At 57.9% G+C, this 230686-nt stretch carries 177 protein-coding genes, 4 tRNA genes, 10 rRNA genes, 1 other RNA gene and 4 pseudogenes (2 of these 196 cut by a window edge); 74 read left to right on the plus strand and 122 right to left on the minus strand.

Annotated elements, in window-relative coordinates; genetic code table 11:
- From VSQ83_RS20045 to mrcB, 15 genes are all read right to left on the minus strand, one after another.
- Window positions 1-469: ribosomal RNA gene (locus tag VSQ83_RS20045) — 16S ribosomal RNA — on the minus strand (it extends 1068 nt beyond the left edge of the window).
- A gap of 480 nt (window positions 470-949) precedes the next feature.
- A 5S ribosomal RNA gene (gene rrf / locus VSQ83_RS20050) occupies window positions 950-1065 on the minus strand.
- A gap of 151 nt (window positions 1066-1216) precedes the next feature.
- A 23S ribosomal RNA gene (locus tag VSQ83_RS20055) occupies window positions 1217-4108 on the minus strand.
- Window positions 4109-4355: 247 nt separating this feature from the next.
- A tRNA-Ala gene (locus tag VSQ83_RS20060) sits at window positions 4356-4431 on the minus strand.
- 29 nt (window positions 4432-4460) lie between these two features.
- Window positions 4461-4537, minus strand: a tRNA-Ile gene (locus tag VSQ83_RS20065).
- A gap of 81 nt (window positions 4538-4618) precedes the next feature.
- Window positions 4619-6155 (minus strand): 16S ribosomal RNA (locus VSQ83_RS20070).
- The 16S, 23S and 5S rRNA genes sit together here with 2 tRNA genes alongside, the layout of an rRNA operon.
- A 461-nt stretch (window positions 6156-6616) precedes the next feature.
- Window positions 6617-7249: a protein-methionine-sulfoxide reductase heme-binding subunit MsrQ gene (gene msrQ / locus VSQ83_RS20075; protein ID WP_133078271.1), complete on the minus strand. Its 633-nt coding sequence runs from the start codon at window positions 7247-7249 to the stop codon at window positions 6617-6619.
- A complete protein-coding gene (gene msrP, locus VSQ83_RS20080; protein ID WP_219262449.1) occupies window positions 7249-8262 on the minus strand; it encodes a protein-methionine-sulfoxide reductase catalytic subunit MsrP in 1014 nt (337 codons plus the stop codon). The genes msrQ and msrP overlap by 1 nt, the downstream gene beginning before the upstream one ends.
- A 63-nt stretch (window positions 8263-8325) precedes the next feature.
- On the minus strand, window positions 8326-9183 hold the full coding sequence (gene pssA / locus VSQ83_RS20085; RefSeq protein WP_019825985.1) for a CDP-diacylglycerol--serine O-phosphatidyltransferase: 858 nt from the start codon (window positions 9181-9183) through the stop codon (window positions 8326-8328).
- A gap of 143 nt (window positions 9184-9326) precedes the next feature.
- Window positions 9327-10343: a ketol-acid reductoisomerase gene (gene ilvC, locus VSQ83_RS20090; RefSeq protein ID WP_133078273.1), complete on the minus strand. Its 1017-nt coding sequence runs from the start codon at window positions 10341-10343 to the stop codon at window positions 9327-9329.
- 49 nt (window positions 10344-10392) lie between these two features.
- Window positions 10393-10884 (minus strand): acetolactate synthase small subunit, encoded by a 492-nt coding sequence (ilvN, locus tag VSQ83_RS20095; RefSeq protein WP_016783407.1) that lies wholly within the window; start codon window positions 10882-10884, stop codon window positions 10393-10395.
- Window positions 10885-10886: 2 nt separating this feature from the next.
- Window positions 10887-12611 carry an acetolactate synthase 3 large subunit gene (locus VSQ83_RS20100; RefSeq protein ID WP_133078274.1) on the minus strand — a complete coding sequence of 575 codons (1725 nt, stop codon included), beginning with the start codon at window positions 12609-12611 and terminating at the stop codon, window positions 10887-10889.
- 409 nt (window positions 12612-13020) lie between these two features.
- Window positions 13021-13350 (minus strand): YqcC family protein, encoded by a 330-nt coding sequence (locus tag VSQ83_RS20105; RefSeq protein ID WP_219262453.1) that lies wholly within the window; start codon window positions 13348-13350, stop codon window positions 13021-13023.
- A gap of 5 nt (window positions 13351-13355) precedes the next feature.
- Window positions 13356-14096, minus strand: a complete 741-nt coding sequence (locus VSQ83_RS20110; RefSeq protein WP_133078275.1) for a tetratricopeptide repeat protein — start codon at window positions 14094-14096, stop codon at window positions 13356-13358.
- A 16-nt stretch (window positions 14097-14112) separates the two neighbouring features.
- Window positions 14113-16437, minus strand: coding sequence for a penicillin-binding protein 1B (mrcB, locus tag VSQ83_RS20115; protein WP_219262448.1), 2325 nt, complete (start codon window positions 16435-16437; stop codon window positions 14113-14115).
- A gap of 116 nt (window positions 16438-16553) precedes the next feature.
- Here mrcB and VSQ83_RS20120 point away from each other — a divergent pair, with 116 nt between their 5' ends.
- On the plus strand, window positions 16554-18110 hold the full coding sequence (locus tag VSQ83_RS20120; RefSeq protein ID WP_219262447.1) for a bifunctional aminoglycoside phosphotransferase/ATP-binding protein: 1557 nt from the start codon (window positions 16554-16556) through the stop codon (window positions 18108-18110).
- Window positions 18111-18449: 339 nt separating this feature from the next.
- On the plus strand, window positions 18450-18722 hold the full coding sequence (locus VSQ83_RS20125) for a TfoX/Sxy family protein (RefSeq protein WP_133078278.1): 273 nt from the start codon (window positions 18450-18452) through the stop codon (window positions 18720-18722).
- A 234-nt stretch (window positions 18723-18956) separates the two neighbouring features.
- Here VSQ83_RS20125 and VSQ83_RS20130 read toward each other — a convergent pair.
- The 11 genes and pseudogenes from VSQ83_RS20130 to VSQ83_RS20180 form a co-directional block, all read right to left on the minus strand.
- Window positions 18957-19676, minus strand: a pseudogene (locus VSQ83_RS20130) (heme ABC transporter ATP-binding protein); the annotation flags it as partial.
- Window positions 19677-19723: 47 nt separating this feature from the next.
- A complete protein-coding gene (locus VSQ83_RS20135; RefSeq protein ID WP_219262452.1) occupies window positions 19724-20707 on the minus strand; it encodes a FecCD family ABC transporter permease in 984 nt (327 codons plus the stop codon).
- Between the two features lie 50 nt (window positions 20708-20757).
- Window positions 20758-20919 (minus strand): annotated as a pseudogene (locus VSQ83_RS20140) (hemin ABC transporter substrate-binding protein); the annotation flags it as partial.
- Between the two features lie 240 nt (window positions 20920-21159).
- Window positions 21160-21693, minus strand: coding sequence for an NUDIX domain-containing protein (locus tag VSQ83_RS20145; protein WP_077750520.1), 534 nt, complete (start codon window positions 21691-21693; stop codon window positions 21160-21162).
- A 92-nt stretch (window positions 21694-21785) separates the two neighbouring features.
- Complete coding sequence (locus VSQ83_RS20150) at window positions 21786-22637, minus strand: universal stress protein (RefSeq protein WP_077750519.1); 852 nt, start codon at window positions 22635-22637, stop codon at window positions 21786-21788.
- Between the two features lie 11 nt (window positions 22638-22648).
- Window positions 22649-24136 carry a SulP family inorganic anion transporter gene (locus VSQ83_RS20155; protein ID WP_077750518.1) on the minus strand — a complete coding sequence of 496 codons (1488 nt, stop codon included), beginning with the start codon at window positions 24134-24136 and terminating at the stop codon, window positions 22649-22651.
- A 437-nt stretch (window positions 24137-24573) separates the two neighbouring features.
- Window positions 24574-25029, minus strand: coding sequence for a hypothetical protein (locus VSQ83_RS20160; protein ID WP_077750517.1), 456 nt, complete (start codon window positions 25027-25029; stop codon window positions 24574-24576).
- 1 nt (window position 25030) lies between these two features.
- The gene (locus VSQ83_RS20165; protein ID WP_326427383.1) at window positions 25031-27112 is read right to left on the minus strand and encodes a hypothetical protein; all 2082 of its coding nucleotides are present in this window, start codon (window positions 27110-27112) and stop codon (window positions 25031-25033) included.
- Entirely contained in the window at window positions 27109-28800 is a 1692-nt protein-coding gene (locus VSQ83_RS20170; protein ID WP_077750515.1) for a hypothetical protein, read from the minus strand. The genes VSQ83_RS20165 and VSQ83_RS20170 overlap by 4 nt, the downstream gene beginning before the upstream one ends.
- Entirely contained in the window at window positions 28793-29986 is a 1194-nt protein-coding gene (locus VSQ83_RS20175) for a tyrosine-type recombinase/integrase (protein ID WP_077750514.1), read from the minus strand. The genes VSQ83_RS20170 and VSQ83_RS20175 overlap by 8 nt, the downstream gene beginning before the upstream one ends.
- 45 nt (window positions 29987-30031) lie before the next feature.
- Window positions 30032-30799 (minus strand): heme/hemin ABC transporter substrate-binding protein, encoded by a 768-nt coding sequence (locus VSQ83_RS20180; protein WP_442800241.1) that lies wholly within the window; start codon window positions 30797-30799, stop codon window positions 30032-30034.
- Window positions 30800-30976: 177 nt separating this feature from the next.
- On the opposite strand from VSQ83_RS20180, the gene VSQ83_RS20185 reads away from it, so the two are divergent.
- Entirely contained in the window at window positions 30977-31315 is a 339-nt protein-coding gene (locus VSQ83_RS20185) for a Rieske (2Fe-2S) protein (RefSeq protein ID WP_326427384.1), read from the plus strand.
- On the opposite strand, the gene sfsA is transcribed toward VSQ83_RS20185, so the two are convergent.
- Both sfsA and VSQ83_RS20195 read right to left on the minus strand, forming a co-directional pair.
- The gene (gene sfsA / locus VSQ83_RS20190; RefSeq protein WP_326427385.1) at window positions 31298-32005 is read right to left on the minus strand and encodes a DNA/RNA nuclease SfsA; all 708 of its coding nucleotides are present in this window, start codon (window positions 32003-32005) and stop codon (window positions 31298-31300) included. The two genes, VSQ83_RS20185 and sfsA, sit on opposite strands and share 18 nt — an antisense overlap.
- Entirely contained in the window at window positions 32005-33177 is a 1173-nt protein-coding gene (locus VSQ83_RS20195; protein ID WP_326427386.1) for a pyridoxal phosphate-dependent aminotransferase, read from the minus strand. Before VSQ83_RS20195 ends, sfsA begins: the two co-directional genes overlap by 1 nt.
- Window positions 33178-33499: 322 nt before the next feature.
- Between VSQ83_RS20195 and dksA the strand changes: the two genes are divergently transcribed.
- The 14 genes from dksA to VSQ83_RS20265 all read left to right on the plus strand — a co-directional run bounded on the left by dksA (window position 33500) and on the right by VSQ83_RS20265 (window position 52527).
- Window positions 33500-33940, plus strand: coding sequence for an RNA polymerase-binding protein DksA (gene dksA, locus VSQ83_RS20200; protein WP_133078285.1), 441 nt, complete (start codon window positions 33500-33502; stop codon window positions 33938-33940).
- Window positions 33941-34109: 169 nt separating this feature from the next.
- Complete coding sequence (gene gluQRS / locus VSQ83_RS20205) at window positions 34110-34997, plus strand: tRNA glutamyl-Q(34) synthetase GluQRS (RefSeq protein ID WP_219262446.1); 888 nt, start codon at window positions 34110-34112, stop codon at window positions 34995-34997.
- Window positions 34998-35003: 6 nt separating this feature from the next.
- Window positions 35004-35252, plus strand: coding sequence for a hypothetical protein (locus VSQ83_RS20210; protein WP_169716037.1), 249 nt, complete (start codon window positions 35004-35006; stop codon window positions 35250-35252).
- Window positions 35236-38190, plus strand: coding sequence for a sensor histidine kinase (locus VSQ83_RS20215; protein ID WP_219262445.1), 2955 nt, complete (start codon window positions 35236-35238; stop codon window positions 38188-38190). Before VSQ83_RS20210 ends, VSQ83_RS20215 begins: the two co-directional genes overlap by 17 nt.
- Window positions 38191-38212: 22 nt before the next feature.
- A complete protein-coding gene (locus VSQ83_RS20220) occupies window positions 38213-39646 on the plus strand; it encodes a sigma-54-dependent transcriptional regulator (protein ID WP_133078288.1) in 1434 nt (477 codons plus the stop codon).
- Window positions 39647-40380: 734 nt separating this feature from the next.
- Window positions 40381-41775 (plus strand): polynucleotide adenylyltransferase PcnB, encoded by a 1395-nt coding sequence (locus VSQ83_RS20225; protein WP_133078290.1) that lies wholly within the window; start codon window positions 40381-40383, stop codon window positions 41773-41775.
- A gap of 3 nt (window positions 41776-41778) precedes the next feature.
- Window positions 41779-42261, plus strand: a complete 483-nt coding sequence (gene folK, locus VSQ83_RS20230) for a 2-amino-4-hydroxy-6-hydroxymethyldihydropteridine diphosphokinase (RefSeq protein ID WP_133078291.1) — start codon at window positions 41779-41781, stop codon at window positions 42259-42261.
- A 222-nt stretch (window positions 42262-42483) separates the two neighbouring features.
- Window positions 42484-43284: a 3-methyl-2-oxobutanoate hydroxymethyltransferase gene (panB, locus tag VSQ83_RS20235; protein WP_133078292.1), complete on the plus strand. Its 801-nt coding sequence runs from the start codon at window positions 42484-42486 to the stop codon at window positions 43282-43284.
- Window positions 43281-44141: a pantoate--beta-alanine ligase gene (gene panC / locus VSQ83_RS20240; protein ID WP_133078293.1), complete on the plus strand. Its 861-nt coding sequence runs from the start codon at window positions 43281-43283 to the stop codon at window positions 44139-44141. The genes panB and panC overlap by 4 nt, the downstream gene beginning before the upstream one ends.
- Before the next feature lie 262 nt (window positions 44142-44403).
- The gene (gene pgi, locus VSQ83_RS20245; RefSeq protein WP_133078294.1) at window positions 44404-46068 is read left to right on the plus strand and encodes a glucose-6-phosphate isomerase; all 1665 of its coding nucleotides are present in this window, start codon (window positions 44404-44406) and stop codon (window positions 46066-46068) included.
- Between the two features lie 52 nt (window positions 46069-46120).
- Window positions 46121-47002, plus strand: coding sequence for an oxygenase MpaB family protein (locus VSQ83_RS20250; protein ID WP_219262444.1), 882 nt, complete (start codon window positions 46121-46123; stop codon window positions 47000-47002).
- Window positions 47003-47169: 167 nt separating this feature from the next.
- The gene (locus VSQ83_RS20255) at window positions 47170-48351 is read left to right on the plus strand and encodes an acetyl-CoA C-acetyltransferase (protein ID WP_219262443.1); all 1182 of its coding nucleotides are present in this window, start codon (window positions 47170-47172) and stop codon (window positions 48349-48351) included.
- Between the two features lie 162 nt (window positions 48352-48513).
- Window positions 48514-49527 carry a class I SAM-dependent rRNA methyltransferase gene (locus VSQ83_RS20260; RefSeq protein ID WP_133078297.1) on the plus strand — a complete coding sequence of 338 codons (1014 nt, stop codon included), beginning with the start codon at window positions 48514-48516 and terminating at the stop codon, window positions 49525-49527.
- A gap of 87 nt (window positions 49528-49614) precedes the next feature.
- Entirely contained in the window at window positions 49615-52527 is a 2913-nt protein-coding gene (locus tag VSQ83_RS20265) for a DUF748 domain-containing protein (protein WP_326427387.1), read from the plus strand.
- Between the two features lie 277 nt (window positions 52528-52804).
- On the opposite strand, the gene VSQ83_RS20270 is transcribed toward VSQ83_RS20265, so the two are convergent.
- From VSQ83_RS20270 to rlmE, 16 genes are all read right to left on the minus strand, one after another.
- On the minus strand, window positions 52805-53158 hold the full coding sequence (locus VSQ83_RS20270; RefSeq protein WP_219262441.1) for a BON domain-containing protein: 354 nt from the start codon (window positions 53156-53158) through the stop codon (window positions 52805-52807).
- A gap of 289 nt (window positions 53159-53447) precedes the next feature.
- Window positions 53448-55553 carry a polyribonucleotide nucleotidyltransferase gene (gene pnp, locus VSQ83_RS20275; protein ID WP_133078299.1) on the minus strand — a complete coding sequence of 702 codons (2106 nt, stop codon included), beginning with the start codon at window positions 55551-55553 and terminating at the stop codon, window positions 53448-53450.
- Between the two features lie 224 nt (window positions 55554-55777).
- Window positions 55778-56047: a 30S ribosomal protein S15 gene (rpsO, locus tag VSQ83_RS20280; protein WP_019825926.1), complete on the minus strand. Its 270-nt coding sequence runs from the start codon at window positions 56045-56047 to the stop codon at window positions 55778-55780.
- 162 nt (window positions 56048-56209) lie between these two features.
- Window positions 56210-57127 (minus strand): tRNA pseudouridine(55) synthase TruB, encoded by a 918-nt coding sequence (gene truB, locus VSQ83_RS20285; protein ID WP_133078300.1) that lies wholly within the window; start codon window positions 57125-57127, stop codon window positions 56210-56212.
- A gap of 3 nt (window positions 57128-57130) precedes the next feature.
- Window positions 57131-57532 (minus strand): 30S ribosome-binding factor RbfA, encoded by a 402-nt coding sequence (rbfA, locus tag VSQ83_RS20290; RefSeq protein WP_019825923.1) that lies wholly within the window; start codon window positions 57530-57532, stop codon window positions 57131-57133.
- A 158-nt stretch (window positions 57533-57690) separates the two neighbouring features.
- Window positions 57691-60192, minus strand: a complete 2502-nt coding sequence (gene infB / locus VSQ83_RS20295) for a translation initiation factor IF-2 (protein WP_133078301.1) — start codon at window positions 60190-60192, stop codon at window positions 57691-57693.
- 27 nt (window positions 60193-60219) lie between these two features.
- On the minus strand, window positions 60220-61701 hold the full coding sequence (nusA, locus tag VSQ83_RS20300) for a transcription termination factor NusA (RefSeq protein WP_019825920.1): 1482 nt from the start codon (window positions 61699-61701) through the stop codon (window positions 60220-60222).
- Window positions 61702-61748: 47 nt separating this feature from the next.
- Window positions 61749-62207 (minus strand): ribosome maturation factor RimP, encoded by a 459-nt coding sequence (gene rimP, locus VSQ83_RS20305; protein WP_019825918.1) that lies wholly within the window; start codon window positions 62205-62207, stop codon window positions 61749-61751.
- A gap of 141 nt (window positions 62208-62348) precedes the next feature.
- Window positions 62349-62425, minus strand: a tRNA-Met gene (locus VSQ83_RS20310).
- A 96-nt stretch (window positions 62426-62521) separates the two neighbouring features.
- Window positions 62522-62607, minus strand: a tRNA-Leu gene (locus VSQ83_RS20315).
- A 28-nt stretch (window positions 62608-62635) separates the two neighbouring features.
- Complete coding sequence (gene secG, locus VSQ83_RS20320) at window positions 62636-63019, minus strand: preprotein translocase subunit SecG (RefSeq protein WP_326427388.1); 384 nt, start codon at window positions 63017-63019, stop codon at window positions 62636-62638.
- Window positions 63020-63021: 2 nt separating this feature from the next.
- On the minus strand, window positions 63022-63777 hold the full coding sequence (tpiA, locus tag VSQ83_RS20325) for a triose-phosphate isomerase (RefSeq protein WP_133078302.1): 756 nt from the start codon (window positions 63775-63777) through the stop codon (window positions 63022-63024).
- Between the two features lie 66 nt (window positions 63778-63843).
- Window positions 63844-65181, minus strand: a complete 1338-nt coding sequence (gene glmM, locus VSQ83_RS20330) for a phosphoglucosamine mutase (RefSeq protein ID WP_133078303.1) — start codon at window positions 65179-65181, stop codon at window positions 63844-63846.
- Window positions 65182-65197: 16 nt separating this feature from the next.
- The gene (gene folP, locus VSQ83_RS20335; RefSeq protein ID WP_219262438.1) at window positions 65198-66049 is read right to left on the minus strand and encodes a dihydropteroate synthase; all 852 of its coding nucleotides are present in this window, start codon (window positions 66047-66049) and stop codon (window positions 65198-65200) included.
- 8 nt (window positions 66050-66057) lie between these two features.
- A complete protein-coding gene (gene ftsH / locus VSQ83_RS20340) occupies window positions 66058-67965 on the minus strand; it encodes an ATP-dependent zinc metalloprotease FtsH (RefSeq protein WP_133078305.1) in 1908 nt (635 codons plus the stop codon).
- A gap of 191 nt (window positions 67966-68156) precedes the next feature.
- Window positions 68157-68807, minus strand: coding sequence for a 23S rRNA (uridine(2552)-2'-O)-methyltransferase RlmE (gene rlmE / locus VSQ83_RS20345; RefSeq protein WP_019825907.1), 651 nt, complete (start codon window positions 68805-68807; stop codon window positions 68157-68159).
- 107 nt (window positions 68808-68914) lie between these two features.
- On the opposite strand from rlmE, the gene yhbY reads away from it, so the two are divergent.
- Entirely contained in the window at window positions 68915-69223 is a 309-nt protein-coding gene (gene yhbY, locus VSQ83_RS20350) for a ribosome assembly RNA-binding protein YhbY (protein WP_019825905.1), read from the plus strand.
- A gap of 278 nt (window positions 69224-69501) precedes the next feature.
- Here the strand turns inward: yhbY and greA are convergent, their stop codons facing one another.
- The 7 genes from greA to grpE all read right to left on the minus strand — a co-directional run bounded on the left by greA (window position 69502) and on the right by grpE (window position 79552).
- Window positions 69502-69978, minus strand: a complete 477-nt coding sequence (gene greA, locus VSQ83_RS20355; protein WP_019825904.1) for a transcription elongation factor GreA — start codon at window positions 69976-69978, stop codon at window positions 69502-69504.
- Complete coding sequence (carB, locus tag VSQ83_RS20360) at window positions 69975-73196, minus strand: carbamoyl-phosphate synthase large subunit (RefSeq protein WP_019825902.1); 3222 nt, start codon at window positions 73194-73196, stop codon at window positions 69975-69977. The genes greA and carB overlap by 4 nt, the downstream gene beginning before the upstream one ends.
- A 114-nt stretch (window positions 73197-73310) precedes the next feature.
- Window positions 73311-74447, minus strand: a complete 1137-nt coding sequence (carA, locus tag VSQ83_RS20365) for a glutamine-hydrolyzing carbamoyl-phosphate synthase small subunit (protein ID WP_133078306.1) — start codon at window positions 74445-74447, stop codon at window positions 73311-73313.
- A gap of 259 nt (window positions 74448-74706) precedes the next feature.
- Window positions 74707-75513 (minus strand): 4-hydroxy-tetrahydrodipicolinate reductase, encoded by an 807-nt coding sequence (gene dapB, locus VSQ83_RS20370; protein WP_219262436.1) that lies wholly within the window; start codon window positions 75511-75513, stop codon window positions 74707-74709.
- A gap of 10 nt (window positions 75514-75523) precedes the next feature.
- Entirely contained in the window at window positions 75524-76648 is a 1125-nt protein-coding gene (dnaJ, locus tag VSQ83_RS20375; protein WP_019825896.1) for a molecular chaperone DnaJ, read from the minus strand.
- 320 nt (window positions 76649-76968) lie between these two features.
- Window positions 76969-78885, minus strand: a complete 1917-nt coding sequence (gene dnaK / locus VSQ83_RS20380) for a molecular chaperone DnaK (protein ID WP_019825894.1) — start codon at window positions 78883-78885, stop codon at window positions 76969-76971.
- A 100-nt stretch (window positions 78886-78985) separates the two neighbouring features.
- Entirely contained in the window at window positions 78986-79552 is a 567-nt protein-coding gene (grpE, locus tag VSQ83_RS20385; RefSeq protein ID WP_133078309.1) for a nucleotide exchange factor GrpE, read from the minus strand.
- Window positions 79553-79804: 252 nt separating this feature from the next.
- On the opposite strand from grpE, the gene recN reads away from it, so the two are divergent.
- Window positions 79805-81487 (plus strand): DNA repair protein RecN, encoded by a 1683-nt coding sequence (gene recN / locus VSQ83_RS20390; protein WP_326397331.1) that lies wholly within the window; start codon window positions 79805-79807, stop codon window positions 81485-81487.
- A 96-nt stretch (window positions 81488-81583) separates the two neighbouring features.
- Here the strand turns inward: recN and fur are convergent, their stop codons facing one another.
- Window positions 81584-81997, minus strand: coding sequence for a ferric iron uptake transcriptional regulator (gene fur, locus VSQ83_RS20395; protein ID WP_019825889.1), 414 nt, complete (start codon window positions 81995-81997; stop codon window positions 81584-81586).
- Between the two features lie 98 nt (window positions 81998-82095).
- Here fur and VSQ83_RS20400 point away from each other — a divergent pair, with 98 nt between their 5' ends.
- Complete coding sequence (locus VSQ83_RS20400) at window positions 82096-82623, plus strand: outer membrane protein assembly factor BamE (protein ID WP_048352541.1); 528 nt, start codon at window positions 82096-82098, stop codon at window positions 82621-82623.
- 57 nt (window positions 82624-82680) lie between these two features.
- On the opposite strand, the gene VSQ83_RS20405 is transcribed toward VSQ83_RS20400, so the two are convergent.
- The 3 genes from VSQ83_RS20405 to VSQ83_RS20415 are packed head-to-tail and all read right to left on the minus strand — an operon-like array spanning window position 82681 to window position 84836.
- Window positions 82681-82998, minus strand: a complete 318-nt coding sequence (locus VSQ83_RS20405; protein WP_219262434.1) for an RnfH family protein — start codon at window positions 82996-82998, stop codon at window positions 82681-82683.
- Complete coding sequence (locus tag VSQ83_RS20410; protein WP_019825884.1) at window positions 82991-83425, minus strand: type II toxin-antitoxin system RatA family toxin; 435 nt, start codon at window positions 83423-83425, stop codon at window positions 82991-82993. The genes VSQ83_RS20405 and VSQ83_RS20410 overlap by 8 nt, the downstream gene beginning before the upstream one ends.
- A 7-nt stretch (window positions 83426-83432) precedes the next feature.
- Window positions 83433-84836, minus strand: coding sequence for a sodium-dependent transporter (locus VSQ83_RS20415; RefSeq protein ID WP_326427389.1), 1404 nt, complete (start codon window positions 84834-84836; stop codon window positions 83433-83435).
- Between the two features lie 117 nt (window positions 84837-84953).
- Here VSQ83_RS20415 and smpB point away from each other — a divergent pair, with 117 nt between their 5' ends.
- Window positions 84954-85436 (plus strand): SsrA-binding protein SmpB, encoded by a 483-nt coding sequence (gene smpB, locus VSQ83_RS20420; protein WP_048362119.1) that lies wholly within the window; start codon window positions 84954-84956, stop codon window positions 85434-85436.
- A gap of 121 nt (window positions 85437-85557) precedes the next feature.
- Here the strand turns inward: smpB and VSQ83_RS20425 are convergent, their stop codons facing one another.
- The gene (locus VSQ83_RS20425) at window positions 85558-86325 is read right to left on the minus strand and encodes a GntR family transcriptional regulator (RefSeq protein WP_133078313.1); all 768 of its coding nucleotides are present in this window, start codon (window positions 86323-86325) and stop codon (window positions 85558-85560) included.
- Between the two features lie 260 nt (window positions 86326-86585).
- On the opposite strand from VSQ83_RS20425, the gene VSQ83_RS20430 reads away from it, so the two are divergent.
- The 7 genes from VSQ83_RS20430 to ssrA all read left to right on the plus strand — a co-directional run bounded on the left by VSQ83_RS20430 (window position 86586) and on the right by ssrA (window position 95148).
- A complete protein-coding gene (locus VSQ83_RS20430; RefSeq protein WP_133078314.1) occupies window positions 86586-88280 on the plus strand; it encodes a lactate permease LctP family transporter in 1695 nt (564 codons plus the stop codon).
- Between the two features lie 113 nt (window positions 88281-88393).
- The gene (locus VSQ83_RS20435) at window positions 88394-89218 is read left to right on the plus strand and encodes a heterodisulfide reductase-related iron-sulfur binding cluster (RefSeq protein ID WP_133078315.1); all 825 of its coding nucleotides are present in this window, start codon (window positions 88394-88396) and stop codon (window positions 89216-89218) included.
- Entirely contained in the window at window positions 89215-90672 is a 1458-nt protein-coding gene (locus VSQ83_RS20440) for a LutB/LldF family L-lactate oxidation iron-sulfur protein (RefSeq protein WP_219262430.1), read from the plus strand. The genes VSQ83_RS20435 and VSQ83_RS20440 overlap by 4 nt, the downstream gene beginning before the upstream one ends.
- Complete coding sequence (locus VSQ83_RS20445; protein ID WP_219262429.1) at window positions 90672-91343, plus strand: LutC/YkgG family protein; 672 nt, start codon at window positions 90672-90674, stop codon at window positions 91341-91343. The genes VSQ83_RS20440 and VSQ83_RS20445 overlap by 1 nt, the downstream gene beginning before the upstream one ends.
- Window positions 91340-94147 carry an FAD-binding and (Fe-S)-binding domain-containing protein gene (locus VSQ83_RS20450; protein WP_326427391.1) on the plus strand — a complete coding sequence of 936 codons (2808 nt, stop codon included), beginning with the start codon at window positions 91340-91342 and terminating at the stop codon, window positions 94145-94147. Before VSQ83_RS20445 ends, VSQ83_RS20450 begins: the two co-directional genes overlap by 4 nt.
- A gap of 256 nt (window positions 94148-94403) precedes the next feature.
- Window positions 94404-94685, plus strand: coding sequence for a hypothetical protein (locus VSQ83_RS20455; RefSeq protein ID WP_133078319.1), 282 nt, complete (start codon window positions 94404-94406; stop codon window positions 94683-94685).
- A 71-nt stretch (window positions 94686-94756) separates the two neighbouring features.
- Window positions 94757-95148: a transfer-messenger RNA gene (ssrA, locus tag VSQ83_RS20460) on the plus strand.
- Between the two features lie 81 nt (window positions 95149-95229).
- Here ssrA and VSQ83_RS20465 read toward each other — a convergent pair.
- Window positions 95230-96432, minus strand: a complete 1203-nt coding sequence (locus tag VSQ83_RS20465) for an NAD(P)/FAD-dependent oxidoreductase (protein ID WP_326427392.1) — start codon at window positions 96430-96432, stop codon at window positions 95230-95232.
- Between the two features lie 202 nt (window positions 96433-96634).
- Here VSQ83_RS20465 and VSQ83_RS20470 point away from each other — a divergent pair, with 202 nt between their 5' ends.
- The gene (locus VSQ83_RS20470; protein WP_133078321.1) at window positions 96635-97198 is read left to right on the plus strand and encodes an RrF2 family transcriptional regulator; all 564 of its coding nucleotides are present in this window, start codon (window positions 96635-96637) and stop codon (window positions 97196-97198) included.
- Here VSQ83_RS20470 and VSQ83_RS20475 read toward each other — a convergent pair.
- Window positions 97119-98054 carry an EamA family transporter gene (locus VSQ83_RS20475; RefSeq protein WP_326427394.1) on the minus strand — a complete coding sequence of 312 codons (936 nt, stop codon included), beginning with the start codon at window positions 98052-98054 and terminating at the stop codon, window positions 97119-97121. The genes VSQ83_RS20470 and VSQ83_RS20475 overlap by 80 nt on opposite strands.
- Window positions 98055-98173: 119 nt before the next feature.
- Here VSQ83_RS20475 and VSQ83_RS20480 point away from each other — a divergent pair, with 119 nt between their 5' ends.
- Window positions 98174-98956 (plus strand): AraC family transcriptional regulator, encoded by a 783-nt coding sequence (locus VSQ83_RS20480; RefSeq protein ID WP_326427395.1) that lies wholly within the window; start codon window positions 98174-98176, stop codon window positions 98954-98956.
- A 78-nt stretch (window positions 98957-99034) separates the two neighbouring features.
- On the opposite strand, the gene VSQ83_RS20485 is transcribed toward VSQ83_RS20480, so the two are convergent.
- From VSQ83_RS20485 to VSQ83_RS20500, 4 genes are all read right to left on the minus strand, one after another.
- The gene (locus tag VSQ83_RS20485) at window positions 99035-99925 is read right to left on the minus strand and encodes an ABC transporter permease subunit (protein ID WP_219262403.1); all 891 of its coding nucleotides are present in this window, start codon (window positions 99923-99925) and stop codon (window positions 99035-99037) included.
- Window positions 99922-100842, minus strand: coding sequence for an ABC transporter permease subunit (locus VSQ83_RS20490; protein WP_326427396.1), 921 nt, complete (start codon window positions 100840-100842; stop codon window positions 99922-99924). The genes VSQ83_RS20485 and VSQ83_RS20490 overlap by 4 nt, the downstream gene beginning before the upstream one ends.
- Window positions 100839-101981 (minus strand): ABC transporter ATP-binding protein, encoded by a 1143-nt coding sequence (locus VSQ83_RS20495; RefSeq protein ID WP_133078326.1) that lies wholly within the window; start codon window positions 101979-101981, stop codon window positions 100839-100841. Before VSQ83_RS20495 ends, VSQ83_RS20490 begins: the two co-directional genes overlap by 4 nt.
- A gap of 215 nt (window positions 101982-102196) precedes the next feature.
- Window positions 102197-102958 carry a gamma-glutamyl-gamma-aminobutyrate hydrolase family protein gene (locus VSQ83_RS20500; RefSeq protein ID WP_133078327.1) on the minus strand — a complete coding sequence of 254 codons (762 nt, stop codon included), beginning with the start codon at window positions 102956-102958 and terminating at the stop codon, window positions 102197-102199.
- Between the two features lie 278 nt (window positions 102959-103236).
- Here VSQ83_RS20500 and VSQ83_RS20505 point away from each other — a divergent pair, with 278 nt between their 5' ends.
- From VSQ83_RS20505 to VSQ83_RS20520, 4 genes are all read left to right on the plus strand, one after another.
- Window positions 103237-104613 (plus strand): glutamine synthetase family protein, encoded by a 1377-nt coding sequence (locus VSQ83_RS20505; protein WP_019827394.1) that lies wholly within the window; start codon window positions 103237-103239, stop codon window positions 104611-104613.
- A gap of 181 nt (window positions 104614-104794) precedes the next feature.
- A complete protein-coding gene (locus tag VSQ83_RS20510; RefSeq protein ID WP_326427397.1) occupies window positions 104795-106285 on the plus strand; it encodes an aldehyde dehydrogenase in 1491 nt (496 codons plus the stop codon).
- Between the two features lie 52 nt (window positions 106286-106337).
- Entirely contained in the window at window positions 106338-107621 is a 1284-nt protein-coding gene (locus tag VSQ83_RS20515) for an NAD(P)/FAD-dependent oxidoreductase (protein ID WP_326427398.1), read from the plus strand.
- Between the two features lie 208 nt (window positions 107622-107829).
- Window positions 107830-108378, plus strand: a complete 549-nt coding sequence (locus VSQ83_RS20520; RefSeq protein ID WP_046810696.1) for a cupin domain-containing protein — start codon at window positions 107830-107832, stop codon at window positions 108376-108378.
- Window positions 108379-108519: 141 nt separating this feature from the next.
- On the opposite strand, the gene VSQ83_RS20525 is transcribed toward VSQ83_RS20520, so the two are convergent.
- The gene (locus VSQ83_RS20525) at window positions 108520-109542 is read right to left on the minus strand and encodes an aldo/keto reductase (protein ID WP_219262400.1); all 1023 of its coding nucleotides are present in this window, start codon (window positions 109540-109542) and stop codon (window positions 108520-108522) included.
- A 281-nt stretch (window positions 109543-109823) separates the two neighbouring features.
- Here VSQ83_RS20525 and VSQ83_RS20530 point away from each other — a divergent pair, with 281 nt between their 5' ends.
- The 7 genes from VSQ83_RS20530 to VSQ83_RS20560 are packed head-to-tail and all read left to right on the plus strand — an operon-like array spanning window position 109824 to window position 118042.
- The gene (locus VSQ83_RS20530) at window positions 109824-110402 is read left to right on the plus strand and encodes a helix-turn-helix domain-containing protein (RefSeq protein ID WP_326427400.1); all 579 of its coding nucleotides are present in this window, start codon (window positions 109824-109826) and stop codon (window positions 110400-110402) included.
- A gap of 36 nt (window positions 110403-110438) precedes the next feature.
- A complete protein-coding gene (locus VSQ83_RS20535; RefSeq protein ID WP_326427401.1) occupies window positions 110439-111578 on the plus strand; it encodes an LLM class flavin-dependent oxidoreductase in 1140 nt (379 codons plus the stop codon).
- Between the two features lie 20 nt (window positions 111579-111598).
- Window positions 111599-113227 carry an ABC transporter substrate-binding protein gene (locus VSQ83_RS20540; RefSeq protein WP_133078865.1) on the plus strand — a complete coding sequence of 543 codons (1629 nt, stop codon included), beginning with the start codon at window positions 111599-111601 and terminating at the stop codon, window positions 113225-113227.
- Window positions 113220-114206 carry an ABC transporter permease gene (locus tag VSQ83_RS20545; RefSeq protein WP_326427402.1) on the plus strand — a complete coding sequence of 329 codons (987 nt, stop codon included), beginning with the start codon at window positions 113220-113222 and terminating at the stop codon, window positions 114204-114206. Before VSQ83_RS20540 ends, VSQ83_RS20545 begins: the two co-directional genes overlap by 8 nt.
- A gap of 14 nt (window positions 114207-114220) precedes the next feature.
- A complete protein-coding gene (locus VSQ83_RS20550) occupies window positions 114221-115099 on the plus strand; it encodes an ABC transporter permease (protein ID WP_326427404.1) in 879 nt (292 codons plus the stop codon).
- The gene (locus VSQ83_RS20555; protein ID WP_326427406.1) at window positions 115096-116802 is read left to right on the plus strand and encodes an ABC transporter ATP-binding protein; all 1707 of its coding nucleotides are present in this window, start codon (window positions 115096-115098) and stop codon (window positions 116800-116802) included. The genes VSQ83_RS20550 and VSQ83_RS20555 overlap by 4 nt, the downstream gene beginning before the upstream one ends.
- Before the next feature lie 16 nt (window positions 116803-116818).
- Window positions 116819-118042, plus strand: a complete 1224-nt coding sequence (locus tag VSQ83_RS20560) for an acyl-CoA dehydrogenase family protein (protein WP_326427407.1) — start codon at window positions 116819-116821, stop codon at window positions 118040-118042.
- Window positions 118043-118888: 846 nt separating this feature from the next.
- Here the strand turns inward: VSQ83_RS20560 and VSQ83_RS20565 are convergent.
- The 11 genes from VSQ83_RS20565 to VSQ83_RS20615 form a co-directional block, all read right to left on the minus strand.
- On the minus strand, window positions 118889-119680 hold the full coding sequence (locus VSQ83_RS20565; protein WP_326427409.1) for an ABC transporter substrate-binding protein: 792 nt from the start codon (window positions 119678-119680) through the stop codon (window positions 118889-118891).
- 16 nt (window positions 119681-119696) lie between these two features.
- Window positions 119697-120476, minus strand: a complete 780-nt coding sequence (locus VSQ83_RS20570) for an ABC transporter permease (RefSeq protein ID WP_048352525.1) — start codon at window positions 120474-120476, stop codon at window positions 119697-119699.
- 2 nt (window positions 120477-120478) lie between these two features.
- Window positions 120479-121345 carry an ABC transporter ATP-binding protein gene (locus VSQ83_RS20575; protein ID WP_219262392.1) on the minus strand — a complete coding sequence of 289 codons (867 nt, stop codon included), beginning with the start codon at window positions 121343-121345 and terminating at the stop codon, window positions 120479-120481.
- Window positions 121345-122379 (minus strand): ABC transporter substrate-binding protein, encoded by a 1035-nt coding sequence (locus VSQ83_RS20580; RefSeq protein ID WP_219262391.1) that lies wholly within the window; start codon window positions 122377-122379, stop codon window positions 121345-121347. The genes VSQ83_RS20575 and VSQ83_RS20580 overlap by 1 nt, the downstream gene beginning before the upstream one ends.
- A gap of 125 nt (window positions 122380-122504) precedes the next feature.
- Window positions 122505-123836 (minus strand): LLM class flavin-dependent oxidoreductase, encoded by a 1332-nt coding sequence (locus VSQ83_RS20585; RefSeq protein ID WP_326397311.1) that lies wholly within the window; start codon window positions 123834-123836, stop codon window positions 122505-122507.
- Between the two features lie 33 nt (window positions 123837-123869).
- Window positions 123870-124634: an ABC transporter ATP-binding protein gene (locus VSQ83_RS20590; RefSeq protein WP_095029759.1), complete on the minus strand. Its 765-nt coding sequence runs from the start codon at window positions 124632-124634 to the stop codon at window positions 123870-123872.
- Between the two features lie 25 nt (window positions 124635-124659).
- Window positions 124660-125454, minus strand: a complete 795-nt coding sequence (locus VSQ83_RS20595) for an ABC transporter permease (protein ID WP_219262389.1) — start codon at window positions 125452-125454, stop codon at window positions 124660-124662.
- Entirely contained in the window at window positions 125451-126353 is a 903-nt protein-coding gene (locus VSQ83_RS20600; RefSeq protein ID WP_219262388.1) for an ABC transporter permease, read from the minus strand. The genes VSQ83_RS20595 and VSQ83_RS20600 overlap by 4 nt, the downstream gene beginning before the upstream one ends.
- 148 nt (window positions 126354-126501) lie before the next feature.
- Window positions 126502-127596, minus strand: coding sequence for an ABC transporter substrate-binding protein (locus VSQ83_RS20605; protein WP_133078855.1), 1095 nt, complete (start codon window positions 127594-127596; stop codon window positions 126502-126504).
- A gap of 36 nt (window positions 127597-127632) precedes the next feature.
- A complete protein-coding gene (locus VSQ83_RS20610; RefSeq protein ID WP_133078854.1) occupies window positions 127633-128544 on the minus strand; it encodes a TauD/TfdA dioxygenase family protein in 912 nt (303 codons plus the stop codon).
- Window positions 128545-128746: 202 nt separating this feature from the next.
- On the minus strand, window positions 128747-129436 hold the full coding sequence (locus tag VSQ83_RS20615; protein ID WP_326427410.1) for an NYN domain-containing protein: 690 nt from the start codon (window positions 129434-129436) through the stop codon (window positions 128747-128749).
- Between the two features lie 376 nt (window positions 129437-129812).
- Between VSQ83_RS20615 and VSQ83_RS20620 the strand changes: the two genes are divergently transcribed.
- From VSQ83_RS20620 to VSQ83_RS20660, 10 genes and pseudogenes are all read left to right on the plus strand, one after another.
- A complete protein-coding gene (locus VSQ83_RS20620) occupies window positions 129813-130052 on the plus strand; it encodes a type II toxin-antitoxin system RelB/DinJ family antitoxin (RefSeq protein WP_219262387.1) in 240 nt (79 codons plus the stop codon).
- A gap of 113 nt (window positions 130053-130165) precedes the next feature.
- Entirely contained in the window at window positions 130166-131377 is a 1212-nt protein-coding gene (locus VSQ83_RS20625) for a CmpA/NrtA family ABC transporter substrate-binding protein (protein WP_326427411.1), read from the plus strand.
- A 13-nt stretch (window positions 131378-131390) separates the two neighbouring features.
- The gene (locus VSQ83_RS20630; RefSeq protein ID WP_019827366.1) at window positions 131391-131966 is read left to right on the plus strand and encodes an ANTAR domain-containing response regulator; all 576 of its coding nucleotides are present in this window, start codon (window positions 131391-131393) and stop codon (window positions 131964-131966) included.
- Between the two features lie 187 nt (window positions 131967-132153).
- A complete protein-coding gene (locus VSQ83_RS20635; RefSeq protein ID WP_326427413.1) occupies window positions 132154-133365 on the plus strand; it encodes a nitrate/nitrite transporter in 1212 nt (403 codons plus the stop codon).
- Between the two features lie 7 nt (window positions 133366-133372).
- Window positions 133373-135043: a bifunctional protein-serine/threonine kinase/phosphatase gene (locus VSQ83_RS20640; RefSeq protein WP_326427414.1), complete on the plus strand. Its 1671-nt coding sequence runs from the start codon at window positions 133373-133375 to the stop codon at window positions 135041-135043.
- 371 nt (window positions 135044-135414) lie between these two features.
- Window positions 135415-136638, plus strand: a pseudogene (locus VSQ83_RS20645) (NAD(P)/FAD-dependent oxidoreductase); the annotation flags it as partial.
- Window positions 136639-136643: 5 nt separating this feature from the next.
- Window positions 136644-139361, plus strand: coding sequence for a nitrate reductase (locus VSQ83_RS20650; RefSeq protein WP_326427416.1), 2718 nt, complete (start codon window positions 136644-136646; stop codon window positions 139359-139361).
- 10 nt (window positions 139362-139371) lie between these two features.
- Entirely contained in the window at window positions 139372-140175 is an 804-nt protein-coding gene (gene cobA, locus VSQ83_RS20655; RefSeq protein ID WP_326427417.1) for a uroporphyrinogen-III C-methyltransferase, read from the plus strand.
- A gap of 9 nt (window positions 140176-140184) precedes the next feature.
- Window positions 140185-140262: an H-X9-DG-CTERM domain-containing protein gene (locus tag VSQ83_RS26830; protein WP_442800254.1), complete on the plus strand. Its 78-nt coding sequence runs from the start codon at window positions 140185-140187 to the stop codon at window positions 140260-140262.
- Window positions 140259-141659, plus strand: a complete 1401-nt coding sequence (locus VSQ83_RS20660) for a metallophosphoesterase family protein (RefSeq protein WP_326427418.1) — start codon at window positions 140259-140261, stop codon at window positions 141657-141659. The genes VSQ83_RS26830 and VSQ83_RS20660 overlap by 4 nt, the downstream gene beginning before the upstream one ends.
- 179 nt (window positions 141660-141838) lie before the next feature.
- Here the strand turns inward: VSQ83_RS20660 and garD are convergent, their stop codons facing one another.
- The 5 genes from garD to VSQ83_RS20685 form a co-directional block, all read right to left on the minus strand.
- Window positions 141839-143392 (minus strand): galactarate dehydratase, encoded by a 1554-nt coding sequence (garD, locus tag VSQ83_RS20665; protein WP_219262380.1) that lies wholly within the window; start codon window positions 143390-143392, stop codon window positions 141839-141841.
- Between the two features lie 11 nt (window positions 143393-143403).
- A complete protein-coding gene (locus VSQ83_RS20670; RefSeq protein WP_133078844.1) occupies window positions 143404-144759 on the minus strand; it encodes an MFS transporter in 1356 nt (451 codons plus the stop codon).
- 151 nt (window positions 144760-144910) lie between these two features.
- On the minus strand, window positions 144911-145822 hold the full coding sequence (gene kdgD, locus VSQ83_RS20675) for a 5-dehydro-4-deoxyglucarate dehydratase (RefSeq protein WP_133078843.1): 912 nt from the start codon (window positions 145820-145822) through the stop codon (window positions 144911-144913).
- Window positions 145823-146225: 403 nt separating this feature from the next.
- A complete protein-coding gene (locus VSQ83_RS20680; protein WP_219262379.1) occupies window positions 146226-146975 on the minus strand; it encodes a FadR/GntR family transcriptional regulator in 750 nt (249 codons plus the stop codon).
- Window positions 146976-147179: 204 nt separating this feature from the next.
- Window positions 147180-151892: an AAA domain-containing protein gene (locus VSQ83_RS20685; RefSeq protein ID WP_326427420.1), complete on the minus strand. Its 4713-nt coding sequence runs from the start codon at window positions 151890-151892 to the stop codon at window positions 147180-147182.
- A 183-nt stretch (window positions 151893-152075) separates the two neighbouring features.
- Here VSQ83_RS20685 and VSQ83_RS20690 point away from each other — a divergent pair, with 183 nt between their 5' ends.
- Window positions 152076-155045 carry an autotransporter outer membrane beta-barrel domain-containing protein gene (locus VSQ83_RS20690; protein WP_326427421.1) on the plus strand — a complete coding sequence of 990 codons (2970 nt, stop codon included), beginning with the start codon at window positions 152076-152078 and terminating at the stop codon, window positions 155043-155045.
- Window positions 155046-155127: 82 nt separating this feature from the next.
- Here VSQ83_RS20690 and VSQ83_RS20695 read toward each other — a convergent pair whose 3' ends face one another.
- The 12 genes from VSQ83_RS20695 to VSQ83_RS20750 all read right to left on the minus strand — a co-directional run bounded on the left by VSQ83_RS20695 (window position 155128) and on the right by VSQ83_RS20750 (window position 165493).
- Entirely contained in the window at window positions 155128-155706 is a 579-nt protein-coding gene (locus VSQ83_RS20695) for a TerD family protein (protein ID WP_133078839.1), read from the minus strand.
- Window positions 155707-155745: 39 nt separating this feature from the next.
- Window positions 155746-156321 carry a TerD family protein gene (locus VSQ83_RS20700; protein WP_133078838.1) on the minus strand — a complete coding sequence of 192 codons (576 nt, stop codon included), beginning with the start codon at window positions 156319-156321 and terminating at the stop codon, window positions 155746-155748.
- Window positions 156322-156347: 26 nt separating this feature from the next.
- Entirely contained in the window at window positions 156348-157394 is a 1047-nt protein-coding gene (locus tag VSQ83_RS20705) for a TerC/Alx family metal homeostasis membrane protein (RefSeq protein WP_133078837.1), read from the minus strand.
- A gap of 7 nt (window positions 157395-157401) precedes the next feature.
- A complete protein-coding gene (locus tag VSQ83_RS20710) occupies window positions 157402-157851 on the minus strand; it encodes a tellurite resistance TerB family protein (protein ID WP_133078836.1) in 450 nt (149 codons plus the stop codon).
- A gap of 66 nt (window positions 157852-157917) precedes the next feature.
- Complete coding sequence (locus VSQ83_RS20715; protein ID WP_133078835.1) at window positions 157918-159123, minus strand: TerD family protein; 1206 nt, start codon at window positions 159121-159123, stop codon at window positions 157918-157920.
- Entirely contained in the window at window positions 159120-159710 is a 591-nt protein-coding gene (locus VSQ83_RS20720; RefSeq protein ID WP_133078834.1) for a TerD family protein, read from the minus strand. The genes VSQ83_RS20715 and VSQ83_RS20720 overlap by 4 nt, the downstream gene beginning before the upstream one ends.
- A gap of 73 nt (window positions 159711-159783) precedes the next feature.
- A complete protein-coding gene (locus tag VSQ83_RS20725) occupies window positions 159784-160458 on the minus strand; it encodes an HAD-IB family hydrolase (RefSeq protein WP_133078833.1) in 675 nt (224 codons plus the stop codon).
- Window positions 160455-161414 (minus strand): HpcH/HpaI aldolase/citrate lyase family protein, encoded by a 960-nt coding sequence (locus tag VSQ83_RS20730; RefSeq protein WP_133078832.1) that lies wholly within the window; start codon window positions 161412-161414, stop codon window positions 160455-160457. The genes VSQ83_RS20725 and VSQ83_RS20730 overlap by 4 nt, the downstream gene beginning before the upstream one ends.
- Window positions 161414-162508: a cysteine protease StiP family protein gene (locus VSQ83_RS20735; protein WP_219262375.1), complete on the minus strand. Its 1095-nt coding sequence runs from the start codon at window positions 162506-162508 to the stop codon at window positions 161414-161416. The genes VSQ83_RS20730 and VSQ83_RS20735 overlap by 1 nt, the downstream gene beginning before the upstream one ends.
- Window positions 162501-163259: a trehalose phosphatase gene (locus tag VSQ83_RS20740; RefSeq protein ID WP_219262374.1), complete on the minus strand. Its 759-nt coding sequence runs from the start codon at window positions 163257-163259 to the stop codon at window positions 162501-162503. The genes VSQ83_RS20735 and VSQ83_RS20740 overlap by 8 nt, the downstream gene beginning before the upstream one ends.
- The gene (locus tag VSQ83_RS20745) at window positions 163249-164385 is read right to left on the minus strand and encodes a phosphoribosyltransferase domain-containing protein (protein WP_219262373.1); all 1137 of its coding nucleotides are present in this window, start codon (window positions 164383-164385) and stop codon (window positions 163249-163251) included. Before VSQ83_RS20745 ends, VSQ83_RS20740 begins: the two co-directional genes overlap by 11 nt.
- Window positions 164386-164479: 94 nt before the next feature.
- On the minus strand, window positions 164480-165493 hold the full coding sequence (locus tag VSQ83_RS20750; RefSeq protein ID WP_219262372.1) for an ATP-grasp domain-containing protein: 1014 nt from the start codon (window positions 165491-165493) through the stop codon (window positions 164480-164482).
- A 177-nt stretch (window positions 165494-165670) separates the two neighbouring features.
- Between VSQ83_RS20750 and VSQ83_RS20755 the strand changes: the two genes are divergently transcribed.
- From VSQ83_RS20755 to VSQ83_RS20765, 3 genes are all read left to right on the plus strand, one after another.
- Window positions 165671-166966, plus strand: a complete 1296-nt coding sequence (locus VSQ83_RS20755; protein WP_219262371.1) for a carbohydrate porin — start codon at window positions 165671-165673, stop codon at window positions 166964-166966.
- A gap of 198 nt (window positions 166967-167164) precedes the next feature.
- Complete coding sequence (locus tag VSQ83_RS20760) at window positions 167165-168625, plus strand: ArnT family glycosyltransferase (protein WP_326427422.1); 1461 nt, start codon at window positions 167165-167167, stop codon at window positions 168623-168625.
- 92 nt (window positions 168626-168717) lie between these two features.
- A complete protein-coding gene (locus VSQ83_RS20765; protein WP_133078825.1) occupies window positions 168718-169224 on the plus strand; it encodes a hypothetical protein in 507 nt (168 codons plus the stop codon).
- Window positions 169225-169275: 51 nt separating this feature from the next.
- Here the strand turns inward: VSQ83_RS20765 and VSQ83_RS20770 are convergent, their stop codons facing one another.
- The gene (locus tag VSQ83_RS20770) at window positions 169276-169998 is read right to left on the minus strand and encodes a histidine phosphatase family protein (RefSeq protein ID WP_219262369.1); all 723 of its coding nucleotides are present in this window, start codon (window positions 169996-169998) and stop codon (window positions 169276-169278) included.
- 504 nt (window positions 169999-170502) lie between these two features.
- On the opposite strand from VSQ83_RS20770, the pseudogene VSQ83_RS26835 reads away from it, so the two are divergent.
- From VSQ83_RS26835 to VSQ83_RS20780, 3 genes and pseudogenes are all read left to right on the plus strand, one after another.
- Window positions 170503-171387: pseudogene (locus tag VSQ83_RS26835) on the plus strand (methyl-accepting chemotaxis protein); the annotation flags it as partial.
- A gap of 198 nt (window positions 171388-171585) precedes the next feature.
- A complete protein-coding gene (locus VSQ83_RS26840; protein ID WP_405046758.1) occupies window positions 171586-172290 on the plus strand; it encodes a methyl-accepting chemotaxis protein in 705 nt (234 codons plus the stop codon).
- A 249-nt stretch (window positions 172291-172539) separates the two neighbouring features.
- Window positions 172540-172983 (plus strand): hypothetical protein, encoded by a 444-nt coding sequence (locus VSQ83_RS20780; RefSeq protein WP_326427424.1) that lies wholly within the window; start codon window positions 172540-172542, stop codon window positions 172981-172983.
- A gap of 133 nt (window positions 172984-173116) precedes the next feature.
- Here VSQ83_RS20780 and VSQ83_RS20785 read toward each other — a convergent pair whose 3' ends face one another.
- The 6 genes from VSQ83_RS20785 to VSQ83_RS20810 all read right to left on the minus strand — a co-directional run bounded on the left by VSQ83_RS20785 (window position 173117) and on the right by VSQ83_RS20810 (window position 179794).
- Window positions 173117-174562: a SulP family inorganic anion transporter gene (locus tag VSQ83_RS20785; RefSeq protein WP_133078822.1), complete on the minus strand. Its 1446-nt coding sequence runs from the start codon at window positions 174560-174562 to the stop codon at window positions 173117-173119.
- Window positions 174563-174761: 199 nt separating this feature from the next.
- A complete protein-coding gene (ggt, locus tag VSQ83_RS20790) occupies window positions 174762-176429 on the minus strand; it encodes a gamma-glutamyltransferase (protein ID WP_219262365.1) in 1668 nt (555 codons plus the stop codon).
- Between the two features lie 248 nt (window positions 176430-176677).
- On the minus strand, window positions 176678-176929 hold the full coding sequence (locus tag VSQ83_RS20795) for a DUF3077 domain-containing protein (RefSeq protein WP_133078819.1): 252 nt from the start codon (window positions 176927-176929) through the stop codon (window positions 176678-176680).
- 330 nt (window positions 176930-177259) lie between these two features.
- Window positions 177260-178180, minus strand: coding sequence for a LysR substrate-binding domain-containing protein (locus VSQ83_RS20800; RefSeq protein WP_219262364.1), 921 nt, complete (start codon window positions 178178-178180; stop codon window positions 177260-177262).
- 115 nt (window positions 178181-178295) lie between these two features.
- A complete protein-coding gene (locus VSQ83_RS20805) occupies window positions 178296-178886 on the minus strand; it encodes an NAD(P)H-dependent oxidoreductase (RefSeq protein ID WP_326427425.1) in 591 nt (196 codons plus the stop codon).
- A 143-nt stretch (window positions 178887-179029) separates the two neighbouring features.
- Window positions 179030-179794, minus strand: coding sequence for a sulfite exporter TauE/SafE family protein (locus VSQ83_RS20810; RefSeq protein ID WP_326427426.1), 765 nt, complete (start codon window positions 179792-179794; stop codon window positions 179030-179032).
- A 107-nt stretch (window positions 179795-179901) separates the two neighbouring features.
- Here VSQ83_RS20810 and VSQ83_RS20815 point away from each other — a divergent pair, with 107 nt between their 5' ends.
- From VSQ83_RS20815 to VSQ83_RS20825, 3 genes are all read left to right on the plus strand, one after another.
- On the plus strand, window positions 179902-180783 hold the full coding sequence (locus tag VSQ83_RS20815; RefSeq protein WP_326427428.1) for a LysR family transcriptional regulator: 882 nt from the start codon (window positions 179902-179904) through the stop codon (window positions 180781-180783).
- A 138-nt stretch (window positions 180784-180921) separates the two neighbouring features.
- Complete coding sequence (locus tag VSQ83_RS20820) at window positions 180922-182325, plus strand: amino acid permease (RefSeq protein ID WP_133078814.1); 1404 nt, start codon at window positions 180922-180924, stop codon at window positions 182323-182325.
- Window positions 182326-182462: 137 nt separating this feature from the next.
- Entirely contained in the window at window positions 182463-182807 is a 345-nt protein-coding gene (locus VSQ83_RS20825; protein WP_016783536.1) for a cupin domain-containing protein, read from the plus strand.
- 55 nt (window positions 182808-182862) lie between these two features.
- On the opposite strand, the gene mmsB is transcribed toward VSQ83_RS20825, so the two are convergent.
- Window positions 182863-183750 (minus strand): 3-hydroxyisobutyrate dehydrogenase, encoded by an 888-nt coding sequence (mmsB, locus tag VSQ83_RS20830; RefSeq protein WP_219262361.1) that lies wholly within the window; start codon window positions 183748-183750, stop codon window positions 182863-182865.
- An 11-nt stretch (window positions 183751-183761) separates the two neighbouring features.
- The gene (locus VSQ83_RS20835; RefSeq protein WP_133078812.1) at window positions 183762-185276 is read right to left on the minus strand and encodes a CoA-acylating methylmalonate-semialdehyde dehydrogenase; all 1515 of its coding nucleotides are present in this window, start codon (window positions 185274-185276) and stop codon (window positions 183762-183764) included.
- Window positions 185277-185390: 114 nt separating this feature from the next.
- On the opposite strand from VSQ83_RS20835, the gene VSQ83_RS20840 reads away from it, so the two are divergent.
- The gene (locus tag VSQ83_RS20840) at window positions 185391-186338 is read left to right on the plus strand and encodes a LysR family transcriptional regulator (protein WP_219262359.1); all 948 of its coding nucleotides are present in this window, start codon (window positions 185391-185393) and stop codon (window positions 186336-186338) included.
- Window positions 186339-186457: 119 nt separating this feature from the next.
- Here the strand turns inward: VSQ83_RS20840 and VSQ83_RS20845 are convergent, their stop codons facing one another.
- The 14 genes from VSQ83_RS20845 to VSQ83_RS20910 form a co-directional block, all read right to left on the minus strand.
- On the minus strand, window positions 186458-186961 hold the full coding sequence (locus tag VSQ83_RS20845) for an OmpA family protein (RefSeq protein WP_219262358.1): 504 nt from the start codon (window positions 186959-186961) through the stop codon (window positions 186458-186460).
- Between the two features lie 7 nt (window positions 186962-186968).
- Entirely contained in the window at window positions 186969-188240 is a 1272-nt protein-coding gene (locus VSQ83_RS20850; protein ID WP_133078805.1) for a diguanylate cyclase domain-containing protein, read from the minus strand.
- Entirely contained in the window at window positions 188237-188812 is a 576-nt protein-coding gene (locus VSQ83_RS20855) for a YfiR family protein (protein WP_133078804.1), read from the minus strand. Before VSQ83_RS20855 ends, VSQ83_RS20850 begins: the two co-directional genes overlap by 4 nt.
- Window positions 188813-188933: 121 nt before the next feature.
- Entirely contained in the window at window positions 188934-191018 is a 2085-nt protein-coding gene (recD, locus tag VSQ83_RS20860) for an exodeoxyribonuclease V subunit alpha (protein WP_326427430.1), read from the minus strand.
- Window positions 191015-194704: an exodeoxyribonuclease V subunit beta gene (recB, locus tag VSQ83_RS20865; RefSeq protein WP_326427431.1), complete on the minus strand. Its 3690-nt coding sequence runs from the start codon at window positions 194702-194704 to the stop codon at window positions 191015-191017. The genes recD and recB overlap by 4 nt, the downstream gene beginning before the upstream one ends.
- Window positions 194704-198153 carry an exodeoxyribonuclease V subunit gamma gene (gene recC / locus VSQ83_RS20870; RefSeq protein ID WP_326427433.1) on the minus strand — a complete coding sequence of 1150 codons (3450 nt, stop codon included), beginning with the start codon at window positions 198151-198153 and terminating at the stop codon, window positions 194704-194706. The genes recB and recC overlap by 1 nt, the downstream gene beginning before the upstream one ends.
- A gap of 199 nt (window positions 198154-198352) precedes the next feature.
- Window positions 198353-198468, minus strand: a 5S ribosomal RNA gene (rrf, locus tag VSQ83_RS20875).
- Window positions 198469-198619: 151 nt separating this feature from the next.
- Window positions 198620-201511, minus strand: a 23S ribosomal RNA gene (locus tag VSQ83_RS20880).
- A 325-nt stretch (window positions 201512-201836) separates the two neighbouring features.
- Window positions 201837-203373 (minus strand): 16S ribosomal RNA (locus tag VSQ83_RS20885).
- A 480-nt stretch (window positions 203374-203853) separates the two neighbouring features.
- Window positions 203854-203969, minus strand: a 5S ribosomal RNA gene (gene rrf / locus VSQ83_RS20890).
- Between the two features lie 151 nt (window positions 203970-204120).
- Window positions 204121-207012, minus strand: a 23S ribosomal RNA gene (locus VSQ83_RS20895).
- Window positions 207013-207337: 325 nt separating this feature from the next.
- Window positions 207338-208874, minus strand: a 16S ribosomal RNA gene (locus VSQ83_RS20900).
- 567 nt (window positions 208875-209441) lie between these two features.
- Window positions 209442-210935 (minus strand): CoA-acylating methylmalonate-semialdehyde dehydrogenase, encoded by a 1494-nt coding sequence (locus VSQ83_RS20905; RefSeq protein ID WP_133079624.1) that lies wholly within the window; start codon window positions 210933-210935, stop codon window positions 209442-209444.
- Window positions 210936-211018: 83 nt separating this feature from the next.
- Entirely contained in the window at window positions 211019-212368 is a 1350-nt protein-coding gene (locus tag VSQ83_RS20910) for an aspartate aminotransferase family protein (RefSeq protein ID WP_019825761.1), read from the minus strand.
- Between the two features lie 124 nt (window positions 212369-212492).
- Between VSQ83_RS20910 and VSQ83_RS20915 the strand changes: the two genes are divergently transcribed.
- The 5 genes from VSQ83_RS20915 to VSQ83_RS20935 all read left to right on the plus strand — a co-directional run bounded on the left by VSQ83_RS20915 (window position 212493) and on the right by VSQ83_RS20935 (window position 216632).
- Window positions 212493-213413 (plus strand): LysR family transcriptional regulator, encoded by a 921-nt coding sequence (locus VSQ83_RS20915; protein WP_133079623.1) that lies wholly within the window; start codon window positions 212493-212495, stop codon window positions 213411-213413.
- A gap of 56 nt (window positions 213414-213469) precedes the next feature.
- Window positions 213470-214120 (plus strand): TetR/AcrR family transcriptional regulator, encoded by a 651-nt coding sequence (locus tag VSQ83_RS20920; protein ID WP_326427434.1) that lies wholly within the window; start codon window positions 213470-213472, stop codon window positions 214118-214120.
- 13 nt (window positions 214121-214133) lie between these two features.
- Entirely contained in the window at window positions 214134-214736 is a 603-nt protein-coding gene (locus VSQ83_RS20925) for an IMPACT family protein (protein ID WP_326427435.1), read from the plus strand.
- A 157-nt stretch (window positions 214737-214893) separates the two neighbouring features.
- Window positions 214894-215580 (plus strand): SDR family oxidoreductase, encoded by a 687-nt coding sequence (locus VSQ83_RS20930; RefSeq protein WP_219262836.1) that lies wholly within the window; start codon window positions 214894-214896, stop codon window positions 215578-215580.
- Between the two features lie 98 nt (window positions 215581-215678).
- Complete coding sequence (locus tag VSQ83_RS20935; RefSeq protein ID WP_133079625.1) at window positions 215679-216632, plus strand: adenosine deaminase; 954 nt, start codon at window positions 215679-215681, stop codon at window positions 216630-216632.
- 74 nt (window positions 216633-216706) lie between these two features.
- Here the strand turns inward: VSQ83_RS20935 and VSQ83_RS20940 are convergent, their stop codons facing one another.
- On the minus strand, window positions 216707-217624 hold the full coding sequence (locus tag VSQ83_RS20940) for a LysR family transcriptional regulator (protein ID WP_326427436.1): 918 nt from the start codon (window positions 217622-217624) through the stop codon (window positions 216707-216709).
- A gap of 124 nt (window positions 217625-217748) precedes the next feature.
- Here VSQ83_RS20940 and VSQ83_RS20945 point away from each other — a divergent pair, with 124 nt between their 5' ends.
- Together VSQ83_RS20945 and VSQ83_RS20950 are read left to right on the plus strand one after the other, a co-directional pair.
- Window positions 217749-218762, plus strand: coding sequence for a zinc-binding alcohol dehydrogenase family protein (locus tag VSQ83_RS20945; protein ID WP_133079618.1), 1014 nt, complete (start codon window positions 217749-217751; stop codon window positions 218760-218762).
- Between the two features lie 123 nt (window positions 218763-218885).
- Window positions 218886-219056: a hypothetical protein gene (locus tag VSQ83_RS20950; protein ID WP_219262833.1), complete on the plus strand. Its 171-nt coding sequence runs from the start codon at window positions 218886-218888 to the stop codon at window positions 219054-219056.
- A gap of 1 nt (window position 219057) precedes the next feature.
- Here the strand turns inward: VSQ83_RS20950 and VSQ83_RS20955 are convergent, their stop codons facing one another.
- Window positions 219058-220254, minus strand: a complete 1197-nt coding sequence (locus VSQ83_RS20955; RefSeq protein WP_133079617.1) for a multidrug effflux MFS transporter — start codon at window positions 220252-220254, stop codon at window positions 219058-219060.
- A gap of 147 nt (window positions 220255-220401) precedes the next feature.
- Window positions 220402-220602 carry a heavy-metal-associated domain-containing protein gene (locus tag VSQ83_RS20960; protein ID WP_133079616.1) on the minus strand — a complete coding sequence of 67 codons (201 nt, stop codon included), beginning with the start codon at window positions 220600-220602 and terminating at the stop codon, window positions 220402-220404.
- A gap of 146 nt (window positions 220603-220748) precedes the next feature.
- Between VSQ83_RS20960 and VSQ83_RS20965 the strand changes: the two genes are divergently transcribed.
- The 3 genes from VSQ83_RS20965 to cueR all read left to right on the plus strand — a co-directional run bounded on the left by VSQ83_RS20965 (window position 220749) and on the right by cueR (window position 224027).
- Window positions 220749-221129 carry a hypothetical protein gene (locus VSQ83_RS20965; RefSeq protein ID WP_133079615.1) on the plus strand — a complete coding sequence of 127 codons (381 nt, stop codon included), beginning with the start codon at window positions 220749-220751 and terminating at the stop codon, window positions 221127-221129.
- A 96-nt stretch (window positions 221130-221225) separates the two neighbouring features.
- Window positions 221226-223613 (plus strand): heavy metal translocating P-type ATPase, encoded by a 2388-nt coding sequence (locus VSQ83_RS20970; RefSeq protein WP_326427437.1) that lies wholly within the window; start codon window positions 221226-221228, stop codon window positions 223611-223613.
- A gap of 12 nt (window positions 223614-223625) precedes the next feature.
- On the plus strand, window positions 223626-224027 hold the full coding sequence (gene cueR, locus VSQ83_RS20975) for a Cu(I)-responsive transcriptional regulator (protein WP_326427438.1): 402 nt from the start codon (window positions 223626-223628) through the stop codon (window positions 224025-224027).
- A 40-nt stretch (window positions 224028-224067) separates the two neighbouring features.
- Here cueR and VSQ83_RS20980 read toward each other — a convergent pair whose 3' ends face one another.
- From VSQ83_RS20980 to VSQ83_RS20990, 3 genes are all read right to left on the minus strand, one after another.
- A complete protein-coding gene (locus VSQ83_RS20980; RefSeq protein WP_326427440.1) occupies window positions 224068-224868 on the minus strand; it encodes a sulfite exporter TauE/SafE family protein in 801 nt (266 codons plus the stop codon).
- A gap of 8 nt (window positions 224869-224876) precedes the next feature.
- On the minus strand, window positions 224877-226442 hold the full coding sequence (locus VSQ83_RS20985) for a TIGR01244 family sulfur transferase (RefSeq protein ID WP_326427442.1): 1566 nt from the start codon (window positions 226440-226442) through the stop codon (window positions 224877-224879).
- 70 nt (window positions 226443-226512) lie between these two features.
- Window positions 226513-226842 (minus strand): ArsR/SmtB family transcription factor, encoded by a 330-nt coding sequence (locus tag VSQ83_RS20990; protein ID WP_133079610.1) that lies wholly within the window; start codon window positions 226840-226842, stop codon window positions 226513-226515.
- 92 nt (window positions 226843-226934) lie between these two features.
- On the opposite strand from VSQ83_RS20990, the gene VSQ83_RS20995 reads away from it, so the two are divergent.
- A complete protein-coding gene (locus tag VSQ83_RS20995; RefSeq protein ID WP_133079609.1) occupies window positions 226935-227798 on the plus strand; it encodes an MBL fold metallo-hydrolase in 864 nt (287 codons plus the stop codon).
- An 84-nt stretch (window positions 227799-227882) separates the two neighbouring features.
- Here VSQ83_RS20995 and VSQ83_RS21000 read toward each other — a convergent pair whose 3' ends face one another.
- Both VSQ83_RS21000 and VSQ83_RS21005 read right to left on the minus strand, forming a co-directional pair.
- On the minus strand, window positions 227883-228776 hold the full coding sequence (locus VSQ83_RS21000) for a PA4780 family RIO1-like protein kinase (RefSeq protein ID WP_133079608.1): 894 nt from the start codon (window positions 228774-228776) through the stop codon (window positions 227883-227885).
- Window positions 228777-228917: 141 nt separating this feature from the next.
- On the minus strand, window positions 228918-229712 hold the full coding sequence (locus VSQ83_RS21005) for an AraC family transcriptional regulator (protein ID WP_219262829.1): 795 nt from the start codon (window positions 229710-229712) through the stop codon (window positions 228918-228920).
- 82 nt (window positions 229713-229794) lie between these two features.
- Here VSQ83_RS21005 and VSQ83_RS21010 point away from each other — a divergent pair, with 82 nt between their 5' ends.
- Window positions 229795-230686, plus strand: partial view of a bile acid:sodium symporter family protein gene (locus VSQ83_RS21010; protein ID WP_219262828.1) — the 5' portion only. The gene runs 140 nt beyond the window's last position; only the first 892 of its 1032 coding nucleotides appear in the window; its start codon is at window positions 229795-229797; its stop codon lies off the right edge, out of view.

Consider the following 230686-nt stretch of genomic DNA (forward strand, 5'->3'; position numbering starts at 1 on the left):
ACTAACGTATTAGGTTAATGCCCTTCCTCCCAACTTAAAGTGCTTTACAATCCGAAGACCTTCTTCACACACGCGGCATGGCTGGATCAGGCTTTCGCCCATTGTCCAATATTCCCCACTGCTGCCTCCCGTAGGAGTCTGGACCGTGTCTCAGTTCCAGTGTGACTGATCATCCTCTCAGACCAGTTACGGATCGTAGCCTTGGTGAGCCATTACCTCACCAACTAGCTAATCCGACCTAGGCTCATCTGATAGCGCAAGGCCCGAAGGTCCCCTGCTTTCTCCCGTAGGACGTATGCGGTATTAGCGTCCGTTTCCGAACGTTATCCCCCACTATCAGGCAGATTCCTAGGTATTACTCACCCGTCCGCCGCTCTCAAGAGAAGCAAGCTTCTCTCTACCGCTCGACTTGCATGTGTTAGGCCTGCCGCCAGCGTTCAATCTGAGCCATGATCAAACTCTTCAGTTCAAACATCTTTGGGTTTTTAAGAAACCCTAAACTTGGCTCAGCAATCGTTGGTTACATCTTTGATTTCTCGCGGAGTAACTTGTGATGCTGATAATCTTGTTGACTATCAGTCTGACTCCACAAGCACCCACACGAATTGCTTGATTCAGTTGTTAAAGAGCGGTTGGTTTAGCTTTCGCTGAACCGAGGCGCGCATTCTACAGCAGCCTCTGTTGCTGTCAAGCGGTTATTTTAAGATGTTTTCAAAGTTTCCTCTGTAACATCAACCACTTGCGCTTTCGATCTCTCGTTAGCGGGAGGCGAATTCTACAGCGTTACACGCTGCTGTCAACACCTTATTTCCTGCTACTTTCGATTGAGATAATCGAAGTGTTAGCCAGGCAAATGACCTGGTTAACAGCACAGGCTTTTTACAAAGCTTGTACTTATACAAAAACAAAATCCCCGTCTGCGCGAGCAGACAGGGATTTTGGAATTTAATCTTGACGATGACCTACTCTCACATGGGGAAACCCCACACTACCATCGGCGATGCATCGTTTCACTTCTGAGTTCGGGATGGGATCAGGTGGTTCCAATGCTCTATGGTCGTCAAGAAATTCGGTAGCCAGGTCGTTTACCTTTCGGTTTACGCTCCAGCGAATGGGTATGTAATAGTTTGGTGTTTTGTGAGTCGCAAACTTTCGGTTTGTATCGTCTTCACACACCGCAATCTGGTCTCTTCGACGCAAATTGCTTGGGTGTTATATGGTCAAGCCTCACGGGCAATTAGTATTGGTTAGCTCAACGCCTCACAGCGCTTACACACCCAACCTATCAACGTCGTAGTCTTCGACGGCCCTTTAGGGAACTCAAGGTTCCAGTGAGATCTCATCTTGAGGCAAGTTTCCCGCTTAGATGCTTTCAGCGGTTATCTTTCCCGAACATAGCTACCCGGCAATGCCACTGGCGTGACAACCGGAACACCAGAGGTTCGTCCACTCCGGTCCTCTCGTACTAGGAGCAGCCCCTCTCAAATCTCAAACGTCCACGGCAGATAGGGACCGAACTGTCTCACGACGTTCTAAACCCAGCTCGCGTACCACTTTAAATGGCGAACAGCCATACCCTTGGGACCGGCTTCAGCCCCAGGATGTGATGAGCCGACATCGAGGTGCCAAACACCGCCGTCGATATGAACTCTTGGGCGGTATCAGCCTGTTATCCCCGGAGTACCTTTTATCCGTTGAGCGATGGCCCTTCCATACAGAACCACCGGATCACTAAGACCTACTTTCGTACCTGCTCGACGTGTCTGTCTCGCAGTCAAGCGCGCTTTTGCCTTTATACTCTACGACCGATTTCCGACCGGTCTGAGCGCACCTTCGTACTCCTCCGTTACTCTTTAGGAGGAGACCGCCCCAGTCAAACTACCCACCATACACTGTCCTCGATCCGGATAACGGACCTGAGTTAGAACCTCAAAGTTGCCAGGGTGGTATTTCAAGGTTGGCTCCATGCAGACTGGCGTCCACACTTCAAAGCCTCCCACCTATCCTACACAAGCAAATTCAAAGTCCAGTGCAAAGCTATAGTAAAGGTTCACGGGGTCTTTCCGTCTAGCCGCGGATACACTGCATCTTCACAGCGATTTCAATTTCACTGAGTCTCGGGTGGAGACAGCGCCGCCATCGTTACGCCATTCGTGCAGGTCGGAACTTACCCGACAAGGAATTTCGCTACCTTAGGACCGTTATAGTTACGGCCGCCGTTTACCGGGGCTTCGATCAAGAGCTTCGCGTTAGCTAACCCCATCAATTAACCTTCCGGCACCGGGCAGGCGTCACACCCTATACGTCCACTTTCGTGTTTGCAGAGTGCTGTGTTTTTAATAAACAGTCGCAGCGGCCTGGTATCTTCGACCGGCATGGGCTTACGCAGTAAATGCTTCACCCTCACCGGCGCACCTTCTCCCGAAGTTACGGTGCCATTTTGCCTAGTTCCTTCACCCGAGTTCTCTCAAGCGCCTTGGTATTCTCTACCCAACCACCTGTGTCGGTTTGGGGTACGGTTCCTGGTTACCTGAAGCTTAGAAGCTTTTCTTGGAAGCATGGCATCAACCACTTCGTTGTCTAAAAGACAACTCGTCATCAGCTCTCGGCCTTAGAATCCCGGATTTACCTAAGATTCCAGCCTACCACCTTAAACTTGGACAACCAACGCCAAGCTGGCCTAGCCTTCTCCGTCCCTCCATCGCAATAACCAGAAGTACAGGAATATTAACCTGTTTTCCATCGACTACGCTTTTCAGCCTCGCCTTAGGGACCGACTAACCCTGCGTCGATTAACGTTGCGCAGGAAACCTTGGTCTTTCGGCGTGGGTGTTTTTCACACCCATTATCGTTACTCATGTCAGCATTCGCACTTCTGATACCTCCAGCAAGCTTCTCAACTCACCTTCACAGGCTTACAGAACGCTCCTCTACCGCATCACCTAAGTGATACCCGTAGCTTCGGTGTATGGTTTGAGCCCCGTTAAATCTTCCGCGCAGGCCGACTCGACTAGTGAGCTATTACGCTTTCTTTAAAGGGTGGCTGCTTCTAAGCCAACCTCCTAGCTGTCTAAGCCTTCCCACATCGTTTCCCACTTAACCATAACTTTGGGACCTTAGCTGACGGTCTGGGTTGTTTCCCTTTTCACGACGGACGTTAGCACCCGCCGTGTGTCTCCCATGCTCGGCACTTGTAGGTATTCGGAGTTTGCATCGGTTTGGTAAGCCGGGATGGCCCCCTAGCCGAAACAGTGCTCTACCCCCTACAGTGATACATGAGGCGCTACCTAAATAGCTTTCGAGGAGAACCAGCTATCTCCGAGCTTGATTAGCCTTTCACTCCGATCCACAGGTCATCCGCTAACTTTTCAACGGTAGTCGGTTCGGTCCTCCAGTTAGTGTTACCCAACCTTCAACCTGCCCATGGATAGATCGCCCGGTTTCGGGTCTATTCCCAGCGACTAGACGCCCTATTAAGACTCGCTTTCGCTACGCCTCCCCTATTCGGTTAAGCTTGCCACTGAAAATAAGTCGCTGACCCATTATACAAAAGGTACGCAGTCACCCAACAAAGTGGGCTCCCACTGCTTGTACGCATACGGTTTCAGGATCTATTTCACTCCCCTCTCCGGGGTTCTTTTCGCCTTTCCCTCACGGTACTAGTTCACTATCGGTCAGTCAGTAGTATTTAGCCTTGGAGGATGGTCCCCCCATATTCAGACAAAGTTTCTCGTGCTCCGTCCTACTCGATTTCACTGCAAAGATGTTTTCGCGTACAGGGCTATCACCCACTATGGCCGCACTTTCCAGAGCGTTCCGCTAACATCAATACAGCTTAAGGGCTGGTCCCCGTTCGCTCGCCACTACTAAGGGAATCTCGGTTGATTTCTTTTCCTCAGGGTACTTAGATGTTTCAGTTCCCCTGGTTCGCTTCTTAAGCCTATGTATTCAGCTTAAGATACCTAACTTATGTTAGGTGGGTTCCCCCATTCAGACATCTCCGGATCAAAGTCTGTTTGCCGACTCCCCGAAGCTTTTCGCAGGCTACCACGTCTTTCATCGCCTCTGACTGCCAAGGCATCCACCGTATGCGCTTCTTCACTTGACCATATAACCCCAAGCAATCTGGTTATACTATGAAGACGACATTCGCCGAAAATTCGCATGTTCAATTAAGAACGTTCACAAATTTTACCTTAGCCTGAATAAACACCAGTGAAAGTGTTATCCAGTCTAACTTTCTATTACATACCCAAATTTTTAAAGAACGATCTAATCAAAAAGATCAGAAATCAACATTCACCATCGTTCGATGGAATGCTCATTTCTAAGCTTTACGATACAGAAGCAGTATATGGTGGAGCCAAACGGGATCGAACCGTTGACCTCCTGCGTGCAAGGCAGGCGCTCTCCCAGCTGAGCTATGGCCCCATATTTCTACAGGTACTTCCATACAAAATTGGTGGGTCTGGGCAGATTCGAACTGCCGACCTCACCCTTATCAGGGGTGCGCTCTAACCAACTGAGCTACAGACCCAATTTTGGTCTACTTCTATCGTCTTCTTCAATGAATCAAGCAATTCGTGTGGGAACTTATGGAGCAGCTGATGTCGTCGATTAAGGAGGTGATCCAGCCGCAGGTTCCCCTACGGCTACCTTGTTACGACTTCACCCCAGTCATGAATCACACCGTGGTAACCGTCCTCCCGAAGGTTAGACTAGCTACTTCTGGTGCAACCCACTCCCATGGTGTGACGGGCGGTGTGTACAAGGCCCGGGAACGTATTCACCGTGACATTCTGATTCACGATTACTAGCGATTCCGACTTCACGCAGTCGAGTTGCAGACTGCGATCCGGACTACGATCGGTTTTATGGGATTAGCTCCACCTCGCGGCTTGGCAACCCTTTGTACCGACCATTGTAGCACGTGTGTAGCCCAGGCCGTAAGGGCCATGATGACTTGACGTCATCCCCACCTTCCTCCGGTTTGTCACCGGCAGTCTCCTTAGAGTGCCCACCATTACGTGCTGGTAACTAAGGACAAGGGTTGCGCTCGTTACGGGACTTAACCCAACATCTCACGACACGAGCTGACGACAGCCATGCAGCACCTGTCTCAATGTTCCCGAAGGCACCAATCTATCTCTAGAAAGTTCATTGGATGTCAAGGCCTGGTAAGGTTCTTCGCGTTGCTTCGAATTAAACCACATGCTCCACCGCTTGTGCGGGCCCCCGTCAATTCATTTGAGTTTTAACCTTGCGGCCGTACTCCCCAGGCGGTCAACTTAATGCGTTAGCTGCGCCACTAAGAGTTCAAGACTCCCAACGGCTAGTTGACATCGTTTACGGCGTGGACTACCAGGGTATCTAATCCTGTTTGCTCCCCACGCTTTCGCACCTCAGTGTCAGTATCAGTCCAGGTAGTCGCCTTCGCCACTGGTGTTCCTTCCTATATCTACGCATTTCACCGCTACACAGGAAATTCCACTACCCTCTACCATACTCTAGCTTGCCAGTTTTGGATGCAGTTCCCAGGTTGAGCCCGGGGATTTCACATTCAACTTAACAAACCACCTACGCGCGCTTTACGCCCAGTAATTCCGATTAACGCTTGCACCCTCTGTATTACCGCGGCTGCTGGCACAGAGTTAGCCGGTGCTTATTCTGTCGGTAACGTCAAAACACTAACGTATTAGGTTAATGCCCTTCCTCCCAACTTAAAGTGCTTTACAATCCGAAGACCTTCTTCACACACGCGGCATGGCTGGATCAGGCTTTCGCCCATTGTCCAATATTCCCCACTGCTGCCTCCCGTAGGAGTCTGGACCGTGTCTCAGTTCCAGTGTGACTGATCATCCTCTCAGACCAGTTACGGATCGTAGCCTTGGTGAGCCATTACCTCACCAACTAGCTAATCCGACCTAGGCTCATCTGATAGCGCAAGGCCCGAAGGTCCCCTGCTTTCTCCCGTAGGACGTATGCGGTATTAGCGTCCGTTTCCGAACGTTATCCCCCACTATCAGGCAGATTCCTAGGTATTACTCACCCGTCCGCCGCTCTCAAGAGAAGCAAGCTTCTCTCTACCGCTCGACTTGCATGTGTTAGGCCTGCCGCCAGCGTTCAATCTGAGCCATGATCAAACTCTTCAGTTCAAACATCTTTGGGTTTTTAAGAAACCCTAAACTTGGCTCAGCAATCGTTGGTTACATCTTTGATTTCTCGCGGAGTAACTTGTGATGCTGATAATCTTGTTGACTATCAGTCTGACTCCACAAGCACCCACACGAATTGCTTGATTCAGTTGTTAAAGAGCGGTTGGTTTAGCTTTCGCTGAACCGAGGCGCGCATTCTACAGCAGCCTCTGTTACTGTCAAGCGGTTATTTTAAGATGTTTTCAAAGTTTCCTCTGTAACATCAACCACTTGCGCTTTCGATCTCTCGTTAGCGGGAGGTGAATTCTACAGCGTTGCACGCTGCTGTCAACACCTCATTTCCTGCTTCGATGACTTGAAGCTGACACCGCCAAAAACCAATCCAACTCATTGAAACTCAAGGAGTTTTCCGTTTCGACTGCGCCGGAAGTGGGCGAATTATAGGCCGTTACAGATCTGAGTCAAGGGTTAATTTTCACTCTTGATACCGATATCGGTTTCTTCTTATATAGACGCGGAATTCGACTCATGACCACGGGTATTCGCAGCATCAGCAGGCACACACCTATAAAGGCATAAACCGACCATTCCTTGAGGTCCGCCCGCACAATCCAAAGCATATGCAGCAACCCCAATCCTACAACCACATACACCAGACGATGGAGTTTCTTCCAGCGCGCACCCAGCCGCCGCTGACTGTATCGATTTGAAGTCACTGCCAAGGCCAGCAAACACAGAAAACCCAGAGCACCTACAATAATGTAGGGCCGCTTGCGCAACTCCACACCCAGCTGCGACCAGTCAAACCCCAGCACGAAAGTCAGGTATGAACACACATGCAGCACCACATATGCAAAACACCACAAGCCTATCTGGCGACGCACTGCAATCCATCCAGGCCACCCCGTAAGCTTTTGCATCGGCGTCATACTCAGTGTTACCAGCAGCAGAATAAGCGCCCCCAACCCCAGCCTATCAACCAGCACCTTTCCCGGATCCGGGCCCAAGGCAAAGATCCAGGCCTCATAAAGCCAGTACAAAGGCCACACAGCCGCTGCTGCAAAGACCCCAATACGCCAAGAAAGGAACTTCATCAGTAGTTCTTCCGTAAATCGAGACCCGCATATAAAGAAGCCACTTCATCCGCGTACCCGTTAAACATCTGGGTATCACGCACATTAGGACTGAACAGGCCGCTCGGCAGACGCCGCTCACGCGCCTGCGTCCATCGCGGATGATCGACCTGCGGATTCACATTTGCGTAGAAGCCGTACTCATCCGCAGCGATGCTCTGCCAAGTGGTTTTCGGCTGCTCCTCCACCAGGCTGATTCTCACAATGGATTTCACACTTTTAAACCCGTACTTCCAAGGCACGACCAAACGTAGCGGCGCTCCATTCTGATTCGGCAATTCGCGCCCATACATGCCCACTGCCAAAATCGCCAGCGGGTTCATCGCTTCATCCAAACGCAACCCCTCAACATAAGGCCAGTCAATCAAGGCGAAACCCGAGCGCTGCCCCGGCATGACCTTCGGATCCTGTAAGGTTTCAAAGCGTATGTATTTGGCTTTCGACGTCGGCTCCACCTGCTTGAGCAATGCCGATATGGGAAAGCCCATCCATGGAATAACCATTGACCAGGCCTCTACGCAACGCAAACGATAGATCCGCTCCTCCAACTGATAAGGCTTCATGAAGTCTTCAAGGGCATAGCGACCCGGCTTGCCCACTTCCCCATCCACGACCACCGTCCAAGGCTCGGTTTTCAAGGCACCAGCATTCTGCGCCGGATCCCCCTTGTCGGCCCCGAACTCATAGAAGTTGTTGTAGTGCGTTGCGTCCTTGAAAGGCGTGATCGCCTCCCCGCTAACCGTGACAGCCTGCCATTTGGTCTGCGGGAGCTTATCGGCAAACCATGCCGGCGCCCTGCCCGGCTCGACATCCGCGTAACGCACCGCATCTTCGGCGCTGGCCCAACGCGGTAGCGCACCCACAGCCAATCCGGCAAGCGAGCTGCCAAGTAATGCACGACGGGATAAATAGAAGGATTCAGGCGTAACGTCCGACTCTTTGCAGTCGGACGCCTTAGGAAGCTTGATAAGCATGACAACTCCGCAGTATTGGAGGACTGATGCACCAATAGACTACGGAGTATGGGAGAAATTACATCACTCGGCGTTTTTGTTACGGCGCAAACGCAACAAGTACTGGATAGGTCCCGATGCCGCATACGCCAGGAATGCCAACAACAGGATGCGCGGCGGGTCGCTGAACACAACAGCAAACACCAACACTACCGCCAGGATGGCCACGAAAGGAACGCGCCCTTTCAAATCCAGCTCTTTAAAGCTGTTGTACTTGATATTGCTGACCATCAGCATACCGGCTGCAGCCACCAGCAGCGCAACCAGGAACGACATTTTCGAACCCTGGATTCCGTAATCACTGAACGCCCAAACGATACCCGCCACTACACCAGCAGCAGCCGGACTGGCCAGACCTATGAAGTAACGCTTATCCGCTTTACCTACCTGGGTGTTAAAACGCGCCAGACGCAATGCAGCCCCCGCGACATAGATGAAAGCCACCATCCAGCCCACCTTGCCCATATCACCCAGGGCCCAGCCAAAGGCCAGCAATGCAGGTGCAACGCCAAAGGCAACCATGTCCGACAAGGAATCGTACTCGGCGCCAAAAGCACTTTCAGTATTGGTCATACGGGCTACGCGGCCATCGAGACCGTCCAGCACCATTGCGACAAAGATCGCGATAGCAGCAAACGCAAAATACTTGCTTGCTCCTGCAGCATCACCCGCACTCATCGCGCTTTGCGCACTCATGGAGCTGATGATCGAATAAAAACCGGCGAACAGGTTCGCGGTGGTGAACAGGTTCGGCAGCAGATAGATACCACGATGCCGGACTTTACGGCCTTCGGCGTCATGCCCTTCTTCGACATGCTCATCGATAGGCAGCAGGCTATCGGCGTCTGAAGCCGCTTTTGGCTCTTCGGGACGTTCGCTCATGGACATTACCTTGCAACGATATGGAAAGTTTCGGTGGAAGCTTGGGGCCAGCACACACCCGCAAACGATCCTGCTTTATACCAGAAGCTGTCGCTTAAACGAAAAAACGCGGCCTAGGCCGCGTTTTCTCTACAGGCTAAAATTTAGTTCTTTGTTTGATCGACGATTTTATTCGCGCCGATCCAAGGCATCATCGAGCGCAGTTGCCCGCCGATGACTTCGATACCGTGAGCGGCGTTGTTACGACGCTTGGCGGTCATCGATGGGTAGCCAGTAGCACCTTCGGTGATGAACATCTTCGCGTATTCACCATCCTGAATGCGCTTCAGAGCATTACGCATTGCCTGACGGGACTCTGCGTTGATCACTTCCGGACCGGTTACATACTCACCGTACTCGGCGTTGTTGGAGATCGAGTAGTTCATGTTGGCGATACCGCCTTCATACATGAGGTCAACGATCAACTTCAACTCGTGCAAGCACTCGAAGTAAGCCATTTCTGGCGCATAACCTGCTTCAACCAGGGTCTCGAAACCGGCTTTAACCAGCTCGACAGTACCGCCACACAGAACAGCCTGTTCGCCGAACAGGTCGGTTTCGGTTTCGTCCTTGAACGTGGTTTCGATGATGCCGGTACGACCGCCACCAACGCCAGCCGCGTATGACAAGGCTACGTTTTTGGCGTTGCCCGACGCATCCTGATAGATCGCGATCAGGTCAGGAATGCCACCGCCTTTTACGAACTCGGAGCGCACGGTGTGACCCGGTGCTTTTGGCGCGATCATGATCACGTCAAGGTCCGCGCGCGGTACAACCTGGTTGTAGTGGATAGCGAAGCCGTGGGAGAAAGCCAGTGTGGCTCCCTTCTTGATGTTCGGCTCGATTTCGTCCTTGTACAGCGCCGACTGGAATTCGTCCGGGGTCAGAATCATGACCAGATCTGCAGCGGCAACAGCGCTGGCAACGTCAGTCACTTTCAGGCCATGAGCCTCAGCCTTGGCGACAGTGGCCGAACCTTTACGCAGACCAACAGTAACGTCAACGCCGGAGTCTTTCAGGTTGCAGGCTTGGGCGTGACCCTGGGAGCCGTAACCGATAATGGCTACTTTTTTGCCCTGGATGATCGAAAGGTCGCAGTCTTTGTCGTAATAAACTTTCATGATTTTCCCTTATATCCAGGCCATTCAGGCCAATTAGCATTTGTTAGTTTTAGATGCTGAGTACTTTGTCGCCACGGGCAATCCCGGTGACGCCACTGCGAACTGTTTCCAGGATCGAGGCGGTACCAATCGACTGAATGAAACTGTCGAGCTTCTCACTGGTTCCTGTCAACTGCACGGTGTACACACTGGCGCTGACATCAACGATCTGCCCACGAAATATGTCCGTGGTGCGTTTGATTTCTGCGCGCTGTGCACCCGTTGCCTTGACCTTGACCAACATCAGTTCACGCTCGATATGAGCACTTTCCGACAGGTCAACCAGCTTGACCACTTCGATCAGCTTGTTCAGGTTTTTAGTGATCTGCTCGATCACTTCATCATGGCCCACCGTGGTCAGCGTCAGACGCGACAAAGTCGGGTCTTCGGTTGGCGCTACAGTCAGGCTTTCGATGTTGTAGTTACGTTGCGAGAAAAGCCCAACAACGCGAGACAAGGCGCCCGGTTCGTTTTCAAGAAGCAAGGAAATAATGTGCCGCATGATTAAGTGCGCTCCGTCTTGCTCAGCCACATGTCGCGCATGGAGCCATCTTTGATCTGCATCGGATAAACGTGCTCACTGGTATCAACCTGAATATCCAGGAACACCAGGCGATCCTTCATGGCAAAAGCTTCTTCCATCTTTGGCTTCAGGTCTTTCAGATCAGTGATCCGGATACCTACATGCCCATAAGCCTCAGCCAGCTTGACGAAATCAGGCAGCGACTCCATGTACGAATGCGAATGACGACTGCCGTAGTTCATGTCCTGCCACTGACGCACCATTCCCAGCACGCCGTTGTTGAGGCTGATGATTTTTACTGGCAAGCCATACTGCAAACATGTCGACAGTTCCTGAATGTTCATCTGAATACTGCCCTCGCCTGTTACACAGGCAACGTCAGCCTCAGGAAAACTCAGTTTTACGCCCATCGCCGCCGGGAAGCCGAACCCCATCGTGCCCAGGCCGCCAGAGTTGATCCAGCGATTAGGCTTGTTGAAGCGGTAATACTGGGCCGCAAACATTTGATGCTGACCCACATCGGATGTTACGTACGCATCACCCTTGGTCACTTCGCAAAGCATCTCGATAACAGCCTGAGGCTTGATCTTGCTGCCGTCACCCTTGTCATAAGGGAACAGGCCGCGATCGCCACGCCATTCGTCGATCTGCTTCCACCAACTGGAAACTGCCTCTGGATTTGGCTTCTCGCCAATGTCCTTGAGGATTGCGACCATCTCGGTGAGCACACTCTCCACCGGACCCACGATCGGTACATCGGCCTTGATGGTTTTGGAAATGGACGCCGGGTCGATATCGATATGGATGATCTTGGCGTTCGGGCAGAACTTGGACGGACCGTTGATTACGCGGTCATCAAAGCGTGCGCCTACAGCCAGAATCACATCAGCATTGTGCATGGTCATGTTGGCAGTGAAGCTGCCGTGCATGCCGAGCATGCCGACGAACTGACGGTCTGTGCCAGGGTAGGCACCCAAGCCCATCAGCGTATTGGTTACAGGCACGTTGAGCATTTTTGCCAGCTCGGTCAGCGGAGCCGAACCGCCGCCCAAAATTACGCCGCCGCCTGCATAAAGCACAGGGCGCTTGGCTGCCAGAAGCATCTCTGCCGCCTTGCGAATCTGGCCTGAGTGACCACGCAAGGCCGGGCTGTAAGAACGCAGCTTGGCTTTTTTCGGGAAAACGTATTCGAACTTCTCGGCCGGGTTGGTCATGTCTTTCGGGATATCGACCACAACCGGACCAGGACGGCCGGATTGAGCGAGGTAGAACGCCTTTTTCATGACCTCAGGGATTTCCGAAGCATGCTTGATCATAAAGCTGTGCTTCACGATGGGCCGGGAGATACCGATCATGTCGGTTTCCTGGAAAGCATCAGTCCCGACCATGGTGCTAGGCACCTGACCAGAAATGATCACCATCGGAATGGAGTCCATGTAGGCAGTGGCAATCCCGGTAATGGCGTTGGTAGCTCCCGGTCCGGAAGTGACCAGAACTACACCGGCCTTACCCGTTGCACGGGCATAGCCGTCAGCCATGTGGGTAGCCGCTTGTTCGTGGCGAACCAGGATGTGGGTAACTTCCGGTTCTTTGAACAAAGCGTCGTAGACATGCAGCAGAGCACCACCAGGGTACCCGTAGATATATTTGACACCTTCGTCGCGCAAAAAGCGCACGAGCATCTCACCGCCAGATAAAAGCTCCACGTTGTTCACCTCTAAAACGCCAGAATACCGTTCACAAAAATACGAACGGGTCTTAATAGGTTTACTTTTCAGCAGAGCATGAGCGACGGTGGTCGCCGACTACGTCAGCACTGACTGAGCAAGTATTGGGAGCTCCCCAAGTGTTGCGGGGGTTTCCCACCCAGCGCGAGGTAACGCGTTGCGGGTGTAGCAGGTCGGCGCGGGTGTGCGCCTCATGATCTGCTGAGAGGGTCTGCTTCTGGCAGTCCCTCTACAGCGGGACTTCGATTCTTGTCATTAGGCCTGCCCAAGTCAAGCCATCTATGAGATTTATTTTCATAAATTGACAGGAACGCACAAAAAAACGCGTGAAATGCCAAAAACTGACAAGAAAATGGATGGCTGACAGTAAAAACTGGCAGCCATGACCTCAGGCGGAGGGGCTAATCAGCAGATCAAAACCTTCGAAGTGCTTGAGCAGTGGCTTCCAGTTTCCGCGACGCTGAGCAAAAACCTGATCAGCCATATGCCGAATACCCGAAACATTTGGCAGTGGCAGGCCCTGCTCAACAATGACTTTCATCTTCGGCAGGAAGATCCACTGCACCCACAGTTCAAAATCGAGCCGGTCGACGCTGAACGGCTCCTGGCTGGACAAGTCGTACTCCGTAGGCACCTTGTCGCTCCACAACCCCTGCGTGCGCATTTCCTGCTCGATGAGCAACAAGAACCCGGCGACTTCAGGAGTACGGGAATCCATGACCATCAGAGGCTGACCTTGGCTTTTTGACGGGCCAGTGCAGCGCCTGCAGCATCGCCCTGTTTCTCACGCGCCTGGGCAATCAAGCCCCACAGGCTGGCCTGCAGGTCCGGACGACCATTGGCGAACGTCAAACCGCGACGGGCAAACTGCTCCGCCTGAGCGGCGTCACCTTGTGCCATCCGCACTTGCGCCAAGCGATAGAGTACTTGCGGCTCCCGAGGCGCCACGCGCTGAGCACGCTCAAGACTCGACGAAGCGCCATTCAAGTCACCGCTCGATTGTTGCTGCTGAGCAGTGGTAAGCAACGCCAGCACTGGACCATCCAGCTGCTCGTCGGCAGCCAGAACGCCGCTACTGCTCGATGGAATTCCGCTTGGCGTAATCGGCGCCGGAGCGCTGTACGTATTACCCGGTGTATAGCTGCCCGTGCTGATGGGCGCTGCCGCCGGGCCAGGCGTAATCGGTCCGGGCGTGAACGGCTGGGTGCTGATCGGCGTAGATACGCTTGCAGCGCCACCCGGGATCATCACGACAACGCCCGAGTCCTCGGTAATCGTGCGCGCCTGAGTAGCACGCGGCGCAGTGGCCTGTGGGTAGTTTCCAGTCGTACGCTGGGCCGAAACTCGTTCGTTATTCGACACCGCCACACCAGAATCGACCACAGGGATCGAACCCTGAGGCACGCTGGCACAACCATTGAGCAAAGCCAGGGCTGAAACAGCCGCAATCCACAACTTATTCACGTAAAACCCTCTTTGCTTAATTCAACCAGCCCTTGACCCAATCCATCACGGCCTCACCTGAAGCAGGCGCCTGCCCGCCACAACTGGTCCCCGCTGGCGGCTCACTGCCGCGAATATACGGCATCTGTACCGCGCCAGGGCAGCTGGCGTCAGATCCTTGACCCGTATGCGGATCAATCCAGGCCTGAACAATGTTATCGGGCTGAGGCATATCGAGCGGCAGCGGGTCAGCTTTCTTCATAAAGCTGGTCCACACTTGCAGAGCACCGGTTGCGCCGGTAAACGGCGTTTTGCCGTTGTCGTCGCGACCCAGCCAGACCACTGCCAGCAAGTCCTGACTAAAACCTGCGAACCAGCTGTCACGCGAATCGTTACTGGTACCGGTCTTGCCTGCCAACGCAAGATTCCTGGGCAGTACGTTATAAACCGAACGCCCCGTACCTTCGCGCATTACATGCTGCATCGCATTCTGGATCAGGAAGATAGAACCCGGATCGAAGCGTTGCTGGATCTGGAACGGATAGCGCTTGAGTGGCTCGCCTTCTGCTGTCAGTACACTGCGAATCCCGCGCATCGGCGTATTAAAGCCGCCGTTGGCCAAGGTCTGATACATGGTCGCCACTTCCATCGGGCTCAATGCACCGGCACCCAGCAACATGGACGGGAACGCCGGGAACTGACGCTCAACCCCCAGTCGCGCCAAGGTCTTGAGCACATTAGGCACGCCGACTTCCTGCCCCAGTCTTACAGTACCCAGGTTGTAGGAGTTCATCATCGACTGGTAGAGGAAAACCGTGCCATGAGAACGCCGGTCATAGTTCTGAGGCTTCCAGACCTGACCGTCCGCGCCTTTGATCGACAACGGATCATCTGACAGCCAACTGGTCAGCGTGTACTGACTCGGCCGCTCAAGCGCCGTGAGATACACCGCAGGCTTGATCAACGAACCGATGGGCCGTACCGCATCCAGGGCACGGTTAAAACCTGCAAAGCGCGGTGCACGGCTGCCGATCAGGGCCTGAACCTCACCGGTTTCGGGATTCGTGACCACCATTGCGGCTTCCACTTCATCCGAACCCTTACGCCCGGTCAGACGCTTGAAGGTCTCACCCATTGCGGCTTCAGACTTCATCTGCAGGATCGGGTCGAAGCTGGTAAAAATCCTCAACCCCTCTTCGGTCAAGTCTTCATCTCGATAATCTTCACGTAACTGACGCTTTACCAGATCCAGAAAACCCGGAAACGAGCTGTCTGCCAGACTGCCACGCGTGGTCACGCCCAGTGGCATTTTCTTGGCAGCAGCCACTTGCTCAGGCGTTGCAACACCTTGCTGCTCAAGCAAGTCGAGTACCAGATTACGGCGAACAAGCGCTCGCTCAGGGTAGCGTCGCGGATTGTAGGCAGATGGCCCTTTGACCATGCCTACCAGCAGCGCCACTTGATGCAACTTGAGCTCGGCCAGCGGCTGGCTGAAGAAGAACTGACTGGCCAGGCCAAAGCCATGAACAGCCCGTTGACCGTCTTGACCTACAAACACTTCGTTGAGATACGCCTCAAGGATTTCGCGCTTGTCGTAATGCATCTCAAGCAACAAGGCCATCATCGCTTCAGTCAACTTGCGGCTCAGACTGCGCTCGTTGGTCAGGTAGAAGTTCTTGACCAACTGCTGGGTCAATGTACTGCCGCCCTGACGCATTTGCCCGGCCGAGGTATTGACCCACATGGCACGTGCGATCGACTTTGGCGACACGCCAAAGTGATGATAAAAATCGCGATCCTCTACCGTTACCAGCGTCTCAAGCAGAAACGGCGGCACTTGATCGATATTGATCAGAATCCGGTCTTCGAGGTTTTTCGGATAGAGGCCACCGATCAGCAACGGCTCAAGGCGCACCACAGGCAGCTTGGAACCATTGGTCGATGACAGCTCTGCTACATAGTCACCAGAAAAACGTACACGTACCGGCTGTGCCTGTTCAGCACCTTCATAAAACTGGAAGCCACGGGTATTGAGGTCGACCGTGTTGCCATTGACTGCTGCGGCACCAGGGCCATTTGCCACGCTTTCACGGCGGTAGCCCAGCGCATCGAGCTCCGTGAGGAAGTCATTCTTGCTCAGCTTCTGGCCGACGAACAGCTCCAGCGGCCGGGCATAAACCTTGGCCGGGATGGTCCAGCGCTTGCCGGAGAACTTCTCCTGCACGATGGCATCCAGATAGACGGCAAAACCTGCCAGCACCACCAGACCGACCAGACTGAGCTTGATTGCCCAGCCCAGCCAGGGCCGAAGGCCGCCAGAAGGACGTTTGGAACGAGAACGAGGAGATCGGGTACGAGTCATGGCGCGAGATTATACGCACTTTATTCATGTTCATCATGCGCAGCCCGGCGGTTTGCACTCCCGCTGTCAGCCGCCATAATGGCGCATCGAATTTTCCAGACCTTGAAGGATCAACCGTGAGCCAGAACCTGATTGCCGCCCTGCAAAACCCGGACCTCTACCCCCATGAAGTCGATGGGTTTCAGGTTATCGAGACGCACATCTCCTGGGTCATCCTTACGGGGCCGTACGCCTACAAACTTAAGAAGCCCGTCAACTTTGGCTTTCTGGACTTCACCGAGCTCAGCGGTCGCGAGCACTTCTGCAATGAAGAGCTGCGCCTGAACCAGCGCCTGACCGAAGGGCTGTACCTCGAGGTCTTGCCGATCACCGGTACTGCCGAAGCGCCAGCACTGGGCGGCGAAGGCCCGGCCATCGAATATGTGCTGAAAATGCGTCAGTTCCCGCAAAGCCAGCTGCTGAGCACCTTGCAAGCCAATGGCGAACTCAACGCCGCCCATGTCGACGAAATGGCCCAGCAGATCGCCCTGTTCCACACTCAGGCGCCCCACGTTCCTGCTGAACACTACCAAGGTACTCCAGAAGCCGTGATGGATCCTGTCCGTCAGAACTTCGATCAGATTCGCCCATTTCTTTCGGACAAAGCTGACCTGCTGCAACTGGACGCGCTCCAGGCCTGGGCAGAAGCAAGCTTTACCCGCCTCAAGCCGTTGTTCGAGCAGCGCAAGGCACAGGGATTCATCCGCGAATGCCACGGTGACATTCACTTGGGCAACGCCACCATCATTGATGGCAAGGTAGTGATTTTCGACTGCATTGAATTCAACGAGCCTTTCCGCTTTACCGATGTGTATGCCGACACCGCTTTTCTGGCGATGGACCTTGAAGACCGTGGCCTTAAGTCGCTGGCTCGACGGTTTGTCAGCCAGTACCTGGAGCTGACAGGCGATTATCAGGGCCTGGAGCTGCTGAACTTCTACAAAGCCTACCGTGCACTGGTTCGCGCCAAAATCAGCCTGTTCAGCATGCCTGCAGAAGCCAGCCCTGTTCAGCGCGCGGCCACACTGCGCCAATACCGCAATTACGCCAATCTGGCGGAAAGCTACAGCACTATCCCTTCACGCTTCCTGACGATCACCCACGGTGTTTCGGCTGTAGGCAAAAGCTCAGTCGCCATGCGCCTTGTCGAGGCACTGGGGGCGATTCGTCTGCGCTCAGACGTTATCCGCAAGCAGTTGTTCGGACAGCAGACCACTGAAAACGCGGTAGGCGATGGCATTTACAATGCCGACGCCAGCACTGCTACCTACAACAAGCTGCATGAACTGGCTGGCATCGTGCTGCGTGCGGGTTTCCCCGTGGTGATCGACGCTACCTACCTCAAGCGTGAACAGCGCGATGCCGCCGCTCAAGTAGCAGAAGCCACCGGCGTGCCTTGCCTGATCCTTGACTGCACAGCGCCAGACGCCGTGATCGAAGGCTGGCTGGCCCATCGCAAGTCCATTGGCACCGACCCTTCTGACGCCACTCTGGAAGTAGTCAAGGCACAGCAAGCCAGTCGCGAAGCCCTGGGCGCCGATGAAATCCTGCGCAGCAAATGTGTTGAAACCCACAACAGCAAAAGCCTCGACACCCTGATCGCTGATATTCGCCAGCGCTTGCCAGGCCTGTAAGGATTCGCGCTAGCCGTGAAACCGCAATGGTTTCACGGCTCAATTGAGCACCGGTGAAATTGAGCGGCCTTTAGTGTTCGTACTCGCCAGCACTGCCGGTAATACAATTACGACACCCGATCCAGCACACATGCAGTGCAATGGATCATGCAGGGTTGCACCGCCTCAGACGCTCTATCCCCTACGCCCCCGCCATCTTCTGACAAAATCCTTGTTGTTCAGAGCCAATCCTTTGTTCCAAAACCGACTAACGGACTGCGGTTTTCCTACTGAGCGCTACACTTCGTAGAATCAAAATGCCCCATAAACGCTGAGCTCACGCCGTCGCAAGGAGAGCTGATGAATGATGAACTCCAGCATTTGAAAAATCTTGGGAAGACCTCAGCGCAATGGCTTCACGCTGTTGGTATTCACAGCGCCTCGGACTTGAGACGTCTGGGGGCTGTTGATGCATATCGAGCAGTAAAGGCCCGGGGCTTCAGGGCTTCTAAAGTATTGCTGTATGCGATTGAAGGAGCCTTGCTGGATGTTCACTGGAACGATATCCCCGCGCAGCGCAAAGAAGAGCTGAACCAGCAGGTGGATCACCTGGCCACGTTGAAAAAAGCCTGAAGTGACTCATTTCAAACACGCACGATGAACGGTAAAAAACAGTTGTTGACATGGTAATGAGAATTGTTATGATTACGCCATCTGGTCGCGAGACCAGTCGATCTTCTGAAAGGCCCTTGGTTCGGACTCTCAGAAAATCTCCTCATCAGGCTAATCACGGTTATTTGACCCGGCTCTTGCCGGGTCTTTTTTTGCCTGCCGAAAAGCGCCAGCCAAATGACTCACGCTACCTGCTCAGCGGGCAATCACCATCGGGCAGCCCAGCTCCGGGTGAGGCTGCACTAAAACGTCCAGACCAAAAACGGCTTTTAGCGCGTCCGGCTGCAGCACCTTTTGCGGACAATCCAGGGCTCGGGGACGTCCCTCCTCAAGCAACAACAGACGATCGCAGTAACGCGCGGCAAGATTCAGGTCATGGAGGATGATCAGTACCGCCGCTCCGCGGTCCGCGAACGCACGAATGGCCTTGAGCGTCGTGTGCTGATGCAAAGGGTCGAGCATGGAGGTCGGCTCATCAAGCAACAGGGTTTGCCCGCTTTGCCCTGGCCATAATTGCGCCAGCACCCTCGCCAGATGCACCCGTTGCCGCTCACCACCCGACAACGCCAGATAGCTGCGCCCCGCCAAGTGCTCAACGTCAGCCGCCTGCAACGCGGCGTGAATGATTTCTGAATCGCGGGTCCGACCTGTCTGATGTGGCAGTCGCCCCATACCCACTACTTCTTCAACACGAAAGGCGAAATCCAGGGTAGAGGTCTGCGGCAAGACCGCAAGACGCTGGGCCCGTTGCGCGCCCTTGAAGTTGCCCAGGACTTGCTGGTCCAGCCAGACCTGCCCCCCACTCGGAGCCAAGTCCCCGCACAACGCGGCCAGCAGTGTGCTTTTACCCGCGCCATTGGGGCCCAGCACGCCCAGCACTTCACCCGGACGTACATCAAGAGTGACATCCGCCAGCACGATTTTCCGGTCACGACGGATCTGCAGATTCTCCGCACGCAGCATCAGTGGCGACCTCGCAACAGTAAGTAGAGGAAGAACGGCGCCCCAAGGAATGCGGTAACAATCCCGATGGGCAGCTCTGCAGGTGCCAGGGCCAGTCGTGCAATCAAGTCGGCAAACAGCAGTAACGCTGCACCTGCCAGCACGGAAGCAGGTAACAGCACGCGGTGATCAGGCCCTGCCAGCAGCCGTACCAGATGCGGCACCACCAGCCCGATAAAACCAATCATCCCTGCCGCCGCCACAGCAGCGCCCACACCCAAGGCCGTGCAAAACACCAGCTCGCGCTTAAGGCCTTCGACGTCGATCCCCAGATGATTGGCCTCCGACTCTCCCAACAACAGCGCATTGAGCGCACTTGCTCGCCGAGGCAACCACAAGGCAACACCCACAGTAACAATCAACAAGGGCCACAACCGCGCGTAACTGGCGCCATTAAGACTGCCCAGATTCCAGAAAGTCAGGGTACGCAATGTCGCGTCATCTGCCAGATAGGTAAACAATCCGACCGCCGAACCGGCCAAAGCTGTCAGCGCGATCCCCGCAAGCAACATGACGGCGACATTGGTCTGACCGTTGCGCCGCCCCAGCCGATACACCAGTGCCGTTACACCCAACCCCCCGAGAAACGCGCACAGCGACAGCAAATAGGGTCCGATAAACTCTGGCAGCCCGCCAAACGCAGATCCGCCCACAATCGCAATCGCCGCACCCAAGGCTGCGCCGCTGGACACACCGACCAACCCGGGGTCGGCCAACGGGTTACGGAACAACCCCTGCATGGCGACACCTGACAACGCCAGCACACCGCCAACTGCCAACCCCAGCAATGTCCGAGGCAAACGAATCTGCCCCAGGATCAGCTCGGCCTGCTCCAGACCTTCGCCCGGTATCGGTATGCCCAGCAACCTCAGAGCCGCGCGCAGGGTGTCAAACAACGGCAAGCTCACAGGCCCCAGCGCCAGCGACAACCACGTCGCCAACAGGCACAGGGCACTCAGGCCAATAAACAATGATCGGGGTTTAACCAGGGTCCTCATGGGTTAGCCGGGGCCGCGGGATAAAAGTCTGCTGTCAGTTGCTTCAAGCTGGCTGGCAATCGTGGCCCCAGTCCACCCACCAGCAGTGTTGGGTCCAGCTCGTACACGCGGCCATTTTTAGCCGCACGGATAGACGCCAATACCGGGTTTTCCGTGAAAAAGGTAATCATATTTATTGTTACACCCCTCTATCCCCAATAAATATTGCGCGAAACGGCAGGTAACTGTTTTTCTGTTACAGGACGTTCACGTTTCAGAATAAAAATTATTCATTCTGATACTCATAGACCGCACGGTGGTTAGGTGCCGACACAGCGGGCGAGCGCAATCACGCAATAACTCCCGCAGCATTGGATGCTTGCCTGAGACCGCTAAGTGGACTTCGCCAAATAGTCAGCTCAAAGGCTGATTGGCATCAACAATTCGGAAGCGACTTTTCTCAGCATGTAGGTTTCGCGCAGAATTGATTGCCCCATCGAAGACTCGTGACGCTGCATAACGGCCTCATTGTGCACGATGGCTTCATGCAGGTTGATCCACACAGGCCGCATACCATTCGCGATTTCGTGGCTTTCCATTCTCACGGGCGCTAGCTGGGGAGCGATTTCGCATAGATAAAAATGCGAGGTCATGTGCATCAGGTCATATTCTGGTTTCCAGTAGGGCCGGTACTCCTCGATGTAACCGTAGTGCTGGAGCACCTGTATTTGACGAGCACCAGTCTCTTCCTCAAGCTCACGCTTCAGGCCTGCGACAATGTCTTCGTCACCATCAAGGCCGCCTCCAGGAAAGCTGAAATCGTTATAGCGCTCCGTGAACAGCAACAGGATCTGTTCATCCCGCATCACGATGCCGCGTGCTGCGTGTCGACGGAATACTCTGCCCTGTTTGGATTTCAGCTCGGGGTGAACAATTTCAGTTATGAGTTGCATGTGGTCTCGTTACGGCAAGATCAGTTAGTCATCGTCCAGGGTGGCCACGGTATTTCCGCAGCTCTGGAAATACTGTGGCCAGTGGAACTGGTTCAGCGAAGCAGCAATACGGGTAAAGTGGATGTTCGCAGCATCGTCGTGGTCGTGCTGCCCACCAGAAACTGCCTGATGCGTGAGTGCCCGTACGCCCCCATGACCAAGAGGTCAATGCAGTGCTCTGCCTGATACGCATGAAGTACCGACTCTACTTCGCCTGGGCGGATCTCGGCATGCACTAGCGGGCCAGAACTGGCGAGTGTGGTTCGTGCTTTCTCTAGCTCATTCTGATTTTCTTCAGAGTCCGTACCAACCATGACGATATGAATTGGCAGGCCTTCGCACAGCGGGCTTGAAGCAAGCATCTGTACGGTCTTGTGGCCTGTAGCGCTGCCGTCAAATGCCACCATGACCGTTTCAGGTTTCCTGAAATGGCTGGTTGTAATCAGGATGGGGCGGTGGATAGTTCGGACTACCGCTTCAATCTGGCTGCCAAGACTTTGGGCACTGCGCGTGCTGTCCTCTCCGACTCTTCCGATCACCAGTAATCGAATATCGTTTTGGAGATCGCTCAGGCTCTCGACTAGATGTCCATGGCGCTGCTTCAGATCAGGTGACATGGCGCCAGAGATGACTGTTCGCTCGCGAGCTTTTTCAAGCATGTGCTGTCCATGTTCCAAGGCCAGTTTTGCACGCTGCGCATCCAGCGTGGCCAACTCTTCCAGTAGATGTTCTCTGCTACCGAGGCCGATATTGCCGCTGAGGTCAGCGGATGCAGGATATTTTTCCTTATCCAGCACATGAAGCAAGGTCAGGGGAGCGCTGAGTCGTTGCGAGGCCCATGCTGCGTAATCGCAGACCGCCAATGAGGATTGTGAGTTATCAATGCATGCCATTACGTGGGTCATTGTCGTTCTCCTTAGTGGCTCATGAGCTTGTCGATGGCACCGGGTTTGTCATGCACACCGAAGCGGTCAACGATTGTTGCGCTGGCTTCATTGAGACCGAGCACTTCAACCTCAGCGCCTTCGCGGCGGAACTTGATCACGACCTTATCCAGGGCTGCGACGGCGGTGATATCCCAGAAATGCGCCTGTGTGAGATCGATGGTGACCTTGTTGAGCGCTTCCTTGAAGTCAAAAACTTCAGTGAACTTGTCCGCAGAGCTAAAGAACACCTGGCCCACGACGTGGTAAGTCCGATGCGATTCCGTCTCTTCCAGAGTGCTCTTGATATCTAGGTAGTGCCCGACCTTGTTTGCGAAGAACAGGGAGGCCAGCAGCACACCTACCAGTACGCCGTAGGCCAGGTTGTGAGTGGCCACGACGACAACGACGGTCGCCACCATGACGAGGTTGGTCGACAGCGGATGCTCTTTCAGATTACGCAAAGAATCCCAGCTAAAGGTGCCGATGGATACCATGATCATCACAGCCACGAGTGCCGCCATAGGGATTTTGGAGAGCCATTCGCCAAGAAATACCACCATCAGCAGCAGGAAAACGCCGGCACACAATGTCGAGAGACGGGTGCGGCCACCAGATTTCACGTTGATGATCGACTGGCCGATCATGGCGCAACCTGCCATGCCGCCAAGCATGCCGGCAGCGATGTTGGCCACACCCTGGCCTTTGCACTCGCGGTTCTTGTTGCTGGTGGTATCGGTAAGGTCGTCGACGATGGTCGCGGTCATCATTGATTCGAGTAGACCCACTACTGCCAACGCAGCCGAGTACGGGAAAATGATGCGCAGGGTTTCAAAATTCAGCGGAACTTCAGGCCAGAGGAAGATCGGGAGCGTATCAGGCAGTTGGCCCATGTCACCGACGGTGCGGATATCCAAACCGAGGTAAATGGCGATGGCCGTCAGCGTCAGAATGCACACCAATGGAGAGGGAATCAGCTTGCCGATTTTCGGCACATACGGAAACAGGTAGATGATTCCCAAGCCCGCAGCGGTCATGGCATAGACATGCCAGGTGACATTGGTCAGCTCAGGCAATTGCGCCATAAAAATCAGAATCGCCAATGCGTTTACGAAGCCGGTGACTACCGAGCGTGAAACAAAGCGCATCAACGAGCCAAGCTTCAGGTAGCCGGCAAGGATTTGAAGTACGCCACATAGTAGAGTCGCGGCCAGCAGGTACTGGAGTCCATGCTCTTTTACCAGCGTAACCATCAGCAGTGCCATGGCGCCTGTCGCCGCCGAGATCATTCCGGGGCGTCCGCCGACAAAGGCGATGACAGCACAGATACAGAAGGAGGCGTAGAGACCGACTTTGGGATCTACCCCGGCGATGATGGAAAAGGCGATGGCTTCCGGGATCAGCGCGAGTGCGACCACCAGCCCCGCGAGCACGTCGCCACGGACGTTGGAAAACCACGTTTGTCTAAGTTTTTGCAGCATAGAAAATATCCAAGGCAAAGCATCGCGCACGCCAAAGGAAGGCGAGCGAATCGATACAAATTCAAATTTTGAGGATTTTTTGCTGTGTGCTTAAGGTATAAAACCAGGCGTACAGCAGTACGCACCCGCGAGCGAGGCTAGCGGAAGCAGAGTGTTGCGGGGGGGCGTAGCGCTAAGGCGGCGTAGGCTGCCAGTAGATCGTTTGGAGTACAGTCATGCTGATGTTCCTGTATCTCAAGGGGTATGCGGAGCAGAAGTATACAATGAAGCCATCGTCGATTGCGACCCGCTGCCAAGCTCCACATGAGTTACGTCAGATACTGGCTTATTCAATGGGTATACCTGCGGGCAAGGCTTTGCCCTCCATTCGTTCTTGTTCGAGCTGACCTGTGCGCTGAGAAGTGAGTTGGCCAGACGGTTACGATCCGTCTAGGCATTCATCGAATCGACTTCACCTGACTTCTAGGACTGTTGATCTTAAATAGCAGATCACGGTTTACACCTTCCAATTGCTTGTTCTCCTTGGCCAGCAGAGCGTTTTGCTCCTGAAGTGCTTTCTTCTCTGTACAAAGCCGCAGATTCACGATGGCTATCCTCTTCAGATCTGCATCTCGCTCAGCCAGTATGTCACGCAACTCCTTAATCAGCAGATCTGCCCCCTGAAGGGCTTTCTCCTTCTTGACGAGCTTTTCTCGCGACTCCTTGTTGGTCTTTTGACGAATTAACTCTGCAAGGTCTGGATACCGGTTGTGTATCGTCGCATTGCTTATGCCTGCCTCTTCGGCGACGGAGGCGATACTTAGCTTACGACTCAGCTGAACCTGCTTGGGACGCCCCTTGGTAATCCTTGAGATAGCCAACTCGATTGCACGCCTTGTCTGGTCATTTCCCATGCTACACCGCCTCTACTGCTGGTATGAGACGCGATGGACGTTCTGGTAAGGAATACGGCTCAACTGGGTCTCCAAGTTCGCCTAGCACCCGCTCTGCCTCTCGCAAGTGCCTTGTGGCTCGCTCCCAGGCCGGATCGCCAAGATCTGGCCATGAGAGCACCTCAGCCTGCTGATCTCTAATGCGCCGCCATATGAGCAAGTGTCCCTGGTCGATGACACCCTCACCGCAGCCAACGCAACGAATCGCATCGTAAAGCCCCTCCCCGCCGCATCCCTTAGTCGTTGCCAAACACCAAGAGTGGCCGGTGCCACGGATAAAAACACCTTCGCCAACAGCCCTGACCAGAGCTTTAGGGTCTTTTGCTGTCTTCACCTCGGGTCTCCCTCTGAAGCGCACGATATGGTCAGCCCTACCGCCAGAAAGCTTCTGGCTCGGAGCCAGCCATCCAGAAACGATACTTACCTGCAATTCGTCCCTTTTTGACAATACAGATTCAAGAAGCGTGTCATCAAATAGCGGGTCTTTTGCATAGTGCAGAGTCATATCCATTGACCAATGTTTGAAATGGTGTCGCAGATACCGAACATCGCCAAGTACGTTCCTGGCGACAAAAACAGCAAATGTTCTCCGAAACTGGTGTGTTGCGAGCGGCCACAGTTTCTCCGGAGTTATCGTAGTACGATCAAGAACTTCACCCAAGTCATCATTCAACACCACTAGCTCAAAACGCTCTGCAACCTTTTTGAGGAGCGTATTTGTTAGTACGTTCTGTAGAAATTCAGGCCGCGTGCCAAGCGCTTTCCAGCCAAGAAAAAGGCTGCTACCCAAGAGAGTGGCATCATTGACGACTTTTGATTTTAGTCCCTCATCTTTGGCTAGTTCGTACAGATACAATCTTCTTTTACCGATGTAGGGCAGAAGAGATCTCCGCAACCCCGCTGCCACATTCACAGCCTTTTCGACGACAGGTGGAACCATCCATTTTGCAGGTTTTGGCTGCTCCTCCAGCTTGTATGTGAGCCCATGTATCCAGCAAAATTCTTCGCCATCCATATCGAATGAGCGCTCAAAGCAATTATGTTTTAACGAAATAATTTCGGAGTCCCGCATACCGCTAAACATGGCAACGACGATGTAGCAGCACGTACGCAGAATCCTGACCTCATCATCAAGATCCGTTAAAAATCGCAGTCCGTTCGCGTCAAGCAAAGACTGCATTTTAGAAAGTGCCCTTGCCCTCGCGATATCATAAGACACTGACTCTAGCGTCTGATAGGAGCTCTTCGCACCTTTTTCCAGTCTCACCCTTGCATGATACTCAGCAAGCTCCATCTCTTGTGAATAACAGGAGTGGAATGTATCCCAGATATGCAGAATTCGATCCGACTCATGCTCTATGAACTCTAAGGATTTTCGCCCGAGATCGGCATATAAGCGCTTTGGAATAATCTCAGTCCGGACATCATACATACCACCTGTACGTCGAGCCCCTGCAAGACTGAACGCAGTTTCCTCTGGCCACGGATGCTCACTCATTGGTTTTGGCAAATGAGTTCTAAAAGCGTATATCAATTCCAAAACTTCTAATAGAGCAACTTTTTGTCTCTGCTTAACAGACTTATCCGCGCCTACATATAAAGCATACGCAGCACACCGCACAGGAGTCAGCTCATCAAAGCCCGTGATGGATTGCCCGCACATCCAACGAAGAAGCGGCTTCACGTTCGTCCAGCACGAAATTAGTGTTGCTGCTTTTATGTGCTTGGTTGATCGCGGTGACTTGGCGAGCCAACGAGTATATATAAAAGACTTAGCGGCTATTAGCAAACTAGTCTCTGATTTGTCGATGGATCTCACTTCATCGGAAAGTGGATGGTCAAAATTCACATAGAGGTTTGACGTATTTTTGTTGAGAACATACGGGGAAAAGTCCCATATGTTGTCCTCATACCTAGAAAGCGGCATTGATTTACCGTTTTCGCCGGTTATGTATGTAACTGCAAGATCATTTCGATCATCAACAGCGATCTTTCTCAGGACTGCACAGGGCGGCCTGGCTACAGTTGCATTAGCACCGTTCACTCATCACCTCCAAGCAAAGTCCTATCTCGCCACATTGGATGAGGGGTAGCGAGGGCTCGGTGTTTCTCGCGCTCAACTACAACCGGATCAAAAAGGGGAGTTATATCGTTGTCGATGACACGGATCACCCACGCATAGACGGAATTCCAGCGCGATTTGCCGAGTAGCCCGCGTTCTTTGATCAGGAGCCAATAAAAACTGAACAGACGATACAGGTCTGATTCGATCACGACCTGATTTGGGCAACGAAAGCAATGGAGAAAGCGCTGACAGTTGGTGGTGCCATTTCTTGGAGCAAAACGGCCATTGATAGGATCTGAACAACGCGCAACGCCTGTATTAAGTGCTCCACTCAGTAGCAGATCAACTTTTTCGGGCTCTATGGATAGTTGAGCTGACAAGTCATCGCGAAAGCTCTGCTCATTCACCTGACCGGTCATGACGCCTTCGAGAATACGACCAACGAATTTGTGATTCCGCTCCATCTCGGGCGTGACAGCGAGGTAGTGGCTATCAGTCATCCGCGTACTATTACCCAAGAGCTGAGCCGTCTTGAACAAGTTTCCGTTGCTCAGTTGCCACATTCGCGTGGCAAAGGTTTTTCGTAGCCTCGATACGTTGACCTTCAGTAATTCTGGCAGGCCGTTCGATGCCCTTCTATCGCCAAAAATTTGATGCCGGGCCACCAGTGCAGTGGCTTGTTGGTCAATATTGGAGGCGTTGAGAGTCTTCACGCCTCTATTCCCCTTGGCGCGGTAAAGCCAGACACGATCGTGCATCGTCTTCGGTGCTAGATCTAGCAAAGGAAACGATCGGACTAGCGCTTCCCGGTACAGGGTGACCACATCGCTCGGTACCGACGCGGACTCATCATCAGTGGTGTGGTAACGAAAGGCTTGGCGGTGAATCTTGAAACCTCGACGCTTATACAACTGGAGCACGCCCATATCCGGCTTGAGAGGGTGATCGGTGATCGCATCTCTGCTCATCTCTAGTAGTGGCGTGAGATTGCGACCACTCCTGGCAGCGATCAGCAAGAGGTAAACAGTCATAGCTGCGGCCTCGCTCCCACTAGGCAAATTACCGGAGCGGATCATGTCTAAGTCCTTCAGGAGCGCTATCAGCAAGCGCTCTATCTCGCCCTGCGTGAATGCCTGATGACCAACATACGCTCTGTCGGCGTTCGGAAATGGAATTTGAGGAAACACACCGATCCCGAGTTGCCCGGCGCGAACACGGTTCATCAAGACTGTTTTTGTTGTGTTGTAGATGGCCCGCGCCGATGTGATTGAGATTGTCCCCTTACCCCTTGCTGGCTGTTGCTTCAGCCATTCCGTATAGCGTTCAACTGTGCGGGGGACTATGTCGGCGAGGCACCCTATGACGCGGCCCTTACCCGATTCAGCGTCGAGGTACTTGAACCAATAACGCATACCGGAGGCACAAAGGTTCATTACGGTCGCTTGGCTGACCCCCGACGATTGAATTTCTTGGACGGCCTCGTGTAGCTGACGTGAGAGCAATAGTCTCGTAGCTGGCTCAATCGCTTCCGGTACCGATGCCCACTGCGCGAAGTCGAACACCCTCGTTCCAACGCAAATCGACATGTCACCAGGAGTTTTTTTTGCTGTTTCAATTGAGATGATGTTTTCTGGCTGCATGCCATAGCTTTTTCTGGGTCTAGGCATGTGCATTCCCTAGCAAGTCCAACTCTTCCTGATATGTATTCAGTTCCGAGTTTTCCATGAGATCAAGACAATGAAGATAGATGCTAGTCGTTTGGACGCTGCTGTGGCCCAAGCGATCTCGAACCCATGCAAGTGCTTGCCCCATGGCCGCACGCTTCGACTGGTGGAGTAGTTCAAAAGTAGCAAAGGTATGCCTCAGCATGTGCGGAGTAACCCTGAACATAATCCGAGGTTGCTTCCCAGACCAAAGTCGTCTGTACGCATTGTTCAAGCCTTTTTCACTGAAAGGGTGACCATCTCTGTTTAAGAAGATGGGTTGAATCCCAGAGCGGCTTGCACTGCGACCAAAGTTGGCCCTGAATGCTCCCTCAGCAAAGCTCAGATAATCGAAAAGCTCCCGCATGACGTGCCAACCAATGAAGACTGTCCTAGGTTTTGAATTCTTCAGCAGCATGTCCGATGGGCTGAGATCAACACGAATGCGCTTCCGTACATCGAGCCCTGTCGGGTCAAAAACATACTTAATAGGGAATGTCCTGCATTCTTCATTGCGAAGGCCAGTTTGAAGCATCAGCACCGTCATCAATCGAAGCGTTTTGGTTGTGCATGCCTGAACCAGAAGCTTGGCTTGCTCAAGCGATAGAAGTTTAGGCGGCTCTCGGAAGACCTTGAGCCGAAGGTCGTCGCCATCTGTCATCTTGGCGGCGTGTGCATGCCTCAAAAAGCCCTGATTGTTTCCGGCAACAAATTTCGGTGAGGCATCCCAAGGAACTGAGCTAATGCGGCCTTGTTTATGCGCCCATTGATAGAACCCCATGAGGCATGTCAGCCGCTGGTTCAAAGTGCTCGGTTTTATGGCCCTTAGGCCCGTTGATGGTCTTGTCAGGGAAATTGACCAGTTCCTATACGCGGCAAGATTACTTACGGCGGATCGAGCGTGCCCCGCGACAGGGACATGAGCCCAATCGAGGGCGTTTGCCTCCAGCCATGAGAAATAGTCATACAGTGCTTCGCCGTGATTTCTCCATGTCTTGGGGCTACGCGTCTTGCCTCGTTCCAGCGCCAGATACATGAGGTAATCGTTTGCCGGCTCAACCAACTCCATTTGCCCGTTCAGCAGGAAAGGAATTCCAATATAAGCCTGGGTTAGCAGGACGAAACTGTCATCGGTGAACAGTAGCCTCATGGTTCATACCACTCATTGAGCACTGAGAGATCCTTTCTCTCTAAGCTAATGAATCATGGGCGCTCTGTCTGTAACAGAAATAGGGTTACCCTCCTTGAACAGTGCCGTGCGAGCCGCCTCACCTGTCAAACTGCGATCCGCAAACACCAAAACTTCAGGATTGAGCCCTGCCAGCGCCTCCACAGAAAACGGCTTGTAGCCGGTGTGGGTGGCCAGGTTATGTCCGCCAGCTTGAGTCAGCAGCCAGTCTGCCGCCGTATCCTTGCCGGCAATCAGCGGCTTGCCCCCCGCGTGCCCCAATAACAACAGCACCCCAGGCTTCTTGTGATCGGCTTGTGCCGCCTTTACCTGCTGCTGATGACGAACAAGTTGTTGCTGGTAGTCATTGAACAGTTGCCCCGCTTGCGCCTCGTTACCCAGCAGTCGCCCCAAATGCTTCAAGGTGGCTTCAAGGCTTGCAAGATCGGCCTTGGCCGAAAACATCTCTACCGGGACACCTGCACCGCGAATCTGTGCCAAAACCGGCGGCGGTCCCATCTCGTCAGTGCCGATCAGGACATCCGGTTTCAGGCTCAGGATCCCTTCTGCCGAAAGCTGGCGCTGATAACCGATGCTGGGCAGCGACTTGAGTGATTCAGGATGTTGGCTGGTGGTATCGACCCCAACCAATTTAGACTCCGCGCCCAACGCGCTTACCCACTCCGAAAGCGCTCCACCCGCGCTGACCCAGCGTTGTGGCAACTCGCCAGCCAGGCTGGCATGACTGATCATAAGGCCTGCACAGAGCGAAATCAGGCGGGTACTCAGGCGCATACAGGGGCATTCCTTGAAAAAGAGGGCTCAACGGGACAAGGGGATTGTCACGCCGTGAAAACAGCACATCGCAGAGCAAACCGCCATTTGATAATTGTTTGCATTTGCACGTCAACCTCTTAACCCACGCTGAAACACGTCAACCACACAGCCGTTTGGCTGCTATTAAGGATTGCCATGAAGTTTTTATGCCCCTCACAGGCACTAAGCGAAGGCGCCAGCCGTGGCTTCGAGCTGGATGAGCTGAGCCTGCTCGTCATTCGTCGTGAAGGCCAGGTATATGCCTACAAAAACCGCTGCCCCCATCGCGGGGTAACACTGGAATGGCAACCGGATCAGTTTCTCGACTCAAGCGCCAGCCTGATCCAGTGCGCGACTCACTCGGCACTGTTTCTGATCGAAAGCGGTGAATGCGTTGCCGGGCCTTGCGCCGGGCAGTATCTGACAGCCCTTGACTGCCGTGAAGACAGTCAAGGGATCTGGATTACGCCACAAGTGTCAGAGGATGACGTCTAGTCGGCGATCAACCACCACTCCATCAGGCGTCAAGTTTACGCCATACGCCAGCACTTGCACCCCGGCAGCGACCGCCTCGCGCAACGCTGCCGCGTAACCGGGGTCGATCTCCTGGGCCGGACGCACCGCGTCGATACCCGTAAGGTTGACGCAATACAGCTGAACGGCACGCACCCCTTCACGCGCCAGGGTGGCAAGCTCGCGCAGATGCTTGGCACCACGCTGCGTAACAGCATCCGGAAATGCAGCGACACGAGAGTCGTCAAAACCCAGGGTCACACTCTTGACCTCTACAAAGGCAAAGCCTTGGGGGTATTCCAGACGGAAATCAATCCGGCTTTTTTCCTGGCCGTAAGGGACTTCACGCTTGAGTGCAGTGAAGCCATCAAGCTCAGTAATCACCCCTGCCAACAACGCCTCCTCGATCAAGTGATTGGCTCGCGCGGTATTCACGCACGCCAACCGCCCTTGCGGGGTTTGGCTGATTTCCCAAGTGCCCGGCAATTTGCGCTTGGGATCATTGGAGCGGCTGAACCAGACCTGACCACCTTCGACCATGCAATTGAGCATGGAGCCCGTATTCGGGCAGTGGATGGTCATCAACTCGCCAGTGGTGGTTTCGATATCCGCCAGGAAACGCTTGTAGCGCTTGATCAGCCGCCCTTCTTCCAGTTCAGGTGAAAAACGCATCAGCCTTTCCAGCTCTTGAGACCAAGGGCGATCCGCTCAACGGCCTCCTGCAGGCGCGGCAAACTTTGAGTGTAGGCAAACCGTACGTGGTGCCCTGACTTGAAGCGCCCAAAATCCAGGCCCGGCGTAAAGGCTATGTGCTGGGTTTCAAGAAAGTGCTGGCAAAATGCAAACGCATCGCCGCCAAACGCGCTGATATCGGCGTACAGGTAAAACGCACCCTCTGGCTCTACCGCAATACCAAAGCCAAGCTCACGCAAGGCCGGCAACAGAAAGTCACGACGCCGCCCGAATTCGGCCCGACGCTCTTCCAGAATGGCCAGTGTCTGCGGTTCAAAACAGGCCAGGGCTGCGTATTGAGCCATGCTTGGCGCGCTGATATAGAGGTTCTGCGCGAGCTTCTCCAGATCAGCCACGGCTTCAGGCGGTGCCACCAGCCAGCCCAAACGCCACCCGGTCATGCCGAAATACTTGGAAAAGCTATTGAGCACAAACGCGCTGTCATCGACTTCAAGCACGCTCGTCGCATCGCAGCCATAGGTCAGGCCATGGTAAATCTCATCCACCACCAGATGCCCGTTGCGGGCCTTGATCGCCGTAGACAGTGCCGCCAGCTCATCACGGTTCAAGATCGTACCGGTAGGGTTGGCCGGGGATGCCACCAGCGCACCTACACTGTCTTGATTCCAGTAGCGCTCGACCAGATCCGCCGTCAGTTGGTAGCGCACCTCCGGGCCAACCGGCACCAATTTCGCGGCTCCCTCTACCAGACGTAGGAAATGTCGATTACAGGGGTAGCCAGGATCTGCAAGCAGCCAGTGTTTTCCGGGATCGACCAGCAGGCTGGATGCAAGCAACAAGGCGCCAGAACCACCTGGAGTGACAAGTATCCGTGAAGGATCGATGTTCAATCCATAACGCTGCTGATAGAACCCGGAGATCGCCTCGCGCAGCTCCGGCAGACCACGTGCTGCGGTGTAGCGGGTTTTTCCGGCAGCCAGGGCGGCCTGCCCCGCGGCAATGATCGGCTCAGCCGTGGTGAAATCCGGCTCCCCGATTTCCAGGTGAATCACATCGTGCCCCGCAGCCTGAAGCTCGTTGGCACGCGCCAACAACGCCATCACGTGGAACGGTTCGATTGCGCGGCTGCGCGCACTGTAAGACTGAGCCATGAGCCTGCCTTCCTGGGTAAGCAAAAGCCTGATTCTACCCAAGCAGTGCCACAAGGGAGAGCTAATTACTGTCTTAGGCAAGCGGCCTATAGAACCAAACAACCCAGCCTTTGGTCATAGCTCGACTAAAATTAATATTCAGGTACTAATCTCAAGCACCACAGGCTCTGTACACAACCACTGACAACGGGCTAGACATGCGGGAGTAGCGCAGCCCGATTTGATCTGGTAAGTTCGCCCGCTTGCAGCCGCAGGGCCGGCAGGTGTCGGTGATGTTGCAATCCTGCGCAATGGATTAGAAGAATGAGAGGCGGTCCATTTCATGCCCACACAAACCAAGCAACAGAATACTCAACTTAGCGGCTTCGAACCCTACGTTGAAAAGAAGGGCGAAGAGTACATGGGCGAGCCCATGCGCAAGCACTTCACCAAGATTCTGCAAAAGTGGAAACAGGACTTGATGCAGGAAGTCGACCGCACCGTTGATCACATGAAAGACGAAGCGGCAAACTTTCCTGACCCATCCGACCGCGCTAGCCAGGAAGAAGAGTTCAGCCTGGAACTGCGCGCCCGCGATCGCGAGCGCAAGCTGATCAAGAAAATCGACAAGACTCTCCAACTGATCGAAGACGAGGAATACGGCTGGTGCGAATCCTGTGGTGTCGAGATCGGTATTCGTCGACTCGAGGCCCGTCCTACTGCCGACATGTGCGTAGACTGCAAGACCTTGGCTGAAATCAAGGAAAAACAAGTCGGCAAGTAATCGCTGGCTTGACTGAATGGGGCGTGCGAACGCCCCATTTTTGTTTTTGGACTTTCTGTGTCCTGCGTGGGAGCGGGCTTGCTCGCGATAGCATCACCGCGCCAATCGCTCTAAACCGGGTAGCCCCATCGCGAGCACGCCCGCTCCCACACAAAACCGGCCCACGTCCATGACTGCTCCCTCCTACATCGGGCGCTTCGCCCCAACGCCCAGTGGCCACCTGCACTTTGGCTCGCTGGTCGCCGCCCTCGCTTCTTATCTGGATGCCCGCTCTGTGGGTGGCCGCTGGCTGCTGCGCATGGAAGACCTCGACCCTCCCCGCGAAATGCCCGGTGCACAAGCCGCCATTCTGGATGCCCTTGAACGCTACGGTTTTGAATGGGACGGCGAACTGGTTCGCCAAAGCGACCGTCACGAGGCATACGCCCAAGTGCTGAACCGACTGTTCAGCATGGGCCTGGCTTACGCCTGCACCTGTTCGCGCAAACAGCTTGAAGGCTATAACGGCATTTACCCGGGGCTGTGCCGCAATGCGGGCCACTCGATGGAAAACGCCGCTATCCGCATACGCGTCCCCGAGCTCGAATACCGTTTTGAGGATCGGGCTCAGGGCTTGTTTGGTCAGCATCTGGGACGGGATGTGGGGGACTTTGTGATCAGGCGCCGGGACGGCCTGTATGCCTACCAACTGGCCGTGGTGCTCGATGACGCCGCCCAGGGTGTGACGGATATCGTGCGTGGCGCCGACCTGCTGGACTCCACACCGCGCCAGCTCTACCTGCAGGAGCTGCTGGGCTTGTCACAACCGCGCTACCTGCATGTGCCGCTGATCGTGCAGCCCGATGGCCACAAGCTCGGCAAATCGTACCGCTCGCCGCCCCTGACACCCGAGCAGGCAACACCATTGCTGCTTCGCGCCTTGCGCGCCCTGGGTCAGACGCCTGACGAATGCTTGAACGACGCCACCCCGCGTGAAGTCCTGGATTGGGGCATCGCTCACTGGAGCGCAGCCAAAATCCCGCGCACACTGACCCTCCCCGAAGCGCAATTACGCTGACAACCCTTGCAGGTTGCCAGCCATCCGTTACCATCGCCGCACGTTTTTGGGCATGCGGCCTGTAAAAGTGAGGGCGGGATGTATATCTATCGATTGGTCCTGTTGTTGGTTGTCGGGATCTACCTGTTTTCTCCCGCCATCATGGATTGGTGGATCGATGCGACAGGTGCCTGGTACAGGCCCTATCTGCTCTGGCTGATTCTGATCGTTGTGACCTTTATTCTTCAGAGCCAAAAAGATGCCGATGAGCTTTAGCCTGACCCAGATGATCCTGATCAGCGCCGCCTACCTGGGGGTACTGTTTGGTGTGGCCTGGATCAGTGAACGCGGCATGATCCCGCGCGCAATCATTCGCCACCCGCTGACCTACACACTGTCGCTGGGCGTCTATGCCAGTGCCTGGGCGTTTTACGGCACGGTGGGCCTGGCCTACGAATACGGCTATGGATTTCTATCCAGCTACCTGGGGGTTTCCGGGGCCTTTTTGCTGGCGCCCGTGCTGCTCTACCCCATCCTGAAAATTACCCGCACTTATCAGCTTTCATCCCTGGCTGACTTGTTCGCTTTCCGTTTTCGCAGCACATGGGCCGGTGCGCTGACCACGATTTTCATGCTCATAGGCGTGTTACCGCTGCTGGCCCTGCAGATCCAGGCCGTGGCCGACTCCATCAGCATCCTCACACGCGAACCCGTGCAACACCGCGTCGCCCTGAGCTTCTGTGCGCTGATTACCCTGTTTACGATCTTCTTCGGCTCGCGGCACATCGCCACCCGTGAAAAACACGAAGGTTTGGTCTTCGCGATCGCCTTTGAGTCGGTAATCAAACTGATCGCCATTGGCGGGGTGGGCCTCTACGCGCTTTATGGTGTGTTCGACGGCCCGCAACAGCTTGAAGTCTGGCTGCTGCAAAACCAGACCGCCCTCGCCGCTCTGCACACGCCATTGCAAGAAGGCCCGTGGCGTACCTTGCTGCTGGTGTTTTTCGCCTCGGCCATCGTGATGCCGCACATGTATCACATGACCTTCACCGAGAACCTCAACCCGCGCGGACTGGTCAGCGCCAGCTGGGGCCTGCCGCTGTTCCTGCTGCTGATGAGCCTGGCCGTGCCGCTGATTCTATGGGCTGGCCTCAAGCTGGGCGCCACCACCAATCCCGAGTACTTCACCCTCGGTATCGGCATCGCCGCCAACAGCAAACCCCTTGCGTTGCTGGCCTATGTCGGCGGATTGTCTGCCTCTAGCGGGCTGATCATCGTCACCACCCTGGCACTGTCCGGCATGGCCCTGAACCATCTGGTGCTGCCGCTTTATCAGCCACCCGCCGAAGGCAACATCTACCGCTGGCTGAAGTGGACCCGCCGGGCACTGATCGTAGCCATCATCATGGCTGGCTATGGCTTTTACCTGCTGCTGGGCGCCGAACAGGATCTGGCCAACCTCGGTATCGTCGCATTCGTCGCGACCTTGCAGTTCCTGCCGGGCGTGCTCTCGGTACTGTACTGGCCGACCGCCAACCGACGCGGCTTTATTGCCGGATTGCTGGCAGGGATTCTGGTGTGGATGGCGAGCATGCTGTTCCCGCTGATCGGCAACTTCCAGGGGTTCTACATCCCGTGGCTGAACATGATCTATGTGCTGGACGACACCAGCTGGCACATGGCGGCAATCGCCTCACTGGCAGCCAACGTCCTGATGTTCACCCTGATTTCGCTGTTCACCAACGCCAGCCCCGAAGAGGCCAGTGCCGCCGAAGCTTGCGCCGTCGACAACGTACGCCGTCCACAACGGCGCGAGCTGCACGCCGCCTCACCGCAAGAATTCGCCACCCAGCTGGCCAAACCGTTGGGCGCCAAGGCGGCACAAAAAGAAGTCGAGCAAGCACTGCGTGACCTGTTCTTACCGTTCGACGAGCGCCGCCCCTACGCCTTGCGCCGTTTGCGCGACCGTATCGAAGCCAACCTTTCAGGCTTGATGGGCCCCAGCGTTGCCCAGGACATGGTCGAAACCTTTTTGCCCTACAAGTCGGGCGGCGAAAACTACGTCACCGAAGACATCCACTTCATTGAAAGCCGGCTTGAGGACTACCACTCACGCCTGACGGGGCTGGCAGCCGAACTCGACGCCTTGCGCCGTTATCACCGCCAAACCTTGCAAGAGCTGCCCATGGGCGTTTGTTCGCTGGCCAAGGATCAAGAGATCCTGATGTGGAACAAGGCCATGGAAGAGTTGACCGGTATCCCGGCCCAGCGTGTGGTGGGTTCGCGCCTGAGCACCCTGGGAGATCCGTGGCGAGAGTTGTTGCAAGGCTTTATCGACCTGCCTGACGAACACTTGCACAAGCAGCACCTGGCCCTGGATGGCCAGACTCGCTGGCTCAACCTGCACAAAGCCGCGATCGATGAACCTCTGGCCCCAGGAAACAGCGGCCTGGTGTTACTGGTCGAAGACCTTACAGAAACCCAGATGCTCGAAGACAAGCTGGTGCATTCCGAGCGACTGGCCAGCATCGGACGCCTGGCGGCGGGTGTCGCTCACGAAATCGGCAACCCTGTCACCGGGATCGCCTGCCTGGCGCAAAACCTGCGCGAGGAACGCGAAGATGACAGCGAGCTGACTGAAATCAGCAGCCAGATTCTTGAACAGACCAAACGTATCTCGCGCATCGTCCAGTCCTTGATGAGCTTCGCCCATGCCGGCAGCCACCAGCACAATGACGAGCCCGTCTGTCTGGCCGAAGTGGCACAGGATGCCATTGGCCTGCTGGCCCTGAACCGACGTAATTTCGAGGTGCAGTTCTATAACCTCTGCGACCCTGATCATTGGGTCGACGGAGACCCGCAACGACTCGCCCAAGTATTGATCAACCTGCTCTCCAACGCCCGTGACGCCTCACCGGCCGGGAGTGCAGTGAGGGTCAAGAGCGAAGCCAGCGAGCACACCGTCGACCTCATCGTGGAAGACGAAGGCACAGGCATCCCCAAGAACATCATGGATCGATTGTTCGAACCGTTTTTCACCACCAAGGACCCTGGCGAAGGCACCGGTCTGGGCCTTGCACTGGTCTATTCCATCGTTGAAGAGCATTATGGACAAATCACCATCGACAGCCCGGCTGACATTCACAGCCAACGCGGAACCCGTATCCGGGTGACACTACCGCGTCATGTCGAAGCGACGTCCGCTGTGAACTGAGACCGTCGAGAGAACCGAATCAATGCCGCATATTTTGATCGTCGAAGATGAAACCATCATCCGCTCCGCGTTACGCCGTTTACTGGAGCGTAACCAGTACCAGGTCAGCGAGGCCGGCTCGGTGCAAGAAGCACAGGAGCGTTTCAGCATCCCCTCGTTCGACTTGATTGTCAGCGACCTGCGCCTGCCAGGCGCTCCGGGCACCGAGCTGATCAAGCTCGGCCAAGGCAAGCCGGTGCTGATCATGACCAGCTATGCCAGCCTGCGCTCGGCTGTTGACTCGATGAAAATGGGCGCTGTCGACTACATCGCCAAACCCTTTGATCACGATGAAATGCTGCAAGCGGTGGCGCGTATTCTGCGTGACCGGCAAAACGTCCAGAGCGCACCTGTCGAGCGCCCTGCCAAACCGGGTGTCAGCGACAAAAGTGCTGTGGATAACAGCAACGGTGAAATCGGCATCATCGGCTCCTGCCCACCCATGCTGGACATGTACAGCAAGATCCGCAAAGTCGCGCCAACCGATTCCAATGTCTTGATCCAGGGTGAATCCGGTACCGGCAAAGAGCTGGTTGCACGCGCCCTGCACAATCTTTCCCGGCGTGCCAAGGCACCGATGATTTCGGTGAACTGCGCAGCCATTCCTGAATCTCTGATCGAGTCCGAACTGTTCGGCCACGAAAAAGGCGCGTTTACCGGCGCCAGCGCTGGCCGTGCAGGCCTGGTTGAAGCGGCCGACGGCGGAACACTGTTCCTTGATGAAATCGGCGAACTGCCGCTTGAGGCCCAAGCCCGTCTGCTTCGCGTGCTGCAAGAGGGCGAGATTCGCCGCGTAGGTTCCGTGCAGTCGCAAAAGGTCGATGTACGCCTGATTGCCGCGACGCACCGCGACCTGAAAAGCCTGGCCAAGGTCGGTCAGTTCCGCGAAGACTTGTACTACCGCCTGCACGTCATCGCACTCAAGCTGCCCGCATTGCGCGAGCGTGGCGCTGACGTGAACGAAATCGCCAACGCTTTTCTTGCACGCCAAAGTGCCCGCATTGGCCGCACTGACCTGAAATTCGCCCCCGATGCCGAGCGGGCAATCAGTCATTACTCCTGGCCGGGTAACGTGCGTGAACTGGAAAACGCAGTAGAGCGAGCGGTGATCCTGTGTGAAAGCCCGGAAATTTCGGCTGAACTGCTGGGTATCGATATTGAGCTGAGCGATCTGCAAGACGATGATTTTATCGGCCTGGCCCCGCAGCAGAGTATCGTCAACGGTAACACCAGCCTTGATCCGACCGAAGATCTGTCACTGGAAGACTACTTCCAGCACTTCGTGCTTGAGCATCAGGACCACATGACCGAGACAGAACTGGCCCGCAAACTGGGGGTCAGCCGCAAGTGCTTGTGGGAGCGGCGCCAACGCCTGGGCATTCCTCGGCGCAAAACCGGCGTGCCAAGCGAGGGCTAGGTAACACGTTTAAATGTAAAAAAACTGTTACCTCAGTCAAATCACGTAACAAAAGCCGGGTCTTAAGGTAACGATGACCCGGCTTTTTTTTGCCCTGAAAAAAGCAAAAACACTAAAAAACCCTTATTTTGCTGGCCCGTGCAAAAGTTGGCACGACCCCTGCTATATGTATTCGTACAAGAACAATAAGAATCACAGCAACACACAATAAAAATAAGACGTATCGGCTCACGCATAACAAGAACAACACGGCGGAGGCGCAGCTAACTGATTGTTTTGGAGAGGCGTTGTAAATGGGGCTTGCCCCACGACTAGGCAGAGAACAACAAAAACTGCACTTAAAGCAGAGCCTGAACTAGTTGGATCATGGATCACATCAACACAGCGACCAAAGCAATCCGTTTGCTCTTATCTCCCGATTGGGAGGGTTACTCAGGCAAGACCTCTGTAACCAGGGCGATTAACAAAAACAAAAAGCCCGCAATCAATAATAAAAATAGAGCATGCAATTCATTCTGGGGGAGCTTTGGCTCCCCTTGTGCTTGCTGCGATTCAGAAAAAACTCCCACGGCTCTACCTCAACGTTCTCGCAGCTATTTTTGCCTGTTACCTGCAGCTTCGCTCACAAGAGCGACTCAGCGTCCTACACCATCCCCTGACTAAATGCTAGAATCCCCGCCCATCATGCGGTCATTCTTCGTTTTGGCCGAACATTCCTTCAAACAGTGCATCCCATGCTGAAGAAGCTGTTCCAGTCATTCCGTTCCCCCAAGCGTCGTACGCAACAACTGCGCAGCACCCCTGAAGTGCTCAACAGCAGCCAACACTCGCTGCAACGTGCCCAGTTCAGCCGCTACGCGGTCAACATCGTCGAGCGCCTGCAGAACGCCGGTTACCAGGCCTATCTGGTAGGCGGTTGCGTACGCGACATGCTGCTCAACATCACGCCAAAAGACTTTGACGTCGCTACCAGCGCCACGCCTGAACAAGTGCGCGCCGAGTTTCGCAATGCGCGAATCATCGGTCGACGTTTCAAACTGGTGCATATCCACTTTGGTCGCGAAATCATTGAAGTCGCAACCTTCCGTGCCAATCACCCGCAAAACGACGAAGAGGAAGACAGCAACCAGTCCTCACGTAACGAGAGCGGGCGCATCTTGCGCGACAACGTTTACGGCACCCTTGAAGAAGACGCCCAGCGTCGTGACTTCACGATCAACGCCCTGTACTACGACCCGGTCAGCGAACGCATCCTCGACTACGCCAATGGCGTACACGACATACGTAACCGCTTGCTGCGCCTGATTGGTGACCCGCAACAGCGCTACCAGGAAGACCCGGTGCGCATGCTGCGCGCAGTGCGTTTTGCCGCCAAGCTCAACTTTGGCATCGAAAAACACACCGCCGAGCCGATTCGCGAACTGGCCCCCATGCTGCGCGAAATCCCCTCGGCACGGTTGTTCGAAGAAGTCCTCAAGCTGTTCCTCTCGGGTAACGCTTCAGACACCTTCGAAATGCTGGTTGACCTCGAGTTGTTCGACCCACTGTTCCCGGCCAGCGCCGAAGCACTGGAACACAATCCGACATACACCCACACCCTGATCAGCGAAGCCTTGCGCAACACCGATCTGCGGATCAAACAGGGCAAACCGGTAACTCCGGCCTTCCTGTTTGCTGCCCTGCTCTGGCCTGCCCTGCCGGCCCGTGTACTGCGTCTGCAAGATCAAGGCATGCCGCCCATTCCTGCCATGCAGGAAGCCGCGCACGAACTGATCGCCGAACAGTGCCAGCGCATTGCCATTCCCAAGCGTTTCACCATGCCGATTCGCGAGATCTGGGACATGCAGGAGCGCCTGCCACGGCGCAGCGGCAAACGTGCCGACATGTTGCTCGACAACCCGCGCTTCCGTGCCGGCTACGACTTCTTGCTGCTGCGTGAAAGCGCAGGCGAGCAGACCAATGGCCTGGGCGAGTGGTGGACGGACTATCAGGACGCCAATGACAGCGGTCGCCGCGACATGATTCGTGACCTGAGCAACGCCAAGGATGACGGCACCGGGCCTGCACCGCGTAAACGTCGCCGCACCAGCGGTGCCAAGCGCAAACGCAGCGCCGCAGCGGACGAGTAAGCGATGGAGCGCGTCTACATTGGAATGGGCAGCAACTTGGCCGCCCCTGAAGAACAATTGCGCAGTGCCGTCCAGGCACTGGCGCAATTGCCTGACTCCCGACTCGTCGGGGTGTCGGCGTTCTATCAAAGCGATTCATTGCTACCCGGTCAGCCGCGCTACACCAATGCCGTGGCCGCCATCGACAGCACGCTGCCACCTCTGGACCTGCTCGACGCACTGCAAGCCATCGAGCTAGATCAAGGTCGCGAACGCCACGAACGCTGGGGCCCGCGCACCCTGGATCTCGACATTTTGCTGTTTGGCGATCGCCTGATCGACGAACCCCGCCTCAAAGTCCCCCACTACCACATGCACGCCCGGCCTTTTGTGCTCTACCCCCTGGCTGAAGTGGCGCCAGCATCCCTGAAACTCGCCGATGGCCGTAGCCTGTCGCAATTGCTGGCCGACTGCCCATTCATCGGGCTTGAGCGCATCACCGCTTAAGCTGAAACGAATCAATAACCGGGTAACACCTTTGCGGTAACACCCGGAATTGACTTCCTGTGAGCTCGTCACGACTATAGGCATCCCGCTGCCATCCGCTGGATGGCGCAATGTGAAAAGCAGGCTTTATAAGCGCCCTCTATAAAGGTGTGCCTGTTCATAACGATGAATCACACGCGTTACTCGCAGTGGTTATCACACTGCCTGACGAGGATCCTTTTCATGCCAGCTATTACCCTGACCACCCTGCAAAGCCTTAAGCAAAAAGGTGAAAAAATCACCATGCTGACGTGCTATGACGCCACCTTTGCCCATGCCTGCAATCAGGCCGGTGTTGAAGTGTTACTGGTAGGCGACTCCCTGGGCATGGTTCTACAAGGGCATGACAGCACATTGCCTGTGACGACCGCCGACATGGCTTACCACGTGGCTTGCGTCAAACGCGGTAACCAGGACGCCCTGATTCTCGCAGACATGGCCTTCATGGCGAATGCGACCCTGGAACAAAGCCTGAACAACAGCGCGCTGCTGATGAAAGCCGGCGCGCACATGGTCAAAGTCGAAGGCGCCGTGTGGCTCGCCGAATCGATTCGCGCCATGACCGAACGAGGTATCCCGGTGTGCGCGCACATGGGTCTGACCCCGCAGACGGTGAACGTACTGGGCGGTTACAAAGTTCAGGGACGCAACGAAAACCAGGCGCGCCAGATGCGTGCCGACGCCATTGCCCTGGAGCAAGCAGGCGCAGCCATGCTGCTGCTTGAGTGCGTACCGAGCGAACTGGCGGCAGAAATCACCCACGCAGTGAAAATCCCGGTGATCGGCATTGGTGCCGGCAGTGACACAGACGGACAGGTTCTGGTGCTGCACGACATGCTCGGCCTGTCGCTGACGGGGCGCGTGCCCAAGTTTGTGAAGAACTTCATGACCGGCCAGCCTGACATCCAGTCCGCCCTGAGTGCCTACGTCACTGAAGTCAAAGCCGTCAGCTTTCCTGCTACCGAACACGGATTCTCTGCATGAACACAGTTAAAACCGTTCGCGAATTGCGCGCCGTTATCGCCCGTGCACGCCGCGAAGGCAAACAAATAGCCCTGGTTCCGACCATGGGCAATCTGCACAGCGGTCATGGCGCCCTGGTCACCACCGCCGCGCAACAGGCTGACTTTGTAGTGGCCAGCATTTTTGTAAACCCGCTGCAGTTTGGTGCCAACGAAGACCTCGCCACCTATCCGCGCACTCTGGCGGCCGATCAGGAAAGACTCCTGCAGGCAGGTTGCCATTTGCTGTTTGCCCCAACCGTCGAGGAAATGTACCCCAACGGCATGGAGGGCCTGACCCGTGTTACTGCCGCCAAGTTGAGCAATGAACTGTGCGGCAGCCGTCGCCCGGGGCATTTCGATGGCGTGACCACGGTGGTCAGCAAACTGTTCAATATGGTTCAGCCTGATCTGGCGATCTTTGGCCAAAAGGACTACCAGCAGCTGGCAGTCATTCGTGCAATGGTCAACGACCTCAACTTTCCGATCCAGATCATCAGTGAACCGACCGTACGCGCCGAAGATGGCCTGGCCCTGTCTTCGCGAAATGGTTACCTGAGCGAAGAGCAGCGTGCCCTGGCACCTGCGCTGTACCGTCATTTGAGCGAGATGGCTCACGCCATTGAAGCTGGTGAGCGCGATTACCCGGCATTGGTCAGCCAGCATCTGGCGCAGATCGAAGCCATCGGCTTTCGCCCCGACTACCTGGAAGTGCGTCACGGCCAGACTTTGCTCCCGGCCACGGCCACTGATCGTGACCTGGTGATTTTGGTCGCGGCTTTTATGGGCGCCACCCGTTTAATCGACAACGTGCACTTAAACCTCGACAGCGCGCTCTGACAGAGCCGACTGCGCGGACCCGCGGAATGACCCGCACTCCATAAAGAAACACTGAAACGATTCAGCTCGTGTGACACAGCGGTGACAAAAGTTACCGTTTGTTGTCAGACAAAGCCAAGACAGAAGCAGGCGAGAGAGGTACTGTAATCGCCCTGCTTCTAGCTGACGTGCAGAATCAGACCGACCGGGCACCTCGATAATAAAAAGGTGCAGGCGTTTTCAGTGTCCAAAGGCAGTTCAAGCAAAAAGGATATCCGCAGCGATGGCGTACTACCGCACCCCTCATGACGTTACCGCTCTGCCCGCTTGGCAAGCGTTGAAACTCCACCGCGCTGACATGCAAAATTTCAGCATGCGCGACGCGTTTAACAGCAACCCCAAACGTTTTGAAGAATTCACCCTGAGCAGCTGCGGGCTGTTTCTGGACTACTCGAAAAACCTGATCACCAACGAGACCCGCGACCTGTTGGTCAATCTCGCCAACGAGGTCGATCTCAAAGGCGCGATCAAGTCGCTGTTTGGTGGCGAAATCGTCAACGCCTCTGAAGGCCGTCCAGCCTTGCACACCGCGCTGCGCCGCCCGGTTGCCGACAAACTGTCGGTGAACGGCGTGAACATCATGCCCGAGGTGCATAAAGTCCTGAACCAGATGACCGAGCTGGTCGGCAGGATTCACGACGGCCTGTGGCGTGGTTACACCGAAAAACCGATCACCGATATCGTCAACATTGGCATTGGTGGCTCTTTCCTGGGCCCCGAGCTGGTCTCTGAAGCGCTGTTGTCCTACGCCCAAAAAGGGGTGCGTTGCCACTACCTGGCAAATATCGACGGCAGTGAATTCCATGAACTGACCGCCAAATTGCGCGCCGAAACCACGCTGTTTATCGTTTCGTCCAAATCCTTCAACACCCTCGAAACCCTGAAAAACGCTCAGGCTGCCCGGGCCTGGTACCTGGCCCAGGGCGGTTCGGAAGCAGAGCTGCATCGCCACTTTATCGCCGTATCGAGCAACAACGCGGCCGCTGTGGCCTTCGGTATTCGCGAAGAGAACATCTTCCCGATGTGGGACTGGGTCGGCGGGCGTTACTCGCTGTGGTCGGCCATCGGCTTGCCAATTGCCCTGGCAATCGGCATGTCCAACTTCAAGGAGCTGCTGTCCGGTGCCTACACCATGGACCAGCACTTCCAGACCGCTCCGTTTGAACAGAACATGCCTGTGCTGATGGCCGCACTGGGTGTCTGGTATGGCAATTTCTGGGGCGCACAAAGCCACGCGATCCTGCCGTACGACCACTACCTGCGCAACATCACCAAGCACTTGCAACAGCTGGACATGGAGTCCAACGGCAAAAGCGTGCGCCAGGACGGCACTCCGGTGTCCACCGACACGGGTCCTGTCATCTGGGGCGGCGTAGGCTGCAACGGTCAGCATGCGTATCACCAGTTACTGCATCAGGGCACCCAGCTGATCCCGGCCGATTTCATCGTGCCGATCGTCAGTTTCAACCCTGTGGCCGATCACCATCAGTGGCTGTATGCCAACTGCCTGTCGCAAAGCCAGGCTCTGATGCTGGGTAAAACCCGCGAAGAAGCCGAAACTGAATTGCGCGACAAAGGCATGGCCGAAGAAGAGGTGCAAAAACTCGCACCGCACAAGGTGATTCCAGGCAACCGTCCGAGCAATACCCTGGTGGTTGAACGCATCAGCCCGCGTCGTCTGGGCGCGCTGGTTGCGCTGTACGAGCACAAGGTCTTTGTGCAAAGCGTGATCTGGGGCATCAACGCCTTCGACCAATGGGGTGTCGAGCTGGGCAAGGAACTGGGCAAGGGCGTTTACAACCGCCTGGTCGGCAGCCAGGAAGAGCCGGCCGACGATGCTTCGACCCAAGGTCTGATCAACTACTTCCGCGGTCGCCATCGCGGTTGATTGATAGCCAGCCAGTCTTCACCGACTGGCTGGCACCATCGAGAAAGGCATCATGGAACTTATCCGCCGCCCCATCGAACGCCAGATCATGAGCCTGACCGGGCTCTCCCTCGGCCAGCTCGACCTCGAAAACCCCAAGGGCGATCCCGGCCTGTTTGGCCCGGACTCCATCAGTTGGCAGGTACATGGTGATTTCACCAGCATGCTGATTGGCGGCATCAGCGCCTTGATGCTGCAAGCCTTGCACCCACTGGCCCTGGCCGGGGTGTGGGACCACTCCAATTTTCGTCAGGACATGCTGGGTCGGTTACGCCGCACCGGGCAGTTCATTTCTGGAACCACTTTCGGTGCCACCGGTGATGCCAACTGGCTGATCGACAAGGTGCGTACCATCCACCTGCAAGTCACCGGCACCGGCCTCGATGGTCGCCCCTATGCCGCCAGCGACCCCGAATTGTTGACCTGGGTGCATGTGGCAGAGGTCAGCAATTTCCTCGCCGCCCACTTGCGCTATCGCAACCCCCATTTATCCGGTGCAGATCAGGATCGTTACTACGACGAAATAGCCATGATCGCTGAACGTCTGGGCGCTACAAACGTTCCGCGCTCACGCCAGCAAGTGACCGACTACCTCGAGGCAATCCGTCCACAATTGCTGTGTGATGAGCGTAGCCACGAGGTGATTCGCCTGCTGCTCAATGCTCCCTCCCCCAGCCTGCTGGCCAAACCCTTTGGCGCGCTGATGATGAAGGCCGGGATTGATTTGCTGCCTGACTGGGCCAGCGATCAACTGGGACTGCACCAGCGTCCTCTGATTCGCAAGCTGGTGCGGGCCGAAGTGAACAGTACGGCGCCGATCCTTCGCTGGGCCGTGCGCAATGGCTCCGTGCAACGAGCACGGCGGCGCATGGGGCTGAGCAACAAAAGCCTGTAGTCGCTGCCGAGGAACGCAGGCTGCGATACAACTGCAACGACCAATCTGACGGACTGTACCGATGCAATCGCAGCCTGCGGCAGCGACTACACCCATGGGTGAATTTCATGCCACCATGCCCGCCTGACTCCGAGCACAACACTCCAAGAATAAAGAGGACTCTAGCAATGCAAGATGTCGTAATCGTTGCCGCTACCCGCACTGCCGTTGGCAGTTTTCAAGGCTCCCTGGCCCATGTACCCGCCGTGGAACTGGGCGCTGCGGTCATCCGCCAGTTACTGGTGCAAACCGGGCTGGATGGCACTCAGGTCGACGAAGTAATCATGGGCCAGGTACTGACCGCCGGGGCCGGGCAAAACCCTGCTCGCCAGGCTGCAATCAAGGCCGGGCTACCCTTCGCGGTTCCTGCCTTGACCCTCAACAAAGTCTGCGGCTCGGGCCTCAAGGCCCTGCACCTGGCCGCCCAGGCGATTCGTTGCGGCGATGCAGAGGTGATCATTGCCGGCGGCCAGGAAAACATGAGCCTGTCCAACTACATCATGCCCGGTGCCCGCACCGGCCTGCGCATGGGCCACGGCCAGATCGTCGACACCATGATCAGCGATGGCCTGTGGGATGCGTTCAACGACTACCACATGGGCATCACTGCAGAGAACCTTGTGGATAAGTACGACATCAGCCGTGAAGCGCAAGACGCCTTTGCTGCCGCCTCGCAACAAAAAGCCACGGCAGCTATTGAAGCCGGGCGCTTTGTCGATGAGATCACCCCCATCCTGATCCCGCAGCGCAAAGGCGATCCGATCGCTTTCGCCACCGACGAACAGCCTCGCGCAGGCACCACTGCCGAGTCGTTGGCCAAGCTTCGTCCCGCCTTCAAGAAGGACGGCTCCGTGACCGCGGGTAATGCATCCTCACTCAATGACGGCGCAGCCGCAGTGATGCTGATGAGTGCCACCAAGGCCAAAGCCCTTGGCTTGCCGGTGCTGGCCAGGATTGCCGCCTACGCCAACGCTGGCGTAGACCCGGCCATCATGGGTATCGGTCCTGTGAGCGCCACTCAGCGCTGCCTGAGCAAGGCAGGCTGGAGCCTTGAGCAACTGGACCTGATCGAAGCCAACGAAGCGTTCGCGGCACAAGCGCTGGCAGTGGGCAAAGAGTTGAACTGGGACGCGAGCAAGGTCAACGTCAACGGAGGGGCTATTGCCATTGGCCACCCGATTGGAGCGTCGGGCTGCCGTATCCTCGTCACCCTGCTCCACGAAATGATCAAGCGCGACGGGAAAAAAGGCCTGGCAACCCTGTGCATTGGCGGTGGCCAGGGCGTGGCACTGGCGATCGAGCGGGAGTAACCGCACACCCTGTGGGAGCGGGCTTGCTCGCGATGCAGACTACTCGGTCTGTCGGTCAAGCCGCGCGGATACGATCGTGAGCAAGCCCGCTTCCACACTGAAGTTTCGTACACCCTATTCTGCTAAACTGCCGCGCCTTATCTATCCCCCAAGGCGCATGGCATGTCTTCCTTGAATCAGGCGCTGCGCGCCGCCCTCGATAACCGTCACGACCTGTTGGCCGAGCTGCATGCTCAGGGCACTGACTGCTATCGCCTGTTCCACGGCAGCCAGGAAGGCGCTGGCGGACTGACCATCGACCGCTACGGCCCGCAACTGCTGGTGCAAAGCTTTCATCAGCGTCTTGAGCGCGATGATTTGCTGCAACTGCATGACGCGATCAATCGTCACTTGGGCCTCGACCTGTTGCTGGTTTACAACGACCGCTCCCAGGGCAATTCACGCATTGATCGCGAAGATACCGTGTACCGCGCTGAAGATGCCGCACTCGAAGACACCGTCGGCCACGAATGGGGGCTGAAGTACCGCGTGCGCGGGCGCCATGCCGGGCAAGACCCTCTGTTGTTTCTCGATCTGCGCAACGCTCGCGGCTGGGTCAAACAACACAGTGCCGGCAAAAGCGTACTCAACCTCTTCTCCTACACTTGCGGCGTGGGCCTGAGTGCGGCTGCGGGTGGCGCCCGTGAAGTCTGCAATCTCGATTTCGCCGAGGGTAACCTCGCGGTGGGCCGGGAAAACGGCCTGCTGAACCCTCAATTGCCCAAGATGAAGTTCGTGCAGTCCGACTATTTTGCAGCCATCCGCCAACTGGCCGGCTTGCCGATTATTCAACGCCGCCACAAGCTGCCCGCCTACCCGCGACTGGATCAACGTGAATATGATCTGGTGTTGCTTGACCCCCCTGCATGGGCCAAAAGCGCATTCGGCACAGTCGATCTGCTGCGCGATTACCAAAGCCTGCTCAAGCCTGCGGTGTTGACTACCGCCCCGGACGGCGTGCTGATTTGTTGCAACAACCTGGCGAAGGTCAGCATGGACGACTGGCGCGAACAGGTTTTGCGCTGTGCCGAGAAGGCAGGCCGCCCGGTTCGCGACTGGCAAGTATTGACCCCGGCCAGTGACTTCCCGTCCCAGGATCAGCAGCCACCGTTGAAAACCTTGATCCTTCAGTTTTAAAACATCCTCTGAGTACAGCGTTCGTCTCGGAACCAGAAACGCGTGCCATACTCAAAGGCACTCCGACTGCTATAGACGACGCCCTACATGCTCAAAGGATTGATCCGCGCCATCGGCGCCGTGCTGATTGCTATCGCGCTGTACAGCGTGCTTGGCTTCCTGATTCTGCCGGGCATTGGCCTGCGCATCATCAACCAGCAGCTTGCCAACTACGCCACGGTGCCCGCCAAACTCGACCGGCTGGAATTCAACCCTTTCAGCCTGGAGCTGACACTGTGGGGGTTCAGGACCGGCGAACCAGGCAAGGAACAGATCGGTTTTGAACGGCTGTACGTCAATCTTCAGCTCGACAGCCTGTGGACAAAAGCGTTGCACCTGGCTGAAGTCCAACTGGAAAAGCCCAAGACCGAGGTGCTGTTCAACAAGGATGGCTCACTCAATCTGACCCAACTGTTCAAGTTGCCGGCCAGCGAACCTGCCCCGAGCGAACCCGACAGCAAACCGTTCCCTGTGCGCCTCGACAGCATCAAGCTGGCTGACGGCTACCTGCACTTCACCGATATGCGTCCCAGCGAACCCATTGAATTTTTGTACGACTCAATGGACCTGGAGCTGAAAAACCTCAGCACCCTGCCCGATGACAACGCCGACATGACCCTGGTAGCTGTCGGCCCGGCGGGCGGGCGTATTGACTGGAGCGGCACGTTAAGCCTGGTGCCGATAGCCTCCACCGGCAAACTGAAAGTTACCGATGGCCAGATGAAGGTCTGGTGGCCTTATGTACGCGATGCCCTGCCACTGGTACTGGAAGATGGCGTGCTGAATTTCAGCACCGATTACAGCCTGAACCTGTCCAAAGAAACCGAGATGGTGCTGACCAATGCCTCGGCCAGCATCGCTCCGTTCAAGATCAACGCTCCAGACGGGCGCCCCCTGGTACGACTGGAGCGCCTGGATGTCAGTGACACCCGCGTGGATCTGGCCAAGCAGCAAGTCGTCGTCGGCAAGATCAACAGCCGCAACCTCGAAACCTGGGCCACCCGCGAGAAGGATGGCCAGCTTGATTGGCAAAAACTGTTTACCACTCCAGCCACAAAGGCACCGTCCAAAAAAGAACAAGTCGTCACGGTTGAAGCACCAAAATCAGCACCCGTAGCACCGGGCAAGCCCTGGGAAGTGCTGCTTAAGAATGTTGAATTACGCGACTATCGCGTACACCTCGCCGATAAAGAGCCCAAAACCCCGGTAGCGCTGGATATCGGTCCGCTTAACTTGAATCTGCAGAACTTCGACAGCCTGAACCGCTCGCCCTTCACCCTCAAACTGGATACCGGTGTGGGCAAGCAAGGCAAGCTTGACGCCAGTGGCGACGTCAACCTGAGCCCGGTGAGTGCCAGGCTCAAGGTTACAACCAAGGACATCGACCTGCGTATCGCCCAGGCCTACATCGACCCGTTCATACGACTTGAACTGCGCAGCGGCATGCTCGGCAGCGACCTGGCGGTTAATCTCAAAAGCACCGAGCCACTGGCCTTTACCGTAGAGGGCCGTGCACAGGTCGATCAACTGCACACGCTGGACACACTCAAAGACCGCGACTTCCTCAAGTGGCAAAAACTGGTGCTGGAGGACGTGAAATACCAGCACGGCGATAGCTTGTCGGTGACCAGGGTCAACTTCGAGAAGCCGTACGTGCGCTTCATGATCAACGACGACCGCACCACCAATATCGATGACCTGCTGATCCCCCAACCGGCAGGCAGCACCGCCAAGAGCACCGCCAGCAAGGACAAGCCGCTGGGCATTCACATAGGCGCGATTGCGATCAACGACGGCTCGGCCAACTTCGCCGACTTCAGCCTGACACCCAACTTCCAGACAGCCGTTCAACAGCTCAACGGACAGATCGGCACCATCGATAGCCGCAATGCCAAGCCCGCCCCGGTGAATATAGCGGGTAAGGTCGACCGTTATGCCCCGGTGACCATCAAGGGCAGCGTCAACCCGTTTGACCCGATGGCAAGCCTGGATATCGCCACCAGCTTCAAGCGTGTCGAATTGACGACATTGACGCCCTACTCCGGCAAATTTGCCGGCTACCGTATCCGCAAGGGTCGGCTGAACCTTGATCTGCACTACATGATCACCAAGGGTCAGCTCAAGGCCGAGAACAAACTGGTGGTCGAGCAATTGCAGCTCGGGGAGAAAGTCGACAGCCCCGATGCGGTTGATCTGCCGATCAAACTGGCAATTGCTTTGCTCAAAGACACGGACGGCAAGATCTCCATCGAACTGCCGATCAGCGGCGACCTTAACAACCCGCAATTCAGTGTGATGCCCATTATCTGGCAGACCGTGCGCAATCTGGTGCTGCGTGCCGCCCAAGCCCCCTTCAAGTTCATTGGCGGCCTGATCAATGGTGGTGGTGCCGAAGACCTGGGCACGGTTTCATTCGCGCCAGGATCAAGCGAGCTGAGCCCGGAGGCGCAAAAAGCGCTGACCACCCTGGCCCAGGCGTTGAAAGAACGCCCCGCCTTGCGCCTGGAGATCGAAGGGACTGCAGCACAGAGCAGTGATGGCCCTTTCATTGCGAAAGAACGTCTTGAGCGCGAGTTCCAGTACAACTACTACAAGATCCTCCAGCGCCGTGGTGACAAAGTCCCGGCCAAGGCGGGTTTGCTGACCGTGCCGGATGATGAGAAAGGACCGTTGCTCGAAGGCATCTACCGCACCCGTCTCAAACAGCAGCCGCCTGCAGAATGGAAAGACCTGAGCCGTGACGAGCGCGCGGCCAAAATGACCGATGCATTGATCGACTTCTGGAGCAAAAGCGAAGTGCTGTTGCGTCAACTCGGCCAGGACCGCGCAAGCAGCATCAAGGACTTCCTGGTGGACAAAGGCCAGTTGGCTGATGAGCGCGTGTACTTTATCGATGCCACGTTGGGTGAAGCAGAGAGTGATGGCCGGGTGATTTCGCCTCTGCATCTGGATAGCGAGTAAGCGTGCCGGCAAAACCTGTAGTCGCTGACGAGGCAAGAGGCTGCGATTAAGGGCACCACCACAAGGTCGGGGCTGCTACGCACCCCATCGCAGCCTCGTGCCTCGTCAGCGACTACATATTCAGCAGAAATAGAACAGCCCCCGACGCAAGCGCCGAGGGCTGTAATGGCCACATCCATATGGCCGTCGCATGAACCTTGTTTCAAAGCCTGCGGGCGTACTGCTCAAATCACCCGCTGCGGCTTTGTTTCCCCCGGTTCTACGAAATGAGGGGTGTTTATTCGGCTTTCAGGCCATCAGCCGAGACAGCTTTAACGCCTTTGATCTTTTTGGTGATAGCAACAGCGATGTCTTTTTGAGCTTCGGTCACTGGGACCATCGAGGAAAGGGAAACAACACCTTTGTTTGTCTCAACTTTGATATCGGTGCCCGGAATGCCTTTTTCAGTCACCAGGTCAGCTTTCACTTTGGTGGTGATCCAGGTGTCAGAAGTGGCTTCCTTGGCTTTAGTTACTTCGCCAGCAGCGACGACCATCGGTGCCTGTGTAGTCGCTTGAGCAGCAAATGCAGCGTTGGCCATGGTCAGGGTCAGAGCGGTGGCAGTTGCAGCAGCGATAGCGAACTTCTTCATACGAGTAACTCCTGTCTTCTTTAAAATCTGCGCCGTCTTATGGCAGCAGGGTTATCTCTACTATTGCAGGGCCTGTGCCAACTTTTTAAGATAAATTAATCCTTATAAATCAATGACTTACTATTTATCTCCACAATGGAGATCGTGCAGAATGCATGACGCCCTGCAAATTTGCATGCAAGTTGCGGGTTTCCACTCATGGCCTATCGCCCATTGGCGCTGACTTTTCGTCGCCCATAAAAAAAGGATCCCGAAGGATCCTTTTTTGTAACGCGGGTATCGGGGGCTATTACGCTTCCGATGCCTTGGCAGCAGCTACGTCCTTGATGGACAGCTTGATACGGCCGCGGTTATCCACGTCCAGTACCAGTACTTCAACTTCCTGACCTTCTTTAAGAATGTCAGTCACTTTCTCAACGCGAGCGTCGCTCAGCATGGAGATGTGAACCAGGCCGTCCTTGCCAGGCAGGATGTTTACGAATGCGCCGAAGTCGACGATACGCTCAACCTTGCCCACGTAGATCTTGCCGATCTCGGCTTCAGCGGTGATGCCCAGAACGCGCTGACGCGCTGCTTCTGCAGCTTCTTTGGTTTCGCCGAAGATCTTGATCGAACCGTCGTCTTCGATATCGATCGAAGCTTTGGTTTCTTCACAGATTGCACGGATGGTCGCGCCGCCTTTACCGATGACATCACGGATTTTGTCGGTGTCGATCTTCATCGCAATCATGGTCGGAGCGTTGGCCGACAGTTCGTTGCGCGATACGGCAATGATCTGGTTCATCTGACCCAAGATGTTCAGGCGAGCGTCCAGGGCTTGGCCCAGTGCGATCTCCATGATTTCTTCGGTGATGCCCTTGATCTTGATGTCCATCTGCAGCGCGGTAACACCTTTGGCGGTACCGGCTACTTTGAAGTCCATGTCGCCCAAGTGATCTTCGTCACCCAGGATGTCGGTCAGGACAGCGAATTTCTCGCCTTCTTTAACCAGACCCATGGCGATACCGGCAACCGGTGCCTTCATCGGAACACCAGCGTCCATCAGTGCCAGGGAAGCACCACACACCGATGCCATCGAGCTGGAACCGTTGGATTCGGTGATTTCCGATACAACACGGATGGTGTACGGGAACACGTCGGCAGCAGGCAGCATGGCCTGAACCGAACGGCGGGCCAGACGGCCGTGACCGATTTCGCGACGACCGGCGCCACCCATACGACCACACTCACCTACCGAGAACGGAGGGAAGTTGTAGTGCAGCATGAACGGGTCTTTTTTCTCGCCTTCCAGGGTGTCCAGCAGTTGTGCGTCACGGGCAGTACCCAGCGTTGCAACAACCAGAGCCTGAGTTTCACCACGGGTGAACAGAGCAGAACCGTGGGTCTTCGGCAGAACACCTACTTCGATGTTCAGAGGACGAACAGTCTTGGTGTCACGGCCATCGATACGCGGCTTGCCGTTTACGATGTTTTCGCGAACGGTGCGGTATTCGATTTCGCCGAAAGCAGCTTTGACTTCGCTGGCAGAAGGCTGGCCTTCTTCACCGGACAGCTTGGCTACAACCTGATCCTTCAACTCGCCCAGACGTGCGTAACGGTCTGCCTTGACGGTGATGGTGTAAGCCTGGGAGATCGCTTCGCCGAACTCGGCACGGATAGCGCCCAGCAGTGCGGTAGCTTCCGGGGCAGCAGCCCAGTCCCACGTTGGTTTTGCAGCTTCGGCAGCCAGCTCTTTGACAGCCTGAATCACAACCTGGAATTCGTCGTGGGCAAACAGTACTGCGCCCAGCATCTGGTCTTCGGTCAGCTCTTTGGCTTCCGATTCAACCATCAATACGGCTTCCGAAGTACCGGCAACGACCATGTCCAGGCTCGAAGCAGCCAGTTGCTCGTAAGTCGGGTTCAGCAGGTAGCCGGTGCTTTCGTGGTAAGCAACGCGGGCAGCGCCGATCGGACCATCAAAAGGAATACCGGAGATAGCCAGGGCTGCCGAAGTACCGATCATCGCAGCGACGTCCGGATCGGTTTTCTTGCTGGTGGACAGAACGGTGCAGACAACCTGCACTTCGTTCATGAAACCTTCTGGGAACAGCGGACGGATCGGACGGTCGATCAGACGCGACGTCAGGGTTTCTTTCTCGGAAGGGCGACCTTCACGTTTGAAGAAACCGCCTGGGATTTTACCCGCGGCGTAGGTTTTTTCTTGGTAGTGAACAGACAGAGGGAAGAAGCCCTTGCCTGGATCAGCTTGCTTGGAGCCGACAACAGTCACCAACACGCTGACGTCGTCGTCAACGGTGACCAATACTGCGCCGGAGGCCTGACGGGCGATACGGCCAGTCTCTAGAGTAACGGTCGACTGACCGAACTGAAATTTTTTGATAACCGGGTTCACGGTGTCCTACCTTCTTTGTGGCTCTTGGGGAACGGGTTTCTTGCGAAAGTCATGCGCAACATCGGGTATTGACCCGACTCAAGATGCTTACGAAAACAGCCCGCGCGGCAAGCTTTCGTAAGAATCCGGCTAGTCCAGATAAAACTTGAGGCTGGAAGCCTGCCGTACGCCTGCGGAAAATCCGCAAACGCACGACAGACAACCAGCCTCTAGCAACATCGCTATTAGCGACGCAGACCCAGGCGAGCGATCAGCGTTTTGTAACGCTCAACGTTTTTGCCTTTGAGGTAGTCCAGCAGCTTACGACGCTGGTTTACCATGCGGATCAGACCACGACGGGAGTGGTGATCCTTGATGTTTGCCTTGAAGTGACCTTGCAGCGTGTTGATGTTAAAGGTCAGCAGTGCAACCTGCACTTCTGGAGAACCTGTATCACCTGGAGCTTGCTGGTAGTCAGCTACGATTTCTGCTTTGTGTTCAACTGTAAGTGCCATTTGGCTTTCCTTTCAATTAGGGCCTGCTTGCGAACAAGACAGATCCAATAGGCCGAGGACAAATCCTCGTATTTAAAAGTGAGATGTGACCGTGCCTAATAACAGCCACCCTCATTCCAGTCTGCCCCAAGAGTATTACATCCCGATGCAGCCTGGTTTCGGTCATTCCGACCGAATCAGTCGACGCGGCGCGATGCGCCCGTCTTCGCTCACTTCACCGATACCGATAAAGCGACCGTTGTGATCTTGTACTCGTACCATACCGAACTTCGGGGCATCAGGAGCACGAACCGGTTGGCCATTGAGCCAATAGAACGCACTGTGTTCCGAGAAGTGCAGTAATGGCCAGTCCAGCAAGCCACTGTCCGATGGCATAAGGAAGCGATCAACCGCTTCGTTGCCGCCTTCGGCATGCACAGCTTCCAACTCTTCCAGCGTCACCGTTTGGGCCAGGCTGAAAGGTCCTGCGTGTGTACGACGCAGCTCTGCAACGTATGCACCGCAACCCAGTTGCTCACCGATATCTTCCACGAGGGTACGGATATAGGTGCCTTTGGTGCAGTCGACGGCCAAGCGCGCAGTGTCACCTTCGCTGGCCAGCAATTCGAGGCGGGTAATAGTAACAGAACGTGGTTCACGCTCCACCACTTCGCCTGCACGGGCCAACTTGTAAAGCGGCTGTCCGTCGCGCTTGAGTGCAGAGTACATCGGCGGTATCTGACTGATTTTCCCACGAAAACTAGGCAAAACAGCTTCGATATCGGCGCGACCAACGGTCACTGGACGTGTCAGCAAAACATCGCCTTCAGCATCTGCAGTCGTGGTGGTCTTGCCCAATTGCATCAGGGTTTCATAACCCTTGTCGGAATCGAGCAGGTATTGCGAAAACTTGGTGGCTTCGCCAAAGCACAACGGCAAGACACCGCTGGCCAATGGATCTAGGCTACCGGTGTGCCCTGCCTTCTCGGCATTGAGCAGCCAGCGAACTTTCTGCAGGGCCGCGTTGGAAGTGAATCCAAGCGGCTTGTCGAGCAGGATGATGCCGCTGACGTTACGACGGATACGCTTGACCTGAGCCACCGGTTACTCCTTGGTGTCTTCGGGAGCAGTGGCTTCAGGGTGCTGATTGTCTTCAGCCACTGCACGCTCGATCAAAGCGGACAGGTGAGCGCCACGCACGACACTTTCATCGTAGTGGAAGTGCAGCTGAGGAACGCTGCGCAGTTTCATTTCACGCGCCAGTTGCATGCGCAGGAAACCCGCTGCCGAGTTCAGCACCTTGATGCTTTGAGCGATCTCTTCAGCGCTGTCCTCGCCCATCACGGTGATGAAGATCTTCGCGTGACCGACGTCACGGCTGACTTCAACAGCAGTAATGGTGACCAGACCCACGCGCGGGTCTTTGACTTCACGACGGATCAGCTGTGCCAGCTCGCGCTGCATCTGATCGCCAATACGTTGGGTACGGCTATATTCTTTTGCCATGTATTGTTACCTGTTACTCACCCATGGGAAACCCATGCGGTCTGAAAGCGGCAAACGCCCGGCACGACAGAAGCCGGACCGGGCGTTGCGTTTAGAGTCCAGGCCGAGCACTGCGCATTTGCATGCGCGGGCTCGTCCTCGCTCTTGAGGCTCGCGAGTTAGAGGCTGCGAGCAACCTGGACCTTCTCGAACACTTCGATCTTGTCACCGACTTTAACGTCGTTGTAGCTCTTGACGCCGATACCGCATTCCATGCCGGCACGCACTTCGGACATGTCATCTTTAAAGCGGCGCAGGGATTCCAGCTCGCCTTCGTAGATAACGATGTCTTCACGCAGTACGCGGATTGGACGGTTACGGTGAACAACACCTTCAAGCACCATGCAACCTGCAACCGCGCCAAACTTAGGCGAACGGAACACGTCACGGACTTCAGCGATACCCAGGATGTTCTCCCGAACGTCGCTGCCAAGCATGCCGGTAAGGGCTTTCTTGACGTCTTCGATGATGTCGTAGATGACGTTGTAGTAACGCATGTCCAGACCTTCCTGCTCGACAATCTTGCGAGCGCCGGCATCGGCACGCACGTTGAAGCCAAACAGAACAGCGTTGGAGGCCAGTGCCAGGTTAGCGTCGCTCTCGGTGATACCACCAACACCGCCGCCAACTACGCGCACTTGCACTTCGTCGTTACCCAGGCCGCTCAACGCGCCCTGCAGAGCTTCCAACGAACCACGGACGTCAGATTTGAGGACGATGTTAAGCGTCTTCTTCTCTTCCTGGCCCATGTTCTCGAAGATGTTTTCCAGCTTGCCTGCGTGAGCACGCGCCAGTTTCACTTCGCGGAACTTGCCTTGACGGAACAGGGCAACTTCACGCGCCTTCTTCTCGTCAGTCATTACGCTCATCTCGTCGCCAGCATCTGGCGTTCCGTCCAGGCCGAGGATCTCGACAGGGATGGATGGACCGGCTTCCTTGATAGGCTTGCCGTTCTCATCGAGCATGGCACGGATGCGACCGTAGTTGGAGCCGACCAGAACCATGTCGCCTTGGCGCAGGGTACCGTCTTGAACCAGAACAGTTGCAACAGGGCCACGGCCTTTGTCCAGGCGGGACTCAACAACTACACCACGGCCAGGAGCCGATGGAGTGGCCTTGAGTTCCAGAACTTCAGCTTGCAGCAATACGGCTTCGAGCAATTCGTCAACGCCGGTACCCATTTTCGCCGAGACCGAAACAAACGGAGTGTCACCACCCCACTCTTCCGAGGTCACGCCGTGAACGGACAATTCGCTGCGGATGCGATCGAGATCAGCACCTGGCTTGTCGATCTTGTTCACTGCAACAACCAGAGGCACGCCAGCGGCTTTCGCATGCTGAACAGCTTCGATGGTTTGCGGCATTACGCCGTCGTCTGCAGCAACAACCAGAATCACGATGTCAGTCGCCTTGGCACCACGTGCACGCATTGCGGTAAACGCAGCGTGACCCGGGGTATCGAGGAAAGTGACCATGCCGCGTTCGGTTTCAACGTGGTACGCACCGATGTGCTGAGTAATACCACCGGCTTCGCCAGCAGCTACCTTGGCACGACGGATATAGTCGAGCAGGGAAGTTTTACCGTGGTCAACGTGGCCCATTACGGTCACAACCGGAGCACGGGAGAACGACTCGCCTTCGAATTTCAGGGATTCGGCCAGGGAATCTTCCAGGGCGTTGTCGCTTACCAGAGTCACTTTGTGGCCCAGTTCTTCAGCTACCAGTTGAGCAGTTTCCTGATCAAGTACCTGGTTGATGGTCGCTGGAGTACCCAGCTTGAACATGAACTTGATGACTTCGGCAGCCTTGACCGACATCTGTGCAGCCAAATCGCCGACAGTGATGGTCTCGCCAATCTGCACGTCACGAACTACAGGGCCGGTTGGGCTCTGGAAACCGTGGGCGTTACGCTTCTTCAGCTTGCCCTTGCCACGACCACCGCGACGGAAGCTGTCGCTTTCTTCGTCGGAAGTGCGTGGAGCAACACGTGGAGTCGGTGCTTTTTCTTTGACCGAGGCACGATGCGGAGCGTTTTTACGATCGCCGTCACCACTACCGCGACGATTGTTATCGTCTGCACGTGGTTTGTCCGGGCGACGCTGTTCGTCACGCTTGCGTGCATCAGCAGCCGGAGCAGGCGCTGCTGCCGGTGCGGTTTGCACAGGTGCAGGTGCCGCTACGGCTGGAGCTGGCGCAGGAGTAGATGCAGGCTGACGGCGCGCTTCTTCTTCGGCGCGACGCTTGGACTCTTCTTCAGCCTTTTGACGTGCGGCACTTTCTACTGCACGACGTTCATCCATCTCACGTTTGCGCTCGGCTTCGATTTCTTCCGGGCTTTGCTGTACGAAGACTTTCTTCTTGCGTACTTCAACGCTAATGCTTTTGCTGCCAGCAACACGCAGGGTACTGGTGGTTTTACGCTGCAAAGTGATCTTGCGCGGTTCTTCCACTTTAGCCTTGTGGCTGCTTTTCAGGTGAGTCAGCAGAGCTTGCTTCTCACTGTCGGTCACATTCTGCTCGGCGGCGTTGTGCGGCAGACCTGCCTCACGCATCTGCTGCAACAGGCGCTCAACCGGTGTTTTGACCTCATCGGCCAGTTGTTTCACCGTGACTTGCGTCATGCATTTCTCTCCTCAGGCCGCGCCTAATTACTCGAACCAATGGGCTCGGGCGGCCATGATCAACTTGCCGGCACGATCATCGTCAATGCCGTCGATGTCGAGCAGGTCGTCAATAGACTGCTCGGCCAGGTCTTCGCGGGTAATTACGCCGCGCACCGCCAGTTCCATCGCCAAATCCTTGTCCATACCCTCAAGTGAGAGCAGGTCTTCGGCCGGATGGGCGTCTGCCAGCTTTTCCTCAGTAGCGATGGCTTTAGTCAACAGTCGATCCTTGGCCCGAGCGCGAAGCTCGTTGACGGTATCTTCGTCAAAGCCATCGATGTTGAGCATTTCCTCCACCGGTACGTAGGCAATCTCTTCCAGGCTAGTAAAGCCTTCATCAACCAGTACCTGCGCCAGGTCTTCATCGACTTCCAGCTCTTCGATGAAGTTGCGCAGGATGTCGCCGGTTTCTGCTTGCTGCTTAGCCTGGATGTCCGATTCGGTCATCACGTTCAACGTCCAGCCGGTCAACTGGCTGGCCAAACGTACGTTCTGACCGCCGCGACCAATCGCCTGGGCCAGATTGTCTGCGCCAACGGCGATGTCCATTGCATGGGCATCTTCGTCGACGATAATTGCCGCCACTTCTGCTGGCGACATTGCGTTGATCACGAACTGCGCCGGGTTGTCATCCCAAAGGACGATATCCACTCGCTCTCCGCCCAATTCGCCGGACACTGCCTGGACACGCGAACCGCGCATACCAATGCAGGCACCTTGCGGATCAATGCGTTTGTCTTTGGAGCGAACGGCTATTTTAGCGCGCGATCCAGGATCGCGGGAGGCCGCCATCACTTCGATCAGGCCTTCGGAGATCTCTGGCACTTCAATGCGGAACAGCTCGATCAGCATCTCTGGCGCGGTACGCGACAGGATCAGCTGAGGGCCGCGGTTCTCTGTGCGGATTTCCTTGAGCAGCGCGCGAAGGCGTACGCCAACACGGAAAGTTTCACGGGAAATGATGTCTTCACGGGCCAGCAACGCTTCAGCGTTATTGCCCAGATCAACGATCACGTTGTCACGTGTCACTTTTTTAACGGTACCCGAAATGATCTCGCCCAGACGCTCGCGATAAGCATCGACTACTTGAGCACGCTCGGCTTCGCGGACTTTTTGCACGATGACCTGTTTGGCCGTTTGTGCAGCAATCCGACCGAATTCGATAGAATCGATTTTCTCTTCGATAATATCGCCGGCTACAGCGCCTGGCTGTTTCGCCTGGGCCTGGTCAACCGCCAACTCGTATGCTGGATCATCCAGATCTTCGTCTTCGACCACAGTCCAGCGACGGAAAGTCTCGTAGTTACCGGTGTGGCGATTGATTTCCACACGCAGTTCGACTTCGTCCTCAAAACGCTTTTTGGTCGCGGTGGCCAGAGCCAGCTCCAGCGCTTCAAAAATAACGTTTGCCGGTACGCCCTTTTCATTGGACACCGACTCAACAACCAGCAGTACTTCTTTGCTCATCGTACGCCTCGCCTTTCGCAAGCCATTGGATCCGCGGGATCCGCGTCTCAGTCAAAACTGGGAATAATGTTGGCCTTGTCGATCATATCGATCGGCAACAGGAATTCATGGTCTTCAACTTGCACCACAATGTCCTGTTCTTCTACGCCGCGCAGAAGGCCCTGAAAGTTACGTCGCCCTTCGAAAGGCGAGCGCAGCTTGATCCTCACTTGCTCACCGGCAAATTTCGCAAACTGCTCAATGGTGAACAGTGGGCGTTCCATGCCAGGAGAAGAAACTTCAAGGGTGTATTCAACAGCGATAGGATCTTCGACATCCAAAACGCCGCTGATCTGACGACTCACGATTGCGCAGTCATCCACCAGTACGCCGCCTTCCTTGTCGATATACACACGCAACATTGAATGGCGGCCTTGAGCCGAAAATTCAATACCCCAGCATTCATAGCCAAGGGCCACGATCACCGGGGCCAACAAGTCCTGCAACTGTTCTAGCTTGCTCGACACCTGAACCCCCTAGTGCATGTTTGTGCATGCTGTGCAAAATGAAAAAATGGGCGAAGCGCCCATCTCTGAAACGTCGTTGAATACCGACGCTATAAAGTGTCCAGTTAACAAAAAGCCCCTAATAAGGGGCTCCGCTAAAACTGGTTGCGGGAGCCGGATTTGAACCGACGACCTTCGGGTTATGAGCCCGACGAGCTACCAGACTGCTCCATCCCGCGACAAAGCTGGAGCGGAAGTATACGGTTGATCCTTTTCAGGGTCAATCTAACCTTCCACATACAAGAAAGCCCGCTACTGCGGGCATTCTTGATAATTGGTACCGAGAAGGGGACTCGAACCCCTACACCCTATGGGCACAACCACCTCAAGGTTGCGTGTCTACCAATTCCACCACCTCGGCAATACTACGTTACATCATGAAACCCGTTTTACTTTTGCTCTTGAGCTGGAGGTACGTCAGTCGCAGGAGTTGCCGACTTTTGCTCTTGAAGCACCGGAACATCATCTGAAGCCGGCTTTTGCACTGGAACTTCCAACACCGCTGGATTTGGCAAACCTACTTGAGTCAGCTGCTCAGCTTTCTCTTTAGCAAAGTAACCTAACCCTAAGCTGGTTATGAAAAAACCTGCGGCAAGTATAGCAGTAAACTTACTAAGAAAGGTAGAGGAACCTTGGCTTCCGAACACAGTATTTGATGCACCTGCGCCAAAAGATGTTCCAGCATCCGCTCCCTTACCCTGTTGCAGCAAAACCAGGGCAATTACACCCAATGCTGTCAGCAGATGAAACACAGTTACGACGTTATCCAGCATTTTCAGTTTCCTGCGGCACGAATGATCGCACCGAACTCATCTGCATTCAGGGAAGCCCCGCCAATGAGTCCCCCATCGATATCCGGCATGCTGAACAGTTCGACCGCATTGGCCGCCTTCACGCTGCCGCCGTATAGAAGCCGCACACCTTGTGCCACTTCAGAATTCTTTTGCGCCAGCTGTGCGCGAATGGCCGCATGCACATCTTGCGCCTGCTGCGGTGATGCGGTCAGTCCGGTGCCAATGGCCCAAACTGGCTCGTATGCAATCACAGCATTTACAAATGCATCAATACCAAACTCGTCAATCACGACATTCAGCTGACGCGCTACCACTTCAAGCGTTTGCCCCGCTTCGCGCTGCTCCAGGGTTTCCCCTATGCACAACACAGGCGTCAAACCAGAGGCTTGAGCCGCCGCAAACTTGCGATTGAGCGTCTCGTCCTGCTCACCCAAAATCAGGCGGCGCTCCGAGTGCCCCACAAGCACCAGCTTGCAACCTGCGTCCACTAACTGGCTCGATGAAATCTCGCCAGTCAGTGCGCCCTGCCCCGACTCCACCGCAGCATCCTGTGCACCGACCGAAATCGGTGCGCCTTGCAAGCCATTGATCACTCGATCAATAAACAGCTGAGGCGGGAATACTGCAACATCAACATCGTTTGGCAAGACCAGACCACGCAGACCGTCGATCAGCTCAGCGACGCTGGCGCGGGTACCGTGCATCTTCCAGTTACCAGCTACCATAGTGCGACGCATGCTTTACCTCGTCGGTCAAAGTGGGCGCAGATGTTACCCAACCAAATCCGCGCTGGCAAGCCGAATTCAGGCACAAACTTCACTTACCAGCTTTGCCAGCTCGTCGGCGTAGCCGCGAACCATGTTTTCGTCATCGCCTTCGACCATTACACGCACCAAAGGCTCTGTTCCCGACTTGCGCAGCAGCACGCGACCACGACCCTTCATGGCCTCAGTCACACGCGCGCACGCTTCCTTGACCGCCGGGTGCTCAACAGGATTCACGCCGCCAGCAAAACGCACGTTCACCAGAATCTGCGGGCACTTGCGCAAAGCCTGACGCGACTGGGCAAGACTTTCATCGCGACGACGCAATGACAGCAACACCTGAAGCGCTGCGATGATCGCGTCACCCGTCGTGGTGTGCTGGAAGCAGACGATGTGCCCGGAGTTCTCGCCACCCACCAGCCAATCGCGCTCTTGCAGGCCAGCGATGACGTAACGGTCACCCACATTGGCGCGCACAAACGGGATACCCAGGTCAGCCAGCGCCAGTTCAAGCCCAAGGTTGCTCATCAGCGTGCCGACGACGCCACCTTGCAACTTGCCACGCTCGTGCAAATCACGGGCGATGATGAACAGCAATTCATCGCCATCAACTACGGCACCCGTATGATCGACCATGAGAACCCGATCACCATCGCCATCAAAAGCGATGCCCAGGTCTGCACCTTCAGCCACAACGGCAGCCTGCAACTGCCCCATATGGGTCGAACCGCAGTTTTCGTTGATGTTCAGTCCATCAGGCTGGGCCGACAGCACGACGACCTGGGCTCCCAGCTCTTTGAAAACACTAGGCGCAACCTTGTAGGTGGCACCGTGGGCGCAATCGAGAACAATCTTGAGGCCGCTGAAGTTGGTACTGCTTGGCACACTGCTTTTGCAGAACTCGATATAGCGACCCGGAGCATCATTGATACGCGACACTTTCCCCAGCTTGTCAGACTCGACAACCGTCATGGGTGCGTCCAACAACTCTTCAATCATCAATTCAACATCATCAGGGAGCTTGGTGCCGTCCCCGGAAAAGAACTTGATGCCGTTATCATCATGAGGATTGTGCGAAGCGCTGATCACGATGCCTGCTTCGGCATGGAAGGTGCGCGTCAGGTAGGCAATAGCCGGCGTGGGCATAGGGCCCAGCAGCATCACATCAGCCCCGGCAGCAGACAGGCCTGCCTCCAGCGCGGATTCGAACATATAACCCGATATGCGAGTGTCCTTGCCTACCAGGATCCGGCAAGCACCCTTGCTACGAAACGCCATGCCCGCCGCCCAGCCCAACTTGAGCATAAAGTCAGGGGTAATCGGGTAAACGCCGACCCGACCACGAATACCGTCGGTGCCAAAATACTTCTTTGTCATAAGCGCTCCATCATTCTTAGTCGGCGGAATCTACCGCTGCGATCATCCGTACCACATCAACTGTTTCGGCAACGTCATGGACACGCAGAATGCGCGCGCCCTTGGTCATCGCCAATGCCGCAAGAGCCAGGCTGCCATAGAGCCTCTCTGCAACCGGCCGGTTCAGTGTTTGCCCGACCATACTTTTACGTGACACGCCCACCAGCAAAGGTCGACCCAGCGCATGCAGGGCCTCCATATGCTTGAACAGGCTCAAATTGTGCTGCAAGGTTTTGGCAAAACCAAAACCCGGGTCCAGCACGATGCGCTCAGGCCCGATACCTGCCGCCGCACAGCGCGCCATGCTGTCAGCCAGAAACGCCGACACCTCGCCCACCAGATCTTCGTAGTGCGGATTGTCCTGCATGTCGCCGGGCTCACCGAGCATATGCATCAGACACACCGGCAAACCGGTGGCCGCAGCGGCCTGCAAGGCACCCTCACGACGCAGCGAACGCACATCATTGATAAGCCCCGCCCCGAGACGCGCAACCTCAGTCATGACGATTGGCGCGGAGGTATCGACCGAAATAATGACATCCAGTTCCCGGCTTATACGCTCGACAACAGGAGCAACCCGATCGAGCTCTTCCTGAGACGAAACGGCAGGCGCTCCGGGGCGAGTTGACTCACCGCCAACATCAATCAGAGTTGCACCCGCCTCAACCATCGCCTGCGCATGGCGCAGAGCAGCATCCACAGCAGCAAAGCGGCCGCCGTCGGAAAAGGAATCAGGGGTGACATTGAGAATGCCCATAACATGCGTATGGGCCAAATCAAGAACCCGGTTGCCGCAAGGCAACCGGGTCGAGGACTGAACAGAAGTCATTTCAAGCCTTATTGATCAGCAGCAGGGCCGCCGATAGGTGTTTCCGGGCGCTCGGTTTTATCCAGCGTCGGGGCAGTCGGGGTACCCGAGCTACCGTCTTCCCAGTCACGCGGCTCGCGCGGCGGACGACCCGCCATGATGTCGTCGATCTGATCGGCATCGATCGTTTCGTACTTCATCAACGCGTCAGCCATAGCATCGAGCTTGTCACGGTTTTCGGTCAGGATCTGCTTGGCCGTGTTGTAGCACTGATCAATGATGCTGCGTACTTCGGAGTCGATCAGCTTGGCTGTTTCGCCCGACACGCTTGCAGACTGACCACCGCCACGACCCAGGTAAGACTCTTCGTCCTCGGCATACATCAGAGGACCAAGCTTCTCGGACAAGCCCCACTTGGTCACCATGTTCCGCGCAATCTGGCTGGCACGCATGATGTCGTTGGAAGCGCCGGTGGTAACACCGTCGAAACCCAGGGTCATCTCTTCAGCGATACGGCCACCATAAAGCGAGCAGATCTGGCTGATCAGCGCACGCTTGGACAGGCTGTAACGATCTTCTTCCGGCAGGAACATGGTTACGCCCAAGGCGCGACCACGAGGGATGATCGAAACCTTGTAGACCGGATCATGCTCAGGCACTACGCGACCGACGATAGCGTGACCCGCCTCGTGATAAGCCGTGTTGCGCTTTTCTTTGTCCGACATGACCATCGATTTGCGCTCGGCGCCCATCATGATCTTGTCTTTAGCCAGCTCAAACTCTTTCATTTCAACAACACGCTTACCGGTGCGCGCTGCGAACAGGGAAGCTTCGTTCACCAGGTTTGCCAGATCGGCACCCGAGAAGCCCGGAGTACCACGTGCAATCACGCCCGGCTGGACATCATCGCCCATCGGCACTTTACGCATGTGCACCTTGAGGATCTGCTCGCGACCACGAATGTCCGGCAAGCCAACCACAACCTGACGGTCAAAACGACCTGGACGCAACAGCGCAGGATCGAGCACATCAGGACGGTTGGTGGCAGCAATCACAATGATGCCGTCATTCATCTCAAAGCCGTCCATCTCAACCAGCAACTGGTTAAGCGTCTGCTCGCGCTCATCATGACCGCCGCCCATGCCGTTACCACGGTGACGGCCGACCGCATCGATTTCATCGATAAAGATGATGCAGGGTGCGTGTTTCTTGGCTTGTTCAAACATGTCACGAACACGGCTTGCGCCGACGCCCACGAACATTTCAACAAAGTCGGAACCGGAAATCGTGAAGAACGGCACCTTGGCTTCGCCCGCGATTGCCTTGGCAATCAGGGTTTTACCGGTACCCGGTGGGCCAACCATCAGCACACCACGAGGAATACGACCACCCAGGCGCTGGAACTTGCCCGGATCTCGCAGGAATTCGACCAGTTCGCCGACTTCTTCCTTCGCCTCATCACAACCCGCTACGTCAGCCAGAGTCGTTTTGACCTGGTCTTCCGACAGCAGCCGCGCCTTGCTCTTGCCAAAGCTCATCGGGCCGCCTTTGCCGCCGGCACCGCCCTGCATCTGGCGCATCATGAACATGAAGACAGCGATGATCACCAGAATCGGGAAGCTTGCAACCAGCAGCTGAGTCCAGATGCTTTGTTGCTCCGGCAGTTTGCCCTCAACGGTCACATGGTTATCCACCAGGTCACCGATCAAACCGTTGTCCTGAATAGCCGGACGGATGGTTTTGAAGGAGTCGCCATCACTGCGTTTGCCGGTAATCACGTAGCCATCCACGGCAACGCGCTCGACCTTGCCATCCTTAACTTGCTGGATGAAGTCGGAATAGTTGAGGGTTTGTGGCTCGTTTGGACTGGAGAAGTTGTTCATCACTGTCACCAGGACAGCGGCGATGATCAACCACAGGATCAGATTCTTTGCCATATCGTTCAATTAGCTACCCTCTGAAGCAAGCCCCGCTACTGAAGCGTGCTTCGCATGATATTCACCGGCATAACTTACTACATTGCCTACAACCCTTGCAGGCTCCGTCTGTAACCCTTTGTGAAACTTTGACTACACAATATTCGTTATGCCAGATCTGTAAAGCGATTCAAAAAAAACTATCGCCCTTGTCAGAGACGCTCATCACTGGCGGAACCATCGATACCGCGGAAGCCGCGCCCCAGCAAATACTGCTCGCGGGACCTGTCTCGAGACGACGACGGCTTGCGCATCTGCACCTTGTCGAACAGCTTGCGAATGTCTTTGTGGTACTGATCGAAGCCTTCGCCTTGGAAAACTTTAATCAGAAAATCACCACCAGGACGTAGGACGCGACCAGCAAGGTCCAGTGCCAATTCGCACAGGAACATCGCCCGGGGCATATCCACAGCGGCCAATCCACTCATATTGGGGGCCATATCAGAAATCACAAGGTCTACTTGCGTATTTCCTACTGCTTCGAGGATCTGTGCCAGTACGGCGTCCTCGGTAAAGTCGCCCTTGATGAAGGTCACATCAGGAATGCTGTCCATGTCCAGGATGTCGGAAGCAATCAAACGCCCCTGACCACCGATCAGACGACTGGTCACCTGTGACCAGCCACCCGGGGCAGCACCCAGGTCAATCACTGTCATGCCGGGGCGAATGAGTCGATCGCGCTCTTGAATCTCCAGCAATTTGTAGCTGGCGCGCGAGCGATACCCGTCTTTTTGCGCCATTTTGACGTACGGGTCGTTGAAATGCTCTTTCAGCCAGTTAAGGCTAGTCTTGGAACGGGCCACGGGCCACCTCAAAAATTTTAAACGGGTCGTGATTAACTGGGCGGTCTGGGACTCGCTCGGGTAAACTGGCCGCCGCTTTTTACAAGATCAGACACAGGGGTCAGATTATGCCGCTCACTCAAGAGCAGAAGAAACAGTACAAATCCATTGGCCACCATCTGAAACCAGTTTTGACTGTGGCTGATAATGGTTTGACTGAAGGTGTTTTAGCCGAACTCGAACGCGCATTGGGCGATCACGAGCTGATTAAAATCAAAGTCAACATTCTGGATCGTGAATCCCGCCTGGAAGCCGTCGCACAAATGTGCAAGGCCGGCAAAGCGGAACTGGTACAGGTTATCGGCAAAATGGCGCTTCTGTACCGCAAGAACGTCAATGTAAACAAGCAACTGTCGAACATCCATCGCTTCAAGTGATGTCGACAAGGGTCAAGGGTGCGCCTGGCGCGCCCTGAAACTCTTCCAGGGATAAACCCGAGAGCCATGCAAGAACTGCCCGCGCAACGCATCAGGCAGCCAGAGACGCCCAACGCAACCCTTCCCGCACCTGCTACTCGCCTTTCAACTTGCAACGCTGCCAACCGGGTTCAGGCCAGCACCGCTAAAAATTCTGTGTGCAACAACCACAAGCTGCCGACCCGGAACACCCGGGCCAGCCGCCAAAGAAGTGCGCCCGCACAAGGCGGGCGCCATTCTTAGATGTGACGCACCTCAATGATCTCGTATTCAATAACACCGCCAGGTGTTTTCACCGCGACTACGTCACCCTCTTCCTTGGCAATCAAGGCACGAGCAAGTGGCGAACCCACGGAGATTTTTCCGAGCTTGAAGTCAGCTTCATCTTCACCAACGATCTGATAGACAACGCGCTCGTCAGTTTCAACGTTCGCGATCTCAACCGTGGTGCCGAAAATCACCTTGCCGGTGTGAGGAATCGCTGCCACATCAATAACCACTGCGTTTTGCAGACGGCCTTCGATGTCACGGATACGAGCCTCAGACATACCCTGGAGCTCACGAGCTGCATGGTATTCAGCATTTTCTTTCAAATCGCCCAACTCACGCGCCGTACCAATTTCCTTGCTCAGCTTCGGCCGAACAACCTTGGTCAGGTGTGCGAGTTCTTCCTCCAGGGCCTTGTGGCCCTGGACGGTCATTGGATACTTGATCATGACTTCAATCCTGCGTGTAGATCCTGCAAGCGGCGCACGGTTTTTTCAGGACCGAACTTGAGCGCTTCGCAGATCGCTTCGCCAGCAGCAATGGTCGTGGTGCAGTAGATCTTGTGCTGCAGCGCGTTGCGGCGAATGGAGTAGGAGTCAGCAATCGACTGACGACCCTCGGTAGTGTTGATGATCAAGGTAACTTCGTCATTCTTGATCATGTCGACAACGTGCGGACGACCTTCGGTCACCTTGTTCACGCGACGTACTTTCAAGCCGGCAGCTTCGATGAACTTGGCTGTGCCCGCCGTTGAAACGATCTCGAAGCCCAGGCTGATCAGGTCGCGAGCAACGCCAGCCACCAAGGGCTTGTCGTCGTCACGAACGCTGATGAAGGCAGTACCGCCAGTCGGCAGCACTTCGCTTGCACCCATCTGGGCCTTGGCAAAAGCTTCGCCGAAGGTATCGCCCACACCCATCACTTCACCGGTGGACTTCATCTCAGGGCCGAGAATCGGGTCAACACCCGGGAATTTGGCGAACGGGAAGACCGCCTCTTTCACGCTGTAGAAGTTAGGAATGATTTCTTTGGTGAAGCCGATTTCTTTCAGGGTTTTACCGGCCATCACGCGAGCTGCGATCATTGCCAGGGAAACACCGATGCACTTGGACACGAAAGGAACGGTACGCGAAGCACGCGGGTTCACTTCGATCACGTAGATATCTTCGCCCTGCAGAGCCAACTGCACGTTCATCAGGCCGACAACGCCCAATTCCAGAGCCATCTTCTTGACCTGCTCGCGCATCTCGTCCTGGATGTGCAGCGGCAGCGAGTACGGCGGCAGCGAACATGCAGAGTCACCTGAGTGAACACCCGCCTGCTCGATGTGCTGCATGATCGCGCCGATCACTACATCAGTACCGTCGCAGACAGCATCCACGTCCATTTCGATGGCACAGTTGAGGAAGTGGTCCAGCAGCACAGGGCTGTCGTTGGACACTTTCACCGCGTCGCGCAGGTAGCGCTTGAGCTCTTCTTCTTCGTAAACGATTTCCATCGCACGGCCGCCCAAAACGTAGGACGGACGAACAACCAGCGGGTAACCGATCTTGCCAGCGGCGCGAATCGCTTCGTCTTCGCTGCGCACAGTGGCGTTTGGCGGCTGACGCAGGTTCAGGCGCTCAACCATCTGCTGGAAACGCTCGCGGTCTTCTGCACGGTCGATGGCGTCAGGGCTGGTACCGATGATCGGTACGCCGGCTTCTTCCAGGGCGCGGGCCAGTTTCAGCGGGGTTTGGCCGCCGTACTGGACGATCACGCCTTTTGGCTTCTCGACCCGCACGATTTCCAGGACGTCTTCGAGGGTTACGGATTCAAAGTACAGACGATCCGAAGTGTCGTAGTCGGTGGAAACGGTTTCCGGGTTGCAGTTGACCATGATGGTCTCGTAACCGTCTGCACGCAGCGCCAGAGCGGCGTGAACGCAGCAATAGTCGAACTCGATACCTTGGCCGATACGGTTCGGGCCACCGCCCAGGATCATGATCTTGTCACGATCCGAAGGGTTGGCTTCGCACTCTTCCTCGTAGGTGGAGTACATGTAAGCGGTGTCGGTGGCGAACTCGGCGGCGCAGGTGTCAACGCGCTTGTAGACCGGGAACACTTCCAGCTTGTGACGGTGACGACGCAGGTTTTTCTCGGTGACACCCAGCAGTACGGCCAGGCGCGCATCGGAGAAGCCCTTGCGCTTGAGGCGATACATGGCATCACGGTCAATCGAGGACAGCGCCATGGTCTTGATCTTTTCTTCGTCCTTGATCAGATCTTCGATCTGCACCAGGAACCAAGGGTCAATCATGTTCATGCCGAAGATATCTTCGACGGTCATGCCTGCGCGGAACGCGTCAGCCACGTACCAGATACGCTCGGCGCCCGGCACGGTCAGTTCGCGCTTGAGCACGGCCATGCTTTCCGGGTTGCTCAGGTCCAGCTTTGGATCAAGACCGCTTACACCCACTTCCAGACCGCGAAGGGCCTTTTGCAGGGATTCCTGGAAAGTCCGGCCGATAGCCATGACTTCACCCACAGATTTCATCTGCGTGGTCAAACGAGCGTCAGCCTTGGCGAACTTCTCGAAAGCAAAGCGCGGCAGCTTGGTCACAACGTAGTCGATGGACGGCTCGAAGGACGCAGGAGTAGCGCCGCCGGTGATTTCGTTTTGCAGTTCGTCCAGGGTGTAGCCGATCGCCAACTTGGCAGCGATACGTGCAATCGGGAAACCGGTCGCTTTCGATGCCAGGGCCGAGGAACGCGATACACGCGGGTTCATCTCGATCACAACCATACGGCCGGTGTCCGGGCAAATACCGAACTGAACGTTGGAACCGCCGGTTTCAACGCCGATCTCACGCAGTACCGCCAGGGAGGCGTTACGCATGATCTGGTATTCCTTGTCCGTCAGGGTTTGTGCCGGAGCAACGGTGATCGAGTCACCGGTGTGCACGCCCATCGGGTCAAAGTTTTCAATCGAGCACACGATGATGCAGTTGTCCTTCTTATCGCGGACAACCTCCATCTCGTACTCTTTCCAGCCGATCAGGGATTCGTCGATCAGCAGCTCTTTGGTTGGCGACAGGTCCAGGCCGCGAGCGCAGATTTCTTCGAACTCTTCACGGTTGTAAGCAATACCGCCACCGGTGCCGCCCATGGTGAAGGACGGACGGATGATGCACGGGAAGCCCAGCTTTTCGAGAACCGCATTAGCCTCTTCCATGCTGTGAGCGATACCGGAACGCGGGCAGTCAAGACCGATGGACTTCATCGCCTTGTCGAAACGCGAACGGTCTTCAGCCTTGTCGATGGTGTCGGCATTGGCGCCGATCATCTCTACGCCGAACTTCTCCAGAACGCCTTCGCGCTCCAGATCCAGTGCGCAGTTCAGAGCAGTCTGGCCGCCCATGGTTGGGAGCAGTGCGTCCGGACGCTCTTTTTCGATGATCTTGGCAACGGTCTGCCATTTGATCGGCTCGATGTAGGTGGCGTCGGCCATGTCCGGGTCGGTCATGATGGTGGCCGGGTTGGAGTTCACCAGGATGACGCGATAACCCTCTTCGCGCAGGGCTTTACAGGCCTGGGCGCCGGAGTAGTCGAATTCACAGGCCTGGCCGATAACAATCGGGCCAGCGCCGAGAATCAGGATGCTTTTTATGTCTGTACGTTTTGGCATGGGTTTGTCACTCAAATCCGCAGGTCAGTCGGCAAGCTGTCAATCAGGCTTCTGAAGCGCCCTGGGGGCCACCGAAGGTCGGGGCCGCCACAGGGCGCTGCAGCAGGGAGCTGATCAGCGGCGCTTGGCCATCTCATTGATGAAGCGATCGAACAGCGGCGCAACGTCGTTCGGGCCAGGGCTTGCTTCAGGGTGACCCTGGAAGCTGAAAGCGCTCTTGTCGGTCAGCTCGATACCTTGCAGCGTGCCGTCGAACAGCGACTTGTGAATGGCGCGCACGTTGGCTGGCAAGGTTGCTTCGTCTACCGCAAAACCGTGGTTCTGGCTGGTGATCATCACAACACCTGTGTCCAGATCCTGGACCGGGTGGTTAGCGCCGTGGTGGCCATGACCCATTTTCACGGTCTTGGCGCCCGAGGCCAGAGCCAGCAGCTGGTGACCGAGGCAGATACCAAACACCGGAATCTCGGTATTCAGAACTTCCTTGATGGCCGTGATCGCGTAGTCGCAAGGCTCAGGATCGCCAGGACCGTTGGACAGGAACACGCCATCAGGGTTGAGTGCCAGTACATCGCTGGCCGGGGTCTGAGCAGGAACCACCGTAACGCGGCAGCCGCGCTCAACCAGCATGCGCAGGATGTTCCATTTTACGCCGTAGTCGTACGCGACCACGTGGTAAGGCAGCTCGCTGGCTTCGATAGTCGGGTGACTGTCAGTGGCCAGGTTCCAGACGCTGGAGCGCCACTCGTAGGCTTTTTCGGTGCTGACGACTTTCGCCAGATCCATGCCTTTCAGGCCCGGGAAGCCGCGAGCAGCTGCAATTGCAGCCTCGTCAGAAATATTGTCGCCCGCCATGATGCAACCGTTCTGCGCGCCTTTCTCACGCAGGATGCGCGTCAGGCGGCGAGTGTCGATACCGGCGATGGCTACAACATTGTTGGCTTTCAGGTAGTCGGCCAGCGACATGGTGTTGCGCCAGTTGCTTGCAACCAGCGGTAGATCACGGATTACCAGACCTGCGGACCAGACACGATCAGACTCGGCGTCTTCCGGGGTAGTACCGGTATTGCCAACATGCGGGTAAGTCAGGGTCACGATTTGCTGAGCGTAGGAAGGATCCGTCAGGATCTCCTGGTAGCCAGTCATTGCGGTGTTAAACACCACCTCACCAACGGTTTGACCGTCGGCCCCAATGGCTTCGCCGCGAAAAATGCTGCCATCAGCGAGGGCGAGTATGGCTTGCTTAGTCAAGAAGACCTCCCGTAAATAAAGCCTGAAAGGGCGATCGCAGGTTGTAAAAAAGCGGAGTGACGTATGGACACGTCACCCCGCTTCTTCATCGAATTATCTGCGCGCTTTTAGTGGACACACTAAAGCTGTAGCTTACAGAAAAAGGCTTTTTTGGTCTACCGCTAAAGAGTCTAAAAGACAGGAGAATGCGACAGGAAATCGCTTAGCGGTTAAAAATCGGGCTGCTGGCGCGCCAACAGCCCGATTTTACAGAGATAACTCAACGCAGGTCGAGCACATCCTGCATGTCATACACGCCGGGCTCTCGCCCTTCCAGCCACAAAGCAGCACGAACGGCACCCTTGGCAAAGGTCATGCGACTGGATGCCTTGTGGGTAATCTCGAGACGCTCGCCTTCAGTGGCAAACAGCACCGTATGATCACCCACCACATCACCGCCGCGCACAGTGGCAAAACCGATGGTTTCACGGTCACGAGCACCGGTATGGCCTTCACGGCCATATACCGCAACCTTTTGCAGATCGCGGCCCAGCGCATCGGCAATCACCTCACCCATGCGCATCGCCGTTCCCGAAGGAGCGTCGACCTTGTGCCGATGGTGCGCCTCGATGATTTCGATATCCGCCTCATCACCCATCACCCGCGCCGCCATATCCAGCAACTTGAATGACAGATTGACCCCGACACTGAAGTTGGAAGCAAAGACAATCGCAATGTCCTGACCCGCTTCGACCAACAGCTGTTTTTGCGCCGCACTCAAGCCCGTGGTGCCAATCACCATGGCCTTGCCCAGCTTGCGACACACCGCCAGATTGCCCAGCATCACTTCAGGCAAAGTGAAATCGATGAGCACATCAAAATCAGCAGCGACCTCCTGCAGGCTGGCCGACAACGGCACATCAATTCGCCCGACAGAAGCCAGCTCGCCGGCATCAGCCCCCACCAGGGAACTGCCCGGACGAACGATTGCCGCCGTCAGCCCGCACAGTGGCGAGCGCTGCTGCACCGCATCGATCAATGTCTTGCCCATGCGCCCGGCAGCGCCCATCACAGCTATACGTCGCATCTACCGCTCCTTACAGGTCGCCGAAAAAACGCTTCACGCCTTCAAACCAGCCCGTGGCGTTTGGGGAATGGCAGCTATCGCCTTCCAGCGTGGTACGGAACTCTTCCATCAGTTCACGCTGACGACGACTCAACTTGACTGGAGTTTCAACTACAACGCGGCACATCAGATCGCCTGCACCACCGCCACGCACCGGAGCAACGCCCTTGCCACGCAAGCGGAACTGCTTGCCAGTCTGAGTACCTTCAGGGACTTTCAACTTGACCCGACCATCCAGCGTTGGCACTTCAAGCTCTGCGCCCAATGCGGCATCAGCCACGCTGATCGGCACTTCACAGAACAAATGCTTGCCGTCGCGCTGGAAAATCGCGTGCTCGCGCACATCGATCACTACATACAGATCGCCAGTCGGCCCACCCTGTACACCCGCCTCGCCTTCGCCCGACAGACGAATGCGATCGCCGGTATCAACGCCCGCAGGGACTTTCACGGAAAGGGTTTTGTATTCTTCTACACGGCCTTCGCCACGGCAGCTGTCACACGGATCAGAGATGACCTTGCCTTGACCATGGCAACGCGGGCAAGTCTGCTGAACAGCGAAGAAACCCTGCTGCATGCGCACCTGACCAATACCGCCACAGGTTGTACAGGTCACAGGCGAAGAGCCCTTCTTGGCGCCCGAGCCGTCACATGGCTTGCAGTTGACCAGCGTCGGAACGCGGATATTGACCGTGGTACCGCGCACGGCCTCTTCCAGATCCAGCTCCAGCGTGTAGCGCAAATCACTGCCACGCTGAGCGCCGCCCCGGGAGCCGCCACGGCCACCACCAAAGAAATCGCTGAACACATCGCCAAAAATATCGGAGAAGTTCTGGCCGCCAAAACCAGCACCGCCGCCACCCATTTGCGGATCAACACCGGCATGGCCGTATTGATCGTAGGCCGCACGCTTGCTGGAGTCCGACAGAACTTCGTAAGCTTCGTTAGCTTCCTTGAACAGTTCTTCCGAGGCCTTGTCATCCGGATTGCGGTCCGGGTGATGCTTCATCGCCAGTCGGCGATAAGCTTTTTTCAGTTCGATCTCAGTCGTAGTGCGTTCAACACCCAATATTTCGTAATAGTCGCGCTTTGCCATAATTCTTTGCACTCTCAAGGACGTTCGACAAAACCCTCCCGAGCCTCGCCAAACCCGCCAAGCCCGAAAAGGATCAGACCCGACTCACGTCTTTTCAACGATATTGGTTTCTGTTTAACAGCCAATGCATTGGCCGACAGGAGCGGTTACCTCTGGCCGGAAAACAAGAAAGATCCAGACCAAACCGCCAGCATTCGACCTTGTCGCATGCTGTAAAAATTCCTTTACTCCAGACACGCCAACGCGGGAGCAAGCTCCCGCGCGGCGACATCCTACCAGTCACCGCTAAAGCGCGGTCAACTGGCCGACAAACAAGCTGATTACTTGTTGTCTTTTACTTCTTCGAACTCAGCGTCGACAACGTCGTCCGCTTTTTCAGCCGAATCAGCTGGCTTGGCCGCTGCGTCTGCCGGGTTCGCTTGCTCGGCGTACATTTTCTGTGCAACCGGAGCAGACACCTTGGACAGCTCTTCAACCTTGGCTTCGATAGCAGCCTTGTCGTCGCCTTTAACAGCAGCTTCAAGTGCAACTACAGCAGCTTCGATTGCAGCTTTCTCTTCCTCGGTTACTTTGTCGCCAGCATCGACGATCATTTTGCGAGTCGAGTGAACCAGTGCATCGCCCTGGTTACGTGCAGCTGCCAGCTCTTCGAACTTGCGATCTTCCTCAGCATTGATCTCGGCATCACGAACCATCTGAGCGATTTCTTCCTCGGACAGACCCGAGTTAGCCTTGATCACGATGGACTGAGACTTGCCAGTCGCCTTGTCTTTTGCACTTACGTGCAGGATGCCGTTGGCATCGATGTCGAAGGTTACTTCGATCTGAGGCACGCCACGTGGAGCTGGTGGAATGTCGGCCAGGTCGAACTTGCCCAACGACTTGTTCTGTGCGGCTTGCTTACGCTCACCTTGCAGTACGTGAATGGTCACAGCGCCCTGGTTATCGTCAGCAGTCGAGAACACTTGCGATTTCTTGGTAGGAATCGTGGTGTTTTTCTCGATCAGAGCAGTCATTACACCGCCCATGGTTTCGATACCCAGAGTCAGCGGGCTCACGTCCAGCAACAGAACGTCTTTAACATCACCGGCCAATACCGCGCCCTGGATGGCAGCACCCATTGCAACAGCTTCGTCCGGGTTCACGTCTTTACGTGCTTCCTTGCCGAAGAACTCGGTTACCAGCTTCTGTACCAGCGGCATACGAGTCTGACCACCGACCAAGATCACGTCGTTGATCGCGCCAACGTCGATACCAGCGTCTTTCAGAGCAATGCGGCAAGGCTCGATGGTGCGCTGAACCAGGTCTTCAACCAGCGATTCCAGCTTGGCGCGGGAAATCTTCACGTTCAAGTGCTTAGGACCGGTGGCATCTGCAGTGATGTAAGGCAGATTCACGTCAGTCGACTGGCTCGAAGACAGTTCGATCTTGGCTTTTTCAGCAGCTTCTTTCAGACGCTGCATCGCCAGCGGGTCACCTTTGAGGTTCATGCCGCTTTCTTTCTTGAACTCGTCAACCAGGTAGTCGATCAGACGGATGTCAAAGTCTTCACCACCCAGGAACGTGTCACCGTTGGTTGCCAGCACTTCAAACTGGTGCTCGCCATCAACTTCGGCAATTTCAATGACCGACACGTCGAAAGTACCGCCACCCAAGTCATAAACGATGACAGTGTGGTCGCCCTTCGCTTTGTCCATACCGTAAGCCAGAGCAGCTGCGGTTGGTTCGTTGATGATGCGTTTAACGTCCAGACCCGCGATACGGCCGGCGTCTTTGGTTGCCTGACGCTGGCTGTCGTTGAAGTAGGCCGGAACGGTAATGACCGCTTCAGTCACTGGCTCGCCGAGGTAGTCTTCGGCGGTTTTCTTCATTTTCTTCAGAATTTCAGCCGAAATCTGTGGCGGAGCCATTTTCTGGCCGTTCACTTCAACCCAAGCGTCGCCGTTGTCAGCCTTGGCGATCTTGTACGGAACCATCTGAATGTCTTTCTGTACGACTTCTTCGTCAAAGCGACGACCGATCAGACGCTTCACCGCGTACAGGGTGTTATGCGGATTGGTCACTGCCTGACGCTTGGCCGACTGGCCAACCAGAATTTCGCCATCATTGGCGTACGCAACGATCGACGGCGTAGTGCGCGCGCCTTCTGCGTTTTCGATAACTTTTGCTTTACCGTTTTCCAGAACCGAAACACACGAGTTGGTGGTCCCGAGGTCAATACCGATAATTCTGCCCATGTTTACTCTCCCTAAATTTGAATTTTGTTGCCGCAGCAGTAATGACCAACTGCGGCATTGCTTAACGCTTGACTTCTAAATGGGGGCCTTGCGGCCGATTTCAAGCCTTTTCGTCAATCGATGGCGAAACCGGCGCTGGCGCCTTGCTGACTACGACCATAGCCGGGCGCAGCAAGCGACCATTGAGCTGATAACCCTTTTGAAACACCTTGAGCACACTGTTTGGCTCCAGGTCAGCACTTTCCTGCATTGCCATCGCCTGATGATGCTCGGCATTGAAGGGCTCGCCGTGCGGGTCGATCGCTTCCAGCTGATAACGCTTCAGGGTGTCCTGGAACATTTTCAGGGTCAGTTCGATCCCTTCGCGCATCGGACGAATGTTTTCATCGTCCGGGCTGGACAGCTCAAGACCGCGCTCCAGACTGTCGATCACCGGCAACAGGTCGCCAGCGAACTTCTCCAGCGCAAACTTGTGAGCCTTCTCAACATCCTGCTCAGCGCGGCGGCGAACGTTCTGCAGATCGGCAGCTACGCGCAGAGCCTGATCATTAGCGGCTGCCAGCTGCTCTTCAAGCACCTGCACACGGGCTGCCAAATCTTCACCTGCTACATCGGCGGCCTGGTTGGCGTCCTGGTTCTGCGTATCCATAGTCTGTTCGTCTGCCATAGATTTCTCCTTTCAAACTTCGTCCGCGAGCTCGACTCGCGCTTCTGCCAAGGTATATGGGGTCGCAATTCTCAGGTTCAAGAGCCTGAAAACCAGAAAATAGATGTTAGAGCCCCCTGGCGTTACCTGCAAAAAAACAAAATCGAGCTAAAAAATCCAAAAAAACAAGCAAATCGAACTAAGCACAGCCATTGTCAGCACGAAACAAAACACTGTATAAATAACCAGACATTACGTTTTGGAGCAGCTCCTATGCTGGTGCACCTGTCCGTACACAACTACGCCATCGTTGAACATCTCGATCTCGAACTGGATCGCGGGATGAGTGTAATCACTGGCGAGACCGGTGCCGGCAAATCGATCATGCTCGACGCCCTGGGCCTCACACTAGGGGACCGCGCAGACAGCGGTGTTGTCCGCCCGGGAGCCGACAAGGCCGATATCCTGGCCACGTTCGACCTGCAAGACATACCAGAAGCCCGGGCCTGGCTTGCCGAGCGCGATCTGGAAGGTGAAGGCCCGTGCATCTTGCGCCGAGTCATTACTGCCGAAGGCCGCTCGCGCAGCTACATCAACGGCACCCCCTGCCCCCAAGGCGACCTCAAGGCCCTGGGCGAGCTGCTGATTGATATCCACAGCCAGCACGAGCACCAGTCGCTGCTCAAACCCGATACCCACCGCCGCCTGCTCGACGAGTTCGCCGGCGCCACCGACCTTGCCCGCCAGGTGCAATTGGCCGCGCAACGCTGGCGCCAGACCAGGCAAGAGCTTGAACACCTGTCCAACTCCGGCGATGAACAGCGCTCGCGCCATCAACTGCTCAGCTACCAGCTCGAAGAACTTGAAACCCTTTCCCTGGGCGAGAACGAACTGGAAGAACTGGAACAGGAACACAAAAACCTGACCAACGCCGAAACCTTGCTGACCATATGCCGCCAGGTGGTGGAGCAATGCAGCGAAAGCGACTCAGGCAACGTGCTCAATGCCCTGACGGTGAGCCTCAATCGCCTTTCAAGCATCAACAACAACTCGGGCTCACTGGGCGAAGCCACCGATCTGCTGGCCAGCGCACAAATTCAAGTCGAAGAAGCCGTGGGCGAACTCAATCGCTTTATCGACCATTTTGATGCTGATCCAGGCCGACTGCAGTACCTGGAAGAAAGGCTCGACACCATCTATACACTGGCGCGCAAACACCGCGTGCAACCCACCGAAGTGGCTGCCTTGCAGCAAAAACTGCTGGATGAACTCGAAACCCTCAACGCCAACGACGAGAACATCGAACGCCTGGCCAATGAGCTGACGTCCTATTCCCGCCACTATCATGAGTGCGCACGCGAACTCAGCAACTTGCGCAGCCAGGCTGCAACGCGCCTGAGCAGTGCCGTTGAAGAAGAAATACAGCGTCTTGGCATGCCCGGTGGCCGTTTCGTGATTGAACTGCGCCCACAGAGCAGCAATGACCCTATGCCTCAAGGCCTGGAGCAGGTCGAACTGCTCGTAAGTGCCAACCCCGGCCAGCCACTCAAGGCATTGGCCAAAGTTGCCTCTGGCGGTGAGCTGTCACGTATCAGCCTGGCCATCCAGGTAATTACCGCTCAAACATCCCGCGTACCCACTCTGGTATTCGACGAAGTGGATGTCGGGATTGGCGGCCCGACGGCCGAAATCGTGGGGCAACTGCTACGCCGCCTTGGCGAGCGAGGCCAGGTACTGACAGTCACTCACTTGCCGCAAGTGGCTGCCCAATGTCATCAACACCTTTTTGTACACAAGGTCCGCGAGAGCGATACCACCCGTACTGCCGTGGCCAAACTGAGCAAAAAAGAGCGCGTAGAAGAAGTTGCACGCATGCTCGGCGGTGTCGACCTGACCAAAGAATCCTTGGCCCACGCCAAAAAAATGGTCGTCACTGCAAAGAATCTGGCGGCTTAACGACGAACGGTTATCAAAAGACCGATATCAGAAAGCACGAAGGCGGCCCTAGGGCCGCCTTCGATCGTTTCGCGAACCGTAGCTCGCGTGACATGCTTACTTGGACTTCTTGCGCACGTACAGCACCAAGTTGTGATCCACCAACTCAACACCGTGCTTGGCTGCAATGGCGTGCTGCAGTTTTTCGATGTCTTCGTCGAAAAACTCGATCACTTCACCGCTGTCCACGTTGACCATATGGTCGTGGTGGCCGCCGTCAGCATCAGCCAATTCAAAGACCGCATGACCGCCATCAAAGTTATGGCGAATCACCAGCCCGGCTGACTCGAACTGGGTCAGCACACGGTAAACCGTGGCCAGACCGACGTCCTCGCCTGCTTGCATAAGTGCCTTGTAAACGTCCTCGGCGCTCATGTGACGCTGCTCTGCAGAGTCAAGCATCTGTAGAATTTTGACTCGTGGCAGAGTCACCTTAAGTCCGGCCTTACGTAGTTCGCTATTTTCAACCATGGTTAGCTTTCTCGCGGAAGCGGCTTCGCAGCTTCTCTTAATACGGGTATGATCGGCGTTTACGTTGTCCCAGCCAAGATAGTGGAAGTCGCCCACCGATGCAAAACACCAAGCTCTTGCTAACCAGTTTCACCTTTGTGGGACTGCTCGCACTCGCCGGTTGTTCATTCCCCGGGGTTTACAAAATCGACATCCAACAGGGCAATGTCGTCACGCAGGACATGATAAACCAGTTACGCCCGGGAATGACCCGTCGGCAAGTGCGGTTTATCATGGGCAACGCCCTGCTGACCGATACATTCCACCCTGATCGCTGGGATTACCTGTATAGCCTGCAGCCCGGCGGCGGTGAACGCCAACAGGAACGCGTCAGCGTGTTCTTCAACCAAAATGACCAGCTCGTAAGCTTGTCAGGCGACTTCAAGCCTGGTGTAAGCCGCGACGAAGCCATTCTCGGCAAAACCGGCGGCACAAACGTGACCGAACCGGCCACTGAAGCTCCAGTCGAGAAGAGCGAAGTTCCAGCCAAGCCTGGTTCGTTGCTTGATCAAATCCAGAAGGACGTAGACGGTGTTGAAACCGTACCGGTTCCTACGCCAGAACCTCTGGACACAACCGAACAATAAGCGTTCGGCACAAAAAAGCCCGGTATGCCGGGCTTTTTGTTGCCTGCCATAAAGAGCTCACTGCTGACTCAGACGCTTGGCCTCGGCAGCTTTAGCCGCACGCTGACGCCGAATTTCTTTAGGGTCGGCCAGCAGCGGGCGATACATCTCAATGCGATCGCCCGCCTGCAACACCCGGGTTTCAGGCTCTGCGACCTGCTTGCCGAATATCCCCACCGGGCAATTCGCCAGATCGAGTTCGGGAAACTCACGCCCCATGCCCGACGCCAAAACCGCAGCCCGCAAGGTCGTACCCTGGGGTACAACCACAGTCAGCAGGCACTGACGATCAACAGCGGCATACACCACCTCTACGTCAATCATGAGCTCAGCCATACAACTGCTTGGCACGCTGACAGAATGCATCCACCAGCGTGTTGGCCGCCTGATTGAACAAAGGCCCCAGGGTCGCCTTGACGATAGCCCCGGCGTAATCGAAGGTCATGTCCAGGCTGATCTTGCAGGCCTTCTCACCCAACGGTTTGAACACCCACATGCCGTGCAGCTTGGTAAACGGGCCTTCTTCCAGGTTCATTTCAATGGATTGACCCGGCACCAGCGTATTGCAGGTCACGAAGTGCTGGCTCAGGCCGCCCTTCGCCACACCCAGGCTGGCGCGCATCAGCACCTCAGTGCTTTCCAGGATTTCGGCAGACGAACACCACGGCAAAAATTGCGGGTAACTCGCAACATCATTCACTAGGTCATAAAGAGCCTGGGCTGGATAAGGCAACAAAGCGGAGCGTTGGATATGGGTAGTCATGTCAGTGTTACTTCCACAGCTGGGCGGCAAACACAATCAGAATGCCGAGTGGCGCCACATAGCGCATCAAAAAAAGAGTCAGGGCGAACAACACCGGGCTACGCATCGACAACTCGTCGCGAACCGCACCGCGCCCCATGATCCAGCCTGCAAAGACCACAAAGCACAGCCCGCCCAAAGGCAACATGATACGCGAGGTGAAGAAATCGACGACACCAAAGAAGTCCAGGCCGCTTGCAGCGCCCCATTGATAGAGGTGAAAACCCGAGTCTTCACTCACGAAAAACTTGGCCTGTTTCCAGATATTGAACGAAAACACCGTGCCCAGCCCAACAAACCAGCAACTGAACGCCAGCCAGAACGTGACCCACAAGCGTCGAACCTTGGTCCGTTCCACCAGATAAGCCACCATCGGCTCAAGCAATGAAATGGCTGAGCTCCAGGCGGCCACTGCCACCAGAACGAAAAACACCACGCCCATCAACTGACCAAACGCCACATTGCCGAAGGCAAAAGGCAAGGTCACAAACATCAACCCCGGCCCTTCGCCAGGGTTAAGTCCCGACGCGAAGACAATTGGAAACAATGCCAGCCCGGCGAGCAATGAGACAAACGTGTCGATCAGGGCGACCCCCACGACAGTTCCGGAAATCGATACGTTCTTCGGCATATACGCGCCGTAAATCATGATCGAGCCCACGCCCACACTCAGCGAAAAGAAGGCATGTCCCATCGCCGCCAGCAAACCATCGAGCACGCGATCAGGGTTGAAGTCGAACATGAAATGCACGCCCTGCATAAAGTGCCCTGTGGTCATGCTGTAACCCAGCAACACCAGCAGCAGCACAAACAGCAACGGCATCATGATCTTCAGGCTGCGCTCAAGCCCCGCCACCACGCCTTTGGCAATCACATACGCCGACAACAACATAAACGCGGTGTGCCAGAAAGTGAGCCTCCAGGGATTGGAAATCACGCCACCAAAGTACTCACCGACCTGAGCGGCCGTCGCGCCCTGAAAATCACCCTTGCCCATATTAATGATGTAATCCAGCGACCAACCGCCCACCACGCTATAGAAAGATAAAATCAGCAGCGCCGTAATCATCCCGGCAAAAGCCCCCCACGACCAACGCCCCGAGTGCCCGGCCTCTACCGCCAACACCTTCAAGGCATTCGCCGGACTAAGCCGCGCACGCCGCCCGATCAGGGTTTCAGCCAACATGACCGGCACACCAATCAGCGCGATGCAGACCAAAAACACCAATACAAATGCGCCGCCGCCATAGACGCCAACCATATAGGGAAATTTCCAGATACTGCCCAAACCCACGGCAGAACCGGTCGCAGCGAAAATAAAGACCCAACGGCTTGCCCAACTGCCGTGGACAGAAACCTTGTCTGTCGACATCGTTACTACGCCCAACCACTAAAAAAAGAGGGCGCATTGTCCGGGAATCAACCTACGTGCTCAAGCACGCAGGTGCCCGTAGCCGACACGCTCGCAACTGCCTATAATGCCGGCCCTATGGCTAAACAGAAGAAACACCCTACAGGGACCATCGCGCAGAATAAAAAAGCGCGACACGATTACTTCATCGAACATCGGTTCGAGGCTGGTCTGGTCCTGGCCGGCTGGGAAGTAAAAAGTCTGCGTGCAGGCAAGGCACAACTGGTCGACAGTTATGTGCTGCTCAAGGATGGTGAAGCATGGTTGCTCGGCAGCCATATTTCACCCCTGACGACTGCCAGCACCCACGTCATCGCCGACCCGACGCGCAGCCGCAAACTGCTGCTTAACCAGCGCGAGCTGGAAAAGCTGTTTGCCGCAGTGCAGCAGAAGGGTTACGCCTGCGTCTGCCTCTCGCTTTACTGGAGCAAGCACTTGATCAAGTGCGAAATTGCCCTGGGTAAAGGCAAGAAGGAATACGACAAGCGTCATACCGAGCGCGAGCGTGATTCTGACCGCGAGTTGCAGCGCGCAGTGCGCAACAAGGGCAAGGAAGACTAGCTCTTTCACCCTTGCTCTTGTGGGAGCGGGCTTGCTCGCGATGCAGGCGATACGGTCTTTCAGTAGAACCGCATCGATGCAATCGCGAGCAAGCCCGCTCCCACAAGTTTTGCCTTAACCTTTACAACCCATTACGCCGCTCGGCCCGCGCCATGCGCTGCACTTCCTGACGCACTTCTTCCAGTACCTCCTGCACGTACACCAAATGGCGGCTCGCCACTTCCCGGGCGTCCTCCGCCCTGCCCTCGATAATCGCCAGGTACAACTCGCGGTGCTGACTGATCAGCATGTCGCGCGTTTCGCTGCGCTGCTTGTACATCCCGCCAATGTTAGTCACCACGTTGCGCTTGAGCAGATCGAACAGCCCGCGAATCGTGTGCAACAACACCGCGTTATGGCTCGCCTCAGCGATAGCCAGATGGAAGCTCGCATCCGCCTCTCCCTCTTCCGAGCGACTGACCTCATCAACCCGCGCATAACAATCCTGCAATCGTTCAAACGCCAGCCGTAGTCGCTCGCGATCCATCTCGGTGGCTCTGGATGCGGCGTAAAAAGCGCACGAAGCCTCAAGGGTGTGACGAAACTCAAGCAGATCGCGCTGTGCTTCGGGGTTGCTTTCGAGCAGTTGCAGCAAGGGATCGCTGAACGTCGAGCCCAGCGATGTCGCCACATAATTGCCGCCTCCCTGGCGACTGACCAGCAGCCCCTTGGCCGACAATTTCTGGATCGCCTCACGCAACGACGGGCGCGACACGCCAAACTGTTCCGCCAGCGCACGTTCGGCGGGCAAACGCTCACCCGACTTCAGCGTGCCCTCAAGGATCATCCCCTCAAGTTGCTCGACAATATCGTCCGACAAACGGCGCTGACGAATCTGATCAAACCCCATAACTGCTCTCCACCCTCCCGACCACGCGCCGGGGGCCGCTATTCTCGCTGATTAGCGCCACTCACACACCCACCAGAACACCGCCTGAAACCCCGGGCAGATGCCCCGACGACGAGCACCTCGACTAAAGATTGTGAGGCGGCAAATTGACACATGCCACATAAGGCTTTTAACCTAGCCAACAGCGACTGTAAATTGGTAATACCAATATACCAAATGCAATCGTAGCATCAACCAATAACAATTAGGGGCCACCCCATATGCAAACCTGGCAACAGCTCTACAGTCCGCTCGGCAGCCTCGGCCTGTCCGCTCTCGCGGCCGTTATCCCGATCGTATTCTTCTTCCTGGCCCTGGCCGTGTTCCGCCTCAAAGGTCACGTCGCAGGCAGCATTACCCTGGGCCTGTCGATTCTGGTGGCCATCTTCGCCTTCCAGATGCCTGTCGACATGGCCTTCGCAGCAGCGGGCTATGGATTTGCCTATGGCCTTTGGCCGATTGCCTGGATCATCGTTGCCGCGGTGTTCCTCTACAAATTGACCGTCAAGAGCGGCCAGTTTGAAATCATCCGCAGTTCCGTACTGTCGATCACTGACGATCAGCGCCTGCAAGTGCTGCTGATCGGCTTCTGCTTCGGTGCATTCCTTGAAGGTGCAGCCGGTTTCGGTGCCCCGGTAGCGATTACTGCCGCACTGCTCGTAGGCCTGGGTTTCAACCCTCTGTACGCAGCAGGCCTGTGCCTGATCGCCAACACCGCGCCGGTGGCCTTTGGCGCCCTGGGCATCCCGATCATCGTTGCAGGCCAGGTGACCGGCATCGACGCCTTCAAGATCGGCGCCATGGCTGGCCGTCAGCTGCCATTGCTGTCGCTGTTCGTACCGTTCTGGCTCGTCTTCATGATGGATGGCCTGCGCGGCGTGCGTGAAACCTGGCCCGCAGCCCTGGTGGCCGGCTTGAGCTTCGCCATCACCCAGTACTACACCTCGAACTACATTGGCCCGGAACTTCCGGACATCACCTCGGCCCTCGCCAGCCTGGTCAGCCTGACGCTGTTCCTGAAAGTGTGGCAACCAAAACGCACCGCAGGCGCTCAGATCGCTGGCGTTTCGTCGGACGTAACCGTCACCGCCAGTGCAGGTGGTTTCGGCAAGCCGACCAACCTGATGGCTTCGCCTTACAGCCTGATGCAGATCCTCAAGGCGTGGTCGCCGTTCCTGATCCTGACCGTGCTGGTCACCATCTGGACCCTCAAACCGTTCAAGGCCATGTTCTCCGCCGGTGGTTCGATGTACGGCTGGGTATTCAACTTCGCGATCCCGCACCTTGATCAACTGGTGATCAAGACTGCACCGATCGTCAACGCACCGACAGCCATTGCAGCCGTATTCAAACTTGACCCGATTTCAGCCACTGGCACCGCGATCTTCTTCTCCGCGCTGATCTCGATGCTGATCCTGAAAATCGACATCAAGACTGGTCTTACCACTTTAAAAGAGACCCTCTACGAACTCCGCTGGCCGATCCTGTCCATCGGTATGGTGCTAGCCTTTGCCTTCGTTACCAACTACTCGGGCATGTCTTCCACTATGGCCCTGGTGCTGGCAGGTACGGGCGCGGCATTCCCGTTCTTCTCGCCATTCCTTGGCTGGCTGGGCGTGTTCCTGACCGGTTCCGACACCTCGTCCAACGCCCTGTTCAGCTCGCTGCAAGCCACTACCGCGCACCAGATCGGCGTCAGCGACACCCTGATGGTTGCCGCCAATACCAGCGGTGGTGTGACCGGCAAAATGATTTCCCCGCAATCGATCGCAGTGGCATGTGCCGCGACCGGTCTGGTGGGTAAAGAGTCTGACCTGTTCCGCTTCACCCTCAAGCACAGCCTGTTCTTCGCCACCATCGTTGGCCTGATCACGCTGGCCCAGGCGTACTGGCTCACCGGCATGCTGGTGCACTAATACACGCTATGGTTACTGCACATTAATGGCGCCCGGGCACAGCCCCGGCGTCAGTAATTCACTACCCGGTCCACCTCGGTGGACACATAACCGGGACCACCCGGAGACGCCTGATGAGCGAGCTTTTCTACAATGCCGTGCCGAATGCGACCCGCGTCGCCCCACCCCTGCCAACTCCTCGCCAATACCCTGCGCATAAACCGCGCAAGGTCTATCTGTTCGGCACCTGCGTAGTCGATCTGTTCTTCCCCGAAGCCGGGATGGACGCCATCCATCTGATCGAGCGCGAAGGTATCGAAGTCGATTACCCGCAAGGTCAAAGCTGCTGCGGACAACCGGCCTACACCTCGGGCTACACCGACCAGGCACGGGAGGTGGCACGTTCACAGCTGGCCCTGTTTGCTGAAGATTACCCGGTGGTCGTGCCGTCCGGCTCCTGCGCCGGCATGCTGCGCGAGCACTACGAAGACCTGTTCAAAGACGAGCCCGAAACCTTGAAAAAGGTTCACGCACTGGCTGATCGCACCTTTGAGCTCACTGAATTTTTGCTGTTTGTGTGCAAGGTCCAATTCCAGGACCACGGCGCCCCGGTCAAGGTCGCGCTGCACACCTCATGCTCCGCACGCCGCGAAATGAACACCCACCTGCACGGCCGCGAAATGCTCGCGCAACTGAGCAATGTGGAACGCATCGACCACAGCCACGAAAGTGAATGCTGCGGTTTTGGTGGGACATTCAGCGTACGCATGCCGGATATTTCCGGCGCAATGGTCGCCGACAAGACCCGCTCCCTGATTGAAACCGGCGCGCATCAAGTGCTCACCGCCGACTGCGGCTGCCTGATGAACATCAACGGCTCGCTGGAAAAACAGAAACAAGCCCTGCGCGGCCAGCATCTGGCCAGTTTCCTGTGGCAGCGCACTGGAGGTGAGCAATGAACGCCAGCACCCTGATTCCCACCGTCGCGGTTGAAGAAGACTTCCGCGAGCGCGCTCACGAAGCCCTGGGTGACAAGCAACTGCGAAACAACTTTCGCAGTGCAATGGATTCCCTGATGACAAAACGCGCCGTGGCCTTCAGCGACGCCCACGAGCGCGAACACTTGCGCGCACTGGGCAACGCCATCCGCGCCCGTGCCCTCTCCAAACTGCCCGACCTGCTGGAACGACTGGAAGCCAACCTGACCCGAAACGGGGTGCAGGTGCATTGGGCCGAAACCGTCGAGCAGGCTAACGAAATCGTCATGTCCATCGCTCGCCGCCGCGACGCCAAACAGGTGATCAAAGGCAAGTCGATGGTCAGCGAAGAGATGGAAATGAACCACGTGCTCGGCGCCCAGGGGATTGAATGCCTTGAGTCCGACATGGGTGAGTACATCGTTCAACTGGACAACGAAAAACCGTCCCACATCATCATGCCCGCGATCCACAAAAACGCAGGGCAAGTGGCCGACCTGTTTCACGAAAAGCTTGGCGTGGAATACACCAAAGACGTCGACCAACTGATCCAGATCGGTCGAAGGGTACTGCGGCAAAAATTCTTCGAAGCTGATATCGGCGTGTCGGGGGTCAACTTCGCCGTCGCCGAAACCGGCACCTTGCTGCTGGTGGAAAACGAAGGCAACGGCCGAATGTCGACCACCGTGCCACCCGTGCACATTGCAGTCACCGGTATCGAGAAAGTCGTCGAAAACCTGCGCGACGTTGTACCACTGGTGTCGCTGCTGACCCGTTCTGCACTGGGCCAGCCGATCACCACCTACGTCAACATGATCTCCGGCCCGCGCAAACCCGGCGAGCTGGACGGCCCTGAAGAAGTGCACCTGGTACTGCTCGACAACGGCCGCAGCCAGGCGTTTGCCGACAGTGAACTGCGCCAGACCCTGAACTGCATTCGCTGCGGTGCCTGCATGAACCACTGCCCGGTTTACACCCGCATTGGTGGCCATGCCTACGGTGAGGTCTACCCGGGTCCTATAGGCGCAATCATCACCCCGCATATGGTTGGCCTGGCCAAAGTTCCAGACCACCCGAGCGCATCGTCGCTGTGCGGTGCCTGTGGCGAAGTGTGTCCGGTAAAAATTCCGATCCCGGCATTGCTGCGACGCCTGCGCGAAGAGAACGTCAAAGCGCCCGATACCTCTCCCCGCATCATGCGCGGCCAGGGCAGCAAGTATTCACGCAAGGAACGTCTGATCTGGAACATGTGGGCCAAGCTCAACAGCTCACCCGCCCTGTACCGCGTATTCCTCAAGGCCGCCACCCGCCTGCGCGGGCTTACGCCGAGCAATGTCGGCCCGTGGACGCAAAACCACAGCGCCCCCAAACCCGCTGCCCGTTCACTGCACGACATGGCCCGCGAACATTTGGCGAAAAAGTCGGGAGACCAGTGATGAGCGCTAAACAGAATATCCTCAACAAACTGCGCAAAAGTCTGACTGGCACCACACCGGTGCCTGACAACTTCGACGAAGTGCTGGTGACAGAGCCCTGGACCTATACCCCGGAGCAACGCATCCCACAGCTGCGCAAATTGATGGAAGCCGTACACACCGAAATCCACCTCAGCACTGAGCAAGACTGGCCAGCGCTGCTGGCGCAATTGGTCACCGACCGTCAATTGCCCAGCTTGCTGATTGCGCCGACTACAGCCCACGGGCAGAAAGTAACCGCGCACTGGGCACAAAACCCTGCGTTGCCAACGCTCAAGGCCTACGATCGCCCGGTGGAAGAGTGGAAGGCCGAACTGTTCAACGACACCCCGGCCAGTTTCACCACCACCCTGGGGGCGATTGCCGCCACCGGCAGCCTGATCATGTGGCCTACCCGTGAAGAACCCCGGCTGATGAGCCTTGTACCACCGGTGCACTTTGCATTGCTCAAGGCCAGTGAAATCCGTGACAACTTCTATCAGGTGCAGCGCGAGATGAACTGGTCAGCGGGCATGCCGACCAATGCATTGCTGGTGTCCGGTCCGTCGAAAACCGCGGATATCGAACAAATCCTCGCCTACGGCGCCCACGGTCCGAAAGACCTGATCGTGTTGATTCTGGAGGATGCATGAGTCTGCCCGCCGCATTTGTGCGTGATGCCGAACGGCTGATACCGCAAGACCGCCGCTTCAACGATCCACTCTCCACCCTGGCTTTCGGCACTGACGCGAGCTTTTATCGGCTGATTCCCAAGCTGGTGATTCGGGTTGAGTCCGAAGACGAAGTCGTCGAACTGCTGAATCTTGCCCGGCGCGATCAAGTGTCGGTGACCTTCCGCGCCGCGGGCACCAGCTTGTCAGGCCAGGCCATCAGCGACTCGGTGCTGATCGTGCTGGGGGATAACTGGAACGCCAGGGAAATTCGCGACCAGGGCATGCAAATCCGCCTGCAACCCGGCGTCATCGGCGCGCAGGCCAACGCCTGGCTGGCCCCGTTCGGACGCAAGATCGGCCCCGACCCGGCCTCGATCAACGCCTGCAAAATTGGCGGCATCGTCGCCAATAACGCCAGCGGCATGTGCTGCGGCACCGCGCAAAACACCTACCACACACTGGCTGGCCTGCGCGTGGTATTGGCCGACGGCACCCGGGTCGACACCGAAGATGCGACCAACATCGCCGCCTTTCGCCAAAGCCACGCCCCCCTGCTCGAACAACTTGGGACTTTAGCTCGCGAGACCCGCGCCAACACTGAACTGGCTGCCAAAATCCGGCATAAATACCGTCTGAAAAACACCACAGGACTGTCGCTTAACGCCCTGGTAGATTTCGATGACCCGCTGGACATCCTCAGCCACCTGCTGGTGGGCAGCGAAGGCACCCTGGGCTTTATCAGCGCAGTGACCTACGACACCGTGATCGACCACCCGAGCAAGGCTTCGGCGCTGATCGTGTTCCCGGACGTTGAAACCTGCTGCAACGCTGTCACCGTGCTCAAGAGCCAGCCCGTCTCCGCCGTAGAACTGCTGGACCGCCGCAGCTTGCGCTCGGTACAGGACAAGCCGGGCATGCCCGCTTTCGTACAACAGCTGTCGGCCAATGCCTGCGCCCTACTGATCGAGTCTCGCGCAGCAACTCAGACGTTGCTGCACGAGCAACTGGGGCAAATCATGGCCTCGCTGTCGACCTTCCCGGTCGAGAAACAGATCGACTTCACCGAAGACCCCGCCGAGAACGCCAAGCTGTGGGCCATCCGCAAGGACACCTTCCCGGCAGTCGGTGCGGTGCGTAAAACCGGCACCACGGTCATCATCGAAGACGTGACCTTTCCGGTCGAACAACTGGCGATCGGCGTCAACCGCCTGATCGAACTGTTCGACGAGCACCACTACGACGAAGCGATCCTCTTCGGCCACGCGCTTGAGGGCAACCTGCACTTCGTCTTCACCCAGGGTTTCAATAATCCTGAAGAAGTGGCGCGTTACCAGGCCTTTATGGATGACGTGGCGCAACTGGTAGCCGTGGAGTTCGGCGGCTCGCTCAAGGCCGAACACGGTACGGGCCGCAACATGGCACCCTTTGTCGAGCTGGAATGGGGCAGCGACGCCTACCAGTTGATGTGGGCACTCAAGCGATTGCTCGACCCGCAGGGCATTCTCAACCCGGACGTGGTGCTCAGCGAAGACCCGCACATCCACCTCAAACACCTCAAGCCGATGCCCGCCGCAGACGAGATTGTGGATAAGTGCATCGAATGCGGTTTCTGCGAGCCGGTGTGCCCGTCCAAGGGACTGACCCTCAGCCCCCGCCAGCGAATTGTCATCTGGCGTGACATCCAGGCTAAAAAGCGCGCAGGCATCGACACCACCGAACTGGAAAAAGCCTACGCCTATCAGGGCATTGATACCTGCGCAGCGACAGGGTTGTGCGCGCAACGTTGCCCGGTTGGCATCAACACCGGCGAACTGGTGAAAAAACTGCGTGCCCGCACAGCCCATAGCGTGAAAACCGCCGACTGGCTGGGCAATCATTTTGCAACCACGTTGCAAGGCGCACGCTTCACCCTGCATGTGGCCAATGGCGCACGCATGATGCTGGGGGCGCCGCGCCTGGGGAAAATTTCGGCAGCACTGACCAAAGCCAGCAAGGGCCGCGTGCCGTTGTGGACCAACGCCATGCCCCAGCCGGAGCGCGCAATCCGCTTTAGCCCGCCAGTCAATGATGAGCGGCCACGGGTCGTGTATCTGGCCGCCTGCGTCTCGCGGGTCATGGGCCCGGCAGCAGGCGACAGCGAACAAATGTCGCTGCTGGACAAAACCCGCGGCCTGCTGGAAAAGGCTGGCTACCAGGTGGTATTCCCCGACAACATGGACAGCCTGTGCTGCGGCCAGCCGTTTGCGTCCAAGGGTTACAACGAACAAGCCGAGCACAAGCGTCAAGAACTGATCGGGGCATTGCTGCACGCCAGCCGTGGCGGGCTTGATCCGATCTACTGCGACACCAGCCCGTGCACCTTGCGTCTGGTGCAGGATCTGGGCGAAACCCGCCTGGACCTGTACGACCCCGTTCGATTTATTCGCACCCACCTTGTGGATAAGTTGAGTTTCACCCCGCAAACCGCACCGATAGCCGTGCATGTCACCTGCAGCACCCAGCACCTGGGCGAAGGCCAGGCACTGATCGACATTGCACGCCTGTGCAGCACCCACGTAGTGATCCCGGAAGGCATTCACTGCTGCGGCTTTGCTGGCGACAAAGGCTTCACCACGCCGGAGCTGAACGCTTACTCGCTGCGCACCTTGAAAGACGCAGTGCAGCAGTGCAGCGAAGGGATTTCGACCAGCCGCACCTGTGAAATTGGCCTGAGCCAGCATGGCGGGATTGATTACCACGGCCTGGTTTATCTGGTGGACCGCGTCACCCGCGCCCAGGCCTGAAAATGTGGGAGCGGGCTTGCTCGCGATGGCATCTGCGCGATCAGGCAGAATCACCGCGCCATCTGCATCGCGAGCAAGCTCACTCCCACCAAAAACAATCGACACCTGCGCCCGTTTTCGAACGCAAAAAATCTCGCCAAATACAGGCAGAACTCCCGAGCGTGGCTATAGTCAATTGGCTTAAGGCCCCAATCTTTGGGGCATATAACCGAGCCTGGAAACACCGGGCCTACCCTGTGCACAAGGAGTTTTCCCCATGAAGCGTACCGCTCTTGCTGGTCTGTTTATTTCCGCTGTGATGTTGGCTTCCCCGGTGTTTGCGGCAGATGACCTTTGCCAGATCAACCTGCAAAAGATCAATGATGCTGTAGCCAGCTCTGGAGAAATCAGCTCCGACTTACAAGACAACATCGACAGCACCGTAGCCCAGGCCAAGGAAGAACAATCCAAAGGCACGAAAGAAGGCACTCAAGCCTGCATTTCACTGACTACCCAAGTGCTCCAGGACATCTCCAACAACAACAAAGGTGGTGAGTAACCCCTTTGGGTTGGCCTTCTGCGCCAGAAAGGCGTAGACTCCGCAGGCTTGCTGGATACACAGCAAGCATCGGGGCCGTTTAGGATTCGACGCCGGTTGCGAAACTCTAGGTGCATGCCGAGTTGGTAACAGAACTCGTAAATCCACTGTTGCAACTTTCTATAGTTGCCAATGACGAAACCTACGAGGGTCAAGCTCTCGCAGCGTAAGCTGCCTTAGCCATCCTCCTGGTACCTTCGGGTCCAGCAATCACTAGGGGATGCCTGTAAACCTGAAGTGATTGTCATATAGAACAGGATCGCCGTGCAGTACGTTGTGGACGAATCGGCTAAAACTTACACAACTCGCCCAAAGCACCCTGCCCTTCGGGTCGCTGAGGGTTAACTTAATAGATACGGCTAAGCATGTAGTACCGACAGCGGAGTACTGGCGGACGGGGGTTCAAATCCCCCCGGCTCCACCACTTCATCATCTAAAGACGTCCACGGACGTCTTTTTTTGTGCCTGAAATTCAGCAAAACCCGGGCTCTACACCCAGGCCACCTCAGGCAATCGGAATCAATGGATCCGCCGCCGCCCACGCCGCGTCACGGTTTGCGGCTGGCGGGTAGATCCACACGGTGTTGATCTGGGTCTTCAACGATTTGCCTTCCTCGCGGGTCAGCTTGACCTGGCGATCCCAGCCTTCGGTGTAGACCGCGCCCCAGCCTCCCAGGTCCAGGCACGTGACGTACTTGGGCTGGCTGTACGCAATCGGTGCCACGCCCAGGATCTGGGCCGCAACGTTGTTGCCTGCATGACGCCCCAAAACAATGGCGTGCTGACATGTCATCAGTGCATGGTTGCCCAGGTCATCGGTTGCGGCGTAGGCAACATCACCGGTGGCAAAGATGTCTTTCTGGCCAATGACTTTAAGGTGGGCATCCACATGCAGACGCCCAAGGGAATCACGCTCTCCCGGGATCTGCGCTGTCAGCGAGCAAGCCCGCACACCCGTGGTCCAGACCACGGTCTTCGCGTCGATTCGCTGGCCATCTCCAAGGGTCACGCCCTGCTCATCAACGGCCACCACCGAGGATTTCAAGCGCCATGTCACTCCCAGTTCATCGCTGGCCTCGGCAATCGACTGGCTGATTTCAGCCCCCATTGACGCCCCGACTTTTTCACCACGGTCCACGATGATCACTTCAACGTCGGCGTGATCACCCAGTATGGCCCGCAGACGAGCTGGCATTTCGGTCGCTGTTTCAATGCCGGTAAAACCGCCACCTGCCACGACCACTGTGTTGCGGCCACGGCTTTCTGGAAGGTCTGCCAGTGACTTGAGGTGATTTTCCAGGCGCACAGCTTGCTCGATCTGGTCCACATCGAAAGCGTGTTGCGCCACGCCTTGGGTGTCGGGGATCGCAAGCCGGCTGCCAGTGGCCAGAACAAGTTTGTCGTAGCTGCGTACTTGTTTCGTACCGGCGGCATCGATGTAACCGACCGTTTTTTGCTGGGCGTCGATAGTCTCTGCAGCACCCTTGATGAACGTTACACCTACTGCATCGAACAATTCGCCAATCGGTGCGAACAGCTGGTGCGCGTCCGGCTCGTAAAAACGCGGGCGTATGCGCAGCTCGGCCTGAGGGGCCAATACGGTCACTTCAACCTCGTCGTGGCCATGAATGTCGAACAACCGCGTTGCACTCAAAGCGGTCCACATGCCACCGAAGCCTGCGCCAATAATCAGAATCTGCTGTTTCATTTTTTATCCCCTGATGAGAAGCCCGAGCAAAGCAACCCCGAATGACGATCACCACCGAACCTCAATAACGGCGACTATATTAGTCGTAGTTACAGAGAGCAATCTTTATTTGTGGCCCATGACCCTGCTGTCACGCCCAAGTAGCGTTGCTCGCCTGACTGATCGCTGCTAAAATATGCGACTAATTCAGTCGGAGATACTGATGTCTCTTTACAGCGCGGGCGTTGAGTACGGCATTCACTGCCTGCTTTTTCTGGTAGGTGATGGTGGCGAAAGCCGTGAAGCGAGCGTGCGTGATCTTGCAGAGTTGCAAGGCGTACCTCAGGACTACCTGGCAAAGATTTTCACCAAGCTGGCCAAGTCCAGACTGGTCGTGGCCACCGAAGGCGTGCGCGGCGGATTCAAGCTGGCCAGGCCTGCTGACGAAATCAGCATTCTCGATATCGTCAACGCTATCGACGGCCAGAAGCTTATTTTCGATTGCCGGGAAATCCGTGGCCGCTGCGCACTCTTCGAAGGCTCGCCGCCTGCCTGGGCGCTGGACGGCCACTGTTCGGTTCACGCGGCGATGATGACGGCACAAAAGCGCATGGAAGAGGCCCTGGCCCAACAAACCATTCTTGATCTTGCCCGAAAGGTCGGCCGAAAATCCCCCGCCGAATTCCCGGCACAGGTCGGCAAATGGATCAACGATCGTCGAGAGAAGAAAAGCGCCGCGCAGCCTTCTGACGACCAGGCCATCCCGGTAACTGACATCTCGGACTAAGCCCCGGCCCTTTTACAAACCCCACCGCAAGCGCCGACAAAATCAGCACAATCGATACCCCCTCACTGAAATCCACCGAGTGTCCAAGCATCAGCACCGACCCTGCGACCCCGAATACCGGAATCAGCAAGGACAGCGGCGCCACCTTGGACACCGGGTATTCGCGCAGCAATAAATTCCAGCCCCAGTAGCAGAAATGCGTCGCTGCGTAGACCTGAAACAAAAGCGAGAACACCGCTACCCACTCAACGTGTTCGACCAATGCGGTAAACGGCGCAGATCCGTGAGCCAGCCAGGTGAGCAGCAGCAAGGGAATCGGCGGGAACACGCTGGCCCAGACCACAAAGGCGAACATCTCCCGGACCCTGGACTGCTTGATGATGACGTTGCCCACACTCCAGCTGAATGCACTGATCAGCAACAAGCCATAGCCCACGGTCGTGCCGTGGCCGGGACTGGCGAGAATAATGCTGACCAGACCCAGCACCGCAAGCCCTACCCCCAGCATCTGGCCCAGGCTCAGATGCTCGCGAAACAGCAACCCCCCCCAGCCCAGCGTGAAAAAAGCACTGAACTGAACCAACAGGGCAGCAGTTCCGGGCGGGACTCCCAATTCGATGCCCACGTTGATCAGCGCCCACATCGCAACACCAAAAATCAGTCCATAAGCCGCCAGCCACTGCAGGGCTATCGGGGGACGCTTGATAAAAAACACCCACGGCAACGCCGCGAGGGTAAATCTGAGCGCAGTCAGCAACAACGGATCAATGGCAGCCAGGCCCAATTTGGTAATGGGAAAATTAAACCCCCAGACGGCCGTCACCATGACGGCCAGGGCCACGTGTTTCTTTTGCATAGCGTTCTGCTTCCAGTAGGCAGGGCTGGCGAGCGTGCGCACCAACCGAGGCGTCACTATGAACACTTGCTACCAAGGCCCGCTTGCACTATCAGGTCATAGATCATTAAATTCGGGCCATGCGCGAAATTGACATCGATACCTACGAGAACATCCCCCGTGACGCAGTGGTCACGGCCAATAACTATGCAGACGGCCAGCACTTTGCGCTGCACACCCATCGTCGCGGGCAATTTGCCTATGCCGCCAGCGGTGTCATCACCGTATTTACCGACCAGGGCAATTGGGTCGTGCCCCCGCAAAGGGCTATCTGGGTTCCAGCGGGGGTGCCTCATGAAATGAGCATGGCCGGGCCGGTGACCATGCTGAACACTTATATCCGCAGTCCCGCCTGCAGCCGGCTTGGCCTGCCCGCACAGTGCCAGGTCTTCGGTATCTCGCCCCTGCTCCACCAGCTGCTGATCCAGGCCGTGGATATCCCGGCGCTGTATGACGAGACCCGTCGGGAGGGTCTTGTGATGGGGTTGCTGCTTCACGAAATAGCCGGCATGCCGCCCCTGTCACTCAATGCACCGTTGCCGGGTGAGCCAAGGCTGGCACAGGCCTGTCGTACGTTGCTGGAACAACCGTCACTGGATATCGGGATTGATGAGATGGCCCGCCAGGTCGGCATGAGCCGCCGCACCTTCACCCGGCTATTTCGCCAGCAAACCGGAATCAGCTTTGTCGAATGGCGTCAGCAAGCATGCCTGTTGGCAGCCGTGGTGCGCCTGGGTAACGGCGAAGCCATTACGCGAGTGGCGACTGACCTGGGCTATAGCAGCCCGAGCGCCTTTACCAGTGTGTTTCGCAGAGTGCTGGGCGCGGCACCCAGCCGGTATTTTCCGAAAGGGCTGCCTTGAACCGGTCACGGCCAAAGCTAATACCCATAAAAAAACCTCGGCCCCTTCACAAGGGCCGAGGTTGTTTATGACGCGAGCTCAAGCCGCGCTTGTCGACTGCCCGCCACGCACGTCAGGCTGCTTCCAGGACTCTGCCGCCGACTCATCGATGGCTTGCTGGATAGCCTTTTTACGATGCTCTTCAGCACGACGGCCGAAGAACCACACCATGAAGGTCATCAGCGACACCGCCAGCAGGATCAGGCTGGCCACAGCGTTGATCTCGGGTTTGACTCCCAGGCGCACCGCCGAGAACACTTCCATCGGCAAGGTCGTGGAACCCGGACCCGACACGAAGCTGGCCAGTACCAGGTCGTCCAGCGACAGGGCAAAAGACATCATGCCCCCGGCAGCCAGTGACGGCGCGATCATCGGGATGGTGATCAGAAAGAACACCTTCCACGGCTTGGCACCCAGGTCCATCGCCGCCTCTTCGATCGACATGTCCAGCTCGCGCAGACGTGACGACACCACCACCGCCACATAGGCCGAACAGAATGTGGTGTGGGCGATCCAGATAGTGACCAGGCCACGCTCCTGCGGCCAGCCGATCATCTGCGCCATGGCCACGAACAGCAGCAACAGCGACAGACCGGTGATCACTTCAGGCATCACCAGCGGCGCCGTCACCAGGCCGCCAAACAGCGTACGGCCCTTGAAGTGCGAGATTCGGGTCAGTACGAACGCCGCCAGGGTGCCCAGCGCGACGGCTGCAATCGCCGTGTAACAGGCAATCTCCAGCGAGCGCATCACCGAGCCCATCAGTTGCGTGTTGTCCAGCAGGCCCACGTACCACTTCAGCGACCAGCCGCCCCATACCGTGACCAGCTTGGAGGCGTTGAACGAGTAGATCACCAGGATCAGCATCGGCAGGTAGATGAACACCAACCCCGCGACCAACATAAAACTAGAAAAACGGATGCGATTCATATCTTGCCCTCCAGCTCTTTAGCCTGGCTGCGGTTGAACAGAATGATGGGCACGATCAGGATCGCCAGCATGACGACAGCCAGCGCGGACGCTACGGGCCAGTCACGGTTGTTGAAGAATTCCTGCCACAACACTTTACCGATCATCAGGGTTTCCGGGCCGCCGAGCAGTTCCGGAATCACGAACTCGCCTACCACCGGGATAAACACCAGCATGCAGCCGGCGATGATGCCGTTTTTCGATAACGGGACCGTGATTTTCCAGAAGCTGTTGAACGTGCTCGAACCCAGGTCAGACGCGGCTTCCAGCAGGCTGGTGTCGTGCTTCACAAGGTTGGCGTACAGCGGCAGGATCATGAACGGCAGGTACGAATACACAATGCCGATGTACACCGCGATGTTGGTGTTGAGGATCTGCAGCGGTTCGCTGATCCAGCCCATCGACATCAGGAAACCATTGAGCAGGCCGTTGTTGCTGAGGATGCCCATCCAGGCATACACCCGGATCAGGATCGCGGTCCAGGTCGGCATCATGATCAGCAGCACCAGCACGGTCTGCATCTCTTTGCGCGCATTGGCGATGGCATAGGCCATCGGATAACCGATCAGCAGGCACAACAGGGTGCTGAAAAAGGCCATCTTCAGCGAGCCCAGGTAGGCGGCGATGTACAGCTCGTCGTCACCCAGCATGGAGTAGTTGCTCAGGTTCAGCAGCAGCTGGATTTTCTGGTCAACGTAACCGTAGATCTCGGTGTAGGGCGGAATGGCGACGTCGGCTTCGGCAAAGCTGATCTTCAACACAATGAAGAACGGCAGCATGAAGAACAAAAACAGCCACAGGAATGGAATCCCGATGACCAACTGACGGCCACCGGGGGTTATTCGTTGTAGTCGGCGCTTGAGTTTTCGCATGCTCATGAGCGCAGTACCACGCCGCTGTCGTCTTCCCACCACACGTAGACCGCGTCGTCCCAGGTAGGGCGCGCGCCACGGCGTTCGGCGTTGGCCATGAACGACTGGACGATCTTGCCCCCGGGCAGTTCCACATAAAACACCGAGTGACCCCCCAGGTAGGCGATGTCATGCACCTTGCCGTGGGACCAGTTGTAGGCCGACTCGGGCTTGAGGGTGCTGACCAGCATTTTTTCCGGGCGGATGGCATAGGTAATCGATTTGTCCTGCAGGGACGTCGTCACGCCGTGGCCCACGTAGATCTTTTGATCCAGTTCCGGGCTGTGGATGATCGCGTAGCCCTCCTCGTCATCAATGACCGAACCGTCAAAGGAGTTCACGTTGCCGATGAATTCGCACACCATCCGACTGACAGGCGCTTCATAGATGTCGACCGGGCTACCGATTTGAGCAATCCAGCCCAGGTGCATGATGGCGATACGCTCAGCCATGGTCATGGCTTCTTCCTGGTCATGGGTAACCATCACACAGGTCACGCCAACCCGCTCGATGATCTCCACCAGTTCCAGTTGCATCTGCGAGCGCAGTTTTTTGTCCAGCGCGCCCATCGGCTCATCGAGCAGCAGCAGTTTCGGGCGCTTGGCCAGCGAACGGGCCAGGGCCACGCGCTGACGCTGACCACCGGACAATTGGTGCGGCTTGCGTTTGGCGTACTGGGTCATGTGCACCAGTCGCAGCATTTCCTCAACGCGGGCCTCAATGTCACTGGCGGACAAGCGGTCCTGCTTCAAGCCAAAGGCGATGTTCTGCGCCACCGTCATGTGCGGGAACAGCGCGTATGACTGAAACATCATATTGATCGGCCGCTCGTAGGGCGGCATGTCAGTGATGTCTACACCGTCGAGGAAAATACGGCCCTCTGTTGGGCGCTCAAAGCCTGCCAGCATGCGCAGGAGGGTCGACTTTCCGGAGCCGGAGCCTCCGAGCAGGGCGAAGATTTCGCCTTGATGGATCTCCAGGGACACATCGTCAACAGCGATGGTTTCGTCGAACTTCTTGGTGACACGGTCGACTTTTACCAACACTTTCTTCGGTGCCTGGTGACCTTCAAGAGCCTTCCTATAGGTACTGGAGGCGTTTGCCATATGAAACTCCCAACAGGTTTCAGTCGCCAGGCCAACGCGGCCCGACTTAGTAGTGGATAACCCGCAGCGAACGGGCTCATTCGGCGCCGCATTTGCGGTTGCCTGGTTGTACTTGTTGTTATCGCGGTGTGTTGCCGTGAGGGACTGACACGCAAAGAAACGCCCACCTGCTTACGCAGACAGCCCAATCCATAAGCGAAGATGAAAACCGTCAGTCAGCGTGAATCACGAAGAGATGCTCGTTGCCGGCATGCATCGCCAAACGCCTGGAAAATACTCAAGTAGACAGGGTTGTTCTGAACCTGCCATTCCGGATGCCATTGCACACCCACGGCAAAAGCCTGGCTGAACTCGACAGAAACCGCCTCGATCAGACCGTCCGGTGCAACGGCTTCGGCACGCAGGCCGGGGGCCAGGCGATCAATGCCCTGGCTGTGAATCGAATTGACCTGGAACGTGCGAGGCAAACCCAGCGCGTCGAAGACACCACCCGGCTGCACCTCGACGTCATGAGCCGGTGCGTACTGCACAGCCAGGTCCGGGTGATCCGCTTCGCGGTGATCGAGAAAGCCGGGGAGCTCGTGGACTTTCTGGTGCAGGCTGCCACCGAATGCCACGTTCATTTCCTGGAAACCCCGGCAAATGCCGAGCACCGGAACGCCCGCAGCAATGGCCGCACGCAACAGAGGAAGGGTCGTGGCGTCACGCGCCGGATCGTGATCCGTGCCCGGCGTGCTGGGGGCACCTTGATAGTGGAATGGCTCCACATTCGAAGGCGAACCCGTGAACAACACACCATCCAGATGGGCGAGCAGCTCATCTGTTTCGGTCAGTTGCCCCAGGGAAGGAATGATCACCGGCAACCCAAGAGACGCGACGCTGACAGCACGCAAGTACTTGTCGCCGCTGACGTGGTAAGGGTGCAGGCCAATCTGTTTGACGCATGCAGTAACGCCGATCAATGGCTTGAGTGCCATTTTTATCACCTCGAAGTTTCACACTTGAACGAGCTTTTCCGGAGCTTAGTCTTGTTGATTTTAATTAACAACTCCAATGTAAAAAATCTAAAACACCTCAAGGCAAACCATCGGCCTTCTCAGGCTAGAAATGGCTTATCAGAGACCAAAAAGCCCTCATCCGACCTAAAAAATAACGATTTAAGACAGGGTGTTCGCTATTGACTTCACTAAACCTTTCGGATTGACTGAGCTCGTGAAAGGGCAGTGAACATAATAATTAACATAATAGGTGCATCATGTCGGTTCCCCTGCGCGCAGTTCAGCTCAATGAAGCGAACGCATTCCTTAAGAAATATCCTGAGGTTTTGTACGTCGACCTTCTCATTGCGGATATGAACGGCGTGGTGCGCGGCAAGCGCATCGAGCGCACCAGTCTTCACAAGGTTTACGAGAAAGGCATCAACCTGCCCGCCTCCTTATTTGCACTCGATATCAACGGCTCTACGGTGGAAAGCACCGGCCTGGGTCTGGATATCGGTGACTCGGACCGGATCTGCTACCCCATCCCCAACACCCTGTGCATCGAGCCGTGGCAGAAACGTCCGACGGCACAACTGTTAATGACCATGCACGAACTGGAAGGCCAGCCGTTCTTCGCTGACCCGCGGGAAGTGCTGCGTCAGGTCGTCTCCAAGTTCGATGACATGGGCCTGACGATTTGTGCAGCCTTTGAACTCGAGTTCTACCTGATCGACCAGGACAACGTGAACGGCCGCCCGCAATCGCCACGGTCGCCGGTGTCAGGCAAGCGTCCAATGTCGACCCAGGTGTATTTGATCGACGACCTGGACGAGTACGTTGACTGCCTGCAAGACATTCTTGAAGGCGCTAAAGAGCAAGGCATTCCGGCTGACGCCATCGTCAAGGAAAGTGCCCCGGCCCAGTTCGAAGTCAACCTGCATCACGTGTCCGACCCCATCAAGGCCTGCGACTACGCGGTACTGCTCAAGCGTCTGGTGAAAAACATCGCCTACGACCATGAGATGGACACCACCTTCATGGCCAAGCCGTATCCGGGCCAGGCGGGCAACGGGCTGCACGTACACATTTCGATTCTCGACAAAGAAGGCAACAACATCTTCGCCAGCGAGGATCCCGAGCAGAACGCCCCATTGCGACACGCGATCGGCGGTGTGCTGGAGACCCTGCCCGCGCAAATGGCCTTCCTTTGCCCGAACGTCAACTCATACCGCCGTTTCGGTGCACAGTTCTATGTACCGAACTCGCCAAGCTGGGGCATCGATAACCGCACCGTGGCAGTGCGTGTGCCAACCGGTTCTGCCGATTCCGTGCGCATCGAACACCGCGTCGCCGGCGCCGATGCCAACCCGTATCTGTTGATGGCCTCTGTACTGGCCGGTATTCACCACGGCCTGACCAACGAAATCGAGCCAGGCCCACCGGTAGAAGGCAACAGCTACGAGCAAAACGAACAGAGCCTGCCGAACAACCTGCGTGACGCTTTGCGCGAACTGGACGACAGCGAAGTCATGGCCAAGTACATCGACCCGCTGTACATCGACGTATTCGTCGCCTGCAAGGAAAGCGAACTCGCCGAGTTCGAGAACTCCATCTCGGACCTTGAGTACAACTGGTACTTGCACACCGTGTGATGGACCAATCCGCTGTGGGACCCGGGCCTGCCCGCGATGTCGTCGGCACATCCAGCATGGATGTCGCCTGACACACCGCTTTCGCGGGCAAGCCCCCTCCCCGGCGCCTGTGTTTTCTCCACTCGTCAATGGGTTGCCTTCACGTCCGGCGACCCATTTTCCCCTGCATCGAGTCACTCCAATGGCAAACACTCGCAGTGACTGGGAGCAACGCTTTCAGTCTTTGACACTAGAAGGCCGGGCATTCATTGATGGTCAATACCGTCCGGCACTCAGCGGCGAAACCTTCGAATGCATGAGCCCGGTGGACGGTCGCTTTCTGGCGAACGTCGCCAGCACCGACGAAGCCGACGCCAATGCGGCGGTGATCGTTGCTCGCAAGGCGTTTGAATCCGGCGTCTGGGCCAGGCTCGCCCCGGCTGAGCGCAAGCGCATCCTGATTCGTTTTTCCGATTTGATTCTGGCAAACCAGGAAGAACTGGCGCTGCTGGAAACCCTGGACATGGGCAAGCCCATCAGCGACTCCATGACCATCGATATTCCGGCGACCGCCAACGCGATTCGCTGGAACGCCGAAGCCATCGACAAAATCTACGACGAAGTCGCGCCCACCCCCCACGATCAACTGGGCCTCATCACCCGTGAACCTGCTGGTGTTGTGGCAGCCATCGTGCCGTGGAATTTCCCGCTGATCATGGCCAGCTGGAAGTTCGCTCCGGCCTTGGCGGCAGGCAACTCGTTCATCCTCAAGCCTTCGGAGAAATCGCCACTGACGGCGATCCGCATCGCGCAACTGGCACTGGACGCCGGTATCCCGAAAGGGGTGTTCAACGTCCTGCCGGGCTTCGGGCACACCGTCGGCAAAGCGCTTGCGTTGCACATGGACGTCGACGTCCTGGCCTTCACCGGCTCGACAGCCATTGCCAAGCAACTCCTGATCTACTCGGGCCAGAGCAACATGAAGCGGGTGTGGCTCGAGGCGGGCGGCAAGAGCCCTAACGTGGTGTTTGCCGACGCGCCGGATTTGCCCGCCGCCGCGCAAGCAGCCGCCAGCGCCATTGCCTTTAACCAGGGCGAAGTCTGCACCGCAGGTTCGCGCCTGCTGGTGGAACGCTCGATTCGCGAGCAGTTCATTCCGCTGCTGGTCCAGGCCATGCAAGCCTGGAAACCGGGTCATGCCCTGGACCCGGCAACCACCGTGGGTGCCGTCGTCGATCAGCACCAAATGGAAGCGGTCCTGCGCTACATCCAGATCGGCAAGGACCAGGGCGCACGCCTGCTCACAGGCGGCAATCGTACCCTCGAAGACACCGGGGGCCTGTACGTGGAACCGGCCATCTTCGACGGTGTGACCAACGCCATGACCATCGCCCGTGAAGAGATCTTCGGTTCGGTGCTGTCGCTGATCACCTTCGACACCGAGCAAGAAGCGCTGGCGATAGCCAATGACTGCATCTACGGCCTGGCCGCAGGCGTATGGACCAGCAACCTGAGCAAGGCCCACACCTTTGCTCGCGGTTTGCGCGCCGGCAGCGTATGGGTCAACCAGTACGACGGCGGCGACATGACTGCGCCGTTTGGCGGGTTCAAGCAGTCGGGTAACGGTCGGGACAAATCCCTGCATGCGTTCGACAAATACACCGAGCTCAAGGCCACCTGGATCAAGCTCTGACACCTTTGCGACGGCTGTCGCCAGCACGTGTCGACAGCCATCGGAGAAACTTATGAAACAGACACATATCAACAGCTACTACGCCGCGACCCGCAACCACACGGGCGACTTCCCGACGCTTGAAGAGCGGGTGGAATGCGATGTCTGCGTGATCGGCGCGGGCTACACCGGCCTGTCTTCAGCCCTGTTCCTCGCCGAGGCAGGCTACAGCGTCACCGTGCTCGAAGCCGCCAAAGTCGGCTTCGGGGCCAGCGGTCGCAACGGCGGTCAACTGGTCAACTCCTACAGCCGCGACGTGGACGTCATCGAAGCGCGCTACGGCGACAAGACTGCCGAAGTGCTTGGCAGCATGATTTTTGAAGGCGCCGACATCATCCGTCAGCGCATCCAGCACTACGATATCCAGTGTGATTACCGTCCCGGCGGGATCTTTGCGGCGCTGAACAAAAAGCAGCTCAAAGGCCTGACCGAGCAAAAAAACAGCTGGGAACGCTACGGCAACCAAAACCTGACACTGCTCGATGCACACGACATCAAGCGTGAAGTGGGTTGCGACAACTACGTGGGCGGCCTGCTGGATATGCAGGGCGGACACATCCACCCGCTGAACCTGGCACTCGGCGAAGCGTCGGCAATCATCGGCCTGGGCGGCAAGATCTTCGAGCAGTCGGCTGCCGTGGAAATCACTTACGGCGAGCCGATCACCGTGCGCACCGCCAAAGGGGTGGTTCGGGCCAAGTACCTGCTGATCGCGGGCAACGCCTACCTGCCGCAGAACCTGGACAGTCGCGTGACCAGCAAAAGCATGCCCTGCGGTTCGCAAATTGTCGTGACAGAGCCGCTGGCGGAAAACGTCGCCCGTAGCCTGATCACCCACAACTACTGTGTTGAAGACTGCAACTACCTGCTCGACTACTACCGCCTGACGGCCGACAACCGCCTGTTGTACGGCGGCGGTGTGGTCTACGGTGCCCGCGAGCCGGACGACATCGAGCAACTGATCAGGCCGAAAATCCTCAAGACCTTCCCGCAATTGAAGGACGTGAAGATCGATTACCGCTGGACCGGCAACTTCCTGCTGACCATGTCACGCATGCCGCAATTCGGGCGTATCGAGAAAAACGCCTACTACATGCAAGGCTACAGCGGTCACGGCGTCACCTGCTCGCACCTGGCGGGCAAACTGATTTCTGAAATGATCCGCGGCGACGCCGAGCGTTTCGATGCGTTTGCCTCGTTGCCGCACATGCCCATGCTCGGTGGCCGGACCTTCCAGGTCCCGCTGACTGCCATGGGCGCTGCGTACTACGCAATGCGCGACCGTTTCGGGATCTAGCTGCGCCCCTGTGGGAGCGGGCTTGCCCGCTCCCACTCCGGCAATCAGGGTTGGCCTGCGCTATTTACCGAACCTGCTGAGCAACACGAACAAACGTGATTTAATAGTCGCCTTTCACGTTTCTGGGACAGGGGTACGGTGCGATTTGCAGCATCCGTCGACCGCCATCTCCCCCATCACCCTTAAGTAGTTCTCACATAAGGCTGTCATGGACACGGGCTCACGACTCAAATTAGTACGCGAAAGCTACAAAATGTCCCAGCGCGAGCTGGCCCGGCGTAGCGGCGTCACCAATGCCACCATTTCCCTGATCGAACAGAATCGCGTCAGTCCTTCTGTCAGCTCCCTTAAAAAGTTGCTGGAAGGCATCCCCATGTCTCTGGCCGACTTTTTCACCTTCGACCAGCCTCCCCGCGAACACCAATACGTCTTCCGCGCCAATGAACAGCCGGACCTGGGGCGTGATGGCTTGCGCTTGCTGCTGATAGGCGCTTCGGTGCCGGGTCGGCAAATGCGGTTATTGCGCGAACAATACGCGCCGGGTGCAAGCTCCGGGGAAGAGCCGATCGTGCACGCTGAAGGGGAAGAATGCGGGCTGGTTGCCCGCGGCACGGTAGAACTCACCGTGGACGGGCAAATCAGCATATTGAATGCCGGGGACGGCTATTACTTCCCGACCACCCTGCCCCACCGTTTTCGCAATATTGGCGCGGATGAGGCAGAGATCATCAGCGCCAACACACCGGCCAACTTCTGATCCTGACGACCCCGTCTGCCAGGTAACTCGCGGTGATTCCATCGCGAGCAAGCCCGCTCCCACAGAAACTCCAGCATTTGTGTTCAACACAGGACCTGCAGGAACTGGCTTGCCTGCGATGCAGGCGACGCGGTCGCTCATTTACACCCGCGACCGGCGCCCAAAAAATGGATGGCTCGGGTCGTTGTAGCCCGGTGTCGATGAGTGCCCCGTCACCACCAGATCATTGATAAACGCTTCGTCCTGCGCAGTGAACCTGTAGTTCAGCGCCGGTACGTAGTCTTCCCATTGCTGTTCGGTACGCGGACCGGCAATGGCCGAGGTGATCAGGGCGTTGTTCAGCACCCATGAAAGGGCGAACTGGCCTGCAGTGATGCCTTGCCCCTCGGCGTATTCACGTATGCGCTGGGCCAGGTTCAGAGACTCGGGGCGCCACTCGGTCTGCTGCAGGCGCGGGTCGTTACGCCCGGCGCGGGTGTCCTGGCCCGGCGCCTGATCAGGGTCGTATTTTCCCGTCAGCACGCCACGGGCCAACGGGCTGTAAGAGATCACGCCAATGCCGTAATGCTCGGCCGCAGGCAGGTGCTCGACTTCGATCTGGCGGTTGGCCAGGTTGTACAGCGGCTGGCTCACGCTCGGCCGCTGGATGCCCAGCAGGTCAGCGCTGCGGCTGAATTCGGCCAGCTTCCAGCCCCGGTGGTTGGACAGCCCGTAACCGCGAATCTTGCCCGCCCGGATCAAGTCATCAAGGGCTCGAAGCGTTTCGTCCACCGGCGTGTCATGGTCTTCGCGGTGCAGGTAAAACAGGTCGATATAGTCGGTGTTCAGACGCTTGAGGCTGGCTTCGGCCGAGGCGATGACGTTCTGGCGCGAGGCGCCACTGTTGTTCGGCCCGCTACCGCCCGGGTCGGGATTGACGAACTTGGTCGCCAGCACCCATTGCTGACGGCGCTCGCCGATCAAGCGACCGACCACCTCTTCCGAAGCCCCCCCGTTGTAGCCATTGGCGGTGTCGATGGAGTTGATGCCCTGCTCAAACGCGCGGTCGGTGATACGCCGGGCGACGTCGTCCGGGGTCTGCCCGCCGAACATCATGGTGCCCAGGGTGATGGGCGAAACCTTCACACCGTTGCGGCCCAGGTTGCGGTACTGAATGTCGCTCATGATGACTCCCTGCGTGGTGATCGTGAAATCAAGTGGCGCAAACAGTAGTCAGCGGGGCTGAAGCGGTCAACGCCCAACGAAGCATAACCATAGAGCCGTTTTGCCAGGATTTCGCTTATACATAAATGGCATTTAAACGGCTTAATTAATTATTTATGGATCTAAAAAACCCTCGGTAATCTCATGACTTTTCGGACCGCATGAAAAGGAATCATCATGAGCCGTCGCCCCCATGGCCCTGACTATTCACCTGCACTCACTCCCGCTGCAGGTTCGCGCCCATGAATATCCCAACCGGCTTTCTCGACAGCAGCGGCAGTGTTCCCTTCAGCCTGCCCGAGCGCGATCAACAGGGCGACGACCCTATCGCCAAACGTATCAGCCTCAACCTACGGCGCCTGCGCGACAAGCGCCAGCTGACCCTGGAAGGGCTGGCCCATGCCAGCGGCGTGAGGCGGGCGATGATCGCGCAGATAGAAGCAGGCAGCAGTTTTCCCTCGGTCAAAGTGCTGTGCAAGGTGGCAGGCGCGCTTCAGGTGTCGATCGCCGAATTTCTCGACCCCGGCACCGTTATCCGCCGCGCCTTGCCCCCCGAGCACGGTGAACCGGCGGTGGCGTTCCATGAGCTGCGCCTGAGCCCCCAGGCCAGGAAAACGCTGCCCGGCTACCCCCACAGCGAGCAAATAAACCTGGTGGTCGCCCAAGGCACTTTAGAGCTGACCCTCAATGACGAACTCATCGTCCTGAACACTGGCGACTCAATCCTGTTCAGCACCGAACAGCCCCACACCTGCCACAACCCGAGAGACAGCGAAGCCGTCGCCTATCTGGTGACCAGCCCTGCGCAAGTGCAGGAATAGACCGCTTTTGCCTACCCACTGCCTGGAGCCTTCGCCTTGTCACGTCAGCTATCCCCACTGGATTTCCCTGAAAGCCCGCTGTCCCGCGCCTTCGAGCAACCGCTGTTTCTGGGCCTGTTCCTGCCTGTGCAATCGGGCGGCTGGAGCCCATCGGCGCTGCCTCGCAGCACCACCTGGACCTTCGACTACAACCGCCAGTTGACCCTGCGCGCCGAAGCGCTGGGCTTCGATCTGGTGTTCGCCCTGGCCGAATGGCTGGGCAAGGGCGGCTACGGTGGCGATATCCGCTACCACGACGAGTCCCTGGATGCCTTCATCACCCAGGCGGCACTGGCGTCGGTGACAGAGCGGATCTTGCTGATTTCCACCCTGCACGTGCTCTACGGCCCCTGGCATCCGCTGCATCTGGCCAAGTTCGGCGCCACCCTGGATCACATCAGCAAAGGCCGCTGGGGCCTGAACCTGGTCACTGGCCATCGCCACCGCGAGCACAGGCGCTTTGGGCAGGCGCCCATCGAGCATGATCAGCGTTACCGCCAGGCCGACGAATTTATCCGCGTGGTGCAGGAGCTGTGGCACAGCCAGGAAAACGTCGATTTCAGCGGCGATCATTACAAACTCGAAGAGGCCTATGTCAGCGTCAAACCGTCCTTTGGCCGCCCGGTACTGGTCAACGCCACCGGCTCACCCGCAGGCATCGACTTTGCCGCCCGCCACTCCGACATCGTGTTTACCACCAGCCCCGGCAGTGCCGAAATCGAAAGCGCGCTGGACAAGCTGCCCGAGCATTTGCAGCGGATCAAACACGCTGCCCACGGCTATGGCCGTCAGGTGCGCACCCTGATCAACCCGCTGGTGATTTGCCGCGACAGCGATGCCGAAGCCTGGGAGGTCCACGCCGCCATCACCGCCGCAGGCGACCCCGGTGCGCTGGAGGGTCATGCCCGCGAAGCCAGCGATGCCCATGCCTGGCGCGGCCACCAACCGGCAGAGCGTTACGTGGGCGGCAATATCCAGCTGGTCGGCAGCCCCGAGACCGTGGTGCGCGACATCATCCGCCTGAAAGAGGCCGGTATCGACGGCCTGCAACTGAGTTTCTTCGATTTCGCCCCCGACCTTGAACAGTTTGGCGAGCGCGTTTTGCCGCTTTTGCGCCAGGCCGGCTTACGCCGCTAACCCACCCCAGGATGACCGCCATGCCCTTTACCCGTCGTCAATTTGTTGTTGGCCTGTCTGCCCTGTCCGCACTCGGCGCCAGCATTCCGTTCCTGCCCTCAGCCCTGGCCGACGCGACGGGCGAAGCCGTCAGCGGGCGGCGGGTGTTCAACCTGTTGATCAACCCCGAACCACCGTCGCTGAGTTCGTTCAATACCACAGCGGGCACCAGTGTCACGGCCAGCAGCAAGGTGCTGGAGGGCTTGCTCACCTATGACGAAAACCTCAACGCCCGCCCTGCACTGGCGACCGCCTGGGAGGCTGCACCCGATGGCCTGAGCTACCGCTTCACCCTGCGCGAAGGGGTCAAGTGGCATGACGGCGAGCCCTTCACCTCGGCTGACGTGGCCTTCTCCCTGGACCTGATCAAGCGCTTCCACCCCCGAGGCTCCAGCACCTTCGCCAACCTTGAGCGAGTCGACACCCCCGACGACCACACCGCCATCGTCCACTTGAGCAAGCCTGCGCCGTACCTGATTCGCGGCTTTGCCGGAGGTGAAACGCCCATCGTGCCCAAGCACCTGTATGCCTCGGGCGACCCATTGAGCAACCTGCACAACAATGCCCCGGTGGGCACCGGCCCCTTCCGCTTCAAACGCTGGGAACGTGGCAGCTTTATCGAATACGAACGCAACCCGCAGTACTGGGATCCGGCGGCAACCGTGGTCGACACCCTGATCCTCAAAGTCATCCCGGACGGCGCCGCCCGCATGGCCGCGTTCGAAAACGGCACGCTGGATGCCGGCGGGCAAAGTCCGGTGCCCCTCAGCGAGCTTGACCGTCTGACCAAATCTGGCCGATTGAAGGCCACAACCCGGGGCTACCGCTACACCATTACCCCGACCATTCTTGAGTTCAACCTTGACCACCCGCTGCTGTCACGCCTCGAAGTCCGCCAGGCGATTGCCCATGCCCTGGACCGCGAAGTCATCCGCAAAGTGGTGTACTACGGCTACGCCGAAGCCAGCTATTCGCCCATTCCCAAAAGCTTTGCCAACTACGTCTACGAAGGCCCCAACCCGTACCCCTTCGACACAGAGGCCGCCAACGCGCTGCTGGACAAGGCGGGGCTTGAGAAAAAAGGCCCCTGGCGTTTCAGCCTGACCCTCGACCCGCTGCCCTATGGCGACAGTTACAGCCGCACCGCCACCTATGTGCGCAGTGCACTGGCACGCATTGGCATCGAAGTGAAGCTGCGCGCCCAGGACTTCCCCACCTACATCAAGCGGATCTACACCGACCGCGACTTTGATTTCGCGGTGGTCGGCATGGGCACCCTGTACGACCCCACCGTCGGTGTTCAACGCCTGTACTGGTCTAAGAACTTTCGCAAGGGCGTGCCCTTCTCCAACGGCACCCACTACAACAACCCCGAGGTGGACCGCCTGCTGGAAAGCGCCGCCGTGGAGACCGACGAGCAAAAACGCGGCGATCTGTTCAAGGCATTCCAGAAAATCGTGATCGAAGAAGTGCCCTCCATCACCCTGGTGATGCAGCAACAGGTCTCGGTCTACAACACGCGGGTCAGCGGCTTCGAAGACGACGCCAACGGCCTGGACAGCAGCCTGGCCAATATCAGCCTGGCCGCCGCAGGTGGCGAGCATGCTTGAACGGCGCAGAATGTGGCGCCTGTCGAGGCGCACCTTGTGGCAAGCCATCCCCACCGTGATCGGCATCCTGGTACTTAATTTTCTGCTGCTGCGGCTGATCCCCGGCGACGCGGTAGACGTGCTGGCCGGTGAATCCGGGGGCGCCAGCGCCGAGACGCTGATTCAGTGGCGCAGCCATTTCGGCCTGGACTTGAGCCTGGAGGACCAACTGCAGCGCTACCTCGGCCAACTGGCCCATCTGGACCTGGGCCTGTCGCCACGCTTCAACCTGCCGGTCAGCCAACTGGTGCTGGACCGACTGCCCAACACCCTGCTGCTGATGGTCGGCGCACTGGGGCTGGCACTGGCCATCGGGATTGCTGCCGGGACCGTCATGGCGACCTGGGTCGGGCGCTGGCCTGACCGCGTGTTGTCACTGGCGGTGTTGCTGCTCTACTCCACGCCGGGATTCTGGATCGGCCTCATGGCGGTGCTGCTGTTCTCGGTCAAACTGGGCTGGCTGCCCAGCAACGGTTTCCAGACCCTGGGCCTGAACCTCAATGGCCCGGCCTGGCTGCTCGACCGGCTGCAACACGCCGTGCTGCCCGTACTGGCCCTGGCCACGTTTTATATCGCCCTGTATGCCCGCCTGACCCGCGCCGCGATGCTTGAAGTGCAACGCCAGGACTATGTGCGCACCGCTCGCGCCAAGGGGCTCACGCCCTGGCGAGTAGTGTCGCGGCACGTGCTTCGCAATGCCCTGCTGCCCGTATCGACCCTGGCCGGGCTGCATTTTGCCGCCCTGCTCGGTGGCGCGGCCGTCACCGAAACCCTGTTCGGCTGGCCGGGCCTGGGCCGCCTCACCCTGGAGGCGGTGATGTCCCGCGACTACAACCTGCTGCTGGGCATCCTGCTGCTGTCATCGATGCTGGTCGTGGTGATCAACATCGCCGTTGACCTGCTGCAAGCCTGGCTCGACCCCCGTATCCAGGCCGACTGAAAAGGAGCTGCCCCATGACCACTGCCGTGCTGCAAAGCGCCCCGACCGGCTACAGCGAAAGCGTCTGGACGGCCCTGTTGCGTAACCCTTCGGCACTGATCGGCGCGACGATGCTGGCGCTGGTACTCACCCTGGCGCTGTTGGCCGGAACGCTCTATCCCGGTGATCCGTTGGACATGGTCGCCATGCCGATGCTCTGGCCCGGCGACGACCCGGGCTACTTTCTGGGCAGCGACTCACTGGGCCGCGATGTGGCTGCCGGCATCGCCCACGGCGCCCGGGGCTCCTTATTGATTGCCGCCAGCGCCACCCTCATCAGCGTATTGATCGGCGGGCTGGTCGGTGCCTTGGCCGGCTACCACGGCGGCAAGCTGGGGGATGTGCTGATGCGCATCTGCGAAGTGTTCCAGACCGTGCCGTCGTTTTTGCTGGTGATCGTCATCGTGGCCATCGGCAACCCGACGCTGGGGATCATCGCGCTGGCGATCGGCATCTCCTCATGGCCAACGGTCGCGCGGCTGGTGCGCGCCGAATTCCGTACCCTGCGCGAAGCCGACTTCGTCACCGCCGCCCGCAGCCTGGGCTTCAGCAACAGCTCGATCATCCTGCGCGAAATCCTGCCCAACGCCCTTGCGCCACTGGTGGTCACCACCTCGATCCTGATCGCCCAGGCGATTCTGGTGGAAGCCGGGCTGGCCTTTCTGGGCATGAGCGACCCGAATCAAGCCAGTTGGGGCGCCATGCTCGGCAGCGGTCGTGAACAGATCGCCAGCGGCTGGTACCTGACCGCCCTGCCGGGGCTGGCAATCATCTTCGTGGTGCTGGCCCTCAACCTTCTGGGCGACGGTCTCAACGACGCCCTCAACCCTCGCCTGCGACGGTATATCCCATGAGCCTTCTGGACGTACGCGGTTTGCGCGTGAGCTACGACAACGCCGATGCGGTAAAAGACCTGAGCTTCACGTTGCAGGCAGGCGAGACCCTGGCACTGGTGGGTGAATCCGGCTGCGGCAAATCCACCACGGCCCTGGCGCTGATGGGCCTGCTGCCGGACAACGCCCGGCTGGGCGGCCAGGTCTTGTTTGAAGGCCAGGACCTGCTGAGCATCGCGCCCCGGCAGATGCGCCAGTTGCAAGGCAACGCGCTGGGGATGATTTTTCAGGACCCGCTGTCCAGCCTCAACCCGGTATTGACCCTGGGCGAACAGGTGGCCGAAAACCTGCTGGCGCACACCGACCTCACCCGTCGCCAGGCCTGGAAACGCGTCGAAGAACTGTTCGCGCTGGTGCAACTGCCCCGCCCCGCAGCCCACCTGCACGAGTACCCGCAACATTTGTCTGGCGGTCAGCGCCAGCGGGTGGTGATCGCCATGGCGATTGCCTGCCAGCCGCGCCTGTTGATCGCCGACGAGCCGACCACCGCGCTGGATGTGAGCGTGCAGGCGCAGATTCTCGAATTGCTCGCCCGTTTGCGCGGCGAACTGGGCATGGGGCTGCTGTTGATCACCCATGACCTGGGAGTGGTTGGCCAGCACGCCGACCGGGTGATCGTGATGCACGACGGTCACGCGCTGGAGAGCCAGCCGACCCGTGCCCTGATCGATCGCCCGCAACACCCCTACAGCCGCGGCCTGCTTCAGGCTTCGCTGGGAGCGGAACATGACCAGCACTACCTGAACAACCGCCTGGCCGAAATCAACATCGAGCGCCAGCCCGGCCAGGCCACGCGCTACAGCGTCAACAGCAGCCACTACGGGCCGGGGCGCAAGCCACGGGCACCCGCCGGCAACCCGGCGCTGCTCAAGGTCAGCGACCTGACCACCGGCTACGGCGACAGCACTGTGCTCAACCGCATCAGTCTGGAAGTGGGCGAGCGCGAGAGCGTGGGACTGGTCGGCGAATCGGGCTGCGGCAAGTCGACCCTCAGCCGCACCCTGCTGCGTTTGCTGCCTGCCCGCAGCGGCACAGTCGAGTTCGACGGGCGCGACATCGCCAGCCTCGCCGGTGAGGAGTTGCTGGGCTGGCGACGCCAGGTGCAAATGATTTTCCAGGACCCCTATGCCGCGCTCAATCCGCGCCACAGCGTGGAGACCATTCTCGACCGCGTGCAGCGCCTGCACGGACAGAACGACCCGGGGCAGCGCCAACAGGCACGTCTGGCAATGCTCGACGCCGTCGGTCTTGCGCGCAGCAGTCTGGCGCGTCTGCCCCATCAGTTCTCCGGTGGCCAGCGCCAGCGCATCGGCATCGCCCGGGCGCTGATCCTCAAACCCCGGCTGGTGATCTGCGACGAGCCGGTGTCGGCACTGGATGTCTCGACCCAGGCCCAGATTCTCAACCTGCTGGTGGAACTGCGCGAAGAACTGAGCCTGTCCTACCTGTTTATCTCCCACGACCTGTCGGTGGTGCGCTATTTCGCCGACCGGATCCTGGTGATGGAACAAGGGCAGATTGTCGAGCAAGCCACCCCGCACACCCTCTGGCACTCACCCCGGCACCCTTACACCCGTCGCCTGTTGGCGGCGATACCGGGCGCTGCGGCGCCGAGCCCCCCACCCCTGCCTGTATCCGGCCTGCGCTTTGCTGTTGGCTGGTAATTCCAAGGAGCATCACATGTCACACATAGACTCAGCCTGGGGCGCCGTCCCGTCGGCCGGATACGAAGACCTGGCGCAACGTTTTCGCCCCCTGTTCGCCCGGATTCGCGAGGGGGCAGTGGATCGCGAACTGGAGCGGCGCCTGCCGATCCAGGAACTGCAATGGCTCAAGGAAGCAGGCTTCACCACGGTTCGCGTACCCAAGGCATACGGCGGCGCGGGCGCCAGCCTGCCCGAACTGTTCAACCTGCTGATCGAACTGGCCGAGGCCGACTCGAACCTGGTGCAGTCGTTGCGCGGGCACTTTGGTTTTTGCGAAAACCTGCTCAACAGCCGCGACCGTGAATATCAGGGCATCTGGCTGGAGCGACTGGGCCGTGGCGAGACCGTCAGCCCGGCGTCCGGCGAAGTGGGCAACGCCAAACAGCTTGAATTCGGTACCCGCCTGAGCCTGCACGGCGGCCATTGGCAACTGAGCGGCAGCAAGTTCTACACCACGGGTGCGCTGTATGCCGACTGGGTCGATGTCAGCGCCAACAACCCTGATGAACAGCGAGTCTCGGTGACTGTACGCACCAGCGACCCCGGGGTTGAAATCATTGATGACTGGAACGGTTTCGGCCAGACCCTGACCGCCAGCGGCACGACCCATTTTCGCGAAGTGCCGGTCGATCCGATCAACGTCATCCTGGCTGAAAACCGCTTTCGCTATTCACCGGCTTTTTACCAGACCGTGCACACCGCGACCCTGGCCGGAATTGGCCGGGCGCTGGCCGCAGAGACGGCCGGGCACGTGGCCAAGCGCACCCGCAGTTTCAGCAGCGGCAATGCCCCGCGTGTGGCACAGGATCCGCAAGTGCTGCAAGTGGTGGGCAACCTGCGAAGCGCGGCCTACACCGCGGGAGCCATCACGGCACTGAACGCGCAGGCCCTGCAACGCGCCCATGAAGCGAGCTTGAGCGACGACGAACAGGCGTTGACCCTGGCGGTGAACATCGCGGAACTGGAAGTGGCGCAATCACAAACCATCGTCTCGGACCTGATCATCAAGGCCAGTGGCGATTTGTTTGATGCGCTGAGTGCGTCGGCCACCCTCAAGCCATTGGGGCTGGACCGTTTCTGGCGTAATGCGCGGACGTTGTCGTCCCACAATCCGCGTATCTACAAGAGCCGGATCGTGGGTGACTTCGCGGTCAACGGCACACCGCCGCCTGCGCAATGGCGCATTGGTGTGGCGTAGGATAAAAATCACGAAAAACCCGTAGTCGCTGCCGAAGGAACGAGGCTGCGATCGAGCGCATAGCGGTCGCAAGACCGGTACACGCGGCGTGCCTGATTAACCGTGCAAGCTGACTTTACGACTGCTGCGCAGCCGGACGCAGCCTCGCACGGCTCGTCAGCGACTACAGATTCGCCACCCACCCGCGTGTAGTCGCTGACGAGTAGAACGAGGCTGCGATCGAGCGCGTAGCGATCGCAAATCCGGTACACGCGGTTTGCCTGATTAACCGTGCAAGCTGACTTTACGACTGCTGCGCAGCCGAACGCAGCCTCGCACGGCTCGTCAGCGACTACAGATTCGCCACCCACCCGCGTGTAGTCGCTGACGAGTAGAACGAGGCTGCGATCGAGCGCGTAGCGATCGCAAATCCGGTACACGCGGTTTGCCTGATTAACCGTGCAAGCTGACTTTACGACTGCTGCGCAGCCGGACGTAGCTTCACACGGCTCGTCAGCGACTACAGATTCGCCACCCACCCGCGTGTAGTCGCTGACGAGTAGAACGAGGCTGCGATCGAGCGCGAAGCGGTCGCAAATCCGGTACACACGGTATGCCTGATTAACCGTGGAAGCCGACTTTACGACTGCTTCGCAGCCGGACGCAGCCTCGCACAGCTCGTCAGCGACTACAGATTCGCCACCCACCCGCGTGTAGTCGCTGACGAGTAGAACGAGGCTGCGATCGAGCGCGTAGCGGTCGCAAATCCGGTACACGCGGTTTGCCTGATAAACCGTGCAAGCTGACTTTACGACTGCTTCGCAGCCTCGTTCCTTCGGCAGCGACTACAGGGGCAGGCCATTGGGCTCAATGACACACCAGCCCATCCCCAATCTTCAGGCTGTCCACCAGCAACGCATTGCTGCGCAAATCCCAGGCACGGGTCTGGCCGCCACGGGCCTGCCAGTCATGCAACGCCGCATTGATCAGCGCACGGCTCTGTTTGTCGGTGCGGCTCAGGTATACCCGCACATCACTGCTCGCCTTCAATGTCTGCGGCAACAACGTGTAGAAACGCCAGTCCGGCGCCTGTGCAAGCGCCTGCAAGCTGTTGCGTTCTTCAGCCAACAGGTTGCACTCGCCCGCCATGAACGCCACCGCGGCACGAATCGACGATACATAAGTTCGCAACTCGGCCCCCTGTTGCACCAAGGTTTGCGCCCAGGGACTGCCAACGGCAATGCACACGCTTTGCCCCTGTATCGGGCGCCGGGGCGCATTGCGCAAGCCAATCAACGCACCCTCCCGGTACTGCACCGGCAACTTGCGCAGACTCGCCACCCGATCAGCCACCACAGGCAGTTTCAAGCTCCCGGCTATCACCAGATCGACACTGCCATCGTTAAACCCGGCCGTATCGGGCAGCGCCTGCAGTTGCACCTTCAAGCCAAGGTAAGACCCCAGGGCTTCGGCCAGTTGACTGTCCAGTTCATCCGGCTCGGCAACCAGGGCTTCCTGTCCCAGGGTCGGGCGCGGATAACTGCGTACGCCCACGCGCAGCACCTGGCGCTGTTCGGCCGCCTGCAACAGCGGCCCCCGGGGCATATCGCCCGGTGCCACAGGCCATTGCCAGGCGACCAGCGCCACTGCGCCAGTCACCACTGCCGCCAACCACCTAACCACCGTGGCGCAAGCCCCGGCGCCAATAGGTAAAACGCCGCTCCAGCAAGGCCAGCAAAAAGTTCAGCAACAACCCCACCACCGCCAACAGCAGAATGCCTGCGTACATGCTGGGAATCTGGAACACCTCCTGGGAATTGAGCGTCAGAAAACCCAACCCGGAATGAGCCCCGATCATCTCGGCAGCCACCAGTGCCGTGATGCAATACGCACCCGCCAGACGAATCCCGGTAAAGATCGAAGGCGACGCCGCCGGCAGCACGATTTTGGTAAACAGAAACCAGCGGTTCGCGCCCATCGACAGTGCCGAGTTGATCAGCAACCCATCGACCTGCTTCACGCCGCTGATGGTACTCAACAGAATCGGCCAGAACGACGCCCAGAAAATGATCGCGATCTTGGACAATTCACCAATGCCCAAAAACAGAATAAACACCGGGAACAACGCCAGCGCCGAGGTCTGGCGGAAGAACTGCAACAACGGATCGAGCACACTTTCGACCCGTGCAAACCAGCCCATCATCAACCCCAGGCTGACACCCGAGGCGATGGCCAGCAGCAACCCGGCAAAAGAGCGAAACAGGCTGGCCTGCACGTGCTTGAGCAAGTCACCGCTGCTGGCCAGGTCCAGCACCGCACCCAACACCGCCGACGGCGGGCTCAGGTAGCCGGGATTGACGATCCCCAATTGCGGCAACGCCTCCCAAAGGGCCAGGAACGCCACAATGCCCACGGTGCTGTCGAACACCCGGCGTGAAGTCAATTTAAAGCCCATGGTCATACTCCAATCCGATAACCACCCAGAGTCGCAATGCTCTGCCAGTTCTGATGCGTCGCCGCTGCTGCTGGCTCACGGGTTAGGTCGGTCACTTCATCGCGCAGGGCCTCCCAGGCGCGCTGGCGATAGTGCACAAAGGCTTGGGTATTGCGCAGTTCAGGAAGGCGGGGGCGGGCCAGGTCGATATCGAAAATCTCTTTGATCCGCCCCGGACGCTGAGTCATCACCGCCACCCGATCCGACAGGAAGATCGCCTCGTCCAGGCTGTGGGTGATGAACACGATGGTTTTTTTATGGGTGTCCCAGATGCGCAGTAATTCGCTCTGCAAGGTCTCGCGGGTTTGCGCGTCCAGGGCCGCAAAGGGCTCGTCCATCAGCAGCACGTCCGGGTCGTAGGCCAGCGAGCGGGCAATGGCCACGCGCTGGCGCATGCCGCCGGACAACTCGTGGGGGTAGCGCGAGGCAAAACCGTTGAGCCCCACCAGCTCCAGGTATTCGCGGGCGGTTTCCAGTCGCTGTGCCTTGCCCACACCGCGAATCTCCAGGCCCACGGCGATGTTGTCGAGCACCGTGCGCCAGGGCAGCAGCGCATACCCCTGGAACACCACCCCCTGATTGCGGTTGATGCCTTGCAGGGGTTTACCGTCCACCAGCAGGTCGCCACCGGTCTTGTGGGCAAGCCCGGCGAGGATGTTCATGAAGGTGGATTTGCCACAGCCCGACGGCCCGAGGATGGACAGAAACTCGCCCTCGCGCACCTGCAAGTCGAACCCCTCCAGTACGGGCACCCGCTCCTCACGCCCGGCTTCGTCCCGTGCCTGAAACTCCATGTTCAGGTCACGGGCGATGATCTTGTGGGCAGCCATCAGGCGTGTCCCCGGGCAAATGGGTTGAATTCGTTGGTGTAGACATCCTTGACCCCTATCGAGCCTTTCTTGATCTTGCCTTCGTTTTCGAGGATGTCGATGTAGTACTGAATCGGCGGTTCGGTCACCACCAGATCGTCGATATAGGCAAAGCGCTCTACCAGTTCAAGCTTCATGCCGATGCGCTCGGAAGTGATCTTGCGGGCGTCGTCGGGGTTGGCATTGACCCAGTTGGCAGCACGGGCAATGGCATTGACCACGTCGCGGGTGGCCTCCGGATTCTCGCGGCTGAACTTGCCGAACACGCTGTACGGCGCCATGCCGCCCAGGCCGCCGTCCAGGTCGTAGTCGCTCCACAGCTTGCGCAGCGCCGGGTTGTTCTCGGCCCCCCCGGACGATGGCGGATGGATGATGGCAACGTCGATATTGCCGGTGGCCAGGGTTTGCTCGCCCTGGTTGTCCGGCACCACCACCCAGTTGATCTTGTCGACGTTGACGCCCTGCTCGCGCAGGTATTTTTTGGTCACGAACTCGGCGCAGGCGCCAAAGCTGTTGAAGCCGATGGTTTTGCCTTCAAGGTCCTTGGGTTTGAAGATGCCCGAATTGTCGCGCACGAAGTACTTCATGTGCGGGGCTTCCTGCAGCGTCCTGCCACCGGCGGCGACCACCTTGAGATCCAGGCCACTGGCGATGGCTGAAATCACCAGGGGCACCATGCGCGCACCGAAGTCGATTTCGCCGGTGCCGGTCAACGGAATGATCTGCGGTGCGGCGATGCGCCCGATGTACTTGGGCCGTGCGCGGGTGCCCTCGAAATAGCCGAGGGAATCGGCGACGTAGACCAGATCGAATGACGGGTTGTCCGGGTACTTGAAGTCCACGACCTGATCGGCGCGGCCCTTGATCACGGCGGCGCTTTTACCGGCGCCCGCGTCCTTTTTTTCGCAGCCGGGCAGCAGGATGCCGGCAGCACCGACTGCGCCCAGTACGGCGCAACTTCTGAGGAAAGCTCTTCTGTTGTTGATCGGGTTCATGCCCGCTCCTTATGGATTGAGTGCTGCTGTTGTGGGAGCGGGCTTGCTCGCGACGGCATCACCGTGATTCGACAGGCAGACCGCAGCGCCTGCATCGCGAGCAAGCCCGCTCCCACCCAAGACAATCAGGCTGTTTTCAGGGCGTAACGCGAATCCGGACGCGTCAGGCCGTAGTGCTCGCGCAACGTGCTGCCCGCGTACTCACTGCGGAACAAACCGCGCTTGCGCAAAATCGGCAGCACTTCATCCAGAAACACGTCAAAACCATCGGGGAACGCGGGCGGCATCACGTTAAAACCATCGGCCGCGCCACTGCGGAACCACTGCTCGATCAAGTCGGCAATCTGCACCGGCGTCCCCACCGGCACCCAATGACCCCGCGCACCGGCCAGGCGGTTGATCAACTGGCGCAAGGTGACGTGCTCGCGATCCACAATGTCGATGATCAACTTGAAGCGGCTGGACTGGCTTTCAACACCCTCGAAGTTGATCAGGTGACGGGGGAACGGCGCGTCCAGGTCCTGCCCGCTCAAATCCACCCCCAGCATGCGTCGCAGTTGCCCCAGGGACACATGGGGCAGTACCAGATCGTTGAGTTCATCGAACTTGCGCTGTGCTTCGGCCTCGGTGCTGGCGATGTACGGGCTGATGCCCGGAAGGATTTTCAACTGGCCAGGGTCGCGGCCCACCGCCTTGGCCCGGGCACGGATATCGTTGGCGAATTCGGTCGCGCTGTTCAGGGTCTGGTGAGCGGTGAAAATCGCTTCGGCATGCCTGGCGGCAAAGTCACGGCCATCTTCGGAAGAACCGGCCTGCACCTGCACCGGCCGCCCCTGTGGCGAACGCGGCGAGTTCAACGGGCCCTTGACCTTGTAGTAGGCGCCCACGTGGTTGATCGAGTGCACCTTGGTGCTGTCGGCAAACACCCCGGCCGTCTTGTCCAGCACCAGCGCGTCGTCTTCCCAGCTGTCCCACAGATTACCGACCACGTTGACGAATTCTTCAGCCTGGGCGTAGCGGTCATGGGCCGAGGGATGTTCATCCAGGCCGAAATTGGCCGCGGCGGCGGCCATTGAGGTGGTGACGATATTCCAGCCTGCACGGCCCTTGCTCAGGTGGTCCAGCGCGCTGAACGAGCGGGCCAGGTTGTAGGGTTCGCTGTAGGTGGTGCTGGCCGTGGCAATCAGGCCGATACGCTGGGTCACTGCGGCAATGGCGGCAAGCCAGGTGACCGGTTCAAAACGGATGCGCAGGCCTTCACGGCCGCTTTCGGCCAGTGACGGCGAGTCGGCAAAAAAGATCGCGTCGAGTTTTTCCCGCTCGGCACGCAGCGCCAACTGCTGGTAGTAACCAATGTCCATCGACGATTCCGGCACCGACTGTGGATGGCGCCAGGCCGCTTCGTGATGGCCGTTGGGGTAGATAAACAGGTTGAGGCTGAGCTGACGTTCGGACATGTTCTGTTCTCTGAATTCAGGTGACGGAGGGGTTCAATGCAGTTCGGCGAAGTCGCTCAGCACGTCGTCGCGCAGAGCAATAAAACGGCTGTCGCTGCGGTTGCGCGGGCGCGGCAGGTCGATGTCGAGAATGCGCCGGATACGCCCGGGGTTGGGCTGCATGACCACCACGCGATCGCCCAGGAACACGGCCTCGTCCACATCGTGAGTGACCAGGATCATGGTGATTTTTTCCTTGGCCCAAATGTTTTGCAGCTCACCCTGCAGGCGCGCACGGGTCAGGGCATCGAGGGCGCCCAGGGGTTCGTCCAGCAGCAGCACGCTGGGGCGATTGACCAGCCCCCGGGCGATGGCCACACGCTGGGCCATGCCGCCAGAGATCTGATGCGGGTAGGCGTCGATAAAATCCTGCAGGCCCACCAGCTCGATATGCTCGCGCACGGTGTCGCGCTTTTCCTTCGCGCTCAGGGGCGAATTCTTGAGCGCGACCGCCACGTTCTGTTCGACGTTGAGCCAAGGGAACAAACGGTGATCCTGAAACACGATGCCGCGCTCCAGACCCGTGCCGTCGATGGGTTGGCCATTGAGCAGGATGCGCCCCTCGTACTCTTCGTCCAGGCCAAGAATCAGGCGCAGCAGGGTGGACTTGCCGCAACCGCTGGCGCCGACGATGCTGATGAATTCGCCGGGGGCGATGTCGAGCTGGATATTGTCCAGTACCTGCAATTGGCTGGTGCTGCCCGGTCGGGAAGCAAAGCGCTTGCTGATGTTTTCCAGGGTCAGGCTGTTATTGAGCATGCTGCAATCCTTCTGAAAGTGCCGATCAACGCGGGTCAATGCCGTACAGGCGCTGCATCCGTCGCTCAAAAATCCGGGCCAGTGCATTGAGGCTCCAGCCCACCAGGCCGATGACCACCATGCCGAACAGCACCAGGTCCATCATGAAATGCTCGCTGCCATCGATCAGCGTGTTGCCGATGCCCTCCCCCGACACCAGCAGGTATTCGGCACCGATGGTCGCCAGCCACGAATACACCAGCGCCAGATACAGCCCGGTGAAGATCGACGGCAAGGCGGCGGGCAACATGACCCCGACGATGGTTTGCCAGCGGCTGAAGCGGTAGACCCGCGCCACTTCCAGCAGGTTGGGCGGCACATTGCGCAGGCCGTCGCAGGTGTTCACCACCACCGGCACCAGCGCCGCCAGTGACAGGAACACCACCTTGGCCACATCACCCAGGCCAAACCACACCGAGATCAGCGGGATCCAGGCGAACAGCGAAATCTGCTTGAACGTGTTGAAGCTGGGGCCTACCAACCGCTCGAAGTAGTGCGACAGGCCCAGCAGGCAGCCCAGCACCAGACCCAGGGTGGTGCCGATAAAAAAGCCGCTTAGGTTGCGCGCCAGGCTGGCGCTGATCGCCCGCCAGAACTTGCCTGAAGCTATCTGGTCCCAGGCCGTGGCCGCGACCTTTTCCGGCGAGACCAGCAGACCGGACTGGCTCCAGCCCATGTGTGAAGCCAGCCACCACAGGGCAACGGCGCTGATCGGCAATACCCAGCCGCGATAGCGACGGCTGATGCTGCTGCCATGATTGATTGCCAGGGCGCTACTCATGACAGGCGCCCCGCTACAGGTGCGCGGCCACGATTGAGGCGCCGCTCGGCGTGATCAAAACCGCGATCGATCAACAGTCCGATCGCACCGACCACCACCACCGCCGCCATCACCAGATCCAGCTGGAACAGTTGGCGACCATACACAATCAGGTAACCCAGCCCTTCGCTCGACGCCACCAGCTCAACCACCACCAGTGACAGCCAGGCTTTGGTGAAGCCAAGGCGCAGACCGGTGAACAGGGTCGGAATGGCCGCAGGCAACACGATGAACACCACGCTCTGCCAACGGCTGAAGCCGTAAGCCCGACCCGCTTCCAGCAACCCTTTGGGGGCCTGGTGAAAAGCCTGCAAGGTGCACAGCGTGATCGGCACCATCGCGGCCTTGGCGATCAGCACATACTTGAGCGGCTCGCCGATGCCGAACAGCAGCAAGGCAAACGGCAGCCAGCCCAGTACCGGTATCTGCACCAGAGCATTGAAGGTGGGAAGCAGATAATCCTCGACGGTTTTCGACAGCCCCATGGCCAACCCCAGCGCCACACCGACAGCGGCGCCCAGGGCAAAGCCGACCACCACCCGTTGCAGGCTGGCGGCCGCATTTATCCACAGGTCGCCTGACGTGAAGAGGTCCGACAGGGTTTCATAGACATAGGCGGGCGGCGGCAGCACCTGCTCTGAGAGCAGACCCAGTTCAACCCCCACGTACCACAGGCCCAGCAACGTCAGCGGCAGCAGCCACGGCAACGCCTTGTCACCCAGTCTTGAAGCCCAGGCCGATGTGCGGGGCACCTCGACCTTGCGTACGGGCCGGGGCGGTGCGGGTGGCAAGCGCTTGACGTTGGCCTTGGGTAGCGCCGGTGCGTACTGCTGGGGTGTGACGGTCTGTGCCCTGGCCATGTGCGTGGCTCCTTAGCTACTACAAAAAACGGAGTTCCTGTTGGCGACCTTGTGGGAGCGGGCTTGCTCGCGATGCAGACGACACGGTCTGTCTGGATAACCGCGTCGATTCAATCGCGAGCAAGCCCGCTCCCACAGGGGTATGCAGTTACTTGCCCGCTACCGCATTGCCTTCAGGCTGCTTGCCATCCGGGCCATAGGCCGTCCAGAAGGTTTCAAGGCCTTTGGCTTTGAGGGCCGCCTGCAGGTATGAAGGCTCAAACCAGCCATCGATACTGACCGGACGACGGATCAACTTTTCGTCCTTGGCCTGCTCCGCCACCGCCTTGTAGCGGCTCAACAAAAAGGGATCGATCAGCGGGGAAGCCTTGTCGCGGATGCTGACCCCGGCAGAGTCGGCGCGCAGCGACTCAACCGGTTCGTTGCTCTTGGCCCACTCGGCGAAAACGGCCTCACGGTGGTCTTCTTCGGACGTCCATTTCGCAGCGTCCACCAGGGTGTCGACAACCTTCTGTACATTGGCCGGATGCTCTTTTTCATAGGCCCCGCGAACCACCAATGCGGTCTGGCGGGTGTAACGCACATCCTGGGTGGGGTTGTCGTAAATGATGTCGATCAGGCCCTTGTCGCGCAGCTTGAACAGTTCACGACCGCCAAAGGCGGCATCCACGCCGTTGGAAACCAGCGCTGCCTGAGTGCTGCCGGTATCGAGGTTGATGACCTTGATATCGCGCTCGGTCAGGCCGTGCTCGGCCAACAGGTTGATCGACACCAGATGGCCGTTGGTACCGCGAAACACCGCGACTTTCTTGCCTTTGAGGTCATCGATACTTTTGATGTCCGAGCCCTTGGGCACGGCCAGATACAGATTGGCCCTCACACCCAGGGCCGCCAGCAGCTTGGTGTCCAGGCCGTTGGCGCGTCCGACCACGGCAGGCAGATCGCCCTGATAGGCGAAGTCCAGTTGCTGGTTGGACAAGGCTTCGTTGACTGCGGGGCCAGCCCCTTTGAAGAAGAACCACTGCACGTCGGTTCCGCTTCCGGCGAAAGCCTTTTCCAGCAGTTGCTGGTTGCGCACGATCCCGAGGGTCGAGCCACTGAACGTCACCGGATCACCCCCACCGGCGGTGGCTACACCGATCCGTAAAACATCGGCCTGGGCCAGCGGCACAGCCATGACTGCTGCCAGCGCGGCGGCGATGCGACCTTTGCGAAACAGGGATTTAGCGTTGAATGAGGCCATGGGCTGGTTTTCCTGGGAGCGATGGGGTTCGGCCGGTCAGGCGGCGAGGTGTTTTTTGTCGGCTTCGGTTTTGGGCGAGCGCGTCTCAGGCGTCGGCTTGAGCGCCTGGCTCAGGCGACCGTCCACACCCACCGGCACGTCGCCGTCGATGGTGGTGCGGCGCACGATGCGCTGGGCATCGCCGTAGTCGTTGATCGCAATATGCTGCGTGGCGCGGTTGTCCCAGATCACCACATCGCCTTCCTGCCAGCGCCAGCGCACGGTGTTGTCGACATGGGTAATGCGGTCGTGGAACAGGCGGATCAGTTGTTTGGAGTCATTGCTGCTAACACCCTGCAGTTCTTTTACAAAGTGGCCCAACAACAAACTTCTTTCGCCGGACTCAGGGTGAACGCGAACCAGGGGATGTTCGGTTTCATACACTTGGGCGGTGAACTGTTCGCGATAACGCTTAAGACCCGACTCATCGGTATCGCGCGGCGCGGCATAGTCATACACATTGGTATGCAAGGCACGCAAACTGTCGGCCAATTGTTTTAAAGGCTCTGGCAAGTCGGCATAGGCCGATGCGGTATTAGCCCACACGGTATCGCCGCCATAAGGCGGAATGACCACACCGCGCAAGATGGAAATCTTTGGGTAGTTGGCAACAAAGGTCACATCGGTGTGCCAGGAGTTGGCGCGGGTTTCCTTGGCATCCAGATGCAGGATGGCGGCGCTTTTCTCGGCAGAGCGCACGGTCGGATGGGGCACCTGATCACCGAAGCGTCGAGAGAAGGCTTCATGTTCGGCGTCATCCAGATGCTGATCACGAAAGAACAGAACTTTGTATTTCAACAGTGCCTGATTAATAAACTCGAATGATTCGGCACTGATATCCCCGCCCAGTTTTATGCCTTCAAGTTGTGCACCAATCCGACCTGCCACAGGTTTTACTTGAATAGTCATTGCGCCACTCCTGCCTCACGAGTTGTTGTGGACAGATCATAAAGGCATAAAAGCAGCGCTGACTAATCACTATTTAATCTAAAGATAGATGAGCACTTTTATAGAACTCAACCCGTTTTAACGACTTTAAATAGTTATAAGTTTTTTGGTTGTAAGGTCATAACTGATTAAGTGAATGAACCTGAAACCAGAAGCTAAAGGCTCACCAGTAGGCTGGTTTGTCGGCTGGTTTTTTGCGGGTGGGTATACGTGCAGGGAACTGATACCGGGCCAGTTCGGCGTTAGTGACCACCTGTCGCATCCAGTTCACGTACTGCTTCAACGAACCCGGAGCCGTTCGCTGAATGCCCTCACGGTGAGGCAGGATCACTCCTAGCTGCAGTCCGGGGAAATCCTCCCTGAGCGCCCTTAAAGCCGGGGTCATATCGGTATCGGCAGATACCAGGACAAGCTGCTCTACACGCAGTTCAAGTGGTAACGCGGCCTGCCGGGCCGCAAGCCGGTACATACTGATGGCGATATGAACGTCCGTCTCTTTCTCTTCAAGCTTCCAGATCTCAACCTGGTCATCTCTGGACGCCGCAGTGGCCTTATCAACAAAACGCGGCGCCTTGCCTGATTCAAGCTGGTGACGTCCGTAATACACATCGACACCCCGTGATATCAGCGCACGAATGTAGGTGTCCTGGGCCTCTTTTGAGGCAATGCCACGGCTGGCCAATGAGGGTTTGACGCCGGAGGTGAAAAAACTCACAGCAGCAAGCGTGCTGTCGCAGTGTTCGATACGGATGATATGAGCCAGCAGGGCAGGAAGATCCAGCCACTTGTACGGAGTGCCGGCCAGCAGGCCGTAAAACACGTTGTAGCCGTCTACAAAGCACGCTGTACGCAAGATTTCCTATCCCTGGAAACGAAAAAACCGGCCCTGGGCCGGTTTTTTCACCCCAACGGCCAGCGAACTGAATCACTGCGTACGGGGCTGAGTAGTGGGCCGATTATTGCGCAACACCGAGCGCAACACAAGATGAATTCGGGTGATCAGATGCATGGGTAAAGCGAGCGCTACTGTCGCAAAATCGAACAGTGTGCGGGCGGTTTCGTTTAACACAATCCGTGTCAAGTTAAGCCCGGGGCTGGTTTGTGCCTATGGCGGCTTAATGTCTTCAGAACATATGAACAACGCAGACCACTCAACCGCCCAATGGCACTTGCAAAAGAAACGGGCAGAGGCAAGTGTAATGACAAATGTCATTACACGAGTCAAAGCCATGGCCTCCATCAATATCCGCATCGACGATGAACTCAAAGCTCGCGCTTACCAGGAACTTGAGCGCCTGGGTGTCACCCCCTCGGAACTGGTCCGCCAGGCATTCCAGTACGTGGCCGAACGCGGCCAACTGCCCTTTCGCCCCATGCTGGTGACAGAAGAAGACGAAGCCCTCATCAATACCGTGCGCGAACGCCTGGCTGCGCCGCAAAGGCTCAAGGTGACACTGGATGACCTTTGATCTTGAGTTACGGCAAATCCAGAGCCCTGTAAAAACAGGATTTCAACTGGGTTAACCCCTCTGGCATATGCCTTGCACCCTCGCAGTATGCTTTTGCCAAGGTGCTGCCTCCCATGAACGAATCACTCGCCGGCCCTCTGGCCTGGGTCAACGGCAGCGATGCCCCGGAAAAAACCGAAATCAACCTGGGTTTTATGGCCCTCACTGATTGCGCCTCGGTGGTGGTGGCCGCCACTCAAGGCTTCGCCCAGCCCTTCGGCCTGACCCTTAACCTCAAGCGCCAGTCGTCCTGGGCCAGCCTGCGGGACAATCTGGTCAGCGGCCAGCTCGACGCCGCCCACAGTCTGTACGGCCTGATCTACACCGTGCACCTGGGCATTGGCGGCGTGACAGCCACCGACATGGCCGTGCTGATGGGGCTCAATCAAAACGGCCAGAGCCTCAACCTCTCCCACGGCTTGCAGGCCCAAGGCGTGATCCGTCCTGAGGCGCTGCAACAACACGTGCACCAAAGTCGCGCAAAACTGACTTTCGCCCAGACTTTTCCCACGGGAACTCATGCCATGTGGCTGTATTACTGGCTGGCGAGTCAGGGCATTCACCCTTTGCAAGATGTCGACAGCGTGGTGGTGCCGCCGCAACAGATGGTCGCGCACTTGCAAGCCGGACGGATTGACGGGTTTTGCGTCGGCGAGCCCTGGGCCGCCAGTGCGGTGGAACACAATATGGGGTTCACCCTCACCACCACTCAGGCCCTGTGGCCCGATCACCCGGAAAAAGTCCTGGGCTGTACCCGCGCCTTCGTCGAGCAGTACCCCAACACCGCCCGGGCGCTGGTCATGGCGATTCTCGAAGCCAGCCGTTTTATCGAGCAAAGCGACGAAAACCGTCGCAGTACCGCACAGTTGCTGAGCGCCCCCGAGTACCTGAATGCACCCGTCGAGTGCATCGCGCCGCGTTTGCTGGGCGATTACAGCGATGGCCTGGGCAATCACTGGCAAGACTCCCACCCGTTGCGCTTTCATGGCGACGGTGAGGTCAACCTGCCCTACTTGTCCGACGGCATGTGGTTCATGACCCAGTTCCGCCGCTGGGGCTTGTTGCGCGACGACCCGGATTACCTCGGCGTCGCCCGTCAGGTTCAGCAACTGGCGCTGTACCGCGATGCCGCCAGCGCTGTGGGTGTGAACGCCAGTGGAGCCGACATGCGCAGCAGCCAACTGATCGACGGCAAGGTGTGGGACGGCTCTGACCCCGCAGGCTATGCACGAAGCTTTGCGCTGCATGCCATGAGCGCCAGCGCTCCCCTTCTAGCCCGTCGTTGACTGGAGCCTGCCCATGCTGCGTATCTTGCTGATCAACGACACGGCTAAAAAAGTCGGCCGCCTCAAAGCTGCGCTGAGCGAAGCCGGCTTTGAGGTGATCGACGAATCAGGCCTGACCATCGACCTGCCCGCGCGCGTCGAAACGGTGCGCCCGGATGTGATTCTGATCGATACCGAGTCACCCAGCCGCGATGTGATGGAACAAGTGGTGCTGGTTTCTCGGGACCAGCCACGGCCAATTGTGATGTTCACCGACGAGCACGACCCCGGCGTGATGCGCCAGGCAATCAAGTCCGGGGTCAGTGCGTACATCGTCGAAGGCATTCACGCACAACGTTTGCAGCCCATTCTCGATGTGGCCATGGCCCGCTTTGAAAGCGACCAGGCCCTGCGCGCCCAACTGCACGCCCGGGACCAGCAACTGGCCGAGCGCAAGCGCATCGAACTGGCCAAGGGCCTGTTGATGAAAATGAAAAGCTGCAACGAAGAAGAGGCCTACACCCTGATGCGCCGCCAGGCCATGAGCCGTCAGCAAAAGCTGATTCAGGTCGCGGAACAGATCATTGCCATGAGCGAGTTGCTGGGCTGACACCCCCTCTGGGTTGGCACACTTCTCGCTAAGCAATCCCTACCGGTAACCAACGGCGGTTGCCACACCCAAGACAAAGACGTCGCTGACCTCATTCGCCCATCGCGGATCAGGTAGCGGCGTTTTTTCGTTTTGGCCCTGCTGGCTCATGACTCCTTCTCGAAACGATTAACCGTTGAGGTGCGCGATGAATTCAAGCTTCTGGAAATCCGGCCATACCCCGACCCTGTTCGCAGCCTTTCTCTATTTCGACCTGAGCTTTATGGTCTGGTACCTGCTCGGGCCGCTGGCGGTGCAAATCGCCGCCGACCTGCACCTGACCACCCAACAACGCGGGCTGGTGGTGGCCACGCCGATCCTGGCCGGGGCCTTGCTGCGCTTTGTCATGGGCCTGCTGGCGGATCGCCTGTCACCGAAAACCGCCGGACTGATCGGTCAGGTCATCGTGATCGGTGCGCTGTTCGTCGCCTGGAAGCACGGCATTCACAGCTACGAACAAGCCCTGCTGCTGGGGCTGTTCCTGGGCATGGCGGGCGCCTCGTTCGCCGTGGCGCTGCCGCTGGCCTCGCAGTGGTATCCGCCACAGCACCAGGGCAAGGCGATGGGCATTGCCGGTGCAGGCAACTCGGGTACGGTGTTCGCCGCCCTGCTGGCCCCGCTGCTCGCCGCCGCCTACGGCTGGAGCAATGTGTTCGGTTTTGCCCTGATCCCGCTGGTGCTGTGCATATTCGTATTTGCCTGGCTGGCCAGGAACGCTCCCGAGCGGCCTAAAGCCAAGTCCATGGGGGATTATTTCAAGGCCCTGGGCGACCGCGACAGCTGGTGGTTCATGTTTTTCTACAGTGTGACGTTCGGTGGCTTTATCGGCCTGGCCAGCGCCCTGCCCGGCTATTTCAACGATCAATACGGGCTGAGCCCGATCACCGCCGGTTACTACACAGCAGCCTGCGTCTTTGGTGGCAGTTTGATGCGGCCTTTGGGCGGCGCTCTGGCGGACCGATTCGGCGGGATTCGCACCCTGCTGGGCATGTACACCGTAGCGACCATCAGCATCGCGGCAGTGGGCTTCAACCTACCAAACTCCTACGCCGCACTGGCACTTTTCGTCTGCACCATGCTGGGTCTGGGTGCCGGTAACGGTGCAGTATTCCAATTAGTGCCGCAGCGTTTTCGTCGTGAAATCGGCGTCATGACCGGTTTGATCGGGATGGCCGGTGGTATCGGCGGTTTCGCCCTGGCCGCAGGCATGGGGGCAATCAAGCAAAGCACCGGCAGTTATCAGCTGGCCTTGTGGTTGTTCGCCAGCCTGGGAGTGCTGGCCTGGTTTGGCCTGCATGGGGTCAAGCGCCGCTGGAGAACCACCTGGGGCTCGGCTGCCGTGACCGCAGCCCGCGTGTAAAGCCGTCATGAGCCTGCAACTGAGCTTCGCCCACGCCAGCGCCATCGGCCCGCGCGCCGAGAATCAGGACGCGCTGCGCGAGGTCACGCCGGTGCCGCTGCTGGCCACGAGCAAAGGCTATTTGTTCGCCATCGCCGATGGTGTCAGCCAATGCGCCGATGGCGGGCTGGCGGCCCGTTCGACCTTGCAGGCGCTGGCGCTGGACTATTACGCCACGCCTGAAACCTGGAGCGTGGCCCAGGCACTGGAGCGCTTGCTGCTCGCGCAAAACCGCTGGCTACAGGCCAATGGCGGCGGGCAACCGCTGCTGACCACGGTCAGTGCCCTGGTGCTGCGCGGCAGGCGGTTTACCCTGGCCCATGTCGGCGATTGCCGGGTGTACCGCTGGCACGGCGAGACCTTGCAGCGCATCAGCGAAGATCACGTCTGGGATCAGCCGGGCATGCAGCATGTGCTCAAGCGGGCGCTGGGGCTTGATCAACATCTGGTAGTGGATTTCCTTGATGGGCCGCTGCGTCAGGACGAGACCTTTGTGCTGCTCAGTGACGGCGTCTGGTCGACATTGGGCGATACCGCCATCGCCGCCATTGTGCGTGACCTGCCCGACCTGCAAAGCGCCGCCAGCACCCTGGTCAATGCCGCACATCGGGCAGGCAGCCAGGACAACGCCAGTGCCCTGCTGGTAAGGGTCGACACCCTGGGCGAGAGCGACATCGGCGATGCCTTGATGCAATTGCAGCAATGGCCATTACCCCCCGCCCTGAGGCCTGGGCAGCACTTTGAGGGCTGGCAGGTCGAAAGCCATCTGGGCCAGAGTCAGCAATCGCTGCTCTACCGGGTACGGGACGCACAACAACAGCCCTGGCTGCTGAAAACCCTGCCGGCCCGCCTGCACGACGATCATCAGGCAGGGCAGGCCTTGCTGTCGGAGGAATGGTTTCTCAAGCGGGTGGCCGGGCGGCACTTTCCTGAAGTACACCCGGCCAGTCAGCGTCAGCATCTGTACTACGTAATGCGTGAATACCCTGGCATTACCCTGGAAAAACTCTTTGCCAAGGGTGGGCCACTGCCCCTGGCGCAATGGCTGGACCTGGCCGAGCGCCTGCTGCGGGCCGTAGGGCTGCTGCACCGGCGGCAGATTTTTCACCGCGATATCAAGCCGCACAATGTGCTGCTGGGTGACGACGGCGAGCTGCGCGTGCTGGACTTCGGGCTGGCCTACTGTCCGGGCCTGTCTGAGGATCTGCCATCGGCGCTGCCCGGTACTCCCAGCTACATCGCTCCGGAAGCCTTTCGCGGCGAAAAACCCGCCGCCCGACAGGACCTGTATGCCGTGGGCGTGACCCTGTATTACCTGCTGACCGGGCATTATCCCTACGGTGAAATCGAAGCTTTCCAGCGCCCGCGCTTTGGCGTGCCGGTGAGCGCCAGTCGATACCGCCCCGACCTGCCGGAATGGATTGCCCACAGCCTGGAACGCGGTATTGCAGCCGATCCGCAGCTGCGTTTTGAAACTGCCGAAGAGTGGTTGCTGCAACTGGAGCAGGGCGAACGCCAGAGCCTGAACGTACGCCCCAGACCCTTGCTGGAGCGAGAACCGCTGATGGTGTGGCGGGCGGTGGCGTTGATGTCGTTGTTGATCAATCTGGTGCTGATGTTTTTGCTGCTTCACACCTGACAGTCGCTCGAAAACCCTGTAGTCGCTGACGAGCCGTGCGAGGCTGCGATCGGTGTGATGCGGCACATCGATCGCAGCCTCGTTCTACTCGTCAGCGACTACAGGCGTAACGCTCCAACATCGGGCGCGGCGCTTTCATTCGGTGCATAAAACCCTCACCTCAACATTTCATCGCCCTTTAAACACAGGCCCTGGCAACTTGGCACAACCGCTGCATTAGCTCTTTCATCAATCATAAAACCCGGTCTTCAACGACGAAGAACAGGTTTCCCGAGAGAACGGGACAAGGACAAAGGTGTCCTCGCCAGGTAACTGGCGGGACACCTTTTTTGTTTGCGTACGATTTGTCGAGCATGGCCGCGGAGAACCTGATGAAAAAACTAAAACTGGTGATGATCGGCAACGGCATGGCCGGGGTTCGTACCCTGGAAGAATTGCTCAAGCTGAGCAGCGAGCTCTATGACATCACGGTCTTCGGCGCCGAACCCCATGCCAACTACAACCGCATCCTGCTGTCCCCCGTACTGGCCGGTGAACAGACCTTTGATGAGATCGTGCTCAACGATCTGGACTGGTATCTGGACAACAACATCACGTTGCTGCTCAACCGCAGAGTGGTGACGATCGACCGGGTAAAACGTCGGGTCATTGCCGACGACGGCACCGAGGCCGAATACGATCGCCTGCTGATCGCCACCGGCTCATCGCCGTTCATTCTGCCGATCCCGGGCAACACCCTGGACGGCGTCATCGGCTACCGCGACATTGCCGACACCCAGGCCATGATCGACACCGCCAAAACCCACACCCATGCAGTGGTCATCGGGGGCGGCCTGCTCGGCCTGGAAGCAGCCAACGGTCTGATGCTGCGCGGCATGCATGTGACCGTGATCCACAACGGCGAATGGCTGCTGGATCGCCAACTGGACCGGGTCAGCGGCCAACTGCTGCAAGACGCCCTCGAAGCCAGCGGCCTGCATTTTCGGTTGTGCGAGCAGACCAGCGCCCTGCACGACGCGGGCAATGGCCGGGTCGGGTCGGTGGAGTTCAAGAGCGGCCAGATCATCCCTGCCGACCTGGTGGTGATGGCTGCAGGCATTCGCCCCAACATCGAACTGGCAGAGCGTGCAGGCATCCCGTGCAGCCGCGCGATTCTGGTCAACGACACCCTGCAAACCTACGACCCGCGCATTTACGCCATCGGTGAATGCGCCAGCCATCGCGGTATCGCCTATGGCCTGGTGGCTCCCCTGTTCGAACAGGCCAAGGTCTGCGCCAATCACCTTGCGCAATTGGGCTTTGCCCGCTACCAAGGCTCCGTCACCTCGACCAAGCTGAAGGTCACGGGCATCGACCTGTTTTCTGCGGGGGATTTCATGGGCGGTGAAGGTACCGAAACCATCACCCTGCGTGATCCCATTGGCGGGGTCTACAAGAAGCTGGTGATCAAGGACGACGTGCTGGTGGGGGCCTGCCTGTATGGCGACACCGCTGACGGCAGTTGGTATTTGCGCCAGATCCGTGAGCACCACAGCATTGACGGGATCCGCGATCATCTGATGTTCGGTGAAGAGGTTCTGGCCCTGGGGGAAGTGCGCTGATGAACCGCCAGATCACCGCCTCCACCTGCTGCTATTGCGGGGTCGGCTGCGGCGTGCTGATCGAGCATGACGGCGAGCGCATTCTCGGCGTCAGCGGCGATCCGGCCCATCCGGCCAATTTCGGCAAATTGTGCAGCAAGGGCTCGACGCTGCACCTGACCGGCGACCTCAACGCCCGCGCGCTGTACCCGCAACTGCGCCTGGGCAAGGCCCTTGCCCGTGGCCGCACCGACTGGGACAGCGCCCTGGATCACGCCGCCAGCGTGTTCGCCGCCACCATCGCCGAACACGGCCCCGACAGTGTGGCGTTTTATATCTCCGGGCAGTTGCTGACCGAGGACTACTACGCCTTCAACAAACTGGCGCGGGCGCTGGTGGGCACCAACAACATCGACAGCAATTCGCGGCTGTGCATGTCTTCGGCCGTGGTCGGCTACAAGCGCAGCCTGGGCGCCGATGCTCCGCCTTGCAGCTACGAAGACCTTGAGCTGAGCGATTGCGTGATGATCGTCGGCAGCAATATGGCCTACGCCCATCCGATACTGTTTCGCCGACTGGAGGAGGCAAAAGCTCGGCGCCCGCAGATGAAAGTCATCGTTATCGACCCGCGCCGGACCGACACCTGCGATCTGGCCGACCTGCATCTGGCCATTGAACCGGGCTCCGATGTCGCTTTGTTTCACGGGATTTTGCACCTGTTGTTGTGGGAAGACTGGATCGACCGCGACTTTATCAAGGCCCACACCCAAGGCTTGCCCGAGCTGAAAAACCTGGTACGCGATTACACCCCGCAGATGGTGTCGCAGCTCTGCGGCATCAGCGTCGAGCACTTGCAGCAATGCGCCGAATGGGTCGGCACTTCGCCGAGTTTTCTGTCGCTATGGTGCATGGGCCTGAACCAGTCCACCGCGGGCAGTGCGAAAAACAGTGCGCTGATCAATCTGCATCTGGCCACCGGGCAGATCGGCCGTCCGGGTGCAGGGCCGTTCTCCCTGACCGGTCAGCCCAATGCAATGGGCGGGCGCGAAACCGGAAGCCTGTCCAACCTGTTGCCCGGCCACCGCGAGGCCGCCAATCCCGAGCACCGGGCCGAAGTCGCCGCCTACTGGGGCGTAGAGCAACTGCCGCACACCACCGGCCTGAGCGCCATCGAGCTGTTCGAGCAGATGGCCAGCGGCAAGATCAAGGCGCTGTGGATTGCCTGCACCAACCCGGCGCAATCCATGCCGGACCAGACCGCCGTGCGGGCGGCGTTGCTGGCCTGCCCGTTTGTGGTGTTGCAAGAGGCGTTTCATACCACCGAAACCGCCGCCTTCGCCGACCTGCTGCTGCCCGCCGCCAGTTGGGGCGAAAAGGACGGCACGGTGACCAACTCCGAGCGGCGTATTTCCCACGTGCGCAAAGCCATCGCAGCACCTGGGGAGGCCCGTTCCGATTGGGCAATTACTGTTGATTTCGCACAGCGTCTGGAAAAACATCTGCGCCCTGCGCAACCCGGCCTGTTTGCGTTTACCCACGCTGCGCAGGTGTTCGACGAGTACAAGTACCTGACCCGAGGGCGTGATCTGGATTTGTCGGGCATCAGCCATGCCGTGCTTGACGCCCTCGGCCCGCAGCAATGGCCCTTCCCTGTCGGCGCCCGTGAAGGTACTGCGCGGTTGTATCTGGACGGGATCTTTCCTACTGCCTCCGGGCGGGCACAGTTTGTCGCCGACCCGTATCGGGCAGCCAAGGAGCAGCGCGAAGCGGGCTTCCCGCTGACCCTGATCACCGGCCGCCTGCGCGACCAATGGCACGGCATGAGCCGCACCGGCACTGCCGCGCAGTTGTTCGGTCACGTCAGCGAAGCGGTGTTGAGCCTGCACCCGGATGAACTGCGCCGCCATCGCCTGCAACCCGGTGACTTGATCAGCCTCAAAAGTCGACGCGGGGCGGTGATCATGCCGGTCAGCAGCGATGACAGCGTGCGGCCGGGCCAGGCGTTTTTGCCGATGCACTGGGGCGACCGCTTTCTCAAGGGCGGGGTCAACACCCTGACCCTGCCAGCGTTCGACCCGCTGTCCAAACAGCCGGAACTCAAACACAGCGCCGTCCGGCTTGAGCCGGTGCAATTGCCCTGGCAGCTCTTCGCCCTGATAGAAGGCAATGTTCAACAGAAATTCGAGACATTACGCCCGCTCTGCGAAGCTTTTTCGTATGTGAGTTTCAGCCTGACGGGCCGCGAGCGCCCTGCGCTGTTGATCCGTGCGGCCAGCGCCAGCGCGCCAGACCCGCAACTGCTGCACGACATCGACCACGCCCTGGGGCTCGACGAGGGGCCGGTGCTGGCTTACGACGACCCGCGCCGTTGCATTGGCAAGCGGGTACGCATCGACAATGGCCGCATTACTGCCATTCGTCTGGCTGGCGAAACCCTGGCCCAGCACTGGCTGCAAAACCTGTGGCAGGAAGGGCACGCCGATGAACACCTGCGCCGCTGGCTGCTGGCGCCATTGAGCGCGCCACCCGGCAACGGCGATACCCCGGCCGCGGGCAACAAGATTGTGTGCAACTGCAAGAACGTCAGCCAGGGCGCGATAGGCGCTGGCATTAACCAGGGGCTGGACTTGCAGGGGCTGAAAAATACATTGGGCTGCGGAACGCAATGCGGCTCCTGCGTCCCGGAAATCAAACGCTTGCTGGCTGCCCAGGCGCAGCTGATCGCCGTTATCTCGTGAGGAAATCACAATGAGTGCAAAAGTCTGGCTGGTAGGTGCAGGCCCGGGTGATCCGGAGCTGCTGACGCTCAAGGCCGTGCGCGCCCTGCGCGAAGCGGATGTGGTACTGATTGACGATCTGGTCAATGACGCGGTGCTGGAGCATTGCCCGGCTGCCCGAGTGATTTCGGTGGGCAAGCGCGGTGGCTGTCGTTCGACGCCACAGGCGTTTATTCATCGCCTGATGCTGCGTTATGCCCGTCACGGCAAATGCGTGGTGCGGCTCAAGGGCGGCGATCCGTGCATCTTCGGCCGTGGCGGCGAAGAAGCCCAGTGGTTGCGCGAACACGGGGTTGAGGTGGAACTGGTCAACGGCATTACGGCCGGGCTGGCGGGCGCCACGCAATGCGCGATCCCGTTGACCCTGCGCGGCGTGGCCCGGGGCGTGACGCTGGTGACGGCCCACACCCAGGATGAGAGCCAGGTGAACTGGCAGGCGCTGGCACAAAGCGGTACCACGCTGGTGGTGTACATGGGCGTGGCCAAATTGAGCGAAATCCGCGAGCAATTGCTGGCGGGCGGCATGGCGGCGGATATGCCGGTGGCCATGATCGAAAATGCCTCCCTGCCCCACCAGCGCGAATGCCGCAGCCATCTGGGCGCGATGGAGCAGGATGCCCAGGTGTTCCAACTGAAAAGCCCGGCGATTCTGGTAATTGGCCGTGTGGCTCAACAATTGGCAGACCTGAACAGCGGGAGCGTGATCTCAAACGACCCCCTCGCCCCTACTGTTTACCCCGTTAGCCCACCCCACCCAGCGGCAAACAGCATTTGACTGAGCCGAATCGACCCCCGCCGTCATCCCGGTGTCATGGGAGTTTGTTTCCTTGACGGGCATTCAGCCTTCGAGGAGTCCCCATGATTCGCCCCACGTTACTGGCACTCGCGCTCTTATCCGTGATCAACAGCGCCTGCGCCGAACCCGGTCCGCCACTGCCCCATTCCCCCGGCGCACCTTATGCAGCCAGCAGTCTGGCGGACCGTATTGTGCTGACGCCGGGTGCCAATCCCGCTCGGGAAATGGCCGTGACCTTTCGCACGGACACCCGCCAGCTCACCAGCCAGTTGCAGTTGGCTGTGGCACTCGACGGCCCGCAACTGGATAAAGCCGCACGCGTGATCGAAGGCATCCCCCTGAGCCTGGAGACCGAGAACGGCGCCGCCCTTTTCCACCAGGTACGCCTGCACGACTTGCAACCGGACACCGCCTACGTGTATCGGGTCAAGGGCACCGATGGCTGGAGCGAATGGCTGCAGTTCCGTACCGCCGCCGAGGGGTTCAAACCGTTCAGTTTTATCTACATGGGCGATATGCAAAACGACATTCTGTCGCTGGCCTCGCGCAGTGTTCGCCAGGCGCTGCAAAGCGTCGCCAACCCGGCGCTGATCGTTCACGCGGGCGATCTGGTGTCGCAACGCGACGACCTTGTGCATGACGATCAATGGGGAGAATGGAATCAGGCCGGTGGTTTTCACTACGGGATGATTCCCCAGGTGCTGGCCGCCGGAAATCACGAGTACCTGGACAGCCTCAACCCCGACGGCAGCGAAAGCCGTACCCTTGGCCCGCACTGGAGCCGCCAGTTTGCCTTGGCGCAAAACGGGGTCGAAGGGCTGAAAAGCACCACCTACTTTGTCGACTATCAGGGCGTGCGTTTTATCGTGCTCGATGGCACCTCGGCCCTGGACATGGGCACCCTGGCCCAGCAAACCCGGTGGCTTGAGCAAAGCCTGAAAACCAGCCGTGCCCGCTGGAATATCGTGGTCAGTCACCAGCCCGTCTTTACCTGTGCCCGCCCTGAAGATACCGAGCCGTTGAAGCTCGCCTGGAAGCCTGTGTTCGAGCGGTACGCGGTGGATCTGGTGTTGCAGGGCCATGACCATTGCTACAGCCGTGTCACCGATGAAGCCGGTCGTGTGGCATCGACGGCTGCCCGAGCGGGCGGCAAGATTCAGGGTCCGGTGTATATGGTGTCGGTGGCCGGTTCCAAGATGTATGGCCTCAATGACCGGGCACAACAGCAGCCGGATCGCAGCGCCGAAGAAACCCAGCTGTACCAGACCATCGAGGTGCAGGACTCCCGCCTGAAGGTGCGCAGCTATACCGCGGCGGGCACGCTGTATGACGCGTTTGACCTGGAGCGCGACGCCAGAAACCGCAACCATCTGCGCGAGCCGGTGAAGTCCCTGCCCGCTGAGCGCGCCTGCACGCAAACGGCAGGCCCCGATGGTTTTGCCTGCAGCTCACGGGCCAAATAAGTCGCTCACCGATAGTCGCTGCCGAAGGAACGAGGCTGCGTTCGGCGACGAAGTCGTCGTGAAATCAGAGTCTGCGGTGTATCAGTTAAATCATGGACTCAGGTTTTACGATTGCTTCGCAATCGGACGCAGCCTCGTTCCTGCGGCAGCGACTACACGTTTCGGCTACATATCACTGTTCAGGTGATCGGTGCCGGGTTGAACAGGGTGATGTCGTTGTGCAGTTTGTGCTGCTCGGCCCAGGTGTGTTTTTTACCGCTGGCGACGTCCAGGTAGTAGTGGAACAGTTCCCAGCCCAGGTCTTCGATGGTCGCGCGCCCGGTGGCGATGCGGCCGGCGTCGATATCGATCAGGTCCGGCCAGCGCTGTGCCAGTTCGGTGCGGGTCGACACTTTCACCACGGGGGCCATTGCCAGCCCATACGGTGTGCCGCGCCCGGTCGTGAACACGTGCAGGTTCATCCCGGCAGCCAGTTGCAAGGTGCCGCACACAAAGTCGCTGGCCGGCGTCGCACAAAAAATCAGCCCTTTGCGCGTGAAGCGCTCGCCCGGGCCAAGCACGCCATTGATCGCGCTGCTGCCGGACTTGACGATGGACCCCAGGGATTTCTCGACGATATTCGACAACCCGCCCTTCTTGTTGCCCGGCGTGGTGTTGGCGCTGCGGTCTGCTTCGCCCTTGGCCAGGTAGCGGTCGTACCAGTCCATTTCCCGCACCAGCTCTTGGGCGACGGCCTGGGTCTCGGCACGGGAAGTCAGCAGGTAGATGGCATCGCGCACTTCGGTGACTTCGGAAAACATCACCGTTGCCCCCGCACGCAACAACAAGTCCGAGGCATAACCCAGCGCCGGATTGGCGGTGATCCCGGAAAACGCATCGCTGCCGCCGCATTGCATGCCCAGGATCAACTCAGACGCCGGTACGGTTTCGCGACGGCGCTGATCGAGTTTCTTGAGGCGGACTTCGGCCAGGGCCATGATCTGCTCGATCATCTCGGTAAAGCCATGGCTGGAATCCTGCAGGCGGTACAGCCACGGATCGCTCAGGTCCACCGAGCTGTCGTTTTCGTGCATCACCTGGCCGGCCTGCAATTTCTCGCAGCCCAGACCGATGACCAGCGCTTCACCGCCCAGATTGGGGTTGCGCGCCAGGTTACGTACCGTGCGGATCGGGATATAGGCGTCGGTGGCGCTGATCGCCACCCCGCAGCCGTAGCTGTGGGTCAACGCAACGACATCGTCGACATGGGGGTAAAGGGGTAGCAGTTCTTCCTTGATCCGCTTGACCGCATGGTCCAGCACGCCGGTCACGCACTGCACGGTGGTGGTGATGCCCAGAATATTGCGCGTGCCCACGGTACCGTCGGCGTTGCGATACCCTTCGAAGGTGTAGCCCTCAAGGGGTGCCTGCGCGGGCGGAACATCCGTGGACAGCGGCAGGCTGTCCAGGGGCGGGGCGGTGGGCATGCGCAGCTGGTCTTCGTTGACCCAGCTGCCCCGCGCAATGGCTTGCAGGGCGTAGCCGATGATCTGGCCGTAGCGAATCACTTCGCCGCCCTGGGGGATGTCTTCCAGAGTGACTTTGTGGCTCTGGGGCACAAAGTCCAGCGTCACGAGGCCATCCGCAAACACAGTACCGGCCGGTACGCCCTGGTCATTGACCACGACCGCAACGTTATCCAGCGGGTGCAGGCGGATCGAGCGCGGCGAATCAGAATGTTCAATCAACGTCATGATGCCGCTCCTCAAGAATTCACAGGTTTAAGTTCAGCGGTTTTCGGGTCAGTGGTCGGTGGCTCTTTGAGTACCACACGCTTGATCGGCCCGACGATGACCAGGTAGCTGAACACTGCCATCAATGCGTTGCAACCGACAAACACCAGCGCCCATTTGAACGAGCCGGTGGTGCTGATGATGTAACCGATGACGATGGGAGTGGTAATGGAAGCGAGGTTGCCAAAGGTATTGAACAGGCCACCGCTCAGACCGGCGATCTGCTTGGGCGAGGTATCGGAGACCACGGCCCAGCCCAGTGCGCCGACGCCTTTACCGAAGAATGCCAGGGCCATGAAGCCAACCACCATCCATTCAACGTCCACATAGTTACAGGCCACGATGCTGCTCGATACCAGCAGGCCGACGATGATCGGCGCCTTGCGGGCGAACGTCAGCGAGTGACCTTTGCGCAGCAGGTAATCGGAAATCACCCCGCCCAACACCCCGCCGATAAATCCGCAGATTGCAGGCAATGACGCAATGAAGCCCGCCTTGAGGATGGTCATGCCGCGGTCCTGTACCAGATACACGGGGAACCAGGTCAGGAAGAAGTAGGTAATACCGTTGATGCAGTACTGGCCCAGATACACACCGAGCATCATGCGGTTGGTGAGCAGTTGACGTATGTAGTCCCATTTGGGTCCGTCAGACTTTTTGCCTTTCTGGTCCATATCGACCATGCCGCCGTTTTCAGCGATGTACTTGAACTCTGCCTCGTTGATGCGAGGGTGTTCACGCGGGCTGTAGATCACCTTGAGCCAGATGCCCGAGAAGACGATACCCAGGATGCCCATGACGATGAACACATGCTCCCAACCAAAGGAGTAGACGATCCAGCCCATCAACGGTGCGAACAGCACAGTGGCGAAGTATTGCGCCGAGTTGAAGATCGCGGACGCTGTGCCACGTTCTGCCGTAGGGAACCAGGCCGCAACGATTCGGGCGTTTCCGGGAAAAGAGGGTGCTTCGGCCAGACCCACCAGAAAGCGCAGCATAAACAGCGCAACGACCGCTGTGGACATGCCGAACTCACCGATAAAGCCTTGCAGCACGGTGAACAGAGACCAGGTGAAGATGCTCAGGGCGTAAACTTTTTTGGAACCGAAACGGTCGAGGAGCCAGCCACCGGGGATTTGTCCGGCCACGTAGGCCCAGCCAAATGCGGAGAAGATATAACCCAGGGTTACGGCATCGATGCCGAGGTCTTTTTGCAGGCTGGAGCCTGCGATGGCGATAGTTGCACGGTCTGCATAATTGATTGTGGTCACCAGGAAAAGCATGAGCAAAATCATATAACGGACATGCGTCGGCTTGGTCGCTTGCATGTTGTACTACTCCCACTGTTTATTTTTATGCGCGGGTGAATCTATTTTTTTGATGTAGCTGACTTACAGTTTCTACAGATAAATGCGCTAGCCGACGGTCGTAATCCTTCACACAAAAGGCCGCTGATTTCTCAGCGGCCTTGGCTTTTGCTTACTGCGGACCTTGCTTGTCGATCAAGGCAGCCAGTGCCTCGTACTCTTCTGGCAACAAGTCGGTCAGTGGCGTACGCACCGGGCCTGCACTGTAACCTGAAATAGTGGCGCCAGCCTTGACGATGCTGACCGCGTAACCGGATTTGCGGTTACGAATGTCCAGGTAAGGCAGGAAGAAGTCGTCGATGATCTTGCCCACGGTGGCGTGATCTTCACGGGCCACGGCGTGGTAGAAATCCATCGCGGTTTTCGGGATGAAGTTGAACACCGCCGAGGAGTAAACCGGTACGCCCAGCGCCTTGTAGGCGGCAGCGTAGACTTCGGCGGTCGGCAGGCCGCCCAGGTAGCTGAAGCGATCGCCGAGGCGGCGACGGATCGACACCATCAACTCGATGTCGCCCAGGCCATCCTTGTAGCCGATCAGGTTCGGGCAACGCTCGGCCAGACGCTCCAGCAGCGGCGCAGTCAAGCGGCAGACGTTACGGTTGTAGACGATCACGCCGATTTTCACCGACTTGCACACGGCCTCAACGTGGGCGGCAACGCCGTCCTGGCTGGCTTCAGTCAGGTAGTGCGGCAGCAGCAGCAAGCCTTTGGCACCCAGGCGCTCGGCTTCTTGAGCGTACTCGATGGCCTGACGGGTCGAACCGCCTACACCGGCGAGGATCGGTACGCTGGTGGCGCAGGTATCAACGGCAGTTTTGATCACTTGCGAATATTCGCTGGCTGCCAGGGAGAAGAACTCACCGGTGCCGCCTGCTGCGAACAGGGCCGAGGCGCCGTACGGGGCCAGCCATTCCAGGCGCTTGATGTAGCCCTCGCGGTGGAAATCACCTTGAGCATTGAAGTCGGTTATCGGGAAGGACAACAGACCGGAAGAGAGGATGGACTTCAGTTCTTGTGGATTCATTATTCGAACACCCTGGGAGCACGTTGTGATGAAAAATACGTAAGCACTTCGCTACGTCGTACGTCATCGTACAACTTAAAAAGATAACGTCAATATCATTTCGTGCATTCGTGTTCAGCGGCGTCTGAATTTGGCCTGATGAAAATCACAAAGCCCGTCTAATACGGGCTTTGTGAGAGTTGCGCAGGGTTGAAATTTAATTTCAGAGAGGAGGTAGGTTGTCTGAGAACAACCGTTTCATGCGCCTGACCTGTAGTCGCTGAGGAGCGAAGCAAGGCTGCGACCGGCGTGATGCAGCACCCGTAAAGCCTAAGGCTGCGGTCTTGCAGTCTGATCCTGCGACGGCTTCGCCGCCGATCGCAGCCTCGCTTCGCTCCTCAGCGGCTACAACGATTACAAACGACTACCCGCGTTGCGCTTCTGCTTCTTCATGGGCATGACGCAGGCGTTCGCGGCTGTTGGTCAGGTGCAGGCGCATGGCCGCACGGGCCGCTTCGGAATCCTGACGGGCAATGGCCTGGTAGATTTCTTCGTGCTCGCGGTTGAGCCGGGTCATGTAGTGCTGCTGGTCATCATGGGCCAGACGCGCAGAATTGAGACGGGTACGCGGAATGATGCTGGTGCCCAGGTGAGTCATGATGTCGGTGAAGTAGCGGTTGCCCGTCGACAGCGCAATCTGCAGGTGGAACTGAAAGTCCGACGCCACGGCATCGCCATTGCGTGCCGCGTTTTCATTCAGGGCATCCAGCGCTGCACGCATCGCTGCCAATTGTTCCTCATTGCGACGCTGGGCAGCCAACCCGGCAGACTCCACTTCAAGGCTGATACGCAGTTCAAGAATCGCCAGCACATCGCGCAAGGTAACGACAGTCGCCGGGTCGATCCGAAAACCGCTCGGGCTCGGCGTATCCAGCACAAAGGTGCCGATACCGTGGCGGGTCTCGACCTGGCCGGCCGCCTGCAAACGAGAAATCGCTTCGCGCACCACCGTGCGGCTGACGCCGTGCGCCTCCATGATCGCTGACTCGGTAGGCAACTTGTCGCCACGCTTGAGCTTACCGTCGCGGATCTGCTCGGACAGCACCGTCACCAACTCTTGCGCGAGGCTGCGGCGCTTGCGAGGGAGGCGGGGTACGTCGATCTGGTTATCCATGTTGAACATTTTTCTCGAAATCAAAGGGGTCAGGGGCACTTCATGAAAGCAGCTGAAAAATCGCCCTGACACACCGGACGTCCGTGCTGCTGTGCTCCCGCATGGATGCATCATAGCTCAAGCCGGTTGTACGATCACCCGCTGACACAGGTGAACGCAAAACCTGCCGCCGCCGTCTTGCCTGCGATGCTGCCCGCGGGCTTATCAGGCCGTCTGCGGCGAGGACTCATCCGCTTGACGCTCACTCACGACAAACGGGACGTCCGGGATCCAGAACAAAAACGGGTCCTTGGCCGGCCGGTTGTCATAAGGCCGACTCCCCTCCTCCTGCGCTGATGCACTGGCACGACGAAAGCCATACACCTGGCGCCGCTCGACATGAATGCTCGGAGCCGCCCCTTCCCCACTGGCAGGCTCGATGTTCATGGCCTTCAAGGTGGCCAGCAAATCTTCAATGATCATCTGGCGATTCAACGTGAACGCCGACGCGAAGCAGCGCCAGAAGCGCCAGCCCGCACGCTCCAGAATGCGCTGGCGGCGCATGTCGCTGTCCCAGCGGTCCAGCCCGTGAAAGCGGTCGCCATCACACTCGATCGCAAGGCGGCTGTCGTTGTCCCCCTCCACCACCATGTCGATCCGATAAGCCCCGACGCCAACCTGCGGGATAACCCGATAACCGCGCTGCGTCAGTTCATCGTACATATCGCGCTCGAAACCCGATTCGCACAACTCGCGCAGATCGCTGACCTGCGCGGCATCCTGCGTAAACGGGGTCTCAAAGTGTTCAATCAGGCCTCGGCGCAAACCATCGACCGCACTCAGGTCGGTGAGCTCGACGCTGCGCACCAGATACATTCGGTCCCGCGCCCGCGACGCGGCCACATTGAAGCGCTGGGCAATCGAGTCGCGGCTGTTGGCAAAACAGTCGCCGGGGCTGGCCACCATCGACAGGAACATGATGTCCCGCTCCTTGCCCTGGAAAGTGCGCGCATCGCCACAGCTGATCTGGAACTGGGTGATCACTTCTTCACCCAGCTCCTTGGTCAGCATCTGCATGACTTTTTGCGCCTGCTCGGCCCCCAGCAACGAGACCACGCCAATGCTGCGCCCCGCGATCTGCGGCATGGCAATCAGGCGGCGGATTTCCTCGACAATCACATTGGCTTCGCCGAGGTTGAACTTGCCCTTTTTCTCCCCGTCCATTACCCGCAAATCCACCAGCGGCGGGTCCAGGCGCTCGGTCATCATCGGCAGGCGCAGTGGCTTGAGTTCGTGGTTGTAGAACTCACGCTTGGAGTATTCGATGATCGGCGCCACGCAGCGGAAATGCTCGCGCAGCATGGTGCCGCTCTTGGCAAACACCACTTTGAACAGGTCGTACAGCGAACGCTCGGGGGACATCAATGGCCGGTAGAGCCCGACCTGATTGCCCAAGAAGCGCGCCATCATGTTCTGCACACGCTCTTCTTCCATGCCGATACCGTCCGGCGAGACTTGTTTGTCATCGCCCACCACCAGCACTTTTTTCGCCCGCAACAACGCTGGCAGTGCCGTCAGGTCAGACTGGGACGCCTCATCGATGATCACCAGATCAAAGGCACCGTACTGGGCCGGCAAACTTTCGCAAATGCGGTAATGGGGCATGATCCAGCACGGGATCGCCGAGATCGCCACATTGGCGGCCAATCGTGCGTCCTGCCGGTAACGCCCGGCACGAACGCCCGTCCCCTTGCCGATTTTGCGGATCGCGGTGCGGTACAACTCCAGGGCGGCCCTGACACTCGGCGTGGCGTTCTCCGACAACCGCAGCCAGGTGCGTTTGACCACCGCATCCTGATACAGGCGCGACAGGTTCAGCTCCAGTTCACCGCGTAATGTGAACAGGCGCTTGAGGTCTTCGCGCCCGTCGATACTGTCGAGGTAACGCGCCAGACGGCTCAGGCGCCACACCTCCAGGCAGTTGTCCGGGAGCAGATCATCCACCGGCTCCAGGCTCGGTTCGTCGCGCAAACGGGCGGTCCAAATCAGGCCGCCGCTGTGTGCGATGAGGTCCGTCACCTGTTGCACCGTGCCGAGCGCACCCGTCAAAGCCAACACCCGGCGCAGCTCGTCCATCAGTTCGGACCACTGCACCTGAAGTTCGGCGGTCGTCACCTGCGGCTGACCCAGACTGGTGTCAAGAAACCCTTGCAGGCGCTCGCTCACTACACCGCCACAACCGGCCAGTGCTGTGTTGAAGGTGTGCTTGATGGCCCAGGTAGCCGCCAGTCGGTGACGCATCAGGTGATGGCGCAAAAAGCCTTCGCCCTTGCCCAGTACCGCCTCGTCACTGCGCAACTGACTGACGTCGGCCCAGTCCACGAGCAGGTGCCTGAGCTCGGTTTGCGCACGGATTTCGCCCTGCTCGGCGCGGACAATATCGCCGTACTGTTCGATCGCCCGGGCCGCCGCCAGCAGTTGCTCGGCATCGGTTTCAAGGGTCGGCAGCGGCATCTCGCCAGCCAGTGCATTCCAGCGCAACAGCAACGTTCGTCCCAGTTGCTGGAAGCGCACAAATGCCTGCACGTGCACCCAGTCCTGATCGTTCTGCGGCTTGCTGCCCAGCACCAGAATGGCGTCCAGCAACTGCCTCTGGCTGCCCTTGCCGATCAGGCCGGACAACCCGAACGGGCGTCGTCCCTGGGCCAGGTTATCGATGGCGGCCACCACTTCGGGCTGCGCCTGGAGCTCGAATGACAAGCTCACCGGCCGGGCTACAAATGCCTTGCGACCTGTCAGCGCCGCTTCGATCTCGCCCTTGAGGCTGTCAAAAAGCCCCAGCACATCGGCATTGGGGTTGCGCGACAAGTAGGCCTGCATGGCCGGCACCCACGGGTGCTCTGCGCTTTTGAGCTGCACTCGCAGTGCCTGCAACTGCTCCAGGTGATCCACCAGAGCCTGTGCCTGCTCCAGGGTCTGCGTGCTGGCGTCCAGCAAACGCGGCACCTCGCCCGTGCTTTCCTTGTGCTGCAACTGGCTTTCCCGGGCCAGATCCTGATGGACCTGAATCAGCGTTTGCGCATCCGGGAAGTCGGCCAGTTGCGGGACTTTGTGGCCCAGATAAGCCAGCGAATCCTTGAGTTCAAGCCGCGCTTCACGCAAGGCGATGATGTCTTGCAGGCTGAAACGCGGGCGATGTTCGTCCCCCACCCCGATCTGATCGGCAAAGCCGTTGATCTCGTCTTGCGCCGCAGCGACCTGCAACGCGGCATGGGTCGGGCTCAGGCGTTCGCCGTCGATTTCCAGGTCTGACAGGTTGCGTTCGGCCCAGTGGGTAATCTCACGGTCGACACTGGTCATCTGACCGTGGAGGGTATTGATTTCGTCGTCAATCTGGCCGATTTCGCGCTTGTACAGCGACCGATCAATCCGCTGGACCTCAGCTGAGATTTTCTGAATGGCGAATTCGAACTGCTTCATGCCGTCCGCTTCGCTGCTCAGCAGGCTGATTGCCAGCGGGCGAATGTCCTCGGGGAGCTTTTCCTGCAGCACGGCCAGTGCCGGGTCTTTCATCGACGTCACCAGCACCCGCTTGCCATTGGCCAGGTAATGGCTGATGACGTTGGCAATGGTGTGAGTCTTGCCGGTGCCTGGCGGGCCCTGCACCACAACCCCGTCGTGCATCTCCAGCAACTGGATGATTTGCACCTGTTCGTCGTTGTAAGGCTTGGGAAAGTACAGCTCGTGAACCTTGGTTCCAGGCGCATCGCCACCTTGGGAGCCACTGACGTAGGACAAACCCCGGAACGGGGGCAGGACTACGTCCTCAAGCACGCTGGAAGGTTCGGTCAAGATCGCCTGCAAGGCCGGTGGTAATTCACCGATTGCCTCGATCTCGCCTTCAAAACGGCCCAGGTCTTCAATAAACATATTGCTGTCGCGGGTGCGGGCAAACAGGATCCAGGTGTCTGTCACACATAAATGCTCGGCGGCCTTGGGCACCGAGCGATCGCCCTCGGCAACCGTCACCGGCAAAAACTGCCCCTGGGCATCGAGCAGTGAAGAGGCAGAGCGAATCACCGGTTCATGACTGGAAGGATTGAACGGGCTGATTGCGGCCTGCTCTTTCTTGAAGAAATCCTTGGCCAGGGTCGCCAATGCCCCTACCCCCGGAATATCGGCGGCCACGTAGGCGTCGACTTCCAGCCGGGGCTCAGCGGCGCGTGGCCGGACTTCGATGGCCATGGAGTCCGGGTTGATGGCTATCTCGACCAACTGGCTGATCAACGGGTAGTGGATGACGCCAACCACGGGATGTTCCCACGTCGAAACGCCCAATCCCCAGACCAGTTCCAGTTGCGCATCCCCCAGATTGCCCTGCATCTGCTGCACCAGCAAAAACAGTTCGGCATAGAGTTCGATGCTTTTACGCCGCAGTTTTTCCTCTGCGGCCCACAGTCGCCAGGCAGTTTGGCTGTAGGACTTGAACTGCGCCCTGATCTCGCCAGCGTCCAGGCAATCCTCAAGATTCACCCACTCATCCACCGGGGCGTCTTCGCTGAGCTCAATGCCGACTGCGGTCAACCGCGTAAGCTGCGGCTCGGACAACAGGCCACTGTTGATCAGCGCCTCACGTGTCACCCGAAGTTTTAGCGCAGGTTCGGTTTGCGGCGTGCCCTTGAGTTCGATCCACAGCGCCAGCAACGGGCTCAAGGGCGCGGGCGGGCGGGTCTCGTGCAAACGCTCAAGCCGCAACCAGACTTCATCTTCGTCACCCTCCAGCACATCCAGGCTGACACCCGGCAGTGTCCGCAGCTTTTCTTCGCTGGCACTGAATGCGTTGTGTTGGTTGACGGTCAACGCTGGCCGCTTTTGCATGAGTGCCGTCTGTTTTACAAATTCAATCAGACCGGCGAGACGTGCGCGTACTGTATCCATGTGTGAGCTGAACCACTTTGATAAGGGGGGCGCATCGAAAAAACGTGAAAGCGCCTGGAGAAAGCGAAAATTCCTGCAATGCCCGACACAATACAGAGGTTCAAGTGGTATTCAGATACATCATTTTGTAAAAACCACTCGCTATAAAAGACGGCCCGGTTATTCCCGATAAGGTCGCCCGTCATGCCTGCCTCCCCCCAACGCCTTGCGCTCGCCATCGCGCTATTGAGCTCAAGCACCGTTGCTCCGCTGGCACTTGCCAGTGACACCCTCCTGGACTCACCCGGCACCAGCGCACTCAACCTGAGCGCCAGCGATACGTTGACAGTGACCCCGGCCGCAAGCCTGACCACTGCCAAGGTGGCCGTCACGCTCAAGGGCAGCACCAGCGGCCCGGGCGTGATGATCGACAACGCAGGCAGCCTGATCTCGACGGGCGGGCGAGCCATCGACAGCAGTGGCAGTGCAAGCGGCGAGCGCAACTACAGTATTTTCAACCGCAGCGGCGCGACGATTCAGGGCAGCAACGATGCCCTGCGCATCGACACCCCGTTCAGCAGTGGCAGTGTACTGATCGACAACAGCGGCACTATTCGCTCCACCGATAGCGGCCAGGCCATCGACCTCGACGCGGTGCGCAGCCATGACGTCAAAACCACCCTGATCAACCGCGAAGGCGGGCTGATTCGCGGTGAGTTCAGCGACGGCATGAAGACCGGCTCCAACGCCACGATTCTCAACTACGGTGAGATTTCCACAGGCGACGCCCTGAACGACGACAACAAGTTCGACGGCGTCGACATCGACTCGGCAACCGGCGTGACGGTGACCAACTACGGCACCCTCTCGGGCGGGCGCCACGGCATCACCACCGACCTGGGCGCAACACTGATCAACTATGGCGACGTCACCGGGCGCAACGGTTCGGGCTTCGGCTCGGACGGGGATGGCACCGTGATCAACCACGGCACCATCACCGGCGCCTATTCCGGGCTCAAGCCCAATGGTGACGGCGATGGCGTGGATATCGACCTGATCGCCCATATTGAGAACTACGGCGTGATTCAGGGCACCGGCGCCGGTGGCGTCGACAAGAACGGGTTTGCCAATGGCAGCGAAGGGATCGCCCTGGGCGGTGGTTTTATCTACAACGCCCTGGGCGCACGGGTCAGCGGCGCCAACAATGCGGTGCTGGTGGATGACGGCAGCGATGGATCAGGGCTGGCCGCCACCACGTTGATCAACAACGGCACGATCCAGGGCCAGGACGGTTTTGGCGTGAAGTTCGTGGGCGAGTTCGAGGACGTGGTCTTCAACAATGGCCTGATCAGTGGCAGCAATGGCCAGGCGCTGGACCTTGGCGGTGGCAATGACCGCCTCACGCTGGGCAGTGCCAGCCGCTTCGACGGCCTGGTGGACGGCGGCAGCGGTTACGACCGGGTGTCTCTGGATGACCCGGCCGGTGGCCGCTTGGGCAACAGCCGGAACTTCGAATGGCTGGACGTCAAATCCGGCAGCTGGACACTCACCAGCCAGAACGATTTCAGTGACGGGGGCGAGATTTTCAGCGGCGCCCGCTTGGTCAATCAGGGTGCCATCAGTGGTTCCCTCACCGTGGACGAAGGTGGCATTTACGCCGGGGGCGGCAGTGTCGGCAACCTGCTGGTCAACGGCACGCTGCAAACCAGCCCGCAATTGGGCACCGCGACCATCACCCATGACCTGACCCTGGGCAGCGGCGCGACCCTGGCCTACGGGGTCAATGCCGATGGCAGCAGCGCGCCGGTGCAGGTCGGCGGCACCGCCCACCTCAACGGTGCAACGCTGGCCATCAATGCTGGCAGCGGCACCTACCCGTGGCTCAGCCAGTACCGCGTGCTGAGCGCTGGCACCCTCGACGGCACGTTTGGCAACGTCACCAGTGACTATGCCTTCCTCACCCCGACGCTCAACTACACCCCCACCAGCGTCGAGCTGACCTATGCCCGCAATGACGTGACCTTTGCCGAGTACGCCAGCAGCGCCAACGGCCACAGCGCCGCCATCGGTTTGAGCCAGCTCAAGGCGGGCAACGCGTTGCATGACGCCCTGCTCAACACCAGCACACAAGCGGCGGGGGCGGCCATTGAGCAACTGGCCGGCAGCAGCAACGCCAGCCTGAGCAGCGCCACTCTGGGCGCCACGTCCCAGGTGGGCAGCAGCATGTTGGCAGCCATGCAGTCCGTGGGCTCAGGCGCCGGTTTGCGGGTCGCCAGTGCCGCTCAGGACACCCCTGCCCTGGCCGCCACCGGCCTGCCGCCCGGCGTGCGCAACCTCAATGACCCGAATGCCCAGGGCCGACTCTGGCTCCAGGGGCTGGGCAGCTATGGCCGACTGGACGGGACACACGGCAACAGCGACCTGACCCAACGCACCAAAGGCGGCGTGCTGGGCGCCGACTGGGCCCTGACACCGGACTGGCGCATGGGCATGCTGGGCGGCTACTCAAAAACCAATGTGGATAGCAGTGCTATGGAGGGCACGGTCAACAGCTGGCATGCGGGTGTCTACGGGATACGCCAGAGCGGTGCGCTGGCAGTGCGTCTGGGCGCGGCCTACAGTGGCCATAACGGGGACAGCAAACGCAGCGTGGCGTTTAACGGTTTTATCGACCTGCCCAAGGGCGATTACCACGCCAGCAGCCAGCAGGCTTTTGCCGAGCTGGGCTACGCCCTGGGCAGCGGTCGCTTGAGTGCCGAGCCGTTTGCCAACCTGGGTTATCAACGCTACCAGCGTGACCACTACACCGAAAAAGGCGGTGCGGCCGCGTTGAGCGTCGACAAGCAGACCCAGGACAACTTCAGCAGCACCCTGGGCGTGCGCCTGGCCCATTTGAGCCAACTGGAAAACGGCATGAGCATCACGCCCCGCCTGAGCGCAGGCTGGAAGCACACGTATGGTGATGTCAGCAGCTCAACAAATCAGCGCTTTGTGCTCGGCGGTTCTGCGTTCAATGTCGAAGGCAGCGCGCTGGATCGCAACAGCCTGGTGCTGGAAGCCGGGCTGGATATTGGCGTGTCGGCCCGCCAGACACTGGGCGTGGGCTACACCGGCGACATGGGCAGCAACAGCCGCACCCACGGGTTGATCGGGCAATGGCAAATGAGTTTTTGACCCGCTCCCACAGGTGATGGACAGATGCACAAAAAAAGGCCCTCCCCGAAACCGGGGAGGGCCTTTTGTTTAACGCCGGGGTTTAGCCCAGGTTAACGCCAAAGTTCGAAGCCAATGGCGCCAAGCCACCCGCAAAACCCTGGCCGATAGCCTTGAACTTCCACTCTTCGCCATTGCGATACAGCTCACCGAATACCATCGCGGTTTCGGTCGAAGCGTCTTCGCTCAGGTCAAAGCGTGCCAGCTCTTTGCCGTCTGCCTTGTTCAGAACGCGGATGTAAGCGTTCGAAACCTGGCCAAAGCTTTGTTTACGGCCATCAGCGTCGTGGATGGTGACCGCGAAAGCCAGTTTCTTGGCTTCTTGCGACAGACCCGCCAGGTTGACGTTCACTTGTTCGTCGTCGCCATCGCCAGCGCCCGAGCGGTTGTCGCCCTGGTGCACAACGTTGCCGTCCGGCGAAGTCTTGTTGTTGTAGAACACAAAGCTGCCGTCGTTCAGCACTTTGCCGCTCTCGCCAACAATGAACACCGAGGCGTCCAGGTCGAACTCCTGGCCGTCAGTCACACGCGGATCCCAACCCAGGCCCACAATCACTTCGGTCAGGCCCGGAGCTTCTTTGGTCAGGGAAACGTTGCCGCCTTTACTCAGACTTACTGCCATGTTCGTGAACCCTTATATGAAAAGTTGATGGGGTGCAGATTAGAATTTCAGACCGTAGCTTTCAGCCAATGGCTTGAGGCCGCCGGCAAAACCTTGACCCACAGCGCGGAATTTCCACTCGGCGCCATTGCGATACAGCTCGGCAAAGATCATCGCGGTTTCGGTGCTGGCGTCTTCAGCCAGGTCATAACGCGCCACTTCGTTGTTGTTGTCCTGGTTCACAATGCGGATGAACGCATTGCGCACCTGACCGAAGTTCTGCCTGCGTGCATCGGCTTCGTGAATGGTCACGGTGAACGCGATACGGTCGATGTCAGCAGGTACTTTGGACAGGTCGACCTTGATCGCCTCGTCATCGCCGTCGCCTTCACCGGTACGGTTGTCGCCCGTGTGCTCAACCGAGCCGTCAACGCTTTTGAGCTGGTTGTAAAAAATGAAATCGGAGTCAGCGCGGACTTTACCGTCAGCCTTGAGCAAGAAAGCGCTCGCATCCAGGTCGAAGTCTTGACCATCGGTGGAACGAGCATCCCAGCCCAGACCCACGAGGACTTTAGTCATCCCCGGAGCTTCTTTGGAGAGGGACAGGTTGCCGCCTTTGGAAAGGGAAAGTGCCATGTGTAATTCTCCTTAATAATGTGCGATCAAGCGTTCGTGTCGTTTTTAACGTCGGATTGCTCTTCTTCCTTACCTGGAAAGATGATGCTGGCCACAATACCGATGGCCAATACCACCAACACCACTATCAGGCTGGTGTTTGGATCAATGCTGATGCCGTGGCCAAACAGGTGATCGGTTGCGTTCAGGGCCAGCTTGCCGGCGATAAAGAACAACAGCGCGATAACCGATTTTTCCAGGTGTACCAGGTAGCGTTTCAGCGCTTCGAGAACGAAGTACATGGTCCGCAGGCCCAGAATGGCGAACATCATGGCCGAGTACACGATCAGGGGTTCACGGCTCACGGCAATCACTGCCGGTACGGAGTCGAAGGCAAACAGAATGTCTGAAACTTCAACCACGACCACACACAAAAACAGTGGTGTCGCAAAAAGAGCGCCCTTGCCTACAAGGGTCATTCCCTTGTTCTGCGGCTTCGTGATCTCTTTTTCAAGCTCTGTGCGCGAAACAAAGAAATTATGTCCGTGCAGCTTTGGCCAAACCGGGAACAGTTTTTTCGCAAAACGGTAGGCAATGTGCTTGGAGTAATCCTCCTCCTCATCTTCTTCCTTGCTGCGCAGCATCATGATCGCCGTCCAGGCCACGACCACCGCAAACAGCACTTCGACCCAAGGGCCAAACGCCAGCAGACCGGTACCGATCGCCACGAAAATCAGGCGGAAGACGATGGCGCCGATGATGCCCCAGTACAGAACACGGTGACGCAGCGCGTCCGGGATCTTGAACCAGGCAAAGATCGCCATGAACACGAACAGGTTGTCGACGCTGAGGACTTTTTCCAGCGCGTAACCGGTCACGAACAGGCTGGCCACGCTTGGGCCGTGGGCGTAATACAGGTAGCCCGCAAAGGCGAGGGAGATCAGCACCCAGAACACCGACCAGACGGCGGCGTTGGTCAGCGAGACCGGTTTATCGCTTTTGTGGGTAAACAGGTCGATTGCCAGAGCAATGACCGCCAGAGCCACAAATACAGCGATGGTAGTTGGCGGAAAGCCAATTGCCGTGTTTTCCATGATGTCCTCAGAGATCAAAATCGCCAGGGTTCAACCCCAGCTCATTGCAGATAATGCGGCAAGCAGCCCGCTCACTTTCATCGAAGTTGCCGTCGGCGCTACCGATTGCGCAGCAAACACGCACCAGCAGGCGGGCGGCATCTTCTTTTTTACGCAGTTGACCAATCGACTTCAGCGCCTCGGCGCGACCGATCTGCTGATCAAACTCAAATTTTTCGCAGACGGCGTTGAAAGCCTTGATCACGTCTTTAACGTCAAAAGCCTTCAGCTCATTCGAGTTTTGAATAAACCCGACCATCTTCTGTTTTTCGTCGCTGCTGATGTTGCCATCGGCAGCCGCCACCAGTGCGCACCCGGAAACCACGGCTTCCATGAACTCACGGTTCTTGAACTTGCTGACTTCCGCCGAGAGCTTGTCACGGGCGGCAGTGGCGTTGGTTTTGAGCCATTCGAGCATTGGAGTCACCTTGTCAGAAATTGCAGGTACGGCGCCTGTTTCATCAGGCGGCCACTTACAGAGCGCTCATTTGGAACCGGCAGCCCAGCGCATGCCCCAGCCGAAAGCTTTATCCATGTCGGAATGGCCCTTGAAGAACTCAACCCGACGGTTGACCTTCACGCTGCCACCGACGTTTTCCAGCAGGGCGATGGCGCACATGCCCTTGGTGCCACCCTCTTCGCTCAGGCGCACTTCGATCGGCGGCTCACCCGGAATGTACAAGGTGATAACGCCGTCTGTGGCCTGCCAGTTCGGGGCGCCTTCGTAGATAAACGCGTAAACCAGCACGCGACGCATCTTGCGCCACTCCTTGCCGTTGATACGCAACCACTCGCCGTCGCTCACAGAGCCGGTACGGTCGTCGCCCATCAACTGGATAAACGGCTCGTCACGGAAATCACCGAAGGCATTGCCCAGGGCCTGAACCGCGCCTTTGCGGCCGTTGTCCATTTCGTACAGGCAACCCACGTCCAGATCGATACCACCCGACTTGCCGCGCAACGAGGCGAAAAAGCCGCCACCGCCACCTGCATTGGGGTTGGTACGGTTCCAGTTCAGGTTGATTTTGATTTCGCCGAAGTCACCGTCCTTTTTCTCAAGGCTGATGGACGGACGCTGCTTGTCGAGCGTGATCTTCGACAGATTGATCTTGGCGGCCGGTGCCGGAGCAGGCGGTGGCGGTGCCACTGGCGTGGGCGCGGCTGCCGGTGCTGGAGCAGGAGCAGGAGCAGCAATATCAACGCCGAAGTGCTGAGCCAAAGGCGCCAGACCACCGGCAAAGCCCTGGGCCACGCAGCGGAATTTCCACGCGCCCTGACGGCGATAGAACTCGCCCAGGATCAACGCGGTTTCTTGCATGCCCTGGGTCGGGATCGGAGCTTCAATGCCGCCGCTCACCGATACGGTCAGTTGCGGGAAGGCATCGAACCGGGCCTTGTTCTCGTAGATGGTCGCGGTCAGGGCGACTTTCTCGATGGCCTGATCAATGGCGTCCAGATTGACACTGAACACACTGCGACCGGCCGCCGACTCGACCAGCTTGACCGCGCCATTGTTGACGCTTTGCTGGCCGAAGAAGCACATGTCGTTGTCGCCGCGCACCTTGCCCGACTCATTGAGCAGGAAGGCAGACACGTCCAGATCAGCGCCTGCCACCGGCGTGTAGCTGATGGTGACGCTCAGGCTGCCGGCAGCGACAGCGGTATTGGCGCCAGGAGTCAACGTCGTCATACACGCACCGCCTGGGCCGCATCGCTGGCCAGATCCTGTGCGGTACGACCATTGGCCACGGTGCCGATAGCGGTCAGGTCCCAGCCAGCAGCTGTGCGGCTGATGTACGCCATGACCACGCCTGTGTGACGACCTTTGTCCGACAGGTTGAAGCGCGCCAGCTCTTTGCCGGTCAGCTCATCAACAATGCGGCAGTAGGCGTTTTCTACGGCTTCAAAGTTTTGCCCGGTGAACGAGTTCACGGTAAACACCAGGTGCTTGACCCCGGCCGGCAGCTGTTCCAGGTTGACCAGGATCGATTCGTCGTCGCCATCGCCCTCACCCGTGCGGTTATCGCCGGAGTGAACGATGGAGCCGTCGTTGGACTTGAGCTGGCGGAACCACACCAGGTCCAGCGCTTGCTTGGCACTGTCGAGCAGGATGCACGATGCATCCAGGTCGATGGCAGCATCACTGCTCAGCAGTTTGGCAAAAAAACCGCTCGGTTTTACCGGGTCCCAGCCCAGGCCCATGCGGATTTTCTTGAGACCGGTTCCAGCTTCTTTCTCGAGAGAAATGGTTTGATTCTTGGACAGCGAAATGGCCATGAAGCGTCTCCTTGTCTGCACTCAAGCACGATAGGTAATTGCTGATTATTGACACGCTTTGCTTACGCCTGGCTTACAGCCCTTCACGCAAACACACGTCAAGTGGCCGCTTGCGACGCCACAGCGCGTGAAATTCGCGCCAATGTGGCTCCTGAGCGGCCCCGAGCATCTGTTCATCGCCCACGGTGTCACCCCAGGCACGTAATGTGTATTGGTCCAAAGGCCCGTATTGCGCCTCCAGCCGGATGACTTTTTGTTCACAGCGACAGTTGATACCGTCGATATCCCCCGTCAGCACGCCATCGACTGACGCCAACCGCGTTCCGATCAGGCCAATACCGAGTTTTTTGGCAAACGGTGCGAGCACCAATTCAGGGGACGCCGAGCAAATGGTGACGTTGGCGCCCTGCTCCAGCTGGTTGGCGACGGATGTTAAGCCCAAAGGCCGCATTAGGCGCTGCCACGAAACGTCACAAAATGCTTCTGCGCGCTCTTTTACCCACGCCTCTTTGGCACCTGTCAGGTAGACCGCGATGAGCTTTTCTTTAAGCGCATTACGCGAAATCCTACCCAGCAGGTAGCACGCAGTGGCCGGAATCATCCGGAACAAGCGCATCGCGAACAGCCGATTGCCAAAGGCAAAGCGCAAAAACGGCACAAACGTGTCGTGATAGGTCAACGTGCCATCGAAATCGAACGCTGACAGAACCTGCTTGCCTTTAACCGGTGTATTCAAAACGTCGTTCAACCCACTAATTCAGCCAATCTAAGGCTGCCTCCAAAAGTGTCTGACGAGCTGGCAATTTCGGGGCGAACCCCCTGCCAATGCGCTCGCTCAATAATTTTTTGCGCCCATTTGTAATGGGTCGCAGGCTCGCACATGGCGTCGTTGAACTTGAACACCGCAGGCGCCGCCTCACTCAGTATTTGGCGTGCACTGTTGAGATCTTCAAGGCTGACTTGCAGCGCCCTGTGGATAACTGCAATTTGCGACGGGTGGATAGCGGTTTTACCCACAAGCCCGTGGGCCATATCCAGCGCCAGCTCTTGCTCCAGCAAGTGCGGTGTATTCAGTTGCTCGAACACCGGTGCGGTCAGGGCAAAGCCTGCAGAGCCCATGATCCCGCACAACATGGGAATCACATAGCTCATGGGCGTGCTGTAAAGGGTCATGGCCGGGTGACGGCGCAACCCCAGGCAGCCCATCAGGTCGTTACCACCAATGCGTAACGCAATAATACGCCCCGGCAATTGTTCCAGCAGGGCGCTGCGCAGCTCAACCATCGCATCGGGAACAAAGACTTCCGGGGTTTCCAGGGTGGGCATGAGCATCAGGTCGTCGCGGGTCACCGCCTGCTGCCACTCGCGGATATTGCCCAGGCTCAGCTTGGGCACCACAAAACCGTCAACATGGCGCATCAGCGACCATTCATTGAGGACCGCTGCCATCGCCGCGTCCCGTGGCCGTACAAACAGGATAGGACCGACGGACGGACGACCGCCTCGCGCTTCGATCCCCAGCAGCAGGTTTTTGAGGTTGTTCAGCCCCTGCTGCACGTCGGTTTCGGCCACAGCGTCTTCCAGGCACACCACCAGCGAGCGCAAACCCTGGATCTTCTCGCCCAGCACCACCTCCAGAATGTCGGGGCGGGTAGCCGGCATATAAAGTGTGGCGCCCAAGGCATAGGCTGAATGCTTGATCATCAGCGAACACTCCTGATTACGGTCACAGCGCGATACGGCCCCAATTCATCACCGACCTCCTGGACCTCGATGTTGGCCTGGCGCGTAAGGTGCAGGAGCAATTGCACGTCCTGATCGTCACGGTTGCGCACCAGTACGTGGTCCGGCACACGGCGCATCACGGCGCGGGTTGCCTCGGCGATACCCGGTTTGACCCGATTGGGGTTGGTCACCGCAAACCGGGTCGAGATACGTTCGACCGCAGCGACAGCCGAGTGTTGCAACGCTGCGGCCTGCTCCGCTGTCCAGGGTTGCGCACTCGCCTGGGGGGCAAGCAGCGCACGCTCGGCTTCGATGCTGTGGATAAAACTCATGGTTACGTCGTGTTCCGCCAAATGGTCATACACCACGCAGCCATGCAGGCCCGGGTCTTGTGGCCAGATGGAACGGGAAACCAGCCCCGACACCGTGGCGCCCAGAATGCCCGACGGAATCAGCCAGTCTTCAGCCGATGCCGCCAGCCAGGCGCGACCACAGGGATCGGCCAGGACCACCAGTCGCGGATCTGGCGGAAAACGCGAATCCCCGGCCAGGCTGTCGCGGATCTGGCCGCTGATCGCGCCCTTGCCGGTCCAGCCATCGACAAACACGATGTTCTCGGCACCGTGGGTCTTGATGATAGCTTCGAGTGCGACGTTGTCGATTCCACGGTCACGAATAATGCTGACCCCGTAATGCGCCGCCTCACGGCCCAGATCGAGCAGCGCCCGGCGCAGCAACACACCCAGCGGCAAACCGGCCCGCACAAACGACACCAGCGCAATCGTCGAGCCGCTGTAGCGTTCATTCAACGCCAGCGCCAGCGCCTGCACATCAGCCGCCATGCGGGCGCCGTTCTGTGCCAGGGCCAGCTGATAGAGGCTTTTATGGGTGTCTGACGGCGCATGTTCCTGGCTGATCATTTCGGAGTAATGACGCTGCCGGGTCTGGATCAGCCGCTCTTTTTCCTGCACGTCGGTAACTTCGATCTGCAAGGTACGCAGTAAAAAGTGCACGTCATCAGCGTCATAGCTGCCACTGCCGACAGTCTCCAGACCTGCAAAAGCATTACTCATGGTCAACGCTCGCCAGCACATGACTGGCCAGCTGGCCACGCTTGGGCGTGCCCCACCAGTCGCATTCGGCCATAAAGCCCAGGTCCGACACACTGTCGCCAAAGCCCAACAACGGGCGCTTGCCGTTGATCGCCTGATCGCGGCGGATCCACTCGCGTACCGCTTCACGCTTTTGCAAGGCCTGGGGCAGGAACGCCAGATTATTGCCATTGCCGTGCACATACAGCCCGTCGAGCAAGCCCCGCGCCCTGACCTCGGCCAGCACGATGAGCAGCGCTTCGTCGGTTTCGTTGTTGTGCTTGGTGACGACGTAGTTGGCCAGCCCCTGCTCTTCGACTACCCAGCCACGCAACGAGAACCCCAGCTCTGCGCCAATGGCCAGGGTTTGCTCGCTCAGCTGGTGCAGACGGGTTTGCTCAAGTGCCAGCGCCTCGCACATCCGTGCATGCCAATCCAGGTCCAGCGAGCCATCCGGGTTGAGGATGACCCCGCCGTGGGCACAGACCGCACCGCGGACGAAGGGTAATTGCACCCGCTGATAGGCTTCGATGCTGCGCGCGGTCACCGGGACCACGTCGCTGGTCGCCAGCAACCATTCAACAAAGCTCTTCTGGGTGGCGCTCATGAAGCCGTTGGGCTGGCCGTCCACGTCCAGCGTGGCCGCAAAACGGGGCTCATCGCCCATTTTGCGGGCGGTTTGAAACAGGGTGTCGTCCAGATCAACGAACACCAGAGGGCGATTACTGCTCATCAACGATTACCTGCGCATTCAATGCGCTGACCAGCGCCGGGTCGACGGCAGCTGCCGGGGTTTCGCTGCAAATCAGCACCCGGTCAAACTGGCCGGGGGCGACGTTATAAAGAAAGTTGGGGATGCCCAGGCCGTAGTTGTCAGAGAACGACAACGCATGGTCGATGCAATGGCCCAAGGCAATTGGCGAACGGCTGGTGGAGCTGAAGCGCACATCGGCCCCCGCCCGCTCAAGTCGCTCGGCCAGCAGGAACGGGCGCCAGACAAACTCACTGGTGCCAATCACCAGCACCCGCTCACCGGGCGCCACTTGCACATCGGGCGCCAGCGTATCGAGGTGCTCACGCACACCCATGCGGCCCCAGTCGCGGTCTGGATCGAGGGCCCAGTCGCCTTGGGCCACACTGCCCACTTCGGGCATTTCGGGCAGTTCTGCGGCAGGATCTTCGGCGAATGTGTAGCGACCGTCGAGCAAAGAGACGCTCGTGACGTGATCGCCCATTGCCTTGCGCACCGCATCCTGAGACCAGTCGGTCAGGGTCGCGGTGACAATCCGCTCGATGGAATCCAGTCCCGCTTCAGCCAGCGCCCGGGACAAGTTGATAAAGGTATTGCCGGTCGACGCTTCGTCGTCCACCAGCACCAGCGAGCGGGCACTGAGCATCATTTCGCGGGTGCGCGCATCTAGCGGCAGGTGCAGCAGGTGCGAGCTGGCGTGGCTGTGCTCTTCTTCAAAGCGGGCAAACAGCTCGCTGCCCGTGGGGTGGCGACTGCTGCACAGGTACACGCTGTCATTGCGTGTCTGGCTCAACGCACGGTGTACGCCTGCCCCCAGACCGACGGCCGTTTCGGCCATGCCGATCACCAGCACCGGGCCGGGCAAGTCAGCGGGGATCTTGCTGGCCAGTGCATTGAAGCTTTCAGCCATCAGTGAGGGACGGGCCGGGATATGGCGACCCAGCACGCGGGAAACAAACAAAAAAGCCCGTTTTGGATTGCGCCGCTCGGCGAAATCGAAAAGTGCCTGTGGATCAAAGGTCGATGCATTGACCTGTACCTCCAGACGACCGCGCTTGAGGTTTGCATGCAAAACCTTGGGATCGGTCACGGGGTTAGCGCTATTCATCAACATTTACTACCTGGAAATACTTAAAAAGTGGGGGACGATCAGCGAGTCGATCACTTAAAACAAGCGAAAAATGGTTACCGCACAAGTCAACTCAACCCAGCAGCGAATTCCCGCGAACCGGAACCACGACGGTGATCGCCTTGACCTGAACATCTTCGCGCCAGACGCTGCCCGGAACGGGCATGCCAAGACGGCGAGCGGCAAAAATCCCGGGCAGATTCACACCTGCTTCACGGGTATAGCCAATGCCACCGGAGTAACGCAGATTGATCTCCAGCAAGTGCGGCTGGCCTGCGGCATCATCGCGGGTTTGCACATTGACGATGCCGTCGCACTTGAAGTGCCGCGCCGCCTTGATCGCCAGCCCGACCGCTGCACCCTCGCGCTCGAACGTCTGCATCAGGCCCTGTTTGCGTCGTGCGACATGGGCCACGACCTCGCCAGCTTCGCACACCATGTCCACCGAACACTCGCTGCCGGGCATGTAGGGCATGACCAGCAACGGCTTGGGGGCAGCTGATTGGCCGTAGGCCTGGGCAAATACCTGGGCGTTGACTTCATGGGCATCGGCGTTGGCAAAGCTGCGAAACGGATCCACGTCATCGGCCAGGCGCCAAAAGCCCTGACCGTAAATGCCGCGAGTCGGTTTTACACACACCTGACCGTCACGGGCGAGTTGGGCATATGCCTCTTGCAACTCGGCGCGGGTGCTCACGGTAATCGCCGGGATACACGCCAACCCTGCTGCCAGGGCCTCGCGAGTGAACGCAGACTTGTCGTCCACCCGTTCAAAGGTGTCCAGATCCAGAGCCCCGGTCACCAATTGCAGTCCGGCAGACTCGAACGCGGCCCGGTGAGCCTCATAAACCTGCCCGATACGCCCGGCCAGCACGACCTTGATCTGATGGGCCCGTGCCTGTTCGATCACCCAGTCGATGCGCTCTTGATTGTCCTGCGGCTCGCTCCAGGCGACATCCGCCAACCCGGTAATTTCAGGGCGATTTTGTCGGTGCGAGGCATAAATCCGCACGTCATCGGGCAGCGCCGCCCGGGCACCTGCAATCACGTCGCGCTGGCTGGACTGCCCTTCAAGAAACCAGATCATGAACATCCCTTGGTACGGATAAACGCGGGAGTCTAGCGCAAGGGTGTAACCGACGCCCTCAGTCATTATGGGGAGCCCGTGTAACCAAATATGAAAATTATTAACCAACTAGTTCATAATGTGCGGCATCGTGTCGCGCCCTGTTCGCCGGCACTTCATTCGAAGGAGCTTCTGTAGATGTTTTTCTCTTCCCGCGCCCTGCTGAACACCAGCTTGTGCAGCGGCTTGTCATTGCTGGCCCTGACGCCTGCCTGCGTACTGGCCGACACCACCGACAACCTGATGAACCGTTCGACCCTGACCGGCGACTGGGGCGGCGAGCGCCAGAAGTTGATGGATAAAGGCGTCAAACTGACCGGTGACTACAACTCCGAAACCTTTTCCAACCTGCATGGCGGGATCAAGCACGGCACCCGTTATTCGCAGCAAGTGCGTATCGGCGCCCAGTTCGACCTGAGCAAGCTGCTCGGCACCGCCGATGCTGGCCTGGTGCAAATCACCGTCAATGATCGTCGCGGCCACAGCGCCTCTGAAGATCTGGTAGGCAACCGCCTGCCGATCCAGGAAAACGCTGGCGGCAACTACACCCGTCTGTCTGAGTTCAGCTACCAGCGCACCCTGTTTTCCGAAGACCTGACCACCAAGCTGGGCTTCATGCCGATGGGCAATGATTTTGGCGGCATGCCGTTGCTGACCAGCTTCGTCAACGCCGGTTTTTGCGCACACCCGCTGACCCAGTCCAACGGCAGTGGCTGGACCAACTACCCGACCGGTCACTGGGGTGGCGAATTGCGCTACACCGTAAGCCCGGCACTGACCCTGCAAACCGCTGTCTTCCAGGTCAACCCCGAGTACAACAGCCGCTCCTCGGAAGCCTTCAGCATGACCACCAAAGGCACGACGGGGGCGATCATGCCGCTGGAGGCGATTTTCACCCACGACGCCTGGCTCAATGGCCAATACAAAGTGGGCTGGTACTACGACACCTCCAACACCCGCAAAATTGGCAGCACGCAAAAAGCCAACAACCGTACCGGTGCTTACGTGCTGGTCGACCAGGCCATCTGGCGTGACGAGCAAGACCCCGAAAGCGTGTTGCGCGCCTTTGGCCAGGCGGCCCGCAGCAATGCCGCGACCTCACCGATGAGCCACTGGTACTCGGTGGGTCTGGTCAAGCAAAAGCCATTTGCCAGCCGTCCTAAAGACAGCATCGCCTTCGCCTATGGTCGCGCCGTGTTCAACTCGCGCTCACGGGATGTACAAGAAGCGGCTGCCAGCAGCCCTGAGCAAGCCGACATGATTGCCAGCCTGGACAGCGGCGAGCAGTTGCTTGAACTGAACTATGGCGCACAAGTCACGCCGTGGCTGCTGTTGCGTCCCGACCTTCAGTACATCATCGAACCCGGTGCGTTCTATGGCGCCAGCCGCAGCAATGCCCTGGTCGCGGGATTGCAGGTCAAAGCGACGTTCTGACGGCTTGGGTTTATTGTGGGAGCGGGCTTGCTCGCGATGCTATCACGGCGGTTTTGCAGTCAGACCGCGGCGATACCATCGCGAGCAAGCCCGCTCCCACAGGGATGTGTGGTTGGCCTGCCAGCTTTCACAATTTGTTAAGAACTCCCCTCCTATACTCCAGCGCAGTATTCCATTCGATGACTGCCTGGTAGCCCAATGCGCCTGACTCGCCCCGCTCTACTGTTATTACTGCTCGGTTGCGTGCTGTTCTTCTTTGCACTGGGCAATCACCAATTGCAGGGGTCGACCGAGTCCAGGGTGGCGGGTATCGCCATGCAGATGCACTTGAGCGACGACTGGGTGACACCCCACCTGCTCAACGAACCCTTCCTGGAAAAACCACCGCTCAGCCTGTGGCTGGACGCTGGCGCCCTCCGCGTGTTCGGCGCCCAGCTATTCGCCGTGCGACTGGCATCAGCCTTTGCCGGATTGTTTTGTGTGATGTTGCTGTACGTCATGCTGCGCAAACTCGCACGCCCCACGGCACTGGCCTGGACAGCAGCAGCGATGCTGGCAACGATGGGCATTTTCTGGGGTAACACCCGTCAAGTAGGCGAAGATGCGCTGCTCACTCTGGGTGTGACCATGGCCTTGCTGGCGTTTTTCTATGCCAGCCGCCAGCTGCGTTTTGCCTGGGGCCCCTGGCTGTTGTTTGCCGCCGGGATTGCCATTGCCACCCTGAGTAAAGGCGTGTTGGGCCTGGCGCTGCCGGGGATCGTGATTTTTACCTATCTGGTGTGTGAAAGCCTGATAGAGAAACGCTTCGTCCTGCGCAATTGGCTACGCCCGGGGTTGCTGACTCTGCTCGGGCTAATCCCGCTGTTCATCTGGCTGTGCGTGCTCTACCAGCGCGGCGGAATGCAGGCGGTCAGCGAACTGTTGTGGACCAACAGCGTGGGTCGCTTCAGTGGGTCGTTTGTCGAGGCCGGGCATTACGAACCGTTTTACTATTACCTGCGAAAACTGCCCGAAGCCTTTTTACCGTGGAACCTGCTGACTTATCTGGGCCTGTGGCACTTTCGCAAACAACTGCGAAGCAATCCGTTCCTGCTGTTTTTCTGCGTGTGGCTGGTGGCGCAATTTGCGCTGCTCAACTTCGCCTCCAGCAAGCGTGCGGTGTACATGATGTCGATGGCACCCGCAGCCGCCGTGATTGCCGCGCAATACGCCCAGGTGATTGTGGACTGGCTGCGCAAAAAAAGTCCGGTGTCGGCCACGGCCAGGTTCCTCAGCGACTACCACCGGCCACTGGCTGCCGCACTGCTGGCGGGCCTGGTAGCCGCCTATCTGCTGGCAGCGCACCGGGCACCCCTTGCCGATAAGGAAGAGTCATTCCAGCCTCTGGCGGCCTACGTCATGGATCTGCAAGCCCGCGGTAAACAGGTGGCGCTCCTCAGGCCCGACGAGCGCCTGGGTGCCGTGGTGTTTTACAGCCAGCAATTGCAACACACGCTCAACTCAACAGCAGAACTGCAGGCGTTTCTCAGTGCATCGCCCGACCATATCGCCCTGGTGGAAAAGCCCGAGGTACCGGGGATGAACCTGAGCATCCTGGACGAGGTCAGTGTAGGGCGGCACCACTTCTACTTTGTCAGCCAGGCCGCTCCCGCCCCATAAACTTGATCCCGGGCAACAGAACGGCATATGACGTGGCCGATCACGGTGTATTGGCTACGCTCCTTGGGCGATTCCCAGTCAAGGAGCCTGTCATGACCATTGGTATTTCCAGCAAAACCCTGAGCGACTACGACGCTCACCTGGCCTTCAACACGGCCACCGCATTTTTACGCACATCTGATCTGGCCAATTACCTGATTGATCAGCTTGAGCAGCAACATGTGAAGGTCAGCATTGAAGTCAGTACCGACCCGGCACTGGCCAATCAGGATGTGTCTAACAACGGCTCGATTGTCTGGAACCTGCACAGCAGCGAGTCCCCCAGCCCCAACCTGCCCGACGTGGCAGCCCTGCTGGGTCGCATCCCCGCGCAGCAAAAGCCCTACATCACAAGCCAGTGGTGGCTGATGCATCTGCTCGCCCTCGCCTGCCAGCAATTGAACAGTCAGCTCAACTTCAGGGATGCGGATGCGACCTGGCCGTGGCTCGATGAAAAAGTGCTCAGCGCCAGCGATATTGAACAGGTGGTGGCACGGGAACTCAGCGACCTGCCTTTACCCGACGAGCAAAACTGGAACCGCCTGCTGAACCGCGCATGACATGAAAAAGCCCGGCACATGTCCGGGCTTTGCGTGTTGCTTGAAGGGGGGTCAGAATTGCGAGGCTTCGAACCCGTGGCGGCTGCTAGCGGTCATTACCGGTACTATGCTCGCCCAGTCCTTGGGCTCGATATAGCCCAGCATCTGCGGCTCACCGTGGGCGTCACTGGCCCGGATGAACAAGGTGGAGCCGTAGCCAAACGTGGTGTTCGTTGACAGGTGCATGTCCAAAAGCAGTTGGTCCATGCATTCGCTGTGGCTCACCAGAATCAGGTTCTGGCCCGCTACTTTGTGCTTGAGGGCATCACGCAACATGGTGCCCCGGCAGTTGAACAGCCAGTCCTGTGCCTCAACCGGGTGCACAAACATGGCGCTGGCAGTTTGCCGCGCACGGGTCAACAGGCTGCTGTAAATGTCAGCGTTCTTGAGCCCCAACTGATTGAAGTCTGCGCCAAGCGCTTGAACCGCAGCTTCACCGCGCACCGTCACACCGTCTGCCGGGCCCAGGCACTGCGCCGAGGAACGGTCGCAACGCTCGCCATGACGGACCACCGCAATCACATCACCCTTGGCCCAGCTATCGGTCAGCAACACCACATGATCGGCATGGCTAGGCTGTGCCAGATCAGGCGGGGCCGCAGGTGCCAGCAGCGTCAGCGTCAACGCAATAGCCATCACGCTCGCGACGATCACCACCAGCGCATTTTTATAACGGACCAGGCCACGGCGTAGCAGCGTACGGTTAATCCCGGTCAGATCAAGGCTCAACGTCACGGTACTTATACCCTCTGCGGCAGTCAGTGAAAGACACCGGCCTACCCTATCGCTCGAATATGACAACGGGTCGCATCGCGGCCCTGCTGTAAGAAATAGACTTGCACAATTCAGGCATCTATTAGCTGAACAGTAGGTTAAAAAAATGGAGGTCAGAGGCAGGTGAAACGAATGTGAAAAAAAGCGTAAAAGCGAAGATCAGGCACACGCTTCAAATGGATATGAGGTTATGTGAACTGGTGCAAAACAAAACGTTTCAGCTCTGACGAATGCAGCCGATACCTCTCCAACACAACACTCGGCTGGGTCAAAAAAAATAATTCCCTCCAGCGAACTTAGATCATGCGTGCAGCGTTCCTGGAGAACCTTATGAATAGATGGCTGAGCGATATCAGCGTCAACCTGAAACTGTCCCTGGGCTTTGGCCTGGTACTGGCCCTTACCTGCGTGATGGCCGTCTGTAACTGGATCAGCCTCGACAAGATGATTGATCGCAGTAACTGGATGAGCGACATCACGCGGCTCAACACGGCGTTTACCAACCTGCGGGTGGCACGCTTGCAGTACATGCTCACCGATGGCGACGAAACCGCCGCGCAGAATGTACAAGCCAGCATTGATGCGTTCTCGGCCCAGCAAAAAGAGCTGATCAGCACCTTCCTGAGCCCGGAAAACCTCAAGCTGCTCAAAGAGCAACAAGCGATCATCGGCCGCTACGAGCGTGCGCTGGTCACGATGCGCAAGGCTTACGTTGAGTCCGCCGTGTCGCGGGCCAACATGGACCGCAACGCCGTACTGGCACAGGACGCCATCGCGACCCTGGTCAACCGCGCCCTGCAAATGCCCGCTGGCGATGAAAGCCGTTTTGCCATGTTCCAGAACGTGTCCGAAGTACGTGAGCAGTTCCTGCTCTCGCGCTATCAGGTTCGGGCCTACATTGCTGCGCCCAACCCCACGACCGAGAAGGCCGCACGCCAGCAACTGGACACCGCCATCGCAAGCCTGGAACGCCTGGGCTCGCACTTTGGCGAAAATGCCGGCGACACCCTGCGCACCCTGGGCAAAACCATGGAGCAGTACCAGCAAGCGCTGGAGCTGTACGCCAGCACCGACAACACCATCATCGCCATGCGCAAGGACATGACCGAATACGGTGCCAGCGTCCTTGGCCTCAGCGATGAGCTGTACAAGATTCAGCTGGAACGTCGCGACATCGAAAGCGCCACGGCCAACAGCATGCAATTGATCACCACCTTGCTGGTCTTGCTGTTTGGCATCACGGCCGCCGTGATCATCACGCGCCAGATCACTGTGCCTCTGCGTGAAACCCTGGCCGTGGTAGACCGCATTGCCGGTGGCGATCTGAGCCACAACCTGCGCGTGACCCGCCGCGATGAGCTGGGCGTACTGCAACAAGGCATTGCACGCATGGGCACCACCCTGCGCGAGTTGATCAGCGGTATCCGCGACGGCGTCAGCCAGATCGCCAGCGCGGCCGAAGAGCTGTCTGCCGTGACCGAACAAACCAGCGCCGGGGTCAACAGCCAGAAGATCGAGACCGATCAGGTGGCCACCGCCATGCATGAAATGACCGCCACTGTGCAAGAAGTGGCGCGCAATGCCGAGCAAGCCTCCCAAGCGGCCGCAGCCGCCGACAACGAAGCTCGCGAAGGTGACACCGTGGTCAACCAGGCGATTGACCAGATCGAGCGCCTGGCCGTGGAAGTGGGTCGCTCGACCGAAGCCATGGCTGTACTGCAACAGGAAAGCGACAAGATCGGCAGCGTGATGGACGTGATCAAGGCCGTGGCCGAGCAGACCAATCTGCTGGCCCTCAACGCCGCCATCGAGGCTGCCCGCGCCGGTGATGCGGGTCGCGGTTTTGCCGTGGTTGCCGACGAAGTAAGGGGCCTGGCCCAGCGCACGCAAAAATCCACCGAAGAAATTCAAACCCTGGTGGCGGCCCTGCAAAGTGGCACGCAGCACGTGGCCACCGTCATGCACAACAGCCGCACCCTGACCGACAGCAGCGTGACCCTGACCCGTCAGGCGGGCACCTCACTGCAAGGCATCACCCGTACGGTGTCGAATATCCAGTCGATGAACCAGCAGATTGCCGCTGCTGCCGAACAGCAGAGCGCGGTCGCCGAAGAAATCAGCCGCAGCATCGTCAACGTGCGCGACGTCTCCGAGCAAACCGCAGCGGCCAGCGATGAGACGGCCAAGTCCAGCGTTGAACTGGCGCGTCTGGGCAATCAGTTACAAGAGATGGTCAGCCACTTCAAGGTGTAATGACCCACTCGTGACACCGGAGGGGCCGCTTCAGCGGCCCCTTTTAAAGAACGGCGCCCGCCATCAACAGTGACTTGCCGGGAGACGTTACTCATCGTCCCCGGACATAGGTTCACGACAAAGTGCCGCACTACTTACGGCTATAAACAACTAAGAAAAACCTTACCGACAAATGTAAACGTGCGCATAGTCGAACAATGAACGCCTCACCTAAAGTCTCGGGCCGAACTAATAACAGGCCCCAGACTCATGTCAATTCAAAAAAAATCCGCACTTAAAGTTACTCTTGCCATTGCAACGTTGTTTGCGGTGTCCTCTTCGTTCGCTCAAGACTACACAGCCAGCTGCTCGACTGCCGGGTTCACCGGCACCGCCTATATAAATGCAGAAAGGGAAGGTCCGCTGGTCTACGTCACCAATACCGCCTATCAAATCAAAGCGCCTGCAGGGCATCAGAACACTCATGCCGCCAAGCTCAGCGTTTATGAAGTTGACGGCTATTTTAATAAACCAACACCGTGGAGAAGTTACAGCAAAAACCTCAGGCAAGATAACCTGAAGCACGCGATGAAAATGCGAACCTACCTGTGGACACCTAGTTCAGTGACTCAATACGTAAAGTTTGAATTTGATCGATCACAAAACAGCAAACCCACTTGCACTGCCAGCGTAAAAATCTTACTGCCTGGCTAACAAAACCTTTTAATAGCCGCGAACTTGGTTCACGGCTATTAAACACACGCGCTTATATACACCGGCAACCTTCATTGCCAGAAACCCACTTCACAAGCGCACGGTACGCATCAACGTGTCGTACGCATTTCGCTCATTCGTGCTGCACACGCGCCCGCTTGAGCAGTTTTTTGCTGCGCTCGGACAGGTGCAGCACCCGCAGATGCTTGCCCGCCTTGCGATAGCGCTCGCGCAAGGTGTCCAGTGCCGCGATGGCCGAGTAATCCATGAAGTTCAGGTGGCGACAATCCAGCGTCACCTGAGCCGGATCGTTGGCCGGGTCGAACTGCTTGAGAAAGGCCGTGGTCGAGGCAAAAAACAACGTGCCATGAACACGGTAAAGCTTGCTGCCGTCGCTTTGCAGATCCGCGTCGGCGTACAGCTGACGCGCCTGCTGCCAGGCAAAATTGAGCGCGGCGATAATCACCCCGCACAGCACCGCCACCGCCAGGTCGGTAAACACGGTAATCACCGTCACGGCGATGATCACCAGCACATCGTTGAGCGGCACCTTGTTCAGCACCCGCAACGAGGCCCAGGCAAAGGTCTGCTGCGAGACCACAAACATCACGCCCACCAGCGCCGCCAACGGGATACGCTCGATAAACGGCGACAGGAACAACACAAACAGCAAAATCATCAGTCCGGCAGTCACACCCGACAACCGACCACGGCCGCCGGAGCTGAGGTTGACCACGGTTTGGCCGATCATGGCGCAACCGCCCATGCCACCAAACGCACCCGACACCATGTTTGCCGCGCCCAACGCCACGCACTCGCGGTCCGGGTAGCCACGGCTCTCGGTGATTTCGTCGGTCAGGTTGAGGGTCAGCAGGGTTTCCAGCAAACCCACCACCGCCATCACGATTGCGTAGGGCGCGATGATGCTCAGGGTCTCAAGCGTCCAGGGAATCTGCGGCAGGCTGAAGCTCGGCAAACCGCCAGCAATGTGCGCCATATCGCCCAGGGTGCGGGTCGGCAAGCCCAGAAAATAGACCGCCAGGCCCACACCCAGAATGGCCACCAGGGCAGGCGGCGCGGCGCGGGTCAGGCGTGGCAGCAGATAGACAATGGCCATGGTCGCGGCCACCAGTCCGATCATCATGTACAGCGCCATGCCACTGAGCCAGGTGCCGCCGTCCTTGAAGTGATCCAGTTGCGCCAGGGCAATCACGATCGCCAGGCCGTTGACGAAGCCCAGCATCACCGGATGGGGCACCATGCGCACCAGCTTGCCGAGCTTGAACAAACCGAACGCCAGCATGATCAGCCCGCTCAACAGCACGGTGGCCAACAGATACTGCACGCCGTGTTGCACCACCAGCGCGACGATCACCACCGCCATCGACCCGGCCGCACCGGACACCATGCCAGGTCGCCCGCCAAACAGCGCGGTGAGGGTGCAGATGATAAACGCGCCATACAAGCCCATCAGCGGGTTGAGGTGGGCAACCAGCGCGAACGCGATGCACTCGGGCAACAAGGCGAAGGACGTCGTGAGCCCGGCCAGGACATCAGCGCGCAGACGTGAGAATTTCATGGCTTACCTAAAAGTCGGGACGGGAAAAACGGAAGGGATAATAAGTAAAGGATGGTAACAAATTGCAGGGGCTAAAAAGAAATTGTGGGAGCAGGCTTGCTCGCGATGGCCACACCTCGGTGAACCTGAATGACCGAGGTGTCTGCATCGCGAGCAAGCCCGCTCCCACAAGTGTGATGCGTGTATGTGCGTTGCGGGTTTACTTCACAACCATGCCCACACCACGACCACGCGGGTCGGAAGCGGTTTCAAGCTGGGTGCCGTTAACCCGGATCGCCTGGATATCGCCCATGTTCCAGCCCTGATCCTCCAGGGTGTAACCCATTGCCTTGAGCTCGTCAGCCACCTTGCCGGTGAGCGGTGCATAGGCGTCGAAGTAAATCGTGTCTTTGGGCAGCAACTGGTGATGCACGCGCTGTGCAGCCACGGCTTTCTCCAGTGGCAAGTCGTAGTCGTAAATGTTGTTCAGCACCTGGAAAATCGAGGTGAAGATCCGCGAACCACCCGGTGTGCCGAGTACCAGCGTGACTTCTCCATCGCGTGTCACCAGGCTTGGGCTCATGGAAGACAACATGCGCTTGCCCGGCTCGATGGCATTGGCATTGCCGCCCACCACACCAAACGCGTTGGCCACCCCCGGCTTGGAGCTGAAGTCATCCATTTCGTCGTTCAGCAAAAAGCCCGCGCCTTTGACCACAACGCCGCTGCCGTAGTCCCAGTTCAGGGTGTAGGTATTGCTGACCGCATTACCCTGCTTGTCGACGATGGAGAAGTGCGTGGTCTGGTGCGGTTCAAGGCCCGGCTTGACCTTGGCAGTCTCGGAAATAGCCTTCGGATTGACCTCTTTCGCACGCTTGGCGATGTAGGCCGGGTCGGTCAGTTCAGCCACAGGCATCTTGCCGAAAGCCGGATCGCCGAGGTAGTCGGCACGGTCGGCAAACACGCGTTTTTCGATCTCGGCCAGCAGGTGGATATACGGCGCGGAGTTCAGCTCAACCCCTTTGAAGTCCGCTGCACGGTCTTCTTTGATGCCGATCAGTTGGGCCAGCGCGATACCGCCCGAGCTTGGCAGCGGCGCGGTGTACAGGGTGTTGCCACGGAAATCGACGCGCATCGGTTCACGCCAGTTGACCTTGTATTCGTTCAGGTCTTCCTTGGTGATCAGGCCTTTGTCCTTCTGCATTTGCGCGACCAGCAGGTCAGCGGTCTTGCCATGATAGAACTCTTTGGCGCCCTGATCGGCGATGCGTTCCAGGGTCTCGGCCAGCTCAGGCTGCTTGAAGGTTTCGCCGGGCTTCATGCTGCCAAAGTAGTCACCGAAGTTGGTGGTGCCCTTGAACAGCGCCAGCGCATCTTCGCGGTACTGGTATTGCTGGTCGGCCACCTTGAAACCGTTTTTGGCGTAACCCACGGCCGGGGTCAGCAGTTCGGCCCACGGCAATTTACCGAAGCGCTGGTGCGCTTCCCACAAGCCCATCACCGTACCCGGCACGCCAGCGGCACGGGAACCGACCAGGCTCAGGTTCTCGATGATCTCGCCTTTGTCGTTGAGGTACATGTCGCGGGTGGCGGCTTTGGGCGCCGTCTCGCGATAGTCGAGGAAATAGGGTTTGCCATCGATGTACATCGTCATGAAACCGCCGCCGCCGATGTTACCGGCTTCGGGGTACGTCACGGCCAGGGTGAAGGCGGTTGCCACGGCAGCGTCGACCGCATTGCCGCCTTTTTTGAGAATCTGCGCGGCCACTTCGGCACCGTACTGGTCCGGTGCAGCGACAGCCCCGCCCTCCAGGGTAACGGCATAAGCCGAGGAACTGGCAGCGATGGCAGCCGTCAAGGCCAGGGTTTTGAACCACACAATGCGCATTCGGTACTTCCTTTTATTGTTATCAACTGTGGCCAAACCTTGTCTGATTTGGGCAACATTTTCAAACAACAAAAAACAAAATTGCGGGTTGTGTGACCTCTGTAGCCGCTGAGGAGCGTAGCGAGGCTGCGTACGGTTGCGCAGCAATCATTGGCAAACACCAGGGCCTGATTTTGCGACCACTGCGTCGCAGTACCGCATCACGCCGATCGCAGCCTTCGTTCCTCGTCAGCGACTACAGGGATGTGTCAGGTTTCGGTGATCAGTGCATCCACCAGACCACGGGCCAGTTCGACGCCGTGAATCACGCACCACAACTGCTCGGCCTCAAAACCACTGAGGTGGGAGCGGATGTCGTCGGCGGTCAGTTCTGCGCCTTTGAGCAGCAACGAGGCATGTTTGAGCGCTTCCTGAACAGGTACGCCGGGGTTGATGGCAAACAGCGAAGTGCCCTGGTGGGCGCAGGTGAACAGCGGAGGGTCGGGAACAATTTTTTTCATGGAGGGATTCCAATGCAGTCTGAAAAAAGCTGCCTCTGTCCCGCTGTCAATCGGTAAGGGTGGCAGCTGCATGCGGGTTGACAGACCGAGGAAATCCCAAAAACTCGGCGCACTTGAACGTGCCCCGCACACAGCCGCCATAACATTGAGAAACATGTAAAGCGCTGAAATTATATTTGGGCGGTCTGTCAAAACCGGTCACTGAAATCAGCGACCCGGCGAGACTATCCACCCGTGTGCAGCGCCACAAGACGGTCAGGATTCTCTAGGAATCGTCCCTCAATAGAAAGCGACGCAGCAGGTGCAGACGTTGCTTTATGTGTAGGAACCTCACTCAAGCCCTGTGGGCTTGTCGCAGATTGCGTAGCTGGCGAGCTTGGCCTGGATAAAGTCCAGAAAGCACTGAATGCGCAGCGCCAGTTGTGAGTTGCGGTAGTACACGGCGTTGATCGGTTGGCGGTAGCCGCTGTTGAACTCGCCCAGCACGACGTGCAAGCGCCCGTGGGTAATGTCTTCATGGGTCATGAAGTGCGACAGGCACGCAATGCCCTGCCCTTGCAGCGCCAGATGGCGCACGGTTTCGCCGCTCGAGGCGCTGATGGCCGGCTGGATGGGCCAGCGATCACCCTGTGCATAACGTAGCGGCCACTGATTGAGGCCATCGTTTTGGGTAAAGCCGATCAGGGTGTGGTTGGCCAGGTCTGCCACGCGGGTAGGGACGCCGTAACGGGCAAGGTAGTCGGGGCTGGCCAGGATGTTCAGCGGGCTGCACCCCAGGGAACGGGCGTGCAAGGTGGAGTCGGCCAGGGTGCCGATACGAATGGCGATGTCGGTGCTTTGCTCCAGCAAGTCGATGATCAGGTCGTTGCTGTTGAGTTCGAGCTGGATTTCGGGGTACAGCGCACGGAATTCGGGGATAAACGGCACGATGGCGTGCAGCACAAAAGGTGCGGCTGCATTGATGCGCAACCGTCCCGAGGGCGTGCGCTGGTGCGAGATGAGGCGCTCTTCCAGCTCGTCCATCTGTTCAAGGATCAGCTTGGCCCGCTCGAAGAAAAACTTGCCCTCCTCGGTCAGGTCCATGCGCCGCGTGGTGCGGTTGATCAGCGTGGTGCCGAGCTTGGCTTCCAGCCTTGAAAGCGTGCGGCTGACGGCGGACGGCGTTTGCCCGGCTTGCTCGGCAGCGGCAGAAATCGAGCCGCACTCGATGACCGAGACAAAAATTTGCAGCTCATCGGATCTGGCTTTCACGCGGGCGACCTTATCTACGTGTGGGAGCGGGCTTGCTCGCGATGGTATCACCGCGGTTGGTCTGAACAACCGCGTCGCCTGCATCGCGAGCAAGCCCGCTCCCACCCTGGCGTCGTTATGCCTTGAGACCGAACACCTCGCTCAGGTGCTGTTCATAACGCGCGGCGTCGATTTCGGGTTGCGGACGCTTCATCACGTCGACACACAAGAAGGTCGGCAGGCCGGTCATGCCCAGGAATTCATTGGCTTTATGGAACGGGAAGTACACCGCGTCCACGCCTTTGCCTTCGAAAAAGTCCGCCGGATCATCGAACGCTTGCTGCGGGGCGTTCCAGGTCAGGGACAACATGTATTTTTTGCCGTGAATCAGGCCGCCGCTGCCGTAACGCTGAGAAGCGTCGGAACGGGTACGACCGTCACTGGCGTAGAGCTTGCCGTGGCCTTGGGTAAACACTTCATCGATGTACTTCTTGACGATCCAGGGCGCCCCCATCCACCAGCCCGGCATTTGATAGATGATCACGTCAGCCCACAGGTATTTTTCAACCTCTTCAGTGATGTCGTAGCCTTCGTCGATGTGGGTCACTTTGACTTCAAAGCCCTGGCGGTCAAAAAACGCCAGCGCGGTGTCGTGCATGGTCAGGTTGTAGCGACCATCGGAGTGGGCAAATTTTTTGGCGCCGTTAAGCAAGAGTATTTTTTTCATCATCAGCCTCCAGGGGGGTAAACCCTCAGCGCTGTTGAGCGACAGGGGGGTTAAAAATCATGTCGGCAGAATATCGATGCGCTTGCTCAAGAAAAACCCGTGGTGGGTCAAATCACCTTTGCTGTTAATGCACGAATGAATACTCAATTGTTGACCAGCAAGTGCGCACCCAATAGCGCCATGCCTATAAAGAACACCCGTTTGAACAGTGCGGCGCTGATGCGCTGGCGCAACCACTGCCCCAGCCACATGCCGAGCATGGCGGGCACCAGCGCCAGCAATGAGGCATTGAGCTCACCGCTGCCCAGATTGCCGCGCCAGTAAAGCCCGGCGGCAAGGGCCAATGTGGAGACGCTGAAGGACAATCCCAAGGCCTGAACCAATTGGTTTTTGCTTAAGCCCAGCGCCTGCAGATAGGGCACGGCGGGAATCACAAACACGCCTGTGGCCGATGTAATCACCCCGGTGATCACGCCGCATATCGGGCCCAGCCAGCGCTCGCGCTGCGGGACGACGCGCAGGGTGGGCAGCCACAGCCCGCTGAGGGCGTAGAGCAGCAAGGCCGCCCCCAGCGCCCGCACCACCCACGTGCCGCCGTCGATACTTAGCCAGAGCATGCCAACCCCGGTGCCGATAAAGATGCCCAGCTGCATGGGCCACAGGCGTTTTATCAGCGTGCGCAACTGCCCGCCTGCAGCCAGTTGCCAGGCGTTGGTGACAATGGAGGGAATGATCAGCAGCGCAGCAGCCTGCGCTGGAGCAATAGCCAGCCCGAGCATGCCCATCGCCACCGTTGGCAAGCCAAGACCGATGACCCCCTTGACGGTGCCCGCCAGCAAAAAGGTCATCATCACCAGCAGTGACAAGGCCAGGCCGAGGTGTTGGTAGAACTCGATCAGTGTTTTCATGGGTGTATGCTGGACCACGGCGACGGCGTTGAAAATTCGCCATAGATGAAGCCAGCCTATTGCACAACAATAGGCTGAACACACACCTGGGTGGGCAAGGACCTTTCATGCACTTCGATCTGGTTGATCTGCGCCTGTACTTGAATGTGGTGCAGGCGGGCAACATTACGGCGGGCGCCAGCCTCAGTCATTTGTCTCTGCCCGCGGCCAGTGCGCGGATCAGGGCGATGGAGGCGTCGTTGGGCGTGGCGTTTTTACACCGCTCTCGCCGTGGGGTCAGCCCGACCCCGGCCGGGCAAGCGCTCGCGCACCATACACGGCTGTTACTGCAGCACGTCGAGCACATGAACCATGACCTGGCTGAGTACGCCCTGGGCTTCAAGGGCCGGATACGCCTGCTGTGCAACACCTCAGCCCTCACCGAATACCTGCCCGAGCTGCTCGCCGATTTCGTGCGCCAGCACCCCACCATCAGCGTCGACCAGCAAGAACTCACCAGCCTGCGCATCACCCATGCATTGCGCCAGGACGCAGCCGATATTGGCGTCATCTCCAATGCCGTCGACACCCGCGACCTGCAAACCCGCCCCTTTCGCGATGACCCGCTGGTACTGGTGGTACCCCTCGGCCATCCACTGGCCAACAGGCCTGATCTCTCCTTCAGCGACACCCTGAGCCATGACTATGTAGGGTTGTCGGCCAGCAGCGCGTTGGCGGTGTACCTGGAAGAGCAGGCGCTGCACGTGGGCGTTCGCATGCAGGTGCGGATTCGCGCCGAAGGTTTCGACGGGGTGTTACGCATGGTCGCCCGCGGTGCCGGGCTGGGTGTCGTACCCAAGGCGACGATTGAGCGCTGGCAGGCGCCGCGCACCTTCAAGGTGGTGAACCTCTGCGAGCCGTGGGCGGATCGCAAACTGCTGCTCTGCGCACGCTCGTTTGAGCAGTTGCCTGCCTATGCAGTGGCATTGCTGGAGGCGTTGAGCCTGTAGGAAGAGTCGCTGTTTGGTGCTCTCCTGTATGCCTTCGTTTTTACCAAGAGTAATATCCGGGGCTTGCGACACCCTAGGCACCTTTGGCCGCGGGTATTTTTATCAAGTTTTTGAGAATAACAACTCACAGGGCACCCGATGGCTGACGCTAACTCCCCCCCGGTCACACTCAAACGCGGTTTGAAAAATCGCCATATCCAGCTGATTGCCCTGGGCGGCGCGATTGGCACGGGCCTGTTTCTGGGTTCGGCGGGCGTGCTCAAGTCGGCCGGACCGTCGATGATTCTTGGCTATGCGATCGCCGGTTTCATTGCGTTCCTGATCATGCGCCAGCTGGGCGAAATGATCGTCGAAGAACCGGTTGCCGGCTCCTTCAGCCACTTTGCCCACAAGTATTGGGGCGGCTACGCGGGGTTTCTGTCGGGCTGGAACTATTGGGTCCTGTACGTGCTGGTCGGCATGGCCGAGTTGACGGCGGTGGGCAAGTACATCCAGTTCTGGTGGCCCGAGGTGCCGACCTGGGTCAGCGCCGTGGTGTTCTTTGTGCTGGTCAACCTGATCAATACGCTGAACGTCAAAGTGTTCGGCGAAATGGAGTTCTGGTTCGCCATCATCAAGGTGGTGGCGATCGTCGGCATGATCGTACTGGGTTGCTACCTGCTGTTCAGCGGCACCGGCGGCCCACAGGCGTCGATCAGCAACCTGTGGAGCCACGGCGGGTTCTTCCCCAATGGCGGCATGGGCTTGCTCATGGCGATGGCCTTTATCATGTTTTCCTTTGGCGGCCTGGAGTTGGTGGGCATCACGGCGGCTGAAGCCAGCGAGCCGAAAAAAGTGATCCCCAAGGCCATCAACCAAGTGGTGTACCGGATCCTGATTTTCTACGTGGGCGCACTGACCGTGCTGCTGGCGTTGTACCCGTGGGACCAGTTGCTGGTCACGCTCGGCGCCGGTGGGGATGCCTACGGCAGCAGCCCGTTTGTGCAGATTTTTGCCTTGATCGGCAGCGACACCGCCGCGCAGATCCTCAACTTTGTGGTGCTGACCGCCGCGCTGTCGGTCTACAACAGTGGTGTGTACTGCAACAGCCGCATGCTGTTCGGCCTGGCCGAGCAGGGTGACGCGCCCAAGGCACTGATGAAACTGACCAAAAATGGCGTGCCCTTGCGCGCGCTGGGCGTGTCGGCGCTGGTGACGTTGCTGTGCGTGGTGGTCAACTATGTGGCCCCGCATAAAGCGCTGGAGCTGCTGTTTGCGCTGGTGGTTGCCTCGTTGATGATCAACTGGGCGCTGATCAGCCTCACCCATATCAAGTTCCGCAAGGCGATGGCCGTTGAGGGCGTGACGCCTTCGTTCAAGGCGTTCTGGTTCCCGTTCAGCAACATCCTGTGCCTGGTGTTTATGGCGGTGATCGTCTCCGTCATCTGGATGATCCCCGACGTTCGCGCTTCGGTGTATGCAATCCCGGTATGGCTGCTGATCATTTACGGGTTCTACCGTTTACGCCTGAGCAAGGGCCAGGCGCTGGCGAACACCCGCTAAGCCTTCAGCCGTTACACAAAAGCCCCGCGCACTCACTCAGTGCCGGGGCTTTTGCGTATCTGGGTGTCGGAATCAGGCATCTGTCAGTGCGCCACCACGGTTAGGGTGAGGTTCGATAACCCATCACCGGAGGTCTTATGTCTGCGCCAATCACCGTGCTTCGCGACACCCATCCCCTGCCCGTGCTCGATGCCTGCAAATGGGAAAAACTCGAGGGCGACCCGCATACCGTCAACCTCAACGCTTACACCAGCGAAGACGGCAGCAAGATCATGGGGACGTGGATCTGCACGCCCGGCAAGTGGTACGTGGAATATGTGAAGTGGGAATACTGCGATTTCCGTGAGGGCTATTGCATCATCACCCCGGAAGGCAAAGAACCGATCCATCTGCGGGCCGGGGATATCTTTGTGGTGGAGCCGGGTATGAAAGGCACGTGGGAGGTGGTGGAAACCGTGCGCAAGTACTTCGTTTTTGCGTGATTGAAATCATGCAAAAAAACCGGGAATCCGCCCGACGCGGATTCCCGGAAAAGCCCTATTCGGGCTTGCGATAGCTATTGATGATGGCCGAAAAGTCTTTGCCGCCTTCACCGCGCAGACTCATGGCCTGATACAACTGTTGCGCCACAGCCCCCATCACCACAGGTTGATGGGCCTGGCGTGCAGCCTCGGTGGCCAGCCCCAGGTCCTTGAGCATCAGCTCGGCGCCAAAGCCGCCGGTATAGCCCCGCGATGCCGGGGCCGTTTCAACGATGCCCGGCCACGGGTTGTACACCTCCGAACTCCAGCAGCGCCCGGTGGAGCTGTTGATAACACCCGCAAGCACTTCGCTGTCGATGCCCAGCGCGGCACCCAGTGCCATGGCTTCGCTGACGCCGACCATGGAAATCCCGAGCAGCAGGTTGTTGCAGATTTTAGCCACCTGGCCGGTGCCCACATCCCCGCAATGGACGATGTTGCGACCCATTTGAGCGAGTACCGGGTGCAAGGTGTCGAACAAGGCCGGTGAGGCGCCGACCATAAAGGTCAGGGTCCCTGCCTGCGCGCCGCCCGTGCCGCCGGATACCGGTGCATCGGCCATTTGCACGCCCTGTCTGGCCGCAGCGGCGGCCACTTCACGGGCGGTTTGCGGGTCGATGGTGCTGCAATCCACTGCGGGCACCCCGGCACCGATCCCGGCCAACACCCCGTCTTCGCCCAGCCATACGCTGCGTACATGGGCGGCCGCCGGGAGCATGGTAATCACCAGCCCGGTGCCTTGGGCGGCTTCCCGTGGCGAGGCGCTGACATGACCGCCAAGGGCCGCCAGTTCGGCCAGGATGTCTTTGTTCAGGTCAAACAGGTTCAACGAGTGCCCGGCCTTGAGCAAGTTGCGCGCCATCGGTGCGCCCATGTTGCCCAGGCCAATAAATGCGATGTTCATGGTGTGTGCCCTCAACGAAGATGGATGGTGGTGTTAACGCCATCATTCACGCTTTCATCGTCGAACCAGCGACTGGTGACGGTCTTGGTTTGAGTATAGAACTGCACAACCTGCTTGCCGTACGGCCCCAGATCACCGAGTTTCGAGCCACGGGAGCCGGTGAAGCTGAAGAACGGAACCGGCACTGGAATCGGGATGTTGATACCGACCTGACCGACATCGATTTCAGTCTGGAACTTGCGTGCCGCAGCGCCGCTTTGGGTGAACAGGCCGGTGCCATTGCCAAACGGGTTGGCATTGACCAGTGCGATGGCCTGATCGAGGGTGTCGACTTCAATCACCACCAACACCGGGCCAAAGATTTCCTGGGTGTAGATTTGCATGTCGGTGGTGACGCCCGAGAACAGGGTCGGGCCGATAAAGTTGCCTTGTTCGAAACCCGGAACCTTGACGTTGCGCCCGTCCAGTTCCAGCACCGCGCCCTCTTTGATCCCGCTTTCAATCAGCCCCAGTACGCGCTCTTTCGCACGCTTGGAGATCACCGGTCCCACATCGGTACCCGCCTCACTGCCTGCGTTGACCTTGAGCTGTTGCGCCAGCGCCTTGAGGTCTGGCAGCCATTGTTTGGCGGCGCCCACCAGCACCACCACCGAGGTGGCCATGCAACGCTGGCCGGCAGCGCCAAAGCCCGCACCAACCAGTGCGTTGAGGGTTTGTTGACGGTTGGCGTCGGGCAGCACCACGGCGTGGTTTTTGGCGCCCATCATCGATTGCACGCGTTTGCCGTGACGGCCCGCCAGGTCATAGACATGGGTGCCGACGGCGGTCGAACCGACAAACGATACCGCTTTGATATCGGTGTGGGTGCAGAGCGCGTCCACGACGTCCTTGCCGCCGTGTACGACGTTGAGCACGCCCGGCGGAACACCGGCTTCGATGGCCAGCTCGACCAGCATCAGGGTCGACAGCGGATCTTGCTCGGACGGCTTGAGTACGAAGGTGTTACCGCAGGCGATGGCCATCGGGAACATCCACAGAGGAATCATGGCCGGGAAGTTGAAGGGTGTAATGCCCGCGCAGACGCCGATAGGTTGACGCAAGGTGTAGGTGTCTACCCCGCCTGCAACGTTTTCGGCGAATTCACCCATTTGCAAAGTGCCGATGGAGCACGCGTGCTCGACCACTTCCAGACCACGGAAAATATCGCCCTCGGCGTCGGCAATGGTTTTGCCTTGTTCAGCACTCAGGACAGTGGCAATACGTTTGGAGTGTTCGCGGATCAACGCTTGCAGCTTGAGCATGATGCGCATGCGCGCACCGATAGGCGTCAGCTTCCAGGTCTGGAAGGCGCGTTGAGCGGCGGCGATGGCAGCATTGACTTCATCGGCGGTAGCGAACGGCACTTTGGCCAGCACTTGCTGGGTAGCCGGGTTGACGATGTCGTGCCACTCGGTGGTCTGCGACTCGACCCATTCGCCGTCGATCAGCAAGCGTGCGTTTTGATACGGGGTGTTAGAAACGCTCATGGAAGTCTCCGGAATTATTCTTGTGAGTACGGGCGTCCAGATTGGTCGCAGGACTGTTTTTGGAGTATAGGTGTGCGTTCTTCTAATAAGAACGCACATAAAAGCCGGTCTAACATGCAAAAAAACATCACATCGTTAAGCGCCCTGAACTGGGACGACCTGAAGTTTTTTCTTGAGGTGGCCCGCACTCGAAAAGCCAGCAGCGCAGCCAAACGGCTGGCGGTTGACTACACCACCGTGTCGCGGCGGATCAGCTCGCTGGAAGCTGCTCTGGGGACTTTGCTGTTTGAAAAGTCGCGCACCAATGGCTTTACCCTGACCAACGAAGGCCAGCGGTTGCTGGGGTATGCCGAGTCGATAGAAAGCACGCTGCACATGGCCTGCGAGCAGGTATCAGGGTCTGGCGTGGCGCTGTCGGGGCATGTGCGCATGGGTTGCACTGAGGGTTTTGGCAGTTTTTTCATCACTCCCCAGCTCAGCCATTTTGTGGATACCTACCCGGCGATCTCGGTGGATATCCTGCCGTTGCCACACTTCATCAGCTTGTCCAAGCGCGAGGCCGATATTGTTATCGCGCTGGAGCGCCCGGAACACGGGCCCTATGTGTGCTGCAAGCTGTGCGACTACCGCTTGCAGCTGTATGCGACCCAGGAGTATCTGGACCAGCACCCGCCGATCCGCCGGATGACTGATTTGTCGGAGCATACGTTTATCAGTTACGTGGACGATCTGGCGTTCAGCTCGGAGCTGCTTTACCTGGCCAATGTGCTGCCGGGCGCCAGCGCCAACTTGCGCAGCACCAGCGTGATTGCGCAATTCGTGGCCGCGCAGCAAGGCCGTTCGCTGGCGATTCTGCCGTGCTTTCTGGCGGCTCAGGACCCGCGTTTGCTGCCGGTGCTGCCTGACGAGGTCAACCTCACGCGACAGTTCTGGATGTACTGCCGTGAAGATCTGAGGAAGTTGAAACGCATCACCTTGCTATGGGATTACATCCGCGAAGTGACGGAACTGAATGCGCCGCTGCTGCTGGGCGAGACGCGCGGGATGAAATTTGTGGACTGACCTCACCCCCCTGTGGGAGCGGGCTTGCTCGCGATTCAGACACCGCGGTCTGCCTGAATGATCGCGGTGATGCTATCGCGAGCAAGCCCGCTTCCACAAAGAGGGGTCAGTACGAATCTCTAGTCGGCAATCACCACAATCGACACGCGGCGGTTTTCCGTACGCCCGGCGCGGGTGTTGTTCGACGCCACCGGCTCGCGGCTGCCCAACCCACGGATCTGGATATTCTCGGGGCGCATGCCGACCTTGAGCAGAGCCTTGACCACGCTGTTGGCGCGGCGAACGGACAGTTGTTCGTTGTAGGACTCCTTGCCTGAGGAGTCAGTGTGGCCGTCGACCCGCACGCGCTGGATGTCTGCACCGAGCAAGGCGGTGCCGATGCGCTCCACGATTTCCTGGCTTTGCCCGTTGAGCACTTCAAGGTCGCTGCCAAACAACACTTTGCCCGACAAGCCAAATGCCCAGCCCTCTTCAGTCAGCTCAAAGCCCTGCTCTTTCAGAACGGCAACTTGGGCAGGCGTCAGCCCTTTTGGCGCAGCCGTCTGGCAACCGGTCAGCGACAGCGTGGTCAGCAACAGGGCAACGCTAAAAAATGTCAGGTAACGATGGATCAAAACACGCATGTGGGGGTTAGCTCCTGGTAATGACGGTGTTTGCGGGGCACTCCAGCTCCGCAAGGTGTTGCCCGCCTCGGGAGAGGCGCTTTGCCTGGTACATCGCCGCATCCGCTGCGCTGAGCAGATCCTCGGCGGTTGCACCATGCTCGGGATAGACGGCGATGCCGATACTGAGTGAGGACACGATGCCGATTTGCCCCGGCACTTTAATCGGCTCAAGCATGCTGGCGATCACCTTGTCCGCAATGCGCTGGGCGTCTTCGATCTTGTGCAGCGGGGTCAGCAATATTGCAAACTCGTCGCCACCCAGACGCGCCACAACATCGCCTTCACGCAACTGGGCGCGAATGCGCGTCGCGATAGCCACCAACACCGCATCACCTGTGGCATGGCCAAAGGAATCGTTGATGTCTTTGAAATGATCGCTATCGAGGAACAGCACGGCGGCCTTCCCTCGGGCGTTGTTCAGCGAGCGCAGGGTGCGCGTCAGTCGCGTTTCAAAGTAGGCGCGGTTGGGCAGGTTGGTCAGCGAGTCGTGACTGGCCTGATGCGCCAGAGTCTGGTTTTCGTTCTGCAGATGGCTCTGCCATGACTCAAGTTCATCGAGCAGTGCATTGAAGTCGTTGCCCAGGCTGTCCAGTTCAGCAATATGCGCAGGCGGCACGCGCCGATCGAACGCACGCTCACGGCGAGCGGCGTGGGCCACTTCTGCCAGTTGTTGCAAGGGGCCCGTGATGCCATCCAGGAGTCGACGCGACAGATACAACGCACTCCAGGCACTGAGCGCCGTGCACACAAGCACACCCAACAGCCCGCTCAGTAAAAATCGCAGCAAATTGGCACCATGCCCCCGGACTGTCACCAAGCCGATTTCCTGGCCCTGATGCAAAATCGGCACGCTGATCGGTTGCTCAAGCAAGCCATCGGCCAACAGCATTTCGACCTTCGACAGCAGGCCGTTTTCAGGGCGTTGCCAGTGCGCAAGCAGTTCGCCATCGTCTGTGTAGATCCGAGCCTCGGCGACCGCTTCAGTGGACGCAATCATGGCCAGCGCTTCGGTTGCCGCCGCGCGGTCATCAAACACCACGGCGGCTTCAGAGGTGTAGTTGATGGCGCGGGCAATCAGGTGCAGGTTGTGATCGGCGTAAACCTTGAGCGCAAGCACCCCCAGCAGGGTCATGGAAGCGCTGGCCAGTGTGACGGCCACCAAGGCCACGCCCAGGTGGCCACGGCGCAAGACCGAGCGCAAGCGCAGAGGTTTTTTACGGGGCTTGAACGCACTCATGGCTCTGCCGCCCGGCGGCGTGACAGCTGCAACACACTGGGATGAATACGTACGCCGCTGCGGGCCACGGAGTCGAGATTGACCTCAAACGACACTTGCTTATCGCGTACGTGCAAGCAAAAAAGGCTGCCAACGGTGCATTGATCACTGTCTTCGCTGATGCTCAGAACGGCTTTGGTATTCAGCCGGGTGAATAGACCACTGCGTTCCTCAACGCTGAGCTTGCCCAGATAGACAGCGTTACAGTCGCTCGCAATGCCCGGGTCACTGGCCAGCACGCGGTGCACCTGCACCGGCCTGCCACTGGATTGCGTCGCGCCCTTGAGCAGGTCATCGGTGTATTCGGTGGGGCCGATGATGCATAGCTGCAATTGCGCCGGCTCGGAGGGCCAGCGTGCATAGCTCAGGATGCCAAGGACCACTTGAGTCACAGCCTTGGCACGCTGATCAGCCAGGTTGATTGGCGCTTCAGCTTGAGCCAGGCAAGGAACGCTCAGCAGTAACAAGCAAAATGCAAGCAGCCGAAGCCGCCATCCAAAGTACTGTTCTGTCGATGAGACAGCCACGTCCATGCAGGATTTCTCTGTAATCTTTGTAAGAGTAATGTCGTAACGATAGCACAGCCGGCAAAACGACCGTGATACAGGTCACATTTGTTGCAATTGGGAACTCCATTTCCCTGTGGAAGCAGGTTTACCCCAGCCCCAGCATCAACCCGCTCAGGCGTTTTACTTTGCGCTGCACGGCCTCTTCAAAGACGCCGGTACGCGGTTCGACCAGGCTGAACCAGTTTTTGGCCCGGGTGATGCCGGTGTAGATCAGCTCCTTGGTCAACACCGGATTGAGCGCCTCGGGGAGCACCAACGCGGTGTGGGAGAACTCCGAGCCTTGGGATTTGTGTACGGTCATGGCATAGACCGTTTCAACGTCATTGAGCCGACTGGGCAGGACAAACCGAATACCGCCCTGCCCGTCGTTACGGGCGAATGCCACACGCAGCACATGACGCTGGGTCAGCCCATCACGCTCGGGGAGCCTGAGGGCGATACCGATATCGCCGTTCATCAGGCCCAGGCCGTAATCGTTGCGGGTCATCAAGACCGGGCGGCCTTCGTACCAATGCTGGTCACTGTCGATCAGCTTGCGGGCAAACAGGGCGCGGGTGATGCGCTCATTCAGGCCTTCGACACCCCAGGGGCCCTTGCGCACGGCGCAGAGAACTTGAAAGGCCTCGAACGCTTGCAGCACGTTACCCGCCCATACCGCCCAACAAGGATCTTCCAGACCGGTTTCGCCAGTAGGGCGCTGCTCGCGCAACACCTCAAGGTAATGCCGATAGCCTTTGGCCTCAGCGCCGCGCCCTTCCAGTGCCAGACGCTCAAAACCACGATCCTGCTCGCCCTTGAGGGGCAATGCAAAGAGGTCGGCGTGGGTGCCTGCCGCCAGCAGGGCCCGTGCTTCGCGGGACAGTTGCTGGTTGACCAGGCGCGACAGCTGGCCGATACCGCTGCCTTCGCCAAAACGGCGCGAGTGACGCAGCATGACCACTTGCTGGGCCAGTGGATGCGTACCCTCCAGATCTTGTTGCAAGTCACTGGCGCTCAGGTTTTCGCCGCTGACCTGCTCAAGCCAGGCACGAGTCTGCGGAGTGTACCAACCCGCTTCGGCATCACGGCACAAATCACCCAGCACCGCGCCGGCTTCAACCGACGCCAATTGGTCCTTGTCGCCCAACAGCACCAGCCGCGCATGGGCGGGCAATGCATCGAGCAAGTTGGCCATCATTTCCAGGTCGATCATGGACGCTTCGTCGACCACCAGTACGTCCAGTGGCAGGCGATTGCCCGCGTGATGACGGAAGTGGCGCGTGCCGGGGCGACTGCCGAGCAGACGGTGAACGGTGGTCACGTCACTGGGGATTTTTTGCCGAACCTTGTCGTCCACTTCCAGGGATTTGACTTGAAGGCTGATGGACTCGGTCAGGCGCGCGGCGGCTTTACCGGTCGGTGCGGCCAGGCGAATGCGCAAGGGCGCCCCCGCTTCGACGGCAGGGGCTTGAAGCAAGGCCAACAGACGCACCACGGTGGTGGTTTTGCCGGTGCCTGGCCCCCCGGTAACAATGCTGAATGCACCGCGAGTGGCCAGGGCGCAGGCCAGCTTTTGCCAGTCAATCAGCGCATGCTGTGCCGGGCTGCCGAACAAGCCGTTCAGCCGTGCAGGCAAATCATCGGGCGTTGCTTCAACCTGCGACAGACGTTGGCGCAAAGCGCTATCGATTCGTCGCTCATAAGCCCAGTAGCGGCGTAAATACAGACGGCGCTCACTCAGCACCAATGGCCGGCTGGCCGCATCCGCCGATGGCTGGCCCGCGTGCTCAACCAACGGGCTGGCTTGCAGGGCCTTGCACCACGCGTCGCCCTCCAGCGCCTCAAGCAACTGCGAGGGCAGCAGCATGGCGCCGGTTTGCACATCGCCCTCGGGTGGCAAGGACAGTGCAAAGTCGGGTTCCTTCAGGGTCTCGAACAAATCAAGACACACATGACCGTGGCCCAACTGATGACTAGTCAACGCTGCCGCCAGCAACACCAAAGGATCGCCTTGCGGATCGCGCTCATGCAGGAACGCGACGAACGCTTTGTCCAGCGCACGCAGCCAGCCTCGCTCGACCCAGCGTTCCAGCAACAGCAGCAGATCGTCGGCACGGCCCAAGGGTTGCAGCAGGGCAAGGCTTTCGGCCGTCAACGGCGTGGGCAACAGTTCGGCAAACGAACGACTCATAACAACACTCCCTGTTCCCAGGCCGGCTCAGCTGTTTTCGGTAAAGGTTTGCCCTGGAACATCAGGTCCAGGCTTTCGATCAAGATTCTGGGGGGCCGGGTGAAATACACGCCCTGCCCTTGAGAGCGGGTGCCACGCAAAAACAGATACAGCGCGCCCCCCATGTGCTGGTCGTAGTCATAGTCGGGCAATCGCGCCTTGAGCTGACGGTGCAAGGCCAGCAAGTACAAGACGTATTGCAGGTCATAGCGGTGATCCAGAATCGAGGCGGTCATAGCTTGCTCGGTGTAGGCCGAATCGTCGGCTCCCAGCCAGTTGGATTTGTAGTCCGCCACGTAATAACGGCCCTGGTGCTCGAAAGTCAGGTCGATGAAGCCCTTGAACATGCCGTTGAGCAGGCTCGGCTCGGCTCCCGCACGCGGCGCGCCGCCGTGGGTGTGCTGACGTACCAGCGTGTCCAGTTGCACAACATCGACTTTGTGGCTGGCAAACCAGAACTCCATTTCGATCTGGTACTGGCTCAGCTCACTCAGTACGACCGCTGGCTGGCCATTATTCAGACGCAACGGTTCGTCCTGCAGATGCTGCAGCCAGTCGGTCAAGGTCTCGATCCAGCCTTGCCAGCCACGCCGGTTGCAGCGCCGTGCCACGGCGTCGCTGATCGCTTCAGGGGTTGCCTTGAAACCTTCGCTGCCTGCCCACTCAAGCAGGCCGTGGAGAAAAGTCCCCGGATTTGGCCCACGTGGGAAGCGGTGTATATCACCGCCACTGAGTAACACTTCACGCGGCGCATCAGGATCGAGTCGCTCGTCATCAGAGAGCTTTTGCGCCAGTGCGCTTTCGGGCGCCTCGGCAGGGCTGAGGCTGTCACCGATGCGCAATGCGCTGTAGGACGCGATCCACCAGTTTTCCGCAGCACGGCGGCTCGGGATCAGCGGCTCAAGCAGGGTGGCTTCGTTAAGCGGTGGATAAAAATGCGCCTCGCCAGCGGGCGGTACCGGTTCGCACTGAATCGCGGCACAGTCTTGCCGGGCATCTGCCAGCCAGCTCTGCAACCCGACCGACTCGGCCAGCACGGCTCCGCCGCCCAGCAAATAACCCAAGGCACAAAGGTGCAGGATCGACCGATTGCTGTTGCCGCGCTTGAGGTCGGCAACGCCCAGCCAGCAAGCATGCTGGGCGCGGGTCAGGGCCACATAAAGCAGGCGCAAGTCTTCGGCCAGACGCTCGTCATCCGCTTGGGCGATCAGCTCTGGCGTCGGGGTCAAGCTCACGTGGGCATTGCCGGCGGCGTCGTGGTAATGGAGCGGTAAACGGCTGCCATCCACGGGTTTTGTTGAGCAGATGAACGGCAAGAATACCAATGGGTATTCCAGCCCCTTGGACTTGTGGATGGTCACGACTTTGACCAGTTGCTCGTCACTTTCAAGGCGCAGGATCTGCTCTTCACCCGCCTGCCCGGACAATGCCAGATGCTCGGCCAGATGGCGGATCAACGCCTGTTCGCCATCCAGTTCAGCAGCCGCCTGTTGCAGCAGTTCGGACAGGTGCAGCACGTTGGTCAGCACACGCTCGCCATCTGGACGGGCAATCAGGGCCTGGGGCAACTCGAAGTCATGCAGCAAGCGGCGCAACATGGCGAGCACCCCTTGCTTGCGCCAGGTTTCGCGATAACCACGGAACTGCATCACGCGCTTTTCCCAGGCCAACTCGTCCTGGTTCAGGCGTTCCAGTTCAATCAGCGGCAGGTCCAGGGTGATACAGGCCAGCGCAGCACGCAGCGGACGCTCTACGTCCGGTTCGGCGCAGGCCTTGAGCCAGGCCAGAACATCGTGTGCTTCCTGCGCCGCGTAGACTGAATCCTTATCCGACAAGTAAACGCTGCGTACACCACGATTCGACAATTCTCGCCGAACCGCCTGAGCTTCCTTACCGTCACGAACCAGGATTGCGATGTCAGCAGGCAACACCCCGCGCATGAATTCGCCGTCTATGGCGAAACCACAGCGACCTTGCTGACCGCCATTGAGCAATTCGACAATCTGGCTGGCACAGGCCGCGGCCAGGTTCTGACGATAGACGGCGCCCGACACGGGCTGCTCGGAGGCCAATTGCCAGAGCGTCAGCGCACTGACAGGCTGACCATCGAACTGCAGGATTTCTTTACGCCCTTGGGATTTGACTGACACAAAGGGCACAGGATTCTCAGCCCCTTCACGGAACAAAAATGCGCCTCGCCCGGTGTCACGCTGCTCCGCCCGCTCAAAGACATGGTTGACCGCCTTGACCATCGCGTGGCTGGACCGGAAGTTGGTGTCCAGCGTATGTAAACGCCCACTGGTGGCGTGACGTGCGCGCAAGTAGGTGTAAATATCGGCCCCGCGAAAGGCATAGATCGCCTGCTTGGGGTCGCCAATCAGGAACAGTCCGGTGTCGGGGCTGTTGTCTTCGATCCGGTAAATGGTCTCGAAGATGCGGTACTGAACGGGATCGGTGTCCTGAAACTCGTCGATCAGGGCCACCGGGAACTGTTCGCGAATCAGGGTGGCCAGGCGCTCGCCGCCTTCGGCCTGCAATGCCGCGTCGAGGCGCAGCAGCATGTCGTCAAAGCCCATCTCGGCGCGACGGCGTTTTTCCTCTTCAAAGCGCACGCTGACCCAGTTCGCCGCATGTTGCAGAACCGCGGCGTCGGGCGTTGGCAAGGCATCGAGCGCAGCTTTGAGGCCCTGCATGGCGTCGAGCCCCGGATGCTGCGGGGGCGCGCCCTTCCAGGCTTCGGCCATGCCGTCGGGGGTCAGACGCGTGAAGCCAGTCCCGAGGTCGAGCTGCTCCTGAGCTTCGTCAGCAGCCCAGGCGCTGAGCTTTTCAAACCAGGGCTCGAAATAGCGGGCTTGCATTTTGCGACCGTCGACGGCTTTGCTCGCCACGGCTTGCAGGCAGATATCCCGTAGTTCTTGTGCCCACTGCAGCCACGGCGTTTTAAGCCCGGACAAGGCCTGGCGGCGCTCTTGCAGACAGGCTTCGATCATTTGCGCCGGCGTTTGCTCCGGGTTGGCTGGCTGGCGTGAGCTGCCAAACAGTGCCCGCACACGCGGCAACAAGGCGGCGGGGCCGCTCCAGTTGGCGCGCACCCAACTCAGCGCATCGCCCTGCATGGGGTAGCAAAACAGCCGCCAGTAATCGCGCAGCACTTCTCCCAGCAAGTCGCTGTGGTCGGTTTCTAAGGTCTGGGTGAACAGGCTGCCGCTGTCGAAAGCATGCTCGCGCAACATGCGCTGGCACCAACTGTGGATGGTCGACACAGCAGCCTCGTCCATCCATTGGGCGGCGATGTCGAGACGTCCCGCGCAAGCGGCCCACTGCTCGCCAGCAAACTGTTCACGCAGTTGCTCGACCAGGGCATCCGGGGCTTCGATCTCGCCACGGAAGAATCGGGCAGCTTCTGCCAGACGGGTGCGGATACGATCGCGCAGCTCTTTGGTGGCCGCGTCGGTGAAGGTCACGACGAGAATCTGCGGCGGTAACAGTTCACGCCCAAAGCCAGACTCTTCACCGCCATGACCCAGAATCAGCCGCAGGTAGAGCGCCGAGATGGTGAAGGTTTTGCCGGTACCGGCGCTGGCCTCGATCAGTTGGCTGCCACGTAGGGGGAAGGCCAAGGCCAGCGGTAATGTTTGCTCGCTCATTAGCGGGATGCCTCGCTGTTCAATGAGCGCCAAGGCGCATCAAAAAGGGGTCGATAGAGGGCATCGCACCACTCTTCGAATTCTTCAGCCGCCATCAGGGCAGCGTAATCAGGAAACTGTCGGGCCAGAGCAGCGCTTTCGCGGCGTTCGCCGTCGCTGGTTTGGCCATCACCTTCGTAGGCTTTCTGCGCGGCCGCATCGGCCTTTGCCGGGTCAGTTTGTGCCAGCCAGGCAAAGGCGGTTTTCACGGCAATGGGCAGCGGATGACTCATGCCGACTTTCCAGGCCACCAGCAGGTTGCCCAGAATATCGCGGGCCTGTTTGGCATCCAGAGGGTCGAGCAGCAAAGTGTCATCGCTGGCCACCAGAGCGGTAGACATCTCCAGGCCACTGGCACACGCCGCCAGATGATTGACCCACGGCCGGGTCAATCGGTGCCATTTGCGGGTTTTAATTGCGCCAATACTGTTAGGAATGGTGGTGATGGACAGTAGGCCTTTATCACTGCGCTGATGCAGATTGCTGAGCCAGCCTTCCAGGATCAGCCCCTGGTCCTCAAAACTGACGGGCAGCGCGCTGGCAAGCGGCGTGGGCCAAAGGGCCAGCAGTTGCTGATAGCGTTGCAATACATCCGGTAATGGTTCGATCAGCTCCTGTTGCAGGCATTCGCCAAACCCGGCCATGGGCAGCAGGCCGCTACCTTGCAAACGCAGGGCGCGGTTGTGCAACGCGTTTTCAAGCTGGTCGGGCTGTGCCAGTGCCGCTTCAAGCAAACTGTCGCTCAAGGTGTAGCGTTGCAGTGCATCGAGCACGAACGGCTCTTCATCGGCCAAAGGCACTTCGGCGGCTTCGAAGAATACTTTCAAGCGCTGACTAAAGAAGTGACGCACAGGGTTACGCAAGAAATCCTGTAACTGCGTCAGATTTAGTGGTTCTTCCTGCTCGTGTGCTCCTAACGCACCGGGCTGAACCGGTTGCGGTTGTGGCGCATGTAATCGCTGCCATTCGCGGGCATAACTGAACAGGTTAGGGTTGCCCTCGTGAAAGTAACGGGTGCTGAAGGGTTGCAGCGGATGCTCTTGGGTCATGGCCTCGAGCAGGTCACCGCCCCCTTGCAGATGCCAGCCATTGGCAAGGTGATCACGCAGTTGGCCAATCAGGACACAGGCGGGGCGCTCGCTGTTGTCGCGAATACTGCGCCCTACCCAGCTGATATAGAGCTGGTCGCGGGCAGAAAGCAGCGCTTCGAGTAGCAGATAGCGGTCATCCTCACGGCGGGAACGGTCTCCCGGGCGATAGTCACTGCCCATCAAATCGAAATCCAGCGGCGGTTGTGCCCGCGGGTAGTCGCCGTCATTCATGCCCAGCAGACACACCAGCTTGAAGGGGATCGCACGCATCGGCATCAGGGTGCAGAAATTGACCGCACCGGCAAGAAAGCGCTGTGACAGTTTTCCTTGGTCAAGTCCGGTGAGCCAGGCTTCGCGTACTACGGTCAGCGGTAACTCATCTTGCAAGCCAACCAGCTCACAGGTTTCGAGCCAGGTTTCGCGCAACTCTTCAAGCTGGGCCAGCAGGTAGTCGTCATGCTCGGTTTCTGCCTGGAAAAACAGCTGCACCAGCGCTTGCAGTCGCTCGCCCCATTGCTGTGGCAGCGCCGGTTTCGAGAGTTCTTGATGGGCGATTTCAAGCGCATCGAGCAGGGCCACAAGCGGGCCGATGAGTACGGCGTCAAGGCCGCCAATTTCATCGTAAGGCTCGATGCCATCGCACGCTTCGCCACTGCCCACCGCATAGCCAAGCAGCATGCGACGCAGGCCAAAGCGCCAACTGTTTTGCTCCAGTTGCGGGGGCAAGCCCAGGCCCGCGCGTTGTTCGGCGTTCAACCCCCAGCGAATGCCCGCACCTTCGATCCAGCGATGCAGGGTTGGCAAGTCGCGTTCCTGGACGTTGAAGCGAGCGCGCAGCGAAGGGACGTCGAGCAAGTCGAGGATTTCACTGACGGGGAAGCGGCTGTCAGGCAACTTGAGCAGATGCTCGAGGGCGATCAGTAACGGATCGCGGCCCCGCTGCCCCTGGTCGGCCAAGGTGTAAGGAATAAAGCGGCGATCATCCCGTTCAATCTGACCGAATACGGCGCGGATGTGAGGTGCGTAGCTGTCGACATCCGGCACCATCACAATCACATCACGGGGTTGCAACTGAGGGTTTTCGCTAAATCGTGCAAGTAGCTGGTCGTGGAGAATCTCGACTTCTCGCTGAGCACTGTGGGCAATATGAAAACGGATTGAATGATCCGCTTCCAGGTCGATAGCGGGCCACAACTCGCGGGTTTCGTTCAGGGGGCGCAGTTCAAGAATGTCATCCTGCAACTGGTTGAGCAGGTTGAGCGGTTCTACTTCGCTGAACAGATCAATACGGCCATCACGAAAAGCCGCACGGTAGCTGTTGGGATCGTCGTAGCTGTCGAGCAGGTTGATGTAGTCGCGACCTTGTTTACCCCAGGCGGCCAGTAGTGGATGGGCATGTTGATGCAAGGTGTCGAGATCAAGTGCTGTAGGCATTCCGCTTTTGCGGGCCTGGCGTTTGTACTGATGGCGTAGCAGATCCTTGTCGGCAACGATGTCAGACCAATGATGGCGGCAGGGGTTATGCACGCACAGCAATACCTGGCTGAAACGAGCGAGCCCAGCCAGGGCTTCGAGCGCTTGGGCAGGCAATGATGAGATACCGAAGACGATGACTCGGGCAGGCAAGCCGGACGGCGCTTGCTCAAGGCTGCTGATCTTGTCCATGAAGCGCTGGTGAACACCGGCCCGGCTCTGGGACATGCCTTCCTCGCCCACATCGAGCAGTAGCGCACGCCACAGCTCGGCTTGCCAGCAGTTGGCCGGGCTCAGGGTCGGGCTTTCACCTCGGGCGTTGCGCAGTTGATGACGGCCAGCGGCCCAATCTTCGAGCCAGTCGGCACGATAGACCTGATATTGGTCGAACAGGTCAGCGAGTCGCTCTGACAATTGATAGCGTTTTCGCAAATCGGTGTCGTGAGTCAGGAAGCGCTGCAGCGGCTCGAAGTGTGGCTGATCGATGAGAGCTGGAAGCAGGCGCATCAGACGCCAGGTCAGCGGGCCTTTGTCGAGCAGGGACTTGGCGGGGATTTCTTCGCTGCCTAATACAAGTCGATAGAGTTGCCACAAAAAACTGCCGGGCAACTGCACATCCACCGCTGCCGCAATTCCGCAGCCGCCGAGGTCATCGTCCTGAGCGTCTTCGGCCAGGGCCAGCTTCAGCCATTGGGCGATGCCGTTGCTCTGCACCAACGCGATTTCGTTTTCCAGAGGAGCCAGGGGGTAGCGACGCATCCAGCTGACCACCAGGCCACGTAACTCATCAAGGCGGTTACCGTGAACCACCATAAAACCCGCATTGAGGGACGTAGCAACCGGCATGACGGCATCCTTAGGAGAAGGCAAAATCCAAAGGCGAACCTTAACATTGCTCGGCAAGATTGGTGGAGCGCAAGCTCAAAGACAGGGCGTGGGGCTGGGCAGTATCGAGCGATTTATTGGAAGTGTGCTTACCGAAACTTTTCTCGGCCCAAAAACAAACCCCCTGTCTGCGTTAGCAGACAGGGGGTTTGGAATTTAATCTTGACGATGACCTACTCTCACATGGGGAAACCCCACACTACCATCGGCGATGCATCGTTTCACTTCTGAGTTCGGGATGGGATCAGGTGGTTCCAATGCTCTATGGTCGTCAAGAAATTCGGTAGCCAGGTCGTTTACCTTTCGGTTTACGCTCCAGCGAATGGGTATGTAATAGTTTGGTGTTTTGTGAGTCGCAAACTTTCGGTTTGTATCGTCTTCACACACCGCAATCTGGTCTCTTCGACGCAAATTGCTTGGGTGTTATATGGTCAAGCCTCACGGGCAATTAGTATTGGTTAGCTCAACGCCTCACAGCGCTTACACACCCAACCTATCAACGTCGTAGTCTTCGACGGCCCTTTAGGGAACTCAAGGTTCCAGTGAGATCTCATCTTGAGGCAAGTTTCCCGCTTAGATGCTTTCAGCGGTTATCTTTCCCGAACATAGCTACCCGGCAATGCCACTGGCGTGACAACCGGAACACCAGAGGTTCGTCCACTCCGGTCCTCTCGTACTAGGAGCAGCCCCTCTCAAATCTCAAACGTCCACGGCAGATAGGGACCGAACTGTCTCACGACGTTCTAAACCCAGCTCGCGTACCACTTTAAATGGCGAACAGCCATACCCTTGGGACCGGCTTCAGCCCCAGGATGTGATGAGCCGACATCGAGGTGCCAAACACCGCCGTCGATATGAACTCTTGGGCGGTATCAGCCTGTTATCCCCGGAGTACCTTTTATCCGTTGAGCGATGGCCCTTCCATACAGAACCACCGGATCACTAAGACCTACTTTCGTACCTGCTCGACGTGTCTGTCTCGCAGTCAAGCGCGCTTTTGCCTTTATACTCTACGACCGATTTCCGACCGGTCTGAGCGCACCTTCGTACTCCTCCGTTACTCTTTAGGAGGAGACCGCCCCAGTCAAACTACCCACCATACACTGTCCTCGATCCGGATAACGGACCTGAGTTAGAACCTCAAAGTTGCCAGGGTGGTATTTCAAGGTTGGCTCCATGCAGACTGGCGTCCACACTTCAAAGCCTCCCACCTATCCTACACAAGCAAATTCAAAGTCCAGTGCAAAGCTATAGTAAAGGTTCACGGGGTCTTTCCGTCTAGCCGCGGATACACTGCATCTTCACAGCGATTTCAATTTCACTGAGTCTCGGGTGGAGACAGCGCCGCCATCGTTACGCCATTCGTGCAGGTCGGAACTTACCCGACAAGGAATTTCGCTACCTTAGGACCGTTATAGTTACGGCCGCCGTTTACCGGGGCTTCGATCAAGAGCTTCGCGTTAGCTAACCCCATCAATTAACCTTCCGGCACCGGGCAGGCGTCACACCCTATACGTCCACTTTCGTGTTTGCAGAGTGCTGTGTTTTTAATAAACAGTCGCAGCGGCCTGGTATCTTCGACCGGCATGGGCTTACGCAGTAAATGCTTCACCCTCACCGGCGCACCTTCTCCCGAAGTTACGGTGCCATTTTGCCTAGTTCCTTCACCCGAGTTCTCTCAAGCGCCTTGGTATTCTCTACCCAACCACCTGTGTCGGTTTGGGGTACGGTTCCTGGTTACCTGAAGCTTAGAAGCTTTTCTTGGAAGCATGGCATCAACCACTTCGTTGTCTAAAAGACAACTCGTCATCAGCTCTCGGCCTTAGAATCCCGGATTTACCTAAGATTCCAGCCTACCACCTTAAACTTGGACAACCAACGCCAAGCTGGCCTAGCCTTCTCCGTCCCTCCATCGCAATAACCAGAAGTACAGGAATATTAACCTGTTTTCCATCGACTACGCTTTTCAGCCTCGCCTTAGGGACCGACTAACCCTGCGTCGATTAACGTTGCGCAGGAAACCTTGGTCTTTCGGCGTGGGTGTTTTTCACACCCATTATCGTTACTCATGTCAGCATTCGCACTTCTGATACCTCCAGCAAGCTTCTCAACTCACCTTCACAGGCTTACAGAACGCTCCTCTACCGCATCACCTAAGTGATACCCGTAGCTTCGGTGTATGGTTTGAGCCCCGTTAAATCTTCCGCGCAGGCCGACTCGACTAGTGAGCTATTACGCTTTCTTTAAAGGGTGGCTGCTTCTAAGCCAACCTCCTAGCTGTCTAAGCCTTCCCACATCGTTTCCCACTTAACCATAACTTTGGGACCTTAGCTGACGGTCTGGGTTGTTTCCCTTTTCACGACGGACGTTAGCACCCGCCGTGTGTCTCCCATGCTCGGCACTTGTAGGTATTCGGAGTTTGCATCGGTTTGGTAAGCCGGGATGGCCCCCTAGCCGAAACAGTGCTCTACCCCCTACAGTGATACATGAGGCGCTACCTAAATAGCTTTCGAGGAGAACCAGCTATCTCCGAGCTTGATTAGCCTTTCACTCCGATCCACAGGTCATCCGCTAACTTTTCAACGGTAGTCGGTTCGGTCCTCCAGTTAGTGTTACCCAACCTTCAACCTGCCCATGGATAGATCGCCCGGTTTCGGGTCTATTCCCAGCGACTAGACGCCCTATTAAGACTCGCTTTCGCTACGCCTCCCCTATTCGGTTAAGCTTGCCACTGAAAATAAGTCGCTGACCCATTATACAAAAGGTACGCAGTCACCCAACAAAGTGGGCTCCCACTGCTTGTACGCATACGGTTTCAGGATCTATTTCACTCCCCTCTCCGGGGTTCTTTTCGCCTTTCCCTCACGGTACTAGTTCACTATCGGTCAGTCAGTAGTATTTAGCCTTGGAGGATGGTCCCCCCATATTCAGACAAAGTTTCTCGTGCTCCGTCCTACTCGATTTCACTGCAAAGATGTTTTCGCGTACAGGGCTATCACCCACTATGGCCGCACTTTCCAGAGCGTTCCGCTAACATCAATACAGCTTAAGGGCTGGTCCCCGTTCGCTCGCCACTACTAAGGGAATCTCGGTTGATTTCTTTTCCTCAGGGTACTTAGATGTTTCAGTTCCCCTGGTTCGCTTCTTAAGCCTATGTATTCAGCTTAAGATACCTAACTTATGTTAGGTGGGTTCCCCCATTCAGACATCTCCGGATCAAAGTCTGTTTGCCGACTCCCCGAAGCTTTTCGCAGGCTACCACGTCTTTCATCGCCTCTGACTGCCAAGGCATCCACCGTATGCGCTTCTTCACTTGACCATATAACCCCAAGCAATCTGGTTATACTATGAAGACGACATTCGCCGAAAATTCGCATGTTCAATTAAGAACGTTCACAAATTTTACCTTAGCCTGAATAAACACCAGTGAAAGTGTTATCCAGTCTAACTTTCTATTACATACCCAAATTTTTAAAGAACGATCTAATCAAAAAGATCAGAAATCAACATTCACCATCGTTTGATGGAATGCTCATTTCTAAGCTTTACGACAGAAAAACCACAGAGCGACTCTGCAGTTATCGTCTTCTACAATGAATCAAGCAATTCGTGTGGGAACTTATGGAGCAGCTGATGTCGTCGATTAAGGAGGTGATCCAGCCGCAGGTTCCCCTACGGCTACCTTGTTACGACTTCACCCCAGTCATGAATCACACCGTGGTAACCGTCCTCCCGAAGGTTAGACTAGCTACTTCTGGTGCAACCCACTCCCATGGTGTGACGGGCGGTGTGTACAAGGCCCGGGAACGTATTCACCGTGACATTCTGATTCACGATTACTAGCGATTCCGACTTCACGCAGTCGAGTTGCAGACTGCGATCCGGACTACGATCGGTTTTATGGGATTAGCTCCACCTCGCGGCTTGGCAACCCTTTGTACCGACCATTGTAGCACGTGTGTAGCCCAGGCCGTAAGGGCCATGATGACTTGACGTCATCCCCACCTTCCTCCGGTTTGTCACCGGCAGTCTCCTTAGAGTGCCCACCATTACGTGCTGGTAACTAAGGACAAGGGTTGCGCTCGTTACGGGACTTAACCCAACATCTCACGACACGAGCTGACGACAGCCATGCAGCACCTGTCTCAATGTTCCCGAAGGCACCAATCTATCTCTAGAAAGTTCATTGGATGTCAAGGCCTGGTAAGGTTCTTCGCGTTGCTTCGAATTAAACCACATGCTCCACCGCTTGTGCGGGCCCCCGTCAATTCATTTGAGTTTTAACCTTGCGGCCGTACTCCCCAGGCGGTCAACTTAATGCGTTAGCTGCGCCACTAAGAGTTCAAGACTCCCAACGGCTAGTTGACATCGTTTACGGCGTGGACTACCAGGGTATCTAATCCTGTTTGCTCCCCACGCTTTCGCACCTCAGTGTCAGTATCAGTCCAGGTAGTCGCCTTCGCCACTGGTGTTCCTTCCTATATCTACGCATTTCACCGCTACACAGGAAATTCCACTACCCTCTACCATACTCTAGCTTGCCAGTTTTGGATGCAGTTCCCAGGTTGAGCCCGGGGATTTCACATTCAACTTAACAAACCACCTACGCGCGCTTTACGCCCAGTAATTCCGATTAACGCTTGCACCCTCTGTATTACCGCGGCTGCTGGCACAGAGTTAGCCGGTGCTTATTCTGTCGGTAACGTCAAAACACTAACGTATTAGGTTAATGCCCTTCCTCCCAACTTAAAGTGCTTTACAATCCGAAGACCTTCTTCACACACGCGGCATGGCTGGATCAGGCTTTCGCCCATTGTCCAATATTCCCCACTGCTGCCTCCCGTAGGAGTCTGGACCGTGTCTCAGTTCCAGTGTGACTGATCATCCTCTCAGACCAGTTACGGATCGTAGCCTTGGTGAGCCATTACCTCACCAACTAGCTAATCCGACCTAGGCTCATCTGATAGCGCAAGGCCCGAAGGTCCCCTGCTTTCTCCCGTAGGACGTATGCGGTATTAGCGTCCGTTTCCGAACGTTATCCCCCACTATCAGGCAGATTCCTAGGTATTACTCACCCGTCCGCCGCTCTCAAGAGAAGCAAGCTTCTCTCTACCGCTCGACTTGCATGTGTTAGGCCTGCCGCCAGCGTTCAATCTGAGCCATGATCAAACTCTTCAGTTCAAACATCTTTGGGTTTTTAAGAAACCCTAAACTTGGCTCAGCAATCGTTGGTTACATCTTTGATTTCTCGCGGAGTAACTTGTGATGCTGATAATCTTGTTGACTATCAGTCTGACTCCACAAGCACCCACACGAATTGCTTGATTCAGTTGTTAAAGAGCGGTTGGTTTAGCTTTCGCTGAACCGAGGCGCGCATTCTACAGCAGCCTCTGTTGCTGTCAAGCGGTTATTTTAAGATGTTTTCAAAGTTTCCTCTGTAACATCAACCACTTGCGCTTTCGATCTCTCGTTAGCGGGAGGCGAATTCTACAGCGTTACACGCTGCTGTCAACACCTTATTTCCTGCTACTTTCGATTGAGATAATCGAAGTGTTAGCCAGGCAAATGACCTGGTTAACAGCACAGGCTTTTTACAAAGCTTGTACTTATACAAAAACAAAATCCCCGTCTGCGCGAGCAGACAGGGATTTTGGAATTTAATCTTGACGATGACCTACTCTCACATGGGGAAACCCCACACTACCATCGGCGATGCATCGTTTCACTTCTGAGTTCGGGATGGGATCAGGTGGTTCCAATGCTCTATGGTCGTCAAGAAATTCGGTAGCCAGGTCGTTTACCTTTCGGTTTACGCTCCAGCGAATGGGTATGTAATAGTTTGGTGTTTTGTGAGTCGCAAACTTTCGGTTTGTATCGTCTTCACACACCGCAATCTGGTCTCTTCGACGCAAATTGCTTGGGTGTTATATGGTCAAGCCTCACGGGCAATTAGTATTGGTTAGCTCAACGCCTCACAGCGCTTACACACCCAACCTATCAACGTCGTAGTCTTCGACGGCCCTTTAGGGAACTCAAGGTTCCAGTGAGATCTCATCTTGAGGCAAGTTTCCCGCTTAGATGCTTTCAGCGGTTATCTTTCCCGAACATAGCTACCCGGCAATGCCACTGGCGTGACAACCGGAACACCAGAGGTTCGTCCACTCCGGTCCTCTCGTACTAGGAGCAGCCCCTCTCAAATCTCAAACGTCCACGGCAGATAGGGACCGAACTGTCTCACGACGTTCTAAACCCAGCTCGCGTACCACTTTAAATGGCGAACAGCCATACCCTTGGGACCGGCTTCAGCCCCAGGATGTGATGAGCCGACATCGAGGTGCCAAACACCGCCGTCGATATGAACTCTTGGGCGGTATCAGCCTGTTATCCCCGGAGTACCTTTTATCCGTTGAGCGATGGCCCTTCCATACAGAACCACCGGATCACTAAGACCTACTTTCGTACCTGCTCGACGTGTCTGTCTCGCAGTCAAGCGCGCTTTTGCCTTTATACTCTACGACCGATTTCCGACCGGTCTGAGCGCACCTTCGTACTCCTCCGTTACTCTTTAGGAGGAGACCGCCCCAGTCAAACTACCCACCATACACTGTCCTCGATCCGGATAACGGACCTGAGTTAGAACCTCAAAGTTGCCAGGGTGGTATTTCAAGGTTGGCTCCATGCAGACTGGCGTCCACACTTCAAAGCCTCCCACCTATCCTACACAAGCAAATTCAAAGTCCAGTGCAAAGCTATAGTAAAGGTTCACGGGGTCTTTCCGTCTAGCCGCGGATACACTGCATCTTCACAGCGATTTCAATTTCACTGAGTCTCGGGTGGAGACAGCGCCGCCATCGTTACGCCATTCGTGCAGGTCGGAACTTACCCGACAAGGAATTTCGCTACCTTAGGACCGTTATAGTTACGGCCGCCGTTTACCGGGGCTTCGATCAAGAGCTTCGCGTTAGCTAACCCCATCAATTAACCTTCCGGCACCGGGCAGGCGTCACACCCTATACGTCCACTTTCGTGTTTGCAGAGTGCTGTGTTTTTAATAAACAGTCGCAGCGGCCTGGTATCTTCGACCGGCATGGGCTTACGCAGTAAATGCTTCACCCTCACCGGCGCACCTTCTCCCGAAGTTACGGTGCCATTTTGCCTAGTTCCTTCACCCGAGTTCTCTCAAGCGCCTTGGTATTCTCTACCCAACCACCTGTGTCGGTTTGGGGTACGGTTCCTGGTTACCTGAAGCTTAGAAGCTTTTCTTGGAAGCATGGCATCAACCACTTCGTTGTCTAAAAGACAACTCGTCATCAGCTCTCGGCCTTAGAATCCCGGATTTACCTAAGATTCCAGCCTACCACCTTAAACTTGGACAACCAACGCCAAGCTGGCCTAGCCTTCTCCGTCCCTCCATCGCAATAACCAGAAGTACAGGAATATTAACCTGTTTTCCATCGACTACGCTTTTCAGCCTCGCCTTAGGGACCGACTAACCCTGCGTCGATTAACGTTGCGCAGGAAACCTTGGTCTTTCGGCGTGGGTGTTTTTCACACCCATTATCGTTACTCATGTCAGCATTCGCACTTCTGATACCTCCAGCAAGCTTCTCAACTCACCTTCACAGGCTTACAGAACGCTCCTCTACCGCATCACCTAAGTGATACCCGTAGCTTCGGTGTATGGTTTGAGCCCCGTTAAATCTTCCGCGCAGGCCGACTCGACTAGTGAGCTATTACGCTTTCTTTAAAGGGTGGCTGCTTCTAAGCCAACCTCCTAGCTGTCTAAGCCTTCCCACATCGTTTCCCACTTAACCATAACTTTGGGACCTTAGCTGACGGTCTGGGTTGTTTCCCTTTTCACGACGGACGTTAGCACCCGCCGTGTGTCTCCCATGCTCGGCACTTGTAGGTATTCGGAGTTTGCATCGGTTTGGTAAGCCGGGATGGCCCCCTAGCCGAAACAGTGCTCTACCCCCTACAGTGATACATGAGGCGCTACCTAAATAGCTTTCGAGGAGAACCAGCTATCTCCGAGCTTGATTAGCCTTTCACTCCGATCCACAGGTCATCCGCTAACTTTTCAACGGTAGTCGGTTCGGTCCTCCAGTTAGTGTTACCCAACCTTCAACCTGCCCATGGATAGATCGCCCGGTTTCGGGTCTATTCCCAGCGACTAGACGCCCTATTAAGACTCGCTTTCGCTACGCCTCCCCTATTCGGTTAAGCTTGCCACTGAAAATAAGTCGCTGACCCATTATACAAAAGGTACGCAGTCACCCAACAAAGTGGGCTCCCACTGCTTGTACGCATACGGTTTCAGGATCTATTTCACTCCCCTCTCCGGGGTTCTTTTCGCCTTTCCCTCACGGTACTAGTTCACTATCGGTCAGTCAGTAGTATTTAGCCTTGGAGGATGGTCCCCCCATATTCAGACAAAGTTTCTCGTGCTCCGTCCTACTCGATTTCACTGCAAAGATGTTTTCGCGTACAGGGCTATCACCCACTATGGCCGCACTTTCCAGAGCGTTCCGCTAACATCAATACAGCTTAAGGGCTGGTCCCCGTTCGCTCGCCACTACTAAGGGAATCTCGGTTGATTTCTTTTCCTCAGGGTACTTAGATGTTTCAGTTCCCCTGGTTCGCTTCTTAAGCCTATGTATTCAGCTTAAGATACCTAACTTATGTTAGGTGGGTTCCCCCATTCAGACATCTCCGGATCAAAGTCTGTTTGCCGACTCCCCGAAGCTTTTCGCAGGCTACCACGTCTTTCATCGCCTCTGACTGCCAAGGCATCCACCGTATGCGCTTCTTCACTTGACCATATAACCCCAAGCAATCTGGTTATACTATGAAGACGACATTCGCCGAAAATTCGCATGTTCAATTAAGAACGTTCACAAATTTTACCTTAGCCTGAATAAACACCAGTGAAAGTGTTATCCAGTCTAACTTTCTATTACATACCCAAATTTTTAAAGAACGATCTAATCAAAAAGATCAGAAATCAACATTCACCATCGTTTGATGGAATGCTCATTTCTAAGCTTTACGACAGAAAAACCACAGAGCGACTCTGCAGTTATCGTCTTCTACAATGAATCAAGCAATTCGTGTGGGAACTTATGGAGCAGCTGATGTCGTCGATTAAGGAGGTGATCCAGCCGCAGGTTCCCCTACGGCTACCTTGTTACGACTTCACCCCAGTCATGAATCACACCGTGGTAACCGTCCTCCCGAAGGTTAGACTAGCTACTTCTGGTGCAACCCACTCCCATGGTGTGACGGGCGGTGTGTACAAGGCCCGGGAACGTATTCACCGTGACATTCTGATTCACGATTACTAGCGATTCCGACTTCACGCAGTCGAGTTGCAGACTGCGATCCGGACTACGATCGGTTTTATGGGATTAGCTCCACCTCGCGGCTTGGCAACCCTTTGTACCGACCATTGTAGCACGTGTGTAGCCCAGGCCGTAAGGGCCATGATGACTTGACGTCATCCCCACCTTCCTCCGGTTTGTCACCGGCAGTCTCCTTAGAGTGCCCACCATTACGTGCTGGTAACTAAGGACAAGGGTTGCGCTCGTTACGGGACTTAACCCAACATCTCACGACACGAGCTGACGACAGCCATGCAGCACCTGTCTCAATGTTCCCGAAGGCACCAATCTATCTCTAGAAAGTTCATTGGATGTCAAGGCCTGGTAAGGTTCTTCGCGTTGCTTCGAATTAAACCACATGCTCCACCGCTTGTGCGGGCCCCCGTCAATTCATTTGAGTTTTAACCTTGCGGCCGTACTCCCCAGGCGGTCAACTTAATGCGTTAGCTGCGCCACTAAGAGTTCAAGACTCCCAACGGCTAGTTGACATCGTTTACGGCGTGGACTACCAGGGTATCTAATCCTGTTTGCTCCCCACGCTTTCGCACCTCAGTGTCAGTATCAGTCCAGGTAGTCGCCTTCGCCACTGGTGTTCCTTCCTATATCTACGCATTTCACCGCTACACAGGAAATTCCACTACCCTCTACCATACTCTAGCTTGCCAGTTTTGGATGCAGTTCCCAGGTTGAGCCCGGGGATTTCACATTCAACTTAACAAACCACCTACGCGCGCTTTACGCCCAGTAATTCCGATTAACGCTTGCACCCTCTGTATTACCGCGGCTGCTGGCACAGAGTTAGCCGGTGCTTATTCTGTCGGTAACGTCAAAACACTAACGTATTAGGTTAATGCCCTTCCTCCCAACTTAAAGTGCTTTACAATCCGAAGACCTTCTTCACACACGCGGCATGGCTGGATCAGGCTTTCGCCCATTGTCCAATATTCCCCACTGCTGCCTCCCGTAGGAGTCTGGACCGTGTCTCAGTTCCAGTGTGACTGATCATCCTCTCAGACCAGTTACGGATCGTAGCCTTGGTGAGCCATTACCTCACCAACTAGCTAATCCGACCTAGGCTCATCTGATAGCGCAAGGCCCGAAGGTCCCCTGCTTTCTCCCGTAGGACGTATGCGGTATTAGCGTCCGTTTCCGAACGTTATCCCCCACTATCAGGCAGATTCCTAGGTATTACTCACCCGTCCGCCGCTCTCAAGAGAAGCAAGCTTCTCTCTACCGCTCGACTTGCATGTGTTAGGCCTGCCGCCAGCGTTCAATCTGAGCCATGATCAAACTCTTCAGTTCAAACATCTTTGGGTTTTTAAGAAACCCTAAACTTGGCTCAGCAATCGTTGGTTACATCTTTGATTTCTCGCGGAGTAACTTGTGATGCTGATAATCTTGTTGACTATCAGTCTGACTCCACAAGCACCCACACGAATTGCTTGATTCAGTTGTTAAAGAGCGGTTGGTTTAGCTTTCGCTGAACCGAGGCGCGCATTCTACAGCAGCCTCTGTTGCTGTCAAGCGGTTATTTTAAGATGTTTTCAAAGTTTCCTCTGTAACATCAACCACTTGCGCTTTCGATCTCTCGTTAGCGGGAGGCGAATTCTACAGCGTTACACGCTGCTGTCAACACCTTATTTCCTGCTTCGATGACTTGAAGCTGGCACTGCCGAAAACCAATCCAACTCATTGAAACTCAAGGAGTTTTCCGTTTCGACTGCGCCGGAAGTGGGCGCATTATAGGCCGTCACAATTCTGGGTCAAGCACTTGTTTCACATTTCTGTCATATAACCTTTAAAGCCCCTAAAAGCAGAGGCCAGCCTGACGGCTGGCCTCTCTTCTTCTATATAGAGCTACCGCCAGCCTTACAGGCTCGGAAAGGCAAACTGCGATGCCTCATGGCTGGCCCGCTGCGGCCAGCGCTGGGTGATTGCCTTGCGACGCGTGTAAAAGCGCACACCGTCCGGGCCATAAGCATGCAAATCGCCAAACAGCGAACGCTTCCAGCCGCCGAAGCTGTGATAGGCAACCGGCACAGGCAACGGAACGTTCACCCCCACCATGCCGACTTCAATTTCATCGCAGAACAAGCGAGCCGCCTCGCCATCGCGAGTGAAGATACAGGTGCCGTTGCCGTACTCGTGATCATTGATCAGTTGCATTGCCTCTTCCAGGCTCTTGACCCGCACGATGCACAACACCGGACCGAAGATTTCTTCTTTATAGATACGCATCTCAGGCGTCACGCGATCAAACAGGCAACCTCCCAGGAAGAAGCCTTCTTCGTGACCCTTAATGCTCAGGCCGCGACCATCAACCACCAGCTCGGCGCCCGCCGCCACGCCATCGTCGACATAACCGCTCACTTTGTCACGCGCCTGCCCTGTAACCAATGGCCCCATGTCCAGACCGCAGGAAGTACCCGCACCGATTTTAAGCGCCTTGATTTGTGGAACCAGCTTGGCTACCAGGGCATCTGCCACTTGATCGCCCACACACACCGCTACCGAAATAGCCATGCAGCGTTCGCCGCACGAACCATAAGCGGCACCCATCAGTGCACTGACCGCGTTATCAAGATCCGCATCCGGCATCAGTACCGCATGGTTCTTCGCCCCGCCCAGTGCCTGAACGCGCTTGCCACGCTTGGTGCCTTCCGCATAGATGTACTCGGCAATCGGAGTTGAACCCACAAAGCTCAACGCTTTAACTTCCGGCGCCTCGATCAATGCGTCAACGGCAGACTTGTCTCCGTGAACCACGTTCATGACGCCTTTAGGCAGACCAGCTTCCTGCAACAACTGGGCGATCAGCAGTGTCGAGCTTGGATCACGCTCCGACGGCTTCAGAATGAAGCAGTTACCGCACACGATCGCCAGTGGATACATCCACAGAGGAACCATGGCCGGGAAGTTGAAAGGCGTAATCCCTGCAACCACACCCAGCGGCTGAAAATCCGACCAGGCATCAATATTAGGTCCTACGTTGCGGCTGTACTCACCCTTCAGGATTTCAGGAGCTGAACAGGCGTACTCAACGTTTTCGATCCCACGCTTCAATTCACCTGCAGCATCTTCCAGCGTCTTGCCGTGCTCTTCGCTGATCAACTGGGAGATACGTGCTTCGTTCTGCTCCAGCAATTGCTTGAAACGGAACATCACCTGGGCACGCTTGGCAGGCGGAGTGTTACGCCACGCCGGGAAGGCTGCTTTCGCCGCATCAATGGCTTGCTGAATTGTCTCGCGACTGGCCAACGGAACCTGATGAATCACTTTACCGGTGGACGGGTTAAACACATCGGCGGTGCGACCGGAATCGTTCAGCAACTCGCCATTGATCAAGTGTTGAATGGTGCTCATGGATACTCCAGAAAAGTTGTCCACAGGCGCGAACGCTGCGCGCCTGTGTGAATGCAATTAGTGTCGCTTCTATATAGAAGCGATCAGTCGATCTGATTCAGTGCTTCGCCGACCGCATCGAACAAACGATCCAGGTCTTGCGGCTTGCTGTTGAAGGTTGGCCCGAACTGCAGGGTGTCACCGCCAAAGCGTACGTAGAAGCCGGCTTTCCACAGCTTCATCGCAGCATCGAACGGACGCACAATCGCATCGCCATCACGCGGTGCAATCTGAATTGCACCCGCCAGACCATAGTTACGAATATCAATGACGTTCTTCACACCCTTCAAACCGTGCAGTGCGTTCTCAAAATGCGGTGCCACTTCAGCCACGCTCTGCACCAGGTTTTCTTTTTGCAGCAGATCGAGCGCTGCAAGACCTGCAGCACAGGCCACAGGGTGAGCCGAATAGGTATAGCCATGAGGGAATTCAACCGCATACTCAGGCGTCGGCTGATTCATGAATGTGTGATAAATCTCGCTGGTGGCAATCACTGCGCCCATAGGGATCGCACCGTTAGTCACTTGCTTGGCAATACACATCAAGTCAGGCGTTACACCGAAGCTGTCAGCTCCGAACATCGAACCTGTACGACCAAACCCGGTAATCACCTCATCGAACACCAACAGGATGTTGTGCTGATCGCAGATTTCACGCAGGCGTTTCAGATACCCCTGAGGCGGAACCAGCACACCGGCCGAACCGGCCATAGGCTCCACAAACACCGCCGCAATGTTCGAGGCATCGTGCAGTTCGATCAACTTGAGCAACTCATCAGCCAAGGCGATCCCGCCCAGCTCCGGCATGCCGCGAGAAAACGCGTTGCTTGCCAGCAGTGTGTGCGGCAAGTGATCGACATCCATCATCGCCTGGCCAAACATTTTACGGTTGCCGTTCACTCCACCCAGGCTGGTACCGGCGATGTTCACACCGTGATAGCCACGCGCACGGCCAATCATTTTGGTCTTGGTCGACTGACCTTTCAGGCGCCAGTAGGCACGCACCATTTTGACCGCTGTATCCGCACACTCCGAACCCGAGTCAGTGAAGAACACGTGATTGAGATTGCCCGGTGTCAGTTCGGTGATCTTTTCTGCCAACTTGAAGGATAGTGGGTGGCCGTACTGGAACGCCGGGGAGTAATCGAGGGTGCCCAATTGCTTGGCAACGGCTTCCTGGATTTCTGTGCGGGTATGCCCTGCGCCACAAGTCCACAAACCTGACAGCGAATCGTAGATTTGCCGACCCTTATCGTCCGTCAGATAACTGCCTTTAGCGGCCACGATAAAACGCGGATCGCGATGGAAGTTACGGTTGGCGGTGTAAGGCATCCAGTGAGCATCCAGTTTGAGCTGGCTGGTCAGGTTCAATTCGGCATTCTCGGGCATGTTCATCAGCAAAACCTCGCAAGGCGAAAGCGGCGTCGGATGTTGAAAGCGTTGTTGCACCTAAATTGCCACGCCTATAAAGTCGATGAAATCCAACTCTTCTAACCTTTAGTTAGGCGTGCACTAAACTATGAGCAGCCGTCGTCCCGATGCACTGGCCCAGGTCAGCGACTTTGATATTCGATTGCTGCGCATTTTTCGCAGCGTAGTTGAGTGCGGCGGGTTCTCGGCGGCAGAGACCGTGCTGGGTATCGGGCGCTCGGCCATCAGTCAGCAAATGAGCGACCTTGAGCAACGCCTGGGTTTGCGCCTTTGCCAGCGTGGTCGCGCGGGGTTCTCGCTGACAGAAGAAGGACGAGAGGTCTATCAGTCGGCTCTACAGTTATTGGGGGCACTTGAAAGTTTTCGCACAGAGGTCAACGGCCTGCACCAGCACTTGCGCGGCGAACTGACCATTGGCCTCACAGACAACCTCGTCACCCTGCCCCATATGCGCATCACCCATGCCCTGGCCCAACTCAAAGAGCGCGGCCCGGATGTGCAAATCCATATCCGCATGATTTCGCCCCACGAGGTGGAACAGGGAGTACTCGACGGGCGCCTGCACGTGGGCGTCGTGCCCCAGGCCAGCACGTTGTCCGGGCTGGAATATCAACCGCTCTACAGCGAGCGCTCCTTGCTGTACTGCGCCGTTGGCCATCCGTTGTTTTATGTCGATGACCGGCAATTGGCGGATGCGCGGCTTAATGATCAAGATGCCATCGCTCCCACCTTTCGCCTGCCCTCCGATATTCAGGCTCACTACCAAGCGCTCAACTGCACCGCCAGTGCGTCGGACCGCGAAGGCATGGCCTTTTTGATTTTGACCGGACGCTACATCGGTTATCTGCCCGATCACTACGCCAGCCTGTGGGTTCAGCAAGGCCGGTTACGGGCGCTGAAGGCAAAAACACGCTTCTACGATCTGAGCCTCGCATCCGTCACGCGTAAGGGGCGTCGCCCGCATCTTGTACTGGAAAGTTTCCTTGAGAGCCTTGAGGCGACGCGTTAACGTGAAAAGTCTCGCTACGGTGCAGAATGCTCCCACACAGATTGCCTGGAACACCTATGACCTTTGACGTCCCCGCCCACGATGGCAAGCCTCCCAGCCGCATTCGACAAAAAAACGAAGAGGCCATTCTCAAGGCCGCTGAGGACGAGTTTGCCCGCCACGGTTTCAAAGGCACCAGCATGAACGCCATCGCACTCAGCGCCGGGCTGCCAAAGGCCAACCTGCACTATTACTTCACTAACAAGTTGGGCCTGTATATCGCGGTTCTCAGCAATATCATCGAGTTGTGGGACAGCACCTTTAATGCCCTGACCGCTGAAGACGACCCCGCTCAAGCCCTGACACAGTACATCCGCGCCAAGATGGAGTTTTCCCGCCGACAGCCTCAGGCCTCCCGTGTATTTGCCATGGAAATCATCAGCGGTGGCGCCTGCCTGACCGAGTACTTCACTCAAGACTACAGAGCCTGGTTTCAAGGCCGGGCCGCCGTGTTTCAAGCCTGGATCGATGCGGGCAAAATGGACCCGGTGGATCCCGTGCACCTGATTTTCCTGTTATGGGGCAGTACGCAGCATTACGCTGATTTTTCGACACAGATTTGCCGCGTATCAGGCCGCACCCACCTGAGCAAACAGGACATGCAAGCGGCTAGCGACAACCTGATTCGTATCATTCTCAAAGGCTGCGGCCTGACGCCCACTGTCTAAGCCTGGAACCGACATGCCTTCGACCCTCACGGGACTTTGCGAATACCGCGAAGAAATCCGTAAAAGCCGCTTTATTACTTTCGCTGCGCCCATCACCAGTGCCCAGCAAGCCTTCGATTTTATCGAGCAATACAGCGATCTTGATGCGTCGCACAATTGCTGGGCCTGGAAGCTCGGGGACCAATACCGAAGCAGCGATGATGGCGAGCCAGGCGGTACAGCCGGTCGCCCGATACTCTCAGCCATTGAGGCCCAGGACTGCGACCAGGTCGCGGTGCTGGTCATCCGCTGGTATGGCGGAATTCAGTTGGGCACCGGTGGACTGGCTCGCGCCTATGGCGGTGGCGCTAACAAATGCCTGCAAAGTGCCGAAAAGCTGCCCCTGGTCAGTCGAGTAGCCCTCTCCTGCGCCTGCAGTTTCAGTGAGCTTGCTCTGGTCAAACTGCGCATCTGCGAACTGAACGGCCTGATCATCGATGAAACATTCACCGCCAATGGCGTTGACCTGCAACTGGCACTGGCCGAGGAACAGATTGCCCCTGCACAGCAACAACTGGCTGACCTCAGCCGCGGCAGAATTTTACTGCACCGCCACACCTTCAAAGCTGACGAGTAAAAGTGCTACTTTCCTGCATCCATAGTTGCCCACATTCACTGTGCACCCGCCTGTGGATAACCTGAGCACATAGCGCTGCAACCCTTGCACACCATAGGTTTCAAGCACTTGTACGCTTTTTAGCCAACTCTTATCACCTTTCTATAGGACGCTACTCATGACGGCAAAACATGCACTGATCATCGGAGCTTCACGTGGCCTGGGCCTGGGTCTGGTCAAAGAGTTGCTCGCTGATGGCTGGACCGTCACTGCGACTGTTCGCGATCCCAAAAAAGCGGAAGCCCTGAATGCCCTGGGTCCAGTTCGCATAGAGCGACTGGACATGGACAGCCAGCAAGCCATCAAGGCATTGAGCAACACGTTAAGCAACGAGGTCTTCGACCTGCTGTTTGTGAACGCCGGTGTCAAAGGCCCGGACGATCAACTGTCGGGCAACGCGACGCTGGCCGAGGTGGGGCAGCTGTTTTTCACCAACAGCGTGGCGCCGATCAATCTGGCCCGCGAGTTTGTCAGCAAGGTCCGTAAAGACAGTGGCGTACTGGCCTTTATGAGTTCTGTGCTCGGCAGCGTCACTCATCCTGACGCCCCTGAGATGGCCCTCTACAAGGCCAGCAAAGCTGCACTCAACTCTATGACCAGTACGTTTGTGCGCTACGAACTGGGCGACAACAACCCAACCGTGCTGTCCATGCATCCGGGCTGGGTGAAAACCGATATGGGGGGCGAAGGCGCGGACATTGACGTCCAGACCAGCACTCGCGGCCTGGTCGATCAGGTCAAGGCGTTTGCCGGCAAAGGCGGTCATCACTTTATCGATTACAAGGGCCAGACGATTCCCTGGTAAGCCGCCTGCGACAAATGGCGGGAGGTTTTTTACGGGTTACGTCGCCTCCCGCCTGTAGAATGGCGCCATCTGCACCCGATTTGATGAGAAAAACTTTTATGTATGACTGGCTCAATGCCCTGCCGAAAGCTGAACTGCACATGCACCTTGAGGGCTCTTTAGAGCCCGAGTTGCTGTTCTCGCTGGCAGAGCGCAACAAAATCGCCTTGCCCTGGAACGACGTTGAAACCTTGCGCAAGGCGTATGCCTTCAACAACCTGCAAGAATTCCTCGACCTTTACTACAAAGGCGCCGACGTACTGCGCACCTCTCAGGACTTCTACGACCTGACCTGGGCCTACCTGTTGCGCTGCAAGGCACAGAACGTCATTCACACCGAACCGTTCTTCGACCCGCAAACCCACACCGACCGTGGTGTTCCGTTCGAAGTCGTGCTCAATGGCATTGCCAGCGCACTCAAGGATGGCGAACAGCAACTGGGCATCACCAGCGGCCTGATCCTGAGCTTCCTGCGCCATTTGAGCGAAGAAGAAGCAGAAAAAACCCTCGACCAGGCACTGCCGTTTCGCGATGCATTTGTCGCCGTTGGTCTCGACAGTTCAGAAATGGGCCACCCGCCCAGCAAGTTCCAGCGCGTATTCGACCGGGCACGCCACGAAGGCTTCCTGACTGTCGCCCACGCCGGTGAAGAAGGTCCACCGGAGTACATCTGGGAAGCCCTCGATCTGCTGAAAATTCAGCGCATCGATCACGGCGTGCGCGCCATTGAAGACGAACGCTTGATGCAGCGCATTATCGACGAGCAAATCCCGTTGACCGTGTGCCCGCTGTCCAACACCAAGCTCTGCGTGTTTGATCACATGTCGCAGCACAACATTCTCGACATGCTTGAGCGCGGCGTGAAAGTCACGGTCAACTCCGATGACCCGGCCTACTTCGGCGGTTACATGACCGAGAACTTCCACGCGCTGTACACCGACCTGGGCATGACCCAGGACCAGGCCAAACGCCTGGCGCAAAACGGCCTGGATGCACGGTTGGTCAAGCCGTAACACCCCCTGTGGGAGCGGGCTTGCCCGCTCCCACAGACATCTGAAACTGCATCACCGTCAGTACCACAGCAGTTTTACTGTTTTCCCGGGTACAACTTGCTCAACACCGCACACCGCTCACTGAGCATGTCGCGCAACAAACACACCGGCTTGCTCAACTGTGCACGATGACCACACAGCAGATTGAGCGGCGCCCGTTCGCACACCAACTCAGGCAATAGCACCCTGAGCCTGCCCGCAGTCACATCGCCCGCCACATCCAGCCATGACTTGCAGGCAATGCCCTCCCCGGCGACTGCCCACAAACGCACCACGTCAGCATCATCGCTAAAACGATTGCCGGTCACGGTCAGCCCTAGTTCACGCTTGCCATCATTGAATTGCCAATGGTCGTGGACCCGCGTGCCTAGCATGTACAACAGGCAATTGTGTTGCAGCAGTTGTTCGAGCTGACGCGGTTCCCCCTTGCGCGCCAGGTAGTCGGGCGATGCACACAAGACCCGCCGATTGTCCGGGGCAACTGGCAGTGCCACCAGGCTGGAGTCTTCCGGTTCGCCGTAACGCAAAGCGATGTCCACAGGCTGGCGAAACAGATCGGCAATCCGGTCGCCCAATAACAGGCGCACGGTCAGTTGCGGATGCTCACGTTGAAACTCATCCAGCCAGGGCAGCAGCAGATTACGTCCGAAATCCGAAGGGGCCGACAACTGCAACACACCGCTGACTTGATCTTGCCCACGCGCCAACAAGCGCCGCCCTTCGTCAAGACTGCTCAATGCCGTACGGGCATATTCGAGAAAGCCTTCGCCTTCGGCCGTCAGACGCAAACTGCGAGTTGAGCGCGCCAGCAATCGAGCGCCCAGTTGCACCTCTATCCGCTTGAGTGCCGCGCTGGCCACCGCAGGCGACATGTCCATCACTCGGGCGGCGGCCGACAGGCTGCCCAAATCAGCCGCGCGAACGAACAATTGCAGATCATCAAAACGCAGCATCCAAGGTTCACTCGGCCATTATCAAAAAAATATTGAAAGAGACTGCTCTTTTAGCCGGTTTTATCGTGCTGCGAAATAGCGAATTATCACTACCAGATTCTTACCCCTCTTCAGGACATGTCCGATGAAAGCTGTCGCTTACTACAATTCGCTGCCCATTCAAGACCCGCTGGCCCTGCAAGACATTGAATTGCCTGAGCCGGTCGCCGGCCCAAGGGACTTGCTGGTCGAGGTCAAAGCCATCTCCGTCAACCCGGTGGACACCAAGGTCCGCCAGAACGTCCAGCCAGAAGCCGACGCTGCCAAAGTTCTGGGGTGGGACGTGGCCGGGGTCGTCAAGGCGGTGGGCAGTGACGCCAGCCTGTTCAAGGTTGGCGACAAGGTGTTTTACGCCGGATCCATCGCCCGGGCCGGGGCCAACAGCGAGCGCCATGTGGTCGATGAGCGAATTGTGGGGCACATGCCAAAAAGCCTCGACTTTGCCCAGGCAGCCGCGCTGCCGCTGACCGCCATCACCGCATGGGAGCTGTTGTTTGAGCGACTGGGTGTGGCCGAAGGTGGAAATGATGAGCAGCAGAGCCTGCTGATTGTCGGCGCAGCAGGCGGGGTAGGCTCGATCCTCACGCAACTGGCCAGCAAACTGACCGCACTCAAGGTGATTGGCAGCGCATCGCGCCCCGAAACCCAAGCCTGGGTCCGCGAGCTGGGCGCCGACATCGTTGTCGACCATAGCCAGGCACTGAGCGAGGAACTCAAGCGCCACGGCATCAATGCCGTCACCCACGTCGCCAGCCTGACCCAGACCGACCAGCATCTGGATCAGTTGGTCGAAGCCCTGGCACCTCAAGGCAAGCTGGCACTGATTGACGATCCCAAGGCGCTTGACGTTACCAAGCTCAAGCGCAAGAGCCTGTCACTGCACTGGGAGTTCATGTACACCCGCTCACTGTTCGAAACCGCGGACATGATCGAGCAGCATCACTTGCTCAATCGGGTCGCCGACCTGATCGATGCAGGCATCCTGCGCACCACCGTCGGCGAGCATTTCGGCACCATCAACGCCGCCAACCTGCGTCGCGCCCATACGCTGCTTGAAAGCGGCAAATCCAAAGGCAAAATTGTGCTCGAAGGGTTCTGATTAACGCGACACGGGACTGATGCGGCCAACTTTCAACCGTCAGTCAGAGACTTGACCCCGGACATATTTACCCAAGTATTTCGGCATACACTGGCCTCCTTTGCGAACCGAAGGAGGCCAGTCATGAAAATCCTGATACGAGCGTTAGCAAGATCCCGTAACTGCCAATGGCAGGTTCAAATCGACCAACAATCCGTCAATTTTCGCAGCGAGTCCGAGGCCCGAGCCTTTGTGGACACGTTGCAATCTCGCCTGCAAGCCCCCCATAGCCTGCCTGCACGTTTGGCAGGCTGAATCAGATCGACTGCTGGGCGGCGATCCGGGCGGTGTAGAGGCGCCGGGTCGCCATCGCCAGCCCGACCGCCAGCACTCCGCACAAGGTGATGACAATCGCCATCGGCATCGCGCTGCCATCGTGCAACACTCCCACCAATGACGCCGCTCCCGCCGCTACGCTGAACTGCAGACAACCCAGCATCGCCGATGCACTGCCAGCTCGGGCACCCTGCCCGCTCATGGCGCAGGCCGAAGCATTGGGAATGATGCAGCCCAAACTGGCGATACAGATAAACAACGGGATCAGTAACGGCCACAGTTGCGCGGTATGCAAGGTGCTGACACCCAGCAAGACCAGCCCGGCCGCCAGATACACCCACACCATGCGCGCCAGCAAAAAGGCCGGGCCACGCTTGGCCAACAGGCGGGCGTTCAGTTGCGCCACCAGAATAAAACCGGCTGCGTTGGTACCAAACAGCCAGCCGTAATGCTCGGCGGGTACGCCATACAGTTTGATAAAGACGAAAGGCGAACCTGCGATGTAGGCAAACATCCCGGCCATTGCAATCCCCCCGGTCAGCGCATGCCCCAGGAACTCGCGGTCCTTGAGCAGCCGCCCGTATTGACGCAATGCGCCGGACAGCGGCTGGCGCGGCACGTTGGCAGGCAGGCTTTCAGGCAGGCCCAGCGCTACGGCTGTTGCCGCCAACGCACTGAATACCGTCAACACCAGGAAAATCGACTGCCAGCCATACAGGTTGACCAGCAATCCGCCCAGCATCGGCGCCAGGATCGGCGCCAGGCCCATCACCAACATCAACTGCGAAAACACTTTGGCCGACTGCACGGCATCGCATTTGTCACTGACAATTGCCCGCGAGAGCACCATGCCAGCACAGCCGCCGAGTGCCTGGACAAACCGCGCGCCAATCAGCCACTCCAATGTCGGGGCAAAGGCGCACGCCAGCGATGCAACCGTGAACAGGCCAACACCCACCAGCAGTGGCACGCGCCGCCCAAAGCGGTCTGCCACAGGTCCATACGCCAGTTGCCCGATAGACAGGCCCAGGAAGTACACCGCCAGAGTGAGTTGAATTTGAGTTTCATCTGTCGCAAAGGCTTGTGCCATTGCCGGAAAGCCGGGCAGGTAGAAATCGATCGCCAGGGGACCGAAGGCGCTCAAGGCACCAAGAATCAAGATTGTTCGAAGGTTCATCAGGTATCCAGATCGGGCTGCAATTAGCGCAGCCCGATAGTCTAGCCGTGGATACCGAACTTGAACATAAAGATAGCCAGCTAGCTAATAAACCGCTTTGGCCTTGTCGGAATAACGATACCCCGCAATCTAGTGATTACCTGCATATCAATGCGCTGTACGCGCTTCAAAACCTGCATTGGTGATCACATCAATAATCTGCAAAGGGGACACCTTGCTGTCTACCTTTACGGTTTTGCCCGCCAGATCCACTTCGACCTTCGCGTCTTTATCCACAGCCTGAACCGCACGGGTCACCGCGCCAACACAGCCGCCACAGGTCATACCCTCTACTTTGAACGTTTGCATGATCACGCCTCCTGTCTGAGATATGGCTACAGCTTCAACCTTTCCATCGTGGCAAGGTCAAGCCCGTTGTTTCACGCGCTGACTGGCAATCCATGCCCTGCTCGGCCAAGCTGCAAGCCTCGGGATATAAAACAGGATACTTAGTCATGCGCCGGACCGCTTTGAGCCTAGTCAGCCTTTTGGGTCTCGCCAGTTTGCCGCTGTGGGTAAATGCCGATCAGGACTACGGTGTATTGATCATTTCCCGCGAGCGCCTTGAAGTGCCGACCAACTGCGAGGTCGGTGTGTACATCGATGATCAACTGGCCGGTCGACTGTTTCAGGAACAAGCGCTGGCTTTCAACTTGCCGGCGGCCAGCGTTGATATCCGCCTCAAACTTCTACCCGGACAAGCCCCCGGTTGCTTGCCCGGCATGCTGGTACCGCCCGCGCAGCAATTCACCCTGAAGGCCGGGGACGTGCGCAAATACCGTATCGCCCTTGGCAAGCAAGGCATGTACCTCAAGCCCGCGAAACTGGAATATTGAGCGCAGCACTAAGGAAAACCTGACGAACAGCAAGAGCCCTTGACCTTCCCATGGGGTCAAGGTCGATTCTATGGATAGATAACTTCTTGAGGAGGATTGCTCGTGCCCACCCAATTCGATCTGCCTATTGATGGTATGACTTGCGCCAGTTGCGCGGGGCGTGTGGAAAAAGCCCTGACCAAAGTACCCGGCGTGCGTTCGGTAAGCGTCAATCTGGCCACTGAACAGGCCCGCATCGAGGCGCCTGTGGACAGTTTGCCGGCATTGGTCGAGGCCGTGAAACAGGCAGGTTACAGCGTACCTGCCCACAGCCTGGAACTGGACATCAGCGGCATGACGTGCGCCTCTTGCGCAGGCCGCGTCGAAAAAGCCCTGGCCAGGGTGCCGGGAGTCAAGAGCGTCAGCGTTAACCTCGCCAGCGAACGTGCCCATGTCGAGCTGCTCGGCCAGGTCGATACCGCCCTGCTGATAAACGCTGTCAGTCAGGCCGGTTATGGCGCCAGCGTCCACCACACTGCCAAAGCGAGCGAGGATGATCAGCAAAAACGTCTGCACCGCGAGCGCTGGGCGCTGACACTGGCCATTGTGCTGGCGTTGCCGCTGGTATTACCGATGTTGCTCGCACCATTGGGTGTGCACTGGATGCTGCCCGCCTGGGCCCAGTTCGTCCTCGCCACCCCGGTACAATTTATCCTCGGCGCACGCTTTTACGTGGCCGCCTGGAAAGCCGTCAAAGCCGGTGCCGGCAATATGGACCTGCTGGTGGCACTGGGCACCAGCGCCGGTTATGGCCTGAGCCTTTACGAGTGGGCGATTGCCGAGCCCGGCAGCATGCCCCATCTGTATTTCGAAGCTTCGGCGGTGGTGATTGCACTGGTGCTGCTGGGTAAATACCTCGAAAGCCGCGCCAAACGCCAGACTGCCAGCGCCATCCGCGCCCTGGAAGCCTTGCGCCCAGAGCGCGCCCTGCGTGTGGTCGACGGGCAGGAGCAAGACGTCGCCATCAGTGACCTGCGCCTGAATGATCGGGTCCTGGTCAAACCTGGTGAGCGCTTTCCCGTAGATGGCGAAGTTGTCGAAGGCCAAAGCCATGCCGACGAAGCCCTGATCAGCGGGGAAAGCCTGCCAGTCCCCAAACAGCCTGGGGATAAAGTCACCGGAGGCGCCATTAATGGCGAGGGCCGGTTGATCATTAAAACCCTGGCCCTGGGCACTGAAACCGTACTGGCGCGCATTATCCGCCTGGTCGAAGACGCTCAGTCCGCGAAAGCCCCGATCCAGAAACTGGTGGATAAAGTCAGCCAGGTGTTCGTACACGTGGTCCTGCTGATTGCCCTCGCGACACTACTCGGCTGGTGGCTTTATGGCGCGCCGATTGAAACCGCGTTGATCAACGCCGTGGCTGTGCTGGTTATCGCCTGCCCTTGTGCCCTGGGCCTGGCAACGCCCACTGCGATCATGGCCGGCACTGGTGTTGCGGCCCGTTACGGGATTTTGATCAAGGATGCCGAAGCCCTCGAACGCGCCCATGAAGTCAGCGCCGTGGTTTTCGACAAAACCGGCACCCTGACCTCTGGCGCCCCGCAAATTGCCCACTTCAGCGCACTGGACGGCGATGAAGCGCAGTTGTTGCAAGCCGCTGGCGCCCTGCAACGCGGCAGCGAACACCCGCTGGCCAAAGCCGTTCTGGATGCCTGCGCCGCACGCAACCTGAAAGTACCGGATGTCATGGACAGCCAGTCGCTTACCGGGCGAGGTATTGCTGGCACCCTGCAAGGCCGTCGCCTGGCGCTGGGCAACCGCCGCCTGCTGGAAGAAACCGGCCTCAGTCCGGGTTCGCTCGCCGCATCCGCCAAGGCCTGGGAAACCGAAGGCCGCACGCTGTCCTGGCTGATAGAGCAAAGCCCGCAGCCGCAAGTGCTGGGCCTCTTTGCCTTTGGTGACACACTGAAAACCGGCGCCCTCTCGGCGATCCAGCAGCTCAGTGCACGCCACATCAGTAGCCATCTGCTGACAGGCGACAACCGTGGCAGCGCGAAAGTGGTTGCCGAGGCGCTGGGAATTACCGATGTTCACGCCGAAGTGTTGCCCGCTGACAAGGCCGCAACGGTAACTGAACTGAAAAAAACCGGCGTGGTGGCCATGGTTGGCGACGGCATCAACGACGCCCCGGCACTTGCCGCCGCCGACATTGGCATCGCCATGGGTGGCGGCACCGACGTGGCCATGCATGCAGCGGGTATCACCCTGATGCGCGGCGACCCGCGACTGGTACCGGCCGCACTGGAGATCAGCCGCAAGACCTACGCCAAGATTCGTCAAAACCTGTTCTGGGCGTTTATCTATAACGTGATCGGTATTCCACTGGCCGCCTTCGGCTTTTTGAACCCGGTACTGGCGGGTGCGGCCATGGCATTTTCCAGCGTCAGTGTGGTCAGCAACGCATTGCTGCTTAAATTCTGGAAGCCCAAGGATCTTGAATAAGGAGGCAACCCCATGAATATTGGCCAAGCCGCCAAACAAAGCGGCTTGAGCGCCAAGATGATTCGTTATTACGAGTCCATCGGCCTGCTCAAACCCGCCAGCCGCAGCGACAGCGGCTACCGCTTCTACAGCAGTGACGACCTGCACACCCTGGCGTTTATCAAACGCTCCCGTGACCTTGGGTTTTCACTGGAAGAAGTCGGCAAGTTGCTGACACTCTGGCAAGACCGCCAGCGCGCCAGCGGCGATGTGAAGGCGCTGGCGCGTCAGCACATTGATGAGTTGAATCAAAAAATCGCCGAACTGACCAGCCTGCGCGATACGTTGCACGAACTGGTCGAGAGCTGTCAGGGCGACCATCGTCCTGACTGCCCGATTCTCAAGGATCTTGAGAGTGCTTGTTGTGTCGGCTGAACAAAAAGCCCCGCATCCGCTGCCGACGGAAATTCGGGGCTTACGACAGGACTGCCTTGGCGAGCATCAACAGGCCTATCACCACACATAACGTCGCGAAGCCTTGCTGTAGCCATTGGGCCGAAACCCTGGGGGCAATCACCCGACCGGCAATCATGCCGGTCAGGGTGGCGCCGATGAACATCACGCCTTCGCTCGACAAGCTCACACCCTGGCTCATCAGATTGCCCAAGGTGCCCAGCGATACCAGTGCCACCACCATCAGCGAGGTGGAGACCACGGCATGAATGCGCACGTCACTGAATTTTCGAAACGCAGGTACGATCAGGAATCCGCCTCCCACACTCAACAACCCCGTCAGCAAACCCGAGGTGGCACCAATCGATACCAGCGTCATGCTGCAGCGGGCATTCCAGGTCAGCCGCCCGGTAGCAGGATTGAGCATGCAGTTTTTTTCTATCGCCCCCAGGCTGCCACTCTCGCGCGCATCAGCTCTGGCCTGCAAAAACATACGCACGGAGACGAACATCATGACCCCGCTGAACATCAACACCAGCGCCCTGGCGGGGATCAATCTGGCGAGGTGCAGCCCGATCGGCGAAGTCATCGAACCCACAATCGCCATCAGCGCGGCAGCCTTGTAGCGCACCAGGCCTTTGCGCAGCCCGTCCAGCGCGCCCAGTGCCGCTGCCGTACCGACCGCCAGCAATGCCACCGGCGTGGCTTGCGCCAGTGTCCACCCCAGGCCCAGGGTCAACGCCGGTATGGCCAGAATACCGCCACCCGCCCCCGTCAAACCCAGCACTACCCCCACCAACATGCCTAACAGAATAATCAACATGGTCAGGTTCAGTCCGGTTTGCAGTCAGTGAACCACTCGCGACCTTTAAGCATGCCTTGCCAGTAGAACCAGGGCAGAAACGTTGCCTTGAGCCACCAGGCCGACTTGCGGGCCACGGTCGGGTCCAGGGCAAAGGTGGGCAGCAGTTTTGCGCCATAACCAAATTCGGCCAGGATCACCTTGCCGTTTTCGACGGTCAGCGGGCATGAGCCATAGCCATCGTAGCGCTTGGGCAAAACCGCCCCCTTGCGCAGGGCGAGCAGGTTCTCGGCCACCACGACCACTTGCTTGCGAGTCGCTGCCGCGGTTTTGGCATTGGGTGTGTTGCAGACATCGCCAAGGGCGAAAATGTCGGGGTAGCGTGGGTGTTGCAGTGTAGCCGGATCGGTCTCGAACCAGCCCGCCTTGTCCGCCAACTCGCTGCGACGGATAACGTCGGGCGCTTGCTGGGGTGGCACCACATGCAACATGTCGAACGTTTTCTCAACGCGGGTCACGCCACCGTCTGCGTCGGTCACATCAAACCAGGCGGTCTTGCCTGGCCCGTCGACCTTGACCAGATTGGACTGGAAGACCAATTGGGCCTTATAGGCCTCAACGTATTTCATCAGTGGAGGGACGAAGGTCGGCACGCCAAACAGCACCGCCCCCGCCAGATTGAACTCAACGGCCATCGAATCCAGAACGCCACGCTTGCGCCAATGATCACAGGACAGGTACATGGCTTTTTGTGGAGCCCCCGCGCACTTGATCGGCATTCCCGGCTGGGTGAACAGCGCTTTGCCGCCCTTCAGGGTGCGCACCAGCTCCCAGGTATAGGGCGCCAGGTCATGGCGATAGTTGGACGTCACGCCGTTCTTGCCCAAGGTCTCTTCAAGGCCCTCGATATGCTCCCAGGCCAGTTGCAACCCCGGGCAAACGATCAATTGCTGATAACCCAGTTCAGTACCATCACTGAGCAGCACAACCTTGCGTTGCGGGGCGAAGGCGCACAGCGACGCCTTGATCCAGGCAACACCTTTGGGCATTACGGCTGCAGTCGGGCGAACCGTGTCCTTGACATCAAAGGCACCGCCGCCAACCAGCGTCCACGCGGGCTGGTAGTAGTGCTCTGTATTGGGTTCGATCACGGCGATGCGCAATGACGCGTTGCGCTTGAGCAAGCTTGCCGACACCGAGATACCGGCCGAGCCACCACCGACCACGACAACATCGTACAGTCTGGCCTCACGCGAGGCTTGAGTCGCCGCCTGATAGAGCTTTGATGAGCGATTGCCTGTACGGCAATACGCCAGAACGGGTTTTGGCAGCTCATTGAGCAACTGACGCAACTGCTGCGCCTGCTCAGGTGTCGCACCCGTGCTGAGTACCGGCAGGTAAGCAAAGCTCAGCCCCAGGGCCTGCGCCGCCTGCTGTATCGATGCGTGCCCGGGTTGGTATGGGCCGCCTTCATGATCCGGACGGTTACAGATCACACTGGCAAAACCCAGTGCTGCCAAAGACTGGAGATCAGACTGCTCGATTTGACCGGCCACAGAAAATGACGTGTCGATTCGCTTGATGCTTTGCTCCATTGAGCACTCCAGGCACAACAAAAATGAATGGAATAGGTTGGGCGATGTCAGCCAGGGGAATGAGGTTGCGCTATTTTTTAAGCGCCTGGCCGCAATACAGGCCTGACAGGGTTTGCATCACAGACACCACTTCAAAGCTGGCAAGGGAATAGAAAATGTACTTTCCCATCCTTCGGGTATTGACCATGCCCTCATCGCGCAACACACCAAGCTGTTGCGAAAGGGTGGGCTGCCGGATGCCCGTCAGGGCTTCAAGTTCGCCGACATTGCGCTCACCTTGGGTCAACTGGCAGAGCAACAGCAGTCGGTCTTCATTGGCCAGGGCCTTGAGAAGGGTGCAGGCTTTGGATGCAGAGTCGCGCAGAAGTCCGATTTCTTCGCTGGTTAACTGAGCAGTCATGAAAAGCTCCGGGACGTGATAGTCGACAGTCTACGACCCGATAATATATGTTTCAATATATTGAGCATTTTTTGACAAACACGAGGCCCGTCATGCACCCCGAAATTCAAGGATTTTTCGACCCTGCAACGTCGACCGTGAGCTACGTGGTTCATGAAGCCGGCGCCAGCGAGTGCGCAATCATCGATCCGGTGCTCGACTACGATGCCGCCGCCGGGCGCATCAGTACCACCGGTGCAGACATCATTGCTGCTTACGTGCAGGCACAGGGCCTGAAGGTCCAATGGCTATTGGAAACCCACGCCCACGCCGATCACCTGTCTGCCAGCGCTTACCTGAAGCGAAAGCTGGGCGGCCAGATTGGTATTGGCGCGGCAATCACCCAGGTACAAGGGGTGTTTCGCGACATCTACAACCTTGAGCCCGAGTTCAAGCTCGACGGTTCGCAGTTCGACCGGCTGCTGGAACCGGACGAGCTGTTCCACATTGGACGGCTACAGGTACGCGCACTGCACGTGCCGGGGCACACCCCGGCCGACATGGCGTATCAGGTTGAGGGCGACTGTCTGTTTGTGGGCGACACATTGTTTATGCCCGACGTTGGCACGGCCCGCTGCGACTTCCCGGGAGGCGATCCGCACCAGTTGTACCAATCGATCAAGCGTCTGCTGGCCTTTCCGGTCCAGACCCGACTGTTCATGTGCCATGACTATCCGCCAGCAGGGCGTGAGGCCACATGGTCAACCACGGTGGGTGAGCAGCGAGCCAACAATATTCATGTCAACGACAGCGTCGACCTGACGGGCTTCGTCGAGATGCGCACCGCCCGCGACGCGACGCTGGGGGTTCCGGCACTGCTGATTCCGGCCATTCAAATCAACATTCGGGCCGGTAATCTGCCGCCCGCCGATGAAACCGGCCTGTGCAGCCTTAAGGTGCCGCTGAACCGTTTTTAGCCGCACAATTATTGTGTGTGTGTGGGAGCGGGCTGCATTGAAGTAAAAAAAATCCGGCCTGAGCCGGATTTTTTATTTAGCCAATCACTGCATCCACGGTGGAGGCGGCTCTTCAGACTTGCTCGGTGGCGCATCATCTGCAGCACGCACGGCCTGACGGAACGCTTCGTCCAGACGGGCAGCTTCGATCTCGCGCATGACACCGCCCACATCGGCCAGCTCGTCCGGCTCGTCAAACTCGCCCGTCAACACGCTGCCAGGGTGCAAGGTGGCAGCTTCGTAAAGCGCCCACATTTCCTTGGCGTATTTGGTTCCTTTGAGTTCCGGCGCAAAACGCCCGAAGTAAGAAGCCATGTTGCCCACGTCACGCTCCAGCATGCTGAATGCGTGGTTGTTACCCGCGGCATCGACAGCCTGTGGCAGATCGATAATCACCGGGCCGGTCGGCGTCAGCAGTACGTTGAACTCGGACAAATCTCCGTGGACCAGACCGGTACACAGCATCAGCACAATCTGCTGAATCAGGAACGCGTGATACTCGCGAGCCTGGTCCGGTTCCAGCACCACGTCATTGAGTCGGGGGGCTGCATCGCCGTACTCATCCGCCACCAGTTCCATCAACAGCACGCCTTCAAGGAAGTCGAACGGTTTTGGAACCCGAACACCGGCGCCCGCCAGACGAAACAGCGCAGCCACTTCGGCGTTCTGCCAGGCATCCTCGGTTTCTTTACGACCGAACTTGGAGCCCTTGGCCATCGCTCGGGCCTGACGGCTGTTGCGAACCTTGCGACCCTCCTGATATTCGGCGGCCTGGCGGAAACTTCGTTTGTTAGCCTCCTTATAAACCTTGGCGCATCGCAGCTCATTGCCGCAGCGGACTACGTACACAGCTGCTTCTTTGCCACTCATGAGTGGGCGCAGCACCTCGTCGATCAGACCGTCCTCGATCAGGGGTTCTAAGCGTTTTGGAGTCTTCATCAGCTTTTATTGTGGGTCCTTTATTACCAAACACGCGAATGTCACTCGTTATACGGCAATCCACTCACCACGGGGAGAGGGCAAACGATTTGAATGATAGACGAGCAATCCGTCAAGAGCACCGACTAATGGGCCCGCTGCCTAGCCCTGGCGAAATAACTCGCCGGGCGTATAGCCGAACATCTTTTTAAATGCCGCGATGAATGCCGACGTCGACTCATACCCGCACGACAACGCCGCACGCGTGACATGACCACCCTCCTCCAGCACCTGCAACGAAGACAGCAGTCGTACCCGCTGACGCCAACTGCGAAAACTCAAGCCCGTTTCACGCAGGAACAACCGCATCAGGGTTTTTTCAGACATGCCCAGACGATCCGACCACAGGCTCAGGCTGACGTCGGCATCGGGGGTTTCGATCAATTCATTGCACAGCACCAGCAAACGCCCATGGCGTGGCAGCGGCAGCGAAAAACCCACCTCAGGCAGGCTCGCCAATTGATCCAGCAACACAGCCACCAACCTTTGCTCAGGGCTGCCGCCCTCGGGGTATTCGGCGGGCAATGCACAAAAACCTTTGATCAGCTCCCGTGCCAGCGGCGTGACCTCCAGCACCCGGCACTGGCCGGGCGCCCAAAGGCAATCCTCACGACGTACATACAGGCTGCGCATTTCGGCACGCATCGAGGTGATGACCTCATGCTCCAGCCCGGCGGGAATCCAGATCCCCCACTGCGGCGGTGCAAAAAAGCTGCCCTCGTCGGTATGCACCCCCAACACGCCACTGATCGCGTATGAAAACTGCACCCAATCATGCCGATGACGTGGCGTCCAGGAACCTGCGCCCAGGCTTTCGGCCCGGGCATACAGTGGCCGTGGCAGTGCATCAAGCACTGGAATGGCGCGCTGGAGTCCACGTTGTCCGTTTGGCGGCATTGATTGGCCTTATATCGCAAGACGTCAGATACCTGCGACGTTAGGCTAAGTTACTAATTCTTACAATGTCCCGGTGCCCACGATGCCTGTGCTCAAACATCTCAAACGAATGTTCACCGACTGGTTTCTGTGCGGCATGCTGCTAGCGACATTTCTGGCCTATGTGTTTCCGCATTTCGGCAGTACTGGCGGCGGGATGCACGCTGAGTGGGTAATCAACATCGGTGTGTTCCTGGTGTTTTTCCTGCACGGGGTCAACCTGTCCAGCGAGCAAATCCGCCACGGCCTGAAAAACATCCGCCTGCACTTCATGGTTCAGGGCTTCACCTTCATCGTTTTCCCGCTGATCTGGGTCATCGCCGACAAGCTGCTGGGCACCCATGTTCCGCCGCTGCTGATGCTGGGCTTCTTCTACCTGTGCGCATTGCCTTCGACCATCTCCTCCTCGGTCGCACTCACCGGCAGCGCAGGCGGCAACGTACCGGCGGCGATTCTCAACGCCAGCCTGTCCAGCGTATTGGGGATTTTCATCACCCCATTGCTCGTCAGCCTGGTGGTTGGCAGCGGCGCGGGCGGTATCGACCTGGGCTCAACCCTGCTCGACCTGTGCGCCATGCTCCTGTTGCCCCTGGTCCTTGGCCAACTGGTACGCCCGCTGTTCGGACGTTTTTTCGCCCGCCACAAGCGCTACACCAACATCTGCGACAAAGTGGTGATTCTGCTGCTGGTTTACGCAGCGTTCTGCAACTCGATGGTCTCGGGCATGTGGCAACAACAAGGCACCTCGGTGATTATCAGCGCCGTGATCGGCAGTGCCGTCCTGCTCGCCGTCATCCTGTGGATGACCACCCGCACTGCCCGTGCCTTGAAGTTCAGCACCAGCGATGAAATTGCCGCAGTGTTCTGCGCCAGCAAAAAATCCCTGGCTGCCGGCGCGCCGATGGCCGCCCTGATCTTTGGCGCCAACCCCGGCC

Source organism: Pseudomonas sp. DSV-1 (assembly GCF_035830915.1).
GTDB lineage: Bacteria > Pseudomonadota > Gammaproteobacteria > Pseudomonadales > Pseudomonadaceae > Aquipseudomonas.

Bases quoted from the DNA above. Each gene is read 5' to 3' on its own strand.
- msrQ (WP_133078271.1), bottom strand. From the start codon at position 7,249: ATGAAGTTCCTTTCTTGGCGTATTGGGGTCTTTGCAGCAGCGGCTGTG.
- msrP (WP_219262449.1), bottom strand. From the start codon at position 8,262: ATGCTTATCAAGCTTCCTAAGGCGTCCGACTGCAAAGAGTCGGACGTT.
- pssA (WP_019825985.1), bottom strand. From the start codon at position 9,183: ATGAGCGAACGTCCCGAAGAGCCAAAAGCGGCTTCAGACGCCGATAGC.
- ilvC (WP_133078273.1), bottom strand. From the start codon at position 10,343: ATGAAAGTTTATTACGACAAAGACTGCGACCTTTCGATCATCCAGGGC.
- ilvN (WP_016783407.1), bottom strand. From the start codon at position 10,884: ATGCGGCACATTATTTCCTTGCTTCTTGAAAACGAACCGGGCGCCTTG.
- VSQ83_RS20105 (WP_219262453.1), bottom strand. From the start codon at position 13,350: ATGGATTCCCGTACTCCTGAAGTCGCCGGGTTCTTGTTGCTCATCGAG.
- mrcB (WP_219262448.1), bottom strand. From the start codon at position 16,437: ATGACTCGTACCCGATCTCCTCGTTCTCGTTCCAAACGTCCTTCTGGC.
- VSQ83_RS20125 (WP_133078278.1), top strand. From the start codon at position 18,450: ATGAATGATGAACTCCAGCATTTGAAAAATCTTGGGAAGACCTCAGCG.
- VSQ83_RS20145 (WP_077750520.1), bottom strand. From the start codon at position 21,693: ATGCAACTCATAACTGAAATTGTTCACCCCGAGCTGAAATCCAAACAG.
- VSQ83_RS20150 (WP_077750519.1), bottom strand. From the start codon at position 22,637: ATGACCCACGTAATGGCATGCATTGATAACTCACAATCCTCATTGGCG.
- VSQ83_RS20155 (WP_077750518.1), bottom strand. From the start codon at position 24,136: ATGCTGCAAAAACTTAGACAAACGTGGTTTTCCAACGTCCGTGGCGAC.
- VSQ83_RS20160 (WP_077750517.1), bottom strand. From the start codon at position 25,029: ATGGGAAATGACCAGACAAGGCGTGCAATCGAGTTGGCTATCTCAAGG.
- VSQ83_RS20170 (WP_077750515.1), bottom strand. From the start codon at position 28,800: ATGCCTAGACCCAGAAAAAGCTATGGCATGCAGCCAGAAAACATCATC.
- VSQ83_RS20175 (WP_077750514.1), bottom strand. From the start codon at position 29,986: ATGAGGCTACTGTTCACCGATGACAGTTTCGTCCTGCTAACCCAGGCT.
- VSQ83_RS20180 (WP_442800241.1), bottom strand. From the start codon at position 30,799: ATGCGCCTGAGTACCCGCCTGATTTCGCTCTGTGCAGGCCTTATGATC.
- VSQ83_RS20185 (WP_326427384.1), top strand. From the start codon at position 30,977: ATGAAGTTTTTATGCCCCTCACAGGCACTAAGCGAAGGCGCCAGCCGT.
- sfsA (WP_326427385.1), bottom strand. From the start codon at position 32,005: ATGCGTTTTTCACCTGAACTGGAAGAAGGGCGGCTGATCAAGCGCTAC.
- VSQ83_RS20195 (WP_326427386.1), bottom strand. From the start codon at position 33,177: ATGGCTCAGTCTTACAGTGCGCGCAGCCGCGCAATCGAACCGTTCCAC.
- dksA (WP_133078285.1), top strand. From the start codon at position 33,500: ATGCCCACACAAACCAAGCAACAGAATACTCAACTTAGCGGCTTCGAA.
- gluQRS (WP_219262446.1), top strand. From the start codon at position 34,110: ATGACTGCTCCCTCCTACATCGGGCGCTTCGCCCCAACGCCCAGTGGC.
- VSQ83_RS20215 (WP_219262445.1), top strand. From the start codon at position 35,236: ATGCCGATGAGCTTTAGCCTGACCCAGATGATCCTGATCAGCGCCGCC.
- VSQ83_RS20220 (WP_133078288.1), top strand. From the start codon at position 38,213: ATGCCGCATATTTTGATCGTCGAAGATGAAACCATCATCCGCTCCGCG.
- VSQ83_RS20225 (WP_133078290.1), top strand. From the start codon at position 40,381: ATGCTGAAGAAGCTGTTCCAGTCATTCCGTTCCCCCAAGCGTCGTACG.
- folK (WP_133078291.1), top strand. From the start codon at position 41,779: ATGGAGCGCGTCTACATTGGAATGGGCAGCAACTTGGCCGCCCCTGAA.
- panB (WP_133078292.1), top strand. From the start codon at position 42,484: ATGCCAGCTATTACCCTGACCACCCTGCAAAGCCTTAAGCAAAAAGGT.
- panC (WP_133078293.1), top strand. From the start codon at position 43,281: ATGAACACAGTTAAAACCGTTCGCGAATTGCGCGCCGTTATCGCCCGT.
- pgi (WP_133078294.1), top strand. From the start codon at position 44,404: ATGGCGTACTACCGCACCCCTCATGACGTTACCGCTCTGCCCGCTTGG.
- VSQ83_RS20250 (WP_219262444.1), top strand. From the start codon at position 46,121: ATGGAACTTATCCGCCGCCCCATCGAACGCCAGATCATGAGCCTGACC.
- VSQ83_RS20255 (WP_219262443.1), top strand. From the start codon at position 47,170: ATGCAAGATGTCGTAATCGTTGCCGCTACCCGCACTGCCGTTGGCAGT.
- VSQ83_RS20260 (WP_133078297.1), top strand. From the start codon at position 48,514: ATGTCTTCCTTGAATCAGGCGCTGCGCGCCGCCCTCGATAACCGTCAC.
- VSQ83_RS20265 (WP_326427387.1), top strand. From the start codon at position 49,615: ATGCTCAAAGGATTGATCCGCGCCATCGGCGCCGTGCTGATTGCTATC.
- VSQ83_RS20270 (WP_219262441.1), bottom strand. From the start codon at position 53,158: ATGAAGAAGTTCGCTATCGCTGCTGCAACTGCCACCGCTCTGACCCTG.
- rpsO (WP_019825926.1), bottom strand. From the start codon at position 56,047: ATGGCACTTACAGTTGAACACAAAGCAGAAATCGTAGCTGACTACCAG.
- rbfA (WP_019825923.1), bottom strand. From the start codon at position 57,532: ATGGCAAAAGAATATAGCCGTACCCAACGTATTGGCGATCAGATGCAG.
- infB (WP_133078301.1), bottom strand. From the start codon at position 60,192: ATGACGCAAGTCACGGTGAAACAACTGGCCGATGAGGTCAAAACACCG.
- nusA (WP_019825920.1), bottom strand. From the start codon at position 61,701: ATGAGCAAAGAAGTACTGCTGGTTGTTGAGTCGGTGTCCAATGAAAAG.
- secG (WP_326427388.1), bottom strand. From the start codon at position 63,019: ATGCTGGATAACGTCGTAACTGTGTTTCATCTGCTGACAGCATTGGGT.
- tpiA (WP_133078302.1), bottom strand. From the start codon at position 63,777: ATGCGTCGCACTATGGTAGCTGGTAACTGGAAGATGCACGGTACCCGC.
- glmM (WP_133078303.1), bottom strand. From the start codon at position 65,181: ATGACAAAGAAGTATTTTGGCACCGACGGTATTCGTGGTCGGGTCGGC.
- folP (WP_219262438.1), bottom strand. From the start codon at position 66,049: ATGACTTCTGTTCAGTCCTCGACCCGGTTGCCTTGCGGCAACCGGGTT.
- ftsH (WP_133078305.1), bottom strand. From the start codon at position 67,965: ATGGCAAAGAATCTGATCCTGTGGTTGATCATCGCCGCTGTCCTGGTG.
- yhbY (WP_019825905.1), top strand. From the start codon at position 68,915: ATGCCGCTCACTCAAGAGCAGAAGAAACAGTACAAATCCATTGGCCAC.
- greA (WP_019825904.1), bottom strand. From the start codon at position 69,978: ATGATCAAGTATCCAATGACCGTCCAGGGCCACAAGGCCCTGGAGGAA.
- carB (WP_019825902.1), bottom strand. From the start codon at position 73,196: ATGCCAAAACGTACAGACATAAAAAGCATCCTGATTCTCGGCGCTGGC.
- dapB (WP_219262436.1), bottom strand. From the start codon at position 75,513: ATGCGACGTATAGCTGTGATGGGCGCTGCCGGGCGCATGGGCAAGACA.
- dnaJ (WP_019825896.1), bottom strand. From the start codon at position 76,648: ATGGCAAAGCGCGACTATTACGAAATATTGGGTGTTGAACGCACTACG.
- dnaK (WP_019825894.1), bottom strand. From the start codon at position 78,885: ATGGGCAGAATTATCGGTATTGACCTCGGGACCACCAACTCGTGTGTT.
- grpE (WP_133078309.1), bottom strand. From the start codon at position 79,552: ATGGCAGACGAACAGACTATGGATACGCAGAACCAGGACGCCAACCAG.
- recN (WP_326397331.1), top strand. From the start codon at position 79,805: ATGCTGGTGCACCTGTCCGTACACAACTACGCCATCGTTGAACATCTC.
- fur (WP_019825889.1), bottom strand. From the start codon at position 81,997: ATGGTTGAAAATAGCGAACTACGTAAGGCCGGACTTAAGGTGACTCTG.
- VSQ83_RS20400 (WP_048352541.1), top strand. From the start codon at position 82,096: ATGCAAAACACCAAGCTCTTGCTAACCAGTTTCACCTTTGTGGGACTG.
- VSQ83_RS20405 (WP_219262434.1), bottom strand. From the start codon at position 82,998: ATGGCTGAGCTCATGATTGACGTAGAGGTGGTGTATGCCGCTGTTGAT.
- VSQ83_RS20410 (WP_019825884.1), bottom strand. From the start codon at position 83,425: ATGACTACCCATATCCAACGCTCCGCTTTGTTGCCTTATCCAGCCCAG.
- VSQ83_RS20415 (WP_326427389.1), bottom strand. From the start codon at position 84,836: ATGTCGACAGACAAGGTTTCTGTCCACGGCAGTTGGGCAAGCCGTTGG.
- smpB (WP_048362119.1), top strand. From the start codon at position 84,954: ATGGCTAAACAGAAGAAACACCCTACAGGGACCATCGCGCAGAATAAA.
- VSQ83_RS20425 (WP_133078313.1), bottom strand. From the start codon at position 86,325: ATGGGGTTTGATCAGATTCGTCAGCGCCGTTTGTCGGACGATATTGTC.
- VSQ83_RS20430 (WP_133078314.1), top strand. From the start codon at position 86,586: ATGCAAACCTGGCAACAGCTCTACAGTCCGCTCGGCAGCCTCGGCCTG.
- VSQ83_RS20435 (WP_133078315.1), top strand. From the start codon at position 88,394: ATGAGCGAGCTTTTCTACAATGCCGTGCCGAATGCGACCCGCGTCGCC.
- VSQ83_RS20440 (WP_219262430.1), top strand. From the start codon at position 89,215: ATGAACGCCAGCACCCTGATTCCCACCGTCGCGGTTGAAGAAGACTTC.
- VSQ83_RS20445 (WP_219262429.1), top strand. From the start codon at position 90,672: ATGAGCGCTAAACAGAATATCCTCAACAAACTGCGCAAAAGTCTGACT.
- VSQ83_RS20450 (WP_326427391.1), top strand. From the start codon at position 91,340: ATGAGTCTGCCCGCCGCATTTGTGCGTGATGCCGAACGGCTGATACCG.
- VSQ83_RS20455 (WP_133078319.1), top strand. From the start codon at position 94,404: ATGAAGCGTACCGCTCTTGCTGGTCTGTTTATTTCCGCTGTGATGTTG.
- VSQ83_RS20465 (WP_326427392.1), bottom strand. From the start codon at position 96,432: ATGAAACAGCAGATTCTGATTATTGGCGCAGGCTTCGGTGGCATGTGG.
- VSQ83_RS20470 (WP_133078321.1), top strand. From the start codon at position 96,635: ATGTCTCTTTACAGCGCGGGCGTTGAGTACGGCATTCACTGCCTGCTT.
- VSQ83_RS20475 (WP_326427394.1), bottom strand. From the start codon at position 98,054: ATGCAAAAGAAACACGTGGCCCTGGCCGTCATGGTGACGGCCGTCTGG.
- VSQ83_RS20480 (WP_326427395.1), top strand. From the start codon at position 98,174: ATGCGCGAAATTGACATCGATACCTACGAGAACATCCCCCGTGACGCA.
- VSQ83_RS20485 (WP_219262403.1), bottom strand. From the start codon at position 99,925: ATGAATCGCATCCGTTTTTCTAGTTTTATGTTGGTCGCGGGGTTGGTG.
- VSQ83_RS20490 (WP_326427396.1), bottom strand. From the start codon at position 100,842: ATGAGCATGCGAAAACTCAAGCGCCGACTACAACGAATAACCCCCGGT.
- VSQ83_RS20495 (WP_133078326.1), bottom strand. From the start codon at position 101,981: ATGGCAAACGCCTCCAGTACCTATAGGAAGGCTCTTGAAGGTCACCAG.
- VSQ83_RS20500 (WP_133078327.1), bottom strand. From the start codon at position 102,958: ATGGCACTCAAGCCATTGATCGGCGTTACTGCATGCGTCAAACAGATT.
- VSQ83_RS20505 (WP_019827394.1), top strand. From the start codon at position 103,237: ATGTCGGTTCCCCTGCGCGCAGTTCAGCTCAATGAAGCGAACGCATTC.
- VSQ83_RS20510 (WP_326427397.1), top strand. From the start codon at position 104,795: ATGGCAAACACTCGCAGTGACTGGGAGCAACGCTTTCAGTCTTTGACA.
- VSQ83_RS20515 (WP_326427398.1), top strand. From the start codon at position 106,338: ATGAAACAGACACATATCAACAGCTACTACGCCGCGACCCGCAACCAC.
- VSQ83_RS20520 (WP_046810696.1), top strand. From the start codon at position 107,830: ATGGACACGGGCTCACGACTCAAATTAGTACGCGAAAGCTACAAAATG.
- VSQ83_RS20525 (WP_219262400.1), bottom strand. From the start codon at position 109,542: ATGAGCGACATTCAGTACCGCAACCTGGGCCGCAACGGTGTGAAGGTT.
- VSQ83_RS20530 (WP_326427400.1), top strand. From the start codon at position 109,824: ATGAATATCCCAACCGGCTTTCTCGACAGCAGCGGCAGTGTTCCCTTC.
- VSQ83_RS20540 (WP_133078865.1), top strand. From the start codon at position 111,599: ATGCCCTTTACCCGTCGTCAATTTGTTGTTGGCCTGTCTGCCCTGTCC.
- VSQ83_RS20545 (WP_326427402.1), top strand. From the start codon at position 113,220: ATGCTTGAACGGCGCAGAATGTGGCGCCTGTCGAGGCGCACCTTGTGG.
- VSQ83_RS20550 (WP_326427404.1), top strand. From the start codon at position 114,221: ATGACCACTGCCGTGCTGCAAAGCGCCCCGACCGGCTACAGCGAAAGC.
- VSQ83_RS20555 (WP_326427406.1), top strand. From the start codon at position 115,096: ATGAGCCTTCTGGACGTACGCGGTTTGCGCGTGAGCTACGACAACGCC.
- VSQ83_RS20560 (WP_326427407.1), top strand. From the start codon at position 116,819: ATGTCACACATAGACTCAGCCTGGGGCGCCGTCCCGTCGGCCGGATAC.
- VSQ83_RS20570 (WP_048352525.1), bottom strand. From the start codon at position 120,476: ATGGGCTTTAAATTGACTTCACGCCGGGTGTTCGACAGCACCGTGGGC.
- VSQ83_RS20575 (WP_219262392.1), bottom strand. From the start codon at position 121,345: ATGGCTGCCCACAAGATCATCGCCCGTGACCTGAACATGGAGTTTCAG.
- VSQ83_RS20580 (WP_219262391.1), bottom strand. From the start codon at position 122,379: ATGAACCCGATCAACAACAGAAGAGCTTTCCTCAGAAGTTGCGCCGTA.
- VSQ83_RS20585 (WP_326397311.1), bottom strand. From the start codon at position 123,836: ATGTCCGAACGTCAGCTCAGCCTCAACCTGTTTATCTACCCCAACGGC.
- VSQ83_RS20590 (WP_095029759.1), bottom strand. From the start codon at position 124,634: ATGCTCAATAACAGCCTGACCCTGGAAAACATCAGCAAGCGCTTTGCT.
- VSQ83_RS20595 (WP_219262389.1), bottom strand. From the start codon at position 125,454: ATGAGTAGCGCCCTGGCAATCAATCATGGCAGCAGCATCAGCCGTCGC.
- VSQ83_RS20600 (WP_219262388.1), bottom strand. From the start codon at position 126,353: ATGGCCAGGGCACAGACCGTCACACCCCAGCAGTACGCACCGGCGCTA.
- VSQ83_RS20605 (WP_133078855.1), bottom strand. From the start codon at position 127,596: ATGGCCTCATTCAACGCTAAATCCCTGTTTCGCAAAGGTCGCATCGCC.
- VSQ83_RS20610 (WP_133078854.1), bottom strand. From the start codon at position 128,544: ATGACTATTCAAGTAAAACCTGTGGCAGGTCGGATTGGTGCACAACTT.
- VSQ83_RS20620 (WP_219262387.1), top strand. From the start codon at position 129,813: ATGGCCTCCATCAATATCCGCATCGACGATGAACTCAAAGCTCGCGCT.
- VSQ83_RS20625 (WP_326427411.1), top strand. From the start codon at position 130,166: ATGAACGAATCACTCGCCGGCCCTCTGGCCTGGGTCAACGGCAGCGAT.
- VSQ83_RS20630 (WP_019827366.1), top strand. From the start codon at position 131,391: ATGCTGCGTATCTTGCTGATCAACGACACGGCTAAAAAAGTCGGCCGC.
- VSQ83_RS20635 (WP_326427413.1), top strand. From the start codon at position 132,154: ATGAATTCAAGCTTCTGGAAATCCGGCCATACCCCGACCCTGTTCGCA.
- VSQ83_RS20640 (WP_326427414.1), top strand. From the start codon at position 133,373: ATGAGCCTGCAACTGAGCTTCGCCCACGCCAGCGCCATCGGCCCGCGC.
- VSQ83_RS20650 (WP_326427416.1), top strand. From the start codon at position 136,644: ATGAACCGCCAGATCACCGCCTCCACCTGCTGCTATTGCGGGGTCGGC.
- cobA (WP_326427417.1), top strand. From the start codon at position 139,372: ATGAGTGCAAAAGTCTGGCTGGTAGGTGCAGGCCCGGGTGATCCGGAG.
- VSQ83_RS20660 (WP_326427418.1), top strand. From the start codon at position 140,259: ATGATTCGCCCCACGTTACTGGCACTCGCGCTCTTATCCGTGATCAAC.
- garD (WP_219262380.1), bottom strand. From the start codon at position 143,392: ATGACGTTGATTGAACATTCTGATTCGCCGCGCTCGATCCGCCTGCAC.
- VSQ83_RS20670 (WP_133078844.1), bottom strand. From the start codon at position 144,759: ATGCAAGCGACCAAGCCGACGCATGTCCGTTATATGATTTTGCTCATG.
- kdgD (WP_133078843.1), bottom strand. From the start codon at position 145,822: ATGAATCCACAAGAACTGAAGTCCATCCTCTCTTCCGGTCTGTTGTCC.
- VSQ83_RS20680 (WP_219262379.1), bottom strand. From the start codon at position 146,975: ATGGATAACCAGATCGACGTACCCCGCCTCCCTCGCAAGCGCCGCAGC.
- VSQ83_RS20685 (WP_326427420.1), bottom strand. From the start codon at position 151,892: ATGGATACAGTACGCGCACGTCTCGCCGGTCTGATTGAATTTGTAAAA.
- VSQ83_RS20690 (WP_326427421.1), top strand. From the start codon at position 152,076: ATGCCTGCCTCCCCCCAACGCCTTGCGCTCGCCATCGCGCTATTGAGC.
- VSQ83_RS20695 (WP_133078839.1), bottom strand. From the start codon at position 155,706: ATGGCAGTAAGTCTGAGTAAAGGCGGCAACGTTTCCCTGACCAAAGAA.
- VSQ83_RS20700 (WP_133078838.1), bottom strand. From the start codon at position 156,321: ATGGCACTTTCCCTTTCCAAAGGCGGCAACCTGTCCCTCTCCAAAGAA.
- VSQ83_RS20705 (WP_133078837.1), bottom strand. From the start codon at position 157,394: ATGGAAAACACGGCAATTGGCTTTCCGCCAACTACCATCGCTGTATTT.
- VSQ83_RS20710 (WP_133078836.1), bottom strand. From the start codon at position 157,851: ATGCTCGAATGGCTCAAAACCAACGCCACTGCCGCCCGTGACAAGCTC.
- VSQ83_RS20715 (WP_133078835.1), bottom strand. From the start codon at position 159,123: ATGACGACGTTGACTCCTGGCGCCAATACCGCTGTCGCTGCCGGCAGC.
- VSQ83_RS20720 (WP_133078834.1), bottom strand. From the start codon at position 159,710: ATGGCCATTTCGCTGTCCAAGAATCAAACCATTTCTCTCGAGAAAGAA.
- VSQ83_RS20730 (WP_133078832.1), bottom strand. From the start codon at position 161,414: ATGATCAAGCATTCAGCCTATGCCTTGGGCGCCACACTTTATATGCCG.
- VSQ83_RS20735 (WP_219262375.1), bottom strand. From the start codon at position 162,508: ATGAGTAATGCTTTTGCAGGTCTGGAGACTGTCGGCAGTGGCAGCTAT.
- VSQ83_RS20740 (WP_219262374.1), bottom strand. From the start codon at position 163,259: ATGAGCAGTAATCGCCCTCTGGTGTTCGTTGATCTGGACGACACCCTG.
- VSQ83_RS20745 (WP_219262373.1), bottom strand. From the start codon at position 164,385: ATGAATAGCGCTAACCCCGTGACCGATCCCAAGGTTTTGCATGCAAAC.
- VSQ83_RS20750 (WP_219262372.1), bottom strand. From the start codon at position 165,493: ATGATCTGGTTTCTTGAAGGGCAGTCCAGCCAGCGCGACGTGATTGCA.
- VSQ83_RS20755 (WP_219262371.1), top strand. From the start codon at position 165,671: ATGTTTTTCTCTTCCCGCGCCCTGCTGAACACCAGCTTGTGCAGCGGC.
- VSQ83_RS20760 (WP_326427422.1), top strand. From the start codon at position 167,165: ATGCGCCTGACTCGCCCCGCTCTACTGTTATTACTGCTCGGTTGCGTG.
- VSQ83_RS20765 (WP_133078825.1), top strand. From the start codon at position 168,718: ATGACCATTGGTATTTCCAGCAAAACCCTGAGCGACTACGACGCTCAC.
- VSQ83_RS26840 (WP_405046758.1), top strand. From the start codon at position 171,586: ATGACCGCCACTGTGCAAGAAGTGGCGCGCAATGCCGAGCAAGCCTCC.
- VSQ83_RS20780 (WP_326427424.1), top strand. From the start codon at position 172,540: ATGTCAATTCAAAAAAAATCCGCACTTAAAGTTACTCTTGCCATTGCA.
- VSQ83_RS20785 (WP_133078822.1), bottom strand. From the start codon at position 174,562: ATGAAATTCTCACGTCTGCGCGCTGATGTCCTGGCCGGGCTCACGACG.
- ggt (WP_219262365.1), bottom strand. From the start codon at position 176,429: ATGCGCATTGTGTGGTTCAAAACCCTGGCCTTGACGGCTGCCATCGCT.
- VSQ83_RS20795 (WP_133078819.1), bottom strand. From the start codon at position 176,929: ATGAAAAAAATTGTTCCCGACCCTCCGCTGTTCACCTGCGCCCACCAG.
- VSQ83_RS20805 (WP_326427425.1), bottom strand. From the start codon at position 178,886: ATGAAAAAAATACTCTTGCTTAACGGCGCCAAAAAATTTGCCCACTCC.
- VSQ83_RS20810 (WP_326427426.1), bottom strand. From the start codon at position 179,794: ATGAAAACACTGATCGAGTTCTACCAACACCTCGGCCTGGCCTTGTCA.
- VSQ83_RS20815 (WP_326427428.1), top strand. From the start codon at position 179,902: ATGCACTTCGATCTGGTTGATCTGCGCCTGTACTTGAATGTGGTGCAG.
- VSQ83_RS20820 (WP_133078814.1), top strand. From the start codon at position 180,922: ATGGCTGACGCTAACTCCCCCCCGGTCACACTCAAACGCGGTTTGAAA.
- VSQ83_RS20825 (WP_016783536.1), top strand. From the start codon at position 182,463: ATGTCTGCGCCAATCACCGTGCTTCGCGACACCCATCCCCTGCCCGTG.
- mmsB (WP_219262361.1), bottom strand. From the start codon at position 183,750: ATGAACATCGCATTTATTGGCCTGGGCAACATGGGCGCACCGATGGCG.
- VSQ83_RS20835 (WP_133078812.1), bottom strand. From the start codon at position 185,276: ATGAGCGTTTCTAACACCCCGTATCAAAACGCACGCTTGCTGATCGAC.
- VSQ83_RS20840 (WP_219262359.1), top strand. From the start codon at position 185,391: ATGCAAAAAAACATCACATCGTTAAGCGCCCTGAACTGGGACGACCTG.
- VSQ83_RS20845 (WP_219262358.1), bottom strand. From the start codon at position 186,961: ATGCGTGTTTTGATCCATCGTTACCTGACATTTTTTAGCGTTGCCCTG.
- VSQ83_RS20850 (WP_133078805.1), bottom strand. From the start codon at position 188,240: ATGAGTGCGTTCAAGCCCCGTAAAAAACCTCTGCGCTTGCGCTCGGTC.
- VSQ83_RS20855 (WP_133078804.1), bottom strand. From the start codon at position 188,812: ATGGACGTGGCTGTCTCATCGACAGAACAGTACTTTGGATGGCGGCTT.
- recD (WP_326427430.1), bottom strand. From the start codon at position 191,018: ATGAGTCGTTCGTTTGCCGAACTGTTGCCCACGCCGTTGACGGCCGAA.
- recB (WP_326427431.1), bottom strand. From the start codon at position 194,704: ATGAGCGAGCAAACATTACCGCTGGCCTTGGCCTTCCCCCTACGTGGC.
- recC (WP_326427433.1), bottom strand. From the start codon at position 198,153: ATGCCGGTTGCTACGTCCCTCAATGCGGGTTTTATGGTGGTTCACGGT.
- VSQ83_RS20905 (WP_133079624.1), bottom strand. From the start codon at position 210,935: ATGAGCACCATTCAACACTTGATCAATGGCGAGTTGCTGAACGATTCC.
- VSQ83_RS20910 (WP_019825761.1), bottom strand. From the start codon at position 212,368: ATGAACATGCCCGAGAATGCCGAATTGAACCTGACCAGCCAGCTCAAA.
- VSQ83_RS20915 (WP_133079623.1), top strand. From the start codon at position 212,493: ATGAGCAGCCGTCGTCCCGATGCACTGGCCCAGGTCAGCGACTTTGAT.
- VSQ83_RS20920 (WP_326427434.1), top strand. From the start codon at position 213,470: ATGACCTTTGACGTCCCCGCCCACGATGGCAAGCCTCCCAGCCGCATT.
- VSQ83_RS20925 (WP_326427435.1), top strand. From the start codon at position 214,134: ATGCCTTCGACCCTCACGGGACTTTGCGAATACCGCGAAGAAATCCGT.
- VSQ83_RS20930 (WP_219262836.1), top strand. From the start codon at position 214,894: ATGACGGCAAAACATGCACTGATCATCGGAGCTTCACGTGGCCTGGGC.
- VSQ83_RS20935 (WP_133079625.1), top strand. From the start codon at position 215,679: ATGTATGACTGGCTCAATGCCCTGCCGAAAGCTGAACTGCACATGCAC.
- VSQ83_RS20940 (WP_326427436.1), bottom strand. From the start codon at position 217,624: ATGCTGCGTTTTGATGATCTGCAATTGTTCGTTCGCGCGGCTGATTTG.
- VSQ83_RS20945 (WP_133079618.1), top strand. From the start codon at position 217,749: ATGAAAGCTGTCGCTTACTACAATTCGCTGCCCATTCAAGACCCGCTG.
- VSQ83_RS20950 (WP_219262833.1), top strand. From the start codon at position 218,886: ATGAAAATCCTGATACGAGCGTTAGCAAGATCCCGTAACTGCCAATGG.
- VSQ83_RS20955 (WP_133079617.1), bottom strand. From the start codon at position 220,254: ATGAACCTTCGAACAATCTTGATTCTTGGTGCCTTGAGCGCCTTCGGT.
- VSQ83_RS20960 (WP_133079616.1), bottom strand. From the start codon at position 220,602: ATGCAAACGTTCAAAGTAGAGGGTATGACCTGTGGCGGCTGTGTTGGC.
- VSQ83_RS20965 (WP_133079615.1), top strand. From the start codon at position 220,749: ATGCGCCGGACCGCTTTGAGCCTAGTCAGCCTTTTGGGTCTCGCCAGT.
- cueR (WP_326427438.1), top strand. From the start codon at position 223,626: ATGAATATTGGCCAAGCCGCCAAACAAAGCGGCTTGAGCGCCAAGATG.
- VSQ83_RS20980 (WP_326427440.1), bottom strand. From the start codon at position 224,868: ATGTTGATTATTCTGTTAGGCATGTTGGTGGGGGTAGTGCTGGGTTTG.
- VSQ83_RS20985 (WP_326427442.1), bottom strand. From the start codon at position 226,442: ATGGAGCAAAGCATCAAGCGAATCGACACGTCATTTTCTGTGGCCGGT.
- VSQ83_RS20990 (WP_133079610.1), bottom strand. From the start codon at position 226,842: ATGACTGCTCAGTTAACCAGCGAAGAAATCGGACTTCTGCGCGACTCT.
- VSQ83_RS20995 (WP_133079609.1), top strand. From the start codon at position 226,935: ATGCACCCCGAAATTCAAGGATTTTTCGACCCTGCAACGTCGACCGTG.
- VSQ83_RS21000 (WP_133079608.1), bottom strand. From the start codon at position 228,776: ATGAAGACTCCAAAACGCTTAGAACCCCTGATCGAGGACGGTCTGATC.
- VSQ83_RS21005 (WP_219262829.1), bottom strand. From the start codon at position 229,712: ATGCCGCCAAACGGACAACGTGGACTCCAGCGCGCCATTCCAGTGCTT.